General features: G+C 40.0%; 199 protein-coding genes, 5 tRNA genes and 3 riboswitches (1 of these 207 only partly in view). Of the genes, 111 read left to right on the top strand and 93 right to left on the bottom strand.

Annotated features, from left to right (window positions below; translation table 11 throughout):
• From I6J03_RS01590 to I6J03_RS01545, 10 genes are all read left to right on the top strand, one after another.
• Positions 1–337, top strand: the 3' portion of a protein-coding gene (locus I6J03_RS01590) for a hypothetical protein (protein WP_003007737.1). The gene continues 212 nt to the left of window position 1, outside the view; only the last 337 of its 549 coding nucleotides appear in the window; its start codon lies off the left edge, out of view; it ends in the stop codon at positions 335–337.
• Between the two features lie 432 nt (positions 338–769).
• Positions 770–1,915, top strand: a complete 1,146-nt coding sequence (locus tag I6J03_RS01585) for an ABC transporter substrate-binding protein (RefSeq protein WP_201694100.1) — start codon at positions 770–772, stop codon at positions 1,913–1,915.
• On the top strand, positions 1,912–2,856 hold the full coding sequence (locus I6J03_RS01580; protein ID WP_003007731.1) for a formyltransferase family protein: 945 nt from the start codon (positions 1,912–1,914) through the stop codon (positions 2,854–2,856). Before I6J03_RS01585 ends, I6J03_RS01580 begins: the two co-directional genes overlap by 4 nt.
• A 7-nt stretch (positions 2,857–2,863) precedes the next feature.
• A complete protein-coding gene (locus I6J03_RS01575; RefSeq protein WP_003007729.1) occupies positions 2,864–3,463 on the top strand; it encodes a phage tail protein in 600 nt (199 codons plus the stop codon).
• 3 nt (positions 3,464–3,466) lie between these two features.
• The gene (locus tag I6J03_RS01570) at positions 3,467–4,057 is read left to right on the top strand and encodes a phage tail protein (RefSeq protein WP_003007727.1); all 591 of its coding nucleotides are present in this window, start codon (positions 3,467–3,469) and stop codon (positions 4,055–4,057) included.
• A gap of 7 nt (positions 4,058–4,064) precedes the next feature.
• Complete coding sequence (locus I6J03_RS01565) at positions 4,065–4,649, top strand: phage tail protein (protein ID WP_003007725.1); 585 nt, start codon at positions 4,065–4,067, stop codon at positions 4,647–4,649.
• Positions 4,650–4,700: 51 nt separating this feature from the next.
• On the top strand, positions 4,701–5,630 hold the full coding sequence (locus I6J03_RS01560) for a bifunctional UDP-sugar hydrolase/5'-nucleotidase (protein ID WP_201694098.1): 930 nt from the start codon (positions 4,701–4,703) through the stop codon (positions 5,628–5,630).
• 36 nt (positions 5,631–5,666) lie between these two features.
• Positions 5,667–12,233 (top strand): MBG domain-containing protein, encoded by a 6,567-nt coding sequence (locus I6J03_RS01555; protein ID WP_003007721.1) that lies wholly within the window; start codon positions 5,667–5,669, stop codon positions 12,231–12,233.
• A gap of 95 nt (positions 12,234–12,328) precedes the next feature.
• Positions 12,329–13,231, top strand: coding sequence for a PorP/SprF family type IX secretion system membrane protein (locus I6J03_RS01550; protein WP_003007719.1), 903 nt, complete (start codon positions 12,329–12,331; stop codon positions 13,229–13,231).
• Between the two features lie 602 nt (positions 13,232–13,833).
• A complete protein-coding gene (locus I6J03_RS01545; RefSeq protein ID WP_201694096.1) occupies positions 13,834–15,843 on the top strand; it encodes a hypothetical protein in 2,010 nt (669 codons plus the stop codon).
• A 7-nt stretch (positions 15,844–15,850) separates the two neighbouring features.
• Here the strand turns inward: I6J03_RS01545 and I6J03_RS01540 are convergent, their stop codons facing one another.
• Positions 15,851–16,663: a helix-turn-helix domain-containing protein gene (locus tag I6J03_RS01540; RefSeq protein WP_003007714.1), complete on the bottom strand. Its 813-nt coding sequence runs from the start codon at positions 16,661–16,663 to the stop codon at positions 15,851–15,853.
• A gap of 100 nt (positions 16,664–16,763) precedes the next feature.
• On the opposite strand from I6J03_RS01540, the gene map reads away from it, so the two are divergent.
• From map to I6J03_RS01525, 3 genes are all read left to right on the top strand, one after another.
• Positions 16,764–17,516, top strand: coding sequence for a type I methionyl aminopeptidase (map, locus tag I6J03_RS01535; RefSeq protein WP_039990059.1), 753 nt, complete (start codon positions 16,764–16,766; stop codon positions 17,514–17,516).
• 95 nt (positions 17,517–17,611) lie between these two features.
• Complete coding sequence (locus tag I6J03_RS01530) at positions 17,612–18,136, top strand: HEAT repeat domain-containing protein (RefSeq protein ID WP_003007711.1); 525 nt, start codon at positions 17,612–17,614, stop codon at positions 18,134–18,136.
• 39 nt (positions 18,137–18,175) lie between these two features.
• Complete coding sequence (locus I6J03_RS01525) at positions 18,176–18,850, top strand: leucine-rich repeat domain-containing protein (protein WP_003007709.1); 675 nt, start codon at positions 18,176–18,178, stop codon at positions 18,848–18,850.
• Positions 18,851–18,990: 140 nt separating this feature from the next.
• On the opposite strand, the gene I6J03_RS01520 is transcribed toward I6J03_RS01525, so the two are convergent.
• From I6J03_RS01520 to prmC, 3 genes are all read right to left on the bottom strand, one after another.
• On the bottom strand, positions 18,991–20,058 hold the full coding sequence (locus I6J03_RS01520) for an alpha-L-fucosidase (protein ID WP_050767785.1): 1,068 nt from the start codon (positions 20,056–20,058) through the stop codon (positions 18,991–18,993).
• Positions 20,059–20,232: 174 nt separating this feature from the next.
• Positions 20,233–20,305 (bottom strand) — tRNA-Lys (locus I6J03_RS01515).
• 138 nt (positions 20,306–20,443) lie between these two features.
• Positions 20,444–21,301, bottom strand: a complete 858-nt coding sequence (gene prmC, locus I6J03_RS01510) for a peptide chain release factor N(5)-glutamine methyltransferase (RefSeq protein ID WP_201694094.1) — start codon at positions 21,299–21,301, stop codon at positions 20,444–20,446.
• A gap of 70 nt (positions 21,302–21,371) precedes the next feature.
• Here prmC and ribD point away from each other — a divergent pair, with 70 nt between their 5' ends.
• The 3 genes from ribD to I6J03_RS01495 are packed head-to-tail and all read left to right on the top strand — an operon-like array spanning position 21,372 to position 23,973.
• Positions 21,372–22,424, top strand: a complete 1,053-nt coding sequence (ribD, locus tag I6J03_RS01505) for a bifunctional diaminohydroxyphosphoribosylaminopyrimidine deaminase/5-amino-6-(5-phosphoribosylamino)uracil reductase RibD (protein WP_003007703.1) — start codon at positions 21,372–21,374, stop codon at positions 22,422–22,424.
• A 32-nt stretch (positions 22,425–22,456) separates the two neighbouring features.
• On the top strand, positions 22,457–23,755 hold the full coding sequence (locus I6J03_RS01500) for a DUF2851 family protein (RefSeq protein WP_003007701.1): 1,299 nt from the start codon (positions 22,457–22,459) through the stop codon (positions 23,753–23,755).
• Entirely contained in the window at positions 23,752–23,973 is a 222-nt protein-coding gene (locus tag I6J03_RS01495) for a hypothetical protein (RefSeq protein ID WP_003001842.1), read from the top strand. Before I6J03_RS01500 ends, I6J03_RS01495 begins: the two co-directional genes overlap by 4 nt.
• A gap of 3 nt (positions 23,974–23,976) precedes the next feature.
• On the opposite strand, the gene I6J03_RS01490 is transcribed toward I6J03_RS01495, so the two are convergent.
• Positions 23,977–24,627 carry an ankyrin repeat domain-containing protein gene (locus I6J03_RS01490; protein WP_003007698.1) on the bottom strand — a complete coding sequence of 217 codons (651 nt, stop codon included), beginning with the start codon at positions 24,625–24,627 and terminating at the stop codon, positions 23,977–23,979.
• Positions 24,628–24,977: 350 nt separating this feature from the next.
• Between I6J03_RS01490 and I6J03_RS01485 the strand changes: the two genes are divergently transcribed.
• The 9 genes from I6J03_RS01485 (at position 24,978) to I6J03_RS01445 (ending at position 31,706) form a co-directional block, all read left to right on the top strand.
• Entirely contained in the window at positions 24,978–25,544 is a 567-nt protein-coding gene (locus I6J03_RS01485) for a UbiX family flavin prenyltransferase (protein ID WP_003007696.1), read from the top strand.
• A gap of 223 nt (positions 25,545–25,767) precedes the next feature.
• Complete coding sequence (locus I6J03_RS01480; protein WP_003007695.1) at positions 25,768–27,033, top strand: dihydroorotase; 1,266 nt, start codon at positions 25,768–25,770, stop codon at positions 27,031–27,033.
• A 6-nt stretch (positions 27,034–27,039) separates the two neighbouring features.
• On the top strand, positions 27,040–27,708 hold the full coding sequence (locus I6J03_RS01475; protein ID WP_003007692.1) for a hypothetical protein: 669 nt from the start codon (positions 27,040–27,042) through the stop codon (positions 27,706–27,708).
• Between the two features lie 3 nt (positions 27,709–27,711).
• On the top strand, positions 27,712–28,362 hold the full coding sequence (locus tag I6J03_RS01470) for a DUF4199 domain-containing protein (RefSeq protein ID WP_003007690.1): 651 nt from the start codon (positions 27,712–27,714) through the stop codon (positions 28,360–28,362).
• A gap of 34 nt (positions 28,363–28,396) precedes the next feature.
• Complete coding sequence (locus tag I6J03_RS01465) at positions 28,397–29,347, top strand: glycosyltransferase family 2 protein (RefSeq protein WP_003007688.1); 951 nt, start codon at positions 28,397–28,399, stop codon at positions 29,345–29,347.
• Positions 29,348–29,351: 4 nt separating this feature from the next.
• Positions 29,352–30,350, top strand: a complete 999-nt coding sequence (locus I6J03_RS01460; protein WP_201694092.1) for a glycosyltransferase — start codon at positions 29,352–29,354, stop codon at positions 30,348–30,350.
• 71 nt (positions 30,351–30,421) lie between these two features.
• On the top strand, positions 30,422–30,694 hold the full coding sequence (locus tag I6J03_RS01455) for a hypothetical protein (RefSeq protein ID WP_003007684.1): 273 nt from the start codon (positions 30,422–30,424) through the stop codon (positions 30,692–30,694).
• On the top strand, positions 30,691–31,455 hold the full coding sequence (locus tag I6J03_RS01450) for an MBL fold metallo-hydrolase (protein WP_003007682.1): 765 nt from the start codon (positions 30,691–30,693) through the stop codon (positions 31,453–31,455). The genes I6J03_RS01455 and I6J03_RS01450 overlap by 4 nt, the downstream gene beginning before the upstream one ends.
• Before the next feature lie 98 nt (positions 31,456–31,553).
• On the top strand, positions 31,554–31,706 hold the full coding sequence (locus I6J03_RS01445) for a lmo0937 family membrane protein (RefSeq protein ID WP_003001870.1): 153 nt from the start codon (positions 31,554–31,556) through the stop codon (positions 31,704–31,706).
• Here the strand turns inward: I6J03_RS01445 and I6J03_RS01440 are convergent.
• Both I6J03_RS01440 and queA read right to left on the bottom strand, forming a co-directional pair.
• The gene (locus I6J03_RS01440; protein WP_201694091.1) at positions 31,703–32,410 is read right to left on the bottom strand and encodes a 2-C-methyl-D-erythritol 4-phosphate cytidylyltransferase; all 708 of its coding nucleotides are present in this window, start codon (positions 32,408–32,410) and stop codon (positions 31,703–31,705) included. The two genes, I6J03_RS01445 and I6J03_RS01440, sit on opposite strands and share 4 nt — an antisense overlap.
• A gap of 87 nt (positions 32,411–32,497) precedes the next feature.
• On the bottom strand, positions 32,498–33,547 hold the full coding sequence (queA, locus tag I6J03_RS01435) for a tRNA preQ1(34) S-adenosylmethionine ribosyltransferase-isomerase QueA (RefSeq protein WP_003001878.1): 1,050 nt from the start codon (positions 33,545–33,547) through the stop codon (positions 32,498–32,500).
• Between the two features lie 182 nt (positions 33,548–33,729).
• Here queA and I6J03_RS01430 point away from each other — a divergent pair, with 182 nt between their 5' ends.
• The 8 genes from I6J03_RS01430 (at position 33,730) to I6J03_RS01395 (ending at position 44,539) form a co-directional block, all read left to right on the top strand.
• Positions 33,730–34,977 (top strand): ABC transporter permease, encoded by a 1,248-nt coding sequence (locus tag I6J03_RS01430; RefSeq protein ID WP_003007677.1) that lies wholly within the window; start codon positions 33,730–33,732, stop codon positions 34,975–34,977.
• A gap of 52 nt (positions 34,978–35,029) precedes the next feature.
• Entirely contained in the window at positions 35,030–35,671 is a 642-nt protein-coding gene (locus I6J03_RS01425; RefSeq protein ID WP_201694090.1) for a DUF2306 domain-containing protein, read from the top strand.
• Positions 35,672–35,725: 54 nt separating this feature from the next.
• On the top strand, positions 35,726–36,649 hold the full coding sequence (locus I6J03_RS01420) for a YARHG domain-containing protein (RefSeq protein ID WP_003007673.1): 924 nt from the start codon (positions 35,726–35,728) through the stop codon (positions 36,647–36,649).
• 124 nt (positions 36,650–36,773) lie between these two features.
• Positions 36,774–39,230 carry a glycoside hydrolase family 31 protein gene (locus tag I6J03_RS01415; protein WP_003007671.1) on the top strand — a complete coding sequence of 819 codons (2,457 nt, stop codon included), beginning with the start codon at positions 36,774–36,776 and terminating at the stop codon, positions 39,228–39,230.
• A gap of 17 nt (positions 39,231–39,247) precedes the next feature.
• A complete protein-coding gene (gene glgB / locus I6J03_RS01410) occupies positions 39,248–41,212 on the top strand; it encodes a 1,4-alpha-glucan branching protein GlgB (protein ID WP_003007669.1) in 1,965 nt (654 codons plus the stop codon).
• A gap of 21 nt (positions 41,213–41,233) precedes the next feature.
• Positions 41,234–42,655 carry a glycogen synthase gene (locus tag I6J03_RS01405; protein WP_003007667.1) on the top strand — a complete coding sequence of 474 codons (1,422 nt, stop codon included), beginning with the start codon at positions 41,234–41,236 and terminating at the stop codon, positions 42,653–42,655.
• 3 nt (positions 42,656–42,658) lie between these two features.
• Positions 42,659–43,930, top strand: coding sequence for a glucose-1-phosphate adenylyltransferase (locus I6J03_RS01400; protein ID WP_003007666.1), 1,272 nt, complete (start codon positions 42,659–42,661; stop codon positions 43,928–43,930).
• A 72-nt stretch (positions 43,931–44,002) separates the two neighbouring features.
• Complete coding sequence (locus tag I6J03_RS01395; RefSeq protein ID WP_003007664.1) at positions 44,003–44,539, top strand: hypothetical protein; 537 nt, start codon at positions 44,003–44,005, stop codon at positions 44,537–44,539.
• A gap of 150 nt (positions 44,540–44,689) precedes the next feature.
• Here the strand turns inward: I6J03_RS01395 and I6J03_RS01390 are convergent, their stop codons facing one another.
• Complete coding sequence (locus tag I6J03_RS01390; protein ID WP_003001907.1) at positions 44,690–45,832, bottom strand: pyridoxal phosphate-dependent aminotransferase; 1,143 nt, start codon at positions 45,830–45,832, stop codon at positions 44,690–44,692.
• 324 nt (positions 45,833–46,156) lie between these two features.
• On the opposite strand from I6J03_RS01390, the gene I6J03_RS01385 reads away from it, so the two are divergent.
• From I6J03_RS01385 to I6J03_RS01360, 6 genes are all read left to right on the top strand, one after another.
• Entirely contained in the window at positions 46,157–47,149 is a 993-nt protein-coding gene (locus tag I6J03_RS01385; protein WP_201694089.1) for a cation diffusion facilitator family transporter, read from the top strand.
• A gap of 127 nt (positions 47,150–47,276) precedes the next feature.
• Positions 47,277–49,067, top strand: a complete 1,791-nt coding sequence (gene lepA / locus I6J03_RS01380; RefSeq protein ID WP_003007659.1) for a translation elongation factor 4 — start codon at positions 47,277–47,279, stop codon at positions 49,065–49,067.
• A 33-nt stretch (positions 49,068–49,100) separates the two neighbouring features.
• Positions 49,101–49,985: a bifunctional 5,10-methylenetetrahydrofolate dehydrogenase/5,10-methenyltetrahydrofolate cyclohydrolase gene (locus I6J03_RS01375; protein WP_003007656.1), complete on the top strand. Its 885-nt coding sequence runs from the start codon at positions 49,101–49,103 to the stop codon at positions 49,983–49,985.
• A gap of 54 nt (positions 49,986–50,039) precedes the next feature.
• Positions 50,040–50,558 (top strand): Tim44 domain-containing protein, encoded by a 519-nt coding sequence (locus I6J03_RS01370; protein ID WP_201694088.1) that lies wholly within the window; start codon positions 50,040–50,042, stop codon positions 50,556–50,558.
• A gap of 216 nt (positions 50,559–50,774) precedes the next feature.
• Entirely contained in the window at positions 50,775–53,189 is a 2,415-nt protein-coding gene (locus I6J03_RS01365; RefSeq protein WP_003007646.1) for a heavy metal translocating P-type ATPase, read from the top strand.
• Positions 53,190–53,273: 84 nt separating this feature from the next.
• A complete protein-coding gene (locus I6J03_RS01360) occupies positions 53,274–53,486 on the top strand; it encodes a heavy-metal-associated domain-containing protein (RefSeq protein WP_003007643.1) in 213 nt (70 codons plus the stop codon).
• Between the two features lie 83 nt (positions 53,487–53,569).
• Here I6J03_RS01360 and I6J03_RS01355 read toward each other — a convergent pair whose 3' ends face one another.
• Complete coding sequence (locus I6J03_RS01355; RefSeq protein WP_003007639.1) at positions 53,570–53,965, bottom strand: VOC family protein; 396 nt, start codon at positions 53,963–53,965, stop codon at positions 53,570–53,572.
• 83 nt (positions 53,966–54,048) lie between these two features.
• Entirely contained in the window at positions 54,049–55,029 is a 981-nt protein-coding gene (locus tag I6J03_RS01350; protein ID WP_003007637.1) for a helix-turn-helix transcriptional regulator, read from the bottom strand.
• Positions 55,030–55,202: 173 nt separating this feature from the next.
• On the opposite strand from I6J03_RS01350, the gene I6J03_RS01345 reads away from it, so the two are divergent.
• From I6J03_RS01345 to I6J03_RS01295, 11 genes are all read left to right on the top strand, one after another.
• Positions 55,203–56,957, top strand: a complete 1,755-nt coding sequence (locus I6J03_RS01345) for an ABC transporter ATP-binding protein (protein WP_003007632.1) — start codon at positions 55,203–55,205, stop codon at positions 56,955–56,957.
• Between the two features lie 78 nt (positions 56,958–57,035).
• Positions 57,036–58,772 (top strand): ABC transporter ATP-binding protein, encoded by a 1,737-nt coding sequence (locus I6J03_RS01340; RefSeq protein ID WP_003007630.1) that lies wholly within the window; start codon positions 57,036–57,038, stop codon positions 58,770–58,772.
• Between the two features lie 265 nt (positions 58,773–59,037).
• The gene (locus I6J03_RS01335) at positions 59,038–59,565 is read left to right on the top strand and encodes a sigma-70 family RNA polymerase sigma factor (protein WP_003007627.1); all 528 of its coding nucleotides are present in this window, start codon (positions 59,038–59,040) and stop codon (positions 59,563–59,565) included.
• A 53-nt stretch (positions 59,566–59,618) separates the two neighbouring features.
• Entirely contained in the window at positions 59,619–60,686 is a 1,068-nt protein-coding gene (locus I6J03_RS01330) for a FecR family protein (RefSeq protein ID WP_003007624.1), read from the top strand.
• A gap of 57 nt (positions 60,687–60,743) precedes the next feature.
• A complete protein-coding gene (locus I6J03_RS01325; protein WP_039989961.1) occupies positions 60,744–64,100 on the top strand; it encodes a SusC/RagA family TonB-linked outer membrane protein in 3,357 nt (1,118 codons plus the stop codon).
• Between the two features lie 11 nt (positions 64,101–64,111).
• Entirely contained in the window at positions 64,112–65,617 is a 1,506-nt protein-coding gene (locus I6J03_RS01320) for a SusD/RagB family nutrient-binding outer membrane lipoprotein (protein ID WP_003007619.1), read from the top strand.
• A gap of 164 nt (positions 65,618–65,781) precedes the next feature.
• Positions 65,782–66,486 carry a response regulator transcription factor gene (locus tag I6J03_RS01315; protein WP_003007616.1) on the top strand — a complete coding sequence of 235 codons (705 nt, stop codon included), beginning with the start codon at positions 65,782–65,784 and terminating at the stop codon, positions 66,484–66,486.
• Positions 66,487–66,494: 8 nt separating this feature from the next.
• Complete coding sequence (locus tag I6J03_RS01310; protein ID WP_201694087.1) at positions 66,495–67,808, top strand: ATP-binding protein; 1,314 nt, start codon at positions 66,495–66,497, stop codon at positions 67,806–67,808.
• 169 nt (positions 67,809–67,977) lie between these two features.
• On the top strand, positions 67,978–68,493 hold the full coding sequence (locus I6J03_RS01305) for a hypothetical protein (RefSeq protein WP_003007606.1): 516 nt from the start codon (positions 67,978–67,980) through the stop codon (positions 68,491–68,493).
• Positions 68,477–68,980 carry a hypothetical protein gene (locus tag I6J03_RS01300; protein WP_003007604.1) on the top strand — a complete coding sequence of 168 codons (504 nt, stop codon included), beginning with the start codon at positions 68,477–68,479 and terminating at the stop codon, positions 68,978–68,980. The genes I6J03_RS01305 and I6J03_RS01300 overlap by 17 nt, the downstream gene beginning before the upstream one ends.
• Positions 68,964–69,749: a YoaK family protein gene (locus I6J03_RS01295; RefSeq protein WP_003007601.1), complete on the top strand. Its 786-nt coding sequence runs from the start codon at positions 68,964–68,966 to the stop codon at positions 69,747–69,749. The genes I6J03_RS01300 and I6J03_RS01295 overlap by 17 nt, the downstream gene beginning before the upstream one ends.
• Before the next feature lie 259 nt (positions 69,750–70,008).
• Here I6J03_RS01295 and I6J03_RS01290 read toward each other — a convergent pair whose 3' ends face one another.
• The 4 genes from I6J03_RS01290 to I6J03_RS01275 form a co-directional block, all read right to left on the bottom strand.
• Positions 70,009–70,548, bottom strand: coding sequence for a hypothetical protein (locus I6J03_RS01290; protein WP_157600444.1), 540 nt, complete (start codon positions 70,546–70,548; stop codon positions 70,009–70,011).
• Positions 70,549–70,641: 93 nt separating this feature from the next.
• Complete coding sequence (locus tag I6J03_RS01285) at positions 70,642–72,225, bottom strand: Na+/H+ antiporter (protein ID WP_003007596.1); 1,584 nt, start codon at positions 72,223–72,225, stop codon at positions 70,642–70,644.
• Positions 72,226–72,260: 35 nt separating this feature from the next.
• Entirely contained in the window at positions 72,261–73,289 is a 1,029-nt protein-coding gene (locus I6J03_RS01280) for a bestrophin family protein (protein ID WP_003007593.1), read from the bottom strand.
• Positions 73,290–73,541: 252 nt separating this feature from the next.
• Positions 73,542–74,687, bottom strand: coding sequence for a TlpA disulfide reductase family protein (locus I6J03_RS01275; protein WP_003007590.1), 1,146 nt, complete (start codon positions 74,685–74,687; stop codon positions 73,542–73,544).
• A gap of 287 nt (positions 74,688–74,974) precedes the next feature.
• Here I6J03_RS01275 and I6J03_RS01270 point away from each other — a divergent pair, with 287 nt between their 5' ends.
• Positions 74,975–75,844, top strand: a complete 870-nt coding sequence (locus I6J03_RS01270) for an alpha/beta fold hydrolase (protein WP_003007587.1) — start codon at positions 74,975–74,977, stop codon at positions 75,842–75,844.
• A gap of 222 nt (positions 75,845–76,066) precedes the next feature.
• On the opposite strand, the gene I6J03_RS01265 is transcribed toward I6J03_RS01270, so the two are convergent.
• Both I6J03_RS01265 and I6J03_RS01260 read right to left on the bottom strand, forming a co-directional pair.
• Positions 76,067–76,582 carry a PIN domain-containing protein gene (locus tag I6J03_RS01265; protein WP_003007584.1) on the bottom strand — a complete coding sequence of 172 codons (516 nt, stop codon included), beginning with the start codon at positions 76,580–76,582 and terminating at the stop codon, positions 76,067–76,069.
• Between the two features lie 35 nt (positions 76,583–76,617).
• Complete coding sequence (locus tag I6J03_RS01260) at positions 76,618–77,682, bottom strand: helix-turn-helix domain-containing protein (protein WP_003007582.1); 1,065 nt, start codon at positions 77,680–77,682, stop codon at positions 76,618–76,620.
• 256 nt (positions 77,683–77,938) lie between these two features.
• Here I6J03_RS01260 and I6J03_RS01255 point away from each other — a divergent pair, with 256 nt between their 5' ends.
• Genes I6J03_RS01255 through I6J03_RS01235 form a run of 5 tightly spaced genes read left to right on the top strand, consistent with a single transcriptional unit; the run spans position 77,939 to position 83,269 of the window.
• Positions 77,939–78,913, top strand: a complete 975-nt coding sequence (locus I6J03_RS01255; RefSeq protein WP_003007578.1) for a hypothetical protein — start codon at positions 77,939–77,941, stop codon at positions 78,911–78,913.
• A 5-nt stretch (positions 78,914–78,918) separates the two neighbouring features.
• Positions 78,919–80,589 carry a ThiF family adenylyltransferase gene (locus I6J03_RS01250; RefSeq protein ID WP_003007575.1) on the top strand — a complete coding sequence of 557 codons (1,671 nt, stop codon included), beginning with the start codon at positions 78,919–78,921 and terminating at the stop codon, positions 80,587–80,589.
• Positions 80,586–81,050, top strand: coding sequence for a Mov34/MPN/PAD-1 family protein (locus tag I6J03_RS01245; protein WP_003007573.1), 465 nt, complete (start codon positions 80,586–80,588; stop codon positions 81,048–81,050). Before I6J03_RS01250 ends, I6J03_RS01245 begins: the two co-directional genes overlap by 4 nt.
• Positions 81,043–81,867, top strand: coding sequence for a DUF6602 domain-containing protein (locus tag I6J03_RS01240; protein ID WP_039990050.1), 825 nt, complete (start codon positions 81,043–81,045; stop codon positions 81,865–81,867). Before I6J03_RS01245 ends, I6J03_RS01240 begins: the two co-directional genes overlap by 8 nt.
• 13 nt (positions 81,868–81,880) lie before the next feature.
• Positions 81,881–83,269 carry a hypothetical protein gene (locus I6J03_RS01235; RefSeq protein WP_157600443.1) on the top strand — a complete coding sequence of 463 codons (1,389 nt, stop codon included), beginning with the start codon at positions 81,881–81,883 and terminating at the stop codon, positions 83,267–83,269.
• Between the two features lie 134 nt (positions 83,270–83,403).
• On the opposite strand, the gene I6J03_RS01230 is transcribed toward I6J03_RS01235, so the two are convergent.
• The 8 genes from I6J03_RS01230 to I6J03_RS01195 all read right to left on the bottom strand — a co-directional run bounded on the left by I6J03_RS01230 (position 83,404) and on the right by I6J03_RS01195 (position 89,519).
• Positions 83,404–84,249: an RteC domain-containing protein gene (locus I6J03_RS01230; RefSeq protein WP_003007563.1), complete on the bottom strand. Its 846-nt coding sequence runs from the start codon at positions 84,247–84,249 to the stop codon at positions 83,404–83,406.
• Positions 84,250–84,509: 260 nt separating this feature from the next.
• Positions 84,510–85,508, bottom strand: a complete 999-nt coding sequence (locus I6J03_RS01225) for an aldo/keto reductase (protein ID WP_003007560.1) — start codon at positions 85,506–85,508, stop codon at positions 84,510–84,512.
• 10 nt (positions 85,509–85,518) lie between these two features.
• Positions 85,519–85,806, bottom strand: a complete 288-nt coding sequence (locus I6J03_RS01220; protein ID WP_003007557.1) for a putative quinol monooxygenase — start codon at positions 85,804–85,806, stop codon at positions 85,519–85,521.
• Between the two features lie 14 nt (positions 85,807–85,820).
• On the bottom strand, positions 85,821–86,231 hold the full coding sequence (locus tag I6J03_RS01215) for a MauE/DoxX family redox-associated membrane protein (RefSeq protein WP_039989959.1): 411 nt from the start codon (positions 86,229–86,231) through the stop codon (positions 85,821–85,823).
• A gap of 5 nt (positions 86,232–86,236) precedes the next feature.
• Entirely contained in the window at positions 86,237–87,136 is a 900-nt protein-coding gene (locus I6J03_RS01210) for an NAD-dependent epimerase/dehydratase family protein (protein ID WP_003007548.1), read from the bottom strand.
• Positions 87,137–87,148: 12 nt separating this feature from the next.
• A complete protein-coding gene (locus I6J03_RS01205) occupies positions 87,149–88,099 on the bottom strand; it encodes a polysaccharide deacetylase family protein (protein WP_003007545.1) in 951 nt (316 codons plus the stop codon).
• 6 nt (positions 88,100–88,105) lie between these two features.
• Complete coding sequence (locus tag I6J03_RS01200) at positions 88,106–88,498, bottom strand: Dabb family protein (protein ID WP_003007542.1); 393 nt, start codon at positions 88,496–88,498, stop codon at positions 88,106–88,108.
• 19 nt (positions 88,499–88,517) lie between these two features.
• Entirely contained in the window at positions 88,518–89,519 is a 1,002-nt protein-coding gene (locus I6J03_RS01195; RefSeq protein WP_003007540.1) for a polysaccharide deacetylase family protein, read from the bottom strand.
• 114 nt (positions 89,520–89,633) lie between these two features.
• Here I6J03_RS01195 and I6J03_RS01190 point away from each other — a divergent pair, with 114 nt between their 5' ends.
• Positions 89,634–90,545 (top strand): LysR family transcriptional regulator, encoded by a 912-nt coding sequence (locus I6J03_RS01190; RefSeq protein WP_003007537.1) that lies wholly within the window; start codon positions 89,634–89,636, stop codon positions 90,543–90,545.
• A gap of 53 nt (positions 90,546–90,598) precedes the next feature.
• Here the strand turns inward: I6J03_RS01190 and mobB are convergent, their stop codons facing one another.
• Both mobB and mobA read right to left on the bottom strand, forming a co-directional pair.
• The gene (mobB, locus tag I6J03_RS01185) at positions 90,599–91,864 is read right to left on the bottom strand and encodes a conjugal transfer protein MobB (RefSeq protein WP_003007533.1); all 1,266 of its coding nucleotides are present in this window, start codon (positions 91,862–91,864) and stop codon (positions 90,599–90,601) included.
• 4 nt (positions 91,865–91,868) lie between these two features.
• Positions 91,869–92,303: a conjugal transfer protein MobA gene (gene mobA / locus I6J03_RS01180; protein ID WP_003007531.1), complete on the bottom strand. Its 435-nt coding sequence runs from the start codon at positions 92,301–92,303 to the stop codon at positions 91,869–91,871.
• Positions 92,304–93,197: 894 nt separating this feature from the next.
• Between mobA and I6J03_RS01175 the strand changes: the two genes are divergently transcribed.
• Both I6J03_RS01175 and I6J03_RS01170 read left to right on the top strand, forming a co-directional pair.
• Complete coding sequence (locus tag I6J03_RS01175; RefSeq protein WP_003007528.1) at positions 93,198–93,443, top strand: hypothetical protein; 246 nt, start codon at positions 93,198–93,200, stop codon at positions 93,441–93,443.
• Positions 93,394–94,917 carry a recombinase family protein gene (locus tag I6J03_RS01170; protein WP_201694085.1) on the top strand — a complete coding sequence of 508 codons (1,524 nt, stop codon included), beginning with the start codon at positions 93,394–93,396 and terminating at the stop codon, positions 94,915–94,917. The genes I6J03_RS01175 and I6J03_RS01170 overlap by 50 nt, the downstream gene beginning before the upstream one ends.
• Here the strand turns inward: I6J03_RS01170 and I6J03_RS01165 are convergent.
• Positions 94,908–94,992: transfer RNA gene (locus I6J03_RS01165), tRNA-Ser, on the bottom strand. The two genes, I6J03_RS01170 and I6J03_RS01165, sit on opposite strands and share 10 nt — an antisense overlap.
• A 96-nt stretch (positions 94,993–95,088) precedes the next feature.
• Positions 95,089–95,973, bottom strand: coding sequence for a bestrophin family protein (locus I6J03_RS01160; RefSeq protein WP_003007522.1), 885 nt, complete (start codon positions 95,971–95,973; stop codon positions 95,089–95,091).
• 64 nt (positions 95,974–96,037) lie between these two features.
• Between I6J03_RS01160 and I6J03_RS01155 the strand changes: the two genes are divergently transcribed.
• From I6J03_RS01155 to trxA, 3 genes are all read left to right on the top strand, one after another.
• Positions 96,038–96,895 carry a glycoside hydrolase family 25 protein gene (locus I6J03_RS01155; RefSeq protein WP_003007520.1) on the top strand — a complete coding sequence of 286 codons (858 nt, stop codon included), beginning with the start codon at positions 96,038–96,040 and terminating at the stop codon, positions 96,893–96,895.
• Positions 96,896–96,977: 82 nt separating this feature from the next.
• Positions 96,978–97,670: a rhodanese-like domain-containing protein gene (locus tag I6J03_RS01150; protein WP_003007518.1), complete on the top strand. Its 693-nt coding sequence runs from the start codon at positions 96,978–96,980 to the stop codon at positions 97,668–97,670.
• 10 nt (positions 97,671–97,680) lie between these two features.
• The gene (gene trxA, locus I6J03_RS01145; protein WP_003007516.1) at positions 97,681–97,983 is read left to right on the top strand and encodes a thioredoxin; all 303 of its coding nucleotides are present in this window, start codon (positions 97,681–97,683) and stop codon (positions 97,981–97,983) included.
• A gap of 151 nt (positions 97,984–98,134) precedes the next feature.
• Here trxA and I6J03_RS01140 read toward each other — a convergent pair whose 3' ends face one another.
• Positions 98,135–99,454 carry a hemolysin family protein gene (locus I6J03_RS01140; RefSeq protein ID WP_003007513.1) on the bottom strand — a complete coding sequence of 440 codons (1,320 nt, stop codon included), beginning with the start codon at positions 99,452–99,454 and terminating at the stop codon, positions 98,135–98,137.
• Positions 99,455–99,536: 82 nt separating this feature from the next.
• A complete protein-coding gene (gene rpoN / locus I6J03_RS01135) occupies positions 99,537–101,000 on the bottom strand; it encodes an RNA polymerase factor sigma-54 (RefSeq protein WP_003007511.1) in 1,464 nt (487 codons plus the stop codon).
• A gap of 231 nt (positions 101,001–101,231) precedes the next feature.
• Between rpoN and I6J03_RS01130 the strand changes: the two genes are divergently transcribed.
• Together I6J03_RS01130 and I6J03_RS01125 are read left to right on the top strand one after the other, a co-directional pair.
• Positions 101,232–103,592 carry a transglycosylase domain-containing protein gene (locus tag I6J03_RS01130; RefSeq protein WP_003007509.1) on the top strand — a complete coding sequence of 787 codons (2,361 nt, stop codon included), beginning with the start codon at positions 101,232–101,234 and terminating at the stop codon, positions 103,590–103,592.
• Positions 103,593–103,704: 112 nt separating this feature from the next.
• Positions 103,705–106,782, top strand: a complete 3,078-nt coding sequence (locus tag I6J03_RS01125; protein ID WP_003007507.1) for a PD40 domain-containing protein — start codon at positions 103,705–103,707, stop codon at positions 106,780–106,782.
• 32 nt (positions 106,783–106,814) lie between these two features.
• On the opposite strand, the gene I6J03_RS01120 is transcribed toward I6J03_RS01125, so the two are convergent.
• Positions 106,815–107,147 (bottom strand): GIY-YIG nuclease family protein, encoded by a 333-nt coding sequence (locus I6J03_RS01120; RefSeq protein WP_003007504.1) that lies wholly within the window; start codon positions 107,145–107,147, stop codon positions 106,815–106,817.
• A 114-nt stretch (positions 107,148–107,261) separates the two neighbouring features.
• Between I6J03_RS01120 and I6J03_RS01115 the strand changes: the two genes are divergently transcribed.
• The 6 genes from I6J03_RS01115 to I6J03_RS01090 all read left to right on the top strand — a co-directional run bounded on the left by I6J03_RS01115 (position 107,262) and on the right by I6J03_RS01090 (position 116,255).
• On the top strand, positions 107,262–108,041 hold the full coding sequence (locus I6J03_RS01115) for an XRE family transcriptional regulator (RefSeq protein ID WP_003007503.1): 780 nt from the start codon (positions 107,262–107,264) through the stop codon (positions 108,039–108,041).
• A gap of 113 nt (positions 108,042–108,154) precedes the next feature.
• Positions 108,155–108,625 carry a ribosome assembly cofactor RimP gene (gene rimP / locus I6J03_RS01110; RefSeq protein WP_003007501.1) on the top strand — a complete coding sequence of 157 codons (471 nt, stop codon included), beginning with the start codon at positions 108,155–108,157 and terminating at the stop codon, positions 108,623–108,625.
• Between the two features lie 2 nt (positions 108,626–108,627).
• Positions 108,628–109,866: a transcription termination factor NusA gene (nusA, locus tag I6J03_RS01105; RefSeq protein ID WP_002994057.1), complete on the top strand. Its 1,239-nt coding sequence runs from the start codon at positions 108,628–108,630 to the stop codon at positions 109,864–109,866.
• A gap of 105 nt (positions 109,867–109,971) precedes the next feature.
• Entirely contained in the window at positions 109,972–113,049 is a 3,078-nt protein-coding gene (gene infB, locus I6J03_RS01100; protein WP_201694083.1) for a translation initiation factor IF-2, read from the top strand.
• Between the two features lie 175 nt (positions 113,050–113,224).
• Positions 113,225–114,271 (top strand): ferredoxin--NADP reductase, encoded by a 1,047-nt coding sequence (locus I6J03_RS01095; RefSeq protein WP_003007495.1) that lies wholly within the window; start codon positions 113,225–113,227, stop codon positions 114,269–114,271.
• Positions 114,272–114,335: 64 nt separating this feature from the next.
• Complete coding sequence (locus I6J03_RS01090) at positions 114,336–116,255, top strand: acetoacetate--CoA ligase (RefSeq protein WP_003007493.1); 1,920 nt, start codon at positions 114,336–114,338, stop codon at positions 116,253–116,255.
• 252 nt (positions 116,256–116,507) lie between these two features.
• Here the strand turns inward: I6J03_RS01090 and gdhA are convergent, their stop codons facing one another.
• The 4 genes from gdhA to I6J03_RS01070 all read right to left on the bottom strand — a co-directional run bounded on the left by gdhA (position 116,508) and on the right by I6J03_RS01070 (position 120,452).
• Positions 116,508–117,839 (bottom strand): NADP-specific glutamate dehydrogenase, encoded by a 1,332-nt coding sequence (gene gdhA, locus I6J03_RS01085; protein WP_003007492.1) that lies wholly within the window; start codon positions 117,837–117,839, stop codon positions 116,508–116,510.
• A 122-nt stretch (positions 117,840–117,961) separates the two neighbouring features.
• On the bottom strand, positions 117,962–118,771 hold the full coding sequence (gene metQ / locus I6J03_RS01080) for a methionine ABC transporter substrate-binding lipoprotein MetQ (protein WP_003007490.1): 810 nt from the start codon (positions 118,769–118,771) through the stop codon (positions 117,962–117,964).
• A 15-nt stretch (positions 118,772–118,786) separates the two neighbouring features.
• The gene (gene metI, locus I6J03_RS01075; RefSeq protein WP_003007488.1) at positions 118,787–119,440 is read right to left on the bottom strand and encodes a methionine ABC transporter permease MetI; all 654 of its coding nucleotides are present in this window, start codon (positions 119,438–119,440) and stop codon (positions 118,787–118,789) included.
• A complete protein-coding gene (locus tag I6J03_RS01070) occupies positions 119,433–120,452 on the bottom strand; it encodes a methionine ABC transporter ATP-binding protein (RefSeq protein ID WP_003007485.1) in 1,020 nt (339 codons plus the stop codon). The genes metI and I6J03_RS01070 overlap by 8 nt, the downstream gene beginning before the upstream one ends.
• Positions 120,453–120,942: 490 nt before the next feature.
• On the opposite strand from I6J03_RS01070, the gene I6J03_RS01065 reads away from it, so the two are divergent.
• The 6 genes from I6J03_RS01065 to I6J03_RS01040 all read left to right on the top strand — a co-directional run bounded on the left by I6J03_RS01065 (position 120,943) and on the right by I6J03_RS01040 (position 126,736).
• Complete coding sequence (locus tag I6J03_RS01065; protein ID WP_003007483.1) at positions 120,943–122,271, top strand: inositol-3-phosphate synthase; 1,329 nt, start codon at positions 120,943–120,945, stop codon at positions 122,269–122,271.
• A gap of 88 nt (positions 122,272–122,359) precedes the next feature.
• The gene (locus I6J03_RS01060) at positions 122,360–123,100 is read left to right on the top strand and encodes a nucleotidyltransferase family protein (protein ID WP_157600442.1); all 741 of its coding nucleotides are present in this window, start codon (positions 122,360–122,362) and stop codon (positions 123,098–123,100) included.
• A complete protein-coding gene (locus I6J03_RS01055) occupies positions 123,093–123,998 on the top strand; it encodes a hypothetical protein (RefSeq protein ID WP_003007479.1) in 906 nt (301 codons plus the stop codon). The genes I6J03_RS01060 and I6J03_RS01055 overlap by 8 nt, the downstream gene beginning before the upstream one ends.
• Positions 123,964–124,911: a CDP-alcohol phosphatidyltransferase family protein gene (locus tag I6J03_RS01050; RefSeq protein WP_003007478.1), complete on the top strand. Its 948-nt coding sequence runs from the start codon at positions 123,964–123,966 to the stop codon at positions 124,909–124,911. The genes I6J03_RS01055 and I6J03_RS01050 overlap by 35 nt, the downstream gene beginning before the upstream one ends.
• 6 nt (positions 124,912–124,917) lie before the next feature.
• Positions 124,918–125,946, top strand: coding sequence for a lysylphosphatidylglycerol synthase transmembrane domain-containing protein (locus I6J03_RS01045; RefSeq protein ID WP_201694081.1), 1,029 nt, complete (start codon positions 124,918–124,920; stop codon positions 125,944–125,946).
• A 70-nt stretch (positions 125,947–126,016) separates the two neighbouring features.
• A complete protein-coding gene (locus I6J03_RS01040; protein ID WP_003007472.1) occupies positions 126,017–126,736 on the top strand; it encodes an HAD family hydrolase in 720 nt (239 codons plus the stop codon).
• A 76-nt stretch (positions 126,737–126,812) separates the two neighbouring features.
• Here the strand turns inward: I6J03_RS01040 and I6J03_RS01035 are convergent, their stop codons facing one another.
• Positions 126,813–127,412 (bottom strand): DUF937 domain-containing protein, encoded by a 600-nt coding sequence (locus I6J03_RS01035; RefSeq protein WP_232279717.1) that lies wholly within the window; start codon positions 127,410–127,412, stop codon positions 126,813–126,815.
• A gap of 126 nt (positions 127,413–127,538) precedes the next feature.
• Between I6J03_RS01035 and I6J03_RS01030 the strand changes: the two genes are divergently transcribed.
• On the top strand, positions 127,539–128,660 hold the full coding sequence (locus I6J03_RS01030; RefSeq protein WP_003007467.1) for an L-dopachrome tautomerase-related protein: 1,122 nt from the start codon (positions 127,539–127,541) through the stop codon (positions 128,658–128,660).
• Between the two features lie 73 nt (positions 128,661–128,733).
• Here I6J03_RS01030 and I6J03_RS01025 read toward each other — a convergent pair whose 3' ends face one another.
• Positions 128,734–129,723 carry an aldo/keto reductase gene (locus I6J03_RS01025; RefSeq protein WP_003007465.1) on the bottom strand — a complete coding sequence of 330 codons (990 nt, stop codon included), beginning with the start codon at positions 129,721–129,723 and terminating at the stop codon, positions 128,734–128,736.
• A gap of 112 nt (positions 129,724–129,835) precedes the next feature.
• Here I6J03_RS01025 and I6J03_RS01020 point away from each other — a divergent pair, with 112 nt between their 5' ends.
• Positions 129,836–130,936, top strand: coding sequence for a DUF2891 domain-containing protein (locus I6J03_RS01020; protein ID WP_003007463.1), 1,101 nt, complete (start codon positions 129,836–129,838; stop codon positions 130,934–130,936).
• 68 nt (positions 130,937–131,004) lie between these two features.
• On the opposite strand, the gene I6J03_RS01015 is transcribed toward I6J03_RS01020, so the two are convergent.
• Positions 131,005–132,216, bottom strand: coding sequence for a hypothetical protein (locus I6J03_RS01015; RefSeq protein WP_003007461.1), 1,212 nt, complete (start codon positions 132,214–132,216; stop codon positions 131,005–131,007).
• 31 nt (positions 132,217–132,247) lie between these two features.
• Positions 132,248–132,790: a hypothetical protein gene (locus tag I6J03_RS01010; protein ID WP_003007459.1), complete on the bottom strand. Its 543-nt coding sequence runs from the start codon at positions 132,788–132,790 to the stop codon at positions 132,248–132,250.
• Positions 132,791–133,496: 706 nt separating this feature from the next.
• Between I6J03_RS01010 and I6J03_RS01005 the strand changes: the two genes are divergently transcribed.
• Positions 133,497–136,448 carry a SusC/RagA family TonB-linked outer membrane protein gene (locus I6J03_RS01005; protein ID WP_039989955.1) on the top strand — a complete coding sequence of 984 codons (2,952 nt, stop codon included), beginning with the start codon at positions 133,497–133,499 and terminating at the stop codon, positions 136,446–136,448.
• A gap of 11 nt (positions 136,449–136,459) precedes the next feature.
• Complete coding sequence (locus tag I6J03_RS01000) at positions 136,460–137,947, top strand: RagB/SusD family nutrient uptake outer membrane protein (protein WP_003007456.1); 1,488 nt, start codon at positions 136,460–136,462, stop codon at positions 137,945–137,947.
• A 216-nt stretch (positions 137,948–138,163) separates the two neighbouring features.
• On the opposite strand, the gene I6J03_RS00995 is transcribed toward I6J03_RS01000, so the two are convergent.
• The gene (locus I6J03_RS00995; protein ID WP_003007454.1) at positions 138,164–138,427 is read right to left on the bottom strand and encodes a hypothetical protein; all 264 of its coding nucleotides are present in this window, start codon (positions 138,425–138,427) and stop codon (positions 138,164–138,166) included.
• A gap of 65 nt (positions 138,428–138,492) precedes the next feature.
• Positions 138,493–138,586: riboswitch (SAM-I-IV-variant riboswitch) on the bottom strand.
• A 275-nt stretch (positions 138,587–138,861) separates the two neighbouring features.
• On the opposite strand from I6J03_RS00995, the gene I6J03_RS00990 reads away from it, so the two are divergent.
• From I6J03_RS00990 to I6J03_RS00970, 5 genes are all read left to right on the top strand, one after another.
• The gene (locus I6J03_RS00990) at positions 138,862–141,048 is read left to right on the top strand and encodes a bifunctional alpha,alpha-trehalose-phosphate synthase (UDP-forming)/trehalose-phosphatase (RefSeq protein ID WP_003007449.1); all 2,187 of its coding nucleotides are present in this window, start codon (positions 138,862–138,864) and stop codon (positions 141,046–141,048) included.
• Between the two features lie 3 nt (positions 141,049–141,051).
• Positions 141,052–142,845, top strand: a complete 1,794-nt coding sequence (locus I6J03_RS00985; protein ID WP_003007447.1) for a glycoside hydrolase family 15 protein — start codon at positions 141,052–141,054, stop codon at positions 142,843–142,845.
• A 120-nt stretch (positions 142,846–142,965) separates the two neighbouring features.
• On the top strand, positions 142,966–144,855 hold the full coding sequence (htpG, locus tag I6J03_RS00980; RefSeq protein ID WP_003007445.1) for a molecular chaperone HtpG: 1,890 nt from the start codon (positions 142,966–142,968) through the stop codon (positions 144,853–144,855).
• Positions 144,856–144,973: 118 nt separating this feature from the next.
• A tRNA-His gene (locus I6J03_RS00975) sits at positions 144,974–145,049 on the top strand.
• A gap of 358 nt (positions 145,050–145,407) precedes the next feature.
• Positions 145,408–145,644: a hypothetical protein gene (locus I6J03_RS00970; RefSeq protein ID WP_003007443.1), complete on the top strand. Its 237-nt coding sequence runs from the start codon at positions 145,408–145,410 to the stop codon at positions 145,642–145,644.
• A 54-nt stretch (positions 145,645–145,698) separates the two neighbouring features.
• Here I6J03_RS00970 and I6J03_RS22680 read toward each other — a convergent pair whose 3' ends face one another.
• From I6J03_RS22680 to I6J03_RS00935, 7 genes are all read right to left on the bottom strand, one after another.
• A complete protein-coding gene (locus I6J03_RS22680) occupies positions 145,699–145,989 on the bottom strand; it encodes a hypothetical protein (protein ID WP_003007441.1) in 291 nt (96 codons plus the stop codon).
• Between the two features lie 272 nt (positions 145,990–146,261).
• Positions 146,262–146,813: a hypothetical protein gene (locus I6J03_RS00960; protein WP_157600441.1), complete on the bottom strand. Its 552-nt coding sequence runs from the start codon at positions 146,811–146,813 to the stop codon at positions 146,262–146,264.
• Between the two features lie 10 nt (positions 146,814–146,823).
• Positions 146,824–147,375: a hypothetical protein gene (locus I6J03_RS00955; protein ID WP_003007436.1), complete on the bottom strand. Its 552-nt coding sequence runs from the start codon at positions 147,373–147,375 to the stop codon at positions 146,824–146,826.
• Positions 147,376–147,391: 16 nt separating this feature from the next.
• Positions 147,392–148,480, bottom strand: coding sequence for a hypothetical protein (locus I6J03_RS00950; RefSeq protein WP_003007435.1), 1,089 nt, complete (start codon positions 148,478–148,480; stop codon positions 147,392–147,394).
• A 13-nt stretch (positions 148,481–148,493) separates the two neighbouring features.
• On the bottom strand, positions 148,494–149,096 hold the full coding sequence (locus I6J03_RS00945; RefSeq protein WP_003007433.1) for a hypothetical protein: 603 nt from the start codon (positions 149,094–149,096) through the stop codon (positions 148,494–148,496).
• Positions 149,097–149,740: 644 nt separating this feature from the next.
• Positions 149,741–149,825, bottom strand: a tRNA-Leu gene (locus I6J03_RS00940).
• Between the two features lie 11 nt (positions 149,826–149,836).
• Positions 149,837–149,912, bottom strand: a tRNA-Gly gene (locus I6J03_RS00935).
• 313 nt (positions 149,913–150,225) lie between these two features.
• On the opposite strand from I6J03_RS00935, the gene I6J03_RS00930 reads away from it, so the two are divergent.
• Together I6J03_RS00930 and I6J03_RS00925 are read left to right on the top strand one after the other, a co-directional pair.
• Positions 150,226–151,182 (top strand): helix-turn-helix domain-containing protein, encoded by a 957-nt coding sequence (locus I6J03_RS00930; RefSeq protein ID WP_236586213.1) that lies wholly within the window; start codon positions 150,226–150,228, stop codon positions 151,180–151,182.
• Positions 151,183–151,294: 112 nt separating this feature from the next.
• Positions 151,295–151,936: a hypothetical protein gene (locus I6J03_RS00925; protein ID WP_003007425.1), complete on the top strand. Its 642-nt coding sequence runs from the start codon at positions 151,295–151,297 to the stop codon at positions 151,934–151,936.
• A 36-nt stretch (positions 151,937–151,972) separates the two neighbouring features.
• Here I6J03_RS00925 and I6J03_RS00920 read toward each other — a convergent pair whose 3' ends face one another.
• Genes I6J03_RS00920 through I6J03_RS00910 form a run of 3 tightly spaced genes read right to left on the bottom strand, consistent with a single transcriptional unit; the run spans position 151,973 to position 154,159 of the window.
• Positions 151,973–153,160, bottom strand: a complete 1,188-nt coding sequence (locus I6J03_RS00920; protein WP_003007423.1) for an oxygenase MpaB family protein — start codon at positions 153,158–153,160, stop codon at positions 151,973–151,975.
• A gap of 2 nt (positions 153,161–153,162) precedes the next feature.
• The gene (locus I6J03_RS00915; protein WP_003007421.1) at positions 153,163–153,531 is read right to left on the bottom strand and encodes a hypothetical protein; all 369 of its coding nucleotides are present in this window, start codon (positions 153,529–153,531) and stop codon (positions 153,163–153,165) included.
• Entirely contained in the window at positions 153,488–154,159 is a 672-nt protein-coding gene (locus tag I6J03_RS00910; protein ID WP_003007419.1) for a YgjP-like metallopeptidase domain-containing protein, read from the bottom strand. The genes I6J03_RS00915 and I6J03_RS00910 overlap by 44 nt, the downstream gene beginning before the upstream one ends.
• 168 nt (positions 154,160–154,327) lie before the next feature.
• Between I6J03_RS00910 and I6J03_RS00905 the strand changes: the two genes are divergently transcribed.
• Entirely contained in the window at positions 154,328–156,331 is a 2,004-nt protein-coding gene (locus I6J03_RS00905) for a M13 family metallopeptidase (protein ID WP_201694077.1), read from the top strand.
• A gap of 74 nt (positions 156,332–156,405) precedes the next feature.
• Here the strand turns inward: I6J03_RS00905 and I6J03_RS00900 are convergent, their stop codons facing one another.
• Positions 156,406–156,792: a YchJ family protein gene (locus tag I6J03_RS00900; RefSeq protein ID WP_003007414.1), complete on the bottom strand. Its 387-nt coding sequence runs from the start codon at positions 156,790–156,792 to the stop codon at positions 156,406–156,408.
• 229 nt (positions 156,793–157,021) lie between these two features.
• On the opposite strand from I6J03_RS00900, the gene I6J03_RS00895 reads away from it, so the two are divergent.
• Entirely contained in the window at positions 157,022–157,510 is a 489-nt protein-coding gene (locus I6J03_RS00895) for a lipocalin-like domain-containing protein (RefSeq protein ID WP_003007412.1), read from the top strand.
• A 74-nt stretch (positions 157,511–157,584) separates the two neighbouring features.
• On the opposite strand, the gene lysS is transcribed toward I6J03_RS00895, so the two are convergent.
• The gene (lysS, locus tag I6J03_RS00890) at positions 157,585–159,303 is read right to left on the bottom strand and encodes a lysine--tRNA ligase (RefSeq protein WP_003007410.1); all 1,719 of its coding nucleotides are present in this window, start codon (positions 159,301–159,303) and stop codon (positions 157,585–157,587) included.
• A 224-nt stretch (positions 159,304–159,527) separates the two neighbouring features.
• On the opposite strand from lysS, the gene I6J03_RS00885 reads away from it, so the two are divergent.
• Positions 159,528–160,136: an RNA polymerase sigma factor gene (locus tag I6J03_RS00885; RefSeq protein ID WP_002994119.1), complete on the top strand. Its 609-nt coding sequence runs from the start codon at positions 159,528–159,530 to the stop codon at positions 160,134–160,136.
• A 3-nt stretch (positions 160,137–160,139) separates the two neighbouring features.
• A complete protein-coding gene (locus tag I6J03_RS00880; RefSeq protein ID WP_003007408.1) occupies positions 160,140–161,504 on the top strand; it encodes a hypothetical protein in 1,365 nt (454 codons plus the stop codon).
• 14 nt (positions 161,505–161,518) lie between these two features.
• Here the strand turns inward: I6J03_RS00880 and I6J03_RS00875 are convergent, their stop codons facing one another.
• Together I6J03_RS00875 and I6J03_RS00870 are read right to left on the bottom strand one after the other, a co-directional pair.
• Positions 161,519–162,130: an HAD family hydrolase gene (locus I6J03_RS00875; RefSeq protein ID WP_003007406.1), complete on the bottom strand. Its 612-nt coding sequence runs from the start codon at positions 162,128–162,130 to the stop codon at positions 161,519–161,521.
• A gap of 101 nt (positions 162,131–162,231) precedes the next feature.
• Complete coding sequence (locus I6J03_RS00870; protein ID WP_003007402.1) at positions 162,232–163,431, bottom strand: proline dehydrogenase family protein; 1,200 nt, start codon at positions 163,429–163,431, stop codon at positions 162,232–162,234.
• A 97-nt stretch (positions 163,432–163,528) separates the two neighbouring features.
• Between I6J03_RS00870 and I6J03_RS00865 the strand changes: the two genes are divergently transcribed.
• From I6J03_RS00865 to I6J03_RS00855, 3 genes are read left to right on the top strand one after another with little or no spacing between them, the layout of a single operon-like run.
• The gene (locus tag I6J03_RS00865) at positions 163,529–163,735 is read left to right on the top strand and encodes an RNA-binding S4 domain-containing protein (protein WP_002994127.1); all 207 of its coding nucleotides are present in this window, start codon (positions 163,529–163,531) and stop codon (positions 163,733–163,735) included.
• A gap of 32 nt (positions 163,736–163,767) precedes the next feature.
• On the top strand, positions 163,768–164,838 hold the full coding sequence (gene aroB, locus I6J03_RS00860; protein WP_003007398.1) for a 3-dehydroquinate synthase: 1,071 nt from the start codon (positions 163,768–163,770) through the stop codon (positions 164,836–164,838).
• 1 nt (position 164,839) lies between these two features.
• Positions 164,840–165,562 (top strand): ThuA domain-containing protein, encoded by a 723-nt coding sequence (locus I6J03_RS00855; RefSeq protein WP_003007396.1) that lies wholly within the window; start codon positions 164,840–164,842, stop codon positions 165,560–165,562.
• Positions 165,563–165,752: 190 nt separating this feature from the next.
• On the opposite strand, the gene I6J03_RS00850 is transcribed toward I6J03_RS00855, so the two are convergent.
• Together I6J03_RS00850 and I6J03_RS00845 are read right to left on the bottom strand one after the other, a co-directional pair.
• Positions 165,753–167,654: a TonB-dependent receptor plug domain-containing protein gene (locus I6J03_RS00850; protein WP_157600440.1), complete on the bottom strand. Its 1,902-nt coding sequence runs from the start codon at positions 167,652–167,654 to the stop codon at positions 165,753–165,755.
• A gap of 95 nt (positions 167,655–167,749) precedes the next feature.
• The gene (locus I6J03_RS00845; RefSeq protein ID WP_201694076.1) at positions 167,750–168,697 is read right to left on the bottom strand and encodes a zinc dependent phospholipase C family protein; all 948 of its coding nucleotides are present in this window, start codon (positions 168,695–168,697) and stop codon (positions 167,750–167,752) included.
• A gap of 153 nt (positions 168,698–168,850) precedes the next feature.
• On the opposite strand from I6J03_RS00845, the gene I6J03_RS00840 reads away from it, so the two are divergent.
• The 4 genes from I6J03_RS00840 to I6J03_RS00825 all read left to right on the top strand — a co-directional run bounded on the left by I6J03_RS00840 (position 168,851) and on the right by I6J03_RS00825 (position 172,619).
• Positions 168,851–169,837, top strand: a complete 987-nt coding sequence (locus I6J03_RS00840; protein ID WP_201694075.1) for a glycosyltransferase family protein — start codon at positions 168,851–168,853, stop codon at positions 169,835–169,837.
• A 4-nt stretch (positions 169,838–169,841) separates the two neighbouring features.
• Entirely contained in the window at positions 169,842–170,615 is a 774-nt protein-coding gene (locus I6J03_RS00835; protein ID WP_003007377.1) for an FKBP-type peptidyl-prolyl cis-trans isomerase, read from the top strand.
• Entirely contained in the window at positions 170,602–171,507 is a 906-nt protein-coding gene (locus I6J03_RS00830; RefSeq protein ID WP_201694074.1) for an aldo/keto reductase, read from the top strand. Before I6J03_RS00835 ends, I6J03_RS00830 begins: the two co-directional genes overlap by 14 nt.
• Positions 171,508–171,617: 110 nt before the next feature.
• Positions 171,618–172,619 carry a hypothetical protein gene (locus I6J03_RS00825; protein WP_201694073.1) on the top strand — a complete coding sequence of 334 codons (1,002 nt, stop codon included), beginning with the start codon at positions 171,618–171,620 and terminating at the stop codon, positions 172,617–172,619.
• Positions 172,620–172,679: 60 nt separating this feature from the next.
• Here the strand turns inward: I6J03_RS00825 and kdsB are convergent, their stop codons facing one another.
• From kdsB to mazG, 13 genes are all read right to left on the bottom strand, one after another.
• Entirely contained in the window at positions 172,680–173,420 is a 741-nt protein-coding gene (gene kdsB / locus I6J03_RS00820; protein ID WP_003007365.1) for a 3-deoxy-manno-octulosonate cytidylyltransferase, read from the bottom strand.
• Positions 173,421–173,498: 78 nt separating this feature from the next.
• Entirely contained in the window at positions 173,499–174,113 is a 615-nt protein-coding gene (locus tag I6J03_RS00815; RefSeq protein WP_003007361.1) for a deoxynucleoside kinase, read from the bottom strand.
• Positions 174,114–174,133: 20 nt separating this feature from the next.
• Positions 174,134–175,132 carry a tryptophan--tRNA ligase gene (gene trpS, locus I6J03_RS00810; RefSeq protein WP_003007359.1) on the bottom strand — a complete coding sequence of 333 codons (999 nt, stop codon included), beginning with the start codon at positions 175,130–175,132 and terminating at the stop codon, positions 174,134–174,136.
• Positions 175,133–175,287: 155 nt separating this feature from the next.
• The gene (locus tag I6J03_RS00805; protein ID WP_003007355.1) at positions 175,288–176,592 is read right to left on the bottom strand and encodes a RagB/SusD family nutrient uptake outer membrane protein; all 1,305 of its coding nucleotides are present in this window, start codon (positions 176,590–176,592) and stop codon (positions 175,288–175,290) included.
• A 21-nt stretch (positions 176,593–176,613) separates the two neighbouring features.
• Complete coding sequence (locus tag I6J03_RS00800) at positions 176,614–179,670, bottom strand: SusC/RagA family TonB-linked outer membrane protein (RefSeq protein ID WP_003007351.1); 3,057 nt, start codon at positions 179,668–179,670, stop codon at positions 176,614–176,616.
• A 425-nt stretch (positions 179,671–180,095) separates the two neighbouring features.
• Positions 180,096–180,806, bottom strand: coding sequence for a HesA/MoeB/ThiF family protein (locus I6J03_RS00795; protein ID WP_003007347.1), 711 nt, complete (start codon positions 180,804–180,806; stop codon positions 180,096–180,098).
• A gap of 53 nt (positions 180,807–180,859) precedes the next feature.
• Positions 180,860–181,975 carry a 2-iminoacetate synthase ThiH gene (thiH, locus tag I6J03_RS00790; RefSeq protein WP_003007344.1) on the bottom strand — a complete coding sequence of 372 codons (1,116 nt, stop codon included), beginning with the start codon at positions 181,973–181,975 and terminating at the stop codon, positions 180,860–180,862.
• Between the two features lie 9 nt (positions 181,976–181,984).
• Positions 181,985–182,767: a thiazole synthase gene (locus I6J03_RS00785; RefSeq protein ID WP_003007341.1), complete on the bottom strand. Its 783-nt coding sequence runs from the start codon at positions 182,765–182,767 to the stop codon at positions 181,985–181,987.
• On the bottom strand, positions 182,751–183,380 hold the full coding sequence (locus I6J03_RS00780; protein ID WP_003007338.1) for a thiamine phosphate synthase: 630 nt from the start codon (positions 183,378–183,380) through the stop codon (positions 182,751–182,753). Before I6J03_RS00780 ends, I6J03_RS00785 begins: the two co-directional genes overlap by 17 nt.
• Positions 183,370–183,966: a thiamine phosphate synthase gene (locus I6J03_RS00775; RefSeq protein WP_003007334.1), complete on the bottom strand. Its 597-nt coding sequence runs from the start codon at positions 183,964–183,966 to the stop codon at positions 183,370–183,372. The genes I6J03_RS00780 and I6J03_RS00775 overlap by 11 nt, the downstream gene beginning before the upstream one ends.
• Positions 183,967–183,972: 6 nt before the next feature.
• Positions 183,973–185,790 (bottom strand): phosphomethylpyrimidine synthase ThiC, encoded by a 1,818-nt coding sequence (thiC, locus tag I6J03_RS00770; protein ID WP_003007330.1) that lies wholly within the window; start codon positions 185,788–185,790, stop codon positions 183,973–183,975.
• A gap of 26 nt (positions 185,791–185,816) precedes the next feature.
• Entirely contained in the window at positions 185,817–186,020 is a 204-nt protein-coding gene (gene thiS, locus I6J03_RS00765) for a sulfur carrier protein ThiS (protein ID WP_003007327.1), read from the bottom strand.
• Positions 186,021–186,084: 64 nt separating this feature from the next.
• Positions 186,085–186,179: riboswitch (TPP riboswitch) on the bottom strand.
• 58 nt (positions 186,180–186,237) lie between these two features.
• Positions 186,238–187,044: a nucleoside triphosphate pyrophosphohydrolase gene (gene mazG / locus I6J03_RS00760; protein ID WP_003007325.1), complete on the bottom strand. Its 807-nt coding sequence runs from the start codon at positions 187,042–187,044 to the stop codon at positions 186,238–186,240.
• A 192-nt stretch (positions 187,045–187,236) separates the two neighbouring features.
• On the opposite strand from mazG, the gene I6J03_RS00755 reads away from it, so the two are divergent.
• Both I6J03_RS00755 and I6J03_RS00750 read left to right on the top strand, forming a co-directional pair.
• Positions 187,237–189,018: an ABC transporter ATP-binding protein gene (locus I6J03_RS00755; protein WP_003007323.1), complete on the top strand. Its 1,782-nt coding sequence runs from the start codon at positions 187,237–187,239 to the stop codon at positions 189,016–189,018.
• 55 nt (positions 189,019–189,073) lie between these two features.
• A complete protein-coding gene (locus tag I6J03_RS00750) occupies positions 189,074–189,427 on the top strand; it encodes a nuclear transport factor 2 family protein (RefSeq protein ID WP_003007321.1) in 354 nt (117 codons plus the stop codon).
• Between the two features lie 71 nt (positions 189,428–189,498).
• On the opposite strand, the gene I6J03_RS00745 is transcribed toward I6J03_RS00750, so the two are convergent.
• On the bottom strand, positions 189,499–191,415 hold the full coding sequence (locus tag I6J03_RS00745) for an ABC-F family ATP-binding cassette domain-containing protein (protein WP_201694071.1): 1,917 nt from the start codon (positions 191,413–191,415) through the stop codon (positions 189,499–189,501).
• A 50-nt stretch (positions 191,416–191,465) separates the two neighbouring features.
• On the opposite strand from I6J03_RS00745, the gene I6J03_RS00740 reads away from it, so the two are divergent.
• Positions 191,466–192,500 carry a quinone-dependent dihydroorotate dehydrogenase gene (locus I6J03_RS00740; RefSeq protein ID WP_003007317.1) on the top strand — a complete coding sequence of 345 codons (1,035 nt, stop codon included), beginning with the start codon at positions 191,466–191,468 and terminating at the stop codon, positions 192,498–192,500.
• A 221-nt stretch (positions 192,501–192,721) separates the two neighbouring features.
• Here the strand turns inward: I6J03_RS00740 and I6J03_RS00735 are convergent, their stop codons facing one another.
• The 4 genes from I6J03_RS00735 to I6J03_RS00720 all read right to left on the bottom strand — a co-directional run bounded on the left by I6J03_RS00735 (position 192,722) and on the right by I6J03_RS00720 (position 198,680).
• Entirely contained in the window at positions 192,722–193,891 is a 1,170-nt protein-coding gene (locus I6J03_RS00735) for a tetratricopeptide repeat protein (RefSeq protein ID WP_201694069.1), read from the bottom strand.
• A 2-nt stretch (positions 193,892–193,893) separates the two neighbouring features.
• Positions 193,894–195,000, bottom strand: coding sequence for a tetratricopeptide repeat protein (locus I6J03_RS00730; RefSeq protein ID WP_003007313.1), 1,107 nt, complete (start codon positions 194,998–195,000; stop codon positions 193,894–193,896).
• A 6-nt stretch (positions 195,001–195,006) separates the two neighbouring features.
• Positions 195,007–197,553 carry a DNA gyrase subunit A gene (gene gyrA / locus I6J03_RS00725; protein WP_003007310.1) on the bottom strand — a complete coding sequence of 849 codons (2,547 nt, stop codon included), beginning with the start codon at positions 197,551–197,553 and terminating at the stop codon, positions 195,007–195,009.
• Positions 197,554–198,062: 509 nt separating this feature from the next.
• Positions 198,063–198,680, bottom strand: a complete 618-nt coding sequence (locus I6J03_RS00720) for a hypothetical protein (RefSeq protein ID WP_003007306.1) — start codon at positions 198,678–198,680, stop codon at positions 198,063–198,065.
• A 496-nt stretch (positions 198,681–199,176) separates the two neighbouring features.
• Here I6J03_RS00720 and I6J03_RS00715 point away from each other — a divergent pair, with 496 nt between their 5' ends.
• Entirely contained in the window at positions 199,177–199,458 is a 282-nt protein-coding gene (locus I6J03_RS00715; protein ID WP_003007299.1) for a hypothetical protein, read from the top strand.
• A 34-nt stretch (positions 199,459–199,492) separates the two neighbouring features.
• Here I6J03_RS00715 and I6J03_RS00710 read toward each other — a convergent pair whose 3' ends face one another.
• Genes I6J03_RS00710 through I6J03_RS00700 form a run of 3 tightly spaced genes read right to left on the bottom strand, consistent with a single transcriptional unit; the run spans position 199,493 to position 202,516 of the window.
• Positions 199,493–200,257 carry a methyltransferase domain-containing protein gene (locus I6J03_RS00710; RefSeq protein ID WP_003007298.1) on the bottom strand — a complete coding sequence of 255 codons (765 nt, stop codon included), beginning with the start codon at positions 200,255–200,257 and terminating at the stop codon, positions 199,493–199,495.
• Positions 200,258–200,272: 15 nt separating this feature from the next.
• The gene (locus I6J03_RS00705) at positions 200,273–201,835 is read right to left on the bottom strand and encodes a serine hydrolase domain-containing protein (protein WP_003007295.1); all 1,563 of its coding nucleotides are present in this window, start codon (positions 201,833–201,835) and stop codon (positions 200,273–200,275) included.
• Between the two features lie 27 nt (positions 201,836–201,862).
• Positions 201,863–202,516, bottom strand: a complete 654-nt coding sequence (locus I6J03_RS00700; RefSeq protein ID WP_003007292.1) for an HAD family hydrolase — start codon at positions 202,514–202,516, stop codon at positions 201,863–201,865.
• A gap of 208 nt (positions 202,517–202,724) precedes the next feature.
• On the opposite strand from I6J03_RS00700, the gene I6J03_RS00695 reads away from it, so the two are divergent.
• A complete protein-coding gene (locus I6J03_RS00695) occupies positions 202,725–203,585 on the top strand; it encodes a mechanosensitive ion channel family protein (RefSeq protein ID WP_003007290.1) in 861 nt (286 codons plus the stop codon).
• Here the strand turns inward: I6J03_RS00695 and coaA are convergent.
• The 5 genes from coaA to I6J03_RS00670 all read right to left on the bottom strand — a co-directional run bounded on the left by coaA (position 203,582) and on the right by I6J03_RS00670 (position 207,729).
• Positions 203,582–204,517 (bottom strand): type I pantothenate kinase, encoded by a 936-nt coding sequence (gene coaA / locus I6J03_RS00690; protein WP_003007289.1) that lies wholly within the window; start codon positions 204,515–204,517, stop codon positions 203,582–203,584. The two genes, I6J03_RS00695 and coaA, sit on opposite strands and share 4 nt — an antisense overlap.
• Before the next feature lie 65 nt (positions 204,518–204,582).
• The gene (locus I6J03_RS00685; RefSeq protein WP_003007287.1) at positions 204,583–204,984 is read right to left on the bottom strand and encodes an OsmC family protein; all 402 of its coding nucleotides are present in this window, start codon (positions 204,982–204,984) and stop codon (positions 204,583–204,585) included.
• Positions 204,985–205,017: 33 nt separating this feature from the next.
• Positions 205,018–205,395, bottom strand: coding sequence for a methylglyoxal synthase (locus I6J03_RS00680; protein WP_003007285.1), 378 nt, complete (start codon positions 205,393–205,395; stop codon positions 205,018–205,020).
• Between the two features lie 14 nt (positions 205,396–205,409).
• The gene (locus I6J03_RS00675; RefSeq protein ID WP_002994226.1) at positions 205,410–206,642 is read right to left on the bottom strand and encodes a nucleoside recognition domain-containing protein; all 1,233 of its coding nucleotides are present in this window, start codon (positions 206,640–206,642) and stop codon (positions 205,410–205,412) included.
• A 31-nt stretch (positions 206,643–206,673) separates the two neighbouring features.
• Complete coding sequence (locus I6J03_RS00670; RefSeq protein WP_003007283.1) at positions 206,674–207,729, bottom strand: patatin-like phospholipase family protein; 1,056 nt, start codon at positions 207,727–207,729, stop codon at positions 206,674–206,676.
• A gap of 121 nt (positions 207,730–207,850) precedes the next feature.
• Here I6J03_RS00670 and I6J03_RS00665 point away from each other — a divergent pair, with 121 nt between their 5' ends.
• The 3 genes from I6J03_RS00665 (at position 207,851) to I6J03_RS00655 (ending at position 209,355) form a co-directional block, all read left to right on the top strand.
• Positions 207,851–208,261, top strand: a complete 411-nt coding sequence (locus tag I6J03_RS00665; protein WP_003007281.1) for a hypothetical protein — start codon at positions 207,851–207,853, stop codon at positions 208,259–208,261.
• A gap of 167 nt (positions 208,262–208,428) precedes the next feature.
• Complete coding sequence (locus tag I6J03_RS00660; protein WP_002994232.1) at positions 208,429–208,914, top strand: BON domain-containing protein; 486 nt, start codon at positions 208,429–208,431, stop codon at positions 208,912–208,914.
• 21 nt (positions 208,915–208,935) lie between these two features.
• Complete coding sequence (locus I6J03_RS00655) at positions 208,936–209,355, top strand: SH3 domain-containing protein (protein ID WP_002994233.1); 420 nt, start codon at positions 208,936–208,938, stop codon at positions 209,353–209,355.
• A gap of 322 nt (positions 209,356–209,677) precedes the next feature.
• Here the strand turns inward: I6J03_RS00655 and I6J03_RS00650 are convergent, their stop codons facing one another.
• Complete coding sequence (locus I6J03_RS00650) at positions 209,678–210,184, bottom strand: transposase (RefSeq protein ID WP_003013262.1); 507 nt, start codon at positions 210,182–210,184, stop codon at positions 209,678–209,680.
• 727 nt (positions 210,185–210,911) lie between these two features.
• Here I6J03_RS00650 and I6J03_RS00645 point away from each other — a divergent pair.
• A complete protein-coding gene (locus tag I6J03_RS00645) occupies positions 210,912–212,774 on the top strand; it encodes a M1 family metallopeptidase (protein WP_003007279.1) in 1,863 nt (620 codons plus the stop codon).
• Positions 212,775–212,841: 67 nt separating this feature from the next.
• On the opposite strand, the gene I6J03_RS00640 is transcribed toward I6J03_RS00645, so the two are convergent.
• The 3 genes from I6J03_RS00640 to I6J03_RS00630 are packed head-to-tail and all read right to left on the bottom strand — an operon-like array spanning position 212,842 to position 218,568.
• Positions 212,842–214,398, bottom strand: a complete 1,557-nt coding sequence (locus tag I6J03_RS00640) for a DUF6850 family outer membrane beta-barrel protein (protein ID WP_003007277.1) — start codon at positions 214,396–214,398, stop codon at positions 212,842–212,844.
• Positions 214,399–214,450: 52 nt separating this feature from the next.
• A complete protein-coding gene (locus I6J03_RS00635) occupies positions 214,451–215,764 on the bottom strand; it encodes a DUF4876 domain-containing protein (RefSeq protein ID WP_003007275.1) in 1,314 nt (437 codons plus the stop codon).
• Positions 215,765–215,781: 17 nt separating this feature from the next.
• On the bottom strand, positions 215,782–218,568 hold the full coding sequence (locus I6J03_RS00630) for a TonB-dependent receptor (protein WP_003007274.1): 2,787 nt from the start codon (positions 218,566–218,568) through the stop codon (positions 215,782–215,784).
• A gap of 156 nt (positions 218,569–218,724) precedes the next feature.
• Between I6J03_RS00630 and I6J03_RS00625 the strand changes: the two genes are divergently transcribed.
• Positions 218,725–219,849 carry a cytochrome-c peroxidase gene (locus I6J03_RS00625; protein WP_232279713.1) on the top strand — a complete coding sequence of 375 codons (1,125 nt, stop codon included), beginning with the start codon at positions 218,725–218,727 and terminating at the stop codon, positions 219,847–219,849.
• A 64-nt stretch (positions 219,850–219,913) separates the two neighbouring features.
• Here the strand turns inward: I6J03_RS00625 and tenA are convergent, their stop codons facing one another.
• From tenA to thiM, 4 genes are read right to left on the bottom strand one after another with little or no spacing between them, the layout of a single operon-like run.
• A complete protein-coding gene (gene tenA / locus I6J03_RS00620; protein ID WP_003007270.1) occupies positions 219,914–220,561 on the bottom strand; it encodes a thiaminase II in 648 nt (215 codons plus the stop codon).
• Positions 220,548–221,384, bottom strand: coding sequence for a bifunctional hydroxymethylpyrimidine kinase/phosphomethylpyrimidine kinase (gene thiD / locus I6J03_RS00615; protein WP_003007267.1), 837 nt, complete (start codon positions 221,382–221,384; stop codon positions 220,548–220,550). Before thiD ends, tenA begins: the two co-directional genes overlap by 14 nt.
• Positions 221,381–222,019, bottom strand: a complete 639-nt coding sequence (gene thiE / locus I6J03_RS00610; RefSeq protein ID WP_003007265.1) for a thiamine phosphate synthase — start codon at positions 222,017–222,019, stop codon at positions 221,381–221,383. Before thiE ends, thiD begins: the two co-directional genes overlap by 4 nt.
• Positions 222,019–222,804, bottom strand: coding sequence for a hydroxyethylthiazole kinase (gene thiM / locus I6J03_RS00605; protein ID WP_003007263.1), 786 nt, complete (start codon positions 222,802–222,804; stop codon positions 222,019–222,021). Before thiM ends, thiE begins: the two co-directional genes overlap by 1 nt.
• A gap of 84 nt (positions 222,805–222,888) precedes the next feature.
• Positions 222,889–222,982: riboswitch (TPP riboswitch) on the bottom strand.
• A gap of 151 nt (positions 222,983–223,133) precedes the next feature.
• Between thiM and I6J03_RS00600 the strand changes: the two genes are divergently transcribed.
• Complete coding sequence (locus I6J03_RS00600; protein ID WP_003007261.1) at positions 223,134–223,664, top strand: GtrA family protein; 531 nt, start codon at positions 223,134–223,136, stop codon at positions 223,662–223,664.
• Between the two features lie 21 nt (positions 223,665–223,685).
• On the opposite strand, the gene I6J03_RS00595 is transcribed toward I6J03_RS00600, so the two are convergent.
• The 3 genes from I6J03_RS00595 to I6J03_RS00585 all read right to left on the bottom strand — a co-directional run bounded on the left by I6J03_RS00595 (position 223,686) and on the right by I6J03_RS00585 (position 229,476).
• On the bottom strand, positions 223,686–226,673 hold the full coding sequence (locus I6J03_RS00595) for a synaptonemal complex protein 1 (protein WP_003007259.1): 2,988 nt from the start codon (positions 226,671–226,673) through the stop codon (positions 223,686–223,688).
• Positions 226,674–227,047: 374 nt separating this feature from the next.
• Entirely contained in the window at positions 227,048–228,655 is a 1,608-nt protein-coding gene (locus tag I6J03_RS00590) for a serine hydrolase (RefSeq protein WP_003007257.1), read from the bottom strand.
• Between the two features lie 128 nt (positions 228,656–228,783).
• The gene (locus I6J03_RS00585; protein WP_003007255.1) at positions 228,784–229,476 is read right to left on the bottom strand and encodes an HAD family hydrolase; all 693 of its coding nucleotides are present in this window, start codon (positions 229,474–229,476) and stop codon (positions 228,784–228,786) included.
• Positions 229,477–229,550: 74 nt separating this feature from the next.
• On the opposite strand from I6J03_RS00585, the gene I6J03_RS00580 reads away from it, so the two are divergent.
• Positions 229,551–230,114, top strand: coding sequence for a Crp/Fnr family transcriptional regulator (locus I6J03_RS00580; protein ID WP_003007253.1), 564 nt, complete (start codon positions 229,551–229,553; stop codon positions 230,112–230,114).
• A gap of 59 nt (positions 230,115–230,173) precedes the next feature.
• Complete coding sequence (locus I6J03_RS00575) at positions 230,174–230,629, top strand: DUF5004 domain-containing protein (protein ID WP_003007251.1); 456 nt, start codon at positions 230,174–230,176, stop codon at positions 230,627–230,629.
• The last annotated feature ends 57 nt before the right edge of the window (positions 230,630–230,686 follow it).

The following is a 230,686-nucleotide window of genomic DNA, read 5'->3' as shown; positions in this document are numbered from 1 at the left end:
TGAAGCAGGTCATGTCGCGGTGATGTCCCCTGAGGAAAGAATGCTGTCATCCGGAGACTTATTTGAGCATATCGATAAAAATGCATTAGAAGGCTACGAATTATCTGCTATAGCGTGGAGTTATGCAGCCTGCACCTTTCTCAATCTTCCCGCATCATTTGTTTTTCATGATAAAGGATATAAGGGAGACGCTGACATGCTTATCGAAAACTATGAAAATGGGAATTACCTCTTTATCCCTATGCTGCAGTACTATGGCCTCTGTTACGATGTCAAAAATGCAGCGCTTTATCATGTGGCTCCCTATCCACATATGGTAAAATGGTTACGTATGTAGTGCGGTGCCAATTTTGCTGTAAAATGGCAATCAGAATGTATACATCTTCGTTTTTCTTAGATAGCTTTAATCGATCAGCAGGTAAACAACCCTTTGTAACAGTCTGTTTGCTATCTGTTTATCATTTGTCCTCTTTTTGTCCCCCTCTTTTATCCTTTATTAAATACGGTAATTACTTAAAATTGTATTAGGGCAGGGTTGCATTATTTTAGTAAAAATTATTTTTAATAAAAAATATAAAAATTTGCAATTATGTGTTGAGAATAATTTTATATTTGTATACCAAAATTATTAACGCATACCTATTTAAAAATAAAAAGTACACCAATCATTAACAGATAGATTTTCTATTCGTTGTTTTCAGAAGTTAATTTAAGTGCTATTGCTGTTTAGATTGATGTTCGAATGTTGGTTATTAACCTTAATACATATATGAACAAGTCTGTCGATCTTGCTATTGATATAAATAGTCAAACAGGAATGGAATTGCATGAGTCTGCGCAACAGGCAGAAAATTGTAATTATCATATTGGTATGATTCTGCCTGTTCATACGGAGCAGAGCATTGCTAAATCTTTTCAGAAAGGTTTAAAATCGGTATTGAAAGATATTAATAATCCTGTTTCTGAGATCTCCACAGAATTGGTAGCGCAATCTTCTGCATCCAGATATACAGAGGCTATTGTCAAATTGTTTGAATTTGACGAAGTCGATCTTATTATCGGTCTCTTCTCTACACATGAAATTTCAGCAATAGCCAAGCTTGCTGAAAAGTATAAGAAGCCGATTATTGCCTGTCACCTGGGTGAACATTTACCCTTATACACAGAAAAATATACCTATCTGTATGTATACAGCCTTTCTATTTGGCAACATGTAGGGGCATTAGGCCATTGGGCCGTTTCAAAGTTGGGACAGAAGGGGTTGTTTGTAACGGATCTCTACGATGGAGGATACGCCTTTGGGACATTTTTAGATCTGGGAATGAATCAGGAATCTGAAGATAACAGATTGTCTTTTCATCTCACCCCAAATACTCAGGACAATTACTTAGATCTGACCGCTTTCTATAATGTACTGAAACGGGACAGACCTGACTTTATATACGCCAGTTTCAATGGAACACAGGCAGGACGCTTTTTAGAAGCCTATGCTAACTCTCCTTATTGCGATATTCCATTGGTAGGGCTACCATTTCTGTTTGACAACGGTACCCCGGCTCCTGAAAATATAAAAGCATATACATCGTTGATTTTATCAGCAGAAACTGTGGATCATATATATGAAAACTGGGGGATAAGGTTAGCGGAATGGTTAAGAAAATTGTCTGGTCAGCAAGAAGAATTGAATCAGTCAATACAATCACAGGCCACATCATTCCTGAGTACATGGCAGTTAAATGATCTTTCTGCAGATATTGTAATCAGACAGCTTGATTTAAAACAGAATGAGTCTGAATCTCTTCAGGAGAAAAGTATAGTATACCACATCTCGCCTTTAGGCGCTGGTAATGAAAAGTTGCAAAATATGTTGACAGAAATCAATTCGGGTTGGACAAATAGCTATTTGACCCGATGATACCAAACAAAAATATACGTGTGGGACTGATCTGTAATACAGATATTGCTGCTGTTGTGGCAGGACAACTGGCTGCGGAAAATAAATTGGCAGGCATTGCAGTTCTGGATCACAATGCATCTTATTTCAAACAAATTTTTGCTGGCACAGGTATCCGAGAAGAAAGTATTCAGGTGATTGATACTGTCTTCTGGAAAGAACAACTGGCAGACTGGCTATTAGCTATACAGGCTGACACCTCATTAGTGTTTGCATTTCCCTACCGGATACCGCAACATATTTTAGATCTGCCCCCGTTGGGCATATATAACATACATCCGGGGACACTGCCAAAGTACAGCGGTGCAGATCCATTATTCTGGCAGATTAAAAATCAGGAGGAACAAATTGCAATAAGTATACATAAGATGACAGCGGCCATCGATAGAGGGCCTTTGGTAATAGAAAGTTTTACCAATCTGCATCCGTCTGAAAACTATGGTTTACTATGTTCCCGGGTGCGAATGGAAGTGGTAGGCTCTGTGAAGCAATGGTATACAGCTTTACAGGAAGATAAATTAATATTCAGGGAACAGGATAATACTACTGAAGTATATTTTGACAGGAAACCTTCTGCTGAAGATTTTCGAATAAAATGGAAAGATCAACCGGCTTCAGCGATCAGGGCACTTGCACTGGCATGTAATCCTAAATATGGGGGAGCAACCAGCTATTACGGAACACAGGAAATACGCATACTGGAAGCTGAACTGATTAGTCTGGAAGAAAGTGCTACATATAGTCCGGGCGAGATCGTGTACGCAGACGGATTGTATGGGGTAATTGCAGCGTGTATAAACGGTGAGTATCTGCGCATATTGACTGTCAGTATGCAGGAGGGATATTTTTCCGGATCTAAATTATTTACAATGGGACTAATAAAAGGACAACAACTAAATTAAAAATATTATGGATGGAACTATGGCAGAGATACGGCTGTTTGCCGGAAACTTTGCACCTAAGTATTGGGCATTATGTAATGGGCAAACTTTAGCCATTAATACAAATCAGGCTCTTTTTTCATTATTAGGTACCACTTATGGCGGAAATGGAGTTACTACATTTCAGCTTCCTGACTTTCGGGGCAGAATCCCGGTGGGTACCGGATCGGGACAAACTGTAGGTATGGGAACCATTACATCTGGTCAAAAAGTGGGGACAGAAAGTGTTACACTGGTTGAAAATAATCTTCCTGCCCATTTTCATCAGGTCAGCATAAGTGGGAAATTACCGCTGACTGTAAGTAAAAGTATTGCGGATAAAAGTACCGTTATTGACGGACTGTCTCTGGCTGCTCCTGCCCGATCTGCAGGAAGAGCAAAAACACCAACATTAGGATACAATAGTCAGACCGGTTCAATCAGCTTAAATCCGGCAAGTATAGATCTTTCAGGTATGACATTGACACTGGCACCTATCGGAGGTAATGCTGTTCATGATAACAGGCAACCTGCTTTAGGACTGAATTATATTATTTGTTTACAAGGAATTTATCCATCAAGAAACTAACCTATGGAAGGATACATAGCAGAAGTAAGAAATTTTGCCGGAAATTTTGCTCCAGCTGGCTGGATATTATGTGACGGAAGATTATTAAGTATAAATAATTATCAGGTGTTGTACACGGTGATCGGAACAACTTATGGTGGAGATGGTGTTAACACATTTGGCGTACCGGATCTCAGAGGAAGGGTACCGATTGGTACAGGGCAAGGACCTGGATTAACAAATGTTGTACTGGGACAGAAAATTGGAACGGAAACGGTCACACTATTGCCTGCAAATTTGCCTGTACACACGCATACTGCAGCAGTGAATGCTACAAATGTTCCGTTTGCGGTAAAAGTAAGTGCGGCAGCAGCGACTCTTCATGCAGCAGCGACAGGCTCACAATTGGGGCAGCCGATGACTGACAGCATACCTACATTGGGATATAATGCAGCTAATCCGGATAAGACGATGGGTGACAGCTCGTTGAATACGAGTGGATTAACTGTAAATACTGCGATGATGGGAAGCTCTTTGCCTCACGAAAATATGCAACCTTTTTTAACAACAAATTATATCATATGTGCTGAAGGTATATATCCTTCACGAAATTAATAATATTATGGACGGATACATAGGAGAAATCAGATTTTTTGCCGCTGGCTATGCACCCCTGAACTGGGCGTTTTGTCAAGGGCAACTTATAGCAGTCAGAAGTAATACAGCATTATTTTCTATTTTAGGTACTACTTATGGTGGAAACGGAACAACAACATTTGGTCTTCCTGACTTTCAGGGAAGAACAATAATAGGTGCTGGATCGGGACCGGGACTTACCCCAAGAATTATAGGAGAACAAGGTGGTGCTGCAAATGTTATGCTGACATTGCCGGAAATGACTGCGCATAACCATGTCGTAACCAGAAATGGTGGCCCAAAACTTAAAATCAGCTCTGCAAATGCAACAACTGCTACACCGGCAAATGGTATGTCTATTGCCAGGCCGGGATATATGGAGGGGGCAAATTTTGTAACAACTTTGGGATTTGTGTCTGCTGCAGCGGATACTGTACTGGAAGCAGCAACTAATAATATAACCTTTAATACAGACGTAAAGGGAGGCAACATACCACATAGTAATGTGCAACCTTATCTCGGCATGAATGTTATGATTTGTCTTTATGGAAACTTTCCGGCCAGAAATTAACAGCTGAATATAATATGAATCTCCAACGAAATAACCTAAATACAAACTACCATGACTAATCAGCGACGGTCGTTTTTGAAAAGAAGCTCGGTACTTTTGAGTAGTATCCTGCTTGCCAGACCTCTTGCAGGCGCAGCTCAATCCAGTAAAAAAATCAGCTCTCTTGCCGATAATAAAAGACTGATTATATACCAGACAAATGATCTGAGTTCTATAAATTACTGGAGCAGATATAATGAGATCTTAAGGACACTAGAAGCAGAACCAACCTCTGGTCTGATTCTGGATGCCGGTAATCTATTTGATGCTTCTGCAGATGTATTTCAAAATAAAGAACGAATAGCAAAGTTAAATAAGATTGGGTTTCATGCTGCGGCATGTAGTGATATCTACCTTAATAAGGGGGAAGAGGGACTTGCTGATCTGTTGCCCGCTATCAATTTCCCTTTGATCAGTTCGAATTATCAATTTTCAGATGCAAGACTCCAAAAGGGAATACTGCCTTATATGATTATTCATTCCAAGGGTCAGAAAATAGGAATTATTGCTGTTGCTCAAAATACTGAAATGCCTGATGTCAGCGTTCAACATCCTTACAAATCAGCTGAAAAAATCAGCAAATTACTTAAAGATCAGGAAAATTGTAAGCTCGTCATTTGTCTATCTCAATTAGGAATGGATCGTAAACAATGGAACAGCTATGATCTTGCTCAGGAAACCAGTTATATAGATCTGATACTCAGTAACTCTGTAGGAAACAAGGTGAATGGAACATTAATCCTTCGAAACAAAGCTAAAAATGAAGTAATCCTGAGTCAGGCTTTAGACAGCGGGCAACTATTATCAAAAAATATACTGGGCTATGATGACGATAACAACCGACAATCCTACAATCATGAATATCTCATGCCTGCTAATCACTATGCCTCTAATAAGGAGATTTATAAAGAGTTGTTTTCAGTGAAACAACAGCAAGCCTAAAACTCATACACCTGAGAAAAATAAATAACCAAGAGAATGAAAAGCTCCAATTATTACAAAAACATTTTGAAGAGTATCAAGGGTATGAGGACGGGAGTCCTGTTATTCCTGTTTTGTTGTATACTCTTTATCGGAAAGGCCTGGGGTCAAACCGAAATAACAGAAACATTTGAGTCAGCGACGGCAGGGGCGTCGACTTTTACAAGTGGAGGAAAGACATTTACAATTATTAGTAAAGCTGAATCGGGACAATTTGATATACAGGATCTTTATCCCGGCACAGGATGGAACGGGACCGGGCCGGATAATAAGTATATCGACAATGACGGTACGGCGAGGGCTTTTATCGACCAAAGCTTTTCTATAAAAATAGAAGCCGGATTAACTTATTCGGTGAAGAAGTTTTATCTTTTTTTAGCAGATCATACAGTTGAACAGTACAATACGGGGACTGTTACTATTAAAGGTAAATTAGGGGGGGCAACTGTATTTACAGCTACTGCAACGAGTGGTTTTGTGCAGTCTACAGCAACCAATAACGGATTCACTCCGATAGACCTCACGACTTTTGGCGGAGCCAACAACAGCACAAAGGTCATCGACGAACTGGAGATCAGCACAACAGAACCTTTTACTTATGTGTGTCTGGATGCATTGACATGGAAACTGGAATATACATGTCCGACTATCACTATTGATACACAGGCGCAGACAAATGTAGCATGTAAAGGTACTGCTACAGGAAGAGTTACTGTAGTACCAAGCGGAGGAACAGCACCTTATACCTATAGCTGGACGCTGGGAGCAGGAACAGCAGCTACCGCATCTAATCTTACTGCAGGTACATATACTGTGACAGTCACCGATAAGATGGGATGTACGGCTACTAAGACAATTACGATTAGTGAACCTGCGGCAGCTTTGGGTGGAACAGCTACCAAAACTGATGTAAGTTGCTTTGGCGGTAATAACGGTACAGCTACAGTTGCTGCAACAGGAGGTACAGGTCCATACGCCTATAGTTGGGCACCAAGTGGTGGTACTGGAGCAACAGCTACAGGGCTTGCTATAGGTAACTACACGGTGACCGTAACAGATGCTAATGCTTGCCAGATTACCCGTACGGTAACTGTCGGTCAACCTGCTGCTGCCTTAACAGGTACAGCTACTCAAACAAATGTAAGTTGTTTTGGCGGTTCAAATGGTACAGCTACGGTTGCTGTAACAGGAGGTACAGGTCCATACTCCTATAGTTGGGCACCTAGTGGCGGTACAAATGCAACAGCTACAGGGCTTGCTACAGGTGACTATACGGTGACCGTAACAGATGCTAATGCGTGTCAGATTACCCGTACGGTGACTGTCGGTCAGCCTGCTGCCGCTTTATCTGGTACTGCTACTCAAACAAATGTAAGTTGCTTTGGCGGTAATAACGGTACAGCTACAGTTGCTGTCACAGGTGGTACACCGGGCTATACCTATAGCTGGGCACCAAGTGGTGGTACGGGTGCAACAGCTACAGGTCTTGCTGCAGGTAACTATACGGTAACAATTACAGATGCTAATACCTGCCAGATTACGCGTACAGTGACTGTAGGTCAGCCTGCTGCGGCTTTATCCGGTAATGCTACTAAAACAGATATAAGCTGCTTTGGTGGAACAAACGGTACAGCTTCTATTGCTGTCACAGGTGGTACAGCTCCTTATACATACAGTTGGTCACCAAGTGGAGGTACTGCAGCTTCGGCAACAGGGCTTGGTATAGGTAGTTATACGGTGACTGTTACAGATGCAAATTCTTGTCAGATTACCCGTTCCGTGACTATTGGTCAGCCTGCTGCAGCTTTGGCAGCAACCACTTCTAAAACAGATGTAAGCTGTTTCGGTGGTTCTAACGGCACAGCTTCTATTGCTGTCACAGGCGGTACTACTCCCTACACATACAGTTGGTCACCAAGTGGCGGAACTGCAGCTTCGGCTTCGGGTCTTGCTGCAGGTACATATACCGTTACGGTAACAGACGCTAATGCCTGTCAGATTACCCGTAACGTGACAGTCGGGCAACCGGCAGCAGCCTTATCCGCAACGGCTACCAAAACAGATGTAAGTTGTAATGGTGGAAGTAATGGTACAGCTACTGTTTCTGTCACAGGTGGTACGCCAGGCTATACCTATAGTTGGGCGCCCACTGGTGGTACTGCAGCTACGGCCACGGGTCTTGCAGCCGGTACCTATACAGTGACCGTTACAGATGCAAATGCTTGTCAGACAACAGCTACTGTAACCGTTGGTCAACCAGACGCTTTAACAGGTACGGTTACTAAAACAGATGTAAGCTGTTTCGGTGGCTCTAACGGTACAGCTACTGTCGCTGTGACAGGTGGTAAAGCGCCTTATACATACAGTTGGTCACCAAGTGGCGGAAATGCAGCTTCGGCCACAGGTCTTATTATTGGTACCTATACGGTGACGATTACAGATGCAAATGCTTGTCAGATTACCCGTTCCGTGACCATTGGACAACCTGTTGCAGCTTTAGCAGGAACAATTACTAAGACAGATGTGAGTTGCTTTAACGGAAATAACGGTACTGCCACAGTTTCCGTAACAGGAGGCACCGGTCCGTATTCTTATAGTTGGGCACCTAGCGGAGGAACTAACGCTACCGCTTCAGGTCTGGCTTCAGGTACTTACACCGTTACGGTAACAGATAATAATTTATGTCAGATTACCCGTACAATTACAGTAAATCAGCCGACAGCTGCGTTATCAGCAACAGCTACTAAAACGGATGTAAGCTGTAATGGCGGAAGTAATGGTACTGCTACTGTTTCTGTAACAGGTGGTACAGCAGGCTATACTTATAGTTGGGCCCCTAGTGGTGGTACTGCTGCGACAGCTACAGGTCTTGCGGCAGGAATCTATACAGTGACTGTTACAGATGCGAATGCTTGTCAGACAACAGCTTCAGTTACAGTTGGAGAACCTGCAGCTTTGACAGCGACCATTAGTAAAACAGATGTAAGTTGCAATGGAGGTACTAATGGAAGTGCAACAGTGATTGCTGCCGGAGGTACAGGAGCTTATACCTACAGTTGGGCCCCAAGTGGCGGTACAGCGGCAACAGCCACCGGCTTGGTTGCAGGTACATATACAGTTACTATAACAGATAATAACGGATGTTTCATAACACGTACCACAACTATCGGAGAGCCTTCTGCTATAGTTACGGTATCGACATCTGATGCAGTAGATGTGGCTGCACAGACAGTTACGCTTGGAGGTGATGTTCCAAGTGGTTCATGTGTGATAGAGAAAGGGATTGTATATGGAACAAATGCATTACCAACCACATCCAATAATAAAATAATCGGAGGTAGCGGAAGTGGTACGTTCTCAGTAGATATTAGCGGTTTGACAGTAAATACATTGTATCGTTACAGAGCATATGCGATTGTCAACGGAATAGTTAGCTATGGAACTGTTAAAGAATTTACCACATTTAAATATGATCAGCAGATCAGTTTCAATGCTATCGCTTCTAAAACATACGGTGATGCATCGTTTGATCTGGGAGATACACATACAAACAGAGGATTATTGATCACGTATACTGCTATTGATCCTACAGTTGTAAGTATTACCGGGAATCAGGCTACTATATTGAAATCCGGTACAACAACGATCACAGCAACACAGGCGGGAGATCAGAACAATAATCCTGCAACTCCTGTGAGTCGCACATTGACAGTGTCAAAAGCTGATATTACTGTTACAGCCGATGCGAAGACAAAAGTCTATGGAACGAATGATCCGATCCTGACTTATAAAGTCACAGGTATGGTCAACAATGATGCAGCTACTGTAGTAACAGGAACATTGAAACGTGCAGCTGGTGAAAATATCGGTACGTATGCAATCAGTAATAACGACCTGACAGCTTCCAACTACACGATCACTTATGTTGGAGCAGATCTTACAATTACGAAAGCGAACTTAACAGTTACAGCCGATGCGAAGACAAAAGTCTACGGAGCGAATGATCCGGCTCTGACCTATAAAGTCACAGGTTTGGTCAACAATGATGTGGCTACTGTGGTATCGGGAACATTGAAACGTGCAATCGGAGAAAACATAGGTGCGTATGCTATCCTGGATAATGATCTGACAGCAGCCAACTATACGATTACCTATACAGGAGCAAACCTGACAATTACTAAAGCAAATCTGACGGTTACAGCAGATGCTCAAAGCAAAATCTACGGGGCATCAGATCCGGTATTAACCTATAAAGTAACTGGTCTGGTGAACAATGATGCCGCTACTGTGGTCTCAGGTACACTGAAACGTGCAATCGGAGAAAACACAGGTACGTATGCGATCAGTAATAACGATCTGAGTGCAGATAATTACACAATCACTTATGTTGGGGCAGATCTTACCATCACTAAGGCCAACTTAACGGTTACAGCTGATGCGAAAACTAAGGTTTACGGTTCATCTGATCCGACCCTGACTTATAAAGTTACCGGTATGGTCAACAATGATCTGGCTACTGTGGTAGCGGGTACATTGAAACGTGCAACCGGAGAGAATGTAGGAACGTATGCAATCAGCAATAACGATCTGACAGCTTCCAACTACACGATTACTTATGTGGGAGCAGATCTTACGATTACTAAGGCCAACTTAACGGTTATGGCTGATGCGAAGACTAAAGTCTACGGAACAGCAGATCCTGCATTGACGTATAAAGTAACCGGTCTGGTCAACAATGATGCAGCTACTGTAGTAACAGGAACATTGAAACGTGCAACAGGGGAAAATGTAGGTACGTATGCAATCAGCAATAACGACCTGGCAGCTTCCAACTACACGATTAATTATGTAGGAGCAGATCTTACGATTACAAAGGCCAACTTAACCGTTACGGCTGATGCGAAGACCAAAGTCTACGGTACAGCAGATCCTGCTCTGACCTATAAAGTAACCGGTCTGGTGAACAATGATGCCGCTACTGTGGTTACAGGTACGCTGAATAGATCGGCGGGTGAGAATATCGGCACGTATGCTATCAGCAATAATAATCTGACAGCTTCTAACTACACAATTAGCTATACAGGAGCAAACTTTACGATTACTAAGGCAAATCTGACGGTTACTGCGGATGCGAAGACCAAAGTCTATGGAACAGCAGATCCTGCATTGACGTATAAAGTCACAGGTCTGGTGAACAACGACGCTGCTACTGTAGTCACCGGTACATTGAAAAGATCGGCGGGTGAGAATGTTGGAACATATGCGATCAGCAACAATGATCTGACAGCCTCGAACTATACGATCACCTATGCAGGAGCAAGTTTTACGATTACTAAGGCCAACTTAACTGTTACCGCCGATGCGAAGACTAAGGTCTATGGAACAGCCGATCCTGCATTGACGTATAAAGTAACCGGTCTGGTGAACAATGATGCCGCTACTGTAGTGACGGGTACATTGAAACGTGCCACAGGTGAAAATGTGGGTACGTATGCGATCAGTAATAACGATCTCACTGCTTCTAACTACACAATTACGTATTCAGGAGCCGATCTTACGATTACTAAAGCAAATCTGACTGTTACCGCGGATGCGAAGACCAAAGTCTACGGTACAGCAGATCCTGCATTGACGTATAAAGTAACCGGTCTGGTGAACAATGATGCCGCTACTGTAGTGACGGGTACATTGAAACGTGCCACAGGTGAAAATGTAGGTACGTATGCAATCAGCAACAATGATCTGACAGCCTCGAACTATACAATCACCTATGCAGGAGCAAATCTGACGATCACCAAAGCTACGATCAGCGGTATTACCCTGAGTGATGCCAGCTTCACCTACGATGCATCCGCGAAGTCCATCCTTATTGCAGGTACGCTTCCTGCAGGTACGACCGTTAGCTACACCGGAAACAATCAGACAGCGGCCGGTACGTATGCAATTACAGCAACCATAGACGGAGGTATCAACTATACCAACCTCAATCTGCAGGCTACCCTGAAGATCAATAAAGCCAAACAGGTGATCACGTTTAAAGAGATCCCGGCTGTATATCGTGATGCAGGTACCCTGACCCTTGATATCAGCAGCAACAGTCCGCTACCGATCAAAATCTACAGTGACAATACGCTTGTTGCTGAAGTTACAGGTAATCAGGAAGTGACAGTGAGAGGCGTAGGTCTTGCGCTTATCCGTGCAGAACAGTCCGGAGATGCGAACTACATAGCCGCTGATGCGGTTACCCGCGAACTTCGTGTACGCAACGAAGACGGCGCCAAACTTCCGGTTCGTGTGCACCCAGCGGTATCACCAAACGGAGATGGCATCAACGATTACCTTCGAATTGAAGGAATCGATGAGTATCCGGAGAACAAGATCGGCATCTTCGATGCCAACGGTAACCTGGTTCAGGAGTTAAAAGGCTACGATAACCACAGCAACCGCTTTGATGGCTACAAGGAAAGTCGTGCAGTACCAGCCGGTACGTACTTCTACATGCTTGAAGTAAAGATCAACGGTAAATGGGTTTATGACAAAGGCTTCTTCGTGGTCAGATATTAAAAAGGAAAAAGCTGTATTGCAGAGCCCTGTGCTTGCTGCAATACAGCAACCTTTTGAGAACAACAAAGTATAACAAAACAGAAATAACAAGGAATATGAACTTGAAGAAGATAATATCAGGCACATTATTGATGCTATTTGTCAGCCTGTGCTGTGGTCAGCAGTATATAGATCCGGCGCTATCGGGCTCGTTCGGTAAGATGCTGAATCCGAGTTACAATGCGCTATTGAAAGGAGGTGAAGGAGACGCCGCCCTTTTGTACCGTTACCAGTGGGCGGGTGTAGATGGAGCCCCCAAGAGTATTTGGTTCAATGGCAACATTGCTATAGGTAACCGAGGTATTGCATTAGGCGTTAATTTCAAGCAATTCAAGATCGGCGTAGAACGGAGTACCGAAGCCTCGGCAAACTTTACCAAAACCCTTCAGATCTCAGATGAGGAATATGTAGGTCTTGGCGTTAACCTGGGATACACGCAGCAGCGTGGAGATTACAGCTCTCTGGATCCTGGAGATCCGGCGTTTCAGACCGTACAATACGGGACCTTGTTGTACGGGCTATCCGCTTCGCTGGTCAGACCGGACAAATACTATGTAGGCGTATCGATGCCACGTTCTATTTTCGGGTCCAAAGAATCCGACTATGTGCGTCAGTTTGGGCGGGATAATACCTTTTATGTATCCTCTTCTGTCATCTTCGATCTGGATAACCAGATGTATATCCGTCCGAGCTTACTGGCGAGCTACCGTCCTGTGACAGGCGTTCAGTTTGACGGTTCAGCGATGTTGTTTTTCCATGAAAAATTCGGTATCGGGGCAGGTTACAGACAACGTGGAGATCTGATGGGAATGGCCGAATTCAATCTGGGGAGACTTCGTATCGCATACAGTTACCAGCAGAATCTGAAGAACAGTGATCTGAACAGATACATTGCAAACAGTACCCATGAACTAGGACTGTCAGTACGCTTCGGTAACCAAAGCAGATCAAGGTTGTAAGTATCACCACTATTTATTTATATGCAGAGAGGTTCTAAAACTAGTTTTAGAACCTCTCTGTTTTTGGAACTTATTTCATAACCCTTCTCTCCTTTCAAAGGAGAGAAGGGTTATGAAACACACATCAACTTAAATTTTTAACAGCTTCATTTAGCGTCCCCGCCAAATGATAGAACTGAAATTACCATACTGCCGGTGAGGACACCGGCAGACGCGACCAAAAATAGTTATCCCATTAAAACTATTCCCTCTCATTTTTAAGGAGAACCTGTTCCGACTCGTCGGAAGGGTTAGGGAGAGGTTCTGAATTTCTATGGATTAATCTTTCCCCCGATAAATCCGGATATCTCCTTTAGAAGGAGAGAAAAGCTAAAACAGACACGTACATATCCTTCAAAGTACATCACTATCCCTGATTTCGGGGATTGTGCTACCCATGCTGATTGGCTAACTTTGAAACATAATGATTCGTATCTATGCGAAAGCATTAATATCCTGATAGGGTGTGTGTATTGAATAGTAAAACTGCATTGTGCACCTAATCATTTGATCAGGTGTCACAGTGTCAGTAGTAGGAGTTTATTTTAAAAGTCAAGTAAGATATGAATGGTAGATTGAATATAATTTTAGCTTTTAGTTTTACATTTCTGATCATTCTACAAACAAAAGCCCAATACATAGCTACGCGTATACCCAAAGAAGCAAGCCTTATAGCCGTAATTAATACAAAAGATATTCTAAAGCATAGCAATGCTGATTTGCTCAATGAATTACTTGTCAAGATTAATTTTTTTGATACTTTCCAACAGCAAAAAGGGCAAAAGTCTGTTCATCTGGAAGACATGGGGATAGATCTGGAACAGTATAGTTATATGTATCATAAGAATACAGATAGTATATCCTATTTAGGTTATATTTTACCACTCAATAATCCGGAGAAATTTGAAGCGATGCTGCCTTATACGATTGGAAAAGTGGCAACGGAAAACGGATTTCTCAGAGCTACGAATATTAGCGGAACTTTATTAGCCTGGAATAAAGAAGTACTTTATATCCTGTCAGGTGGACTCAATTACAATTTTTTCTATAATGATTCTGTTGCAACACGTTATGGAATTGATAATGTAGATATGGCAGCAATGCCAGTCTACATAGAAAACGGTTCTTATGATGAAGCAGCAGACGCTACGACGGATTCAATTTACAGTTATACAGAAGACGGCATAGATAGTTTAGAGATTGTAGAGCAGCCTGACTCTGCTTCATCTGTCATCTATGGAGATATCCGTGATGAAAAAGAAGTGACATTTGAGGCCTATGATTTTGGAAGAGAAAAAGCTGATACTATCAATATAAATGATATCTGGACTGAAGAGGATAAAAATTATTCAGATTCTATAGCACGCATACATGAACGTGTACAGCAAAAAAACGATTCCATCCGGAATGCACTTGAAGTTCAATGGATGGATAAGGAAATGCAGCATTTATTATCGGCAAATCATAAAGGATTAGATGAAAAAACGTTAAAATCAATTCATGAAAAAATGCCGTTGATGCGGGCCTGGGTCAAAAATGTAGACGAGTTATATCTGGGCTTGCTGCCATTAGCCTATATGAGTTCCTGGTATTACGGATTTAAGCCCTATTATTTCAGATACGGATATGGGCAAGCCTTTCTGGATCTTCAGCTTGAAGAACAGACTCTGAAACTGAAGACAAGGGTAGATTTGGATAAAGATTTGCTGCAGGTTGCCAAGCGTATTTATAATCAAAAACCTAATCCTAAGTTCTTCCGCTATTTCAAAGCGCAAACAGTAGGTTTTCTATCCTTAAATATCAATTCCGAAGCCTATATGAAGGAGCTGCCAACATATATCTCAAAGCGCTTTGGTAGCCTGTTTGGTAAAGAACCTGAAATTGCTCCGTTTTTGGCTTTAGCAATGGATGTTGTTTTTGATGAACAGGCATTAGCCAAAATAATGCCGGGCGATCATCTGGTACTTCTCAACGGAGTGACAAAACTAAGGACTGAGTATACAGATTATGAATATAATAATGACTATGATCTGAAGGAAGTAAAGCGTACAAAAGAAGAGACAGTTCCACGCTTTGTCTGGATGTTTACATCTAAAGATCAGCGTCTGTTGCTGAGTGGTTTGCAACTTGCTGTCGCAATGAAAAAGGCTACCTTGAATAAAGATATTTTTGAGATTGAACGAAATAGGGGTCATGGATTTCCGATATATATGATGTGTCAGGAAGATCTTGTGTTTGTATCCAATGATCGGGCAGAGCTGGAGGAAATAAAGGAAGGGAAAACTCAATCAGTGGCGAATAAGCATTTTGAAAGGATAATCAGGAATAATAAATTTTCTGCAGTCGTACAGACAAACCGCATTCCGACCATACTTAAAGATATGGATATACCTGTATCACAGGATTGGCGAACAAATGTAGATGAGCTGGCCGGATATGGGAATGTCACCATCACATCCAAAGGGATCGTTAATAATCAGATTGTTGGAGAGATCAGTGTTACTTTCCCTCCACAACAGCATAATGGGCTGGAGTTTCTATTAAAAAAGATGTCACTTTATAGTTCCGAATAATATCCCTTTACAGTAATCCGGTTTTAAAATATGCTTTAGGAGATTGCCCTATATATTTATTGAAATCCTTCAATAGATGATTACTGTCGTAATAGCCGATTTTGTAAGCGACATCATTCAGAGACAAGGAAGAAGAGGCTTCCAACAAAGCGTAAGCTTTCAAAAAACGTTGAATCTGTATATACTGTTGCGGTGCAAGTCCAAAATGTTTTTTAAAGGCGCGTTGCCACCACTTGTAATTTATATGCTGGATAGTGGGAGAGGAGCTCTTCCCTATTTCCTTCAGTCTTTCCTGCAGCAGTGCAGGTATTTTTGTACTGGGTATATGCTGGCCGGATATAAAATTGACCACAGCCTTTATCCGCGATTTAGCATCAGTAGTCTGATAATAAGTATTTATAAATGACCTGAAAAATGGCTCAGATGAGTTGGTCAGATCATAAACAGGTTGAGATTCAAAACAATCAGGTTGAAGATCAAACAACCGAAAAAATGCAGGTGCGCGAAAACGAACGATCCGGATGGTACCCTCCGGTTTTGCAGACTGTAAAAAGCTTCGTTGTATAATACCGCCGCAAATCCATATCGAGCCCAGTGTAATATGTGAAGTCGTGTTTCTTACCGTCACTGTGTCTGAGCAGAAGGGCATAAGGATCAGAGCCGGGTAGCCGTCACTAAATAAAGCAACTTGTTCACATAGCATAGTGCCATCAAATTCATAAATACCCTCAATAAAGCTTTCAAGCCCCTTTTCGAGAGGAATTTGAATATAGTTTTCTTGATTTTGTGCATGTATGGCAGTAAGAAAATTTATCGGCATCACGACAAAGTTAACAAACCGTAATGAAATGTCCGGATTTTACGATTTATCTCCAACATCTCCTCCTTATTTTTGTTTCTTATCCATAAAGCAATTATATATGATTATATCCGATGACAATGAACTGAAGAAAATGAAAGCTGTAAGTCAGGCAGTAGCTGTGACTTTACTGAAAATGCAACAGTATGCCAAGCCAGGAATATCGACTCAGGAGCTGGATGAATACGGTGGAGATATATTGATGGAGTTTGGTGCACGGTCTGCTCCCCGGTTGACATATGGTTTTCCTGGGTATACCTGTATCAGTCTCAATAATGAAGTCGCACACGGAATACCTTCACCAGGAAGAATTCTTCAGGATGGAGATTTGATCAATATTGATGTATCTGCTGAGCTTGACGGATACTGGTCTGACAATGGCGGATCTATTGTTGTAGGTGAGGACCTGCATGGGCACAGTTCTTTGGTTGACGCTTCAAAAAACATTCTCCTTTCTGCTATATCCCGTATTAAAGGAGGGGTGAGGATAAACGAAATTGGTCATTACATCGAAACTGAAGCTAGAAAAAGAGGTTATCTCGTCATCAAAAACCTGGGAGGTCATGGCTTAGGGAAAGCATTGCATGAAGAACCTTTTGATCTTTTGAATTATAAAGACCCGGATGACAAAAGACGGTTTAGAAAAGGAACGGTTGTCGCTATAGAAACATTTATCAATACGCACTCTACATTGGCTATTGAACAAGCAGATGGATTCACGTTATTGGGTAATAAGGGCGGATTTGCAGTTCAACATGAGCATACCCTTGTCGTGACAGATGATAAGCCCATTATACTGACAGCTGTTGAATAGTAAAAATGATTTTTACCTGTCCGGATTGAACAGGATTTTTCTTAATTTAATTCTTCGAATATCGATATGTACGATAAGAATCAGTTATAATAAATATGACCATCGAAGAGCTTTTTAAAGAAAAAGAAATCAAATCTAAAGAGAAAACAGAGACGATCAGTAATTGGATCTTAGAAAAATCACTTGCTGTTGAAGAACTTCTTGTTTTTGCCGCAAACCAAAAAGACCCTGTAAAAGCAACCTGTATAGAGGCTTTGGAATATGCTACCCGGCGTCATCCCGAACTTGCTGACGAACATGTGCTGCTATTTGTAACACAATCCTTGCGTTCAAAAGCCCCACGCATAAAATGGGAAAGTGCAAAGGTTATTGGGAATATCGCACACCTGTTCTCTACACAATTGAAGGAATCTATTTTCAAATTGTTGGATAATACAACGCATGAAGGTACTGTAGTGCGATGGAGTTCCGCATTTGCATTGGGACAGATAATCAAATTAAAAACCGAATACAATGTGACGTTGTTGCCTGCCGTGGAGCAGATCTGTGAACAGGAGCAGAAGAAAAGTATTCAGAAGATCTATCAGGAGGCATTGGAGAAAATAAAAACTAATCCCTGAATAGAGTTGTAATATAAAATCATAAATGGTGAGATACTGATGGAAAAATATAAGATAGACTACAGCGAAACTTCTGCTTTTAAAGGTATTCGGATAATATATGAATATCTTGAAGAAGGACTGGATTATGCCAGGGAAAATGGAATCCCGGAGGTTTGTGTCTGGACGGATGGAGATTGGAGCAAGCAGACGATTAATTTTGACTTTCTGAAAGACAGGAATTTTATTGAAACCTTCCATTGGCTGGTGCCGATGTCAAAAAAGTCGGATATTAACGGATTAAAGTATTTGCATAGATTGAAGAATCTGCGCTGGAGTGCTGCAGGAGAATTTAATCTTGATCTTTCGGTCTTTCCGGTTCTGGAAAAACTGAATATTGGCTATGGACCGAAAATTCAGGGGTGGGATAAACTGACATCTTTGAAAGAACTTTTGATTGGCGGTGTTAAGCATGCGGACCTTTCTTTTCTGAAGCATGCTATCAATCTGGAATACCTGCGTATTATCGGCGGTTCATTTGAATCTATCGAAGGTCTCGAACATTGCCACAAACTCACTACGCTGTTTCTCCAAAAATGCAACGCACTAGCCAAGCTTCAGCCTACTATTTGTCATTTGGACAAACTGCAACAACTGAATCTGGAGGGTTGCAAAAAGGTGAATACAGAAGAACAACTTGCAGGATTGGCAATAAAATATATATCCATTATATAAAGTTCCGGTGATTAATATTCCTCTTATTGAGACAAAATTTGATCCCGTTTTAATTTCAGAAGACAATACTAACAGGACCCATGCCATCAAAGCATAACAATTTCCGAAACACCTACTTATCTGGAAATATATTTTAGAAATTATCTTTTCGCTTTTAAGAGCTTCCCGGCTTCTTTTAAAATAATTATACTTTGAGCCGGAACAACACCATTACCATCCGGACCGATATTGAGCAAGAGATTTCCTCCCTTTTCATTAATTTCCTGCAGTTTATCCGCTATCTCATTCGGAGTTTTCCAGTCATTATCAGATTTTTTATATCCCCATGAGTTATTCATGGTGTAACAAGCTTCCCAATAATAATCCAACCCTGTTGCAGGATGTTCCTGCTCAGGAGTACCAAAATCTTTATGGAATTCTTCTCTTTTTGCTACCCTATTGTTGATGATTATGGAAGGTTTTAAGGTGCGGATATATTCATACAATTCTCGTCCAGACTCCATATCCCACCAATTGACCCAGTCCCCGTCAAACCAAAGAATATCGGTGTCATATTTGTCGATTAATTCCTTAATCTGATTTTTCATATACTGAATGTATTCTTGTTTCTTCTCTGGTCGGATAGCGACCTGGAACCAATGATCAGCATTTTTCTTCCCTTCAGGGTTTCGATATTGAGAGCTGTGATGCCAATCGATGATACTGTAATAGGTGCCAAATTTTATTCCCTCGTCCTTACATGCATCCGCCAGTTCCTTTAAAATATCCCGGCCTTTCATTGGTGTCGATGCGATATCAAAATCCGTATATGGCGAATCCCATAGACAAAACCCTTCGTGATGTTTGGTTGTCACCACTAAGTATTTCATGCCTGCATCCTTAGCCAGCCGTACTATTTTTTTAGCATCGAAATTTTTTGGATTCCAGGTTTGGGTTAATAATGCATACTCTTCACCTGGTATATCAGCATTGGCCTGTATCCATTCGGCATAACCTTCTATATCTTTTCCCTTGTATTCGCCCCCAAGCTGACTGTATAATCCGAAATGGATAAACATGCCGTACCTGGAGTCAACAAACCATTGCATACGTTTATCAAAATTCTGCTTTGATTCATTAAGATACTTGATTTGAGCATTTGTTGTATTTAAATTGCTTACAGATAAAATGCCCGCCATCAAAATATATGGCAAGGTTAATAATTTCATTTTACAGATAATTAGTGCTTAATAAAGATAGTGAAAAATTTATCATCAACTAATTAAAATGGATTTTGATTACAGTATAAATTTAGAAAAATTCTGAATACGATCCCCATAGTACCGCGCTTCTTATATAATGGATACAAAAAAAGCCCAATCGAAAGATTGAGCTTTTCTCTGTGATCCCGCTGGGATTCGAACCCAGGACCCATACATTAAAAGTGTATTGCTCTACCAGCTGAGCTACGGAATCCTTTCTTTTTGTGAACCGTTTCCGTTTCTGAAAGTGATGCAAAGATAGAATTTCTGTTAATATCCTCCAAATAATGCCGGCAATAAAATGTGATTTTTAATGTAACTGCCTAAAAGCTAAAAACATTAATTTGAAAAATTATCTGCGTGCATGGATCATCCGGTCCGCTCCGTGCATGTCTTTAATCAATTCCACCTTTGAAAATCCCTTTTTTCGTAACATATCTGCAGTTTCCGGTCCGTAGTATTGATTGATTTCAAAATAAAGATCGCCTGCAGGTTTAAGATGAACCAAAGCAAAAGACGCAATAGTCTCATAAAAAAGCAAAGGTGCGCTCTCTTCTACGAAAAGGGCGAGGTGTGGTTCAAATTCCAGTACGTTGCTGTGCATCTCCTCTTTTTCCTTAGGTGTGATATAAGGAGGATTGCTGACAATAATGTCATACAACTGTTCTGTAAACAGATATTCCCATTCCAGAATGTCTGCATTGACAAAATGAATATCCGTCTCCATTTTTTTTGCATTACGTTTAGCCACAGCAATCGCTTCTTTGGAAATATCCAACGCGCTGACATGAGCAGCAGGCACATGCTTCTTCAGTATAACAGGGATGCATCCACTACCGGTACCGATATCTATAATCTTTAGTGGAACAGCAGAAGAACGATGATGTCCTATGATCAGGTGTACCAATTCCTCCGTTTCAGGTCTGGGTATGAGTACAAACTCATTTACTTCAAATATTTCACCATAAAAATCAGCCTTTTTCAATATATGTTGAATAGGTTTACGTCTTAACAGCTCCTGTAGAATGCGATCCAGTTGAACCTTTTGTTCTTCGGTAACTACATGATCATTCTGAACCGTGTACTGCATTCTATTTATACCCGCAACTTCTTCCACAGCCAGAAAAAAAAGAGATTTAGCCTCTTCAAGATCATATATTTTTGTCAATTGCGCTGTAAAGTATGGTTCGTATTGTTGAAGTGAATTCATAGCTCAAAAATACAATTATTCTTAGAGAACCATATAGCTGTTATCTGCTATCTAATTGATACTTTTGTATATGAATATGCAAGAGCGATACATGCAAAGATGTCTGGAACTCGCCCTACTTGGTGCGGGTACTGTGAGTCCCAATCCTATGGTCGGAGCCGTGATAGTCCATGAGAATAAAATCATCGGTGAGGGATATACCTCGCCTTATGGCGGGCCACATGCAGAAGTCAATGCTATTCAACAGGTGAAGGATCAGTATCCGGATTCAGCAGACCGTTTGCTGGCGGAATCCGATATGTATGTCAGTCTGGAACCTTGTGCACACTTCGGGAAAACACCTCCCTGTGCTAATCTTATAGTAAAGCATAATCTCAGAAAAGTCTATATCGCCTGTATGGATCCCTTTGCTCAGGTCAACGGGAAAGGTCTCGGAATCTTGCAGCAGGCAGGGATAGAAGTAGAAGTCGGTTTGTTAGAGAAAGAAGCCCTCTGGCTAAACAGGCGTTTTTTTACACGTGTCAGGCAGAACAGGCCTTATGTTATCCTCAAATGGGCAGAGACAGCCGATGGATATATGGCAAAGAATACCGATGAACAAGCCTGGATCAGTAATGAAGCCAGTAAGCAACTTGTGCATAGATGGAGATCTGAAGAAGATGCTATATTGGTAGGAACGCGTACCGCATTGATCGATAATCCGTCACTGACAGTGAGAGAGTGGGAGGGAAATAACCCCAAACGTGTCCTAATAGATAAGCAGTTGTCAGTACCGGAGTCTGCAGCTATCTTTTCCGAAGATGCAGATACAATTGTGTTCAATGCAGTCAAGACCGACTGGCAGGGACGTATCAAGTATATCGAATTGGAAAACTACGACTTATATCTGCCTCAGAATATCCTGTACCAGCTATACCTGATGGATATTCAGTCTATTATTATAGAAGGAGGAGCTAAGACCCTTCAGCTCTTTATTGACGCAGGTCTATGGGATGAAGCCAGAGTAATCAGAAGTAAAGTATTATGGGAAGGCGGAATAAAGGCGCCAGTCGTTGAAGGTGAACTGAAAGAACAGCAAGCTGTGGCTTCTGATGATTTTTATTTAATCGTAAAGAAAAATTAGTTTTATTTTAAAGAAATGTGTATTTTTAAGGTATGCGAATACCGGAAAAATTACTTCATTTTATCTGGCGGTTTCGTTTATTTGACCAATATAATCTTCAAACGCTTCAAAAGGACGTTATTAAGATACAGGATGTAGGTCATTATAATCTGAATGCAGGGCCTGATTTTTTGCATGCTAAGATAAGAATTGGCAATGAGGAATGGAATGGCCATATCGAGCTGCATGTCAATGATAAAGCCTGGTATCAGCATCAGCATGATAAAGACAAATCTTATGACAATGTCATTCTGCACGTGATATGGGACGGAGATGAAGAAGTCTGCCGGTCTGATGGTTCTTCTGTTCCCACACTCTGTCTCAAGCCGCTAATCACATCGGATCTTATTACAAAATATGAGTTTATCATGGGCAATTCAAACGCCTGGATTCCCTGTGAAAAGCAGATTGGAGATGTAGAACCCTTATTTGTAAAACAATGGTTATCCCGGATGACGGTAGAGCGTTTTCATGAAAAGTATGATATTCTGATCAAACAATTCACCGGCTATGGATGTGATTTTGAAAAAATGGCTTTCGTTATGCTTGCACGGGCTTTCGGACAAAAAGTCAATGCAGATACCTTTCAGGAACTGGCAGAGATCATCCCTTTTACACTGATCCATAAATACAGGGATGATGTAATGAAATCAGAAGCATTGGTTTTGGGAATAGCAGGTTTTTTAGGAGAAAGCGAGGTTTTTGAAGATAGATATGCCGGCAATCTTCATAAAGAGTATCAGTACCTCAGGAAGCTCCATCGACTGCCGGAGATGGATAAAAGCCGATGGAAATTTATGCGCATGCGACCCTATAACTTTCCCACGTTTCGAATGGCACAGCTCGTCTCGCTGTACCGGCAGCAGGAAGGATTATTTTCCTATATTATGGAGTTGGAAACACTTGCAGAACTGAAGTCATTAGTTGAGAAGATAAAACTTTCTGAATTTTGGGAAAGACATTATACGTTACAAAAGGCTGCTGTACAGCATAGTACAAAAATGGGTAAATTAGCGGCAAGAACCCTGATTATAAATAGTATTGTACAATTATTATTTTTGTATGGTAAATATTTTGATCAGGAGATGTACATTTGTAAAGCTATGGCATGGTTAGAGGAACTGGAAGCAGAGTCCAATTCTATAGTCAGTAAATTTGCAGCTATAGGAGTTCCGGCATTGTGCGCAGCAGATTCGCAGGCATTAATACACCTGAAGTCCCATTATTGTGAACTTAAGAAATGCCTGGATTGTCAGATAGGTTTACAGATATTAAAACCCATACGATCATGATAGAAAAGATTTTATACTATTTTGAACAGCAATCGTTCGGAGTATGTGCTTATTTGGGAGAGAAATTCTCAATTTCTATCGCCAAGTTAAGACTGTTTTTTATCTATGCCACTATCATTGGCGCAGGATTTCCGATTCTTTTTTATTTATTTGCCGGTGTACTTCTCGACTTTAGGGCCTACGTAAAAAAGATGCGTAAGCATTTGTGGGATAGTTGATGGCTATGCCTTAAGGATTTCGGATATCTCTTTAAATCCCTTATCAGCGGCCATATCAGCGGCTGTAAGTCCCATGTCGTTTCTTACCGAAATATCCGCGCCGTTTTCTAAAAGCACAATAATCAGATCTATATTGCCGTGTTGCGCTGCCAGATGTAAGGGGGTGATCCGTGATGATTGCGCAATGTTTACATAAGCGCCGGCCTCTATCAGCATTTTACTGATCGTACTGTTATTGGCATTGAGTGCCGCATGCAGTGGATATACATTGTATCCGTTTTGAGAAGGGATATTTGGATCAGCATGATTTTTCAGCAGAATCCGGATAATATCCTCTCTGGAGAAGTGTGTCGCTATCCCTAAAGGCGTAAACCCCTGAGAAGAAAGTTCATCCACGATCTCCGGTTTCTGTAAAATAATAGCCTCTACATGTTGCGTGAGACCTGCTGCACAAGCTTCGTGAATAGTGATCGATGTAATGTATTTTAAGATAGTTTGTACAATCTGAGTTTTATTGTAGTAACATGCCAGCATTAAGGGGGAAATATCATGACTGGTATTCTGTTTTACCAGATCCGGATCGTTTCGTAACAATAATTCCAAATCCTGATAGTTGCCCGTTTCAATATACTCTTCTAATACCGATAAACTCATTGAATCTTGTTTTAATGATACGAAATAAATAAAAAATTGTTAATTATAAAATGAAATGTTAATAACATTCCAAGTGTGGATATTTTTTGCCAAATGAGGCTGATTGAATCCCTGTTTGATTTTGTTATACATATGTATCTTTTTACCTATACAACAATATTTAATAGGGCTGTAGTTATACGGCTACATTTTAATAATTTAAGATTAAAAAAATTTTGAATAATCCACAATTAAAGTACATTTGTATAGGCCCTCCCCAAGGGCATGTTTTTCATAGGTAGATGTAGGGTCGAATATTTCTTATTCGACCCTTTTTTTTAGCTTTGTGTTTCAATTTAATAGAAAAGACCATGTCAAATAAAATAGTGGTGGCGATTACTGGTGCCAGTGGTTCTATATATGCTAAGGTATTACTTGATACGCTGGTCAGAATCAAAGATCAGTTTGAAGAAATAGGAGTAGTGATGTCTGATAATGCAAAAGATGTATGGAAATACGAATTGCAGAATACAGCATATGAGGATTATCCTTTTACATTTTATAGTAAGAATGATTTCTATGCCCCTTTTGCTTCCGGTTCTGCCAGATTTGAGACGATGATCATTTGTCCCTGCTCTATGGGGACATTAGCACGTATTGCGCATGGTACTTCTTCGGATCTGACCACACGTGCAGCAGATGTCATATTGAAAGAGCGCCGGAAACTTATCCTTATTGCAAGGGAGACCCCGCTAAGTAAAATTCATTTGCAGAATATGCTGGCCGTGACCGATGCAGGAGGTATTATATGCCCGGCAAGTCCGTCTTATTACAGTCTTCCAAAAGATTTCGAAGAATTGGCCCGAACCGTTGTGGATAGAGCCTTGTCATTGGCCGGAATTGCTGTGGAATCCTATCAGTGGGGAACAAAAAAATAAGCAGATAATATTCCTGCAATAGTAGCTCTTTTAATAGTATTTTGTACATTTGTTTTCTAAATGACGCAGCACCTCGCTACAACAGTTTGTTATCTTCCTTTCTTTTATTCTTCAAAAGAAAAATCCATTTTTTATTTTATGTATGGTTGTTCAAAACAAATGATGTTCAGCTCAGGTGTTGTATATTTAACAGGACTTCATCAAGCAAATAGATTTTAATTTCATGAGTACATTATTAATCACTTCTGCAACTGTTATTTTGCCAGGAAACGAGCATCACCGCAAAGAGGTGGATGTATTGATTGAGAATGGTAAGATCGCACAGATCGGTAAAAAAATAAAAGCGCCGGATTCGGCAACAACTGTCATCGATGCAAAAGGTGCATTCCTGGCACCCGGATTTTTTGATCTTAATGTCAACTTCGGAGAACCCGGACTGGAAACCAAAGAAGATATACAGACCGGTACAGCCGCTGCTGCTGCAGGAGGATTTACAGGAGTGGCTGTTCAGCCCAATACTGAACCTGCCATACAGAGTCGTTCGGAAGTTGCGCTGGTAATCAATGCTGCAAAAGGAAATCTGGTAGATGTATATCCTGTGGGAGCGATCAGTAAGAAGCGCGAAGGGAAGGAACTTGCAGAGCTGTACGATATGCAACAAACCGGTGCTATTGCTTTTAGTGACGGCAACAGAAGTGTACAACAGGCCGGCCTGATGAGTCGTGCTCTATTGTATTCTAAAGGGTTCAACGGCTTGATCATATCACATCCGGAAGACGAATCCATGGCGGGTGGCAACCAGATGAATGAAGGTGTTGTCAGTACCTATCTCGGTATGAAAGGGATTCCTAATCTTGCAGAATCATTGATGTTATCCCGTGATCTTTATCTTGCAGAGTACAATGAGTCTCCTATACATTTCTCCACAATCAGCACAGCAGAAGCGGTTGATCTTATTAAGAAGGCAAAAGCAAAAGGACAGCCGGTGACCTGTGATGTCGCAGCTCACCATCTTATGTTGTCAGATAAGGAAGTAGAAGGATTTGATAGTAATTATAAAGTAAATCCTCCGCTACGTACCAAACACGATATAAAGGCTTTACTAAAAGGACTTAAAGACGGTGTAATCAATGCCGTTGTATCTCAACATACACCTCAGGAGGTCGAATATAAAAAAGTAGAATTCCATATCGCTAAGAATGGTATTATAGGTTTGCAAACCGTACTTCCGTTACTGGTACAGGCGGGATTAGATGAAGAGATTATCGTTGAAAAACTGGCAATAGGTCCGCGTAAGGTTTTGGGATTGGAAGTTCCTTTACTGCAGGAGGGAGAAGCAGCGAATATCGTTTTGTTCGATACAAAACAAAAATGGACATTTGATACAGTGCAGAATAAATCCAAATCTGAAAATTCTCCTTTCCTCGGACAGGAAATGACAGGTAAGGTATTACTGGTATTGAATAATGGTAAAATATTTAAAAATTAATCAATTATGAATGTTAAAATAGCTCGTGCAGTGACGCAAGGTCTGGAGACCTATGCTGCCAACGAAGGTCATGATCATCAGGAATTGCTGAACCAGCTTCATCAGGCTTTTGATGCCCAAAAACCTTTTCTGGAAAAAGTAGATCTGTTAGATGCTGCTTTTGACGATCATATGCGTTTTGATGAATTAAGAGAGGTCTGCTTTGATCTGTTGCTGATGAACTTCTTTTCCGAAGATGTACAGAAGCTGGAAGAAGATTATCTGGATTCGCCGGAATGGGAAAGTATAGAAGATCAGACCATCGACAGAGGAACTGAATTACTTAATATTTTTCTTTATCTTCGTGAGTGTGCTGATGATGAAATTGAGCCTGAACTGGAGGACTATTTAAAAGAATTCCTTCTTGTAGATGAAGATGAATTTCAGGATGAGCACCGTATTTATGAAAAGGTGATTGCTAATCAGATTCTGGTGGACAGCAGTTATGCAGAGATTGCAAAAATTGCCGAAACAGTGGATAATCAGGACGAATTGTATGAAGTATTCTATCCTATGATGAGTTTCTTTTCAGAGTCAAATCCTTCTGAAAAACAACTGGAAGAATACAAAAGTGCTGCTTTAAACAAATCACTTGATTTGGCTCTTTATCAGATTATTATTAACTATAACAAATAAATTATGACCGACCAACTTTCACTTCAAGAAACAGACGGCAAAAAACAGAGCATAACCTATGGATTGTATCTTGGTGTTATTGCACTTGTACTGGGTATTGTAACAATGTATATTTCTAAAAGTACAACTTCTTTGGTGGTGCTATTTGGTGTTTCTGGAGTACTCAACTTAGTGGTTTTTCTTGCTGTAGCAGTATTATTTTCAATTAGTATCAGAAAAAGTGTCGGCGGATACTGGTCGTTTTCTGAAGCCTTGAAAAAGATCTTTATTATGTTTGCTGTTGCTGCGCTTCTTTCCTCTTTGGGCTCCTTTGCATTTACAAAATTTGTCGAACCTACTATTCAGGAAGAAGTAATTAATAATACCAGTAATCTGACGATTGAAATGCTCGAGAAGTCTGGTGCCGGAGACGCGCAGATAGACGAAGCTATCGCAAAACTGGATGAACAGAAAGCTGAAATTTCAAAAATGTCGTTTTGGCAATTTTTCAGAGGAATAGGTATTACTATGATATTCTATTTTGTCTTAGCCTTGATTCTGGCTGCGATTTTAAAGAAAGAAAAACCTTTTTTTCAGCAACATCCTAACGTAGATCCTAATACGGATCCGAATGCAAATTATGGTGCATGGCCGGATCAGAACAATCCCAACTAATACGATAAAAAAGTTAAGATATTTAGCATAGAAAATGGATATTTCGGTAGTCGTTCCACTATTTAATGAAGAAGAATCGTTACCAGAGCTTACCGCCTGGATCGATCGGGTTATGCAGGCCAATAATTTTTCATATGAAATTATTCTGGTTGATGACGGTAGCAATGACAGCTCCTGGAAAGTGATAGAGCGACTTAAAGAAGGAAGCGATAATATCATAGGGGTGAAGTTTCGGAGAAACTACGGTAAATCTGCAGCATTAAATGTAGGTTTTGCCGCTGCTCAGGGTGATGTAGTCATCACCATGGATGCTGATCTGCAGGATAGTCCGGACGAAATTCCGGAACTTTATGACCGTATTATGCGTCAGGATGCAGATCTTGTATCCGGGTGGAAACAAAAACGATATGATCCGCTTACGAAGACCGTTCCTACCAAACTATTCAATGCCGTAACCCGTAAAATGTCAGGTATTGACAATTTACATGATTTCAATTGCGGATTGAAGGCGTATAAAAAAGATGTTGTTAAGAGTATCGAAGTGTACGGTGAAATGCATCGATATATTCCGGTGTTAGCAAAATGGGCCGGATTTTCAGCGATACAGGAGCAGGTTGTACAACATTATCCCCGTAAATACGGTACTACAAAATTCGGCCCCGGAAGGTTTGTGAAAGGCTTCCTTGATCTGTTATCCATCTATTTTGTAGGTAAATTCGGTAAAAGACCTATGCACTTCTTTGGTTCAATAGGAGTGATCAGCTTTCTGATCGGTATATTTATTACTTTTTACCTTATTGCGGACAAACTGATGAGTATCGCCAATAATTCCCCTTACCGGAATGTTACCGATCAGCCTTTGTTCTTTTTATCGCTGGTGGCTATCCTGATCGGCACACAGTTATTCCTGACTGGATTTATAGCCGAGCTGGTCTCCCGTAACGGCAGCGAGCGAAATAAATATCAGATAGACCGGGTAATCTAATCTCATGTTTTTTTCTATTATCATTCCCTTATACAATCGTCCGCAGGAGATTGACGAATTGCTCGATTCACTGCTAAGGCAACGTTACAAGCATTTTGAAGTCATTATTGTTGAAGACGGTTCGCAGAAGGATGCCAAAGCTATTGTAGAGCGTTATGAGGATAAGCTGGATGTACATTATTACTTCAAACCTAATGAGGGGCAAGGGTTTGCCCGTAATTATGGCTTTGAAAGAGCAAAGGGAGATTATTTTATCATTTTTGATTCCGATGTTATTGTCCCTTCAGATTATCTCCATGAAGTGATCATTGGTTTACAAAGGGATCATTTTGATGCTTTTGGCGGACCGGACGCTGCACATGAATCCTTTACACCGGTTCAGAAAGCCATTAGTTATTCCATGACCAGTCCTTTTACAACCGGAGGTATACGCGGAAATAAAAAACACATCGGTCAGTTCAATCCGAGAAGTTTTAATATGGGCATCTCACGTGAAGTATGGGTGCGTACAGGTGGGTTTAAACTGGCCAGAAGATCAGAGGATATAGAATTCAGTATCCGTATGATTGAACAAGGATTCAGGGTAGGGCTGATTCCTGAAGCATATGTCTATCATAAAAGAAGAACCAGCTTTTCTCAATTTTTCAAGCAGACAAATTTGTTTGGAAAAGGGAGGATAGATATCTATAAATTATTCCCAAAAGAATTAAAGCCTGTACATGCTTTGCCGGCATTATTTGTGGTCGGACTGGTGATTTTAGTGTTGCTCAATCTGCTGAATGTAGTAGTTGCAGGAAAATCAGGACTTATTCTATTTCTCACATCCATCGGCAATTGGGGATTGGGATTGTATACATTGCTGCTCTTTTTTCATGCGCTGTATACCACCAGAAGTCTGCAGGTTGCGTTTTTAAGTGTGATCGCCGCTTTTACCCAATTGATTGCTTATGGCAGCGGATTTATTGAAAGCTATCTTCGCGAAGTCATACTCGTCAGTAAATAGAAAGTTGGGATTCCGTTTTGAATTCTTCTTTAAGGTTATTAACTTGGTTTGTACATTTAAAACAGTATATTTTGCTGCCTTTTACACAAAATAGTTTAGATAAGATAGAAGCATTGTTTAAAGAGTTTGGATTTAAACTGCGTTATGAAAAAGGTAATTTTCGTACAGGAGCCTGTGTGCTTCAGCATTCGAAAGTTATTGTAGTCAACAAATTTTCAAATCTGGAGGTCAAAATTCAGTCTCTTATTCAGATTCTTCATGAAATTCCGGCAGATGAGGCTGTATTAGATGAGAAACAACGGACGCTTTATCAGACAATCAGGCAAACAAAATTATCGATTTGAAAATTACTTTTTTAGGAACCGGAACTTCGCAGGGTGTCCCTGTTATTGCGTGCCATTGTGAGGTGTGCCAGTCTGCTGATCCTCGTAATAAGCGGCTGCGCTCCTCCGTTATGATCGAATTTGAGGGAAATAATATAGTGATCGATACCGGGCCTGATTTCAGATATCAGATGCTGAGGGAGGAAGTAAATCATCTCGATGCTATTCTGATGACCCACTCTCATAAAGATCATATTGCAGGACTGGACGATGTGAGAGCGTTTAATTATCAGCAGAAACAGTCTATTCCTATTTACGGAACACAGGCGCTACATGAAGCCCTCAAGCGTGAATTCTATTATGCTTTCTCCGATATCAAATATCCCGGAGTCCCTCAATTAGAACTTCGTGAGATAGATGGAAGCCAATCCTTTCATCTCTACGGTAAAGAGATTATTCCCATAGAAGTCATGCATTTCAAGATGCCTGTGCTGGGCTATCGCATAGCTAATTTTGCTTACATTACGGATGCAAAAACCGTATCAGATGAATCTGTTGAAAAATTAAAAGGCGTTGAGTATTTAGTCATCAACGCCCTGCAGAAAGAGCCCCATATCTCTCATTTTACTTTAGAAGAGGCTATCAGTTTTGCGGATAAAGTGAATGCAAAACAAACCTATCTCACCCATATCAGTCATCGACTGGGACTTCATGAAGAGGTTTCCAGAGAACTTCCAGATCATATTGAGTTAGCTTACGACGGACTTTCAATTAAGCTTTAACAGGATTTTTTAACATCATATTCAAACCTTTTTGACATCGTAGCGTTTTAATATTACAAACGTCTATTTATGTAAATTTTAAATTAAAGGAGAATATTATGGGTAACATTTTGTATTTAATCGCGGTCATTTTAGTTATTATCTGGGCGATTAGCTTTATAGGAGGATATTATACAGGTGGTATTATTCACGCATTGCTGGTGATAGCTATCATTGTTATTTTATTGAGGATAATTAGAGGAAATGCTTAACCCTTTAGATTATTAAGATACAATTGGGCGATCTGGATGTCCTCAGGATAGGTAATCTTCAAATTTGAATGATGCCCTTCCAGTAAGGTAACCGGATGGCCTGATTGTTCTACTACAGAAGCATCATCTGTAAATAAAGCGCTTTCTTTTTGCTGATATGCTTTAAAAAGCAACTCCGCATTAAAGGTCTGAGGCGTTTGAACCATCCAGACCTGATCACGGTCATAGGCTGAATTGATCAGTTTTCCATCTTTTTCTTTTTCCAAACGTATAGAATTGGTGCTTTTTACAGCGACAACTACAGCCTGTTTGAGTGCTGCCAGTTCATAAGCGTGATCGATAATTTCCGGACGGATCAGCGGTCGAGCCGCATCATGTACGGCAATAAGATGTTCTGAAGGTTGGTCAGTACGGGTACAGATATAAGTAAGACCATTACGAACACTCTGAAAACGTGTGGTTCCTCCGTAGACAATATGATGAGGGATATCAAAGTGGTAATCCCTGCACAGATCTTTCCATAGGCTCTCCATATCCGGATGAAGTACAAGTACAATATGCGGCTTGGTCTTACACATGTAAAAAGCCTGAATGGTATGCATGAGTACCGGTTTATCCTCCAGAATCAGGTATTGCTTTGGCAGAAGCTGATTCATTCTGCTACCTGTACCTCCTGCCACTATTATAACATATTGCTGAGCCATGTTTCTACACTTTATTCCTACAAAAATAAAAAACGCGAACAACAGTTTGATATTGTTCGCGCTTCAGAATAAGATTATTTTATGCGATTAGATAATCAGCATCGCATCTCCGTAACTGTAGAATCTGTATTTTTCTTTTACAGCTACTTCATAAGCATTCATTACATTTTCATAACCTGCAAATGCAGCGATCATCACCAGTAATGTTGATTCTGGAGTATGAAAGTTTGTGATCATAGAATTCGCAATGCTGAAATCGTATGGTGGATAGATAAATTTACTTGTCCAGTCCGAAGCCGCTTTCAGGTGTCTGTCAGCTGATACGGACGACTCGATAGCACGCATAGAAGTAGTACCTACGGCACATACGCGTCTTTTGTTATCAATACCTTTATTTACAATACGCGCAGCTTCTTCTGTAATGATAAACTGCTCGGAATCCATTTTGTGTTTCGTCAGATCTTCCACTTCCACAGTACGGAAAGTCCCAAGACCTACGTGAAGAGTTACTTCCGCAAAATCAACACCTTTCAGTTCAAGACGTTTCATCAGTTCTCTTGAAAAGTGCAGACCGGCAGTCGGAGCAGCTACAGCACCTTCGTTCTTTGCATAGATCGTCTGGTATCTGTATTTGTCTTCTGGAGTAGCTTTACGTTTGATATATTTCGGAAGAGGAGTCTCTCCTAAGATCTCAATATTGCGTCTGAATTCTTCATCAGTACCGTCAAACAGGAATCGGATAGTACGACCTCTGGATGTGGTGTTGTCTACGACCTCAGCCACCAACAAATCATCATCACCAAAGTACAACTTGTTACCCACACGGATCTTACGAGCCGGATCTACCAGTACATCCCATAAGCGCAACTCCTTATTAAGTTCGCGAAGTAAGAATACCTCTATTGTAGCCCCTGTTTTCTCTTTGTTACCATACATACGAGCAGGGAATACTTTTGTATTGTTTAAGATCATGACATCTTTGTCATCAAAATAATCTAAAACATCTTTAAAAATTTTGTGCTCTATTTTTCCGCTATCACGGTGAAGGACCATCAGGCGTGCTTCGTCACGTTGTTCCGAAGGCTCAGATGCTAACAAAGATTCTGGAAGATTGAACTTAAATTGAGATAATTTCATTTTTTATTGTTGAAATTTTAATAAATAACGATTTGCTTTCAAATCTGCTCCCTTTAAAGAAGGATTTAAAAAAGCATACAAAGTTAAGCATTTCTGAACTAAAAATATTATATTTCAACATTATTATTCCCCTTTACAGGAATTATTCGTTTATATTTACGGAATAGATTTTTACGCCATACATGATAACCGTTTTCAGACTTCTTAAAGAAAGTTTTGGTTTTGCAATTTCCGCACTTAGAGATAATAAGACGCGGACATTTTTATCCCTTTTGGGGGTGACTATAGGTATTATGACTATTATAGGTGTTTTTTCGGCTGTAGATACCCTTCGCAACAATCTCGAAGAATCTGTTCGGAAAATTGGAAGCAGCACATTATATGTAGATAAATGGCCATGGGACGGAGGTCCTGATTTTCCCTGGTGGAAATATATCAATCGTCCTGAACCCAAATATAATGATTATCTGGCACTCAAAAGCCGAATGACTACAGCAGAGCATATTGCCTATGTTTTTAATATCGGTAATAGTGTCGCTAAATTCAAAAGTAACAGCGCTACTAATATTACAGTGAACGCCGCTACCCACGAATACTATCAGACACAAAGTGCTGAAATTATTGAAGGACGTTATTTTACAGAGACAGAATCTAATGTAGGTTCGATGGTAGTGGTGCTGGGAGCGACTATTGCAGAAGGATTATTCCCTTCCGGAAATGCTCTGGGGCAGAAAATCTCGCTATTGGGACGCAAGTTAACAGTTGTAGGAGTTTTGAAGAAAGAAGGAAGCGGGATGCTGATCAATACTTCCTCTGATGATATTGCATTTATACCTTTCAGTCTTGGACGCAATCTGGCTAATTATGAGCAGTATAATCCCAGTATTGTCATTACCGTCAAACCGACCTATACGCTGGAGGAAGGCGAAAGTGAGTTGAAAGGATTGATGCGCTCTATTCGTCGTATTGCACCTCAACGGGAAGACGATTTTTCTCTTAATAAAACCACGCTGATTACAGCTCAACTCGATCAGATGTTTACAGTAATCAATCTGGCCGGATTCTGTATCGGAATATTTTCAATCCTTGTAGGAGGTTTTGGTATTGCCAATATCATGTTTGTCAGTGTCAAAGAACGCACCAACCTGATTGGGATTCAAAAGGCGCTCGGAGCAAAAAAATATTTTATCCTTACCCAGTTTCTTTTTGAATCTATTTTGCTTTGTCTTATAGGTGGAGCTGTGGGGCTCATCATGGTTTACGGAATTGCATTTGTGGTTAAAGTGGCAACAGGTTTTGCGGTGCTGGTCAGTCTCAAAATGGTTATTATCACCTGTTTTCTTTCCACATTTATCGGACTGATATCCGGAATGATCCCGGCATTTATGGCAGCCAATATGGATCCTGTTGAGGCCATCCGCAGTAAATAATAAAATAATGACCTGATTCATTTTTGACTGGATAAAATCTTATTTTTAGGACGTGGAAACATCCTTTAAAAATCTCACGATCCAGTTGTTTTGGCTGCTGATATTCGGTTATAGCTGCTATCTGATGGCGGAAATCACCTGGAGATACCGTTTTTTTGAGCTTGACGCTGCTTTTTTGCAAATCAAACAAACCGAAATTCAACATGTTTCCTGGTATAAATACATCTTTTATACGCATGTATGCACTGCCATCTTAGCCCTTCCTGCAGGTTTTACACAGTTTAATTCCCGTCTTTTATTACGTTATCCCCGGATTCACAGGAGGGTAGGCTATCTGTATGTTGGTGTAATTTTGTTTCTCGCTGCTCCTTCCGGATTATTAATCGGTTTGCATGCAAACGGAGGTCTTGCCGCACAGGTGGCATTTGTTTTGTTAGGACTGTTATGGTTTTACTTTACTTTAATGGCCGTGCTGACAATCCGAAAGGGAAACGTTCGCAGCCATCAGAAATTTATGTATAGGAGCTTTGCGCTCACCTGTTCGGCATTGACACTACGGTATTGGAAAGTAGTGATCGTATATTTTTTTCAACCTAATCCCATGGATGTCTATCAGATTATCGCATGGCTGGGATGGGTGCCAAACTTATTGATTATTGAATGGTTTATATATAGAAAATTTAACAAATTATGAAAGATCAGGTAGCATAGGTTACCTGAATACAAATGAATTCAATCTAATATAATTATGAAAAGAGTAATGTTGATCGCTTGTATGGGATTGCTTGTCATGGCATCCTGTAAGGATAAGAAAAAGGACCAGAATAATGCTGCCGTTTCCTCATTAAGTAAAGACAGTGTGAAGATGGCAGAAGAAATATATAAAGAATTGTATGGTAATTGGGTCGGAGATTTTGTGATCGATGATGATGTATTTGCTCAGATATCAGGGGATGAAGAGTTACTGCGGTCATTGGATAATCTGCCCAAAATAAACCTGACTATTAAACGTATAACAGCAGATACTGTACTTGGGCAGAATATAGTGAGAGGTAATATGCGTCCGGTTATAGGGAAAATAGAAGATAACGGAGGGAATATTTCTTTTATACTGGATGAACCGGGGGATAAAAAGTCTGACGGAAGATTTGAATTTAAAGTAAAAGGAGATACACTTATCGGAAGCTGGAGAGCATTTGATAGTTCGGTAAAAGTGAAGAAGAGAAATTTTAAGTTGCTCAAAAAACAATTTGCCTACAATCCTAATCTGATGCTGCCGGACGAGATGGAACTGGTCGATTGGCGTAATTCAAAAGAAGAAAAGATTACGGAATTAGACGGAGACACCACCTATTCGTATGTCGCTACTCTATACAGAGCCGCTTCACCTGTAGTGTACAAGATTAATGCTTCGAAGGAAAAACTAACAGAAGCTAAATTGAAAAATCTCAAAAAACTCGATCTGGAAATTATCCGGAATACCATATTCGCCCGACATGGATATGCATTTACAAAAGTGGGAGTACGTCAGTTTTTTGATCCGGTAGAATGGTATGTTCCCATTTCGAATGATGTTTCAGCGCAACTATCATCCCTGGAGAAGGATAATATCCAGTTGTTGAAAAAGTTTGAAAAATATGCAGAAGATAATTACGACAGCTTTGGTCGTTAAGGACTGAAGCGATTGTGCAGAGTTAAATTATTTTATTGTTAATGTGGCTGTTATTAAGAAAATTACTCGTATCTTAATAACAGCATTTTTTTATAGCAATTTTTAATAATAGTTTGTCACATACATGGAAGAAGATCAAATACCACAAGAACTGGAGGTAAGTCCTGCAACGGAAACATCGCTGGACGAAAATGTTCATCATGTTAATAATCCGGTTTTAGATTTACCGCATATTGAAAAAAAATACCTCGGAACAGCTACATCTTATGTGAAGCAAAAAGACGGGTACATCTTTACAGACGGTAGTGCGAAAGTGGAGATAAAAGTTGTCAGCGATGAGATCATTAGAGTCAGACTGGCGCCTAAGGGGTCTTTTCTGGAAGATTTTTCGTACGCGATCACAGATGTCAATCAGCATTCGGCACTTTTCGATATCGAAGAGGACGATAACTTTTACTGCGTCAAAACAAACATGGTCCGGTGTAAGATTCAGAAGAAAGATTTTCTGATTTCTTTTGAAGATCACAACAGCAAAATCGTCAATGCGGATTATACTTCCATGCACTGGGAGGAAAATGCAGATTTTGGAGGCTACTATGTCTATTGTACCAAACATGCCTTTGACCAGGAAGTATTTTTCGGAGCCGGAGACAAGGCTACAAACCTTAATCTGCGGGGTCGACGCATACAGAACTGGAATTCGGACACGTATTCCTATGCTTTTAATCAGGATCCCTTATATAAAACGATTCCGTTTTATATTGGTGTAAATGATGGTGATGCATATGGTATTTTCTTCGACAACACATTCAAGACTTATTTTGATTTTGCAGCCGAGCATCAGGAAAGAACCAGTTTCTGGTCTGAGGGAGGAGAGCTGCAATATTATTATATACACGGTCCTCATATGATGGACGTAGTAAAGCGGTACCATAGTATTACAGGTACACATTATATGCCGCCACTTTGGGCTATTGGCTACCACCAGTGCCGATGGAGTTATTATCCTGAAAATATGGTCAGAGAAGTTGCAAAACAATTCAGACAGCGAAACATTCCCTGTGATGCAATCTATCTGGATATAGACTATATGGATGGTTATCGTTGTTTCACCTGGAATAAACATTACTTTCCGAATCCAAAGAAAATGATCTCGGATCTGGCTTCTAATGGCTTTAAGACCGTCGTGATGATTGACCCGGGTATCAAGGTAGACGACAGCTATTGGGTATTTAAGGAGGGACAGGAGAAAAAGTATTTTTGCCGCAGAGGGGATGATTATTTTATGGAAGGTTTTGTGTGGCCGGGACGTTGTCAGTTTCCTGACTTTACAAACCCTGCTGTACGCGAATGGTGGGGCGGACTTTATAAAGGTCTGGTAGAAGATGGTGTGGCCGGATTCTGGAACGATATGAATGAGCCTGCAGTATTCGGAAGAGGTACGTTCCCGGACGATGTACGTCATTATTACGAAGGACATCGCGGATCACATCGCAAAGCACATAATATCTATGGCATGCAGATGGTGCGTGCAACATATGACGGTCTGAAAAAACTTTACCAAAACAAACGTCCGTTTACGATCACACGTGCGGCATACTCAGGTACACAGCGATATTCATCTGTGTGGACCGGAGATAATATTGCGACCTGGGAGCACCTTAAGATAGGCACACTGCAATTGCAGCGTCTGTCCGTATCGGGACTATCTTTCTGCGGAACAGATATCGGTGGGTTTACAGGAGAGCCGGATGGCGAACTCTATACCCGTTGGATGCAGTTTGGTGTGTTTTCTCCTTTTATGCGGGTACACTCGGCCGGAGATACACGTGATCGTGAACCCTGGAGCTTCGGTGAAGACTGGGAAAAGATCAATAAGAAGTTTATAGAATTGAGATATAAGCTATTGCCTTATATATACTCTGTGTTTTGGGAACAGCATAAGTACGGCCTACCTATACTGAGACCAGTAGCTATGTTGGAACAGCACATCCCTAAAAATCTGCAACGCCAGGAAGAATTTGCTTTTGGGGATAAGATTCTGGTTTCCCCGGTTCTGAATCCTGGGCAGAAAAACAAAATAATCTATCTGCCGGAAGGAAACTGGTATTATTATTTCGATAATACTGGCTTTGAAGGGGGGCAGGAGTATACTATTGATACCCCGCTTGATGAAATGCCGGTATTTGTAAAAGCAGGAAGTGTGATCCCCGAATATCCGGTGATGCAGTATACAGGAGAGAAAAAACTGGAACATCTCCAACTGAATGTATACTATACAGCAGGAGAAGAAGATTCTTATATCTATGCCGATCACGGTGACACTTTCGCTTACGAACAGAATATTTATTCTGAAAAACATTTCATTGTAGACGGTACCCAATCTTTGTTGACCATTACACAGCATGTAGAAGGATTGCACTCTGAACGATTCGATGATTTTCACATATATTTAATAGGATTACCTCAGGAGCCTGTATCTGTTGTACAGGACGGACTGGAGATCAAAATACAAAGAGACAATGAAAACCGTCTTTTTGTAGTCGTTGAGAAAGAATTTAGAAAATTGATTATTCAATAATGTAATCCAAACTGATTATGAGCCAACTGGTAGAAGTTTATTCGCTGTTTACGAACTATGATGTCAGCCTGTTTCGTGCAGGAAAGCTGTATAAGCTTTATGAAAAATTCGGATCTCATGTACTTACTGTAAGTCATGTGGAGGGCGTATATTTTTCTGTCTGGGCGCCAAATGCTCGTAAAGTATCCGTTATCGGAAACTTTAACGGCTGGAATCCGCATAGCCACAGCTTATTTGTTCGTTGGGACGGCAGCGGAATATGGGAAGGTTTTATTCCCAAAATAGGAAACGGTGAGGTTTATAAATATCATATAGAAGCAAATTCCGGAGAAATCCTCGAAAAAGGTGATCCCTATGCTTTACAATGGGAAATACCGCCAAGTACAGCTTCTGTTGTATCGACTAACTGGTACGAATGGGACGACGAGGACTGGATGCAGAAACGATATGTAAACAACGGACTTAATCAGCCTTTTTCAGTATATGAAATGCATTTGGGATCCTGGATGCGAGACCCTGCAGATCCGGCACGTTTGCTGAATTACAGAGAAATCGCTGATAAGCTGGTTCCATATATTACGGAATTAGGATTTACCCATGTGGAATTTCTTCCTGTGATGGAGCATCCTTATTACCCTTCTTGGGGGTATCAGATCACCGGTTATTATGCAGCTTCATCCAGATACGGCAGTTCGCAGGATCTGATGTACCTGATTGAACAGTTGCATAAAAACGGAATCGGGGTTATCATGGACTGGGTACCTTCCCATTACCCGGGAGATAGTCACGGATTGCATCGTTTTGACGGAACATATCTGTATGAACATGAAGATCCGCGTAAAGGATTCCATCCGGACTGGAAGTCTCACATTTTTAATTACGGCCGAAATGAGGTGCGGGCGTTTCTGATCAGCAATGTGATTTACTGGCTCGAGCGGTTTCATATTGACGGTATACGTGTTGATGCTGTAGCATCAATGCTTTACCTTGACTATTCGAGGGAAGAGGGAGAGTGGATACCGAATGAATTTGGAGGACGGGAAAATCTGGAAGCAGTAGATTTTCTGAAAGAATTTAATGAGGCTGTGTACAGTCATTTTCCTGATGTACAGACCATTGCTGAAGAATCTACCTCCTGGCCCGGTGTCAGCAGACCTACGTACACGGGAGGTCTGGGATTTGGTATGAAATGGATGATGGGCTGGATGCATGATACCCTGAGCTATTTTAAAGAGGATCCTGTAAACCGGAAATATCATCATCATAAAATGACATTTGCTACAGTGTATGCATATCATGAAAATTTTATGCTGCCACTTTCACATGATGAAGTCGTGCACGGCAAGCAGTCTCTGATCTATAAAATGCCGGGCGATGAATGGCAGAAATTTGCTAATCTGCGTGCATTATATCTGTACATGTTCACATTCAGTGGTACCAAGCTCCTGTTTATGGGAGATGAGTTTGCTCAGACGCAGGAATGGAATGTAGAGCAATCGCTGGACTGGCATCTGTTGGATTATGCTCCTCACAAGGGGATGAAATCATTTGTAGCAGATCTGAATGCCTTTTACAAAAATCATTCAGCCTTATATCAGCGCAGTTTTGAGCATTCCGGATTTCATTGGATAGAACTAGGGGATGCAGATCAGTCTGTCTTTGTATATACCCGTAAGGGATATGAAGAAGAAGATCAGATCCTTGTAGTCCTGAACCTGACACCAGTCGTAAGACCTGCATTCCGGATAGGCGTTCCGTTGGCCGGAGAATGGGAAGTTGTTCTCAATTCGGACGACCTTAAATATTTTGGAAGCGGAGCTTCCGTGTATACCACAGTCTCAGAGCATCTTTCCTGGATGGGACAGTTGTATTCTATTACGCTGGATCTTCCTCCTCTATGTGGAGTGGCATTGAAAAGAAAATCTGTGGCTAAAGAAGTTCCCGCAGCGAAGATGTTATCTTCAAGAAGTCCGGTTGTTTGATTTTTTTAATTTCTAAAGATTATGATTAATGTTATTCACCTGAGTGTTGAGTGCTATCCTGTGGCTAAAGTAGGAGGGCTGGCCGATGTGGTGGGAGCATTGCCCAAATACCAGAACCGGTTAGGTATCCATGCTTCAGTAGTAATGCCCTGGTATGATAAACCTTTTATTCTGCAACACACTTTTGCTGTGATTGCTACAGGCAGGTTTACCATGGGATCTGCAACGATAGCTTACGAGGTCTGGAAAGAAGAGGATCAGGTGTTGGGGTATGAACTCTATATGATTCGGATACCGGGGTATCTCGACCGTGCTGAAGTATATGGATATGCAGACGAAGGAGAACAGTTTATTGCATTTCAGCATGCTTTTCTGGACTGGCTGATTCAATCAGATCAGACTCCGGATGTCGTGCACTGCCATGATCATCATGTAGGCCTTATTCCGTTTTTGATGCAGTGGGGTAATGATTTTGCGCGTTTACGGGAAGTCAAAACAGTACTTACGGTACATAACGGACAATATCAGGGTTGGATGAATTGGAGCAAAGGAATTCTTTTACCAGCCTTTGATACATGGAAATGGGGACTTTTGGATTGGGACGGACTTATTAATCCGTTGGCTGCAGCTGTCAAATGCTGTACCGCATTTACGACTGTTTCTGAGGGATATCTTCGGGAGCTCTATACAGATGCCAACGGATTGCAGTCACTCTTTGCAGACGAATCGGGCAAAGGCTATGGTATTGTAAATGGTATTGATACCGAAATCTGGGATCCGCAAACAGATCCTGCTGTAAAAGTTCCTTTTCAGGCTAAAAATGTAACCTCCGGGAAAAAGGCAAATAAAGAAGCTTTCTGTAAAGCCTATGGCTTAGATCCGAAAGTGCATTTGCTGGTTTTTATAGGCAGATTTGCAACTGAAAAAGGGGCAGATTTATTGAATGAAATTATTGTTAATTTATTTGAGGTTAAAAACGAAAAATTAAGTATATTTATTTTAGGTTCCGGCGATCAGGAAATCAGAGCATCGTTAGAGGGATTAACAGGTCATTATGAAGGACGTTTTGCCGCGTTTTTCGGGTATGATGAATCCCTTGCACATTGGGTCTATGCATCGGCCGATTTGTTGCTTATGCCATCGCGTGTTGAGCCTTGCGGACTTAATCAGTTATATTCACTTCGGTATGGTACTGTACCTGTAGTGAGGGCCATCGGCGGACTCAAGGATACTGTCATTGATATTACCGCTGAGAACGGTTATGGTATTTCATTCGATGAGGCAACAGTAGAAAGTGCAATAGAGGGCATACAACGTGCTATCCTTTTTGCGGAAGACAAAGCCCGGTTCGATAAGAACAGGAAGAAAATAATGTCCCTTGATTTTTCATGGGACTCATCGGCTAAAAAATACATTCATTTATATAACCAGATAAATAAATAGATTATGTTGCCAAAAGTCGTTTCCATAGTATTGGGCGGAGGACGTGGTACGCGTCTTTATCCCCTGACCGATGAGCGGTCCAAACCAGCTGTTCCGATTGCCGGCAAATATCGCCTGGTAGATATTCCTATTTCGAACTGTCTGAATTCTGGATTTATACGGATATTCGTATTGACCCAGTTTAATTCAGCTTCGCTGAATAAGCATATCAAGAACACTTACATTTTTAGCGGCTTTAGCAAAGGTTTTGTAGACATCCTGGCTGCAGAGCAAACGAATGAAGGTGATCGCTGGTACGAAGGTACTGCCGATGCCGTAAGGCGATCGCGAAAGTATTTGCAAAATGTAGATTACGATTATGTACTTATTCTATCCGGAGACCAGCTTTACCAGATGGATTTTTCGGAGCTCATTGATTTTCACATTCAAAACAAAGGGGAGGTTACTCTTGCTACCATTCCGGTATCTAAAAAAGATGCTCCGGGTTTTGGCATACTGAAAGCAAATGAGCAGAATGAAATTACTTCTTTTATTGAAAAACCAAGTACTGAATTGCTTCCGAACTGGACTTCTGAAGTAAGTGATAATATGAAGGCACAGGGACGTAACTATCTGGCTTCTATGGGTATTTATGTGTTTTCAAAAGGAATTCTAAATCAGTTGCTGAATGAAAATCCGGGAATGGACTTTGGTAAGGAAATTATTCCCGACGCAATTGGACAAAAAAATGTTTTAAGTTATCAATATGACGGATACTGGACAGATATCGGTACAATTGATTCTTTCTTCGAAGCTAATATCGGATTGACAGATGATATCCCTTTATTTAATCTCTTTGACAAGAACACAATTTTTTCCAGAGCACGGATGTTGCCTCCTTCCAAGATTTCAGGGACTACTGTGATCAATAGTATTGTAGCGGACGGATGTATAATAGTAGCTGAAAGTCTGGAGAAATCTGTTATCGGCATACGTTCCAGAATAGGAAAAGGAACCAGATTACATTCCACCTATATGATGGGTTGTGATTATTATGAACATCTGACGGAGGTTATTGAGCTGACAAACACCCAGGCGCCACCACCTGTAGGAGTTGGCGAAAACTGCCATATTGAAAAAGCTATTCTTGATAAAAACTGTAGGATAGGAAATGATGTTTATATAAAAGGAGGTACGCATTTACCGGATGGGGATTTTGATACTTATACGATTCGTGACGGGATCGTAGTGGTAAAGAAAAATGCAATAATTCCACACGGTTTTCAAATAGGATAAGGTAAATGGGGAGATTATCCTGATGTAAGCATAATTTTTTTATACATAAACATTTATAATTAAATACTACCTATGATAGATGCTGAAAAAATATTAAAGGAAGAGCAGATGTATTTCGCTAAAGAAATCATCTGCAACATTCCTTGTCATATCGGATATGTCAAGAGATTTCGCTGGCGTTGGATGGCTACACAATTAAATACTTTTGTATTTATTGCAGAGGTGAATGGCACCATGACGCAACTCATGATGAGATCCTTTGCAAGGGCTTGCTATGACTATGCTATTCATAACAATAAAGGCTGGCCACGGGGATTGCAGTCCGGAGTCGGCGCTATAGCGATTCTGGTTGGAGATGAGATCACGCAGGACGGAGCTGCCTATTGCATGGCAGATCCCAGTGCTCATTTCTCTGCTTTCGAAGTTCCGGTCGCCTATCTTAAAAAATATAAACAGCCTGTACATTTCCGTGGTACACAGATCTGGGGAGCGATTTATTACCCGTATTTCTCTGAAATAATCCGGCGTATATGTGGAAAGCTCGCAGCCAGTCAGTCTCAGGAGTCCATGCCGCCACCATTGCCATCCGCAGATCAGGGACAGCAATAGGGTCCTTACATGCTATAGATAGTTTACAGCAAAAAAAACGCCATTTCAACCGGGAAAGAATTCTAAAATATGCGTCTTATTTTAGCAGACTGTTCCACAAGCCGAGATGGCGAAAAGTTATATCAGGTACTGAAAAGTACCTGTTTGTTTTTAGCTAAGTTTTGATAAAGCTTCTTTGATTCTTCTAAGAGCTTCTTTCAGGTTCTCATCTGAAGCAGCGTATGAAAGACGGATATAATTGTTGTTTCCGAATGAATCACCACCTACAGTAGCCACATGTCCTTCATTTAAAAGATACAAAGCCAGATCAGCAGAATTTTGGATAATATTTCCATTGCTGTCTTTTTTTCCAAAGAAAGAACTGATTTCCGGGAAGAAATAAAAGGCACCCTGAGGAAGGTTTGTTTTTACACCAGGGATATCATTCAACAGGTCATATACCAGTTGACGTCTGCGTGCAAATGCTTCTTTCATCTTATTGACACTTTCCAGTCCGCCTTCGTAAGCTGCAATACCTGCACGCTGTGAAATAGAACATGTTCCTGAAGTCGTCTGTCCCTGCATTTTATCATTGGCAGCAGCGATTTCCTTGTTTGCTGCTATATAACCCAGACGCCATCCAGTCATAGCAAAGGCTTTTGAAAAACCATTTACAACGATTACTCTGTCTTTAATGCTTTCAAATTGTGCTATAGATTCGTGCTGATCAACAAAATTGATATGCTCGTAGATTTCATCCGATATAATGTAGATCTCAGGATGTTTTTCAAACACCGCTACCAAACCTGCCAGCTCTTCTTTACTGTATACCGAACCTGTCGGATTACATGGAGAAGAAAACATAAATACTTTTGATTTAGGTGTGATTGCTGCTTCTAACTGGGCAGGCGTAATCTTGAAATCCTGATCAATTTCAGTATCTATAAATACAGATTTTCCTTCAGCCAATACTACCATTTCAGAGTAAGAAACCCAATATGGAGTAGGAATAATGACCTCGTCACCCGGGTTGACCAATGTTAACAATACATTTGAAAGGGACTGTTTAGCACCTGTAGAAACTACAATCTGCGAAATATCATAATTCAGTCCGTTCTCATTTTTCAATTTATTGACAATCGCTTGTCTAAGTTCAGGATATCCCGGAACAGGAGAATAGCGGGTGTAGTTTTCGTCAAGAGCTTTCTTAGCAGCTTCCTTAACGTTGTCCGGCGTATTGAAATCAGGTTCTCCAACACTTAAACTGATGACATTGACTCCTTTTGCGGCTAATTCACGACCAAGTTTTGTCATTTTTAGCGTAGCTGATTCGGATAAATTATTAATCCTATCTGATAAAATTGATGTTGTACTCATGGTATCACAAAGATATTATATAGAATGCAAATAATGGGTTAATTTCTTGAAAAAAGAAAAACAAATTCAGGAAATTATATCAAAATCTATAATTATGAGCCAAAACTTAAGAAGTTTAAAATAACTCGTAGTTTTGTTTACTCAAAAATGAGAGCATGGGCTGCTGATTTTCCGTACATTCAGTCCCGTTTCTTTGATCGATGATCCGGCAATTAAAAGATACGGAAGATATCCTAACGTGTTTTTTTGTAAAAATCTTAAATGATGTCCAGAGAAAAAAGATTAGTACTTCTATCCTTGATGACGGGCCTTGTTCTGATGCTGATAAAGTTTACAGCTTATCTTATTACTGATTCTAATGCGATATTTACAGATGCTGCAGAAAGTATCGTGAATGTGGTCGCATCGGGCTTTGCATTTTACAGTATCTATCTGTCTGCCCGGCCCAGAGACGAAAACCATCCTTACGGACACGGGAAAGTAGAGTTCTTCTCTGTCTTTGTGGAGGGAGGACTTATCTTTATTGCAGGGTTGATTATCCTTGTTAAGGCTGTTTATAATCTTTTCTTTCCTAATGAACTGTCCAATCTTTCAGAAGGTATAGGGTTGATTGCTGTAACCGGTCTTGTCAATTTTATTGTAGGTCTGTATCTTGTCAAAAGAGGGCGCTCACTCAAATCTTTAACGATTGAAGCGGACGGAAAGCACCTGCAGGTCGATGCCTACAGTACTTTTGGTCTCATCACCGGTCTGTTGCTTATTACCTGGACTGATCTGGCCTGGATAGATAGCGTCATCTCCTTATTGTTAGGTGCGTTTATTTTGTTTAACGGATATCGCTTGTTACGAAAGTCAATCGGCGGGTTAATGGATGAGTCTGATCTTGAACTCGTCAATGAAGTCGTAGATACATTGAATGCGGTACGGCGTACAGAATGGATAGATATCCACAATCTGCGGGTCCAGCGTTATGGAAATGAGCTACATGTCGATTGCCACCTGACACTTCCCCGATATTATAAACTGGATAGGGTACACGACGAGATTTCGGCTCTGGACACTATCGTAAATGCTGAATTATCTACCCGGACAGAATTTTTTGTACATGCAGACCCTTGTCTGCCTGAATGTTGCAGCTATTGCGGGATAGCAGATTGCGCTGTACGGTCAGCCGCATTTACTAATGATATACAATGGGATATTCAAAATGTAACCCGCAATAAAAAGCATTTTGAAAGTATAGACCCTTCGTAAAAATCACTTGTAAGGCAGGTAAAAGCAGGCTATTGTAAAAAAAACTTATCATACCCTATCTTTTCGGGACTAAATATGCTGTGAAAAAAGTATCTTTGCTGTTTAAAAAGCGATTTTAAAATCTTATATGAAGCATATTCGTAATTTCTGTATTATTGCCCATATTGACCATGGTAAGAGTACATTGGCAGATCGATTACTGGAGTTTACAAACACCATTAGTCAACGTGAGGCGCAAGCACAATTGCTTGATAATATGGATCTTGAGCGTGAGCGTGGGATTACCATCAAGAGTCATGCGATTCAGATGAATTATAAAAAAGACGGTGAGGAGTATATTCTAAACTTAATTGATACACCCGGACACGTCGATTTTTCCTATGAAGTTTCCCGTTCTATAGCAGCCTGCGAAGGTGCATTACTGATCGTAGATGCTTCTCAGGGTATTCAGGCGCAGACTATTTCCAATCTTTATCTTGCATTGGAACATGATCTGGAAATCATTCCTATCTTAAATAAAATGGACTTACCGGGTGCTATGCCTGAGGAAGTTAAAGACCAGATCATTGATCTGATCGGAGGAAACAGAGAGGACATTATTCCTGCATCCGGAAAAACCGGACTGGGGGTTCCAGATATTCTGGAAGCGATTGTAAAGCGTGTGCCTGCTCCTGTTGGGGATCCGGACGGACCTTTACAGGCTTTGATCTTTGACTCTGTGTTTAATTCGTTTCGAGGTATCATGGCCTACTTTAAAGTAGAAAACGGTGAAATCCGCAAGGGAGACCGTGTCAAGTTTATCGCCACAGGCAAAGAATATTTTGCGGATGAGATCGGAACATTGAAATTGAATCAGGTTCCTAAAGATGTCATCAAAACAGGTGATGTAGGCTATATTATTTCAGGTATCAAAGAAGCCCGTGAGGTGAAGGTAGGAGATACGATCACTCACAGAGATCGCCCAAGTCCGAATGCCATTCAGGGATTTGAAGAGGTTAAACCAATGGTTTTTGCCGGTATTTATCCTGTAGATACTGAAGACTACGAAGAATTACGTGAATCTATGCACCGTTTGCAGTTAAACGATGCTTCTCTGGTATTTGAACCGGAATCTTCTGCTGCACTGGGTTTTGGTTTCCGATGTGGTTTCCTCGGAATGCTGCATATGGAGATTATACAGGAACGTCTGGAACGTGAATTCGACATGACTGTTATTACGACCGTACCCAACGTGTCGTATAAAGCCTATCTGACAAAAGATAACGAAGAAGTCATCGTTCATAACCCTTCAGATCTGCCTGATCCAAGTAAGCTGGATGCTATCGAAGAGCCTTATATCAAAGCTAACATCATTACAAAGGCAGAATTTGTCGGCCCTATTATGTCACTTTGTATTCAAAAAAGAGGTGTTATTGTAAATCAGTCTTATCTGACTTCGGATCGTGTTGAATTAATATTTGAGATGCCGATGGGAGAGATCGTATTTGATTTTTATGATAAACTGAAGACTATTTCTAAGGGGTATGCTTCATTTGATTATACTCAGATTGGGTACCGTACTTCGGATCTGGTCAAATTGGATATTCGTCTGAATGATGAGCCGGTAGATGCCCTTTCGTCATTGATTCACAGATCAAATGCATACGATTTCGGTAAGAAGATTTGTGAGAAACTGAAAGAATTGTTGCCACGTCAGCAATTTGAAATTCGAATCCAGGCTTCTATCGGAGCGAAGATTATTGCGCGTGAGACTATCAGTGCTTTACGTAAAGACGTTACTGCCAAATGTTACGGAGGAGATATTTCCCGTAAACGTAAACTTCTGGAAAAACAGAAAAAAGGTAAGAAACGCATGCGTCAGGTAGGGAATGTCGAAATTCCGCAATCTGCATTTATGGCGGTGTTGAAATTAGATTAATAGCATCATAAAAAATCCTATTCCTATTATAACATGAATATTTTAGACGGAAAACTCGTTTCTGCAAAAATTAAAGAAGACATTAAAGCCGATGCTGCAGCTTTTACAGCACAAGCTGGGCGTAAACCTCATTTGGTAGCTATACTGGTCGGTAATGACGGCGGTAGTGAAACCTATGTTGCGAGTAAAATGCGCAATTGTGAACTTGTTGGTTTTGATTCTACAAATATCCGATACGATGTCGATATTACAGAAGCAGAACTGATTGCCAAAATTCAGGAAATCAATGCGGATGATACGATTGACGGACTGATTGTTCAATTACCTTTGCCAAAGCATATTGATCCGGACAAAATCACAGAAGCTATTGATTATCGTAAAGATGTGGATGGTTTTCATCCTGTAAATCTGGGACGTATGCAGCGTAACTTACCTTGTTTTATTCCCGCTACTCCTTACGGTATTATGCTGATGCTCGATTATTATAAAATAGAAACAGCCGGTAAGCATGCCGTAGTTGTAGGCCGCAGTAATATTGTAGGTTCTCCTATGAGTATACTATTGGCCCGTAATGCTAATCCTGGAAATTGTACAGTGACATTAACACATAGCCGTACAAAAGACCTGAAAGCAGAAGTGCTTCGTGCAGATATTATCGTTGCTGCTATCGGCAAGAAAAACTTTGTTACAGCCGATATGGTTAAAGAAGGAGCGGTAGTGATAGACGTAGGTATTAACCGTGAGGATTCTACAGAGACAAAATCCGGCTTTAAACTGTATGGTGATGTGGATTTTGAGCATGTAGCACCTAAATCTTCCTGGATCACGCCGGTACCGGGTGGAGTAGGATTGATGACTATTGTGGGATTGCTGAAAAATACATTGGAAGCTGCCAAAGGTAATATCTACCAAAAGTAAAATTTTTGGTACAGAAATTGTTCAATTTGGTCTTTAAACTAAATTAAATTGAATATGAAAAAAATTGCACTTTTAGCGGTAGTTGCCACAGCTCTGACTATGGCATCATGTAATAACTCATCAAATCAGCACGCAGGACATGATCACGCAGATCACGATTCGATAACTGCTGGAGACCATGTCGATGCCGCAATTTCTGATCTTCAGAAAGCTGAAGCAGATGCAAAAGCAAAAGCTGAGCAAGCTAAAAAGGATTTGGATGATGCTATTGCCCGCGGAGACAAAAAAGCTGAAGAAGCTGCCCGTAAGGCCTCTGAAGAAGCGAATACTGCCTGGGAAAAAACTAAAACAGCATTAAAAGATGCCGGTCAGGACATTAAAGAAGGATTGGATAAAGCTGCAGATGCTACAGGTAAGGCAACAAGTGATGCTGTTGAAGCTACTAAAGATGGTGCAAATAAAGCAATAACCGAAACAAAAGAAGCCGCTGAAAAAGTTGGGGATGCAACTAAAAAAGCAGCGAGCGATGTAGAAAACAAAGCTAAAAAAGTAGGTGAAGCCTTAAAAAACTAAAAATCAGTATAAAACATATTGATTGTTAATTTTAATTGGAGCGTCTGATCGAAAGATCAGACGCTTTTTGTGTAAATAAATCCCTGTGGTATCCTTATTTAAGGAATTTTTTTCAATAATTTCAGATAATGATATACATATATGCTGCAACTATATAACAGATTAATGCGCATATTTCTGAAATTTGCAGTGTTCAAGTCGTAAAGAATAATATACATGACAGCAGATACTAAAACTCCGATTTATATTCCACTTGCAGATGTGGAAAGTGACCATGGTGCACTTATCATTGACAAAGAATTAGATAAAATCTCCGGCATACAGACGCACAAGGTCGAGCTAAATAATCAACGTGCTGTAATTACGGCTAAAGATCCTGAAATCATAAATAAGTCTGTTTCCGCTATCCGGAATCTCGGATATGAGGTGATCACTACGCGTAAAACATATCCGGTACTGGAAATGAGCTGTGCATCATGTGCTTCCAGTGTAGAAAGTTTGCTGAAATACCTGCCGGGTATAGTTCGTGCAGATGTCAATTTTGCCACAGCCTCTGTGGCAGTGGAATACTTTCCAAATATGACCAATCCGGATCAAATACAGAAAACTGTACAGTCAGGGGGATATGATCTTTTGATAGAAGACGAAGATAATCAGGCTGCAACTCTGGAAGAGATCCATCAGGATAAATTTAATAAGCTAAAAAGGAAAACCATCGGCGCAGCTATTATAACGCTGCCGGTAGTGATTATAGGTATGTTTTATATGGATATGCCTTATGCAAATCCGATTATGTGGCTGCTTTCTACTCCGGTCGTCCTGTGGTATGGCAAAGATTTTTTCATTAATGCCTGGAAACAAGCGAAGCATCGTTCCGCCAATATGGATACACTGGTTGCCCTGGGATCAGGAATTGCTTACGTTTTCAGTGTATTTAATACTGTCTACCCATCCTTTTGGACAGATCGCGGCATCCATGGTCATGTTTATTTTGAAGCAGCAGCTGTCATTGTGACTTTTATTCTGCTCGGAAGATTGCTCGAAGAAAAAGCTAAAGGTAATACCTCATCAGCTATTAAGAAACTGATGGGTTTACAACCTAAGACCGTCACTATAATCCGGGATAACGGAGAGCAACAAATTACTCCCATCGCCAATGTACAGGTCGGAGATATACTGCTGGTCAAACCGGGAGAACAGGTCGCTGTGGATGGACTGGTGATCAGCGGACAGTCTTATGTAGATGAAAGCATGCTGAGCGGAGAACCTGTTCCTGTAAGTAAACAGGAAAATGAATCTGTCTTTGCCGGAACAATCAACCAGAAAGGTAGCTTTCAATTTAAGGCTGAGAAGGTCGGATCTGAAACAATGCTGGCTCAGATCATCCGGATGGTACAGGAAGCGCAGGGAAGCAAAGCTCCTGTACAAAAACTGGTCGATAAGATCGCCGGAATATTTGTACCTGTTGTCATTACGATCGCTATAATTGCCTTTATTACCTGGATCCTTGTGGGCGGAGATAATGGTTTTTCACAGGGACTCATTGCATTAGCTACTGTGCTGGTCATTGCATGTCCTTGTGCATTAGGTCTCGCTACTCCTACGGCTATTATGGTAGGAATAGGCAAGGGTGCTGAGAAAGGTATATTGATTAAAGATGCTGTAAGCCTTGAACTGGCTAAAAAAGTAACCGCTGTGGTACTGGATAAAACGGGTACCATTACAGAGGGTAAGCCTGTAGTCACAGATAGTCTTTGGTATACCGAAAATCAGGATATCAGACGGGTTTTACTCAGTATTGAAAAGCAATCAGAGCATCCGCTCGCAGATGCTGTTGTCAAACATCTGGCAGATAGCAGCACATTGGCTATCTCAGATTTTGACAGTTTAACCGGAAAAGGAGCAAAGGCAAGTTTTCAGGATACGATTTACTATGTTGGTAATCGTAAATTGATGCAGGAACAGGATATCCATATTCCGGATGATATTGCTGAAACTGCAGATAAATGGAGTAATGAATCTAAAACGGTTATCTGGTTTTCAGATGACAAGCATGTTCTGGGATTATTTGCAATAGCGGATCAGATCAAGGGAACTTCGATACAAGCTATTCAGGAATTAAAACAGGCAGGTATAGCGGTGTATATGCTCACCGGAGATAACGATGCAACAGCCAAAGCTATTGCTGCTGCGACTGCTATTACTGCATATAAAGCAGAGGTACTTCCTCATGAAAAAGCTGAATTTGTAAAGCAACTTCAGCAACAGGGTAAGATTGTAGCTATGGTGGGTGACGGTATCAATGACAGTACAGCGCTTGCACAGGCAGATGTCAGTATAGCGATGGGTAAAGGAAGCGATATCGCTATGGATGTAGCTAAGATGACCATTATCTCTTCGGATCTTACCAAGATCCCTGAAGCCATCCGTCTTTCCAGACAAACGGTAGCTACAATCCGTCAGAATTTGTTTTGGGCATTTATCTATAATGTTATCGGTATTCCATTGGCAGCCGGCGTATTGTATTCTGTAAATGGCTTTTTACTGAACCCGATGATTGCTGGAGCTGCAATGGCACTCAGCAGTGTGAGTGTGGTAAGTAATAGTCTTTTGCTGAAAATGAAAAAATAATATTATACATTATTACCATAATGATGTAAATCAGAATAAATAAAAAGTAGTGAAATTTGTAGTACAAGAATAAATTAAATACTCATGAACGATACATTAAAATTCAAAACCAATATTAAATGTAGTAACTGTGTGGCTAAGGTTACTCCATTTTTAGATGCGGAGGAAGGTATAAAGCAGTGGCAGGTGGATACTACTACTGCAGATAAAATCCTTACAGTAGAAGCAAATGGTATAACTGAAAGCGAAATTAAAGAAGCTGTAGAAAAGTCGGGTTTTAAAATCGAGTCTTTCTGATAAAAATTTTCCGGTGGTTTGTTGAATCGTATGGAGGTGTTTTAAAAAACATTCTCCATACTTTTTTATAAGGCTTTGGCTGGCTAATGTTGTACTGCCGTGCAAAGCTCAATAAGGAATCCATCGGTATCTCTCAGGTATACCACCTGTTGTCCCCAGGGTTTGGTTGTAAGGGGAGATACGACAGTAGCACCCACAGAGATTGCCGTTTCAAGCACTTCTTCAATCTGTTCAGTAACAAATCCTATTTCTACGGCAAAGGGCTTGATCTGCAGGTTTGCTTCCGTAAATCCGTCAGGAAGATTGGATGCGGCTAATTCTTTGGAGGCAAAGGATAAGGTTGTTTCACCGGTAAGCAGTTCAGCATAATCATTCTGAGGTGTGATGAATTTTCGCTCTAATCCAAAAGCTTTTTCATAAAACTGAATTGATTTCGTAACATCAGATACATATAGTATTGTATAACCTAATTTTACCATAGGGAATTTATTTAAGATAAGTGAACGCTAAAATTAGAGAATAAAAGTCAGAATTACTGAGAAATCGAAACAGCTGAAGGATATTATCTTTTTAGCAGGCTGGGGGCAATTCCGAATCTTCGTTTGAATGCTACTGTAAAGTGTTGTGGATTTTTGTAGCCGACAGCGTCAGCTACTTCACTGATATTCATGTGCTGATCCCGGATCATCTTATGTGCCTGCTCCATTTTGGTGTCATTCCAAAAACCAAAAACTGTCGTACCGAATAGTTCCTTAAATCCCTTTTTTAATAAAAAATCATTTGTACCTACTCTTCTGGCCAGGTCTGTAAGACTATAGGACTGATCTATATGTTGCAGCATAAACTCCCTGACGGCATATATTTTCTCTATATCTGATTTTTTGAGAGAAGAAGGGGAAGGATTATCCGAACTCATCTGTTCCAGTTGTAAAAGTAAGAGCTCGATCACCTTTGCTTCAAGATACATTCGCTTGAAAAGTCCTTTACGGTCACAGTTGATGATTTTCTGAATAATCTGCAACATTTCCAGATTGATCAGATTATTATGTTTATGGAGAAATGTAGAGCGTCCGGCTGCTATTGCATTATGAAAATAATGGAATAAAGAGCCCTCTTCAGGTAAATAACGTTTGAAAAAAGCGGGATGGAGATTGACCTCAAATACCTTTAAATCCTGTTGCTCCCATTGAATCTGGCCGGATATATTATTGGCATAAATAATATTATGCTGATTGCTGCTGAAATTAAGGTGATGCTGCATGTCATCTGAAGAGGTAATGCTTTCACCACTGAGTGTAAAGTGCATTTCGACCGTTTCAAAATCACTCTCAAAGTGAATTCTGGTTTTTTTTGCCAGTGCAATATCCCCGTAACCAATATGGATGCCATCAAAATACACTTCTTTATAAAACCCCTTCCCAAACGGATTATCAATATGCAGACACTCTTCTCTCATATCGGGGTCTGAAGCATGGTGTGCATTAGGATAGTCCTTGTACAGTACAAGATCCGGAATGTCGTCTGCATAGAGGTTTAAGACCATGTTGTATAGATAATATGTGCTAACTGGCGAATTAATCCGTTATTCGGCATTTTTTCTCCCTGACGCGTAAGGATCAGATCGACCTGATGTAATACCTTTGCAAATATAGTGAATTATTTAGAATCTTTCTAAATAAAGCGCGCGAGATTAACTATATAATAATTAAATAAAACATGGATACAGTTACAAAAGCAAAAAAGAAGGGGATTGTCCGGTTGCTGGAGATTGCCGGTAAAGAAAAAAAACTATTGATTATTTCGGGTCTGTTGGCCATTTTACATGCTTTGCTGAGTCTGGTCCCGTATGTACTTGTCTTTTATATTGTGCGGGAACTTACTAAAGATTCAGTAGATTTTGGCTCTTCTGATCAGTATATACGTTACGCTATTCTTGCAGCTGTGCTGAGTATGGCTGTTCTGTATATTTCCGTTATAGTCTCCCATTTGGCGGCTTTCAACATTCTTTTTGAATTAAGAAAATTTATGATCTGTAAAATAGGAAAATTACCGATCGGATATCTTTTTAACCGAAGTTCAGGTGCTCTTCGTAAGATGCTGGCAGATGATGTGGAACGTATAGAGACGTTTATAGCACATCAGATTCCAGATTTTGTAAAGGGAGTAACGCTACCGGTCATTACTATTTTCTTTTTGTTTACGCAGGATTGGAGATTAGCCCTTGTGAGTTTTATCCCGTTAATTGTACTGGCGATATGGATTCCGAGGGCATATGGAGGTCAGAACAAAGAGCTTATCCGCAATTATCATCAATCACTGGAAGATATGAATGCGGGTATAGTGGAGTATGTAGGTGCTATTCCGGTGATGAAGATCTTCGGTACATCTGCGGAGACTTTTGAAAAATACGGGAATACTGTTCGCCGGTTTAATGTATTTGTCGGAGAATGGATTAAAAGCAGTACACCTGCCTTTGCTGTTTTTATAAGTTTTGTGAGTAATGCGATGTTGCCTGTCCTGATTGCGGGTCTGTATCTCTACTTTAACCACGGAGTCACCTTAGCTACTCTTTTGCTTTTTTTGATTCTGGGTACCGGATATATCAAGCCATTGTTTGTCCTGAATAATATGGGAATGCAGTTGTCTGTTATCAATCGTGGAGTAGAACAATTGGATGAACTGCTGGATGAAGAAGGGCTTGTTGAAAAAGAAGTTCGACAAACTCCGGAAGTATTTGACCTGCAGTTTGAGAACGTTTCCTTTTCATATGATAATAAGGTTTCTGTTCTAAAAGATATTAGTTTCAAAATTCCTGAAAAAGCTGTTGTAGCTCTTGTGGGTCCTTCGGGGGCAGGTAAGAGTACGGTCGGGCAGCTTATCGCCCGATTTTGGGATATCCATAGCGGCAGTATCCGTATTGGAGGAATAAATATTAAAGAATATCCTACTGCACAGTTGATGGAACTGGTTTCTTTTGTTTTTCAGGATAGCTTTATGTTTCAGCAGTCGATGTATGAAAATATCCTTATGGGAATGGATAAGACTTATGAAGAAGTTATGCAGGCTGCCAAAGCAGCACAGATTCATGAAGAGATCTTGTCTCTCCCTGAAGGTTATGAAACTTTATTCGGACAGGATGGGGTACACCTGAGCGGAGGTGAACAGCAACGGATCCAATTGGCCAGAGCCATTCTCAAAAATGCTCCTGTTCTGATTTTGGATGAAGCAACAGCTTTTGCAGATCCCGAAAGTGAGTATAAGATACAGCAGGCATTCAGCGAACTGATTAAGGATAAGACGGTTTTGATTATTGCGCATAGGCTCAGTACGATTACGGACGTAGATTCGATACTGGTATTTGATAAAGGAAACCTGACGGATCAGGGTACGCATGAAGTATTGCTGGAAGAAAGTGAGTTATACCAACGTATGTGGAATGCACATACCCGGGCTAAAGAATTTGTAATATAATGGATAATATGCCTTTTAAGGACATGACTGTCCTGATCTTTTAATTGAATAATACATAGTATATAAGTATAAAATAATATGATACAACATTTGAGATATGTGACTGCTCTGAATCCCGGAGGAACACGCAAGATGATTTTTTGGGAGATTTTGCACAGCATCTTTGTGGCTGCGCCTTCAGGTATTTTGCTGGTCGTAATCTGGGAACTGTTTTCTGATAAGCCGGACATGACAAGAGTATCAGGAGCTGTGATCCTGATGAGTATAATGCTGATCACACAGTTTTTTATTGCTTCGAAGACAATGGTAGGTTCTAATTTGCTGGTATACGGGCTTGCGAATCAATTGCGGATCAGGCTTGGCAATCGTCTTCAGAAATTTTCTTTAGGTTTTTTTAAGCAGAAAGATCCGGGAGAGATAGCCGGTATTGTGTTGCAGGATGTTGCCAGTTTTGAAGGGATTTTCGGACACAGTGTCGGAAACCTGGCATCAGCTATTTTCGGAACAACAGTTTTATCCATCTTCCTGTTTGCTTACGACTGGCGTCTGGCACTTTGCCTGCTTGCTGTGCTTCCGTTGATATATCCGGTATTGCTGATTTCCAATAGTCTGGTTTCTTCCTTAGGCAAAAAACAGATTGCAGCACGCAATAGTGTTGGATCTAAATTTCTGGAATATGTACAGGGAATTCTCCATCTCAAATCTTATGGTTTGGTCGGGGATAAGAACAAAAATCTTGAAAATGCTTTTGATGAACTGCGAAAAAGAAGCATACGTCTTGAAGCTGTTCCCGGACCGTTTCTAGTCACCGCTTCTGTATTTTTTGAGGTTGGATTTGTCGTTATGTTAGGTTTGGGATTGTATTATCTTTCGCAGGGCAGCATTACTATTCCTGTGTTGATCACTTTTCTGATTATGGGCTATAATCTGTATAACCCATTAAAGGTATTAATGGTGGATTATCTCACCCTGCGGTATATGAATGAGAGTCTCGGCCGGATTATCAATGTACTGGAAGAACCTACTATGGAAACGGACAGAAATGAGTTTCCGACGCGTTTTGATATCGAATTTGATCAGGTCAGTTTCGGTTATAAGGACCGTATGACAGTACGTGATCTTACATTTCATGTTCCCGAGCAGTCCATGCTTGCATTGGTCGGTCACTCCGGATCCGGTAAGACGACGATTGCTTCGCTGATCGCCCGTTTCTGGGATGTTAATAGCGGATCTATAAAAATAGGAGGGGTAGATATCCGTCATATTAATCAGGACAGGTTCTATTCGCTAATCAGCGAGGTCTTTCAGGAGGTCTATCTGTTTGATGATACGATCTACAATAATATTAAGATCGGTAAGCCGGATGCCAGCTCAGAAGAGATTATTGAGGCTGCTGAGAAAGCAATGGTTCTGGATTTTGCATGGGAATTTCCTAATGGTATGTATACGCGTGTGGGTGAGAAAGGATGTATGTTGTCCGGAGGACAAAAACAGCGTATCAGCATTGCAAGAGCCTTGCTGAAAGATGCTCCTATTGTACTGCTCGATGAAGCTACTGCAAGTCTGGATCCTGAAAATGAGATCTACATTCAGCAGGCTATTCTGGAACTCGTCAAATCCAGAACAGTAATAGTCATTGCGCACAAGTTGGCTACTATTCAGAAAGCTCAGCAGATACTGGTGCTGCAAAATGGAGCTGTACTGGAAAGAGGGACGCATGAAGAGCTGATCAGCAAGCAGGGGAAATATGAGAAACTATGGAATATCCAGCAACAATCCGGTGGCTGGAAAGTGAAAAGCAGCGTGCAGGTCTGATAAATCTTACAAAACAGGTTAGCTGCAGACCGATTCACTGTATTTTTTTATTGAGGTTTAGTGGTTGAGGCCAGATTATATTTTGATCTGGCTTTACTGCTTGGTTACCAGAGGTAATGATGAAAAATTAAAAAATCATTTCTATCTTTATATCTGCCGCATAGCTGTATGTTAATATTGCAAAGTGTAATGTTAACATACGCTTTACATTGCGGTAAAATGATAAACCTATTTTTAGCCACAGTTCACACCTTAATATTTAGTTATGTCGGCTGATTTTACTGATCAGACCTCTGATTTTACCACCTTTGAATCGCTTTACAAAGCATGGAATACCCGTGTGTATGCCTATGTGCTCAAAAAAACGGGTTCAACCTTTGTGGCTGAAGAGGTTGTACAATTGGTATTTATCAAAATATGGAAGAACAGCCAGTATGATCTCAAACATATCAAGTGGGAAGCTCAGTTATTCTGTGTTACCCGTTCGGTCATGATCGATTATATGAGGCAATCTGCACGATATAGCCGTAACGATAGTTTGTGGGAAGGATCTTTGGATTATCATTATCAGACAGAAGTAGAAGACCGCGAAAATATGGAACGCTTAAGGCGAGAGGTCGACCGTATGCCTCCCATGCGTCAGAATGTATTCCGGATGAGTCGCTTTGAACATCAGACTTATGCCCAAATCGCAGAACGTCTGCAGATCTCTGTCCGCACCGTAGAGAACCATATCGCTTCTGCTCTGAAGGTGCTCAAAAAAAACTTATTCTTTCTGCTATTCTTTTTTTAATTTTTTTCACTGCTGACTAGGGGGGATGCGTACTGACATCGTATACCTATCAGATGAACATCAGTAGAGAACTAATCAATAAATTTTTAAAAGGCCGGTGCACGCCTGAAGAACATGCTTTTGTACAGTCATATCTGGAAGAGCATGGCGAAGATGCGGCAGCTTTCTTCCCGGAAGAGGAGTGGACAGAATGGTCTGAAGATAACTCGTATGATGAGTCACGACAGGATGAAATCTTTCAACTGATTGTTCAGCAGTTGCAGGAAGAAGAGTTGCAACCACGTCTGTATCTTTCATTTTTGTACAGAGTGGCAGCTGCCGCAATATTGCTTCTTGTATGTGCTCTGGGAGAGCGTGCTACCCGGCATGATCAGGCTCCGCTTATAACAGGAATTCAGAGAGAAATTCCTACACTGTATCGTATCAATGCGAGTAATCAACCCATGAATATTGTCATGAGTGATAGCAGTTCGGTATTACTTTATCCGAATGCGGAACTGCGTTATGCCGAAAATTTTAAGTGGAAAAACAAACGTGAGGTCTGGCTGGTCGGAAAGGCAAAGTTTTCTGTTCATAAGGATAAGACAAAGCCATTTATGGTGTATTCGGACCGGCTTGTTACGACGGCACTCGGTACACAGTTTATAGTAGATGCTCCCCGGCAGGCTAAACATGTGGTAATACGATTGTTAGAGGGTTCTATTCGTGTGGAAGATTATCAGGAAAAAATAAATGGTCAATATATAAGTCAGATCCTCCGGCCCGGAGAAGAAGTCAATATTCAGTTGTCAACGCTTTCGCTATTGGCTGATGTTCCTAAGAAAGCTCCTGTATCACCGGATCAAAAAAATGTCCCTGCTGTGTCAAAACCTGAAGAACTGGCATTTAAGAATAAGAAGTTAGCCGAAGTACTCAGCGAAATAGACAAGGCTTACGGTACGGATACGCGCTGGTCAATAGCGGGTATAGAAAAGCTTCACTTTTCAGGAAGGTATGAACGAAATGCTGATAATTACCGGGTCATCCTGAATGATATAGCCGTGCTGCATCACCTGATCCTGCAGATCGATGATAACGGGAAGGGGGCACAGTTGAAACAAGAAATAAATAAATCCGAATAACAGAATATTCATGTATAAGCGATAACATTTACAGTAACAACTTTATTGAATCAGATTATGAAAAAAAACAGACTTTTTGTACCAGGGATGGGGCTTACCTTTCATTTATGGATAAAGCGGCCATCCTTAAATCCAAAGCTGTCTTATGCTTTGGCCATGTCTATGCTGATCGGAGTATCGGTTTCAGAGGCGCAGACGAATGCATCCGTATCCGGTCTGGTGCGTGATGAGCAGGGAGTGAAAATATCCGGTGCTACTATTACGATAGAAAATAAATTGACGGCTTTTCGTAAAAGCAGTACAACTGATGCTGAGGGGGTATTTGTATTTGAAGGAATTCCTGCGGGCGGAGGATATACTTTTGTAATCAGTTCATTGGGTTACAGTAAAAAGGAGCTTACAGGCTATGCGATCAAAAGCAATGACAAACTTGCTATCAGTGTTACGCTGGAATCCAGAAATGATGTGCTGGAGGAGGTCGTGGTAACAGCTTTGGGTATCAAACGGGAGAAAAAAGCTTTGGGATATACTGTGGCTGAATTAAAAGGAAATGAGCTGACACAGGGGAAAGAAGCGAATGTGGCCAATGCCCTGTCGGGTAAGGTAGCCGGTGTACAGGTAAGCCGTGCAGCATCAGGAGCCGGTGGTTCATCGAAAGTGATTATCCGTGGTAATAATTCATTGATCGGCAATAGTCAGCCGCTTTATGTCGTGGATGGTGTGCCGATTGACAATCAGAATTACGGTGCCGCAGGGAGTTCCGGTGGAACAGATTACGGAGATGGTATCAGTAACATTAATCCGGAGGATATCGAAACTATTTCGGTTCTGAAAGGTCCTAATGCTGCGGCATTATATGGACAGCGGGGTTCAAATGGTGTTATTCTTATCACAACTAAAACAGGAAAAGCAGGCAGAGGCTTAAATATCAATTTTAACAGTGATTTTTCTATAGGTACGGCTCTTGTACTTCCGGATTTTCAGAATGTATACGGGCAGGGTTTAAACGGTAATTTTACACATTTCAGAAAGACCGATGGTACGATTGTGACAATGGCAGACGCTATTGCCAACAATTATTCCGGTATGCCCAAAATGAGTGCGGGCAGGGACAGATTGATGCGGTCATCATGGGGAGCGAAAATGGAGGGACAGCAGTATGAGGATCAGTTTGGAAATGTCTTAAGTTTCACTCCGAAACCGAATACATATGGCGATTTTTTTGATACGGAGAAACAATTTGTAAATGACCTGAGCGTAGACGGAGGTAATGAAAAGATCAACTATCGGTTTTCATATGCCAATACAAATATCAAAGGATATGTGCCGACTAACACTATAAACCGTAACAGTCTGAACCTGCGTACGCAAGCCAAAATCACGGATAAATTCAGCATAGATGTCAAAGCTAATTATATTATGCAGGAGGGTGTTAACCGGCCTACACTATCTGATGCATCGGACAATCCGGCTTATCTGCTGATTTCTCAGCCAAGAAGTATGGGCATGGATGTGCTGGCAGATTATAAGTGGACGAAGCATGATATTGATAATCAGTTGGGTTTTTCAAACTTATTTGAGGGATTGGAGAAAACATATGCAACCAACAGTTCTACAGCCAATCCGTACTGGACGATACATGAAAACAGAAATACGGACAGACGTGATCGTTTGATTGGTTTGTTAAGACTGTCGTACGAGTTTGCACCCTGGTTACGACTCACAGCTACGGGAGGTACGGATCTGTATACGGATCAGCGGTTTCGTTATCGTCCGATCGGCACATACCAGAGTCTCAATCGAAAAGGCGATATCCGGGAGGAGATTATCCGGTCCAGAGAAAATAACCTCGATGCACTGCTAAGTTCCAGTTTCAGTGCTACGGAAGATATCAGGATTTCACTGAATGCCGGAGCCAGTCATCTCAGCCGGTTTATGCGAAATACCGGAAACACAGGAAATCAGTTTATTGTTCCGGATCTGTACGTGATCAATAATACAACTACAAATTCATATATCTTTAATCTCATTGAATCGGAGATTAATTCGGTTTACGGATCGGGGCAGATCAGCTATAAAGATTATGCTTTTCTGGATTTTTCAGCACGTAACGATTGGTCTTCTACTTTATCTAAGAATAACAATTCCTTTTTCTATCCCTCCGTCAGCGGTAGTTTGGTTCTGTCGGATATATGGAAATTCAATCCAAAAGCGCTTTCATTTCTGAAAGTCAGAGCTTCATGGGCACAAGCAGGTAGTTCAGGTAACCCTTATCAGCTTACAGGAGCTTATAGCCTGAATCAGTATACACACGGAGGTGTGCCACTGGCAACTTTTACAGAAGTAATTCCTGATCCAGATCTGAAAAATGAACTGACTACTTCAGTCGAGTTTGGTGCTGACCTGCGTTTTCTGAATAACCGGATGAACTTCTCTTTTACTTATTACAATGCCAATACTAAAAATCAAATCTTAGATATTCCGATTGCGCCTTCAAGTATGTTTAAGGTGAACCGTATTAATGCCGGAGAGATCTCGAATAAAGGGATAGAGTTTGTACTGGGAGGTACTCCGGTAAAAACAGCAGGAGGGTTTCAGTGGGAAACATCTTTCAACTTTAACCGCAACCGCAATATGGTTAAATCTCTGGCTCCCGGAGTCGATGTCTTCCTGTTGGGATCGGATCGGGGCATTAATGTCGTAGCTGAGGTAGGTAAGCCTTTCGGGCAGCTTATAGGTACGCAGTTTGCCTGGATCAAAGATGAAAATGGAAACAGACTGATTGATCCTAATACAGGTCTGCCGCTTCGTACTGCAGGACGTGTCACTACTGATCTGGGGAATGCACAACCGAAATGGCTGGGTGGATTCTCCAATACATTCCGATACAAAGGTATAGCCTTATATGCACTGGTTGATATCCGTCAGGGAGGCTTGATCTTCTCTCAGTCTAACCGGGAGCAAATCATCTACGGTGTATCTAATAAGACAGTCGAAGGCCGTGACGGTACATATGTAGCATCAGGATATCTTGGCACTTTACAGCCGGATAATACCTGGAAAAATTCAGGTGTGCAGAATACTATGCAGGTAAGGGCACAGGATTACTGGAATGTGGTGGCAGGAGAAAAGGAAGTGATGGTATCCGAGGAAATGCTTAATGACGGAAGTTATATTGCTATGCGCGAAATCAGCCTGTCCTATAGTCTGCCAAAAGGTATACTGCCTCCGAAATATATACAAGGTGCTAAAGTCGGTGTATATGGACGTAATCTATTCTATTTTCAACGTAAAACAGATGGATTTTCACCTGAATCGGCTTCCTTCAATACCAATAACTCTTCTATCGGTATAGAGTCTACTTCCTTACCGATGATGCGTAATATTGGAATCAATTTATCTGTAAACTTTTAATATCCGGAAAAATGAAACGTAGTAACATATATAAAGTAAGTTTGGGACTATTTATCGGTTCTGTCTTATTAAACAGCTGTACAAAAGATTTTGAACAGATCAATAAACCGCCGACCTCTGTCACGACAATAGATCCGGGACTTCTGCTGTCACGTTCTCTCCGGGACGGTAGTTTCTATGAGTCCGGCGAATTGCCGAATAATAAATTTGGATCCTGGGTACAGCATTGGGCGGGAGGTCCGATTGTTCCGACATCGAGATATATCGAAGCACCAGAGAATGCGATCTGGTCACAGCACTATGATTTGCTGAAAAATCTGATGCAGATCCGTCAGGAATTAAAAGGTAAAGAAGATCTGCCGGAAGGTCGCAGTAAACTGGCTATAGCACGGATCTATGAAATCTATATCTGGCAACGTATGACAGATCTATTCGGAGATATACCTTTTTCTGCAGTGACTCAGGATGCGGGAGCGATAGAGCGTACACCGGCATTTGACAAACAGGAGGATATCTATCCGGTGCTGATCCAGCAACTGGATGTGGCTCTTGCCAGACTGAATGTGGCTGATAATTCGTACGGAACGGCTGACTTTTTCTATGGAGGTAATGTGTCTAAATGGGCTAAGTTTGGAAACTCTCTTAAGCTGAAGCTGGGTATGCGTATACGGTTCGCCAATGCGCAGCTGGCACAAAAGACGGTTACGGAAGCTATTGCTTCTCCGTATGGATTATTGAGTTCAAATGCAGACAATGCTGCGGTTCCGACTTTTAATAACGCACAGGCTGAGAACTACAACCCAATGTTACGTCAGTTTATTACAGGTAGTTCGGATATTCGTTATCTCGCTAATACACTAGTGAATACACTTAAGAATTACAATGATCCCCGTCTGCCGCTGATAGCCGCTCCCACAGCGAGTTCGGCGGGTACAGGAACAGATAAATACGAAGGAATAGGGGTGGCGCTTACAGATAATCAGTTAGCACAGGTGATTCGCGCTAATTACTCTACGGCATCCACAAAAACGTGGTTTAGTATCTCTTTTGCACCGATTCCGAGTTATGCTCTTACATATTCTGAAGTTGCTTTTTTCAGAGCAGAAGCAGCTTTATTGGGCTGGGATCAGGTAGATGCTGAAAAAACATTTCAAGATGCTGTGAAGGCAGCTTTTGCCGTGTCACCCTACAATATGGCTACTGTTCCGCAAACCTACATCGATCAGGTCTTATCTTTTAACGGTTTATCTGCAGATCAACGTTTAGAAAAGATCCAGACACAAAAATGGATACACTTGTTTGGTCGTAATTTTGAAGCTTTTGCAGAATGGAGGAGAACAGGTTATCCTGTGTTGACTCCGGGACCTATGCAAGGCTCTACAAACGGTAAGATTCCGCGAAGAGCAATATATTCTTCAGAAGAAGCTCAGCTTAATGAAGCAAATTATAAAGCTGCAGTAGAGCGGATGTCTAACGGTGATTCATTCCTGTCCAAAGTATGGTGGGATAAGAAGTAATATAGAAACAATAGATTGAGGGGCTTTTAACAAAGCCCCTTTTTTTATGTTTTATTTTACGGAATAAAGAAAAGTCCATGATAATTGGTAAATCTGCTCTAAATAATTATTTTTATAGCTTGGGGTATCTGTTGAAGATATAATAATAGAGAAGAAGCTTAGAAATGAACGAAATACTGTTAGTAGAGGATGAACAAAATGTCGCTGAACTGGTTATTCAGGGATTAGAAGAGGACGGATACAAAGTCATTCATGCGATGGATGGACTTAAGGCATTAGAAATAGTGCGGACAAAGGCTGTGGATCTGGTTATTCTGGATATTTTGTTACCTCAAATGAACGGGCTGGATGTGTGTAAAGCTATCCGGGATTCGGGATATACGGATCTTCCGGTACTGATGCTGACTGCTCTTGGAAGTCCCGAAAATGTAGTACTGGGACTGGATAATGGTGCGGATGATTATATGTCCAAACCTTTTAAACTTATAGAGCTGAAGGCAAGGATAAGAACCTTGCTGCGCCGGAAGTCCGAAATTTCAAAATCTGTACAAAGTCAGCTCAAAAATGAAGTATATCGTTACAGTGTATTAAAACTGGATGATTATCAAAAAGTAGCTTATTGTAATGATCAGGAACTCAACCTGACCTCTACCGAGTATCGCCTTTTACTGCTTTTTATGCGATCGCCTAAAAAAGTCTTTATGCGAAGCGAATTGCTGGATGAGGTGTGGGGGATCAATTTTGATATAGGCTCTAATGTTGTCGATGTATATGTCAACTACCTGCGCCGTAAAATAGAAAAACACAGTCCTATGAAACTGATTCATACGGTAATTGGTATGGGATATGTTCTCAAAGGAGATGAATAAATAAATATATGCGCAGTTACAATAAGACACTTTACTTTTCTATTGGCATCCTGATTGTTTATACCGTTCTGTTTGTCACATTCATATTCTATTCTATTTCTAATTTTGCATTCAGTGATTTCTATAAACGATTAGAACTGCGCCGTAAGCTTGCTGCAGAGCGCTTGCTGAATACCGATCATAGCGGGGATCAGCAGCATCTTCAGACAGAATATATTGAGAATCTGTTCAATCAGAAGGAGTTTATGGCGGAGATTGATAAGCAGGGTAATTTTCGTTCTATTGTAGAGTTTCCGACCGATCTGTCCGGTGAAATCAGCAAAAACGGACCCAGTAATTTTAAAGACGGCAAAATTTTCTATTCTACTAATATTTACCAAAAGGGTGGTCGTCATTATCTGATCGGCGTATCTGCTGAAAATTATTTCTATACGCACCATTTGGCTTACCTTCGTAATTTGTTGTTTATCAGTCTTCTGTTTGCCTGTTTGCTGATCATCGTTATTTCAATGATTGTGAAGCGTTCTTTTCTGAAACCTATTCATAAGATCATCAAGGAAGTAGAGATTATAGGCTCAGAGAATCTTTATCTCCGACTGAATGAATCAAAAGATAAAAGCGTACTTAATAAACTGGCCGCTACTTTCAACAGCATGCTCAACAGGATAGAAACTTCTTTTGAAACACAGAAGAACTTTATAAGTAATGCTTCGCATGAATTAAATACACCACTTACTTCTATCATTGTAACAGCTGATCTTGCGCTTTCCAAGCAAAGAACGGATGAGGAATACAGAACGGCACTCTCCCGAATAATGGATGCAGCCGGACATCTGGAGAAAAAAACACATGCCCTTCTGCTACTGGCCCGTACAGGATATGAAGGAAATAAAATCAATTTTAAACCAACACGTGTCGATCAGGCTGTAATGGATGCCGAATTAATGGTCAAGCAAATAAACAATAAATTCAGGATTAAAACAGATTTCAGTTTGCTGCCGGAAGATTCCATGCGTCTCAAAGTAAATGGTGTACTTCCTCTGCTGCATCTGGCTTTCTCTAATATCATCTCCAATGCCTGTAAGTATTCTTCCGATCAGACTGCTTATATCGCTTTGGGAGCCTCAAAGGATAAGGTTGTCATTGTTATCAAAGACAATGGTATCGGTATCCCTGAGAAAGAACTCAAACATATCTATGATCCATATTTCAGAGCCTCAAATACACTTAATTATTCTGGCTACGGAATAGGTTTGCCGCTGGCCCGTAATATTATACATATGCACAACGGTCAGTTGCGGGTGAGCTCAATAGAAGGGTAGGGAACTACTGTCACTATCGAATTGCCTTCTCTTTTTGTCTGATTTTAATCCGGTTTTAATCTGTTTTAAGCATTTTAATCTCATTTTAATTTCTCTCTTAAAAGTCTAATGAACTTCTAATGTGCGGTTAATGCTGCTGCAATAGTGCTGTAATACTTTTGTAAGTACTATGGCAAAGGCAAAAAGAATATTGATACCGACGGATTTCAGCATCCATTCTTTACAGTTTCTGATTACCGTATTAGAAGAGGAGCCCGCGGCTCAGGTAGAGGTTGTACTCGCATATGGTATGCGCTCCGGTTCATTTATGACTGAACTGTTTATTTTCTCGAAGGAAGAGTATCTGCAGAAGATACAATCTGAAGAGTTTATAAAAGGATGCCAGATGATAGAGAACCGCTTCGGAGAGAAGATCAGCGGTCTGTATGCAGATGTGCTTACTTCCGATAACCCTAACTATATCCGTAATTACCTCAAAGGAAATCATATTCATGAAGTCATATTGCACGAAGAGCATTACAGTACCTGTACGCACAAACATTATCTGGACCTTCACCGTCCATTAATGAAAGCTGCACCATTTTTATCCGTACTGTCTGACTCTTCACTTTCAGAGAAGCAGCATGCTGAACAAAATGAAATTGCTGATTTATTTTTTAGAAGTCAATATGATGTTACGTATTAGTAAATCTACTTTAACGAAGATCAATTATGTATTGATCATTTCCTTGTTGATGGTTGCATTGACAGGCGTTTTATTCTCCAGAAGCCCAGAAAAACTTATTCAGGGGGAATGGGAAGAAGTGGGGTGGTATTTTGAGAAGTCCGACTATAATAATAAGACCGGTAGTCAAAGCGGTTATATCAATGAGCAGATGAAATTGGAAATCTTTGATCAGGTCGTACCTTATCATATGAATGTATGGCATTTTGCAGAGGATGGAAGCATTCTTTCTGAGCAGGATACAGATAGCCTGCAATGGTATATCAAAGGTCGCGGTCATATTCTGGAACTCCGCAAGGACGGAAGAAAAATTGAGAGTTTTCAGATTCAAAACCTGACAAGAGATAAGATGGAGTTGCATTTTAATCTGGATCTGCAGGTCAAAGGAGTTGTAAAAATAGTTTTAAAAAGAAAAGAATTAGAAAATAATTATGCTAAGAAAGTATAGTAATCATAGAACACAACAGGACAACATGTGGCTGGGTGGCTTGACAGCTTACTCGGCGGGCATGACTAATGTCGTGTCCGTGATTGTCTTTTTCTCCTTTACCTCGAATATTACGGGGTATTATGCTGTTTTTTCACAGGAGGTATCCAAAGGTAATTGGTATCAGGGTGCGGTCGTACTTTTGTGGATCTTACTTTTCTTTATCGGAAGTCTGGTTTCCAATAGTTTGATTATTCATGGTAAAGGCAGGTGGAGCCAGTATGTCTCGCATGCCGTACCTATCATGCTGGAGATTATCAGTATACTCGGTGTGGGAATCTACCTGGAATTCTTTTATCAAGAGACCTTACAGGAGACAGAATTTTTAGTAGGGGCATTGTTATTTGCGATGGGACTTCAAAATGGTCTTACGGCAAGTATTTCCAATTCTGTGATCAAGACGACACACCTTACAGGTCTGTCTACGGATCTTGCTATTCTGGTGTCCATGTTTGCCAAAAGGGAAAACCGTCGGAATAAGGCATTGGTGCAGAAATTTCACTTATTGCTCACGATATTATTCGCGTATATCATTGGCGGACTGACCAGCGGACTGGTTTACAACTATATCGGAAATAAGGCTTTTTATGTCGTTTGTTTTGTATTGTTGGTTATTGCTTTTTATGATTACTATAAATTGAAAATGATCAGATATCATTATGAAAGAAGACATCGCAAAAGAGAGAAACTGGAAGCAAGAAATCTGATGCCAGAACAGATGGAGGTATAATGCAGGAACGATCCTAACAGCACGAGTGTCGCTCTGACAAAGAGTGTACTTTAAAAATATTCATAATTGAGTTTTTAGTTTTTCAGGGTAAACCGGTGCTTTTAAAGTTGGCTGATTTCAAAATCAGTCAACTTTTGCTTTGTATACGGGTGTTGGTTTGGTAATCAGTGGCTGTTGAGTTTGTAAGAAATCAGGAGCGCCGGAGAACCACTTACAGAATAAGCTGAATTTATTTCATAATGGAGTGCCAAATTATCGTTTAATGGCTGGCTATAATGGTATTATAAGTATCAAAAGTTTTATATACCCTTGTTTCTTTTAGTTTTCCGTTACTGTAAATTTCTACTTTTTGGATATTCCCTGACTTTTTATCTCTGTACATTATTTCTTTCAATCTTTTATTACCATCAAAAGATTCTGTTTTTATATCTCTGCCATCTTCTCTGTAATGTATAGACTTCAGGTCTCCGTTCGTTTTGTAATAATAACTTTTCGAATTATAAAAGTTTCCTTCTTTGCTTTGGATACCCTCGTAAGTATACTTTCCTTCCATTATTAATTGTTTATTATTATCATATATGTAATAATAAGCTTCATTGATGGGTTTTATCAATTCAAATCGCTCTTCTAATTCCGGATTGCTGCAGGGACGGCTTATCATAACCTCTTCTCTTCTGAAAACCGTCGTGTCATGCTGAGAGACCCATAGTGTATCAGATTCGGAAGGACTGCTTTTGTATTTTACTTTTGCAGTCATGTTGTTCTGTTTACTTTCATTATTTCCAAAAGTACAGCTCATGCAAAATACACTTAAAATAAAGAGTAACAGTTTATGTCCTGATTTCATATTTATTGTTATACATTACTGTAACGACATGTCATATGTTTTGTTTTAAATAACTTTTAATCGTTCTTCTTCCAGATCGATCTGATAGAGCTGCTGCCGGATGATTTCCTCATTTACTGCCGGATCTTTATTTAATTCGGTAAGAAACTGACGCTGACTTTCGAGCAGTTCATAGAAAACAGCTTTTGTCTTTTCATTCATCCAGCTGTCATCAGCTGCTTTTGTCTTTTCTTCCCAATGTTTCATGATCAGATCCATGCCTGCATGCCCTTTCAGTTCATTGTCATATTTGTGTTTTAGAAACTGATAGGTATGTTGTTTCAGATCCTGTTTCATTTTTTGTCTGGCTGATTTTTCTTTTTCCTCGTTTATAAATGCGCCGAATGAACCACTTTTTTCTATAAAATAGGGGAGCGTAAGTCCTTGAACAACAAGGGTGAGCAATATAACTACAAAGGTGATAAATAAGATCAGATTGCGATATGGAAATGCCATGCCATTGTCGAAAGCAACAGGTATGGATAATGCCGCTGCTAAAGAGACTACACCCCGCATACCTGTCCAGCCTAGTAGCAGAGGCATGAGCAACTGTCTTCTTCTGGAAGTAGCACGCGGCGCCACATTGGGACGAAAAATAAGGGTGGCCATCATCGCTGCATACGAGCTGACGATACGGGCTGCAACGAGTACAACAGTTACCAGGACTCCATATCCTATAGCTGTACGGAGGGGGATGCCTTTGGAACGTAGACCTTCTACGATCTCCGGAAGTTCCAGACCTATGATGAAAAAAACGGTGCCATTGAGAATAAATACAAAACTCTCCCATACGCTGTAACCTCTGATACGGCTGGTGCTGTTGAGGAATATCAACCTTCGGGCAGACATAAACAGTCCACCACATACAACAGCCATCACTCCTGAACTGTGTACCTGCTCTGCTATCCAATACATGATGTACGGTTCGATGAGCGTGAGGGTGATGTCAGATGCGGCATCTGTCGGAAGACGTTTGTGTGCCTGCACAAATAGCCAGGCCAGTACCAGTCCTATACCTGCACCGCCCACCACCATCCAAAGAAAACTAAGTGTTGCTTCGTGCCAGATAAACTGTCCGGTGCCCACTGTCACTAACGCAAAGCGGAAGATAATCAATGAGGATGCATCATTGAGCAGACTTTCTCCTTCCAGAATGGCAGATGTTGACTTGGGGATTTTTACAAATTTGGTGATGGCTCCGGTACTCACAGCATCCGGTGGGGATACAATGCCGCCTAACAGAAATCCAAGTGCAATCGTAAAGCCGGGAATAAAGTAATTCGCTGCCAAGGCTACGGATAACGCTGTGAAAAAGACGACAAGGAAAGCAAAGCTACCGATGATGCGCCACCATTTTTTCATCTCTTTAAAGGAGATGGACCAGCTAGCTTCAAAAAGCAGGGGAGGGAGAAATATAAAGAAAATAAGATCAGGATTAATTCTTACTACCGGTAATCCAGGTATAAAACTGATCAGTAGCCCGCCGATAACCAAAAGTATGGGGTAAGCGATTCGGAGTCTCGCAGCCCACATGTTCAGGAGTACGATGACGGCTATCATAGCCAGAATAAGAGGGAAGAAGGTGTGCATCGGGTGAGTTGTGTTCGGTTTTTAATGGAAGATTTTTACATCAGTACGTCTTTGACAGGTTGTATAGGTTTTGGGATGTCCGTTTCTCCCAGCATCTGCAAAAGATCGATTTCTATGGTTCTGCAGATAGAAAGCATCGGAATGTCTGTACCTAATCCTTCAAAAGGATTTTCGGAATAATCCCCAATCAATTCCATCAGCACATAGATCCAGCCTACGATTGTCCCGAAGGGTATCATCAGCCAGACTCCGGCATCTCCCAGTTTTGAAAACTCGGCAACAATCCCTAAAGGTAAGAGCAGTATAAAAATACAGTTGAAAATAAAACTCAGATTGGCATATTGCCGGGGTATCGGAAATTTTTTGATCCGTTCGGCTCTTCCCTGATGATCGTACAAATCGGAAAGCACTTTTTGCAGATCCAACTGTTTCCGCATATGCAGGACTGCTTGTTCTTCCAGTGCTGCCAGTTGCTGAGATTGCAGGTTGATGAGCTGGGTTGCCTTGTTAGCAGCAGTGCGGAGTTCCTGATCATCAAAGAAGTAATTTTGTTTTTGGGTTTCGTTCAGGTAATCTTTATACAAACCCACGCCCTCCAGTTCCTGACGTTTTCGGGCTATTTTACCAAAATGCCCTCTCAGACTAACATGTTCCCATTGGGTAGGAACCAGTAGTTGTTCCCGAAGGGTATACAGCCAGGCTATATGGCGATAGATCAGCTGTTTTTTTAGTTGATTGATTTCCGCTGCTGTATACCGGGTATCTGTACTGTTGCAAACAAAAGCATTTACCATAGTTCCCCAGCTTCTGCTGCTGTTGACGATTGCACCCCATATTTTTCTCGCTTCCCACACCCGGTCGTAAGACTGGTTGTTTTTGAAGCCTATATAAAAAGCTAATGCCGTACCGACTAAAGATACCGGCAACCAGGGAATAGAAATCCAGTGCCACCCGGCTACTTTATAAAGGATGGATACCAATACCATATAGGTAATCAGCCACCAGAGGTGATGACCAGCGAATCTGAAAATTGCCGTCAGACTAAGCGTTTTTCTTACAATCATGAATTTAAGTGTGATGTATACTCAAATATAAAATATTTCATGAATTATTTGTGTAAAGGAGAGGGTAAGATACAAAGGAAGAATGTAAGGAAATACTTTATTTTTCGATCAGCCTACATAAGATATTGTTAGAAGAATGATAATGATATTAAATATTTGTAAACCAATAAATTGTTATATGAATTTCTGATTGGTTGATAAGAGTTACAGATAAGTATAATTAATGCAGAAGAAAAAATAAATTTTTGTGAATTATCGATGTGAAAGAGGCTCTTTAAAGAATATCTTTGACAGTTCTTGTGTTAGAAAAGTTCCCTTCAGGTCTTTTGCAATAACGGTTCCGTCAGGAGCAATCAGGAAATTTGAAGGTATGGAAGTTATACCGTATTTCTGATATACCTCGCTATTATGTCCTTTCAGATCTGATACCTGTGGCCACGAGAGCTTATCTTTAATAATGGCTTCAGTCCATTTCTGTTTGTCTGTATCAATGGATACACTTAGAATAGTGAAATTGTATTTTTGATAATGCTCATAAGTCCGGAGAAGGTTAGGGTGTTCTTCTCTGCAAGGTCCGCACCAGGAAGCCCAAAAGTCTAAAAGAACATATTTTCCGTTGAATTCAGACAGGCTTACCGTAATGCCATTTGCGTCTTTCATGGAAAAATCAAAGGCTTTCATTCCCGGTATTAACTTCTTTTTTGTCTTAATTCGTTCGTGAATAATTGCCGCATATTCTGACTGCTTTAAATTGTCAGCAAGAGTATTATAGACTTCTTCAACTTTAAAAATGTAGGTGTTAATTCGTGATAAGTCATAAAGCATATCAAGACTTACGTATGAGTCAGGGTGCATTTTAGCAAACTCCAGTTTATTATCTGCCTCTTCGTAATATAATTTTTCAAGTTCTCTTTTGTTGTAATTGACCAATGCAGTATCTTTTTTCTCTGATTCGGTAAATTGATCCGGATCTTTTATGAGTCTCTTTTTTTGTTTCAGCTGAGCTTGTTGATTTGCGAATTTTTGTAATGTTTCGTTTAATGCTGTTCCGCTGACTACAGCTCCTGTTAGCGTATCCGGACTATTTATTTCAATCTCCCCCGGTTCTAAAAACACATGTATACTTTCTGTAATAAAGTAAGCATAAGCAGGATTTTGATTTCTGGAAATGTATGCTTTTGTCGGATATTTAACCGAGCCTGTAAATGTAAATTTGTGATGCAATGCAGTAGTACTCTTCTGGATAAATTTGCCATTTTCCTTGTAAGAGAGAAACAGGGAATCTCCTTCTCTTAATTTTTGACCGTAACCTGTAATTGTAAATGCTGTTTGTCCGTAAACTGATATGTAGCCAACAATAAATAAGAAGATAATCAGTAATTTATGTAGTTTTTTCATATCGGTATTGTCTGAAAATAGCTGTTATAATTGAGCTTTTCGTAGTATATATTAGCTTATCACTAAATAAGAGGATACCTAAAAAGTTCTGGTGTATTGATGGAATCCAAATTTTCAGAAAGTTGAATTTACATCTTTTTATTATTCACTGCAAAAGGTAAGGTCAATAAGAAAACCTTTTTTGTCGGAATCTACCCCTGATGTTGTCGTTTTTACCCAGTGCAGGATGCCTGAATGTTTCCCAATTTTGTATTGTTATTAATCCTAAACTAAACTTGGACAGATTTATGAAAAATTTACTTTACGTCAGAAATCTTATTATATTACTTCTAATCACAATCATTATGACTATGGCATCTTCATCACATGGACAACAGATTAAACCTACAGACAGTGGCTATGCCGTTGCTAATGGAACCAAAGTATATTACGAAATATATGGCGAAGGCAGACCTGTAATTTTGCTGCATGGTGCATACATGACCATTGATTTAAACTGGGGTCAGTTAATTCCGGAACTTTCCAGGACACGAAAAGTCATTGCTATTGAGTTACAGGGGCATGGCCATACCCCGTTTTCAGATAGAATTTTATCCCGTGCTACATTAGCAAGCGATGTGGAAGGAGTATTGGATTACCTTAAAATTGAAAGTGCGGATATTGTGGGATATAGTTTTGGAGGTTCTGTCGCCTATCAGTTTGCCATACAAAGTCCGGAAAGACTTAAAAAATTAGTAATTATCTCTTCTACCTATAAAAGCAGTGGCTGGATGCCGGAAGTGACTAATGCATTTAAAGGTTTGAAACCTGAATTGTTTACAAATTCACCTTTGCAAACGGCATATGATGCGGTGGCACCGGACAAAACAAAATGGACAAAATTTCTGGAACAGATGATGGCTTCAGCCAAAGAACCATATGACCTTGGCGATGATAATATTGCGAAAATCACTTCTCCTGTACTGCTGATCGCAGGTGACAATGATGGGCTGGATAAGATTGAGCTTATAAAAACATATCAACTGCTGGGTGGAGCAGTATGCGCTGATTTTGGAGAATTATCTCCATCACAATTGGCGATTGTTCCCTCACAGGGGCATAGAAGTCTGATGATGCAAACACAAACAATATTGGGTTATCTGGATAGTTTTTTATAGTAAAGGAATGCTTCCTGTTCGAATCTGTAATTGCTTTCTATATCTTGTATCAAAAAACGGAGGGATATTGCATAAAAAAACCTTCATCGAAAGATGAAGGTTTCTGCGGAGAGAGCGGGATTACAGTCGAACACTTAATACCGTTATTGGCGTTCTTTGATGGTCTAAAAATGTAGTTTATCTATTATCTATCAGTTATTTAAAAATAAGTTATATTATTTATTACTGCTGCCATAACCTCAGCCTCTTTTGTATCTCGTCAACTAAAGGCTTATTGTTTTGAAAAATGAAATTGGTAGCAACAAGCTGTTGCAGTTTGTTAGCGGCATCCTTTTTTGTAAGGATGTTTCCCTCGACAAGCCTATCAAAAATCCAAATCATTCCGTGATATTCGATGTCTTTATTCTTCGCACAATTACGAACGGTTTTATCACTACTTAATACACAAGCATTTAGTTTATTGGCAACGTGTACAACAGATTTATCTGTTTCAGATAAAGATTTTGGGTAAGATTCTGAATAGATTTGAAGAAAGTCTTGTTCTTGTAAATTATGAACAATAAGCCTATCAACGGATTGATAGGCCTTTAAAACTTGTTGCTGTTCATCATATAATTCAAAATAAACAGCAGATGTCGTGTGTATTTCTAATTCAAGGTTGAAAAATGAGGTAACAAGACCTAAATCATAAAGGTCTATAAAAATGCAAGCATCCGTGACAGCAATTTTGATTTTCATTTCTTAAACAGGTATTTGGCATATAGATTTTAATATTAAAACATCGGTTGATGTTCCTTTTTAAATTCAGCCAAAGACTGATTAGATAATGATGCTGCTTTTGACATTGAAATCTGGTCTTCAATCAAAGCTCGGAATAAAAGTTGTTCGAAACGATTACTTTCTTCTGCTCCCTGGTATTCTACCGGTTCGTCAACTCTCCAATTCATTTGTTTCATAAAGAAAAAGAATTGTTTAGTATAATGGTCGTTAATAATACCACAAGCTTTTGCTCTCATAACGATAGCCTGCATTGAAATACCGTATTGCTTTTTGATATTTCCCAATTCCAAAGTGGAAAGCTTATTACGATGTGCTCCTAACTCTGCTTTGATAGTTTCTTCCGGCAGCAACATTGCTCCTGAAAACTGATGGCACAAAGTTTCCTTTTCCCTTTCAGTTATATTCCCAAACTTTAATAATAAGTGAGCGAGTTCGTGAAGTAAAGTAAATCGTATTCTGTCAGGCTTGTTTGCTTTCCTTACATTGTACGCAACAACCGGAATGTTCCCATTAACGAAAGTTTGTAGTCCGTCGAAATCCTCGGCTACATCCAATTTCACAACCTTAATGTTCTTATCTTCTAAAAGCTCTACAATATTAAAGATAGGGCCTTTGCCTAATTCCCATTTATCCCTTAAGATGTTTGCTGCATTATTTACTTGTTTATATTCAGTAACTACAGGGAAGTCCTTTAATGGATGTTCAAATGCATTTTGCAATCCCAAAATTTCTTCCAACTCCAAATAACGGGAAAGATATTCCTTGGTTTTTTCATTTATAATGGCCGCATCCTTTTGTGGCATTTTGCTAAGCTTTCTGTATTCGACATCGCTTAGCTCTACTTTGGTAGTTCTGAAAAAGTAATCAGAGCTTACTTTTAAAGCTTTGCTTAGCATATTGATTTTTTCGGCATCAGGAATAACCTCTCCTTTCTCGTAACGATGCAATGCCTGACGAGATAATTTATTACCTAATGCGTCAGCCAAATCTTGCAATGAAAATCCATTCATTAAACGGGCTGACTTAAAACGTTCTGCAAATACCGCTTTCATTTCCATTGTTGTTTGATTTTGATACTGCAAAGGTAACTGTTTTGGTTGACAAATACAATATACAAATGTTAATTATGTAACTCAATATGTAACTATGACAAAAATTCAGTCACTTAAACAACCTGTATAAAGACATATTGTCACTTTTATTGTAAAAACTGCCAATTGACATATGTAGTTGACAAACTTACAATATGGAATACATTTTGTAACTTCTTATTTGGATGTAAATAGGTGCATCTGTAATTTAAATCAATTAGAAATGGATAAAAGCAAACATTTAGAATCGGTAATTAAGACACATCAAATTACCAAAGAAAAAGCGCTTCTGGATAAACATATCCAAAAGAAAAATGAGGTTAAGGAAGCACTGGAAGAAAAGTATGAAAGTAATGTCTATTCTCCGTTCAATTCGGGGTCTTATGCCAAGAATACGGCTATAAACACCAAATTTGATTTTGATTTGGTTTCACCATTTAAGCGGAATGCTTTTGGGTCCAATGGTACGCTAAAGGAAATGTATGAGGACGTTTATGATTTTCTTTACGAAAAATATAAAGACGTTGCCGAGGTCAAAAAGCAAAAGGTGTCAATTGGATTGGAGTTCTATGTGGACAGTGATGGCGATGTAATTAAGATAGATGTTGTACCGGGTAGAGAACTAAACCAAGACCAATACAAGGATGATGAAAATCTAAATCTGTATGTTTATTACAAGTATGGCAATATAGATGCGGGTAGTGAAAGAATTAAAACCAATGTTAAATCGCAAATTAACAATATCAAAGGTAGGGCTAACGCTGAAAAGGATTCTATAAGAAAAATAATCCGCCTTTTGAAAGTTTGGAAAAACAACAAAGGAACTTATCCGACTAAATCCTTTTTCCTTGAACTTATCACTATCAAAGCTTTTGACAATACTGAAATATCAGGCAATCTTTGGGACAAGTTAAAAACAGTTTTAGAATATATCCGGGATAATGTAACCAAAGATGGTTTCACGCTCAAAGACCCGGGCAATAGTTCTAATGATTTAGCAGATACGTTGACTTCTTATGAAAAGCAACAGCTATCGGATGATATGAAAAATATGCTTGACAGAATAGAGGAAAATAACCAAAACATAAAAACGTATTTCACCGAAAACCCAAAGTTCAAAGAAGAAGAATCCAATAAAAATAAATATGGCACTAATGGCGGTATGCCTGTTCCACCACCAAAACTAAACTTTGGATAAGAGCAATGAGTGATAGAGTTAGCGAAATAAATACGGTAATAGAAAGCATCCCCAATGTGAAAGTTGTGAAGCCTTTTGAGCAGAGCAAAATTGACATTGAGGGATGTGTTACTGTTTTTGTTGAAGGTTTGGAGCAACCATTAGAATTCAATGTTACTATCCATCCTCAATATCCGTTTAAAAGCCACGAAACAGAGACTATCAAGTTTTCTAATGATAATTTGATAGAGCATAAACACATTATGCAAAATGGAGCCATCTGCATTCATACAGCATATACTCCTATTTTGTCCCAAAAACTGATATATGATATTGAATCTGTAAAAGCTTGGATAAAGAAATATTATATCAACAAAGATTCGGACGCTCATTATGAACATTTAATTGTACCGCAAAAAACATTTAAAGAGAACCATTATGCTTATTTCTTCAACGAAGTAGATTACACTTTTCATCAAAACCAATTTGGTTTTGTCGACTATTCAATAATGAATAATGGAGTTTTTCACAAAGAGAATATTCAGAGCAACATTTTTCAGGTCTTCTTAAATAAGGATAGAAAAAAAATAGTAGATGTAGATTGGAATTTTCAACTTAAAAACTTAACTCATAGTACTGGATTATTCATTTTCTTAAAAGATGCACCAAGTAAAAATCAACGCTGGGTTTTTGATGATTGGAAAGACTTTGAAACAACATTGCCACAAGATTTTTTGAAATTTCTTCACAATGTTGAAGAAAGACTGGCAAAAAATAAAGGAAAAACGCTTCCTTTATTTGTGGGGTATAGTATTTCTGAAACAGAAATTCATTGGCAAGCTATTATATTGGAAATTGGTAATTTTCCTATTTACGGTGAAAAAATAAACAAGCAATGGGTCACGAAAATTGAAGAAAATAAAGTAATCGATTGGGCTATGACAAGAAATTGCTCCTATAAATACTTCTTTGGTAGAGGAAAATTGAACGACCAAATAACAGAAAGCAAAATATTGATTATCGGAATAGGAGCTATAGGAAGTATAGTTGCTAAAACATTGGTAAGATGTGGCTGTCGGAAATTAGGTTTTATAGAATATGATGTAAAAGAACCGGAAAATGTTTGCAGGTCGGAATATTCTTTCTTTACAGGAATTACCAATAAGACCAATGATTTGATAAACGAACTATGTTTGATTTCTCCTTTCTTTGAGCCTATTGATGGTGGATACGACTATTCAGAAGCATTTGATTTTTTAATTAAATCGCACTTGTCAGATACACGCCTCAAAGTCGAAATGAAAAAACATCTTGAAGATTACGATATTATTATTGATTGCTCTGCCGACAATGATTTGCTTTACGTATTAAATCAGTTAAATATAAATTCAACTCTTTTAAATCTTTCAATATCAAACCACGCCAAACATTTGGTGTGTGCCACGGAACAAAATAGGTATGACTTTATTACATCCCAATTCGGTGGAAATATTCTCAAATTTGATGTTGACGATTTACATAATCCTACAGGTTGTTGGAGTCCGACATTTAAAGCTTCTTATAATGATATAAACGTTCTTGTGCAGACAGCGATAAAGCAGATAAATTTAAAGTTCGAGCAAGAAAAGACACTAAGAAATTTTGTTATTGAAACAGATGATACTAATTGTTTTACCATTAACATCAAGGAATTTTGATTTTAAGAATAGAGAATATAGGACTAAGGCTTGAAATTGGTGATGAATTACTTAACAAGCTCGTTGAAAAAGGCAAGAGCCATTACCCTAATGAGTTTGGCGGCTTCCTGATTGGATATTATGCTGATGATAACAGACATTTACACATTACCGATATGATATTGCCTCAAAGTTTCAAGGCATCAAAATACTCCTATGAAAGAAGCACAAATGGTATTGAAAAAAAACTCGGCAACTACTATAAAGAAACTCCTAAAAAGTTTTATGTCGGTGAATGGCACACGCATCCCGATAATAGCCCAGTTCCAAGTATAACAGATATTACGGCAATAAATACCATTATAAATAACCCAAATGCATGCATTGCCAACCCTGTTTTATTGATAATTGGGTATTCAAAAACACAGGTTGCTTTTGGATTTTATGTTTGGTTTGAAAATAAACTATATAGATATGAATAATGTTGACTTAAAACAGTTGTTTAACGGCCTGCAGAAACAAATGTCTGCACAGCTTAACACCAATAGAGAATTTATTGAACATCCAGGCTCAAAAGGTGATGCCTTAGAGAATGCATGGATTGAATGGTTGAGAAAATATTTGCCCAACCGATATTGCGTGGATAAAGCTATTGTGATAGACCACAAAGGTAATACAAGTCAACAAATGGATATTGTGATTTACGATAATTGGTTTACTCCATTTATTTTTAATCAGAATGGTTTTTACTACATCCCTGCTGAAGGTGTATATGCGATTTTTGAAGTAAAACCTGATATACAAGGAAAAGTTGAAGATAAGACTTATATTGAATATGCAGGAGAAAAAATAGAGAGTGTAAGAGTATTAAAAAGAGAAGCTGCGAGTTTCATCAATGGCGGAAAAGTAACACCTCCACGACCACTAACTAAAATTGTTGGTGGTATCCTTTGTAGTACCAACTCGTTTACTCATAAAAACAATGATACAATAACCAAACATATACAAGCATTAGACAATCTGAAAAGCATTGATTTGGGTTGTATCGCTGACTATGGAAGTTTTTACATTGACTATAATCCGAATGAAGAAATTACAATCGTTGGTCAAGATGCTTATTTGGAATTCTACGCTAACCGGAAATTCAATAAAATAAAGTTTAGCGATGCAAGCCATTCTTTTGTGACATTCTTTATGCAATTAACGAGATACTTGCAACAAGCAATAGGAACAATCCCCGCTATAAATCTAAATGCCTATTTGAAAAATATTGGGGAAGAAGTTGATGAACAAATATAAAACCAACTCCCCTATGGACTTTTCAATAATCTATAAAGAAATACAAAACCTCATATCCATATTTAGCACAAGAGAGTTGGCATATCTCTCGTGGCTAGCTATAATTATTTGCCTGATTATAGCATCTCCTAAGCTACGGAAATCAGTATGGAATGTACTAAAGGCTTTGTTTAATTGGAAGTTCAACATCATATACCTGCTGACGCTAGGTCATTTCTATGGCTTGGTGTACGTACTGTCAATATTTGGTTTTTGGGATAAATCCTTGCTAAAAGACACGATATATTGGGTTCTATTGAGTGCTAGTATGTTAATGTATCGGATTGCTACAAATAAAGCCCCTCTAAACTTCCTCAAAAACGCTATAAAGGACAATGTTAAGTTGTCTGTTTTTCTGTCATTTGTAATGACCTTGACTACATTCAATTTTTGGATTGAATTTATAGCGATACCTATATTAGCGGCACTTGTTGGAATGCACACAGTTGCACAATACAAAAAAGAGCATGCACCCGTCCGAAAGCTTTTAGATATTTTGGGGCAGATTGCATCAGTCTTATTGCTAATATACCTTGTCTACTTTGTGATAGGCCATTACAGCGAATATCTCAACATACAAACATTAAAGGAGTTTACACTTCCGATTATTTTAACGACACTATTTATCCCTTTTCTTGCTGCACTAAACCTCTATGTGCAATATGAAGACATTGCCACACCGTTAAGACGTAAATCAAAAAACAAGTTACAGTATTACCAATGGCTTTTTAGTGCACTATTCTTCTTCAATTTTAATATAAAAGGGGTTATTAGATGGCGTAACAATTTTGTCTATTTAAATCCTGAGGAAAGTCTATGGAGTTCGATGAGAAAAATTCGGGCAAAACAAATTAAGGAAAACACACCTCCAAAACACCCTGAACTAGAGGGCTGGAATCCTATTGATGCAAAAAAATTCTTGTATAGAAAGAATATAAACATACAAGAGTACGACTCCAATCTCGGGGAAACATGGGAAGGGAAATCCAAAGACCTAAAATTATCTGAAGATTTTATGACAGGAGTGTGCAATTATTCCATTAAAGGCAGTAAATATGTTGTACATAGTTTACATTTGGACTTAACCTGTTATGATTCGTCACGTATTTCCGATATACATTTGTTCCTAAGCATCTTCGATGAATTATATTATATGTCGGTTCATGAAGAAATCCCTCACAAAATCAAAAAAAGTATAGTGGCTTTTAAAAGCCTAGATTATGAAAACCCGTATACGGAAATTGGCATCCATTTCTATATGTGGAAGAATGAAAGAAAAGGATATAATTTGAGTATTGCTATTAGACATAAAAACCTGACCATTGAGCCTGATGTCCCCTGTATATTAAAACTAAGTACATGACAAAATTTGTATTACGCAGATATTCAGTTTATTGAATCCTGATAAGAGATGTTCGGACAGGTAATCGATTCCATACTTGGATATCGACTTGTCCTAAATGACTATGTGGTCATTTAGGACAGGATTCATCTGGTTTATAAATCCTTGTTCATATATTCTTCCAAAGAAGATTTCAGTTGGTCTAAAAATGCGGTTCGGGAACCGGCACGATATTTCATTCGATGGAAAGAATTATGCAAATCCCCTAAGGTAATCTGAAACAGTTTTTCTAAAGTCAAACTGATTTTTCGTATCCCTACTTTACCGAAGGAAAGAGAACCATTCGCATGCAACGCATAAATCAGTTCTATCAAGGCATTTTTGGTATCCGTCCAAAGAATACCATCAGATGAAATATCCCTTGCAGAAAGAGAACCTGCCACTTCATCATCATTGATTTTGTGAAGTATGTAGGTATAGAGTAACTCGTTGGCTATTATCCGAGCCACTTTGTTATCATAATAGGTTGAAAACAATGGGTCAATTTCAAAAACAAAACTATTCAGTCCATCGTGGAAATTAATGTTGCCCAATCTAAAGTAGGTTTCATCACGGTCGGTTCTTCCTGACCGGTAATATCTGTAAAAATCTGAATTGTAAATATGTTCCCTATATTCCTGTTTTAATTCCTGCAACTGTTCTAAAAAATAGCTCGCATACATTTTCCCTCCGTCAACTGGACAAGCCGTCTGCATTCGGAATATCTTATTGTGGTAAATGAGTTTGGAGAGGATGTAGGGCTTTATGTTGCGAAAGAAATTGATTTCCTCCCAATGGTTTTTAAAGCCTAGCTTAGTAACATCCTCTTTTATAGACTGCAAGAATTCTTGCAGGTATATTGTCATTTGGTACGCTTCATCAATTATATTAGGTGCAGACAGCGAAATGGCGTTTTCTTTTCGCTGTATCTCCGAGATGATATGATTTAATGAAAATGTCATTTCTTGTTGGTTTATTTACTATGCCTCTTTTCTATATATTACATTGGATAACTATTACACATGCTAAGACATCAAAAGAAGTATAGTCATAGATTGTCAATTTTAATCTTTAATCCGTTGATTGCCATTTCTAAATTTTGTATTGTTTCGTTGTAGAATTGTTCTATTCTGTTACTAAGATGTATAAACAAGAAAGCCTAAACACTATTCAATTAGAACAGAATAATATTTAGGCTTTCTCCGGTAAGTGCTACTATGCCTTATCGTTCCCCAACCCAATGCGGATAAATCAGCGTTGGGGCTGTAAGTGTATTCAGTTCTTCAAGATGTTCTGCCGATAAAGACCAGCCCACAGCATCCAAATTTTCTATCAGTTGTTGCTCGTTCCTTGCGCCAACGACTATGTTGGAAACGGTATCTTGTTGCAACAGCCAATTGATGGCAACCTGCGATATGGTCTTGCCTGTTTCGTTGGCTATCCGCTCCAAAGCATCCACGACCGTATATAGATATTCGTCATCTACTGGTGGCGAACCTACCGCTCCGCCTGACTGTATGCGCCCCTCGGCAAGTGGTTGGTTTCTCTTTATCTTTCCGGTCAGCCTGCCCCAACCAAGCGGACTCCATACCATTAAGCCCATATTTTGGTCTTTTATCAATGGCATCAACTCCTGTTCATAATCACGCCCGATTAAAGAATAATAGCCCTGAAAAATGACATATTTTTCCAAATTGTGTTTTTCGGAAACGGACAACGATTTCATCAGTTGCCACGCTGCAAAATTGGAACAGCCAATATACCTTACCTTTCCGCCTGTTACCAGGCTATCCAATGTTCGCAAGGTTTCTTCAATGGGTGTATGGCTATCGAAACCGTGCATAAAGTACACATCTATATAATCCGTACCCAAACGTTTCAAACTGTCATGTACGGCATTTGTGATATGGAAACGTGATGAACCTCTTTCGTTCGCCCCATCGCCCATTGTGTATGTGCCTTTAGTAGCGATGATTGTTTTCTCACGTCTTCCTTTTAGTGCCGCTCCCAAAACTTCTTCAGAAGCACCCTGTGAATACACATTTGCGGTATCAAAGAAATTGATACCTCTTTCCAAACAGATGTCAATCAACCGTGAGGCTTCTTTTACATCGGTTTGCCCCCAACGCTGGAAGAACTCATTAGTACCTCCGAATGTGCCTGTGCCTAAACTTAAAACAGGAACTTGCAATCCTGAATTACCTAATTTTCTGTATTCCATTTTTTTGTTTTTAAATCGTTTCTGTTATATAAATAGTGGGTTGCTCCTGCAATTTTTCATTTACTATTTCCCCGAACGCTTTAATGTAGGGCTGTTCGTTGTGCAGGGCAAAACCTTTTTCATTTTCCCATATTTCATGGAAAATAAAAATGTTCGGGCTTTCCGTGCTTTGGTGCAAATCATATTGCAAACACGCAGTTTCTTTCTTTGATTGTGTGACCAGATTTTTTAGAACACGCTTAATTTCTTCTGTTTGTTCCGTCTTGCTTTTTACAATAGCTGTTAAATTGATTTTCATTTTTTCTTGTTTAATTATTGGTGGCTGTCTTGTGAATGTTTACCATCAAGTGAGTATTTGTTGTAGGGCAGAAACAGCAAAATGACGAGCAAAAAAAGCCCGTGGAATAGCTGGACGGGAACGGTACTCCAATTTTGCTGCATGGATGAGCCGAATATTAAAGCCAGCATAATGACCAATCCCGCTATCGTTGCCCATTTGGTTTTAGCCCCAACCAACAAAAGCAATCCTACCGCTAATTCCAAAATCGGCAGGGCTATCATAAACGGATGCACCAATGCCTCCGGCAACAAGGTGTCCTCAAATCCTTTGGTCATTTTTTCTGCGAATGCCACAAGGTCAAAAACCCGTACAAAGCCATGCCCGAACATGCTTATGCCAATGAGCAACTGGGCGAATAGATACGTCAACTGCTGATTTGCCATCGTGTTTATTTTTTCTGTAATGCTATCCAATCCTGTAACGAAACGGCATCAGGTTTCCACTCTAACAGGTTTCGGGCATGGACGGCTCTTACACGGCTGTTTGAACCCAACGCATATTTTGCCCAATCGCCTAATTCTGCCAATGCTTCATCAGCATTCCACGAAATGACTTTTCCACCAAATCCCAATGCCTTACTGACATCAACCGCAATTTCCCTGTAAGAAGCCTCGCCATTTTCGGCATAGAAATAGGAAGCGGTCGGGGCTTTTTCCAAAGTAAGCGCATAGAGTGCTACCAAATCTGCTATATGCACATTAGACCACCTGTTTACACCTTTGCCCACGTAAACACCTGCGTTCATTTCTTTTGATTTTCTGAAAACAACAGGTAGTTGGTCGCTTTCCACATTCAGACCTAAACAGTCGCCGTATATCATGGACGGAACGATAACGATACTCCTAATTCCTTTGGTAATCCCTGCAATGCGTATATCGTTATTGATGTTTACCCGCTCTTGTCGTACATCCATTGGTGTAAACAATGTTTCTTCATTATACAATTGGGGATTTTCAGCATTGCCCATTACATCATCACCTACCACGCTTGAACCCGAAGTGTGTATGAACGTTTTTCCCGTTCCGGCTAATGCAGCAATAAACGTGTCCACTGCAAGACGATGGTCTGAATTGGCTGTATTGATTACCGCATCCGTTTCCTGTGCGTACCCGGTAAGCAACTCCCGGTCTTCCAATGTTCCGATTGCCGGAACGATACCCAAAGCCTTGACATTATCTGTTTTGCCCTTATCCCTTACCAAGCCGAAAACCTCATGCCCTTGCTTTATTAAATGGGTGGCAACCGAACTACCGATATAGCCCGTTGCTCCTGTGAGAAATATTTTCATTTTTTCCGTGTTTTAAAATTCCCTGATAATGGTCTTGTCCTGCATTGCCAGTTCCGCTATCTCGTCCTTGCGCTTGAAAGAAACGCCTTTGTGGTTTTGAATATACTTTATCAAATCAGAAGTTGCTTTAACCATTTGCGGTGTGCCACCGATACGGTCGTGAAAGCTGATGGAAAGCTGCCTACGTTTAAATTCACTTTCGGCATACAGTTGATCAAATTCCGCTTTGACCTGGTTAAAGAACTGATCAACGGAAAAGTTCTTGCCCTCTATCAACAGAATGTCGTTGCAACGTAAAATATATGGCACAACGGCAAAATCCTTTTTGTTTACCTGTATAATAAATGGCTCGTCACGGCTCAAATCGTCAATGTGGTACTTAAAGCCAAGTTCCTGCAAAATCTTCAATGTATGTTCGCCTCTGCGAAGCCAATTGGCATTATACCCGACAGGCGTAAAACCCGTGGCGTTCTTTACAGCATCTACTCCGTCCTTGATAAATTTCTTTTCCTCGTCGTAGGGCAGATTGTATTGTGAACTCCAACTCATACCGTGTGCAGCCGCTTCGTGTCCACGTTCCACAATTTCTTTAGCCAATTGAGGATTGGCGAGTACGGCAGACCCCACCATGTGGGAAGTAACCCTGATACCCAACTTATCCCAATTGTCGAGCATACGTGGGATGCCCTCTTTATATCCGTATTGATACCACGTATCGGCAGGCAAGTCTTTGTAGCCCTTTTCCATATTTTGAGGGAAAGGACTTTCCACATTGTCCGGCTGACCGCCAGCTTCAAACTGCATGGAAACCGAAACAACCAGCCGTGAGCCATCCGACCATTTTGTTTTATCCTTTTGTAAGGGGCTGGTCTTGTAAACACCTGCCAATGTTTCCAAAGGGCTTATTGCTCCTGCCAACCCGACCAAACTGCTCTGCTTTATAAAATCTCGTCTTGAACCCATAATGTGTTATTTATTTTGTTGGTAGTCCAGTACCAAAATATCCTCCAATACTGGCTTAATATGCGTAGTTATCAACTGTTTGTGGTATTCGGATGTATTGAAGTCTTCCAGCGACTTCCAGTCCTTGAACACTGCTACTTCCGCATGGGTAAAGCCTTTTGCCCTGCCCGTGAAGTCCTCGCCGAAAGAAATCTCCAGTAGTCCGGGTATAGTGCCTTTCTGTTTCAGTATTTCATCTTTAAGGCTCTGTATCTGTTCCGTGGTTGTTCCCTCTTTGAATTTGAACAACACAATATGGACGGCTTTTTCTTTGCCCGTCTTCTTTATGTTTTGTCCGTTTGCCGGAATAGCCATGCTGCCAAAGAGCAGGACAAACAATGTGATGATGATATGCTTCATGTTTCCTGATTTTTAGGGGTTATAAATTTGTATTGCCTGCAAGACCGCTCTTTTCGGCTACATCACGTTTTACAAGTGGTGTAATGTCGGACGTAGCCAAAGCGTGTTTGGCAAGCTCGCCTTTGGTGGCATACCATACGCCATCGTGCTGTGCCACGTATTTGAGGAAACGCTCTATCACCCGTACACGTGAGGCATGACCGGAAATACGGTCATGGAAGCTAATGAGCATCATGCGCCTGCGTGTTGCAGCTTCTTCGTAGAGTTGGTCAAACTCGTCTTTCAGTTGTTGTTCATAGTCGGCAGGCGAAAAGCCGGGGAAGTCATACGAACCAATATCGTTCATGTGTATCGTGTACGGCATGGTTACAAAAGGTTTGCCGTTCAACTGTTGTATGTACGGTTCGTCCCGGCTCAAATCGTTATTATGGTAGATAAAACCCAATTCCTGGAGCAGGCTCAATGTATGTACACTTCCACGCATCCAGTAGCAGTCATAGCCCAATGGGGTAATGCCCGTTACCTTTTCGATGGACTGCTTCACGCTTCTTATCCATTCCCGTTCTTCGTCTTTCGATAAATGGTATTGCCATGCCCATTCTTTGCCATGAGCGGCAGGCTCATGTCCACGGCGTACAATTTCACGGGCTAATTCGGGGTTGTTGTCCACAGCCTTGCCAACCATGAACGATGTTGCCTTGACACCGTATTTGTCGAATAAATCCAGTAACCTCGGAAGCCCCTCCTGTACGCCGTAATCGAAATAGGAATTGGTCGCTAAGTCAGGGTAGCCTTTTTTGATGGGTTCGGGTATCAATCCACCTGCCCCCGAAATGGGCTGTCCGCCTGCTTCAAATTGCAGGGCAATGGAAATGGCTAACCTTGCGCCGTTCGGCCAAAAGCCTTTGGCTGAACCGGATGCCTGTTCTCCTGTTGTTTTTGCCGCCGCTCCGACCCATCCCGGAATAGCCAATGCGGATGCTCCCAATGATGTCTTTGTAATAAAATCTCGTCTGTCCATGTGTACGTTTATTAAGTTACTATCAGATTAATGAATGATAATGCAAATTTCTATCACAATTATTTATTATACAAATAACTTAAATTGTACCTTTGTATCACAAATCTGATAGATATGCAATGGAACTTAGAATGGCTTAGGACTTTTAGAGCCATATACGAAACAGGCACATTGTCTGCCGCAGCACAGGAGTTGTTTATTTCGCAACCCGGTGTAAGCCTGCACCTCAATTCGCTGGAAGCCTATGCGGGATATAAGTTGTTTGACCGTTCGCCACGGAAAATGGTTCCTACCGAAAAAGGCAAGATACTTTACAACTTCATCCTCGAACCACTTAAAAAACTGGAAAGTGCCGAACAGCATTTCCATCGCCGTTCGCAACCGGAGCGGGCAACCATCAGCGTAGGGATGTGTTTTGAAACGTTCCAATATACATTGGAGGAACACGTAGCAAGCCTGCCCTTTAATCTGATTATCAAATTCGGGCTTTATCCGCAGATGCAGGCGGATTTGGATAGCGGTTTGCTCGATATGATTGTCACGCCGCAAAAGGGCAACCAGCAAAACCTTGTTTACGAACCGTTTTCCAAAGAAAGGATAGTGCTGATTTCCGGAAGCAATACGGATACATCCGAACTGATGCCATTGTTGGAAAATGGTAACATTGCAGGTGCAGGGGATTTTCTGAAACAACAACTATGGTACAGTACGGCAGGCGATATGGAACACCTGAAAAATTTCTGGTCAAGGAATTTTAACGAGCATCCCGATTTCAGCCCCAACTATATTGTACCCAATATCAGTTCCATTATCCGTTGTTTGAGCGATAACGAGGGCTTTTCTGTTGTACCCGATTTTCTTTGCCATGAGGCATTGGATGCCAGAAAAATCAAATTGGTATGGCAAGGCAACCAACCGTGGGAAAACACGCTTTACTTCGGCACAAGGAAAAACACCATGTACCAAAATGAGTTAGCGCAATTAAAAAAACTGTTTATGGAAAAGTGGGAATGTGAAATGGTGTGAGCCCTTTGCAATTCTAACGATATATAGATGCTTGTTCCAATCAACAGGGTTTTTTACAACCTCCTCCCTTTCTTCTTTTTCTTCTTCATTCGTTTGGCAAACTGTTCTTCCTCATAATCCTCTCCCTTTGCATCGGGTAATAGGCTGAATAGCCATAAATCGGAACTGTGCGAATGTTCCTGTGGGATAAACTCAAAAAGGTCTTTAGTTGGCAAATCGTCCAATGTATTCGTTTTGGAAACAGGGCTATCCTGTATCTTCAGTTCAGGCTTATTGCCATTGTTCCACCAATCATTAAAAACATTTGCCGACAGGCTTCTGTCCAGAGCCGAACCGTTCCAAACGCTACGGCTTTCGTGGTCGATGAACGTTATACCGTAAATACGTCCGTTGTCATTTCTGTAAACAACTGTATTAATACCCTGCTCGGTCAACTGCTTTTTAAAATCTGTTTCGTTGCGTGTTGTATGTATAGCAAGTTCCACTGTGTTTTTCATAACAGACCTTGTAGGCGTGGTTTTCATTTTTTCTTTGGCCTGCTCAAAATGTTTTTGCAGTTGTGCAACCCCTGCATCTTTTCCGAATAGCGATGCTTTGAACGGATTGCTTGCCTTTTCTCCCTTGTCGTCCAATGCCATATAGACCAATCCGTTTACCGTCTGACCGTTCCGCTCGCCTTTGACTTCCTCTGCCGTGATGTTGAAAAGGGAAAGTAACGCATTGTAGCTACCCATAGTTGAAAAGCTATAATATTTTGGCAAATGGCGGACTACCGAAGCGATTTGGCTCTTTATATCGCCACGCTGATAATCCACAGGTTTGAAAACTTTATTGCCTTGTTTCTGCTCCTGCTCGGTGGCTTTGTGCAGGTTGTATTTCTGTTCCAAATCCCGGCATATTGCCATTGAACGTGGGTGGTCGTAATCATCGGGGATTTTCTTTCCGTCAATGCCTACACAGGTCGAAACAATATGGATATGTGTGCGGTCAATGTCGGTATGCTTGAAGACAATATAGGGCTGATTGCCGTAACCCATACGTTCCATATACACGCGAGCCATTTCGGTAAACTGTTCATCGCTTACTTTGTCTTTCGGATCGGGGTTCAAGGAAATATGCCGTACCGTCTTTTCCGTTTTGATATTTGCCGATAGATACGGTTCAAAGCATTTATTGAAATACGCTACGGAATATTTGCCGTCCGTTGTGTCGGGTATCTTGTTCAGCAACAGAACTGCTCCGTTTTCCCTGTCCACTTTCTGCTGATTGTACAAAATCGCTCCGTACATATTGCTTCCCTTTCCGATTTTTGCAATCATTTCTTTACTCTTTTTTCAGATACTTTGCTTCAAATTCCTGTGTAAGACGGATGATTTCTGTAGTCAGTTTTGCCAATTCAATGGTTTCTTTTTCCAGTTTAAAGAGGTATGCGGATGCTTTTTTTTCCGAAAAATTGCGGTACAATAGCTTTACAACCTGATTGTAATTTGTTCCGATTGCCCTGAATTGGCTAAAAAATCGGGTCAGCTTTTCGTGATATTCTATGGCATCCATATCAATCTTTACGGTCTTTACCGTCTTCTGAAAGATGCAGGCTGTAATGAAATGTGCCACTACTTTCATTCCCGATTGGTCAAAGAGGGCAAGGAACTTGGCTTTGTCCTCTGCATTCAGGTTAATGGAATACCGATTGACCGCAGGGTCGTTCTTCGGTTTTCTCCCTGTTTTTCTAACCTGTTTACTGTTCTTTTCTTCCATAATAAATCCATTTTAAATTTTAAACAAACGGGCGACTTCGGAGCCGTTTCCAGCCCCCTGCAAGGGCAAGTGCTTTTGAGGTACGGAAATTCATTTCGAGTAGCTCAAAAGATAACTTGCTCTGAACATGGGTTCAGAAAAATCCGTCCTACGGAACGGATTGGAGTTGGCCAAAGAAACAGTACGAAACTGTTTTTCATGTTGTCCGTAAATACGCTGATTTTGGTGCGTTAAACTCCTCTGCTGTTCCTTTACAAAGTAAAGGAACTATGGGCGTTTGGCACTCGGACAAACACTACCTCTGAACGACAAATGCTACCATACTGAAATGAAAGGCAGATAATATCCAAATCGGGGAAAAATCGGATAGAAAAAACGAAAGTATGAGGACATTGGTACAAATCTGCATATATGAATACGTGTGTAAAACTGCGTGTACGCTTGTATGTAAATATGTTTTTATAGTTGTATGCTTTTACGCTTTTATTTGAAGGTTTACCTATGTATGGGCGTAAGTATGTAGGTACATACAAACACTCCTTGTAAGACGCTTCTCCCTCTTAAAATTTTTTCCAAAAGAAAAAAACAGAAAAAAAAGAAAGCCATTCAATCAAGGCGGACAAGCGGAAAAACCAAAAGGAAACGGAATAAGTCCCGAAGGGTGGCAGGGCAACACAAAAAACTCGGCGAAGCCACCTTATTTGCCCTGCCATTATGCCGTAGTCTTTTGGTTGGGCGGTGCGGTGGGTGTCTGCCTTACCTTTGCTCCCTTTTTGTTCTTTTTTGGGTACATTTTAAATTTATTTCTTTCGTAGTATTTGGTAATCTCACGCCAAATGCTACCTCTGACTGCAACATTGAAAGCTCGAACACCTTTTCACGGTAGCTTTAAAAATGAAGCTGATAGCCAGCTTGATTTTTTATCAACAGAAAGGAGTAACAGCAATGGAAAACAGTGAGAAAAACAAGGAAACTCCCGAAATCGACAAGACCATTTTGGAAATTAACGAGCAAAGGGAGCGTGAGAAAGAGGAAAAATTTGTAGATTTAATCATTAAGATTATTGTGTCTGCAACGTTAAGGGAATACTATGAAAAGAGCGATAAGATACCTACGGTTCAGCCAACTCGGACAAAGTAACGGTTCAATCGAAAGACAGGAACTCTATACCGACCAGTGGCTGAAATTTAATAATGTGGAATTGGTGGATACCTTTATCGACAGGGGCAAGAGCGCACGGACATTTGACCGCCCCGATTTCATCAAACTAAGGGAGTTTATAACCAAGCATCATAGGACAGTCGATTACCTATTGATTGACCAACTTGACCGTTTCAGCCGTGATGCAGGGGAAGCAATGAGTATGGTCAAACTCCTGCAACAGAAGTACAGTATACAGGTGGTGAGCGTGACCGAGGGGATTACCTTTGATTACGATACGCCCGGCAGTTTCTTCCGTGCAGGATTGCAGTTGTTGCTTGCCGAAGAGGACAATATCAACCGTAGCATCAAGGTCAAGGGCGGTATCTATACCGCAAAAGCCAAAGAGGGAAGATATGTTTACAAAAATGCTCCTTTCGGGTACAGGAAACAGGGAGAACGCAAGGAACGGCAGTTGGTAATCGAGGAAACAGAAGCTAAGATAGTCCGCTTCATTTACGATGCCTATTTGAGAGATACACCACTTTATCTGATAAAGGAGCAAGCCCAACGGTTGGGCTTTCCAACAAAAGGCAATATGGCTATCGAAAGGGTGCTTAAAAACCCGACCTATGCCGGCTTGCTGAAAGTGGAAGCGTACAAGAATTATGCAGGCGGTCTGTTTGATGGCATCCACGAGCCTATCATTGACAAGACCACGTGGATGATGGTGCAGGAGAAAATGAAACGACCCGAAAAAACGAGGACAGTTATAGATGATGAAATCCCTTTGCGTGGTGTACTGAAATGCCATTGCGGAAATCCATTATCAGGCGCACCGTCAAGGGGCAAATCGGGAAAGTATTTCTATTACTACAAATGCAGGCACTCCAAGCACAACAATATAAGTGCCGTCAAAGCCCACAACCAATTTTTGGAAACCTGTGAGCTGATGAGCCTGCCGAGTGCAAGGGTAAGGAAGATTAGAACAGTGACAAAAAGCTCGCTCGATTTGGAAATGGAGAGTAACCGTAAAAAGGTCATCGAAAAGAGAACCCAATTGCAGGAAGTTGAGGAAAAACTGTTTTCGGTCGAGGAGAAATGGATAAAGAACGAAATCAACAAGGACACCTACGACCGTTGGTATTCGGTATATAACAATGAGATATTGAATCTCAAAGGAGCAATAGAGCGGTTGAGTAATGACCAAAGCGAAGCGTTCAGCATATTGGAAGATAACCTAAACCTATTGACCGATATGCGCCACGTATATACGGTGTCCGATACCTTGCAAAAAAGGGAATTTGTGAACAGGGTGTTCGACAGCAATCTGTACTATGAAAACGGCATTTATCGAACACCTACCATGCTCGGTTTATTATCGCATAACCATTTGAAAATGAAAGAAAAAGGGCTGCTGATATACGAAAAAAAAGAGGGTCTTCTTGATGAAGACCCTCTCAGCGGAGAGTGAGGGATTCGAACCCCCGGACCTGTGACAGTCAACAGTTTTCAAGACTGCCGCATTCGACCACTCTGCCAACTCTCCGCGACAAAAGTAGAAATATTCATTTGTTCTGCAAAACTTATTTTTTATAGCCCTGAAAATGAGCTTAATATTTTATTTAAGTGCCTTTAAAGGGGCTTAAGGATGTAAAATTTCATGCGAATGCTTCTTAATATTAGCTGCTAGTTTCTCCAGAGGCAAGTCATCTGAGTCAATTCCGAATGGATCTTCAATAGATTCAGCAATCAATTCCAGCGAAGCCAGTACATAGAATACAAAAGGCACTGCTGCAATAACAAAGTAACCTATAGAAAACACATAGCCTACAGGGAGCGTAAATACATAGAATACAATAAACTTCTTGATAAACGAGCTATATGACTGCGGAATGGGAGTGTTTTTGATCCGTTCACAGGCCCCGCAGATATTGGTCAGCGATTGCAGTTCGTCATTCAGGATAATAAATTGTTCACCGGACAAGATGCCCGACTTATAGAGATTCGTTACTTTTTTGAAAATCAGGGCAGCGAGTTGATTTGGCGCATGTTTTTTCAGGTCCAGATTTCCCAGTTCTGGGTGTTCCTTATCATCCAGCATATATGTTGTGTAATCCGATCGCAGGAAAGATTGTGTCAATTCAGCGTAGAGAGGAATCGCCTTTCTGAAGAAAGAGCGGTTGGTATGATCATCTTCCGGCAGAAATGCATTCATTTTATAAGCCAGCGTACGGCTTATATTTGTTAATGTACCCCATTGTTTACGCGCTTCCCACCATCTGTCATAGGCTGTATTGGTGCGGAATACAAGAAGCAGGGACAATGCAAAACCTAATAAACTATGTACAATCGTAATATTTTTAATCCAGCTCTTTTCCGACAACCGAAGATATTCAAGTTCCAAATAAGCAATTCCTCCTGAAAAAGCAGCGGCTAAAAGCAGATAGGGAAGGAGTTTGCGGACGGTGTCCGACTTGTGGAGATAAAAGGTGGCTTTGAACCATTCTTTAGGATTATACACTTGCATTGGACAAATATAATTTGTTCAAATTTAATTTGAAAGTATCCGTGTAATGCATTAATTTCAGGGCATGGCGAAAAAGGCTGTGAAGAGGGCTGCACCACCTAAAAGGGAGGTAAAGGATGACAGAAAAGTATATCTTATATGGAGTATAGTCATTCCTGTTATCATTGTGTTGCTTGCCGTAAGTTGGCATTATCGTTCAGGAATCCGTTACTATATCAGAGAAGTAGTTTCCGGGAAGGAGCAGAACGGATGGAAAGATGCTAAATACGACATTCGTAATGTCGAACTCATGAGTAAGCATGATGATAAGATATTCGGGATAGATATCAGTCAGTATCAGGGTGATATAGACTGGGTACAAGTCAATACAATCAATGATAAATTTCCGGTAGACTTTATTTTTATCCGGGCGACTATGGGCGAATCCGGGGTGGATTCTAAATTTAAAACAAACTGGAAAAGAGCGAATTCCAGAGCCAAGATCAGAGGGGCTTATCATTATTTCAGACCAAATGAAAATTCATTAAAACAAGCTCGGAATTTTGTGAAGACAGTTCACCTGAAAGCAGGGGATCTGCCGCCGGTGCTGGATATAGAGGAGATGCCTGTCAATCAGTCTATGGACAGTCTGCGTACAGGATTGAAGCGCTGGTTAGGCTTTGTAGAAGCGCATTACGGGATCAAGCCTATTCTGTATTCCGGAGATAAGTTTTTTACGGACTTTCTGGAGAAAGAATTTTCAGATCATGTCATCTGGATTGCAAATTATAACTTCTGGATAGACGATCTGAAAGACCACTGGGATTTTTGGCAATTTTCTGAAAAAGGATCAGTTCGGGGAATAAATGGTAATGTAGATCTTAATATCTATAATGGCGATATCGAAAAACTGGAATCGCTGGCTATACCGTATCGCAATTAATACCCAATAATTTAAAACCCGCTATCTGGTTTTAAGAGTTTCAAACAATTCAATCATTGTGTTTTTAAAACTTCACTTACGAATGAAAAAAATAGTAATCCTATGTATGTTCCTGATGTCATTATCCGGATATAGTAAAGCTGACAGCGTTCAGCAGGACAGTATGGCATTATCTGCAGAGCAATTTGCGGAAGCAGCAGATCAATATCTGATCATCGATACCCGGAAGGCAGATGATTTTCTGAAAGGCTTTGTTTCCAAAAGTATCAATATCGGTTGGGAAGGGCCATTCGATAGCTGGATGACTAAAATTGTAAACAATAAAGATACAGGAGTTCTTCTTGTTGCAGAAGTGGGACAGGAGAAACTGATTATAGATAAATTGCATGCTCTTGGATATAAGAATGTCATCGGCTATCTTAAAGGAGGGTTAGAACCATGGACAGAAGCGCATAAACCGATTGAACGTATTGGCAGTGTTACAGCTGCTCAGGCACTGGATCATACGCAGAAGGCGAAGTATGTATATGTAGATGTACGGACGCCTCAGGAATACACAAAAGGGCATGTAGAAAAGTCACTTCATATTCCTTTGAATACATCCGGTTTTCAGATAAATATAGATTCCGATAAGACCTATCTGCTACAATGTCAGTCCGGCTACAGAAGTAGTCTGGCGGCATCATTATTGTACGCTAAGGGTATACATAATATCCTCAACGTGGAAGGTGGTTATAAAGCTGTTTCTGCGGTGCAGGATACTGAACAGAAATAAGATTGATTATATGGCAACATTTAATGAAATATTACAAAAGCACAAACTGGCGCTGATCGATTTTTCAGCATCCTGGTGCGGTCCGTGTCAGCAATTGGCTCCTATTCTGGAAGAAGTCAAAAAACATTATGGTGAAGATCTTTCCATAATCAAAATTGATGTGGATAAAAATCAGTCACTTGCTTCGAATTTTAAAGTACAGGGTGTTCCGACACTTATACTTTTTAAAGACGGCGAGCAGGTGTGGAGACAATCCGGACTATTGATGAAAAACAATCTTGTACAAGTTATCGATCAACACCGTCAGGCATAGCGACTGACTGCATTTCTTCCGAATGATCTGGAAGATAAACATTAAAAAGGATCAGATTTGAATGTAATGTTATCATTCAAATCTGATCCTCTTTTTGTCTAAAGTACATAAGATTTTAAATTAAAGATCAGTTTTGGCTTTTTGGACAGCGTTAATCTTCATAATCCTGATCCGAAGACAAAGGAAGTCTTGTGACAAGAAGTTTATCGATCCGGTTACCATCCATATCCAGTACTTCAAATTCAAGATTTTTATAAATCACCTTATCACCTTCTTCAGGTACGCGATCCAGTAAAAAGAATACCAGCCCTGCGACAGTAGTGATATTGCGGATTTCTTCTTCGTCTTTTTCGGATAATCCTACTTCCAGACTTTCCATAAAATCGTCCAGCTGATATCGGCCGTCAATAAGGAATGAACCGTCTTCACGTTTACGGATTTTGCTGTTTTCAATATTGTTCAGATCATCAAAATCTCCCACCAGACCCGTCAATATATCCTTTAACGTAATAATTCCCTGGGGTATACCGTATTCATCGATCACAATAGCCTGAGCTGCTTTTGAATTTCTAAACGATTCCAATACAGAGAGTGCACCACTATTTTCATTGATATACGGAATAGGGGTGATAAGAGCAGACAAGTCCGTCTCTTCGTTGTTAAGATATTGTTGCAGCAATGTTTTGACATGTACTACTCCTTTTATCTTATCAAAATTACCATCACAGATCGGGTATACCGTATGTTGAGTTGCCGTGATCACTTTTTTGTTCTCTTCAAAAGAATCCTGCAGATCCAGATAGTCGATCTTACTGCGGTGAACCATCAGATTGATAGCTTTCTTATCGCCGATTGCAAGAAGACGGTCTACAATATCATGTTCTATGTTATCGATAATACCGCTATCTACTCCCTCATCTACCAACGCTTTTATTTCCTCTTCAGTAACGGCATTTTTGCTGACTTTGATGTTGAGCAGTCTGACCAGGAAATCTGTAGAGATACTTAAAAACCATACAAAAGGCTTCATGATCTTACTCAGAAAGTGCATAGGGAAGGCGATTAACGTCGCATAACGCTCAGGTATAGCCATTCCGATCCGTTTAGGAACCAATTCGCCAATCACCAAAGAAAGGTAAGTGATGATGATGACAACTAATATTACAGACAGCTGCTGGCTATAAGGCGCGAAAAACGCAACCTGCTGAAGTTGAGCATCTATAAATGTAGAAATAGTTCCTCCACTGAAAAAACCTGTCAGAATACCGATAAGGGTGATGCCGATCTGCACAGTAGAAAGAAATTGATTAGGATGTTCTTTGAGGTCTAAAGCGATTTTTGCAGCTGGGTTTTTCTTGTCACTCTCTGCTTGCAGGCGAGCTTTTCTGCTGGACACAATAGCTATTTCGGAGGCGGATAAAATACCATTTAGGAGGATCAGGATAAGGATTACTATAATTTCTGTTAGCATAGAAGATTTGAAAATTATACCAATTTACTGAAAATATCAGATTTGAGGAAGAACGAATTGATAAAAAGAAAAAAGGAGCTGATTACAACTCCTTTCTTAATCTTGCGACAGGTATATTTAATGCTTCCCTGTACTTGGCTACTGTACGGCGGGCGATAGAATAACCTTTTTCTTTTAGGATATCAGTCAGTTTCTCATCCGCTAAAGGTTTACGCTTATCTTCATTCGAGATACATTCTTCCAGAATTTTCTTGACTTCTTTATTAGAAACCTCTTCACCCGAATCAGTTTGTATGGCTTCAGAGAAAAATGATTTAAGTAAAAACGTACCGAATTCAGTCTGTACATATTTGGAATTAGCCACACGCGAAACAGTTGAAATATCCATTTCTATGCGGTCAGCTATGTCTTTCAGAATCATGGGTTTAAGCATGCGGTCATCTCCCGTCAGGAAGTATTCATACTGATATTCCATAATCGCATTCATTGTTTTCAACAAAGTCTGCTGACGCTGTTTAATGGCATCGATAAACCATTTGGCCGAATCCAGTTTTTGTTTGACAAACTGTACCGCCTCCTTCATCTTCTTATCCGTCTTCTCTACTTTTTCGTAATGTTCAAACATCTCCTGATAAGATCTGGAAACCCGTAGTTCCGGCGCATTCCGGCCATTCAAGGTCAGGTGCAGAACACCGTCATTGTTACTGATATGGAAGTCGGGGATAATGTGAAGTTGCTTTCCTGCTGCTGCTCCTGAATCTCCCGGTTTAGGATTTAATTTCAGGATCTCCTGAATGATATTTTTAAGCTCTTCTGAGTTAAGGCCTAATGCTTTTTCAAGCTTATCATAATGTTTCTTTGTGAACTCTTCCAGGTAATTCTGAACAACAAGAATAGCCTTTTTCACGGCTTCATTATCGTTGTTTTTCTTTTTTAATTGTATAAGAAGGCACTCCTGAAGATCTCTTGCTCCAATGCCGGCAGGTTCAAAGTCCTGTACGATCTTCAGCATTTCGAGTACTTCCTCTTCTTCAGCAATGACATTCTGTGAAAAGGCAAGGTCATCGATAAGCGACAGGATAGGTCGGCGAAGATATCCGTCATCGTCAAGACTGCCGATAATCTGCTGACCGATTAGAAAGTGCTTATCATCTAAAGCCAGTAAGTCCAGTTGATTCTGAAGACTCTCAAAGAATGAACTTTGAATAGCTATAGGCATCTCTTTGCGATCTTCCTCGTCATCTCCGCCGTAAGAATTGCCATAATCATTAAAGTCATCATCCTGAATATATTCATCTACACTGAATTCTTCATCGAACGAATTGTCTTCCCCTTCGTACTGTTCATCCGGATCTTTATCCGGATACTCCTGTACAGGTTCGTTCATGTTGATCAAACTCCCGTCTTCTAATGCCGGGTTTTCTTCAAGTTCTTCTTTGATACGGGCATCTAATGAAACAGTAGGTACCTGCAACAGCTTGATAAACTGAATCTGCTGTGGCGAAAGTTTTTGTAAAAGTTTCTGTTGTAAAGTTTGCTTCAACATGTTTTCTGGTCACTAAATTGACTGTAAAAGTAGAGAATAAATATTTAAATGTTATCATTATTCTGCTAAATCTCATCTTTAGGTATACTTTTTGAGGAGAAAAAAACTCCTATCTTCATGATTCAAAAGCTACCCGATACAAATGTTAAAATTCGTTAATTTCTTAGACACTATTGCCAATTAATTGCGTCTGATTATACTTTTACCAAAACTATTCTTCATATTTACATCATGTTTAGAGGTATCAAAAATAAATTTTTGCGTTACTTTATTATCGCTGTCTATTTTATTGTACTGATTGTTTGTGCCGTACAGATTAACTTTCTTTGGCTTTTTGGCTATTCTCCGACGAAAAAGGACATTGTCATGCCATCCCTTAATATTTCTACAGAGCTATATACTGCCGATTCTGTTCTTATCGGACGATATTTTGAAGAAGACCGTGATCCGGTACCTCATGATAGTATTTCACCCAATGTTCTGAATGCGCTGGTCGCGACAGAAGACATCCGTTTTTATAAACATAATGGTATAGATTTTCTCGGGCTTGCTTCCGGTATAGTGTCTACGCTTACCGGTGATAAACGCGGAGCCAGTACCATCACACAACAGTTAGCCAAAAATCTCTACCGCACCCGTTACAATACTTCCGCCGGTATTTTAGGTAAAGTTCCCGGAGTAGGACTTATCGTCAATAAATTTAAAGAGTGGATGACGGCTTATAAGTTAGAGAGCAAATACGGAAAAGATGAGATTATTACCATGTACCTCAATACCGTATCTTTTAGTAATAATGCCTATGGTATCAAATCAGCCTCACTGCGATATTTTAATAAAATGCCAAGTCAGCTGAGCGTCAATGAATCGGCTATGCTGATCGGGATGCTCAAAGGAACGACTTTATACAATCCGTTGCGAAATCCTAAAAATGCGCTTCAGCGACGAAATGTAGTGCTTGCACAGATGCAAAAAGCCGGATACCTGACCAAACAACAGGTGGATACCTATTCTCTGCAAGACCTCAATCTGAATACCAACAACGTTGATCGTCAGGATGCAAATGACTCTTATCTGAGAGCTGCCGTGCAACGCTGGCTGGAAGACTGGAGTAAGGAAAATGATATTGATATCTATAAAGACGGACTAAAAATCTATACGACTATTGACTCCCGTATGCAAAAGATGGCTGAGGAAATGGTCGGTAAGCAGATGAAATTTTTACAGCAACGGCTGAAGAATGCCTGGGGAAGTGAAGATCCATGGAGAGATAAAGAAGGAAATGTGATTCCGAATTTTATAGAGAATCTTGCAAAGAAAACGCCTTATTACGCTGCGCTAATCAAAAAATATCCTAATAACATGGATAGCGTAAATTACTATCTCAATAAACCAAAAGAGATGGAGATCTTTACGTGGAATGGTAATCAGAAGAAAGAACTGTCTACGATGGATTCAATCAGACATTATGTCGTAATGCTGAATGCAGGGATGATGTCTATGGAGCCAAAAACAGGAGAAATCAAAGTATGGGTGGGAGGAATCAACCACAAATATTACAAATTTGATCACGTCAATCAATCCAAACGTCAGGCAGGTTCTACATTCAAACCTTTTGCTTATCTGGCAGCGCTTGAATCCGGAAAATCACCTTGTGATAAATACACGGACAAACCGGTACGGATTTACGCCGGTCTTAAAGATGGAGTAGAAGAGTATTGGGAGCCAAAAAATGCAGACTGGAATTTTAGCTACAGAGAGATGTCTCTTCGTTGGGCTATGGCACGTTCAGTCAATTCCATTACTGCTCAGATTACGGAAGAAGTGGGATGGGATAAAGTCGTAGAGGCCGCACACAGATGTGGTATAGACAGTCCTCTGAAATCTGTGCCTTCAGTAAGTCTGGGATCTAATGATGTATCCGTGTATGAAATGGTAAGAGCGTATGCAACATTTATGAATGAAGGCAAACGAATGGATCCGATTTTGGTGTCGAAGATTGTTGATTTTGACGGCAATGTAATCGCTGAATTCAAAAAGAAAGAAAAGGAAGCCCTTACGAAAGAAAATGCCTGGTTGATGACCTATATGCTTCGTGGAGGAATGGAAGAGCCGGGAGGAACTTCTCAGGCACTTTGGGATTGGGATCTCTTTAAAAAAGAAAATCAGATCGGTGGCAAGACAGGCACATCTTCTGATTATGTAGACGGTTGGTATATGGGTGTGACCAAAGATCTGGTGACCGGTGTATGGGTAGGCTGCGATGAGCAAAGCATTCATTTCAAAAACTCACACACAGGAGAAGGTTCTAAGACCGCATTACCGATCTTCGGTATGTTTCTGGAAGAATTATACAAACATCCGGAGCTGGGATATACATTTGGTAAATTCCCTGATCCTACAGTCGAGATAACCAAAAAATATAAATGTGAAAGCCCAAGATTACCTGAGCGGACAGAAAGCGCTGATAGTACAGCGGTAGATCTTCCCGAAGGAGAAGTCTTAGAAGGTGAGGGGGGAGAAGAGCAAAACGGTGAACAGCCAGTAACCACACCTCAGCCTCCTGCTTTGGATGCTGACTCTACCCTCGGCTAAGACGTAGTCAGGGTATCTGTTTTTTTATTAACTTAACTCCATGAAAAGTACGTTATGTAGTCAATTGTCGAACAGTGCCAGGCTACTGTTCGCTTTAATTGCATTTTGTTTTATGTTTCCCAATATGAGCCAGGCTCAGTATTTTGGTCAGAACAAAATGCGCTACAAAAAGCTGAATTTTAAGGTTTATGAAACTCCGCATTTTGATCTCTATTACTATCTGAAAAATGACAGTATGGTCAGGTGGCTGGCTAAAGAAAGTGAAGTGTGGTACGAACTGCATCAACAGGTGTTCCAGGATACTTTCCTACGCAAGAATCCGGTTATTGTCTACAGCAATCATCCCGAATTTCAACAAACCACAGCTATTCAGGGGGAGATCAGTGTCGGAACCGGCGGGGTGACAGAAGCATTCAAGCAGAGAGTAGTCATGCCTGTTATGCAGATTAATCAGCAAACCCGTCACGTATTGGGACATGAGCTTGTACACGCATTTCAATATCGGGTCCTTATAGACGGAGGTGATTCTACCCGTCTTGAAAATATTATGAATCTGCCGCTATGGATGGTAGAAGGGATGGCCGAATATTTCTCTATAGGGAAAAAGGACGCCTTTACTTCCATGTGGATGCGGGATGCTTACCTCAATAAAGATATTCCGTCGCTGAAGCAGATGACAGAACAGTCTTACAAATACTTTCCTTACCGGTATGGTCAGGCATTCTGGTCATACATCGGATCTACTTACGGAGATACAGTGATTATGCCATTGTTTATCGAAACGGCTAAATATGGCTATGAGATCGCTATGAAACGTGTGTTTGGCTATGACGCACAAACCATGTCTAATCTGTGGAAGAACAGCATGGAGAATATGTATAAGAATTCCGGTAAAGATACGGTTTCAAGACCTGTCGGGACCCCGATACTTAATACCGGCAATTCAGGCAGGATGAATGTCTCACCTGCAATTTCTCCGGATGGAAAGTATGTGGCATTTCTATCTGAAAAGGATATGTTCAGTATCGATCTCTTCCTGGCAGATGCGCACACCGGCAAAGTCATACGAAAACTGGGGAGCAGGCTTACAAATAAAGATATAGACGAGTTTAGTTTTCTGGAGTCTGCAGGTACCTTTTCTCCGGACAGCCGTAAGTTTGCTTTTTCAGTGTTTAGCGCTGGTAAGAATAAATTAATGACTGTGGATGTAGCGACAGGCAAAACGCTGTCAGTAGAGGCGATGGGAGATATTACGGAGTTCACAAATATTACCTGGGCTGCAGATGGAGATCATGTTGCTTTTTCAGGTTTGAAAAACGGGCATAGTGATATTTATATTTATAACCTGAAGACCAAAAAACTGGATCAGTTAACGAATGATGTGTATTCTGACTTTCAGCCCAGTTTCTCCAGAGATGGAAAATCTATTGTATTCAGTACTGATCGGGTAGCACTGGCATCTGATAACAGATCGGTAGATATTCCCATGAATCTGGCTATAGTAGATATCCGGACAAAAAACATTCAGAATCTGGATATTTTTCCCGGAGCGAATAATCTCAATCCACACTTCTCCTCTAACGGAGAACAAATCTATTTTCTATCTAACGGGGATGGTTACCGTAATATGTACCGCTACACAGTAGCGTCCGCTCAGTTGGAAAAATTGACGGACTATTTTACAGGTATCAGTGGGATCACCGAGTATTCTCCTGCGATGAGTATCTCTGCTACAGATGAAATCGTCTACTCGTATTTTAAAAACAATGCCTACAGTGTGTATTATGCAAAGAGTTCGGATTTTACGGGGACTATAGTAGATGCAGGTTCGGTCAATTTTGATGCAGCTATGCTGCCTCCTCCTGTAAGCCGCGGTGTGAATGTAGTCAATACCAATCTGCGTAATTTCAATGCCTTTGAGCGTATCGGAGATGATCAGATTAATACAATAGCCTATAAGCCTAAGTTTAAGCTCGATTATCTGGCTAATAGCGGTGTTGGAGTTTCTGTTGGAAGCCGTTACGGAGCAGGGATATCCAGTGGTATTCAGGGGATGTTTTCAGATATTCTCGGGTACAATCAGATCTTTGCAGCCCTAAATGTAAATGGAGAAATTCAGGATTTCGGCGGGCAGATTGCTTATATTAACCAGAAGGGCCGGTTCAACTGGGGAGCTTCGTTGTCGCATATTCCATATATTTCGGGATACAATACAAATGAATTTGAGGACTTCGGATATGGTGAAGAGTTGTCATACAATACCTATTTAGTGCGGACTTTTCAACAACAGGCTGATGTTTTTGTTGCCTATCCGTTTAACAGACATCACAGAGTGGAGCTTGGAGCAGCTGTTGTAAGGTATAATTACCGTGTAGACAAATGGCGTCAGAGTTACTATTCCGGATATGGCGATCGTCGTAAGCTCAGTAACGAAGAGGCCTCACAATTAGGATTTGGTAATCTGAAACCTTTTGTAGTGCAGCAGGTCAATACTGCTTTGGTAGGAGACAATTCCGTGTTCGGTATTGCTGCTCCGCTACAGGGATATCGTTATCGTCTGGGAGTAGAGCAGTATTTTGGCGATTATACTTTTTCTGCAGTCAATGTAGATCTGAGAAAATACAACCGTTATAAGCCTGTAACGATAGCCGCCCGACTGTATTCCTATTCGCGTTTTGGTAGCAATGAAAATGCATTATATCCTTTTTACATCGGATATCCGTATCTGATTCGTGGATATGAAAGCGGTGATTTTGACCGCAATGGCAAAGTGAGAATCTCAGATTTGATGGGATCCCGCACAGCGGTGTTTAATTTTGAAGTAAGATTGCCGTTTACAGGGCCGGAAAAACTGGCTGCCGTGAAATCCGGATTCTTATTTTCCGACTTAAATCTGTTCTTTGATGCGGGACTTGCCTGGTCCAAAGGCAATAAGGTTGTGTGGTCTTCCGATGATCGGCCTATTGTACCGTTAAAGGATGGTAAAGGTAATGTGATTGTTAATCCGGATACTAATCTTCCGGAGATGGGCTACGATCCTAATTATAAGATTCCGGTTATGAGTGCCGGGGTTTCACTGCGGATCAATTTGTTTGGAGCCATGATTCTGGAACCTTACTATGCTTTTCCTTTCGTCAAGACGAATTCTAAATCCGGGACGTTCGGAGTGAATTTCACTCCGGGCTGGTAAATAGTTTAATCAAAAGGGAGCCGTTGCATTATTTATGAGAGATAAGCAACGGCTTTTTTGTTATGTAGGATAGTTAAGGGCGTATGTAGGGAACAAAGATTTTTCCAGTTTGGATTTTGTTTTCTGACCATTCTTTCTTTGACGATGCGCGGGAGGGATGCAAGTTCTTTTCTGCGTTTCTCCGCCTGCTCGAAAGTATGGACATACTCGATATAAACAATACTGCTTAATTTGATAACCTGATTGAATAAAGAAGCGTGAACAGTTCTCATTTCCTGATATGTCGTCTCTACATCTTGTGTCAGATTGACTTCAAGATGATGACGATTGCTGTCTGAGGCGATGTAAATGCAGTATTTTTTCATGTTTTCTCCTTGTTTTGGCTAATAAATTTGGTTTTTCTGAATCTATTTGCTAATTTTGATAGTACAATTATACTAACAATTTTAGTATTTACAAATTTTATTTAAAAAATTATTATGTCTAATATCGCCTCGAATCTGAAATACATCAGAAAGAAAAAAGGATTGACACAGCAGCAATTTGCTGATTTAATGGAGATTAAACGTGCTTCGGTAGGGGCGTATGAAGAGGATAGAGCAGAGCCTAAATATGAGTTGCTAAAAAAAATAGCTGAATATTTTGATCTGACTATGGATGAACTGGCGAATGATAGTATAGATGATAAGTGGAAACCTACACCACGGAGTAATGCTTCTAATCTGCGTGTACTGAGTGTAACGGTTGATCAGCAGGATCGTGAAAATATAGAACTGGTACCTGTCAAGGCGAGTGCAGGATATCTGAACGGATATGGTGATCCGGAATATGTCGCTGAGTTGCCGAAGTTTTCACTCCCGATGTTTAATCAGGGTACATACCGTGCCTTTGAAATAAAAGGAGATTCTATGTTGCCTTTACCATCGGGCTCTGTTATAATAGGAGAGTATGTAGAAAATTGGCATGATATCAAACCCGGACAGACATATATCATTGTATCTAAAGAAGAAGGTGTCGTTTACAAACGTATTGCCTTTAAATATAAAGAAGAAAAAGGATTGAAGCTGGTCTCAGACAACAAGACGTACGAGCCATACTGGGTAGGGGCGGACGATATTCTGGAGGTCTGGAAAGCAAAGGCATTTATAAGCACCGAACTTCCGGAGCCAAGCCCGGAGCCTACTATGGAAACACTGACCTCTATGATGGCGCAGATGCAAAAAACCATCAGTGCAGTGGTCGATAATAATAAGGGATAAAAAAGATGTTTTGGATTTTTAAAAATATTTTGTACTTTTGTACTATCTGAAAGGAAGGGGGCATCATATGCCCCCTTTTTTAATTCTTTATTGATTTAAAATAACAGTAATAGATGAAGACAAAGGTAGAACAGCGGGTTGAAGAGTTGGTTCTGGAAAAAATAGGCGATCGTGAGGATTTGTTTATTGTCAGTATAAAAATGCAAGGCAATGGCGTACTTGAAATTCTTGTTGACGGGGACTCCGGGATTGCGATTGATGATTGTGTAAAGATAAGCCGTCATGTTGGTTTTCATCTGGAAGAAGAGAATGTAATAGAGACTGCTTACCGTCTGGAAGTATCTTCTCCGGGTATTGATAGTCCTCTGGTACTGATCCGTCAGTATGAAAAGAATATAGGGCGCAATGTCCGGGTCAAGAATCACGAGGGAGAGAAGAGAGAAGGCAAGCTTCTGGATGTAACGGAAAGCGCTATTACAATCGAGGAAAGTAAAAAAGAAAAAGGGAAGAAAGCCGTTCCGGTTGAGTCGGTGATTCCTTTTGAACAAATAAAGGAAACTAAGGTGTTAATTTCATTTAAGTAAAAATGAGCAGCAATATCAATTTGATTGACTCTTTTCAGGAGTTTAAAGAGTTTAAAAACATTGACCGTCCTACGGTAATCTCTGTGTTGGAAGAAGTATTCCGTAGCATGATCCGCAAACGGTTTGGTACAGATGAAAATGTGGACGTAATTGTCAACCCTGATAATGGTGACTTAGAGATCTGGAGAACACGTGTAGTCGTGGAAGATGAATTTTCAGAAGATGATGATCTGGAAATCGAGTTGGCAGAGGCAGTTAAACACGATGCAGATCTTGAAGTAGGAGATGATTATATTGAGCAGATCACATTGGAAAGCTTCGGACGCAGAGCAATTCTGGCTGCACGTCAGACATTGGTTTCTAAAATTCTGGAACTGGAGAAAGACGAAGTTTTCAAAAAATATAAAGATCGTGAAGGTGAGTTAGTGATCGGTGAGGTTTATCAGATCTGGAAAAAAGAGATTTTGGTACTTGATGATGACGGTAATGAATTGATTCTGCCTAAAACAGAACAGATCCCTGCGGATTATTTCAAAAAAGGAGACAGTATCCGTGCGGTTGTGCATAAGGTAGACATGATGAACAACAATCCTAAGATCATTATTTCACGTACAGCACCAGCATTTTTACAGCGTTTGTTTGAACTGGAAGTACCGGAGATCTTTGACGGATTGATTACCATCAAGAAGATTGTCCGTGAACCGGGAGAGCGTGCTAAAGTGGCTGTAGAATCTTACGATGACCGTATTGATCCGGTAGGAGCCTGTGTAGGTATGAAAGGTTCCCGTATCCACGGTATTGTTCGTGAGTTGAGAAATGAGAACATTGACGTTATCAACTTTACAACAAATCATTCCCTATATATCACCCGTGCACTTAGCCCGGCGCGTATCAGCTCTATCAAAATTGATGAAGACAACAAAACGGCAGCTGTGTATCTGAAATCAGATCAGGTATCTCTTGCGATTGGCCGTGGAGGACACAATATTAAACTGGCAGGTAAACTGACAGGTTACGAAATCGATGTGTATCGTGAGAATGACGAATTTGATGAGGATGTGGACATCGAAGAATTCAGCGACGAAATCGAAGGATGGGTTATTGACGAATTGAAACGTGTAGGTCTGGATACCGCTAAATCTGTTCTTTCACTTACGGAAGAAGAGTTGGTAAGACGTACAGATCTTGAAGAAGATACCATTCAGGAAATTGTTCGCGTTTTACAGTCCGAGTTTGAATAGAACCCGGTCTAACAATTTATTATCTCAGCAATTTCGAATAAATTGTTAGTAACATGTAAAAAAAACATATTTTTGTATATACTTTATAATTACAGGACACAATAAATGACAGAAGGTAAAAGCATAAACTTACTAAAAGCAGCAAAAGAACTAAATATTGGTATAGCTACCGCTGTGGATTATTTAGTAAAAAAGGGATTTGATGTTGAGTCTAAACCTAATACTAAATTATCAGGCGAGATGTACAATGTTCTTTTGAGCGAATTTCAGGGAGACAAAATTGTTAAGGACGAGGCAAAGCAAATCGTAATTGGTAAAATTCGTCGTGATGAGTCGCCTGCTGGAAGTAGCAATGCTGCGCCTAAAGAATCTGTCTCGGAGAATGAAGATACAGCAGAGGTAAAGGAGATCCTGATAAAGAATGCTCCAGCAGAACCAACTCCGGTAAAGGCTGACGTGCCAGAAGAGAAGAAGCCTGCTGAGGATCATCCTCATCTTACAGGTATGAAGATCGTCGGGAAGATTGATCTGGACAGCATAGGTAAAGGAAAGCCTAAAAAAGAAGAAAAGAGCGAAGTTGCTCCTAAAATAGAAGAACCTGTGAAGGTAGAGGTAAAAGTGGAAACTCCAAAGATCGTGGAAAAACCCGTAGAGCCTGTTCAGCCCGTTATTGCTGAAAAAACAGAAGCTCCAAAAGAAACTGTTGTTCCCCAGGCGCAGAAGCCAGCGGAACCTGCTAAACCAAAGGTGGAAGAAGTGAAACCGGAAGTTCAGGCTGTCAAAAAAGAAGAGGTTAAACCAGCAGAGCCCGCTAAACCGGCAGCACCTCAGGATGATGTCATCCGTGCACGTGCAGAAAGCTTAAGCGGACCGAAAGTTATCGGTAAGATCGAATTGCCTACGGCAAGACCGTCACACCGTGACAGACCGGTAGCGTCTTCTTCCAATGCAACAGGTAATGCGAACGATCAGAAACGTAAGCGTAAGCGTACGAATAACGGTCCGAATACCGGTGGAAACAACCAGGATCAGAATAGAGGCGGAAACCAGCAAGGTGGAAACCAACAAGGTGGTCAGGGTGGAAATAACCAGGGCAACAGAGGTCCGGGTAATAACCAAAACCGTCCCGGTAATAATCAAGGGAACAGAGGTCCGGGTAACAACCAGGGCAACCGAGGTCCCGGAAATTATCAGGGTAACAGAGGTCCGGGTGGTAACAGACCTGATTTCAAGGGTAGAAACAAACCTGTAGAAAACAAGGAAGAACCATCAGAAAAAGAAATCCAGGATCAAATCAAAGCTACACTTGCCCGTTTGAGCGGTGCAGGTAAGTCCGGTAAATTTGCACAACGTGCGAAACTGCGTCGTCAGAAACGTGACGAAGTAGCTCACCATGCTGAAGAGGCTGCGTTAGAGCAGGAAATGATGGCCAATGTATTGAAAGTAACAGAGTTTGTTACTGCAAATGAATTGGCAAACCTGATGAACGTATCGGTAACGCAAATTATCGCTACATGTATGAGTCTGGGATTGTTCGTGTCTATCAACCAACGTCTGGATGCAGAGACATTAGCGATTGTAGCAGATGAATTTGGATACCAGATTGAATTTATCAAACCGGAAGATGAAGAAGTAGCAGAATTAGAGGAAGCCGATAACCCGGATAATCTGATTATGCGTGCTCCGATCGTAACGGTAATGGGTCACGTCGATCATGGTAAAACATCCCTGTTGGATTACATCCGTAAAGCGAATGTAACAGGTGGTGAAGCCGGAGGTATTACGCAGCACATCGGTGCATATGCCGTAAAACTGGAAGACGGAAGAAAAATAACATTCTTAGATACACCGGGTCACGAAGCCTTTACAGCGATGCGTGCCCGTGGTGCTAAAATCACAGATATTGCGATCATTGTAATTGCAGCAGACGATAGTGTGATGCCTCAGACCAAAGAGGCTATCAACCACGCACAGGCTGCCGGAGTACCGATTGTATTTGCCTTCACCAAGGTAGATAAGCCGGGCGCAAACTCTGATCGTATCCGTGAACAATTATCAGCAATGAATATCCTTGTTGAAGATTGGGGAGGAAAATACCAGTGTCAGGAAATTTCAGGTAAGACAGGTCTCAATGTAGATTTATTACTGGAAAAAGTATTGCTGGAAGCAGAAATGCTGGATCTTAAAGCCGATCCTAAAAAACGTGCTGTAGGATCTGTTATTGAAGCTGCTCTGGATAAAGGACGTGGTATTGTGACTACAGTATTGATACAGGGAGGTACACTTCGTGTCGGAGATCCAATCCTGGCCGGATCACATAGTGGTAAAGTAAAAGCTCTGACCAATGAACGCGGAGAGCGCGTGAAAGAGGTTGGTCCTTCTACACCGGTACAGATATTAGGTATGGCAGGAGCGCCTACAGCGGGTGATAAATTCTATGTATTGGAAAGCGAATCCGAAGCACGTCAGGTGGCTAACAAACGTCTGCAGTTACAACGTGAACAAGGTATGCGTGCACAGAAACATATTACATTAGCGGAAATTGGTCGTCGTTTGGCAATCGGAAACTTCAAAGAGCTGAATGTAATTGTGAAAGGTGACGTGGATGGTTCTATCGAAGCATTATCAGATTCATTATTGAACTTATCTACAGATGAGATTCAGGTAAATGTAATCCATAAATCAGTAGGTCAGATCTCCGAATCAGACGTATTGCTGGCTTCTGCATCAGACGCGATCATTATCGGTTTCCAGGTAAGACCTTCTCAAAATGCACGTAAGATTGCTGAGCAGGAGCAGATTGATATCCGCCTTTACTCTATCATCTACGATGCTATCGAAGAACTTAAATCTGCGATGGAAGGTATGTTAGCTCCGAAACTGGAAGAGAAGATCGTGGCGAATGTCGAGATCAGAGAGACTTTCAAAATTTCGAAAGTGGGTACTATTGCCGGATGTATGGTATTAGACGGTAAAATCAACCGAAACAGTGATATCCGTATTGTACGTGACGGAGTAGTTGTATTCACCGGAAAACTTGCCTCACTGAAACGTTTCAAAGACGATGTGAAAGAAGTATCTCAAGGTTACGAATGTGGTCTGAATATTCAGGGATACAATGATATTCATGTCGGAGACATTGTGGAAGCATTCGAACAAGTCGAAGTTAAACGTAAGTTGTAAAAGACTGAAAAGAATAACAGATATAAAAAAAGTCGCCTTTCATTGCAAAATGAAAGGCGACTTTTTTTATAATCAAACTTGGAAGTACCTCTTCCGGCAAAATTGCAGTCTGCTTTTGATCCTATAATCCTATTTATTACTTGCTTGGATTTCAAAAGCACCTTATCTTTGAAACATGCATAAACTTCGGATCTCATTACTAACTCCTGAGGCGAACAATAATATTTCTATAGATTTTGAACCGGTATCGGGGCCTTATCCTGTGTATAAAGCCGGGCAGTTTCTGACACTGATTTTCACTTTCGGAGACCGCGAAGTCCGTCGCTCTTATTCCTTTAAAAGTTCTCCCGATGTGGACGAACCTTTAAGTATTGCTGTGAAAAGAGTGGATAACGGAGAGATCTCCCGTTTCCTGCATCATAAGATTACAGTAGGACAAGAGATTGACGTGCTGGATCCACAGGGTTTATTTATATATGAACCCGTAGCTGATACAAGCAGAACCGTATTTTTATTTGCTGCAGGTATTGGTATTACTCCGTTGTTTTCTATTCTGAAGACGGCTTTAATTAGAGAAAAAGACTCCAAAATAGTATTGATATACAGCAACAGCTCACCTGAACAGACCCCGTTTCTGGAGGAGCTTGACGGATGGCAGAAAAACTATCCGGATCGTTTTCATATCATATGGGTTTTTTCAAACAGCAAAAATCTGATGAAAGCCCGTCTCAACCGAGATTTTATCTATGATATTCTCAAACAATATGTAGAAGGACTACAGGCGGATACTCTCTTCTACACCTGCGGACCAGTTATTTATATGGATCTTTGTCGTTTTACTTTATTAGGGATGGGGTATGCAGACCATCAGATCAAACGGGAAACATTTCTGCTGCCGGAAAATGAAGAGGATGACGATGATGAAACAGAAAAGGAAGTAGATACAACAAGTTATTCCATTACACTGAACTTTCTCGGACAGCGTCACCAATTGACCGTACCCTACAACAAGACAATTCTTGATGTAGGCTTAGAGCACAAAATCAAGCTACCTTATTCCTGCAAATCAGGTATGTGCAGTACCTGTATTTCACAATGTTCATCCGGAAATGTGCGTATGGATTATAATGAAGTACTGACAGACAGGGAAGTCGCTAACGGACGTATTTTATTATGTACAGGACATCCCACCGAAGATGGGACTGTAATCGATGTCGTATAGGTAAAAACTTTGTACTGGCGTTACTTTTCATTACATTTGGGACATAACCAAGTGTAATATATTTATGAGTGAACTGATCTGGACACCTTCTGCTGATTATCAGAAAAATTCTGCATTATTCGATTTTAAAACCTTTGTTGAAGAGCGTTATCAGCTTTCTTTTAAAGATTATGAGACGCTTTGGAAGTGGTCCGTCTCGGTGCCTGAAGATTTTTGGTCTTCGGTATTTCAGTATTTCGATCTTAAATCTCATTCTCCGTTTGATGCTGTTATTACCAACTCCAAACAAGGATTTATCGGTACAGAATGGTTTCGGGGTGCTACACTCAATTATGCAGAGCATGTCTTTCGCAAGGAGACAGATAAACGTCCGGCCATTCTTTATCAGGCTGAACAGACCCCTGCTAAAGAAGTGTCCTGGTCTCAGCTGAAAGATCAGGTGCGTGCTATACAACAGTTTTTGATCAGAAAGGGCATCAGGGAAGGAGACCGGGTAGCGGGAATACTTAATAATACAACAGAAACAATAGCTATATTTTTGGCTGTGAATGCTATTGGAGCTATCTGGTCCTGTTGTTCAACTGATTTTGGTAGTGCAAGTATTGTCGAACGCTTTACTTTGATTGAGCCCAGGATCCTTTTTGCAGATTCGGGTTATGACTATAATGGAAAGAAATATGATAAACAGGAAACAGCAGTAACCATTAAAGAACAGATACCTTCTATTACCGATCTTGTCATGGTAAGTGGAGCTGACTGGGATGTAATTATGCGGGAGGCTGATCATACACAGCCACTCACATTTCAGGCGGTTCCGTTTGATCACCCTATCTGGATACTGTATTCTTCAGGTACAACCGGAAAACCTAAGGCTATTACACATAGTTCCGGCGGTAATCTGATTGAACATTATAAAGCACTGGCTTTACATCAAAATGTACAGGAAGGGGACCGCTTTATGTGGTATACAACTACGGGCTGGATGATGTGGAATTATGCTGTTTCGTCTCTTCTGGTAGGAGCCACCTTGTGTATTTATGATGGTTCACCTATATTTCCGGAACGGAAATCTATCTGGAACTTTATTGCAGATCAGCGTGTGGATCATCTTGGTGCAGGAGCAGCTTACTTTACATCCTGTCAGGATATGTCATTGTCAGAATTGAATATTAAACTCAAAACTATCGGCTCTACCGGCTCTCCTTTACCTCCGGATACCTTTAAATGGTTACAGGGACAGCTGGAGGACGTACAAATTGTTTCTTTAAGTGGCGGTACAGATGTCTGCAGTGCTTTTCTTTCCGGTAGTACATTGTTGCCTGTCTTTGCAGGTGAAATACAATGCCGTACATTAGGTTCAAAAATAGAAGCTTATAATGAAGAGGGTGTTGCAGTATATGATGAGGTGGGAGAATTGGTGATCGAATTACCTATGCCTTCTATGCCGCTTTACTTTTGGAAGGATAAGGATAATGCTAAATATCTGGAAAGTTACTTTGACAAATATCCGGGTATCTGGTGTCATGGAGACTGGATCAAAATAACCCGAAATAATAACGGGATCATAATGTACGGCAGATCTGATGCAACCCTAAACAGGGGAGGAGTGCGTATCGGTACAGCTGAGGTCTATAATGTGCTGAATACATTTGAGCAGGTGGAAGATAGTCTCGTGATCTGTATTGATCTGGAGAATGGCGATTCTGTGATGCCATTGTATATCAAGATGAGACCCGGAATTGAACTTACGGATGAGCTTCGGACCGAAATCAAAAAACAACTACGAAATACCTATAGTCCGCGACATGTACCCGATGAAATTCTGGCAGTGACGGATATACCATATACTATGAGTGGAAAGAAACTGGAAATCCCTGTTAAGAAACTAATGATGGGCGTACCTGTTGAACGGGCTGTCAGTATTGACGTGGTCAAGAATCCGGATTCCCTCAATTACTGGATAGATCTCCGTAAAAAAGTATAATTAATACATAAATAGCGAGACTGATAAAGTGCTGTAGATATTTTTGGTGAGGACACGCAGCAAGCGCCGGGGATATATAAGACTGAAAACGAAATGTAAAAGAATAAAAAGCAAAAAAATGCTGTAGATATTGCTGGTGAGGACACACAGCAAACGCGAGGAGGATAGTTATGTATATATTTTACTTTTAAACGCGTCAGTTGGCGTCCCCGCCAACTGCTTACGTTTATATATTTTTCGAAGAGAGAGCTGTTATACAACTCCCTGTGCAATCATCGCTTTAGCTACTTTCAGAAATCCTCCTATATTAGCACCTTTCAGGTAATTAATATAGTTGTCTTCATGACCGTATTTGACACAGGTTCTGTGGATATTCTCCATAATACCATGTAACTTCTTGTCCACTTTCTCTTTTGTCCATTGCTCTCTGATGGAGTTTTGAGACATTTCTAATCCTGAAACAGCTACACCTCCTGCATTGGCTGCTTTGCCCGGAGCAAAGATAAGGCGTGCTTTGTGAAAGAGTTTGATGGCTTCAGCTGTCGAAGGCATATTTGCACCTTCAGCTACACAGGTGCAACCGTTGGCTATTAGTTTCTGAGCATCTTCCCCATCCAGTTCATTCTGAGTAGCACAAGGTAATGCAATATCACATTTGAACTCCCACGGTTTTTTGCCTTCATAGTATTTTGCGTCCGGATATTTTGAAATATATTTATCCAGATCGCGACCTATAGTTGCAATAAAAGCCAGTTTCTCTGAGGTAATTCCTTGTTCGTCGTATAATACACCCTGGCTATTGGATAATGTAATTACTTTAGCACCGAACTGTATTGCTTTTTCTGCGGCATAGAAGGCTACGTTGCCTGCGCCTGAAATGGCTACGATTTTATCTTTCAGTTCTTCACTGCGGTAATCATAGATACAGGATACAAAATATAGTAATCCATATCCTGTAGCTTCAGGTCTGATATAAGAGCCTCCCCAGTTGGCTCCTTTACCTGTAAGTACCCCCGTAAAGTTGTTTTGAAGACGCTTATATTGTCCGAACATATAACCGATTTCACGTTCTCCCACACCTATATCTCCTGCAGGAACATCTGTTTCGGCACCGATATGACGATAAAGTTCAGATATGAAGCTCTGACAGAATTTCATAATCTCCGTATCCGATTTGCCTTTCGGGTTGAAATCAGAACCTCCTTTACCTCCTCCGATGGGGAGACTGGTCAGACTGTTTTTAAAGACCTGTTCGAAAGCCAGAAACTTAAGTATACTCAGATTGACATTTGGTGCAAACCGTAATCCTCCTTTGTAAGGTCCTATTGCACTGTTCATTTGCACACGGTAACCCCGGTTTACCTCAATTTCGTTTTTATCGTTTAACCAGGTTACCCGGAAAGAGATCACGCGTTCAGGTTCGGCAATACGTTCCAGAACTTTCATCTTTAGCAATTCGGGCTGGTGTTGTTCAATATAAGGGATCAGATCTTCCGCAACCTCAGTGACAGCTTGTAAGAATTCGGGTTCATTAGGATTGCGTTTTTCGATGTAATCAATAAATGTATTATATACTTTAGACATAAGGTATTAGGAAGTTTATTAAATATAGTTGCTAATATATAAAAAAAATGCTGCAATTGTTAATATTTTCACAATTGCAGCACCGTTAATTTATTATTTTTTAATATATAGCAGGTTTAATTTTACCAGCCTTTAACCGCATTTCCTTTAAATATTTTACGGGCAACTTCCTCTACTTCCGGCGACTGATAGGCCTGTACAAATTTCCTGATACGCTCATCATCTTTGTTATCCGTACGGGTCACAATAAGATTGACATAAGGAGATTCCTTATCCTCTGCAAATAATCCGTCTTTTTCGGGATCAAGTCCGGCCTGAGATGCAAATGTATTATTGATAATAGCGATATACACTTCTTTATCATCCAGTACTCTCGGTAACTGAGGCGCTTCAAGTTCCAGGAATTTGATCTGTTTCGGATTTTCTACAATATCTGTGACCTTAGGCAGAATCCCTGTATTCTGTTTTAATTTGATTAGACCTTGCTTTTGCAGAAGCAGTAAAGATCTTCCTCCATTGGTCGGATCGTTAGGGATAACGATAGTCTGTCCCGGAAGCAGTTCACTGATATTTTTGATCTTTTTGGAATAGGCTACGATAGGATATACAAATGTCTTGGCAACCGGGACAAGTTTATAGCCACGTTGCTTAGACTGTTCATCCAGATAAGGCTGATGCTGAAATGCATTTGCATCTAAATCTCCCTGATTCAGAGCTTCATTGGGAACAACATAATCATTGAAGGTGACAAGCTCCACTTCCAGATTGTATTTTTCTTTGGCAACCTTTGCTGCAGTCTCAGCGATTTCCTTCTCAGGGCCAGCCACAATACCGATTTTCAATGTCTGGCTGTCTTTTTTCTTCCCGTTACATGCACTGAGTGTCAGTACTGCGGCAACAAGAATACATATGTGTTTTGTGCGTATGTTCATGTCTTATTAATTGTATTATCTGTGATTTGTTTTCTTTGCAATAAAATCTCCGGTAAACTGCAGTATAAATACGATCAGTATCAGCAGGATCAATACTGCATTCATTATAAAAGCATCATATCCTATATAGCCGTACTGATAACCTATTTGCCCTAATCCTCCGGCGCCTACAGCTCCACCCATGGCCGAATATCCTACTAAAGTAATAAGCGTTATGGTTGCGTTATTGACCATTGAGGGTAAGCTTTCCGGCAACAATACCTTTAGTATAATCTGTTTATGAGTAGCTCCCATTGCTCTGGCTGCTTCAATAAGTCCGGCCGGAATTTCCAGCAGACTGTTTTCTACAAGACGGGCAACAAAAGGAGCCGCACCTATGCTTAGCGGAACTAATGCTGCAGATACACCAATGGAGGTGCCGACCAATTCTCTGGTAAAGGGAATCATCCAGACGATCAGAATAATAAAAGGAATGGATCTGAAAATATTCACAATTACAGAAGTGATCTGATGGATGGTTTTATTTTCCATTATCTGTCCCTTGCGTGTCACAAAGAGAAGAATTCCCGTAGGAAGTCCTAATAAAAATCCGAAAAAACCAGAGGCAAATGTCATGACCAGTGTTTGCCAGGTCCCTTCTAATAACAGCTTAACTATGGTATCAGACATATCCTATAATTTCAAAAGATGAATAATTAGTGTTCAGATGGGAGAGACTCTCCTGTATAGCCTGAGGTTCCCCGCTAAGTTCCAGAAACATCAGTCCAAAATTGGATTGACCTATGTATTCAATTTGTGCACTTATCAATTTGGCATCCGTATGATACAACCGTTGCAGATCAGAGATCAGCAATGACTGTTGCTCGTGACCTGTAATAAAGAATTTGACTACAGGGTTTCCCGTCTGTTTTAATTTATTCTGAATTGCTGCCGGAAGTTCGGCATTAAAGGAGGAAGCAATGAATTGTTGTGTAACTGCTTCTTTCGGCGCCGTGAATATCTGCTCAACAGTCCCCTGTTCGATGAGCCTGCCATGATCCAGCACCGCAACACGATCACAGATGGTCTTTATCACTTCCATTTCGTGTGTAATCAGCAGTATCGTCAGATTCAATTTTTTATTGATAGATCTTAGTAACTGCAGAATAGATTTGGTTGTATGCGGATCAAGTGCACTTGTGGCCTCATCGCACAACAGAATAGAAGGATTATTGGCCAGTGCACGTGCGATAGCCACACGTTGCTTTTGTCCTCCGGATAGGTTTGCCGGATAATCGTTTGCTTTAGATTCCAGACCAACGAGTTGTAATAATTCATTTACCCGTTCTTTGATCACTATTTTGGGTTTAACTGTCAATTCCAGAGGAAAAGCTATATTCTCCGATACGGTACGGGAGGAAAATAAATTGAAATGCTGGAAGATCATCCCTATTTCCCTTCTTTTGACGGTAAGCTGCTGCTGTGGAAGAGCCATAATATTTTGCCCGTTGATCACAATTGCACCTTTATCCGGGCGCTCCAGCAGATTGACACATCGGATAAGGGTACTCTTTCCGGCTCCTGAGCTCCCGATAACTCCATAAATCTCTCCTTCGCTGATCTTTATCGAAACATCTGCCAGTGCATTTGTAGAAATGCCTTTACTTTTAAATGTTTTTGAAATATTGACTAACTCTACCATTTAACTATATTAATAACATTCCGTACAAAAAAACCTTTCATTACATACTGAAAGGCTTATACTTAAAAGGTGTTATATGCGCCAAAGGTATCAAATCTTTCTTTTTTTTCAAAGCAAATTCGGTGTGTGATCTCTGAGATTAGCTATAGATAAGGTGAACGTCTGTATTTTGTGAGAAATGTCTCAAAAGTGCTCTTTTTTACATATTTTGAATTGTCAAATTTTGGCAATATAAAAGACTATTGATTTTGTAGAGAATAACGGATGATAACAGTCTGTATAAGGGTATATTTCTTTTGTTATCAATGAATTATTAAAAGTGATTTTTTCTGGAATGAAATAATTAAAAAATTGACTTTTTTAGTTTTTTGGTAAAACTGTCAAATATTATATTTGTATAAATAAAATATTACCTAAAATGCTTAACTTGCCTAAAGTTTAGTTACAATGTTATCAATATTACAAACAAAACAATAGATTATTAAATAATATGGAAAATCAGGTTAAAGAGGCCAACGGTAAGTTGGGGATTTTAATTCCGGGCCTGGGGGCTGTTGCTACTACTTTGATTGCCGGTGTAGCCGCTATTAACAAAGGATTATCGTTGCCTATTGGTTCAGTTTCTCAATTGAGCCGTATTCGTCTGGGCAAACGCACAGAAGACAGAAATCCATTAATCAAAGATTTCGTTCCATTGGCAAAATTGGAAGATATCGTTTTTGGTGGGTGGGATGTTTACGAAGACAATGTGTATGTTGCTGCTTCTAAAGCAAAAGTATTGGAGCAAGGTCAGTTGGATCAGGTAAAAGAGGTGTTGGAGAATATCAAACCTATGAAAGCTGTTTTTGACAAAAATTTTGTCAAAAACCTGGATGGGACACATATTAAAACTGAAACTACGCGTCGTGAACTGGCTGATGCTGCACGTAAGGATATCCGTGATTTCAAAGAGCAGAATGGCCTTGACCGTATTGTGATCGTATGGTGTGGTTCTACAGAAAGATATATCGAAACTAATGATGCATTTTCTACTGTTGCAAAACTTGAAGAAGCATTGGATAATGACGACAAGCGCATCCCGCCAAGTATGATTTATTGTTATGCGGCATTGATGGAAGGAGTACCTTATGTAAATGGTGCCCCAAACCTGACTTGTGATGTACCTGCTATTGAAGAGCTGGCGCAGACAAATGGTGTAGCTATTGCCGGTAAAGATTTTAAAACAGGACAAACGTTGATGAAAACAATCGTTGCCCCTGGTTTGCAGGCTAGAGCTTTAGGTGTAGAAGGTTGGTTCTCAACAAATATTCTGGGTAACCGTGACGGTCTGGTACTGGATGATCCTGAAAACTTTAAAACAAAAGAAGTTTCTAAATTATCAGTATTGGAAGAGATTCTTGATGCGAAGAAAAACCCTGAACTATATGGTGATCTTTACCATAAAGTAAGAATCAATTACTATCCTCCACATGGTGACAACAAAGAGTCATGGGATAATATCGATATCTTCGGATGGATGGGGTACAAGATGCAAATCAAAATTAACTTCCTGTGCAGAGACTCAATTCTTGCAGCACCGGTTGCATTAGATCTTGCTTTATTCATTGACCTTGCACAACGTGCTGGTATGTCAGGTATTCAGGAATGGTTGTCATTCTACCTGAAATCACCTCAGACTGCACCTGGATTACCTCCGGAACATGATATCTTCAAACAGCTTATGAAATTGCAGAATACATTGCGTCATATGATGGGAGAAGATCTGATTACCCATTTGGGATTGGATTACTATCAGGAGTTGGTAGACAGCATCCAATAATGATTTTGACAATATAATTTTTCAAGGGAGGCGATTCGCCTCCCTTTCTTACCATTACTTTTTTTTCAGGTAATGGTAATTTTTAATAATGAAGATGATACACTTTGCTATTATAGCTGCCGGAGAGGGATCCCGCCTGAAAGAAGAGGGGGTTGATCTTCCAAAACCATTATTGACACTTAACGGTGTTCCTATGATCGCAAGATTAATCCGTATTTTTGCTGATCAGGGTGCTCCGGTCGTTCACATTATTATCAATAATCATTCTCCTGAGCTGAAAGCTTACCTTACGGAAGAAAGCTTTGATGTACCTATCAGCCTGATTATAAAAGATACGCCCAGTTCTCTGCATAGTTTTCACGCGCTTATCGAGGCAAATCCGGCTTGGGAAGCCTGCTGTCTGACGACTACTGATACTATTTTTAAAGAAGAAGACTTTGCTTCTTATTTGCATGGATTCCGAGCAGCAGCAAATGCAGATGCTTATATGGGAATCACGCCTTTTATAGATGATGAAAGTCCGTTATACGTAAAAACAGATCCGCAACAGAATATACTGAGCTTTCAGGATCAGCATATAGAAGGTATTCAATATGTATCCGGAGGTATCTATGGGTTGAGAAAGAATGCTATTGAGTTAGTGAAACGCTCTGTCGAAGAGGGTAATACACGGATGCGTAATTATCAAAGAGATTTGTTGCTCAATCATTTAAATGTGAAAGGGCATATTTTTGGAAAGGTCGTCGATGTCGATCATCTCAAAGACAAGGAAATGGCTGAAGCATTCCTTTTAGAAAAAACACACTTAGTTAGTGCAAAAAATGGCTGAAAAGATTAAGATTTTGGGTGTGACGAGAAAAAGCCGTTTCTCGCCAAATCATATTGGTAATGATGCTGCCATATTTAATGAAGTATGTGAAAAGCTGACTTTAACAGGTGCGGATATAGAGATTTGTAATGAAGATGAATTCATGGAAAAGGAATCTGTATCGCAGGATTTTATTGTCACGATGGCTCGTACCAAAACCTTGGTAAAAAGGTTGCAAAAATTAGAAAAAGAAGGAAAGACAGTGATCAACTCCGGATGGGGAATAGAAAACTGTTTTCGTAAAAATATGACCAATGTATTGCTGGAAGGAGGGATACCTTATCCGGCCAGCCACGTGGTCTCTACAACCTCTGATATAACAGAAGTCTTTAACTCTTTAAAGGGGAAAGGTGTCTGGATAAAAAGAGGGGATTTTCATGCTATTCATAAGGAAGACGTAACATTTGCATCCTCTGCTGAAGAAGCAAAATATATTCTCAATGAATACGCACTGAGAGGGATTAAAGAAGCGGTGATCTCTGAGCATCTGGTAGGCGATCTGCTGAAATTCTATGCTGTAAAAGATACCGGATTCTTTCACTATTTCTATCCGTATGAACATAACCACCACAAATATGCTGTCTATGAACAGATCAACGGGGAGACGGTACATTATCCTTTTGATGAAGAAAAATTAAAGGTAATCGCTGATCGTGCCGCTACGATTCTGGGTGTTCATGTCTATGGCGGGGATATTATCATCGGACCGGATGGTAATTTTCATATTATAGATCTCAATGACTGGCCAAGTTTTGCCCCATGCAGGGCTGAGGCTGCAGATGCCATCTGTAGTCTACTCGTTAACGTCTTTACAACTCAACAACATGCAAAGAGAGACATCAGTATACAACAATCCTAATACTCCCGAAGAACAAGAAACGGCATTTGAACAATCTCTCAAATCCAATGATACAGAAGAACGAATTGACATCTGGTTTTACAGACCGATCGGATTCAGAATAGCACAGGTCTGTGCAAAGATCGGAATCACACCTAATGCGGTTACTATTATTAGTATTTTCTTTGGTGTAGGTGCCGGTATTTTATTTTATTATCCCTCTCTGTGGATCAATGTTATCGGAATGCTATTACTGGTTTTTGCCAACTCACTGGATTCGGCAGATGGCCAGTTGGCCAGGATGACAGACAATAAGAGTCGTTTTGGACGTATTTTAGATGGATTTGCTGGTGATTTTTGGTTTGCTTCCATTCATATTGCACTGTGTCTGCGACTGATGAATGAAGGATGGTCTGCATGGGTATGGGTTCCGGGAGTATTGGCCGGAGTATCACATGTTTTCCAATCTGCAATGGCTGACTATTACCGTAATGTACACTTATATTTTATCAAAGGAAAAGCAGGTAGCGAACTGGATAACAGCCGCGATCTGCAAGCTGAATTTGATCAGATGAGCTGGAGTAAACAAGCATTCAGCAAATTTGTATTGAATGGTTATCTGGGCTATACCCGTATGCAGGAGCGTCTGTCTCCTAACCTTCAGCAACTTTTAGGCTTAATCAAAGCGAAGTATGTTGACAGTTTGCCGCAGGCATTGGTAACAGAGTTCAGAACCATGAACAAACCACTAATGAAGTATACCAATATTGTTCAATTCAATACCCGTGTTATCTTTTTATTTTTATGGCTTTTCATAGGAGAGGTGTGGTTATACTTTTTCTTTGATATGTTTGTATTAAATCCTATTCTGATCTATATGATCAACAGACAGGAAAAAGTCAGCGGATACTTTGTAAATAAACTCAAAAGTTAGACTCGAATGGCGAGTAAAATCTATAAAATTATTTTCTTTATTCTGGGGCTTGGTACTTTGGGCTATATGGTGTATTCCCTTGGGCCGGAGGTGATATGGGAAAATATTGAAAAGACAGGCTGGTGGTTTGTCCCGGTTCTGCTGAGCTGGCTGGTCATCTACCTGATGAATGCTATGGCTCTGCGGGATATTCTTCTGGAAAAGGATAATCCTAACACACGACTGCCATTTGGTAAAATCTTTCAATTGATTGTTACCGGTTTTTCTATCAATTATATTACACCTTTTGTGGCATTAGGAGGTGAGCCATACCGTATTATGGAACTGAAGCCCTATGTAGGGAGTTCTAAAGCCGGATCCTCTATCTTGCTGTACACAATGATGCATATCCTTTCTCATCTTGTATTCTGGGTAGCATCGGTAGGCCTTATTCTCTGGTTTGTACCTGCAAGTAAAATTGTCGTAATCGCGTGTGTGACTATTATTCTGATGGCTGTGCTGGGGGTGTGGTGGTTTTCAAAAGGATATAAAAAGGGAATTACAGTGAGTCTGATGAAGTCTCTTAGTAAGCTGCCTTTTGTAGGAAAAAAAATAGCGTTGTATGAGCAGGAGCACCACGAACTTCTGACAGATGTAGATAATCAGGTAAGATCGCTATACGTAGATCGTAAACGGAATTTCTACACCTCTTTATGCTGGGAGTTTTTTGCGCGTGTAGTTGGATGTGCTGAAATTTATTTTATAGCCCATGCCTTAGGTCTACCGATGACTTATATCGAATGTCTGATTGTAAGTTCCGGATCATCTCTGTTTGCCAATCTGATTTTCTTTTTCCCTATGCAATTAGGCACGCGGGAAGGGGGAATGGCTATGGCTGTCGCCAGTGTAGGATATCAGGCTTCGGTAGGTGTGTTTATCGGTATTGCTACCCGTATACGCGAGCTGGTATGGATAGCTATAGGTCTTCTTATGATGAGCTTTGCCAAGAGAAGCAAAACCAAAAGAGAGGCTCAGTTAAATGATTCAGAAAATTAAATGAACCAGTGGAATTGATATTGAGACCCACATTAATTAGAAATCTGGTACATAAAACAATACTAAATACATGAAAAAAATAGAAGGATTAATATTTGACTACGGTGGTACATTAGATTCTAACGGACAGCACTGGGCTGCCGTGCTTTGGTCATCCTATCAGAAATATGAAGCCGGAATTTCAAGAGAGCAATTTGATCAGGCTTATGTATTTGCAGAGCGTAAAATGGCCACTCATCCCATTATTACCGAAGATTTTAATTTTCTTCAGGTGTTGAAGGCTAAGTTAAGTGTACAATTTGAGTATCTGGCTTCTCAGGATATCAGACTTGATAATCAACTGGCAGATCTTATTGCAAATGATGGATATGAACTGGCCAAAAATAATGTGCTGCGTGTTACGGAGAGCCTGAATCGTCTGCATGAAAAGTATCCTGTGGTGATGGTTTCAAATTTTTATGGTAATCTCACATCTGTATTACGGGATTTTGGAATTTACAATTGTTTTGACAAAATTATAGAATCCTCAGTGGTAGGTGTACGTAAACCGGATCCTGCTATTTATGCTTTAGGCGTGGATGTGATCGGACTGCCGGCGGCAGATTGTCTGGTGATAGGAGACTCTTACAGTAAAGATATGGTGCCCGCAAAGTCCTGTGGCTGTCAGACGCTTTGGCTGAAAGGCGAAGGATGGAAAGGAGATGATGAAGGTGAAACGAAAGCTGCAGATTATACGTTCTATGATATAGGAGATCTGGAACGTATCATTACGAACTGGGAATCCTTATAAAATATTCCAGAGAAAGGCTTATAGATTATGCCTTTTGATATAATTAAAATGCCCCGTTTTGCGGGGCATTTTTAGTTTATTTCTTTGTAAACATTCCGGCAATATCATCCAGAAAATTTCCGTCTTTATTCTTGTCAAAGAATCCGCTAACCAGATCTGCAATACCACCACCTGATGATTGCTGTTGCTGACCATTAGCCGAAGCATTGTCATTTCCTCCGTTTAATAATCCACCCAGCAGATCTCCGATTCCGCCCGAATTACTTTGCGCTGCTTTTTCTTTACCTACATAAGCCATCACAATAGGAGCAAGAGTCGAAAGGACTGTACCTACGGTTTCTGAACTTATTCCGGTCTTGGAAGCAATTTCATTTTTTACCTGATCGGAGTTTTTGCCAAACATATGATTGATAATTTTGTCATCATCCTCGCTGGGCCCATCTTCTACAATCTGATCTACACGATCCAATGCATCTCCTGTATGTTTGTTATCCAATGCATTGTTCAGGCTTTCTGCTTGTTCTGATTTTTTGCTGGAATTGTATTTTAGTGCTGCAATCATCAAGGGTACTGCAATCGCAACCATCCACTTAGCTTTGGTCTCGCTGATACCCAGTTTTCCAGCCAGTGCAGTAATGACTTTTGTGCCAATGCCGCCTGTAATTAAATCAATCATTCCCATAATTTTATAGTATTAGTGTTTTTATATGATTTTGGCAAAATCTATTCCAAAGATTCTGATGTTTGTTAAATGTTGGTTTTTAAATTAAACAATTTTTGCAACTGCTTTGTTTGATTAATAATGAGAAGTTTAACGTTTATATTTTTAGCTATTACGATGCGTTCATTCACGCCTGCTCAGGGCCAGACTACACTTTCCGAAGATGCCCGCCTGGAGGTGGTGGCTGCATTCGGACAATCTCAGCCGATCGGTGTATCGGTATCTTCTGATAATCGAATTTTTGTTTCTTTTCCAAAGCGCGATCCTTATGAAATGGGATTGGCAGAAGTAAAGGAAGGAAAGCGAACTGCTTACCCAAATGTAGAATGGAACCGTAAAGAAGGAAATGAGGACGAAGTATTTGTCAATGTGCAGGATATATATGTCGACGACAATGATCATCTGTGGGTATTGGATTCGAAGCCTGCACCTCAGAATTCGGTATTCGGGAATGACGGATCGGGAGAAAAGAAAAACGGACAATTTAAACTGTTGCAAATCGATCTGCATACCGATTCGGTGCTCCATGTTTTTAATTTTGATGATTTGAATAAGAGCAAATCCGGTCTGAATGATGTACGCGTGGATACGGATAAAAAACTGGCCTACCTTTCGGATCCCGGACAAGCGGCAATTGTGATTCTGGATCTTATAAGCGGGAAGAGCCGTGTTGTTCTGCAGCATCATTTTTCAACTCTGGCAGATTCAGGTATTGTACTTCGTTACGAGGGTAAAAAAATGGAGGATAAGTCCGGAAATATGTTCAGGTCCAATGTAAATGGAATAGCACTTACCAAAGATTTACGATACTTTTATTACAGACCTATTAACGGTCTTCATTTATATCGTATAGAAACTAAATATCTGGCAGATAATAAGCTTTCTGAACAGCAACTGGCATCCTATGTGGAGGATATGGGAGAGACTGCTGTGTGTCACGGTATGGAAGCAGATGCAGCCGGAAATATTTATATCACTTCCTCTCTGGATTACAGTATCAAATATTTCACTCCTGCCGGAAAACTGATCACACTGGTGCAGGATCCAAGGTTGATCTGGCCGGATTCTTTGGGTATAGGTACAGATGGATACCTGTATTTCTCCTGTGCTCAGGTCAACAGATTACCACAATGGAACGGAGGTACAGATAAAACTTCTTTTCCGTACCGTATTTATCGTGTTAAATTACCGCCAACTTCTTAAAACTGGCGGATATCAAATAAAAAATCCAGACGAAATATATTCGTCTGGATTTTTTTTGCTCCCTTTACGTAGGTTATGGAAGCATAGTATGAAGTTCTTTCGTAATTGTATCAATATCTTGCTGTTCGATTTCCAAATCACCCGCTCTTGCATTGCTTATAGTCTGTGATGCATTACGTGCACCTGCAAGTGCAATTGTGATTCCGGGCTGAGCTACTGTCCAGCCTAATACCAGTTGTCCGAGGGTCACATCGTATTTATCTGCAATAGGTTCTATAGTTTTCAGAAATGCATTTGTTCTGGCAATACTGTCATCTGTAAAAAACGGAAGATTTGCACGGTGGTCTCCCGCTCCGAATTGTTGTCCGGGTTTCATTTTTCCGGTAAGGAGACCTCTTTCCATAGGACTGTAAGCAAGTATTCCGATATTGTTAGCAATACAGTACGGAACGGTTTCTTTTTCTATGCCCCTGTTGACCATAGAGTAAGGAATCTGATCGGAAATAATTGGACATACAGAAGCAGCTCTTGCTACCTGATCATTATCATAATTACAGACTCCTGCATATCTTATTTTACCTTGTTCTATAAGTCTGGCCACGGCTTCAAAAGTTTCTTCAATTGCTGTGGTTTTGTCATTCCAGTGAATCTGGTAAAGATCAATATAATCTGTTCCCAGTCTTTTTAGCGACTGCTCACATTCGTATATCACGCTGTCTTTACCTGCGTATTTATAGATTGTAATATCCTGTCCCTGATTGTTTTTACTTGGCCCTACAAGATCACCCTGATCTGTATCCCAGCGCATCCCGAACTTAGTCAGAATCTGAATCTTGTCGCGCGACAATCCTTTAATAGCCTCGCCAACGATTTCTTCACTAGTCCCCTGCCCATAGATAGGTGCTGTATCTATAGATGTCATCCCTTCTTCCAAGCCAGCTTGTATCGCTTTTATAGCCTCATTACGATCTGTACTTCCCCACATCCATCCTCCGGCAGCCCAGGCGCCAAAAGTAATAGTCGATAGTTGAAGATCGCTTTTTCCAATTTTCCGATATTTCATAGCGTTCGTTTTTTTACTTTCCCTAAAAGTAACAGTCCTTTTCTCAAATTAAAAGTCAGTCTTGTTATTATGAGCTTAATTTGACTATATTTAGCCAAACTATGATTTTGAAATGATGAACCGAATTATTTTGATCCTTCCTGTTTTGTTTGGGTTATTTTCCTGTCAATCAACTGAAAATAAGAATAATGTTGCTCAGGATTCTGTAAAAAGCATTCAGCTGGATGGGCAGCAGGCAAAGCGTATTCTGGATCTTCCTCTCCATTGTCTGACTACAGAATATCCCAATAAACTCGGACAGGTGATCGGTAGTGCACAGGACCTCAAAATTCCTAAGCAATTGCGACCTGTCTTTTATGGCTGTTTTGACTGGCATTCTTCTGTGCATGGGTATTGGTCTGTTATCAAAATTTTGAAAACACATCCTGATCTGGATAAAGATGGTCAGATTCGTCAGTTGCTGAATCAACATATCACTCCTGAAAATGTACAGGTAGAACTGGCCTTTTTTCAAGATAAAAATAACCTCGGCTTTGAGCGTACATATGGCTGGGCCTGGTTATTCAAACTACAGGAAGAACTGTTGAGCTGGAACGATACGGATGCCCGGCGTTGGGCAGGGAACCTGCAGCCCTTAGTAGATATATTGGTAGACCGATACCAATCCTACCTGCCTAAGTTAGTCTATCCTATACGTTCCGGACAGCACGATAATTCTGCATTTGGTTTTTCACTTTCACTGGATTATGCAAGAGCTGTAGGCAATAAAGAGTTTGAAAATATACTGGCGGAGCATGCAAAACGCTTATATACTCAGGACAAGAATTGTGATCTTGCCTATGAGCCAAGCGGATCTGATTTTCTGTCTCCTTGTCTGGAAGAGGCGCTTGTAATGAGTAAAATATTGCAGCAGGACGCGTATAAAACCTGGTTAAAGACTTTTATGCCACAATTGTTTGAAGCGGATTTTTCATTAAAGCCGGCGGTTGTGAAAGATCGCACCGATGGTAAGCTGGTTCATCTGGATGGTCTGAATTTCAGCCGTGCCACTTGTCTTAATAGTATTGCAAAGGCCTTGCCTGAGTTGCACCATCTCAAAAAGGTAGGACATGAGCATCTTGCTTTCTCGCTTCCTAATATCTCAAATGATGATTATATGGGCAGTCACTGGTTAGGTACATTTGCCCTCTATGCACTAGCACATCAGGATTAGTGAAATTTGCTGAACATCAGGCTTCTTTCGGTTGTATTTATTCATTAATACATTACTGTGGTGAAAGTTTACTGATCAGCTAGTGCTTTTATACATTCTTCTCTGATATACCAGATATCTTCTATAGAATAAGGAATGTTATTTTGTGCTAGCCATTCAGTAAGATACCTGCGATGAAAGTCTGTCTTATAATCGGTGATCTGATCAGCTGAAATATCAACTTCTGTTAGCAGGTCCAGCTCAAATTTTGTTTCATTAACTCCAATCCCTGTTGCGTCAACGATATAGTTATGAATTCGAAGATAATTATGTGCTTCCGGGATATATTCAAGCCTATATTTGTTTAATACAGCTGCAACAGCAGGTGTATTTTTCTTATCCATCATAAAGATGCCTAACATTAGTCTGATTTGATTATGACCATTTTCATCAGCTAATCGTTTAAGAACAGCATGCTTTGTACTACAAGTTCCTGCAAATTCCCGAAATAGAATTAAAGAATCTGATTTATCTGTATTTCTTTTGTAGGGAAGCTGAATTACCCATTTGACTGCAGATGCAAAATCAGCTATTCCCTTACTTAAAAACAAATCTGAAACTTTGCTGTTGTCTTTGATTTCAAAATTGAAAGGTTTGAAATATAATCTTCTGGAAAATAGGTTTGTTCTTTCATTATTCAATAAAGCATGTCCGCTTTTTTTATTGGTAAAGTAATTTAAAGACTTAATCAGATTTCGGACATGAAAATTGACTCCGAAATCGTCGTTTCTGCGACATTCATTAAAGATGTCTAATGCTGTGCGTGTATTATCAAAATAGCCGTTATCTAGTAAATGGAGTATAAAATCCTTTACTTTATCGAATGTGGATAGAAATTTAGCAGTAGGAAGAACACAGAGTTTCTCTTCTTCTATAAGTGTAAATGGATTTGATTTGCTTAACTGTTCATTTCGGATTAAAATCTGAAAAGAGGTTTTCCTGTTTTCAGTCTGACTGATACTTATCTTTAATTGGTAATTATCCTGCTTAGTCACCTCAGGGGTGAATTTTTCTATACTTTCTCCAAATATACATGCCAGATAATTGCTATCAACAGGATCTATGTGTGTAGTTTTCAGAGGATTCTCTGCGTCTCTTATGAAAAAATCATGCTTTCCCAGTAAAAATGAACATTCATATGCAGAATAGCCGATGTGTATCCGATAGGTATGAAACATGAAAATTTTTCGAAAAAGTATAGCAGGAAATACCTGATCATGAGTTTGCTTAGTTTTGGGCATATCTTTAATCCGATAAATCTAATATTATAAATTATCGATGTCTACGGTAAATAGATTCGGTTTCACTTTTTCGCTCTAATTTATTCTTCTCAGTTGCTGTTTTAATCACAGCAGTAAAATCGTTATTAGTCCAGTTTTTCTCGGAGTAAGCACTACAATGAGCTGCTATTTGAGCTACTGTGTGCCAATCGTTAAAAAATGGATCTTGTTTTTCTTCCAACAATATAAATAAGGTTGAGGTTTGCGTAAGCTCTTTAGGTCTTTGAACTATCTTTTTTTCTACCATCAATTCTTCTATAGGTTGTTCCGGATAAAATGTAAACAATGAAAACTCCTTGATTAGTCCGATTTCGTGGGCTGTCTTAGTAAACAATTGCGCTATTTTATTGAGGTGTTTGTCTGTATATTTTTCATTTCGGAAATTGTTTTCAATAATTCCTAATGTGTTGCTGTCTGATCCGGGGCTGATCTCCGAACTTACTTCTCTTTGTGTCAGCCCAAGAGTCAATCTCCACGATCTGACCGTATTGATTGTAAAAAGTGCAACAGAAGAGATATATACCGGTTTTTTCATTTACCGAAAATCACTCGTTGTTTGTTAATATTTTGGATGTAAATAAATTTGTATTTTATTAAAATATTGTCTATCATTGTTTTGTAGATTTATTTTTTATTTAATCACGCTAATATTTGCTTATCTAAGGCAATTTTATCAACTGCCTTATTTCTTTATAAAGTCTACTTTCTGTTTTTGTTAATCTTTTTCGCCACCTAATATTATTTTCATAGTTATGAGAAATCAATTAAAACAGCTTTACAGGAAAATTATTAAGCACCCGGAGTAATACCAAGTGTTGTCTTTATGTTTTATTGACTAAAATCCGGAGACATGCAGGCGAAGATTTTTTATTGTCTGATGTATTCTTATTACTCTTGAACGAGGGAAATGACCGGGAAAGGTCAGGCCAATTGTTTTAATCCAATGGAAATTTGGAATATGCGACTTTATACAAAAAGATTGCACGGAGTCCCTTTGCCCGTCTCCACGGTTTACATTGATTTTAAAATTCATTAGTCAAAAAGTTTAGTTATTCAATTTTAGGGTATGTCTTTCCGAGATCATAAACCGGTCAGATTTTCGAATTATTAATCATGTAAAAATATGAAATATGCGAGCAGTACATAAATCATTGTGAGTATAGCAGAGGATATAAATTATAGTATGAACTCGTTGTGCTTGGTTCGGATATTTCATGTGGTTACTCCATAATAAATTACATATGAAACAAAAGTTATTCAATCTTTTTGTCTGTATCGTTTTTTTTAATTCACTTGCATTTGGACAGGAAAAAAACGTCACAGGCCGGGTCACATCATCTAAAGATGAAAATCTTCCTGATGTGACAGTAGCCGTATCGGGTACATCAAGAGGAACACGAACAAATGGTAATGGAATATATAGTATTCAGGTTTCCCCTGGCGAAACCTTAATTTTTAAGTATATAGGCTTTTCAGATAAAAAAATTGTTGTTGGTTCTTCGGATATCTACAACGTTACTTTAGTGTCATCTGAATCCGTTTTAGATGAGGTTTTAGTAGTTGGGTACGGATCCGGCAGGAGCCGTTCATCTGTTGTCGGATCTTATGTTCAGGTGACAACTAATGATATAAAGGGAAAACCGTCTGCTAATGCATTGGAAACCTTACAGGGAAAAGTTCCGGGTCTGCAAGTCTTTACATCTTCTGGAGAACCTTCCGTGACACAATCTGTACGATTACAGGGGGTGGGATCTTTGGGAGCAAGCTCAACACCGCTCTACGTATTGGATGGAACTCCGATAAATACAGGTTCTATAGTCTCAATGAATCCCGAAGATTTTGAAAGCATTACAGTGCTGAAAGATGCTTCAGCCACTTCTATCTACGGATCACGAGCTGCTAATGGTGTGATTTATTTCACCAGTAAGAAAGGAAAAGCTTCGGATCGTGCTACAGTAACGGCAAGAGCTCAATATGGCTGGACGGATCTTGCATCCCGTAAAATGCAGAATACACTGATGACGTCTTCAGAGTTGCAGGACTTTTGGTTAGAAACTAAATTCAAAACGCAGCAAGAGATCGATGAAATCAGGAAAAACTGGCCGAATGATTTTAAATGGGATACTTATTATTTTCAGAAAAATGTACCACTCAAACAAATGGATCTGAATATTTCCGGAGGATCTGCCAGGACACAATACTATATTTCGGCAGGATATATGGATGCGAAGGGAGTCATGTACCGATCTGGCTTTGACAGAGTCACGCTCAGAAGTAATATAACATCTCATATCAATGACTGGATACAACTGGGAGTCAATCTAGCTGGCGGATATGACCGTAGAGAAACTAATGGATGGACATCAAATAATACAAACGGAGGTCTGGCTCTTTTAGTTTTACCCTGGTATACTCCTTATGATAAGAATGGTAAGGAATATTATGAAGAGCAAATCCCCGGCTGGGGAAGATATTCACCAAAATATCTGGCAGATAAAAATCCGAATAGAGGACGTAACCAACAATTTAATCCGAATGTGTTTGTTCAGGCTATTCCGGTTAAAAACCTGATACTACGCTCTCAGGCTGGTATAGACTACTTTAATTACAGAGGTTCATCCAGACGAATGCCATCTTATGCTGCTTCACCCCGACAAGGTACAGGTAATGAAAGCTGGACACAAGGAGTAGCACGTACACTGACCAATACAATAGAATATAAGCTGGTTTTAAAAGATAAACACAAACTGGGTATTTTGGGAGGGCATGAATTCTCGGACTATGATGAGCAGAATTTTTCTGCATCTGTTGAGGGATTGACAGATGATGCCTTAATACTGTTATCCGCGGGATCGAAAAATAAGAATGTTGGACAGACCAAAACACAATATGCTTATAATTCATATTTCGGAAGGTTGAGTTACGGATATAATGATACCTACTATATCGATGGTACACTCCGGCAGGATGAATCTTCCCGTTTTGGCAGGGAGAATAGAAAAGCTACTTTCTGGTCAGTGGGAGGTATGTGGAATATGAAAAAAGAAAAATTCTTATCAGATGTAGACTGGATTAATACATTACAAATCCGAGCAAGTACAGGAACTTCAGGGAACTCTGCGATCGGTAACTATAATTCTCTAAACACTGTTTCTGCAAACATATATGACGGACAGACTTCCTGGGGAATAGTTCAACCCGGTAATCCTAATCTGGCCTGGGAAGAACAGATCAAAACCAATGTTGGATTCGGAGTACGGTTATTTGACAGGTTAAATCTGGACATAGAATTTTTCAACAGAGTGACTAAAAATATGCTGGTTGATGTACCTTATCCATATACTTCTGGATTTTCTGCTATTACTGAAAACGTAGGTTCGCTCAGAAACAGAGGGATGGATATCAGTTTTAGTGTAGATATTGTCAGATCTTCTGATTATTATTTTAGTCCTTATGTCAATCTGGGGGTAGTGCAACAGAAAGTAACGGAATTATTTCAGGGGAAAAATTATTGGATTATCCCTAATACCGGTGTGAGTTGGGTTGTCGGAAAACCTATCGAGTTTTTCTATCCGATTCAGTCTGGCGTAAATCCAGAAACTGGTTTGATGGAATGGTTTATGCCGGGAGATGATATTTCTCAGACGACAAAAGATCCCGGCCGGGTTACTTCTGTGTTTAGCTCCTCTGCTTTGCAACAGAGTACAGGTATCAAGAGATACCCGCCGTTTAATGGAGGTTTTGGTTTTCAATCCGGCTATAAAGGTATTTATGTGAATGCAGATTTCATTTTTTCATCCGGAAAATACCTGATCAACAACGATCGGTATTTCTTTGAGAATTCTTCAAATTTTGCAGGCTTCAATCAATCCCGTAACGTCCGCGATTACTGGAAAGCTCCAGGCGATCAGACGAGGTTTCCAAAATATGGACAGGTGAATCAATTTGATTCCGGACTCATAGAAAACGCCTCTTTTATAAGACTCAAGGGGCTGACTATTGGGTACAATCTGCCCAAGTCACTATTTCAGAATATGAAATTTTTCAAAGGAACAAGGGTCTATTATACAGGAAGAAATTTACTGCTCTTTACCAAATATCAAGGGCCTGATCCTGAAATTGATACCAATGTCACAACTGGAGCAAACCCCAATACGAAGCAGTCAGTTTTGGGAATTGAATTACAATTTTAATAAATACGAAAATGAAACAAATGATAAAGTTCAAATCTATTATTACATATCTGACTATTACGTTTGGTTTGATTTCATGTAATGTGGAGAGATTACCTGAAGATCAAATAGATCTATCCCGCGCATTTGAATCAGTAACTGATGCCGGAAACTGGGATAATCTCTTTTACCGGGAATTGAGAGGTAACGTCTATGGTGTATATAGTTTTACTACTGAAGTACAGGCTGATATGTTGAATGCAACAGCTGGCTACGGTAACCGTAACGGATCACCACACAGATGGACCGACTTTCTTTCCGGAGACGGTAATATAAGTACTATATATAGTAATTATTATTCAGCTATTAATAATATTAATGTTGCAATCAGGGGATTCAAAAAAATCAGTCCTGCTAATGAGGCGGAGCAGAAAAGTCTTAATCAGTATACCGGAGATGCGCACCTTGCCCGGGCTTATTATTATCTTAATCTTGTCTTGCGATTTTCGAAGGCTTACGACCCATCAACGTCAAAAGCAGACTTGGCAGTTGCACTGATATTAGAGCCCGATGTAAACTTAAAGCCTAAAAGATCAACTGTAAGTGAGGTCTATACACAGATATTATCTGATATCAGTATAGCAAAAACAAATCTTCAGGATGTACAGGGGACTAAGGGATCGACCAGATTTACAATTGATGCCGTATGGGCATTAGAGGCCAGAGTGAGGCTGTATATGCAAGATTGGGAAGGAGCTAAGGCAGCTGCAGAAGAACTCATAAAAGGCGGAAGGTATACACTTTACAATTCAGCTGAAGGTGTTTTGAAAATGTGGTCAGAAGATACTAAAGATGAAATTATCTTTGAGCCTGCTGTAAGGTCTCCTGACGAACGGCCAAATACAATGAGTATATTCTATGGTTATAATACCGGAGGAAGGAATTACAGACCTGATTTTCTGCCTTCACAATGGGTCATTGATAAATTTAGCAATACGGACTACCGTAAGGCAGCATATTTTAAAGTAGTGCCTATATTCATTCAGGGAAGTAGATATGAAGGGTTTAGAATTGTAAACAAGTGGCCAGGGAACCGTTCGTTGATGACTGATCTTAATACTAACTATAATTCACAGAAAGTTTTCCGAATAGCAGAATACTACCTGATCTCTGCAGAAGCATCCTATATGATTGAGCAGGAAGAAGATGCTGTAAAGCGCATAAATGAGCTTCGTAAAGCAAGAGGGCTGACAGCAATAAATGTGACAGGTCAAATGCTGTTAAATGAAATAAAAGATGAACGTTTTCGTGAATTAGCATTTGAAGGATTTAGGTTAGACGATTTAAAAAGATGGAGAGAAGGGTTTGAAAGGAAAAATCCACAATCTATGGACATGATCATGAAAGGAGCTGATTTTGAAAGTAAGCGTGTGACAGCAGGTGATAATAAATTTGTTTGGGGTATTCCGGAGAGAGATGTTACCGTCAATCTCAATCTGACCCAAAACCCCGGCTGGTAAAACATCAGATTTATATTCACTACTTTTCAGAGAACAGTATAAATCTGCCTGAGACCGCTGTAAATCGTGACTCAGGCAGATTGTTATTGGACTGTGTAAAAGTATTTAGAAAAATAGTATACTATCAAAACTAACTGTAGCATACGCTAAGATGCATTACAGATCTTTTGCTTTGCTATACGTTGGTACGACTAACAGATTTATCCGGTATACTCTTTAATTAATAGGTATCAGTACATTATCTTCCAGACGAAGGGCTGAAATAGTGATAGAAGTAAATCCATCCTCTTTGGACACTATTCTGGAGAGGTCTAATCCCCTTAGCGAAAATGCATGTAATAATGCCGTACGGAAAGCGCCTCTGGAACCCGGCCGGCCATGTTCCTGTAAATCCTGATTATTGACTTCTATTAATTCCTGAACGCTGTACTTTTGAAAGATTTCCAAAAAATCCTGATAAAGTTGAATCGGTGTTGACATACCATTTAAAATTAAAAACGTTTAACCATAAATTGTATTCAGAACCTGGGCTTAAAATAAGTCGTGATTGACGTTTATTTTGGCGGACACCCGTATTATTTTACCACCGTGGTGACTCCACTCGGTTGGTATTGTTTCGAACAATTCTGAATACTCTACCAAAATTATAGACTTTATTTTAATAATCCAAATTTTTATTCATTAATATTTTCGGACCTGTTTGTTAATCTGCTTTTTGACAAAAGAGCAGGCCGGACAGAATTGGCTTGAAAGGAGTATAGTCTGTGTGAAAAAATGCCTTTTTGATATAAAAAAATCAATTATTTTAAACAAAAACGACGATTTGTTGTTTATTGAATATCGGGCATATGCCTAAACTTCTCACCTATGTATTTGCTCAAAATCGTATTTGGGCTTCAAAAAAATAAAATAAAATGAGTAAAACTATCATAGTTTCTAACAGACTTCCTATAAAAATAGAACGTACCGATCAAGGACTTAATTTCATGCCTAGTGAAGGAGGATTGGCTACAGGTTTAGGATCTATTTACAATACCGGAGGAAATATCTGGATAGGCTGGCCCGGTATCGTTCCTGAAAATGAAACTGAAGAAAAGGAGATCAGAGCAAAATTACAGACATTGAACCTTGTTCCTGTATTTCTTGATCAGGAGGAACTGGAAGGCTTTTATGAAGGTTTTTCAAATGAAGTTTTATGGCCGATTTGTCATTACAGACCCAGTTACGCAATATATGATGAAGCCAACTGGCAAACTTACCTGAATGTCAATATCAAATTTTCAAATATTATCAAAGGTTACATTCAGGATAATGATGAGGTCTGGATACATGATTATCAGCTGATGTTGCTTCCAAGCCAGATAAGGGCTTTTAAAAACGAAATTTCCATTGCCTATTTTCAACATATTCCTTTTCCTTCACACGAGCTGTTCCGTCTGATCCCCTGGCGAAATGAATTGCTCAATGGTTTACTGGGAGCAGATCTGATCGGATTTCATACGTTTAATGATTCGCAATATTTTATTGATGCCTGTTCGCATATTCTGGGGACTAAAAATAAGGACAATAGTTTACAACACGGTGGAAGAACCGTATTTGTAGAGGCTTATCCTATGGGTATAGATAACAGTAAGTTTGAAAAGCTGGCCAAAGAAAGTAGCATTCGGGAGCGGGCGGAGACGATCAGAGATAATTTCCGGCATCGCAAAATTATTCTGTCTGTAGACCGACTGGATTACAGCAAAGGGATATTGGAACGGATCCACGCTTTTGAAAATCTGCTGAAGGAATATCCGTCTTATATGAAAGAAGTGGTCTACTATATGCTGGTAGTCCCTTCCAGAGATCAGGTTCCGCAGTATAAGATGCTAAAGGATGAAGTGGACCGTTCTGTAGGAAGAGTGAATGCTACATATGGTACAGAGGACTGGACACCTATTGCATACTTCTATAATTCTTACCCTATGGAAGAGTTATCTGCATTGTATGTTTCGGCGGATGTATGTCTGGTAACGCCTATACGGGACGGTATGAATCTGGTCTGTAAGGAATATATTGCCAGTCATCCGGAGCAACATGGGGTATTGGTATTAAGTGAGATGGCAGGTGCTGCCCGTGAGCTTCCGGATGCACTGATTGTCAATCCGAATGATGCCTATGGTGTAGCCCAAAGTCTGATGCAGGCATTAGAAATGACAGAAGAAGAGCAGTCTGAGCGAATGGAAGCTATGCTGGAGAATATACGGAAGTTTAATATTCATCATTGGGTACAGCAGTTTCTGGAAAGGCTTAGGGAGATCAAAGATCTGCAGGATAAGGAATTGTCCCGGAAAGTAGGGGTCAGAATCAAGGAACAGATGTGTGAGAATTATCGAAATGCAGATAAGCGCCTTATTTTATTAGATTATGACGGCACGCTGGTGGGGTTTAATAAAGAGGCCGAAAAGGCAACTCCTACAAGCGAACTGTATGAGATTCTGGAGCAAATCAGTGAAGATCCGAGAAATCTGGTTGTTATAATCAGTGGTCGTAAGCATCAGACTTTGCAAAAATGGTTTTTGGACAGGGATATGATTCTGGTGGGCGAACATGGTGCATGGTCTAATTATCCGGACGGAGAATGGAAGGCTAAGAAAGGTCTGTCCACTGTATGGAAAGATATTATAAAGAGAACAATGGTTAAATATGCCGATCGTACTCCGGGTGCATTTGTGGAAGAGAAGAATTACTCTCTGGCATGGCATTACCGGAAGGTGCAGAAGGGACTCGGGCGCCTTCGTGCGCAGGAACTCATGGACAGATTGCGGTATATTGTCCCTAACTATGGCGTACAGTTGTTGGATGGGGATGATGTGATCGAGGTGAAAAATTCGGAAGTCAATAAGGGGCGGGCCGCACTGGAGATCTATAAGGATTTTGAGCCCGGATTTGTATTGGCTATTGGCGATGACATGACCGATGAAGATATGTTTTATGCGCTTCCTGACGAGACCTTTACGATTAAGGTAGGCAATAAAGCTTCAGCCGCGCGTTATTATATAGAGGGACAGCCGGAAGTATTACCCTTACTGAATGATATCATGAACTGCAAAAATATATAAAAAATGAATCAGAACAGACATGTTTACAATACAGGAATTATAGGTAACTGTGCTTTTATTGCACATATTAATAAGGATACAAATATAGACTGGTTATGTTGGCCGTCTTTTGAAAATTCATTTGTTTTCGGAAGATTACTGGACAGGGAAAAAGGAGGGGAGTTTTCGATTACACCCGCCACAGGATCTTTTGAAAGTGTACAGACTTATATAGAGAATACTAATATTTTACAGACTATCATCACGACAGATGAAGGTACTTATCAGGTCACGGATTTTGCTCCCCGCTATGAACAATATAACAGATATTATAAACCTTTGATGCTGATTCGGAAGGTGGAGGTGATATCCGGTCGTCCACGGGTTCGCATAAACTGTCAGCCTGTATATGATTATGGTAAAGGAATGTTTGAGCGTCACAGAGGCAGCAATCATGTTGAATTTACCAACGATCAGGAAAAAATAAGGCTGACTACGAATGTACCGATCAGTCATTTTTTTTCGGATCTGCCATTGCCACTCAATGAAACAAAATATCTGGTGCTCACATATGGCAGTTCTCTGGAAGCACCGTTGATAAAGACTTCTGAAGATTTCTTTCACAATACGAAACGCTACTGGCGCAATTGGATTAAGAAGGCTTCTATTCCTCATTTCTACCAGAAAGAAGTAATACGCTCTGCTTTGGCACTGAAAATACACCAGTATGAAGACACAGGTGCTATTATTGCGTCAAGCACAACCAGTCTGCCTGAACATCCCGGGAGCGGACGCAATTGGGACTACAGATATTGCTGGCTGCGGGATAGTTATTATGTGCTGAATGCGCTGGAATATATAGGACATTTTGAAGAAATGGAAAAATATGCTTCCTATATCACAGGCATCACACAGTCTGATCAGGGGCGACTGCAGCCGCTGTATGGTATTTTAGGTCAGCATACCCTGACGGAACATACGCTTGACTATTTATCCGGATATCAGGGTAATCAACCTGTACGTATCGGAAACCAGGCCTATGAACATATCCAGAATGATGTATACGGCCAGGCAATTATTGCCCTCCTTCCATTATTTACCGATCATCGGTTTACATACAAGGAACGGGCAGGAGTAGGGTATTGGCTGGATTATTTTCTGCAACGTATCGAAAAGACCATTGATGAAAAAGATGCCGGTATCTGGGAGTTTCGCAATTTTGAGAATCATCACTGCTACAGTAACCTTTTTCAATGGGCCGGCAGTGCTGCGGCATTGAAGATTGCCAGACAGATCGGTGATCAGGATATTATGGCTCGTGCACAAAAGATGATGGCAAAAGCTGCAGAATATATTGAAAGCTGTTATGATGAGGAGCGCATGGTATATACCAGTGCGAGAGGTAGTTCAAATCTGGACGCCAGTACATTGCAGCTTATTATGATGCACTATCTGCATCCGAATAGCGAACGCGCCAAAAAACATTTGGAAGGACTGGAAAAGGAACTGAAAACGGAAGAGGGATTATTCTACCGCTATCTGCATAAGGATGACTTCGGTAAGCCCAAATCTACATTTCTGATCTGTGCCTTCTGGTATGTGGAAGCACTGGCCTGTGTGGGACGTATTGAGGAAGCTCAGGAAATTTTTGAGAATCTGATGAAGTATGGTAATCATTTGATGCTCTTCAGTGAGGATATTGATGAAGAGGACGGGAGCCAGTGGGGCAACTTTCCGCAGGCTTACAGCCATGTGGGATTAATGAATGCTGCATATCGTATAGCGATCAAACTGGACGAACCTTTGTTCCTTAAATAGTATTTCTGGATATTTTGTCATTTGAGACTGTCAACATGTCTTATAGCAGGAGAAAAACTGCTTTTGGAATATTCCTTGATGTTCCTTTCCTGTAAATTGATAAAATAAAAATAAGTATATATGAATACAGAAAAAGGAAGCATTTCAATACACACGGAAAATATTTTCCCTGTCATTAAGAAGTTTTTATATTCAGATAATGAGATCTTTTTGCGTGAATTGGTATCCAATGCCGTAGACGCATCCCAAAAGATTAAAAGATTGGCTTCCCTTGGACAGTATCAGGGTGAGATCGGTGATCTGACGGTCGATGTCAAATTTGATGAGACTGCAAAGACTATCACGATCTCCGATAAAGGTATCGGGATGACTGCCGAGGAAGTAAAGAAATACATTAACCAGATTGCTTTTTCAGGAGCAACTGAATTTATGGAAAAATTCAAAGAAGCTAATGATGCTAACGAAATCATTGGACGCTTTGGATTAGGATTTTATTCTGCATTTATGGTGGCAGATACTGTAGAAATACAGACGCTGTCGTATCAGGATGGTGCTGAGCCGGCTAAATGGGTATGCGACGGAAGTACTTCGTATGAGATCTCTGAGGGTACACGTACAGAAAGAGGAACAGATATTATCCTGCATGTTAATGATGAATCTGCAGAGTTTTTGAACAAGGCTCGTCTGCAGGAGATATTGGATAAATATTGCCGTTTCTTACCGGTTCCTATCCGTTTCGGTACCAAGACTTCTTCTGAAGCTGACGGAGAGGACGAAGAAGGTAAACCTAAATACAAATCTGTAGAGGTTGACAATATCATCAATAATACACACCCGGCATGGACAAAAGCACCTTCGGAATTAAAAGATGAAGATTATCTGGCTTTTTACCGTGAATTGTATCCGTATTCTATGGATGAACCCTTATTCTGGATTCATCTGAACGTAGATTATCCGTTCAATCTGACGGGTATCTTGTATTTCCCGAAAATCAAAAATGAACTGGAGATTCAGCGTAACAAAATCAAATTGTATTCACGTCAGGTATTTATCACAGATGAGGTAAAAGATATTGTGCCTGAATTTTTGATGTTGTTGCACGGAGTAATAGACTCTCCGGATATTCCGTTGAACGTATCGCGCTCTTTCCTGCAGGCTGATGGTAATGTTAAGAAAATCAATAATTACATTACGAAAAAGGTTGCGGATAAGCTGCAGGAAATATTCAAATCAGACCGTAAAGGTTTTGAAGAAAAGTGGAATGATATCGGTCTGTTTATCAAATATGGTATGTTGAGTGATGAGAAATTTGCGGAAAAAGCTGCCGATTTCTGCCTGTTGAAAAATACAGACAACGATCACTTTACCATTAAGGAATATTACGAAAAAGTAAAAGATATACAAGTGGATAAAGATGGTAACATCGTCTATCTGTATACGCATGATAAGGCTCAGCAGGACAGTTTTATCGCTGCTGCAAAACAAAAAGGCTATGATGTGCTTGTGATGGATGGTCCGCTGGATACGCACTTCGTTTCTTATCTGGAGCAAAAAGGTGGTGAAAAAATACAATTGAAACGTGTAGATGCAGATGTAATTGACAAACTGATCCAGAAAGATGAAAAGCAGGAGTTGACACTGTCTGAAGAAGAAGCTAAACAGGCTACAGGTGTATTTGAAAAAGCGATCAGCCGTCAGGATATGAAAGTGGAAGTAGAAGCCATGTCTGCTGAGGAAGCTCCTGTATCTGTCACACTGGATGAATTTATGCGCCGTATGAAAGATATGGCAAAGACTGGTGGAGGTATGGGCTTCTATGGTACACTGCCGGATAACTATAAGGTAACGGTAAATGGTAATCATCCTCTGATCAAACGTATCCTTACATCTCCTGAAGCAGAAGCTGAACAATTGGCTAAACAGGCCTTCGATCTGGCATTATTGTCAAGAGGATTGCTGACAGGAGCGGATCTGACTGCCTTTGTCAAAAGAAGCGTAGAATTGATATAATGTTTATTTAAAAATAATTGCTTAATCCTCATTATGATAGAAAATAATGAGGATTTTTTTTGTCAAAACATTTGGAGAGTATCGCTATTTATTCTACTTTTGTGACATCAAATCAGACGGTGGTTTTAGCTCAGTTGGTTAGAGCGCCTGATTGTGGTTCAGGAGGTCGTGGGTTCGAGCCCCATATTCCACCCGAAAGGCAGAGAATTTATCTCTGCCTTTTTTGTTGTATGCGGTTTTTACTTTTCCGGGCTGTTTCGGATCATGCCGAAAAGTTGGGGTTGGTCATTAAGCATATAATTTCATTACACGATATAGAAAGAATTGCGTATCTCTCACACCCCGAAAGACACTTTTGAATACTTTGAGCTTAGTTTAGCATTGAAGGACTCCCTTGTCATCAGCTGTTTGAGCGGGTTACTATTAGATATTGTTTCAGGATCGTAAGGAATACCGGTTTTTAGTGGACCGGGTAATCTTCTTACTTTATTTATCCAGCACCTAACGGTGTGTTTAGGAAGAATAACTGCAGACAAGATAACTGTTAGTCTGATGTATCCATTGAAACCAAACGTAATGCCAAGGCAGATTTGTCAAGAAATGACAAGTCAGGCAAAAGATCTGATTATAGCACAAAGTGAGCAATATAATGCTCTAAAAGAGATTGAGAACGAGGCTGTTTTCAAAACCTCAGAAAACAAGCCCGATCCGTTTGGTGGAGTGCTGATGTGGATTGCAATTGCTGTTGCTGTAATATTTTTAGGGTGGGGGATAAAGAAATTTGTTTAAAAAAAATAGCGAGGTGAAAACCTCGCTATTTGCAGACTTTGTACAACTAGATCACTATCTGAACAGAGTTTTGCTGATAAAGTCTCTTGCAAGAGCTTCCCGATCAGCTTCATTCAGGTTTATCTCTATAGTAGCCCAAACAAAGTCTTCATTAGGCTTTGAATACATAAAAATCTGAGTTCTAAAATTTTCAGGATTGAAATAAAATCCTCCATGAAGGTTTGCTTGTTTAATATAGCCTTTAATAAAATCTTCATAGACGTAGCCACCTAGCAAACCTTTTAAATAAGTTTCTGTAATATCTTCAATACTGCGTGTTTGCACTCCATCACCTTTGGAATACATTAATGATATATAACCGTCTTTACCTTTGTATTGGATTCGATAATATGTTTCATTTTGCCCCAGTTCATCTTTTGGGTAAGGATTATTTGTGCCAAAATGTTCTTTGAATATTCTATTATGAATGATGTTTAATTCTTCTACAGTTGTGATTCGGTTAGCTTCACTAAGATAAGCATTAGTAACATGGCTCCGATAGCTGCTGAGCTCCTATTGACTGAAAACCCATAAGGGTTAGCATTAATAATATGATCTGTATTTTCACTTAATACTAATTATCTAAACTTTGTTTTGCTGATAAAGTCTCTTGCAAGAGCTTCCCGATCTGCCGCATTCAGGTTTATCTCTATAGTGGTCCATACAAAGTCTTCTCTGGGTTTTGAATACATGAAAATTTCTGTATCAAAACTTTCCATATTAAAGAAAAAACCTCCATGCACATTTTCCTGCTTAACATAACCCTTTACAAAATCTTCATAGACATATCCGCCTAGCAAGGTCATTAAATAATTTTCGGTAATATCTTCGATACTGTGCTTAGGTGTGCCATTACCTTTTGAGTATCTAAATGATATTAGCCCTTCTTTGCCTTTATATTGAATTCGATAACAATCAGCATTTTCGCTTAATTCTTCTATAGGATCAGGATTATTTATTCCAAAGAACTCTCTAAATACTCTGTTCCGGATGATGTTAAATTCATCTACAGTTGTGATTCGATTAGCTTCACTAAGATAAGGATTAGTCACATGCTCCGATAGCTGCTGAGCCCCTATTGACTGAAAACCCAAAAAGGTTAGCATTAATAATATAATTTGTATTTTCACTTAATACTAATTATCTGAACTCAGTTTTGCTGATAAAGTCTCTTGCAAGAGCCTCCCGATCCGCCGCATTTAGGTTTATATCTATTGATGCCCATACAAAGTCTTCTCTGGGCTTGGAATATATGAAAATCTCTGTGCCGAAATTTTCAGGATTGAAGTAAAATCCTCCATGAAGATTCTGTTGCTTGACATAACCTTTGATAAAATCTTCATAAACATAGCCACTTAGCAGCCCTTTTAAATAAGATTCTGTAATATCTTCTATACTGCGTGTTTGCTCCCCATCTCCTTTTGAGTACATTAAAGATATATAACCTTCTTTGTTTTTGTATTGGATTCGATAATATGTTTCATTTTCACCTAACTCTTCCTTGGGATAAGGATTATTTGTGCCAAAATGTTCTCTAAATACTCTATTCTGGATGATGTTTAATTCATCTACATTTGTGATTCGATTGGATTGACTTATGTAGGGATTACTGACATGCTCTGATAGCTGTTGAGCTCCGATTGACTGAAAACCCATAAGGGTTAGCACTATTAATATAATTTGTATTTTCATCGTATTTGGTTTTTAATTAACATCCACTTTTTTTAACTTTTTTTCCGTCCCGCTTAATTGATTGATTTTTAACCTGTTCTCCGATTTTCTGTTTGTTCAGATGAATCATTTGATCAAAGAGTCTGAGTAGGGCAAACTCTCCGGCTTCCTGAAGCTGTTCAGGAGTGGGTGATTCTATTTTATTATTTTTCAGATATTCTTTTGCCATAATCTCATAACTTCTTTTCTCAATACTAGCCCTTTGTGGCGTAAAAACCTGTTTCATTTGTGCATAGTGGTAGACATCTTTTATAGTGATGGTATATACATTATCACCACTAACTACAATAGAGCTAAAATTTTCGATATAATGACGCATTTGTGATTCACTAATGTTTGCCTGAGTCATCATATCGTTCAGGTTGTGTATAGGACCAAGCACATCTGCTGGACTTGGAGCAGATCCTGAGGGGTGGTTATGTATATAGCCTGTGTGATACCCTCTATTTTGATCCCATGCCGGAGAGATCTTTACATTGTTCTCTGATCCGGAATTGGTAGTTCCTAATGTTACCGTATTTATACTCCCCGGATCACTAAACATAATCGCTGTCCCGTATTCCAAAGACTTATTTTTAATCTCCTGTATTTTCTTTTGCACTAGTTCATTTGAGGTCACTTTATTTGCTGTGTTGATCCCATCGCAATCTGTTCGTTTGACGGCAATTAGCTTCTTTTTTGGATCGAGTTCCGGCCCCGGGCCACTTCCTCCACCCACAGGGGCCGTCCCAGTTCCTATACCGGCTCCATTATTTCCTCCACCACAGTTTCCACTTTTGGGTTTAGTGTTGGGTGGAGCTACAAATACTTCTCCTATATAATTCATTCCTGTAAAGGTAAAATCATTTGTCAATCCACTACCAACCTCGTTCTCATCATCTATTGCATCAAGAGGTTCTCCGACATTGGAGCTCTGACATTGCTCCCGGCTATTCATACTGTATTCAACTTCCTGTTCCATTTCGGGTTGTTGTGCACTTTGACCTGTTATACGACTATAAAGGCTGCTTACTGTCAACAATATGATAACCCAGAATATTCGCTGAAGGTTTTTTCTTTTTTTCATGATTTCCTCCCGCTTAATATTGTATTGAATTTATCACCTTACCTTCTTTTGCCTGAACAAGCTTAAAAGGACTTCCATTAAGGTTATATACCATAATGTGCCCGGTGAATTCCTCTCCTGCAAGCAGATCCTTGTATTCCTTATAATCATTGTTTACTAAAGGAATTTGTTTAGCAATTGATAGACTGTCTATAAAAGCACTGCTGGGTCTGTAATCTCTGATCCGTAGGTATACTTTGTCTTTAGTCTTGTCTGTGTAGAAGTTAATAATTCGGTAACCCTTTTTGGCAATACCTTCTCCGATATCAGAGTTTACCTGGATGCCTTGTACGGGAACCAGGTAGGAATAGTCATCTGTTGTGGTATTAACTTCCTTAATAGCATAATCCCATAATAGCAGATCGTTAAAATTCCGGACTGTATTATCCGGGGAAAGGGAAGCGAGTTTTTGTAAGCCTCTGCCTTTTTCAAAAAGACCACGCTGTTTTGAAAAGCTTTTAAGAGTTTGTAAATTGAATCCCCTTTGACTTATGGGCACCTCATTTAGTCCCGACTCCATCGTTTTGGAACATCCATATAAGATGAATGTTGCGAAAATTACTGCAATAATTCTCATAATTTAAGATAGTTTTTGTGTAAGTGAAATAGATAAAGATTGTTTATACATCCTACAACCTGAGGTTGTATTTTTAAAATTACATTTCACCTTCTAATCTTAATTACGGGAAACCGTACATTAGAAAGAATTAAAAACTAATTGTTTTTCCTTTCATAGAGCTAGAGTCAACAATCAGCTCTCTTTTATACGTCTGGAATGATTCGTAATCTCTATGGCCGATCACGACATTACTTCAGGATCAGTAATTCTGCAATTAGTAAATTGAGAACTCTTGTATGTTTCCATTAATACAGTGTGTCAAGTTCAACTTTATCCTTTGATAGATTTATACCGGTTCGAAAAGGAGGTTTTATAGCGTTTTTGCTTATTGGACTATACTTTTTTTCAAAAGCAATATACCTGAGCTACCGGAATCTTTGGAATAATGGGTCATTTCAAAATAATCTGCAACTCCTTCTGGAATAATTAGTGGCAACAGGCCTTTGAATGAATCGCGCATCTAAATAAAATATCTGTTTAATTTTTATCTACTCCACAACTTTTGCGCTTGATCAGTATGATTCAACTTCTATAGGAATGTGCTGCTTTTGGTTGTAAAACAGAAAAACCGCTTTCAAATTTATTTGAAGCGGTTTTAGCTGTACCTAGGGCGGGAATCGAACCCGCACTCCCTTAACGGGAACAGGATTTTAAGTCCTGCGTGTCTACCAGTTCCACCACCTAGGCAGGTGATATTGTGGAGCGAAAGACGAGATTCGAACTCGCGACCCCAACCTTGGCAAGGTTGTGCTCTACCAACTGAGCTACTTTCGCTTGTTACGTTCCGAGCAGTAGCTCTTTCCGTTTTGGTGATGCAAATATAGAGAGAAAAACGGAATTGCAAAATTTATTTATCAAAAATATATTGCTTTTAATACTAATGTGCTCAATCTGTGTGAGATAATTTTTATGTATAAAAGTGCATTGGGGCTTGACAGACTCTGTTTTCCTGAATATCGCATAGAATGGACAGGCCTCGATAGTCTGTAAGATGTCAAGACTGATACATTCCCGTTTATTAAAAGCAACAAAGTTGCTTTTAATAAACGGGAATGTTATTTTTGTATGTTATTTAACGGATGCAGACATGGAGGTAATACAAAAAAATAAAAATGCTGATGGGGAGAACTTTGCTACAGCACATCAATTTAAAAATAACAGTGTAGATGTATGCGAAGTTTGCGGATCAGTAAAACATACAGTCTTTCAAAATTTTCTTTCCATTGTACCGTTGGAAATGATCAAATCCTGTCAGCGGAATACTCCATTTCACAGTACAAGAAAAGGTTTTTACAGCATGATCTTAATTACAAAAGGGAGAGCTAAAGAAACTATCGGATATCAGACCTATACTTTTGAAGCAGGGACCTTATATTTTATCCCCGAAAATACCTTACATAAAATACAGCACTGGTCTGCGGATATTGAAGGATATCATTGTAGTTTTGATTCGGAATACTTTTTATTGTGCCTGAAAAACCAGATTAAACTGATGGAATATCCCTTTTTTATTCCCGATAATGATCCTTTTGTCTGTCTTGAAGAGAAAGAAATGGCGCAACTTATACCTCTGTTTGATAAGCTGAAACAGGAGTACACAAACCGGCAAAATTATAACGATGATCTGCTTACGAGGCTTTATCTCAATGCGCTCTTGCTGGAGGTCGGACGTATGTATATTCAACTATCTGCTGAAACAATCACGCATTCTAGGCAGGAGCAGCTGGTAAGTAAATTCAAACGGCTTGTGCATGCTCATTTCCTGACTTGCAGACAGGTGTCCGATTATGCAGATCTGCTTTTTGTACACCCGCATTATCTCAATGATATGGTGAGAGCGATCACCGGGCAATCCGCAAGTAATTTTATCTATCAGCATTTGCTGGCCGAAGCCAAATCACATCTGGTACAATCCGATGATACTATCGCACAGATCGCTACCCGTCTCCGGTTTTCAGATCAGTCTTATTTCGGTCGTTTTTTCAGAAAGCATACCGGAATGACACCTGCACAGTTTCGGCAGCAGTATACACAGGCAATCTAAAATCTGTGCTTTGTACCATTTCTTCAGTGCTGTGTCTCTTTTAACAATTGACTGATATCCTGAATTTTGTATTGTTGAATAAAGAACATTTTTTAAAATAAGGAGATCTGTTATGGAGATACAAGTACATGAACTTTTCTTTTTGGTATTTGCAGCATTAGGCTATGTTATTCTGCAATCATTATTTATACTGGGTGTACGCATAGCTGCAAAAGGAGGGACGGAAGTTCTTCCTGACGGAAGGGATAAAGACAGTGAAATGATCTTATATCCTTTGTTTAAATACCTGAGCCGTGTACGACATGTAAAGGTATATTACAGCGGAGAACAATGGGATATATTATTTGAGAAACTGCAGCAAAAGCTCAAAAACGATACACTGGTAAATTCAGGAAATGGTCTGATCTATGACAACAGTTCCCCGGAACCAGGGGAGCGGATCAGACAGGTGCTGAAAGAGATCGATGAAAAGATCAGCATGGAGACCGATGATAAGGGAGTCACTCGCTGCTACAAAACCGATGAAGAATATGTAGTGAATAAATACTTTCGTAAACCCGTTATTCAATGTCAGATCTGTATGGCATCCTATTGGAGTGTATTCGGATACTGGATACCCATGTTTTACTTTTTCGGATTTCAGATCTGGATAGTATATTTCGGGATTCTGAATATATGTGCTGTATCCTGTGTCAATTGGTTATTGTGGATGCGTGGCAGCGCACACGAAGCCTTGATTATGAAAGGGAAATAGAATAATTGGCAAACGGGTAGTGAATCCAATAGATCACTACCCGTTGTTATATTTAAGATAGATTTGTTTTACCTTATCCTGTTCTTCACCTCCTTTGCGGATCATTTGCTCTCTGTAGCCGGGTAAGTATATCTTCTTTTCTTCTCTTTCGTTTTTCAGGATATTAAGATATGCGATCTTACCGAATACCGTGTTGCGCAGACCCAGAAGTCTGCAGGAGTAATTTCCGAGTAAGAAGTTATTGTAGTAAAGATGTATTTCTTTCATCATCATACGTCCTGTACGGGAGGGAGGAAAGAAAGCTTTTACGGGTTCTTCCTTCAGTGCCATGGCAAGTGCTTTTGAATCTTCATCTCCGTCTGCCTGTGTCATAGTCCAATAATAAAGTGCTTCTATAGCTTGTTCTTCAGTATCCGGCAAAAGATTTGTCGGAATACCTATAAGGTAACCAACATACTTCCAGAAGTGAAATAATCCCTTCACTTCATGTGCTGTCGGAGCATATCCCATTCGGCGTAAGCCAACGATAAAGACCAGCGAAAATCCCAAATTGGTAGCTAATAAATCCCATGTGTTGACAGGCTGTCCCCACTTGTCTGCATTCCAATCGGTAGAACGCAGAATATTGACTCTGGAGAAAGAGTGAATAATACGGGTCAGGATAACATTTTGAAAACCTTCCCCGTCAGCATCAAAAGCACCTGCTCTGGTAATATTGACCCAGAAAGTCACCGTATCTGTCAATCGCTTTACAGCCCCTTTTTTGAGTGCACCTGTATAAATAAGCGGTTTGTTAATAGCTGAAGATTCATAACCACCCATAAGGCAATAATCCCGGAGGACAATAAGCGCACTGATCCCGGGACGCCTGCTGAGTTCGGTCCCAACGTTGAGTAAATCTTCATTGACCCAATCCGGGCGTCGTTTAAAGGAATCAAAAAATGATTTCAAAACGGGAGCATATGTGCCGGAATAATGCTGTCCTTCTTTCAAAAAACGAAGCACCTCTTCATTCCCATTTTTAAAGCCTTCATGCTTATGGAGCTGTTTGACAAGGTAATCACAGCTTTCATCCGTTTGGAAGAGTAGGGGGATATATTGATCAGCCTTTTCCAGCGCCGGAGTGTATCCCAATTTATGTAACAGCGCAATTCCGGCCCCCTTTGTCCAATAATGTTGAAAGGAAGATGTATTTACACGATATCGCTGCGGGGTTTTCTGCATGATCAATTATCTAATGTCCAGTTAACATAATTTGCGTCAGCAGATAACAGACCGGCATTGTATACAAAATTCCAGTCTACATAATCCATAGCACATGCTTCCGTATCGCTGCAACAAAAATGGCGATTGATCAGAAACTGCATCCGGAATGATCCCTTACGGCTATTCTCATCCCATCGGAAGTTCTGTATACGGATCTGATCCAGTTGTGGTGCGCCATCACGATCGGCTAACTGATCCACTATTCCTGACTTTAGTGCTTCCCAATTCTCTGAAGATATATGAGTGATCAATTGCTGCGGATCCTCCTGTATGCTTCGCAGTTCGTTATTGCTGATCGTAATCTTTATCTCTAAATTTTGTCCGCTCATATGCTAATGCTTCTTCTTTTTCCTGCCATCCCTGCAGCAGATGATCCAATTGATGTTCCTGCTCTTTTTTAGAGTTTATCTGCAGTGACAATAATGCTCTGATCACAATATACGTAATATAATCTGCCGGCTGATCTGTCAGTGCTGTATCAAAAGTCAGGTTACAGTTCTGTTTATCCGTATTATACCAGTTGCTGCGTAACTTACGTATCACAATTTCGCCGGCTAATAAATCAAGTTGTTCTTCCCAATGCCCGACTAATTGTATAATCAATTGAAGTAAAAGGGTCTTCTTTAAGCTGTTGATTGACCGGTCATTCCATTGCCTGTCATTGGTGTTGAGATAAATGCGAAATCCTTTGATATAAGGTTGTGTACAATTTTCCTGATGATGTACAAAATGAGGGATACCAAATATTTCTATAGGCTCAATAGTGTCTGTAGCATTGGATTTCAGATCTTTCAAAAGTACCGCTCGATGTGTCCTGATATAGCTTTTTACGAATGCTTCATCGGCGTAGGCTGGTACCTGCAGGCGTACAAATGTACCATCCTGCTCCAGTACCTTAAAGGTATCACGGACAGAAGGCACCCACTCATACCAGATTCCATCGATTTCGATTTTCATATGCAACTAAAATAAAGTATATCGGTGAATATTAAGTGATCCGGCATACAAAAAATATAAAATCGTTACCTTTTATTGTATTAAACTTTTATTAAGTTTGTCTCTCAGCGATTTGCAAACGATGTTTGACGGATAGTTGATATAACAATTAAAACAAATTACAGTTGTATGAAAAAGTATGTAGCTATGGCAGTTTTGCTCATGGGAACGGGGAGTACATTTGCACAATCCGCAAAAGCGATCAATCCTGATTTTATGGATAAAAGCGTCCGTCCTCAGGATGATTTTTACAGTTATGTAAATGGTAACTGGATGAAAACCGTAAAAATTCCTGCTGATAAAGCAAGATGGGGTTCATTCGAAGAATTGCGTGAAAACACAGATGAAGCAACCTTAAAAATTCTTAAAGAATCGCTGACTCAAAAATTTGAAAAAGGCTCAGACGGACAAAAAATTGCTGATCTCTACCGTTCGTATGTAGACTTCGATACACGTAATGCAAAAGGGATTGAGCCGATCAAACCTTATCTGGCTAAGATCGATGCCATTAAAAACTTCAATGATCTGTACAAATATCTGTTAGAGGTTGCGCCTGAAGGAGGCAATCCGTTTTTTGGAGCAAGCGTCTATGCACATATGAAAAACAGCAGTATGAATGCGATCTATCTGGGAGCAGCAAATCTGGGGCTTGGACGTTCTTATTATCAGAAAGTAGATGAAAAGAATAAACAAACACTAGCCGATTATTCCGAATATATTTCCGCTTTAAACACTGCTGTCGGACAACGTACAAAAGATCTTAAAGGACCTAAAGTAGTTGCTTTTGAGAAAGAGATTGCTTCCCGTTTAAAAACTATCGAAGAATCCCGTGATGCGCAAAAACGCTATAACCCTGTTGCGGTAAAAGATCTGAATAAAATGGTGAAGAATATTGATATCGCCAAATACATCTCAGAGTTAGGATTCAAAGCTGATACGGTTATCATATCCGAATTGAAATACTATCAGGAACTGGATCAGATCCTGAAACCTGAAAATCTTGCTCAGATCAAAGAAGTCCTTCGTTTTCATGTTATGAATAATGCGGCCGGTTTATTGACAGCAGATCTGGATCAGTTATCTTTCAATTTCTGGGGTAAGAAATTAAACGGGCAGCAGGAACAGCGTGCTTTAGACAAAAGAGGATTAGCATTTGTGAATGCCAGGGTAGGGGATCTGTTAGGAAAAGTATATGTTAAAGATAATTTTCCTCCTCAGGCCAAAACTGCTGCTGAAGAAATGGTACAGTACCTGCTGAAATCTTTTGAAGTACACATCAAAAATCTGACATGGATGTCTCCTGCTACAAAAGAAAAAGCGTTAGAGAAACTTTCTAAATTTAATGTGAAGATCGGATATCCAAACAAATGGAAGGACTATTCAAAATTATCTATTGGGACCTCGCTGTTTGAAAATGCATCGCATGTCAACAAATGGGCTTTTGAAGAGAATCGTGCAAAACAAGGTAAGCCTGTGGATAAATCGGAGTGGAGCATGACTCCTCAGACGGTCAATGCATACTACAGTCCTTTGTTTAACGAGATTGTATTCCCTGCTGCGATCCTTCAGCCACCATTCTATGATTACAGAGCTGACGCAGCCATTAACTTTGGCGGAATAGGTGCTGTTATAGGTCATGAATTGTCTCACGGATTTGATGATTCAGGCGCACAATATGATGGTAACGGTAATCTCAATAACTGGTGGACTGCGGAAGACAAAGAAAAGTTTGATGCCTCTGCTGATGCATTGGTCAAGCAATTTGAAGCATTCGAACCTGTTCCTGGTGTATTTGTTAATGGTCGTTTTACATTAGGGGAGAATATCGGAGATCTTGGGGGGGCATCTGTAGCATTTGATGCACTGAAAATGTACCTGAAAGATAAAGGTAATCCGGGATTGATAGATGGCTTTACACAGGAGCAACGTTTCTTCCTGTCGTGGGCAACGATCTGGAGAACAAAAACTACAGATCAGTATGTCGTGAATCAGGTGAAAACGGATCCGCATTCGCCTGCTCAGTATCGTGCATTTGCGCCTATTGTCAATATGGATGGTTTCCATGAAGCTTTCCAGACGAAAGAAGGAGACAAAATGTATGTGCCTCAGCAAAATAGAATCGTGATCTGGTAATCACAGATTCATATCAATATTAGAATTGAGCAGGAGGGTTTCTGAATGTGTACGCACTTTTCAGAAACCCTTTCTTATTTTACCTGCATAATTTTTCCATCCACATAATACCATGTGTTATTAAATTTCTTAAAAGTTGATTTTTCATGGTGTATCTGAATGGCGGATTGCGGATCCATGTAATGGGCTTTAAACTCTACCGTTTGCGGAGTCACATGAATAATCTCGAGGTGCATCCACTTGTTTTCATGAGCCCATTGTCTGATATCGTTTTTTTGTTGAAAACGTCGCGTAGTAGGATGGAAACTATTGTAGATAAAATCAATCAATCCTAAGTAGAATGCTGCATATCTTGCCCGCATCAATTTTTCTGCAGAAGTAGCTTCCTGAAGGTTTTTATGTATATTCTGACAACAATCCAGGTAATCTTCGCCACTACCACAGGGACATTTTTGAACCATATAAGTTTTTTTAATAAGCTAATATAAATACATTCTTTCAGACGGTTGCAGATTTGTATCTGGCTAAGATATAAATGACTGTTTCAGGGCATGCTAAATAAGTTGAAATATTCTTCCGTTTTTATTTTTATACCGTAATGTCATGTGATTATCACAACGTCTTTTTGTATAAACTATAATGTGTACTTTTACGTTATAGATAAAATTGCTAAATAGAATTAACCCCGTTATGACTTCAATAAAAAATGAACTGGTAGGGAGTTGGAAGCTCCTTTCATATATAGAATTGCCCATCGATGGATCCGATTCATTATTTCCTGTCGGGAAAAATCCGGAAGGAATATTGATGTATAGTCCGGATGGCTTTATGTCCGTACAGATTATGGCTCAGAATCGTCCGCCCCTTGTTTCCGGCGACCGTTTTGCAGCGACACAGGAAGAGTCACTTGCTGTTATCAATACGTTTATTGCTTTTAGCGGAGCCTATCAGATTCTGGAAAACAGAGTGGTTTCTTATCAGATCAAAACTTCTTTATTTCCGAATTGGGCAGGACAGACACAGGAACGCATCTTTGATTTTGAAGGAGATGTATTGTATCTGAAATCCACTGAACCCATTCTTTCGAACGGTGTGATGGTCAATTCGTATATGACCTGGCAGAAGCACAAGAAAGCGCAATATAAAGAAGCGCAGTTAGAAAGACAAACAGATTATTAGGTTACGGATGTCTGAAATAGAAAAAGGGTTCAAAATTGAAATTTTGAACCCTTTTTCTATGTAATACTCTAGTCTTAATTAAACCAGGCCAATACTTCATCCTTCGCAGGCATACTGATTTCCAGTTTCATCTTTTTACGCATTCCTCCAAGGTCGTTGAATACCTTATTCGGATTTGCTTCTTTCAATGCCGGAATAGTTGTAAAACCCATTTTCTGCAATACAGGTACCCATTCAGCCGGTATGCCTAATGCTGTGTAATCTTCTGTAGAAGCTACTTTCGTTACTTTTTCAGGGCGCATTTGAGGGAAGAATAACACATCTTGTATAGATGCCTGATTGGTCATCAGCATCGCCAGACGGTCAATACCTATACCGATACCTGCTGTAGGAGGCATTCCATATTCTAGTGAACGTACAAAATCATAATCGATAAACATCGCTTCATCATCACCACGTTCCATTAATTTAAGCTGATCTTCAAAACGCTCCAGCTGATCAATCGGATCATTCAGCTCAGAGTAAGCATTTGCTACTTCCTTGCCGTTTACCATTAATTCAAAGCGCTCTACCAATCCGGCTTTCTCTCGGTGTTTTTTAGTCAGCGGAGACATCTCTTTCGGATAGTCTGTGATAAAAGTCGGCTGTATATAATTGCCCTCACATTTCTCTCCGAATATCTCATCGATCAGCTTACCTTTACCCATGGCTTCGGTAGTCGGGATATGCAGTTGCTTACATACCTCTCTAAGGCCCACTTCATCCATTTCACTCACATCAAATCCAGTATATTCTTTGATGGAATCGTAAATAGAAATTCGTTTATAAGGCGGAGCAAAATTGATTTGATTTTCTCCTACCTGTACAGAAGTAGTTCCGTTAGTGGCTAATGCTACTTTTTCAAGAAGTTTTTCAGTAGTTTCCATCATCCATACGTAGTCTTTGTAGGCTACATAAAACTCTAATACGGTAAATTCCGGATTGTGTGTACGGTCCATGCCTTCATTTCTGAAATTACGGCTGAACTCATATACCCAATCAAAACCACCAACAATAAGGCGTTTCAGATATAATTCGTTCGCAATACGCAAGTATAATGGAATATCTAAAGCATTGTGATGCGTAATAAATGGTCTTGCTGCAGCACCACCCGGAATAGATTGCAATACCGGAGTATCTACTTCCAATGCTCCCTGCTCATTCAGGAAATCACGAATGGCCGTTTTTACTTTTGATACTTTTACAAAAGTATCTCTTACCTGCGGATTGACTACCAGATCCACATAACGCTGGCGGTAGCGGAATTCGGGATCAGTCACAGCATCGAACGTCTTACCATCGGCAGATTTTACTACCGGAAGCGGTTTCAATGATTTGGCCAATACGACAAATTGCTCCACATGAATACAGATGGCATCGGTCTGTGTAGTAAATACATAGCCTTTGATACCTATGATATCACCGATATCCAATAGCTTTTTGAAAACCGTGTTATAGAGTGTCTTGTCTTCTCCGGGACAGATATCGTCACGTTTGAAATAGGCCTGAATACGACCGGTAGAATCCTGTAATTCGATAAAGGATGCATTCCCCATCACGCGTCTGGTCATCATACGACCGGCAATACTGACGGTCTTATAGTTCAGCTTGTCGCGGTCATAGTTTTCCAATATATCAGCTGCCGTCACATTGACATCGAATTCCTCGGCAGGATATGGGTCGATTCCCAAATCAATAAGCGCTTGAAGAGCTTGTCTACGTTGTTGTTCCTGTTCGGATAATACAGTACTCATTTATTTTCAATTATTAAGTTGCAAAAGTAGGAATTTTATAGGTAAAATGGATGCAGACATTTAAAATAGAAAAATGTAATCAGGCTGTAGCGAAAGCGGTTTGAAGACCGTTATATGCTAAAATATGTTTAAATCTTTAGTGCAGACTAAATGACGGTGGATTTCTAATGTATACAATAATTAGTAAATTGATGTTAAATTAGCAAAAACAATCTCCGCCATTTGTGAAACTACTTCGTAAATACACTGACCAAAAAGAGCCCATGAGCCTGCGTAAAGCTCTGGATGACTGTGGTATGGGGCGTGGAGAACGGGGTAAAGCATATGTGTACAAAAAGTATTATGGTTATTTGATGGCCATTGTTATTCGGTACATTAAGCATGAAATGGAATCTGAAGAGGTCGTAAATGAATGTTTTGTAAAGGCCTTTTCAAAATTAGATTCTTTTAATCTCGATGTGGAGGAGGAGCGGTTGGAAAAATCGTTTCGTTCCTGGATAGCACGGATCGCTGTCAATCAATCTATAGACTTTTTGAGAAGTAAGAAGCAAATGTTGATGCTGGATGATGTGTCCGAATATGAGCTTGTCCCTCATGCTGTACATAATCATTCCTCACTGGAGGTTCAGGATATATTAAAATTGTTGGATGAATTACCGGATATTCAACGTACCATATTCAATATGTACGAAGTAGAAGGTTTTTCACATGATGAGATTGCGTCGCTGCTGAATATTCCGGACAGCACCTCACGTACATATCTGACAAGAGCAAAGCAGAAGTTAAGAAAATTATATGTAGAGCAGTTCAATACTGCAGATCACAGAAGTTAAGAAATGGCAAAGGATAATAAAAAAGAGTTAATTGATGACATAGCGGATAAGCTACGAGATTACGAATTGCCGTACCGGGAAGGCGCCTGGGAGAAATTTGCTTCTTTGGATAAAGGAAGGAAATCGCGCGTGCTATGGCCTTACTGGAGCGCTGCCGCAGTGCTTTTGGCTTTAGGTATTTGCTATATTACATATAATACAGGCGATCTGCAGGGGGATAATACAGGTGTAAATACGATTGCCAAAAAAGAAAAAACAACACAGCCTGCAGTGTCGGGGGCAGGACAAGACGGCTCTTCAGCTCCTGTTGAATCTTCAGATTCGAATGTGAATCAAGTTCATCCAAATATCATAAATTCTTCTTCAAATGGGTTGGAAAATCGTCTTGCTTCACTTTCTGACCCTCAACAGCATGCAACAACATATATTGCTGCAGATCAGTCTGCACGTGTAAGTGTGCCTTTTAACGAGTTGCGTACAGCAATGTTGACAACAAGCCAGATAGGTGGACATTTATCTGAACTTCAATCTAAAAACGAAGTAGAAATGACCATCATTTGTGTAACAGCTGGTGCGACACAGCAAGTGAAAGAGGAATCCAAATTCAGTCTGAGTGTCCTGGGTACAGAGAACCAGCAACAGACATTAGCCCATCAGCAGATAAACAGACCTAAAGGTATGGGACGTAAATGGGAACTAGGTGCTTTTGTATCTCCGGCCAGTGCCAGTAGTGAGGTGAGTATGGGTGGAGGGCTTTCTGTTGCCTATAATCTGAGTAAAAAACTGAGCGTACGATCCGGAGTTTCTTTGCAGAATTACCAGATGGCTATGGCACTTAATCCGGGCAAACCGTCTTCAGCATCTCCGGCATATATGGATTCGCCTGTATCGAACAATGCTTATCTCATAGATATGTCAAGTGCACAGTCCAGATTGAATCCCAATTTTACTGCAGTATCTGGTTCAGTACTGACTCTGGATATACCTGTGGAAATGAAATATGCCATCACACGGAATCTGTATACCACGGCCGGAGTGTCTATGGTGTCCGTATTGCAACAGGAGCGTCTGAATCATTATGTAGAAAATATCAACGGAAATACTTTTGCCGGTAAAAATGCAAACGGAGTAGGAGCTGCCGAATCAAATAATATACAGGCAGTAAATAAAACGGTGAAATCTAACGAACAGAATGTCGAGACAAACGGATTTAACGGTTTTATCAATCTGTCTATAGGGCGTAAGTTGCCGATCAAAAAGACGTTTTCAATATCTGTTGAACCCTTTTACAGATTGCCACTGGGGCAGTTTAAAAATTCTGATGTTAATTACTCCAATGGAGGTATTAAGGTCATTACGAATTTTTAGGCTGCAAACAACTTTTACAGCTGGTCTATTCTGACCCAGCCCATACCTGCATTGATGGCGCCCTGTACTCCCGGATCTCCATCTTCCAGTACAATACATTTTTGAGGATCTACACCCAGATGTTCGGCAGCAAGTAGAAACGGTGCAGGATCAGGCTTTCCTTTGGGCGTATCCCCTGCACAAACTAATGTCTCAAACCGGCCTTCCACATCTATTACTTTAAGGGTGATCTGTAAGGTCGATCTTGATCCTCCGGATACGATTCCTATTCTCTTAATGCCTTCATTAGCCAGCAGGTGTGCAAGCACATAATCTACAGGCTGGGTATTCTGAATAAAACGCTCAATAAAAATAGCAGACTTTCGTTTCGAGAATACTTCAAAGTCAAATGTCGTCTGATAGCGCTTTGCAATTTCTTTAGCTACGGCTACGGTGGGCCATCCGGCAGTTTCATCGATAAGATCGGTATCCAGATCTACACCATATTCTGCAGCGGCAGCTTTGTAGGAAAGTTTGTGTGCCAGCATGTTATCTGCCAGCGTGCCGTCTACATCATAGAGTAAGGCTTCATATGGAGCAGTGATTTTCTGAAGTTTCTGAAGTTTGCGTTGAGATTCGGAGGTCATAGTTTGAGGACTGTACTGTAAAAATATTAGAAATTAAACAGCTGCGGAAGATATTTTGTGTTTCCGCAGCTGTTTTTATGATTTGAAGAAATAGTGATTCCCTATGCTCTTCGGGAAGATTTTCTTCTCTCTTTTTCTTTAATGATGAGGGAAAGTTCACGTCCGGTCTGTCCGCCTACAGAAGTGTTTTCCTGTGCACGACGGAACAGGTAAGGCATAACAGCTTTTACAGGGCCATACGGCATATATTTGGCTACATTGTATCCTGCAGCTGCAAGATTGAATGTCAGGTTGTCTGACATCCCCAATAGTTGAGCAAAAAAGATATGCGGATGTTGATGACTGATATTACGTTTGTTCATTTCTTCGGCCAGTAACAGACTGCTCGCCTCATTATGTGTACCGGCCATTAAGCCAATCTGCTCAATATTATCGAGACAGAATAAGATTGCTTCATTATAATCGATATCCGAAGCTTCTTTTGTGGGTTGTATCGGAGAAGGGTAGCCTTTTTGTGCTGCGCGTTCTCTTTCAATTTCCATATATGCTCCGCGGACTGTTTTTGCTCCCAGGTAGAAACCTTGAGTACGTGCATAGGCAAAGTCTGCTTTTAACGAAGCTAATTTGTCATGTCTGTACAGTTGGTAAGTGTTATATACAATAGGTTTTTCCTTATTGTACAATTCCATCATTTCTCTGGCGATATCGTCAATCACATCCTGTATCCAGGAGTGCTCCGCATCTACCAGTACTTTAATGTCTGCTTCATAACAGGCTTTACAGATACGATTGGTGCGCTCCCACATTTTCTGATACTCGACCTTTTCCATGTCGGACAGTTCCTTTTGCGCATTTACCTTTTCAAACAATTCAAATCTTCCCAATCCTGTAGGTTTGAATACTGAAAAAGGAATATAGGGATTATTTTTAGCTGCGGCTACGGTCCGGAGAATCTCCTCACAGGTGTAATCAAAAACCTCTTCGGTATCTTCACCTTCTACAGAGTAGTCCAATATAGTGCCTACACCGTTTTCCCCTAATTGACGTATTGCAGGGGCACAACCCTGTATAGTCTCTCCACCACAAAATTGCTTGTAAATGGTGTTTTTGATAATGCCTTGTATCGGAAGGCCAATATTCAGCGAAAAATTAGTAATCGGAGTTCCGATTTTGATCAGGGTATTGCTAGCCACCATTTTAAACAACCAGTAGGCGCGGTCCAGATCTTTATCACTCTTACTTTTAAATGCTATTTCCGTATTATCAAAGGATAATTTACCGGGTGCAGCTGTGTTTGACATATTGTAGTTTTAATATGGAGACAAAATTAAACATTTGTTACTTAAAAGACCTAAACATTCCTGTTGGAATGCTGTTTTTTTAAATTATTTTTGTCTTATGCAAACGTTCAAATTAGAGGGAGAGTATATCGCTATGATTCAATTGCTGAAAGCAATGAATTGGGTAGAACATGGTGCAATGGCACAATGGGTTGTAACAGAGGGGTATGTGAAATATAACGGTGAAGTAGATTTTCGTAAACGTCTCAAAGTGAGAGTCGGAGATATTGTTGAATTTGACGGACAGCAGGTAAAAGTGGTATAAAAAACGTATCTTAGCCTACAATAATTATAGACATGCACGTAATAAACAGCTTAGGGTATCAGGTCGTATTCGATGATACTTTAGCCTCCTTGAGAACTTTTCTAGCAGAGCGCGAATATTCAAAAATTCTGGTATTAGTAGACCGCAATACAAACGATCACTGTCTTCCTATTCTTCAAATGGTCCTTAATGATGTGAAGGATTACGATATCATTGAAGTAGATCCTGGTGAAGAAAATAAAAACATTGATTTCTGTATTGGAGTATGGAAGACCATGCTTGATTTTGGTGCAGACCGTAAAAGTCTGATGATTAATCTGGGAGGAGGTGTGGTCACGGATATGGGTGGCTTTGCAGCTTCGACGTTCAAAAGGGGATTAGAATTTATACAGATCCCAACTACGCTGCTGAGTCAGGTAGATGCATCGGTAGGAGGTAAGACGGGAATCGATCTGGATAATGTGAAAAATATTATCGGAACATTTACCCAACCTCAGGCGGTGTTTATTAATACTAATTTTCTCCATACACTGGATAACAGACAGCTAAACTCCGGTTTTGCGGAAGTGATCAAACACGGTCTGATATTCGACAGAGATTTGTACAATACTATCAAAGGGCTGACGGATGTACGAAGCATCAGTACTGACATTATTTTCCGTTCTGTAGAAATCAAAAATGAGGTTATTACTCAGGATCCGACTGAAAAGGGACTTCGTAAGATTCTTAATTTCGGACATACCATCGGTCACGCAATAGAAGGCTTTTCATTATTTAATGATGATCAACCCCTTTTGCATGGTGAGGCTATTGCTATAGGAATGATCTGTGAAGGATATCTTTCGCATAAACTGACTGGTCTCAGTAAGGAAGAACTGGATGATCTGATAGCGACGTTCAGAAATCATTATCCCGACTATCGGATTTCGATTGAAAACTACGACGAGTTTATTGCACTGATGAAAAACGATAAGAAAAATGCCGGATCCAAAATAGGATTTGCTTTATTGACGGGCATAGGATCTTGTACATATGATCATTATGTGGAAGAAGAACTGATTATAGAAAGTTTAGATTTTTATAGAGAATTAATTTCAGAGTAACATGAAAAGACTGTTTACACTATTCATTATTTCTGTTGTATTTGTACATATTGCATTTGCACAAGCAGGAGAAAAACGAGTTTTGATTTTTAGCAAGACTGCAGCCTTTCGTCACAAGAGCATTGAACACGGTGCAGAGGTGTTGAAAGACCTTCTGGCAAAGAATCATATGATTTCTGATCACAGTGAAGATGCAGGTGTGTTTTCTGATGATCAGTTGTCGAAATATGATGCGGTATTGTTTTTAAGTACCACAGGAGATATTTTCAACGACAGTCAAAAGGAAGCTTTTCAAAAATTTATACGCTCCGGAAAGGGATTTGTCGGTATTCATGCGGCCAGCGATACAGAATACCACTGGCCTTGGTACGGTCAGATGGTAGGTGGATATTTTGTGAGCCATCCGGCTGTACAGGAGGCATTGATCCATGTGCTCAATCGCAAGCATCCGTCAACAAAGCATTTGCCCAAAGAATGGAAACATAAGGATGAATGGTATGATTTCAGAGATATTCAGCCGGATAATAAGGTGCTGATGAAAGTGGATGAAACTTCCTATAAAGGTGGTAAAATGAACGGCAATCACCCGATAGCCTGGTACAAAGAATTTGAAGGTGGCCGTATATTTTATACCGGACTGGGACATACAGAAGAAGCCTATGATGAGCCCGACTTTCAGCAACATGTGCTGGGCGGATTGCGGTATGTGCTCAAGATAAAGTAATTTATTAGCTGTATTCTGGAGCAAGCGGTCCGCTTGTTCCCATATAAACATAATACTTTATACAATTAGATAAGTATTTTATTGGCTTTTATAATTTAAGCACAAGCACCGCTCCGCTAATGCTTGCGCTATAGGTGGAAAATAGGTTCCCGGTTCCTTTTCTGGCAAGAGTCCGCTTGGGACTATTATCCTATCTTACGAAAGAACAGTTGAATTTTGCTCCCAGACTGTACCATATACCTGGCATAGGAACGGCTCCGGCTTGTATATATGTGACATTAAAAATATTCTGTACATCTGCATAAAGACTGATTTTGTTCAGGCTGTAGGCTAACTTAAGATCCGACAGAAAATAGGATTTATAAGAAATACGTTCGTAAAAGCGATTGGATGTTGTCAATGACCATTCTCTGTGTTGTACTGTCAGATTAGCAATAGCCTGATGACGCAGACTTTCGATTGCGTATTTTGAATCTGTACCCGGTTCTTCCTTTTTGATTGAAGGGCGGAGGTAGTTGTATCCGATGTTAATGAAATACTTCATTATATCCTGATCATTTCCAATCTGATAGCGTAATGAGGTGTTCAAACCATTGACCTTATTGGTGCCGATATTGAAGGGTTGATAAGGTACGGTGCTGACTTCTCTTGTCCAGTCAATAAAATCGGCTATAGAGCGATAAAAATATCCTCCCTGAATAATAAGGTTATTGTTGATGTACTTTACTCCGGTCTCTACCTGATAGGCATTCTCCGACGTCAGGTCAGGGTTTCCTATATTTCCGGGTTGTTTCAGATATAAATCTGTAAATGAAGGTATACGCTGGCTACTTCCTGCATTTAATACCAGCTTCCATCTGCTGTCCAGATCATAGCCCAGGTCGATTCCCGGAAAGACCTGCCATCCATAGTCCGAATTGTAATTGACATAGGTACCTACGTTGATCATCAGATTTTGTATTGCTTCTGTCTTGAATTCTGCATAAGCACCTTGATTCTCTCTCTTATGTGTTCCTATATTAGAGCTGTTGATCCGTTCCCAGCGGGATTCTATTCCTAATCCGAAATCTCCGAATGAAGTCTGATAAACTCCGTTCAGTTCGGCTGTAAGGGCATTGTTAAAATGTTTACTTCGGGCTTTTGAAAAATCCTGACGATAATACCGGTAGTCATCTTCATTGTAACGGTTACTTATACGGGGGGAAACAGAGAGTTTATCTGTAAGTTGATGCCTTGAAGATAGCGTTGCAAATGCTGTTTTTACACGTTCCTGAGATTCTTTATCTCCAGGTGCGGCATAGAATCCGTTTGCCCCAAATTTGTTGTCAATATAACCTGCAGACCAGTTGATATGATCAGCATCTCCGGGATTATATTCACCCTGATAATACAGTTTGTTATTTTCGGATGCTGTATTGTAGCGTTGTCCGTTTGATTTCTGATAATTGTAGAAGAAAAGATGATTGTGTTTTTCCTGGTGCCAGGCTCCTCCGATTTGTGTGCCTGCTCCATAGTATTTTTCTGATGTCTTCTCTTCATTCTCTTTAAAAGAGCTACCAGTATATACATGTGCCGAAATAAAACTTTCCTTGGGTTTCTTCGTGACGATATTGATTGCACCTGTCAGACTGTTGATACCATATATTCTGGATGCCGGACCGCGAATGATTTCAATACGATCTATGGCATCTAAAGGAATTGGCAGATTGAGGGCATGATGAGCAGTCTGCGGATCAGCCATTTTGACACCATTGACCAGTACCAGTGTTTGCTCAAAACTACCGCCGTCAATACTGATATCTGCTTGTGAGCCGAAAGGTCCCCGCTGACGTATATCTACACCGTTGACTGACTGCAGGATTTCATTTAAAGAATTTCCCGGTAATCTTTTTATTTCCTCACTGGTTACAATCTGGATATTTCGGCTTTGCTTGGCAAAAGGGATCTGAAGTCTGTTTTCACTGATAATAATCTCGTTTAGTTTGGTTGTATCCTGACGAGTTTCAATCTCCTGAGTATTTAATGAGGCTTTTTGTCCGTATACAGCTATAGTACTGCCTAAAGACAGGAGTATCAGTATTGATTTTCGCATAATCATGTTAAAAATTTTGCCAAAGCTATAAAATTTAACAATGATCTGATACATTCCGGTATTTAAATATCCAAATGACAGAAATGTTATTTTGATCAAGGCCATTCTTCCCGGCCCATGGGTATCTGAGGGGATTGAGAAGGAATAATGCTCTCCGGTTCTGAATCTTTATTTTTTAATTTCCGAAGATCGGGTTGTCCGGCTTCTATCCAGGCAGAATACCATAGGCTGCCAATCCTGTAGATGGCTTTTCGCATACGTATTTCAACCATTCCGTTAAGTGCTTCATGATAGGCTTTTGCATAAGCATCTGAATAGGTGAGAATCAACACATTATTGCGGGTGAGATAAGTTTTTTTGTGTGAGGCCGGGAAGCGAAGCGAAAGCTCTTTTTCAATACGGAGTACTGTATCGGCAAGTGGAGCACTTTCATATACAATAGCCCAACCGAGAGCTGCGGGATCGGTGATGAATTGTGCTTTTCCTGTTGTCAGCTTGTATTGTGGGGCAAACATTTCAGGCAACCGGCTTTCCCAAAAAGCATGAATCCCTATCTGGTCAGTATACTGACCATTATAGTTTTTGGTGGTATGTAGCGGTACATGTGCATCCGCTACATAATGTCCTAAATCTGCGGAGTGCCGGATAATTTTTGTTTTGTCGCGGGCTATAAAGGCTTTGACAAGTTTTTGATAGGTGATATAGATCTGCCAGGGAACTATACCATTGGACAATAACCGTTTTTGTTCGATTTTTTCTTTAGCTCTGGACCAATGTACAGGTAGTGTATCTAATGTATTCGTGTCGTATGCATCGAGATCAATAAAGTGTCGCGGAGATTCTGCGGAATCAATATAACAGCGTTTGTCGGCATCTACGGCTTTTTCCGTAATCTGATCTATATTTTGTTTATAAAATACGGCTAGTTCAGTGGGCAATGTAAATACGGCATTCCTGTTGATAAGCTTATGTGCATAAAATCCCCATGAGCTGCAAAGCAGACAGATCAATAGACCAGGGAGCATCAGGTATATTTTCTTCATATGACATAATTTAGGACTTCTAATGTACGTATTATATTAATGAAACAGGGGTTTTTGCGTTAAATGTTAGTTGAGCAGACTGTAACTTAATAATTAATTAACGTTAAATTTTCGGTATTAATTTGTATTTTGCAAACTATATAAGGACACTATATGAAAGTACTTTATGCCGTCCAGGGAACTGGAAATGGACATTTATGCCGGGCTATGGACATTGTTCCGTGCTTACGCAAAACAGCAGATGTTGATGTACTTGTAAGTGGTATTCAGGCGGATATCAATCTTCCGTTTGAGGTGAAGTATAAGCTTCACGGCTTAAGTTTTATCTTCGGCAAATCAGGAGGCGTGGATTTATGGAAAACGTTCATGAGTTCTACAGTAAGAAAGTTTACGCAGGAGATTAAATCTTTGCCAATCGAAAATTATGATTTGATTATCAATGATTTTGAACCTATTTCGGCCTGGGCATGCTACTCTAAAGATAAGCCGTGTATAGGGCTGAGCCATCAGATCGGTGCACTGGATGCATCAAGTCCTAAACCGGAAGAAAAGGATATGCTGGGTAAATTCATTATGAAAAATTATGCTCCAAGTTCCAAATCTTACGGATTTCACTTCAAGTCTTATAATGACCACATTTTTACCCCTGTCATCCGGCAGTCTATACGTAATATTGAGCCGGAAGATCATGGTCATTATACGGTATACCTGCCTTCGTATGATGATGCTCATTTATTGAAGCATTTGAGTAAATTTCCGGATATACGCTGGGAGGTTTTCAGCAAACATAATAGTAAGCCTTTCCGGATGCGTAATGTATATATACAGCCCATCAATAGTGAAGAATTCGTGAAAAGTATGTCTACTGCGTCCGGTGTCCTTTGCGGAGCCGGATTTGAAACTCCTGCAGAAGCCCTTTTTCTAAATAAAAAATTATTGGTCATTCCTATGAAAAATCAATATGAACAGCATCTGAATGCTGCGGCATTGGAAGAGATGGGGGTACCGGTGATCAGCAGTCTTAAGCAAAAAAATGAATACGCTATAGAAGCCTGGTTGAACAGCCGTAATAAGGTTGAAGTTCATTATCCGGATTATACGCAGGAAATTGTCGATAACATCTTAAACAAATACAAATAAAAAAATGAGAAAAGTTTTAGCAGTTGGTTTTCTTACTGCACTAACATTGTGTGCCGGAGCTCAGGTGAAGAAAAAAGGCACAACCCCCGCTAAAAAGGGAACATCTACCTCACGTCCCGCACAGCAGGGGATTGTTTTGAAAAATTCCGGAGACTCTCTTTCCTATGCTTTAGGCTTTGATATCGGGTCGTCTGTCAAACCTATGGAGTTACCTCTTAACATTGAGTTGATGAAAAAAGGTCTGGAAGAAGCACTGAAAGGTAGCAACGGTAAATTTACGAAAGAGCAAAATGTAGAAATCATCAGTAATGGTATTCAAAAAGCATCTGATGCGAAGAATGCTGTAGCGTTAAAAGCTGAAAATGAATTTTTTGCTAAAAATAAGACCAAACCAGGTGTTATCACTACTCCTGAAGGCTTACAGTATGAAATTATCACAAAGACGGAAGGTCCGAAACCGACAAGTGAGGACGAGATTGTCGCACATTATAAAGGTACATTGCTGGACGGCAAAACCTTTGACAGCTCTTATGATCGTGGTACTCCGCTGACATTAAATCTACTTAGTGTAATTGAAGGCTGGAAATTGGGTATTCCCCTGATGTCTGTAGGTTCTAAGTACCGTTTCTACATTCCTTCTAAATTGGGCTATGGACCAAACGGTTCGGGGCCAATTCCGGGAAACAGTACTTTAATTTTTGATATTGAATTATTAGAAATCAAAAAAGGAGAATTGAAGTCGTTACCGGTGGCTGACATGGAAGATGATAAAAAATAAATTAGGAAAATCAGATCTACAGGTTTCTGCGATCGGATTCGGTTGCATGTCTATCCGCAAGAGTCTGACATTTTCGGGAGTGGATCTGATTATGCAGGCCTATGAAGGAGGTGTCAACTACTTTGATACGGCAGATTTGTATGATCACGGATGGAATGAAGAGTTCGTCGGAAAGGCGGTCTCTTCCTTTCGTCAGGATATTTTGCTGGCAACCAAAGTCGGTAATCATTGGCGTGCAGACGGAAGTGGCTGGGACTGGAAAGCATCCAAACCGTATATAATCAAGACGGTAGAAACTTCTCTCTCCCGACTTAACACGGACTATATTGATCTGTATCAGCTTCACGGTGGAACTATAGAGGATCCCATAGATGAAATTATTGAGGCTTTCGAACAATTAGTGGCTGAAGGTAAAATCCGGTACTACGGATTGTCCAGTATCCGCCCCAATGTGATACATGAATATGCTGAAAGATCTAATATCACTAGTGTGATGATGCAGTATAATCTTCTGGATCATCGACCTGAAGAGACCGTACTGGATGAGCTTTTGAAAAAAAATATCAGTGTAGTAACCCGGGGTACGATAGCTAAGGGGGTGCTGATAAATAAGACGGCAGAAGCCTATCTGCAATTTACTGCGGGAGAGGTGCAACATGCAGCCAGACATATTGCAAAAATTGCAGAAGAAAAACAGGTGTCACCCTTAAGTATCGCTATGGGTTATGTATTGCAACACCCTGCTGTAGCTTCTGCTATTATGGGGATTCGTACTAAAGCGCAGTTGAATGAGATTCTGGAGGCATCTGAGGATTTGGATAGTCTGTCTGTTCAAGACTGGACTCGTCTGCGTCAGGAAATACGTCCGTTTTTATATTCGGAGCATCGTTAGTTATCTTCTGAAAATCTGGCACTTATCTTTATTTCTGTTTTTAATGTTTTAATTTATTAGGATTCTCTATTTATTATCTTCATTTTTAAGATAATTACTAACCTACTTTTATGAAAAGAGTATTTGTTTTTGCGCTAACCATTTGTCTGGCAGGACAAACCTATGCACAGAAAAGAACCCGGGATTTTTTGCTTATCTCTCCTTCAGAGAAAGTTGAAACGAGTCTGTATAATACTATTGAAGTTATTGATAACCGGGATTTTAAAGAAAATCTGGGTATTATTCAAGTTGGTCTACTTAATTCTAAAGCGCAGGTCATACCCGAAATTCCTTTGGAGAAACAAATTCAGCAACAATTGGGTTTTCTTGTATCGGGCGAAAAGAGTGACGGGGCACTTACACTCGTAATACAGAAATTTGCTGTAGCCGAATTGACGGGTGCTTTCTCTGAATCAGGTTTTTTTGATTTGAGAGCCAGTTTATTCGTGAAGAATAAGGATGAATCTTATCAAAGACTGGCTACAATTGATACTGCTCATATTAATAAGGGGATGGATGTAACTAAGGGGTTGCTCCGTCATGCCAGTTATATTGTAAGCCATTTTCTGAAAGATAATTTAGGAAAATCGCCTACAGATACCATCCGATATACTCAATCACAGGTTTTGGATTTTGAAAATATAGAAAAGTCTAAGGTGACTCTTTACAGTAATGGAATTGTAAATGATGGGGTGTATTATGATTATTTACATTTTAGAGATCAGCTACCCCAAGCAAATGTGTCTCTCCTCAATAATGATTTAACGAAGGGGTTTTATTCTCCGGATTCTAATGGAAAACTGAAGCGCCTGAAAGCCAATAAGTGTTATGCTGTTGTTGTTGACGGATTGGCTTATATTTCAAGTGAAGGCACATTCTATCCGCTTTATAAGAATGATAAGGACTATTTTTTTAACGGACTAAGCAGGACGACAGCTTCTGCCAGCAATGTAATTGCTGCTTCTGTTTTATTTGGTGCATTGGGCGCGGCTCTCGCTGCTAATAATACAGAACAATATGTTACTAAAATTGACTTTTACAACGGTAGTTTTATCAAGGTGTCAAAATTATAGTTGATTTGCTAGAAGTCTGGGCAACGTGTATTAACGCTATAAAAAAAGGATAAGATAGATTTACCTGAAGTACGTCTGCATAATATGCTCCAGATCTTCCGGTGTATCTACAGCAATGGTCTCATGTGTAGTGACAGCAGTCTGAATCCGGTATCCGTTTTCTACCCAGCGAAGTTGTTCCAGTGATTCCGCCTTCTCAAGAATAGAAACAGGAAGTTTAGTCAGTTCCTGCAGGATATTTGCCCTGTAACCGTATATGCCTATATGTTTATAAAATTGATGCGAAGTCAGCCAGTTTTTCTGTTCGGTATTGCGGATAAACGGAATGGTCTGGCGACTGAAATATATAGCTTCACCACTTACACTCCGCACTACCTTTGGTATATTGACATTCAACAGTTCGGCTTCCGTATGAATTTCTTTAACGAGTGTTGCGATCTGTGTATGCTCATTTTTAAAACAAGAAATCAGTAACTCGATCTGCAGGGGATTGATAAAAGGTTCATCTCCCTGAATATTGACAGCAATATCAAATCCGGAAACCTTGGATATGACTTCTGCACAACGATCTGTACCTGATTCATGTGTCTCTGAAGTCAGAACTACATTGCCAGCAAAACTACGTACATGCTCCTCAATGCGTGTGTCATCTGTAGCGACTACGACTTCGTGTAAGCCGGGAGTTTGTTTCACTTGTTCATATACACGTTGAATCATTGATTTTCCTGCAATATCGACCAGCGGTTTTCCCGGAAACCGGGAGGATGCATAACGTGCAGGGATTATTCCAATAGTTTTCATAAATGTATAGTGTATTTAAAAGATCTGGAAGTGATTCCATTTTATTTTTGTCACTTCCAGATCTCAATTGTTTAGCTTTTAAAAAAGTCCAAATAGTTCTGCTTCTATTTTTTGGATAATGAAACCCAGATCTTCCGGATTGCTGGTAAAGTCCAGATTGTCCTTGTCGAGTACCATCACTTTACCATCTTTATAATTATTGATCCATTTGTCATATTTGTCGTTTAGCTTAGACAAATAGTCCAGACGGATTGCGGATTCATAGTCACGGCCTCTTCTTTGAATATTATTGACCAGAGTAGGTACAGATGCTTTCAGATAGATCAGCAAATCCGGAGGTTTGATGTAATGAATGATGCTCTGAAAAATATTGCTGTAATTTTCAAAGTCCCGCTCACTCATCAGCCCCATATCAAATAAATTTTCAGCAAAGATATAGGCGTCTTCGTATATGGTACGATCCTGTATCATATCTATACCTTTCTCCTGCAGCTGTACAATATGTCTGAATCTGCTGTTCAGGAAAAAGATCTGCAGATTAAATGCCCAACGTTTCATATCTGCATAGAAATCTTCCAGATAAGGGTTGTTATCTACCGCTTCAAACTGAGGTTCGTATTTGAAATGATTTGCTAAAAGCTGAGTCAGGGTTGTTTTACCTGCTCCTATATTTCCGACAATAGCAATATGCATGTTATTTTTCCTAATTCTTCTTAATAAAACTTTTTAAATCCAATAATCTCACGTACTTCTTTTATCGTTTTACGTGCAGATTCGCCGGCTTTGTCAGCCCCTAATTTAACCACTTTGGAGATGTAATCATTATCAGCAGAGATCTCTTCTATTCGTGAGCGTACATCTTCTGTTGCGATGATCATATCTTCCGCGAGTTGCTTTTTGAAGTCGCCATAGCGAATTTCACATTTATTGTACAGGTCATCAAAATGCTGAACTGTAGAGGCCGGAGATACGACTTTCATCAGATCGAAGAGATTCTGTATAGGTTCAGGTTTTACCTGGTTCATTTCTGTTGGTCCGCCATCAGATACGGCACGCATTAATTTTTTACGAATAGCATCAGGTGTATCTGACAGGTATATGCAATTGGCATCTCCGTTGGATTTGCCCATTTTCCCCTGTCCGTCCAGTCCCGGTACTTTTATCAGTTTATCGGAGTACGAAAAAGCAAATGCTTCCTTGAAATAATCTACCTCATAGAGTCTGTTAAAACGATTACCAAAGGTGCGTGTCATTTCCAGGTGCTGTTCCTGATCCTTTCCTACAGGTACCTTCGTTCCATGGTGAATCAGAATATCTGAAGCCATCAATACGGGATAGGTCAGCAAACCTGCATTTACATTGTTCGGATCAGCTCTGACTTTATCTTTGAAAGAAGCAGCACGTTCGAGTTCACCCATATAGGCATTCATGTTCATATACAGATATAATTCTGCCACCTCTGGTACATCGGACTGGATGTAGATAGTTGATTTTTCAGGATCGATTCCCGCTGCTAAATATTCTACAACAACCTGTCTCACTGTTTGTTGAAGACTATGTGGAGTAGGGTGAGTCGTTAAAGAGTGTAGATCGGCAATAAAAAAGAAACAATTATACTCGTTTTGCATTTTTACAAAATTGCTTAATGCACCGTAGTAGTTTCCTAAGTGTAATTTTCCGGTACTTCTGATACCGCTAACAACAGTTTCCATATTGATGCGAATTTAGCGATTTTTATTTTGATTTACGTTGTATTTCGTGTCAGGGGTAGAGAATTGTATACTGCTCTTATGCTATAAGCTTATTTGGATCTGTTTGACCGGAGAAACAAAAAAGGAGAGCTAAATGCTCTCCTTCAGGGGTGTTGTTAAAAAGTTGGGTCAGGCGGGGTATTTGTATTATTATCTCTTTCCTGAAACGGATAAGGGAAGAAATTGCGTTTACGATCGGCTGTAGGTTGATTAAAACGTCTCATATCTTCTATTTTCAATCCGGAAGCGTAGAGTTCTATACAACGGTGTTTATATATAAGATTTAATACCTGTTGTTGCGTCAAGGTTCCGCTTAGTGCCGGTAATGCGGCTCCCAATCCATATTGTGTCTCTGATTCAGGTGTTTTAGTGATGACTTTATTTAATTCTGTCACCGCATCATCTGTATTATTCTGACGTGCCAGTACTTCCGCCTTTATCAGGATCATTTCACCTGGAAGGTAGATCGGGAATGGACTGGTTGTAGCTGTGGCAAATCCTCTCATTCTGATTGTTGCAGGTGAACCATCAAATTTTGTGTAAAATGTAACGCGCTTATCTGCTGCATCCGGGATATTTGCACCTGTCAGACCCAGATTGATGTTTTGAGGCTGAAATACATTATTGGAAGATATAATGGTAAACAGAATATTTGGAGATATAGCATCAAATTTAAAAAAGGAGGGCTTTGTCAGATCTACCAGATTCGCTTCAGTATAAGCAAGCGTGTAGTTTTCTGAAAACAATGCATATCTGGCTTTTAATGCGTGGATGGTATTGATAATATTCACATCCACCGGAACATTATTCAAAAATTCGGTAGATATAGCATTTGCAGCAATAATATTAAGCGCATTATCCAGTAAATTGATCGCTTTCGTAAAAGCTGCTTTTCTGTCTATAAATGAGACATTTTTACCTGTTCCATCCGGTACACTTTCCCAGTACTGTGCCATATTTCCAATAGCAAGAGCTTTAAAAATACTGGTATAAGCAATAAGACCTGCAGCGTATTTTTTGTCTCCCAATCTGTCCGCATTCTGCAAGACCAGGTCTGCATCATAGACGATTTTGTTGGAACTGGTCCATAGGTTAGCCAGAATTGTATTTGTACCATCCACTGCGTTGCCTCCGGTGCTAAGTTGTAATTCCGGGATATTGCCTGCATTTAGTAACTGAAATTCATTGGTTACAAATCCATTCGCCGCTACTGAGTTGAAGAGCACACCAGTGCGTCCCAATGTATACACTCTTTGCAGGCCTATTGCGACGGACGTAAGTCCCTGTGAAGTGCCAAGGGCTGTCTCATTACTGGCTCTGGATGGATCCATATATTCTTTGGAACAGGAGGTAGCCAGCAATACAAAGCTGAGGCCTATACCAAAGAACTGACGTGAAGTTATATTTTTAAGTTTTTTCATGATCTTTTTCGTTAAAATAAATTAGAATTTGGTCAATAAGCCTATGCTAAATGTACGTGGAATAGGTACTGCTCCGAAGTCAATGTTTCGCAGAATAGTGGATTGTCCTCCGGCATTCAGTTCAGGATCATATCCTTTATAATTATCCCATGAGATCAGATTTCGTCCGCTGACATTGATGGTCAGATCTTTAAAGTATTTTACTCTTCCCACATTATAGCTTAGTGATACTTCTCTTAATTTGACGAATGATCCGTTGTCAATACGCCATTCTTCGATAGCGTATACTCCGGAAACATAACCACGTGGTAACTCGCCTTTTTGTTCCTGCTCAGCTACTTTACCATTTCCTACACCTTGACGGGTCCTCCAGTCTGCATTCCATACGTCTCCTCCTCTTACAGCATCAAGTTGTACATGAAGGCTTAATTTTTTATAACTGATATCATTGACGAAAGAAAAGGTGTAATCCGGATTTGGATTACCCAGCACTTTACGTAGTGTAGTGCCTGTAGGCATTCCGTTTGCATCACGCTGTGGTGTAAATGTAGTTGCAGAATTTTGAATACCACGTTCGATCATCGGGATACCTGCTGCATTAGTCAATAAACTACCGTCCGGATTGCGGGCGAAGAATGTTCCGTAGAATACCCCAATAGGTTGTCCGTTGATAATGGATACCGGAGCTCCGGAATTGGTGCTGAATAATCTGAGACCGCCTACATCCAACGCTTCATTTCTATTCCGGCTATAGATAAAGGAACTATTCCAGTTCCATTTTTCACCTTTTACAGGTGTTCCGTTCAAAACGACTTCTATCCCTTTATTACGGAGTGAACCGATGTTGTCAAGTAAATTGGAAAATCCTACAGATGGAGCAATGACGCTGGCTAGTAAAAGATCGTCTACTTTCTTGTTGTACCAGTTGAATTGCAGACCTAAGCGATTTTTGAAAAAGGAGAGATCTGTACCCAATTCCAGTTCACGCTGACGTTCAGGTTTAACGTTTTCATTTGCCAGTGTTGCACTGGAGAATAAAGAAGCTCTGCCCAGGAAGGACTGCGTCTCGTAAGCATTGAATCTTGCATAAGCACCGATCCCTGTCAGGTTGCCGGATTCGCCGTATGCTCCGCGTATTTTGAAGGTATCCCACCAAGATGAAACGCCTAATTTTTTCCAGTATTCAGTAGAAGATAATACATAACTTACACTACCTTTCAGGTACTTCTGCGTACGGAAATCTTTTCCAAATACGGACGACTGATCAATCCGTAAGGCGCCGGTTACAAAGAGGTGATCTCTGTATTTAAAATTTTGCTGAATATATCCACCACTGACAGACAATTCTGTACGTCCATCCACTCCAGGCAGGGGAGTCGAAGCTGCATTGACAGTTTCGATGAGCGGAGCAAGTCCCCGGCCACTGATCAGTGCATATTTACTCTTTTCATATTGATAGGAGTAGCCCACCTGCGTTGTGGATGATAGAATATCTGATATTTTGGCTTCATATGTGGCATTCAATTCGTTGTTAAACTGAAAAGCATTATTATTAGCCGTACTTGCATATCCATTTAGTGTTCCGTCAAGTGAAGCGCCGCCACCAAAGAAGTCCGGGTTTACATTATATGCAAACGGTGGAATATAAGTAGTCCCATTCTGAGCCGAATTGTCAACCCCCATTGTGAAATCCAAAGTCAGATTTTTTACTGGAGTCAGTTTCAGGTTGGCATTCGCAATTATACGATCTGTTTCTTGTCTTTGCTTGATATCTTCAATAACTGAAACAGGATTGACTCGCCCGCGTTCACCGACAGCCATTAAATTGCCATTCTCATTACGTGCAAATATATCATGGAAATTGCCGAGGATTGTCACGGAGTTCATAGGTGAGAAGAAGGAGTTTCCATCCGGTTTTTCATTTGCAGAACTCTTTACATAATTCAATCCGGCACTAAATTTAGCCCAATCATTCAGTTTCTGGTCTAAATTTGTTCTGAAATTATATCTTCTGAAATTCGTGTTTTTGATAATTCCCTGATTGGAGAAGTATCCGGCAGAAGTATAATATTTTGTGTTGTCATTTCCACCTGAAATAGAAAGGGTATTATCAGTTCCTGTGGAAGAACGAAAGATGTAATCCTGATAATTGTAGCGTTGAACAGGAGTGGTCGTCGTTTGTAAAGGGGTAGCAATTACATCCTGTGTAAATACATTTGGTGAACCTCCGAATTTCACAGGCGATTCATTTACTTCTACCTGTTTACGTAAGTGACCTAAGGTCAGACTGGTTCCGAAATTAATTTGCGGAGCTCCGCTAACGCCTTTTTTGGTGAAAATCTGGATGACACCGGCATTGGCTCTGGATCCGTATATAGCAGCGGCTGCAGCACCATTTAATACTTCGATACGCTCTATATCTGCCGGATTGATATCTACCATTCTGTTTTGTCCGATACTACCTACAAAGTTACCTCCGTCATAGTTGGCAGAAGTATTTGTCACTCTTGTCGTATTATTACTAACAATGACACCATCGATGATGTAAAGGGGTTCAGAAGAAGAATTGACAGAACTGATTCCGCGTAATCTTACACTGATTCCTCCTGCCGGGTCTCCGGAGTTCTGACTAATCTGCGCACCGGCTGTCTTACCTTGTAAGGAAGCCAGTACATTTCCACTTGGAGCTTTATTCAGATCATCGCCCTTTACTGAGCTTACATAGCTACCCAATTGTTTTCGGGTCGTTCCTTGTGAAGTACCCGTTACGATGACTTCATCCAGTCCAACGGCATCCGACTGTAACTGAACAGGTATATTTGTTGAAGTGCCGACTGTTTGTTCCTGTCTGACATAGCCGATATGTGAAAATATTAATACATCCCCTTGCTTTGCTTTGACGGAATAATCCCCTTGTTGATTCGTGAGGGTCGCTTCTTTTGTGTTTTTTACACTGACAGATACTCCGGCTACCGGAGTACCGCCTGACGTAACTTTTCCTGAGACAGTTATTTGCTGCGCTATAGCCTGAGCCAGAAGCAGAAACGTACTTAGTAGAAGTAATGCTGATTTCTTCATAATCGAATGTGTTAAAATTGTTAGTTCGTTTTAAAACACGCAAAGTAGCGCATTTTTGTTGTTTAATGTAAATTTGGTTAATTATACTTGATTTTAGAAATAAAAATTTGTTTTTGGGTGTAATTATTTGTTTTGTATCTGTAAAAGTCTGGTTTTTAAGTAATTAATTTTTTATTTAGCGGAAGTTGTTTATTCTTATTTTGTTTTCTATACTCTTCCATAAAATTTAAAATCAGCTCATTTTTTAATATAATTATTTGTTTTACAGGTTTTTGTGTTTATTTCTGGTGTTTTATTCGAAAAAAAGAAAATGTGCAACTTATTTCGGTATTATTTATGAATATCGAAATAAATTGCACTTTATGGGTTAAGAAATATGTAATTGGAATATGCTTTTTCTGAATAAGGATTATTCAGAACGGAGGTTAAAAGCGTAGTTTGCGCATCTGCAACTGCAGCGTATCGAATAATACAAATTCGTTGTGAAGAGTAGGTAATCCTGTTATTAATTTTAATGCTTCCTGTGCCATCATACAACCGATAATACCCGGAAGTGTACCTATGACTCCATTTTCATCACAATTAGGGACATCTTCTTCAGGAGGAGGTACGGGAAACAGATCTCTCAGGTTTTTAGAGCCATTGTGATTAAATACAGCGAGTTGTCCCTGAAAATTCAATACGCTTCCAAAAATAAGGGGCTTTCCAAGTGATACACAGGTATCATTACTAAGATAACGTGTGGCAAAATTATCGCTGCCATCAATAATCAAATCATATGCTTCAAAAATTTCAGAAGCATTTGAAGAATCTAATTTTAGGTTATGCTCGATAAACTGAATTTCTGAGTTATGTAACTGTAGTCTGAGGATAGCTGTTGTTACTTTATCTTTTTTGAGATCACTTTCCGTAAAAAGAATCTGGCGGTGCAGATTGTCTTTTTCAATCCGGTCGAAATCAATAATCCCGATGGTACCTACTCCGGCACCTGTCAGGTAGGAGAGTATAGGTGATCCTAAGCCTCCTGATCCGATTACCAGTACCCGGGCATTTCGTATTTTTTCCTGGCCCTCTATTCCGATTTCCGGAAGCATAATATGTTTCTTGTAACGTAGTATTTCTTCTCTGGGGAGCATTTGAGAATGTTTAAAAGTAGTATAATCTGTTTAAGTTATCTGAGCAAATGGTATTATGAAAATACAGCATCCCAATCCTTCCATACAGCTTCATAACCTTTGGATCTGATAAGCTGTTCTATATCTGACACAGGTCTTTCATCCGATATTTCAAACTGTTCCAGAGATTGCGGATCGACTGTATATCCTCCGGGATTTGTTTTAGACTCAGCGCTCATAGTCGTGACTCCCAGAGGAATAATGTGATTTCGGAAGTTTTCACTTTCTCTTGTGGAAATAGAAATTTCGAGATCTTCATTCCACAGGCGGTATGCACATATCAACTGTAAAAGATCCCGGTCATCCATATGAAAATTGGGCTCATCGATACCGGATGCAGGGCGCAAACGCGGAAACGATACCGAATACCTGGTTTGCCAATATGTTTTTTGCAGGTAATCAATATGGAGGGCGTTAAAAAAACTGTCTACACGCCAGTCTTCCAGACCTAACAAGACGCCAAGCCCTATTTTATGTATACCTGCCTGACCGATTCTGTCCGGAGTATCCAGCCTGAAATCAAAATTGGATTTTTTGCCTTTCGGGTGGTAGGTTTTGTAAACTTCTTTATGATATGTTTCCTGATATACAAGTACAGCATATACTCCTGCCTGCTGCAGGAGTTGATACTCCTGTAATGTAAGAGGTTGGACTTCAATGGAAATGTTAGAAAAATAAGATCTGATCTTATCCATCGCATTCAGAAAGTAAAGTAAATTGACAGTATAATTGGCTTCGCCGGTAACCAGCAAAACATGGTCAAACCCTTTATTTTTGAGAAACAAGACTTCACGTATCAGTTCTTCATCATTAAGCGTTTTTCTTCTAATCTTGTTGTCCATGCTGAATCCGCAGTAGGTACAGATATTGTTGCATTCGTTGCTAAGGTAGAGTGGTGCGTACAATTGGATGGTTTTTCCAAATCTCTTTTTTGTAAGATAGTGGCACTGTGCAGCCATTTCCTCCAGAAAGGGAGCCGCTGCAGGAGAAAGGAGAGTTAAGAAGTCCTGCAGGTTTCTTTTGGATTTGGCTAATACTTGCTTTACCTGTTGTTCAGAGACTACATAAATCTTTTTCTTAATCGTATCCCAGTCGTATTGATCGAATATATCTTTAAATTGGGTTTTCATGGTTTTATATTAGGTCTGTTGTAGAAAGGAGGTGAAGGGGCTTGATGCATAGCTTTGCTGGGTCACGGGTGGAAGTTTGGCCAGATAAGCTATTCTTCCGGCCTCTACTGCAAGTTTGAAGGCATAGGCCATGGCCATAGGGTCATCAGCTGCGGCAATTGCTGTATTCACGAGCACTGCATCGGCGCCCAGTTCCATTGCTTTGGCTGCATCAGAGGGAGAGCCTATACCTGCATCTATAATTACCGGTACGGAGCTTTGCTCGATGATGATTTCCAGGAAATCAATAGTCCGGAGTCCCTTATTGCTGCCGATTGGTGATCCCAAAGGCATGACAGTCTGTGTGCCTACATCTTCCAGCCGTTTGCAAAGTACGGGATCGGCATGTATATAAGGCATGACAATGAATCCCAGTTGCACCAGTTCTTCGGCAGCTTTGAGTGTTTCTATAGGATCAGGTAACAGATATTTGGGATCCGGATGAATTTCCAGTTTTATCCAGTTGGTTTCTAAGGCTTCACGGGCTAGTTGTGCTGCTAATACGGCTTCTTTTGCCGTTCGTGCTCCTGAGGTATTGGGTAATAAGTGGATATGAGGATGCTGTAAATGACGGATAAGGTGATCCTGTTCGTCATTGGTATTGATACGTTTCAGTGCAACAGTTACTAATTCGCTTTCGGAGGCTAACACAGCCTTTTCCAGTAATTCTCCCGAACCGAATTTTCCGGTTCCAACAAATAAACGAGACTGAAAGCTGCGGTTGGCAATAGTAAGATTATCCATAAAATTCATGATTGATATGTTGAATGATTGATTGCGTGCTGACGGAGTGAGTCAGCAGGGAAGAGACTGCAACACCGTAGATGCCGATATGCTGCAGTTGAAGAATATCCTCCTGTTTTATACCTCCGATAGCATAGATAGGAGGGTGATGCTGATCTTCCTTTTGTATCTCCTGTATAATGTTTTGATATCCTTCATAGCCAAGAACCGGACTTAGGTTCTGTTTGGAAGAGGTAAATCTTAAAGGACCAAGACCTATGTAGTCACAGTTTTCAGCAATGCGCTGACGTACGTCTTCTGCTGTATTGGCTGTGCCGCCGATAATTTTATCAGAACCCAAGAAATTTCGGGCTTGTTGTACAGAAAGGTCTTTCAGCCCCAAATGAACACCATCACTATTGACCTTGTAGGCTATGGAGACATGGTCATTGATAATATAAGTAAAATCGAATTGTTTTTTTAATTCGGTAACCTGAAAAGCAAGATCTATCAATGCGGTTTTGGGCGCATTCTTCCAGCGAAGCTGTATCCAGTTGCCTTTATTCTCCAAGACTTTTCTGATGTTATTGAGCTGTTCATTTACCGTATTTCCGGTGGAAATATATTGTAATCTACTGTACATATGATGTCGTTTGAGAAATAGAAAAGCATTTATCTGCAGCAAACAGAGGATCAGAATGTTGCCAGATATAACCACACAGAGCAACGTCATCGTATCCCAAAGCTTTTAATTCAGATATATTGTATTCTGTGATTCCTCCTAAAGCAATCATTTTGCTGTTTAAGTTGCTTCTGTGCTGTATATTGTGGATTTTGAATTCTGCTGTTGCCTGATATCCTTCTTTTGAAATACTGGGATATACCGGACTGATAAAAGCATAAGCGATATCTGCATCCAGGCTGTTGAACTCATCTACATGATGTGTAGATACGGACAGAATCAGATCTGTGTCTGGTATGCTTATTTCTTTTTTCTTATCTGTGGAGATATGTATTCGTCTTATACCTGCCTTTAACGCAGTTTCTTTATGATAATGTAATACAATGAACGGATAGAGATGTTTATCTATATCTTCCAGTATATGGGCTATATCATCTTTTGCGGCCGACGGCAAACGAAGATGATATAGCAGTGCATCAGACCATGGAATGGCGTGTATGAGTTCGATATGCTGCGGAGTGATGGTATCCGGTGATATTATAATCATATTTTTTCAGAGATAAAGTTGTTTGCCGTTATCGATAAATTCCTGTGATTTCTCCAGCAGTCCCTGTTCTGTCGCTTCCCGGATTTCCTGTGTAATTTTCATGGAGCAGAATTTAGGTCCGCACATTGAGCAGAAATGAGCGACTTTAGCTCCGTCTGCGGGAAGTGTTTCATCATGAAATTCTCTTGCGGTATCCGGATCAAGAGAAAGATTGAACTGATCTTCCCAGCGAAATTCAAAACGCGCCTTACTCAGTGCGTTATCTCTGTACTGTGCTCCCGGATGGCCTTTTGCCAGATCGGCAGCATGCGCAGCGAGTTTGTAGGTAATGACTCCGTCTTTGACGTCTTTTTTATTCGGCAGTCCCAGATGTTCCTTGGGCGTCACATAACATAGCATAGCACAGCCAAACCATCCTATCATCGCTGCCCCGATAGCGGATGTGATATGATCATATCCCGGTGCGATATCTGTTGTAAGCGGTCCAAGCGTGTAGAAAGGTGCTTCGTGGCATTCCTGTAGTTGCTTGTCCATGTTTTCTTTGATAAGGTGCATAGGGACATGTCCCGGACCTTCGATCATAACCTGTACATCATGTTTCCAGGCGATATGTGTTAGTTCACCAAGGGTTTCGAGTTCGGCAAACTGTGCTGCATCATTGGCGTCAGCTATTGCACCCGGACGTAATCCATCGCCAAGCGAGAAAGCTACATCATAGGCTTTCATAATTTCGCAGATCTCCTCAAAATGGGTGTATAAAAAATTTTCCTTATGATGGAAAAGACACCACTTAGCCATAATTGACCCGCCACGTGATACGATTCCGGTGATCCGTCTGGCAGTGAGGTGTATGTAGCGGAGCAGTACACCGGCATGTATGGTAAAGTAAGATACACCTTGTTCAGCCTGTTCGATAAGCGTATCTCTGAAAATTTCCCATGTAAGGTTTTCGGCTACACCATTTACTTTTTCCAGGGCCTGATAGATCGGCACAGTACCAATAGGTACAGGTGAATTGCGTATGATCCATTCCCGTGTTTCATGAATATTCTGTCCCGTTGACAGATCCATTATTGTATCTGCTCCCCACCGGCATGCCCATACTGCTTTTTCCACTTCTTCTTCGATACTGGAGGTGACTACGCTGTTGCCTATATTGGCATTAATCTTAACCAAAAAATTGCGCCCGATGATCATAGGTTCACTTTCGGGATGATTGATATTATTGGGTATAATGGCTCTGCCCGCTGCAATCTCGTCACGGACAAATTCGGGTGTAATCTTTCCTACAGGTGTATTCGCTCCGAATGAATATCCCTTGTGTTGATGCTCCATACCTGCTGTAGCCTGTTGTAACTGTTCGATTTTTTGATTTTCACGAATGGCTACATATTCCATTTCGGCTGTGATTATTCCTTTACGGGCATAATGCAGCTGCGTTACATTTTTGTTGCTTATAGCTTTTTTTGGCTGATGAGCGTATTCAAAGCGCAGTGAATCGAGTTTAGGATCTTGTTTTCTGCGGATACCGTACTCTGAGCTTATTCCGGACAGTATTTCTACATCCTGTCTGTCCAGTATCCATTGTTCACGTATACGGGGTAAGCCTTTGCGTACGTCTATCACTGCATTTACATCGGTATATGGACCCGAAGTGTCGTAAATGGTAATCGGAGGATTGTGCTGTACACCTCCGTTAGAAAGTTTGGTATCACTTAAGTTTATACGGCGCATAGCTACCTTTACAGGATGGAGATGGCCTTCTACAAATACCTTTTCAGAATTTGGAAAGGGAGTGGCTGAGATGCTGTGTTGATCTTTCATATTTTATGGAATGATACGGTGATTAATTAACCTCCCTGAGCGGCAGTGAAGATGAGAATGTTGTCATTGGATAGAATAGCATGACCGGTCCATTGATCTTTTGGGATGACCTGATCATTGATGGCTACAGCAATACCTGTCTGTTTATCCGGAATTTCCTGATCCAGCAATTGCTTTAATGTAAGTGAAGATAGAAGGGGTTTGGTCTGACCGTTGAGGGTAAAGTTCATATTCCTAAAGTTTAAAATGATAGATTTATACTTTAGGAATGGCTACGGTGTGTACAGGTACACAGGTCAGTCATCTACTTTTTCCTACGCTAGTATGAACTAGATCAGGTTCAAAGGGTAAGTCTCAGCCTGCTTTTGCAGACACCCCTAAAGTATTACAAACATATGGATTTTTATGAGATAAAAAAATCCATATGCATATTTTAAGTTTTAATAATTAGCTGAGCGTTTTAGCTTCGTTCCAGTAGACATCCATTTCTGCTAAGGACATTTCCTGTAATTTCTGTTTGTTTTCAGCTGCTTTTTCTTCCAGGTAAGTAAAGCGTTTGATGAACTTTTTGTTTGTCCGTTCCAATGCATTTTCCGGATTGATACCCACGTGGCGGGCATAATTGATCAGTGAAAATAGTAAATCTCCGAATTCGCCTTCAGCTTTTTCAGCATCAATAGCTTCTCCGTTATCGATATTGAATTCGGCTTTAAATTCGGCCAGTTCTTCTTCAACTTTTTCCCAGACTTGTTTTTTATCCTCCCAGTCAAAGCCTACACCTCTCACTTTATCCTGTATACGATACGCTTTTACCAATGCAGGCAGTCCCTTGGGTACACCAGAGAGTACCGATGTATTACCTTCTTTTAATTTGATCGCTTCCCAGTTAGATTTCACCTGCTCGTCATCTTCTACATTTATATCTCCATAGATATGCGGATGGCGGTTAATCAATTTGTCACAGACAACATTGAGCACATCCACCAGTGTAAATCTGTTTTGTTCTTCTGCTATACGGGCATAGAATACGAGATGCATCATGACATCTCCCAATTCCTTTTTGATTTCGGGGTAATCTTTATCCAGAATAGCATCAGTAAGTTCGTACATTTCTTCAATGGTAAGGTGTCTCAGAGACTCCATTGTCTGTTTCTTATCCCAGGGGCATTCAACCCTTAATGTATAGAGAACATCCAGTAAACGTTGGAAGGCCGTAGCAGGACTGTGTTGCGGAGCAGGAGGAATATGTGCCATAGACTAAAAATATAGTCTAAAGTTACGGATATTGTTGGGGAGAGTAATAAAGATTGTAGAATTTTAAAGGTATTAAACAAACAAATATGCGGTATAGAAAGTTATTATGAAGGTGTTTTTTGATAATTGTCAATGTTTACAGCGCCATATTTCCCGAAGTTTGTTCCCGTTATTACACAATGAATATTCTGTATGACCATTTCTAATTTGTTAAAAAAGATTACACCATTTGCCAAACCGTATAAAAATCTTATTGTTTATACGCTCATACTGACTGTTATCGGTTCTTTTGCGGCCCAGGTTAATGCTTTTATTCTTAAATATACAGTAGACTCTATCAGCAATCTGCTGGTTGCTAAACAGCCTTTGTCCAAAGGGCTTTATCTGCTCACCGTTATTTCAATTATTTTATTATTAAAGGAGATCATTTATTCCTGCGTGCAGTTCGGACAGAAATTTTATGGTGAAAAGCTGAGAATCTATATTGCAAGGGATTTTGCCCAACTGATTGTGGAGAAGATACTCAGCTATCGTATGGCTTTTTATACTTCCTCCAAAAATGAATCAGGTAAGTTGCAGACACGGATAGATTCCGGAATCAGCAGCCTGACACGTCTGGTTCAGAATTTCTTTATTGATATATTGCCTTTATTTGCAAATGCTATCGTGGCTCTTGCCTGTATGTTTGCTGCTAATTTCTATGTCGGACTGGTCGGGCTATTGATCGTACCGATTTATTTTTACGTTAGTCAGGTGCAGGCTAACCGTTTGAGTGGTTTTCGGCGTAATATGCGCAGATACCGGGAGAATAAGAGTAATCAGATTATCAACCTGATTGATTCAATTAATGTTATCAAGTCGTTTGTCAGAGAGCGGCTAGAGGCAGACCGTCATGAAAAGATTCAGTATGAAATGACAGAAAATCAGATGGCAACCCGAAAAACGAGCTTTTTATTTGATAGTATCAAGAGCTTTATAGAACAGATCGGAATCGTGATTGTTATTATTCTGACGTCTTATTTTGTATTAGACGGACAGATGACCCTTGGAGCCATTATGTTTCATGTGATGCTATTCAACAATGTGTCTGCGCCGATCAGACAATTACACCGTATTTATGATGAGGTAAATGATGCATTGATCTATTCGGAAAGTTTCTTTGAAATTCTTGAATCTGATGAAGAAATTGAGCAGTCCGGTAAATATCGTCCTGCACGTATCAAGGGTTTGATAGAACTTAAAAATGTATCCTTTGAATACCCTAACGGTACAAAAGCGCTGAAAGGGATAGATATGACTATCCGGCCTAATGACATTACAGCTCTTGTGGGGTTGAGTGGCGCTGGCAAAAGTACGGTTATCAATCTGATGGATAAATTTTATGAGCCATCCTCAGGTCAGATTTTACTGGATGGTGTGGATCTGGCTGAATATGATACCGCTTTTCTTCGTGAGAATATTGGCCTGGTCTTGCAACGCAATCATATTTTTAAAGGATCGGTTGCAGAGAATATCCGCTATGGTAAACCTGATGCTACTATGGAAGAAGTGGTGTATGCTGCAAAACAGGCGTATATTCATGATCAGGTACTGGAGTTGCCGGATGGATATGAATCAGAGGCGCACCTGATGTCTGGAGGACAGCAGCAAAGGATAGCTATTGCCCGTCTCTTTCTCAAAAATCCGCCAATTATTTTTCTGGATGAACCGACAGCTAATCTGGATGCTATTGCTACTGAACAGATAAAAAACAGTCTGGATGCTATAAAAGTGGGGCGCACAGTGATTATTGTGTCTCATAGTATTTCGCAGATTATAGATGCCTCTCACATTATCGTGATGGAGAAAGGACAGGTCATGGAAGATGGGACGCATGAGGAGCTGTATGAACTAAAAGGAACGTATTATAAAATCTTTATGGCAATGGCAAATAGTCTGAATATCGACAAAATAACAAACTCTATACGGGAATAGATTGTTATATAATACAGAGAGCAGAATGAACTGTTCAGAATAAATAAAGTAATATATGATACCATCACATAGAGAAATAGCTGAATCATTTTCGTCTCTTGATTTTGATCTTGTCCTTCCTCATTTGTCAGATTACGTAGAATGGCATATCAGTGAAAAGGAAGTATTAAAAGGAAAGGCTGCTTTAGTGGCTTACAGTAAAGAGTTGAAGGCTTCAGATACCACAGGTCAGGTTACTTTGGATATTATTAATATTATTGAAGATGATAATAATGTCGTTATTCAGGCGAAAGTAGCTTTTGGTAATGAAGAAACGGGAGAGAAGGTAAGGCAGATCTGTACGGTTTATGACTTTGATGATCTGGACCATTTGCATGTAATCCGAACGTATACTATGACAGAAAAATAGGATAGAAGATTTTTATCATGATCTCTCTTCTTATGGAAAGAGAGATCATGATAAAGGTTTCTCTGAATGGGTTACCCTTCGAGTTCCATAATTTCTTCGGCCAGCTCTTCCCAGTTTTTCTGTAACTGGTTTAACAAGGCTTTTTCAGAATTGTATCTGCGGGTATGATCCTGAAGTTTGACAGCATCAGAATAGATTTCTTCTTTTGCTATTTCATTCTCTAGAAATCTGACCTCATTCTCTTTTGCTGAAATCTCTTGTTCAAGTGTTGCTAATTCTTTATTCTTTTTGCTGATAATTTTAAATTTATCTTCTGTAGGAGCAGGTTTCGCCTTTTTTGGTTGTTCTGCTACTACTTTCTTTTCAGGCTTTTTCTCAGCCGGATTCAGGATGCGCTTGGCATTCCATTCTTCATATTCCTGATAAGTACCCGGATATTCTTTGATTTCTTTGTCTTCAATAAACCAGATTTTATTGGCTACATGATCCAGGAAATAACGGTCGTGGGATACCACAATGAGTGTACCTTCATATTGTTGTAATGCCTGTATCAGAATATTGACCGATTGCATATCCAGGTGATTGGTCGGCTCATCCAGTACTAAGAAATTGGCATCAGCAGTCAGGGCTTTGGCGAGTGCTACACGTGACTTTTCTCCTCCTGAAAGCACCTTGATTTTTTTGAACGCATCATCACCTGAAAACAGGAAACATCCCAGTATGGAGCGCAGCTCAGTTTCGGTATGTTTCGGTGCAAACGCCTGCATCTCTGCAATAATGGAGTTTTCCAGATGTAGAGCCTCTAATTGATGCTGTGCAAAGAATGTTTGTGAAACATTGTGACCTTTTGTACTGGTTCCGGTATATTCATGATCTGCGTCGGCTACTATACGAAGCAGAGTCGATTTCCCTTTACCATTGGCTCCGATAAGCGCAATTTTATCACCCTTTTCTATAAGTCCGTCCGTATTTTTCAGGATTTCCAGATTCGGGTACGATTTACTTATATTTTCAAGAGTGACCACATGGCGCCCGGATGGTTTGGAAAATTTAAACTGAAAGTTGACTGTAGGATTGTCATCATCCACATCATCAATTTTTTCCATTCTATCGAGTGCTTTAATACGGGACTGTGCCATCTTCGCTTTCGATGCTTTGGCTCTGAAGCGCTCAATGAGGCGTTCTTCCTGTTTGATTTTTGCCTGCTGGTTTTTGAATTGATTAGACTGAATCTCACTGCGCAGTGCTTTTTCTTCCAGATAGAAGCTGTAATTTCCGGCATAAAGAGTCAATTTTCCTTTACGGGATTCTACGGTTTTTTTGATAATACGATCCAGGAAGTACCTGTCGTGCGAAACGATGACGATAGCGCCTTCAAATGCCTGCAGATAGTTTTCTAACCACTTGATGGAAGGTAAATCCATGTGGTTGGTAGGCTCATCTAATAACAGTATATCAGGTGTCTGCAACAGGATCCTCGCCAGCATGACACGCATGCGCCATCCTCCGGAGAAGGTTGCTAAGGGTCTCTTCTGCTCATCTTCTGAAAATCCCAGACCCGCCAGTATTTCATGTGCACGGAATTCGATATTGTAACCGTCCAGTGCTTCGAACTCCATCTGCTTATCACTGAGTTTATTCAGGATCTCGTCTGAATAATCGGTTTCTAATTTTTGTAGAAGATTTTCTATTTCTGTATGAAGCTGGTTTTGGCGCTCGAAAGCCTCCATTGCCACATGTAAAATACTTTTATCAGAATGGTATGACAATAAATCCTGGTTTAAATAACCAATCTTTAAGTCTTTGGCCATAGAAATTGTACCGGAAGTCGGTGTGTACTGTCCGACGATGAGGCGTAATAAAGTTGATTTACCGGTACCGTTGGCTCCGATCAGACCTACTTTGTCGCCTGGTTTGATGTGCCAACTGGCCTCGTCGTATAATGCCCGGGAGCCAATTTCAAATGTTAAGTTATTTATAGATATCATTTCAGGTGCAAAAATAGTGAAATTTATGCTTCTTTCTCTACCTTTGCAAAATGTACAAACTGATCAAACCATTTTTCTTCTCCATGAATCCTGAATCTGCCCATCACACCGTAACGGGAGGATTGCAGACGTTCACGAAAATATGGGGAGCCAAATCCTTATTGAAATCTATTTATACAGTAGAGGACAAACGCCTGGAACGTGAAGTATTCGGATTGAAATTTAAAAATCCGGTCGGTCTGGCGGCAGGTTTTGACAAAAATGGAGAATATATTGATGAAATGGTCAACTTTGGTTTCGGTTTTATAGAAATCGGTACCGTTACACCCAGACCTCAGCCCGGCAATGATAAGCCGCGTATGTTTCGATTGGTATCTGATAAAGCACTTATAAACCGTATGGGCTTCAACAATCAGGGGGCAGATGTTGCTGCCGGCAGATTGAGGCACCTCAAACAACGCGGTAATATTATTATCGGCGGGAATATCGGTAAGAATAAAGTAACTCCGAATGAAGATGCTGTGCTGGATTATATTTACTGTTTCAAAGCCCTGTTTGACTATGTAGATTACTTTGTGGTGAATGTCAGTTCGCCGAATACACCCGGACTGCGTGATCTGCAGGAGAAGGAGCCGTTGATGAATATTCTGCGTCAGTTGATGGATATCAATAATAAAGATGGAGTTTCCAAACCTATTCTTCTGAAGATTGCTCCGGATCTTACGGATAGTCAGCTGGACGATATTGTGGAGATTGTACAGGAAACTAAAATTGCAGGTGTTATTGCGACAAATACTACTATATCGAGAGATGGATTACAAAGTGACCCGAATCTGGTCAAAGAAACCGGAGGAGTGAGCGGAAAGCCGCTGACAAACCGTTCTACGGAGGTCATCAGATACCTTGCTGATAAATCCGGCCGTTCCTTTCCGATAATAGGGGTAGGGGGCATACATTCGGCTCAGGACGCGATTGAGAAACTGGATGCCGGAGCCAGTCTGATACAGGTGTATACCGGATTTATATATGAAGGGCCGGGATTGATCTCTGATATCTGTAAGGGAATACTCAAAGCCGGGAAGTAAGAATATTTTCTTATATAGTTGGAGAGAATTCTTCTGCGTCAGTTGGCGTCCTCGCCAACTGTATAGAGGAAGTCGTTTTTGTATTGGCTATATAACCTCTCTCCCGATAAATCGGGATCTCTCCTTGAAAAGGAGAGAAAGGGTAGACCTAAAAAATGCTGACTATAAACAAAGAAAGTCCCGAATTATTCGGGACTTTCTTTGTTTATAGCAACCGTTGCTTAGTCTAAAGCATCGATTTTTGCCTGCACTTCTTTACTTTTTGCTTCATCCTGAATGAAGTCATAGTAACTTTTCAGGTATTTCAACGAATCTACATTTTTAGGCTCTAATTCTACCAGTTTCAACAAGTAAGGTAAAGCTGGTTTTAGTTTGTCCTTAGCAGCAGCTACAGCAGCGTTGTACTCTGCCGGTTTCAATGAACGGTCATTGTTAGCTTTGTTGATGTCTTCTCTAACCAGGTTCATGATCGTAACAGCAGCATTTGTATTTGCTTCAAAATAGTTAGGATCTAATTCGATCGCTTTTTTGTAAGCTTCCAATGCTTTGTCTGTCTCTTTCGTAGCACTGCGTGCTATACCCAGATAGTAGTATAATGTTTTGTTTGTCGGATCTTTTGCCAGTTGGCTTTCGATATCTGTAACAATTTTCTGCTCATTTCCTGCAATCAGGTTAAGTTCGATATTCTGAACAGCAGCTGCATTGTCTGTAGGATATTCTTTAGCTGCGATACTTGCATACTCTAATGCACTTGCTGTATCCAATGCAGAAAGATAAAGTTTAGGAAGATCCACTAATACACTCTTGTGGTTTGAAAAAGTTTTTTCCGGGATCAGCAATTTATATTTATCAATTGCACTTTTGTAATCTTTATTCTGAATGGCAGCAAGACCTGAATAATACGTTAATGTTGTATCACCCGGAAGGTATACCAACCCTTTGTCAAATGCTTTGTAAGCGGTCTGGAAGTCTTGTTTTTCCCAGGCTGCAACTCCTTGATTGAAGTTGTACTGGCCTAAGATCTGAGTGGCTACCTTAATGTTATCGGCATTTTTCTTATCGGTATCTAATTCAGTAGCTTTTTTGATTCCTTCTTCTGCTTTTTGAGCATCTTCAGAAGAATTATTCATGGAAGCATAGTTTGCATTTACTAAAGCGTAGTATGTCCAGGTTTCTGCCAGATCTTTTGTTTTTTCATGAGCAATAGCTTCGTTTATCGCCTCAGAAGCTGTTTTTAAATTAGATTCTCCTAATTTAGCTTGTCCAGCACCTTTCAGTTCTTCAAATTTAGCAATTGCCGCTTTTGCTTTTTTTAAGTTTCCCGTTTGTGCAAAAACAAATGTTCCTGCAGATAACAGTACGGATAAAACTATTGTTCTTTTAATGTTCATGTTTAATTATTTGTAAGTTGGTTCAATAATAAATTGACACGGTCCAATTGTGTCATATCATCAGCAGCTTCGTAATATAAAGCCAATGATTTTAATGCATTAATTGCATAAGGTTTTATCTCATTTGCTTTTAAAAGATAGTTCTGCGCATTATACTGAGCTTCATTATTATCTTTATTTGCTAAGAAATCCTTCAGATAAATCAATCCTAAACCCAGATTGGCTTCATAGTTATTTTTATCCAGACGGATCACTTTTTCATAATAATCCTTCGCTTTGGCGATATTGTTGATAGATTCATTTGCATATCCTGCCAGATAATTCATTTCAATATTCTCCGGTTCGTATGATAATGCTTCATCAATTACCGGGACAATAGCATCATAGGATTTATTATTTGAATATACCTGAATCAATTCAAACAGTATTTCTTTACTTTTCGGGAATTGTTGTCTTCCCTGACTCAAAACGTCTAAAGTGGCCTGTTTCTTATCCTGAGTGGTATAAACATTTGCAAGTTGCAGGTAATCGTTTGGCGTTACTTTGTCAGACTGTATAATTCCTTCATACAATTCAGCGGCTTTAGCATAGTCTTTGTTTTGTACTGCCAATACAGCCAGATTGCTGGCTACAGCGGCATTATCAGCACTTAATTCGTCTACACGTTCGTAATAGGAATATGCCTCTTTGTATTTTTTGTCGTTAAGAGCTTTGTTTGCTTTGAAAATAAGTGCAGATACCAGATTCTGTTTTACATAGCTGATTTCTGTTCTGAATTCATCATTTCCTCCCTTTTTATCGATCAGTTTGAGTGATGCCTGTGCTATATCAATCGGGTCTGAAGGATACTTCTGTTTGCGAAGAGAATCGGTTACGGCATATGAACTATATACCAGGGCCCGTAATATATTATTTTTGACCTGCGAAGAATCTCTTTTATTAGCAAAAGCAGCATCCGCAAATTTGCGTGCATTATCCAGATTTTTGATATCTCCGGTTTTGGTATATAAGGCAAAACTGTTGTTGCCTTCCTTTATATTGGATTGGGCAACAACAGTTAAGCTTAATGAGGTAAATATTAATAAAGCTATTAAAACTTTCTTCATCATGATATTTTATTCTTCAGTGGTATCGATGTTTGTATTTTCACTGTCTTCTCCTTCTGTTTCGATATCTGTGATTTCTTCATCTTCTTCTCTTTCTACTTTTGTGATAGAAGCGATTTCATCGTTATCTTTCAGATTGATCAGTCGAACACCCTGGGTAGCTCTACCCATTACTCTTAAGTCTGCTACACCTATACGAATCACGATTCCTGATTTATTGATAATCATCAGATCTTCGCTGTCGGTGACATCTTTAATTGCAACAAGTTCACCTGTTTTGTCCGTGACATTGATGGTTTTGACACCTTTACCACCACGGTTGGTTACCCTGTAATCTTCGATATCTGTACGTTTACCATATCCTTTTTCAGAAACGACAAGCACAGTTACTTCCGGATTATTAACACTAATCATGCCAACAACCTCGTCTTTTTCATGTGCAAGGGTGATTCCTCTTACACCTGTAGCTGTTCTTCCCATAGGTCTTACTGTCGATTCGTTGAATCTGATCGCTCTTCCTGAACGCAGTGCCATTACTATTTCGCTGCTTCCGTCGGTCAGACATGCTTCGATGAGTTGGTCACCTTCATTGATATTGATTGCGTTGATACCGTTAGCACGAGGGCGGGAATATGCTTCAAGAGATGTTTTCTTGATTGTACCCTTTTTGGTACACATAATAATGAAGTTATTCTCTAAATATTCCTGATCTTTCAGATTGATTACTTTGATGTAAGCTTTGATTTTTTCATCTTTCGGAATATTGATGATGTTTTGTAAAGCACGTCCTCTGGAAGTTCTGCTTCCTTCAGGTATCTCAAAGGCTCTCAGCCAGAAACAGCGTCCAGCTTCAGTAAAGAATAACATATAATTATGCGCTGAAGCGGTAATGATATGTTCTGTAAAATCTTCTTCTCGGGTGTTTGTTCCGATAGAACCGCGACCACCGCGACCTTGTCTTTTGTATTCGGATAACGGAGTACGTTTTACATAACTGTTATGCGAGATGGTAATGACGATTTCTTCATCATCGATAAAGTCTTCCATGCGCATATCTTCTGCAGAATGCACAATGATAGAGCGACGCTCATCCCCGTATTTATCTTTGATCTCTAAAAGTTCGTCTTTGATGATTTTCATACGAAGACCTTCATCAGAAAGGACTTCTTTTAAGTATTCTATGGTCTTCATCAATTCATTGTATTCTTCTTTAATCTTATCGCGTTCCAGTCCTGTAAGACGACGTAATGTCATGTCCAGGATAGCACGTGCCTGAAGATCTGAAAGGGCAAAGCGTTCCATCAAACCTGTACGGGCATCTTCCGGGGTTTCGGAAGCACGTATCAATTTGATAACCTCATCCAGATGATCCAGTGCGATCAGGTATCCTTCCAGGATATGGGCACGTTTCTCTGCTTCGGCAAGTTCAAATTTGGTTCTGCGAATTACGACCTCGTGACGGTGTTCCACGAATTCGTGGATCATGTCTTTCAGGTTCATCATCATCGGTCTTCCTTTTACAAGAGCGATATTGTTTACTGAAAATGAGGTTTGTAGAGCTGTGTATTTGTATAGATTGTTTAATACGACGTTAGCATTTGCATCACGTTTGATATCATACACGACACGGAAACCTTCTCTGTCTGATTCGTCTCTGATCTCAGAAATACCTTCAATCTTTTTCTCATTGACCAGTTCGGCAGTCCGCTTGATCATATCAGCTTTATTTACCTGATACGGGATCTCGGTAACGATGATACACTCTCGTCCGGATTTCGTTGTTTCGATCTCCGCTTTGGCCCGCATTACTACGCGTCCGCGTCCTGTTTCGCAAGCTTCTTTGACACCGTTGTAACCATAGATAATACCTCCGGTAGGAAAGTCGGGACCTTTTATGTACTGCATCAATTCGGATATCTCAATTTCCCGGTTATCGATGAAGGCTATTGTTCCGTCTACCACCTCTGAAAGATTATGAGGAGCCATATTGGTCGCCATACCTACAGCAATACCGGAGGCACCGTTGACCAGAAGATTAGGAATACGGGTAGGAAGTACCGTTGGTTCTTCCAAAGAGTCGTCAAAGTTTAATTTGAAATCAACAGTATCCTTGTTGATGTCAGACAGCATTTCTTCAGCAATCTTTTTCAATCTTGCTTCCGTGTAACGCATCGCTGCCGGAGGATCTCCGTCAATCGATCCGTAGTTACCTTGTCCGTCTACTAATGGGTAGCGCATGCTCCAGTCCTGAGCCAGACGTACCATCGCATCGTATACAGAAGAGTCACCATGTGGGTGATACTTACCGAGGACGTCACCGACGATACGGGCAGATTTCTTGTAAGGCTTGCCACTGGTAACTCCCAGGTCCAGCATGCCGTATAGCACACGCCTATGAACAGGTTTAAGACCATCCCGTGCATCAGGAAGTGCACGGGAAACAATTACTGACATCGAATAATCGATGTAAGCAGCTTTCATCTGGTCCTCAATATTAATAGGGATTATTCGGCCGTTAGCCGATAAATTGTTTTCGTTTTCTGTTTCTTCAGCCATATTAAGTTGGGTTCGATAAAACTAATGCATTATCGTAGTTAAACTAATAACATACGCAGGCGAAGATACGAAAAAAATACCTATTTTGAGAAGCTTTCAGGGCGTTAAATTTTAGGTTGGCAGGCTTTAATTTTTGTAGCAAAAGTCCTCTTCTGAAAGGCAAGGATTTTTATATTCCAAGCTCCCTGCCAATTAATAATATGAGTACGTTTGCTTCCTGTCATTTGGAGATGTACAGCGTATACTAAAAAAATGTTTTATTATATTTTTATTGTTGATGTAAGATATTTATATTTCTCATTATAAGTATTTTATGATTTTACATTTCAGGGGATTACGAACTGACGTTTTATACCTTGAATTGTTTCGACAAGGGCTCGGGAGAGTAATTTTAAATTATCCTAAGGTTTCTTCTAAGAATACAGGGACAGACAGGAAATGGAAATTTCGGAATTATAATTTTGCTCCTCATTCTTTACTCTCTGAGAGGTAAGATTATGCATGCTGATTTATCTTAGATTTTCTATGCTTTTTACTTCAGCATTATAGCCGTTCAATGCATCTTTTTTAATGACAATTACTATGTTGGCCAAAGATTGTTTTCCTGTGCGGCGAATGTGCAGGATGAGTTGATCTCCTTTGGTGTTGATTTCTGTAATTACATCGTGTGCAATAGCGTTAGCCATTAATTCTAAATAAGGATATTCAGATTGGTAGATATCATTGTTTATCAGTTTTAATAATCCTTTGTAATTATCTCCGGAGTTCGAAAATAACAACGGAGTGTGCAGGTCACAGCTAACGGATGTATCTGAAAGTGCATTATAATTTTCAAGACGTACAAAGCTGTATTTATCTTTTTCTATCTGAATCTCTTTAGGTGCTTCATCAGAGGTAGCAGAATAGATATATTTTCCACTGATGATGGACTGTTCGTCCTGAACTTGTATCCTCACATAAGAATATTTGTTGCATATACTCGTATCAGTAAGGGAAAGAGGGTAAAACTGTTCGCTGATTCCCGAAATTTTCACAAGTTTACCTTCGGCACTGATCGTGTCTGTAGCCTGTAAGCTATCATTTAGTAAAGCTACCTGATCTCCGATAATGAATCCTTCTGTTTCCATGTTCCGATAACTGAGTGGCAAACTCAGGGCAGAGTTTGTTTCTGAAGAATCCTGTATCGAAAGACTATAACTTTTACTATTGTTCTGGCAGGAAGTAAGGCTAACACATAGGATACATATGGTTATTGCCGCTAAATGGTACAGAGTCTTAGTCATAAAAATGTATAATTGTCTTCAAAAAGTAAAAAAATGCCTTAGCAAATTTGCTAAAATTCAGTTGCTTTATGTGTTATATGCAAAAAATATACCTGTTTTTATAAAAAGTGCTGCTTCTATTTTACAGATTTATAGTTTATTGTGTGGAAATCATTGTGTTTTAGGCGAATAAGTGTTTATCTTTGTAATATCTGTTCCGGTATTTATTGAGTTCTCTTTTGCTAAAGTAGGTTTGTTATAAATTAATGAAAATTTAAACTCTGCTTTATAATTACAAAACAATAGATACGTTAATTCGTTTTATCAATATAAAGCTTTCACTCTTTTAAAAAAATTAGCTATGATTTTCAAACGTGTAAATTACCAGATTTTGAGTGAATTAAAAGCCAAAGGTTTTAATTTATTAGTATCGGATCATTCTACTTCCGATCAGACACCTATTTATTTTCCGCTAAAGGTTGAAAATGTTCAGAGTTACGTTCTCAAACATTTTGATCGTGCAAGTCAAAAACTTGACCGTGCTGGTGAGAAACTTTGCAAAATCAAATTGATGTTGCTCATTGACGAAGTGCTTATGACATATGACAAGGAGCATGTTTGCGGTGTTATACAATTAGAATAATTCCAGTTTTAGTTTTCAATATAATAGGTTCAATCTAATAAGCCGCATATAATATATTGCGTTTGAATGAATAAAGCGCAGGATATCTTTTTGTGTGTGATGCGATCTTTTCTTTATAAGCCCTTATAAAATCTTCTTTTACTTCCGGATCTATTCTTTCGAGATAGGGAATTAATGTAGATCCTGCAATAAACTGGTACAGATCGTCCGGAGATTGTGCAATTATAGGGTATACTTTCTGCATGACTTCTTGTTTTTTACTTCCGCTCTCAAATAATAATTGCGCATAATCATCTATACGGAGTACGGGAGATTCTTTTTTCCAATAATTCAGTGCTTTAGCGTAAGGTTCTTCCTGCGCAAGTTCCAGGATCAATATATTCAGAATGTTGTCATTCTGTGCGGGAATCTGTATAGCCAATTGTCCGCCCGGATTAATACGTCTTATAATGGCTGGAAGCAATGACTCATGATCCGGAATCCATTGCAGTACAGCATTCGAAAAGATAAGGTCCCATTTTTCATCTCTATCCAGTTGTTCCTGAATATCTCTCTGCAAAAATATGGTTTTGTCGTTTGCAAAAGGGGATGTCTGTGACAGCATTTCGGGCGAAGCATCTATTCCGGTGACTAAAGCATCTTCAAGATAATCAGATAGTTTTCGGGTGAGTTCGCCGGTTCCGCACCCCAGATCTATTGCCTGTATACCTTTTTTCTTTTCAATAGGAGTTATCAGATCATAAAAGGGTGCGAAACGTTCTTTTTTGAATATAATGTATTGTTCAGGATTCCAGCGCATAACTTTTAATTTTTGTTAATTTACTTTTTTGAATGCCAGGTCATGGAAGTCGTAACTAAAGTCTGTAAGCGGAGAAATAGCATTCATTTTAAATCCCTGCAACTTTTGCTGGTTTATGTCCAAATGTAAAAAAGCATCTGCATGGAAGTATCTGTTGTTCCACTTGACGACATATTTATGGTCTTTATAGAAGAAAAGCTCCCCTGTTAACTGCGGCGAACGTTTTACGGCGAACATAAGTTTGCCGTTTTCTTTGTAAATGTTGACTTCTCCCAGCCAGTTATCAACAAATTTACCCATCAACATGTTTTTGTATGGATTGGAATTTTTGTTTTTTTCTATTGTTTGCCAGACCTCTTCCGTTATTTTATCTGCTGAAGAGGTACTTGCTGCTATACTGGACTGATAAGTAGCGACCCAGTCTTTACGTGGTAATCCCAGATAGAAATCTTTGATTGTATTGGATATGGACATGAAAGCTGCTCCTTCCTGTTGATTGGTGAGTACTATTATTCCGAGCTTCAACTGTGGAAGCATGACAATCTGAGTGACTATTCCTTCCAGTCCGCCGGTATGCGATACTTCGAGTTTGCCGGCTACATCGGTGAGTCTGAATCCTAACCCATAAGCTCTGAACAAGGAATTGTAAGGAGGGACGGTGGTTACAGGCATAAGTGTCTGTGGAGTGCTGAGTTCGGCAAGCTGTTCTTTACGAATCAGCTGTTTACCTTCAGCATCGCCTTTATTTAATTGAAAAAGTACCCATTTGCTGAGATCTTCTACATTTGAATAGATTCCTCCGGCCGCATCTACTGTCGTACCGCTGTATCTTTTAATGACCTTAAGCTTACCTTCTATGGGCACATGTGGATCAATAGAATTGTCTTTGCTGTTTAGCAACTGCCAGTTGGGTGCGGAGTGATCCATATGCAGAGGTGTCAGTATGCGTTGCTGTATAAAAGATGCCCACGAAAGTCCTGAAACCTTTTCAATCACTACACCTGCGATTACATACAATAAATTGTCATAATCGTATTTAGTTCTGAAATCAGAAACGGGCCTGAGGTACTGCATATTCCGGATAATATCTTCCGGAGTAAAATCGTTTCCATCGGGCCATATCATCAGATCTCCGGCTCCCAGACCGAGTCCGCTTCTGTGTGTCAGTAAGTCACGGATTGTGAAATTTTCAGAGACATAATCGTTGTAAAGTTTAAACTCGGGGATATAGGTACGGACCTGATCATCCCACTTGATCTTCCCCTGATCTACAAGCATAGCCAATGCTGTAGCTGTGAAAGCCTTGGAATTGGATGCTATGCCGAAGTTGGTCAACGGGTCGACAGCTTTTCCGGTATTGATACTGGATACACCGTATCCCTTTTGAAGGATGACTTTTCCGTCTTTTACAATACCTACAGCTATCCCGGGTACATTGAATGTTTTTCTCACATGTTCCACCAGTTCATCCACTTTGCTTTCTTCGATCTGCTGTCCATAAGTGGAGTGTAAGCTGCATAGACCAAAAATAACAGCCAGATATATTCTTTTCAGGTTTCCAGGGTATATCTTATGCATATATCAGTACTTTATTGCGATGTTATATTATAATTGAAGCATATTTTTAAGGGCAGGAATATCTTCTGCGATGTAAGTTGCTCCGGCATGACTGAGTTCTTCCTGATCTCCAAAACCATATAAAACTCCTACAGAGTCCAGACCTGTATTTTTTGCACCTATTATATCATGCTTCCGATCTCCGATCATCAGTGTTTCTGTCAGGTTCTGAATGTTGTTTTCCTGCAACACATATTCGATAACATGGGTTTTGGTGGGTCTGGAGTCGTCCAGTTCGCTGCCGCCGACAAATTCGAAGTATTGATCTAAATGGAAATGATTCAGTATCTGTGTAGCAAATACTGTGGGTTTGGAAGTGGCAAGATAAAGTTTGTATCCTTTCGAACGGGCTGATGCCAGGAGTTCCGGTATACCTTCAAACAGTATATTTTCAAAAAGACCTTTGTCTGCAAATCTTTCTCTGTATTTAGCGACACCTTCATCGGCCTTCTGCTCATCAAAATGATATATTTCTATTAAAGATTGCTTGAGGGGAGGACCAATGAGAGGCTTTAAAGTGTTCAGATCTGTTGTCTCAATATCAAAGTGTTCAAGGGCATATGCAATTGATTTGGTAATGCCTTCAAAAGGATCTGTCAGTGTACCATCCAGGTCGAAAAGCAAATTGCGGTATTGTTTCATACATGTCAATATAACATAAAAGTGTGAATATATGATACGCAGATCGGTTAAATTTTAATAATGGAATTGTCATCTAATTGTTTTGTTAGAATTGCAGTCCTGCATTAAGTTAATTATCACGCTGACAAAAATTGATAATCTTATTGGAGGATGATGTTGAAGAAAGGAGCAAAATTGATTAGTTTAGCGGCTGAAGCAAACATAAACTATGCAGGATTATTCTAAAAAAGGTAAATGGCCTATTGTTTTTATTGTAAAAGTTGTCGTATGGCTGGCATTGATCTTATCTTTTCCTCTTCTTCAGGATGTATACAACAGGAGTGCCTATCTTTCTCAGATTGCATATGCATTGAATACTTTTCTGACCGCAAGTGTTTTATTTTCAGTAGGCCGCTTTGTGATGATCGCCTTATATACGCGCAGAACCGAACGTCAGAGTGTACGTGGTAATTTTGTACTGGGTATCAACAGAGTGACTGCTGTGTTGAATTCAATATTTGCAATTATTGCACTGATGCTTGCTTTTGGTATCAATCCTGTAGGATTTGTGACAAGTATGACTATCGTTGCGATGGCTATCGCTGTCACATTCAGAGAGTATATTACCAATATGATCAGTGGTCTTATTCTCATGTTTTCTGATCAGTTTTCGATCGGAGATCGCATTAAGGTGGGGGAGTATCATGGCAAGATCGTGGATATTACGCTTGCTAATATTGTGGTGAAGAATGATGAAGATGATATTGTGCTGATTCCGAATAATGCTGCTTTTACAGAGAAAATCGTTAACAAGTCTGTCAACCAGTCGAATAAGTTGTCTGTCAAATTTGAACTTCCCTTATATGCTGCTGCAAATATGGAGGAACTGGAAGAGAAGTTGAAAAAATTGCTTATACATCATCCGGATGTACACTGGACAGATGATGTGGCGCTCAAAGTCGTCAATATCGGCAAAGACTATGTGCAATATAAAATTGAATTCAATGCCTTGAACAGCACTAATAAACTGCACCGGCAACTGGAAAATGAAGTATTGACGCTTATCTTAAAACAGCAAAGGGAGCATTAAATTTTTCTGATTTTTACTTTTCTGACGAAGTGGTGATTTCCTTTTTCAAGGATCAGATCTGCGCGGTTGCGCGTAGGGAGGATATTTTCTATCAGATTGGGTCTGTTGATTTCATTCCAGATATCAGTGGCCATTTTGGTGCTTTCCTCCTGATCCATGCTGGCATATCTGTGAAAAAATGATTTGGGATCCTGAAAGGCAGTGGCTCTTAGCGATTCAAACCGATCTATATACCATTCCATAATATCTTTTTCCTTGGCATCTACGTATATGGAGTAATCAAAAAAGTCGGAGACAAAGACTCCTGTACGCTGTGAATTGACCTGTAAAACGTTGATTCCTTCTACAATCAGGATGTCGGGTCCGTCGATGACAATCTTTTCGGCAAGAACATCATAGGCAAGATGGGAGTATACCGGAACTTTTATATTGGATTCTCCGGATTTCATATCCGAAAGAAATGTCAGCAAACCTTTGGTATCATAACTTTCCGGAAATCCTTTTCTGTTCATAATCCCTCTTTCCTGTAGTATCCTGTTTGGATAAAGAAATCCGTCTGTTGTTACCAGATCTACTTTAGGTTTACCCGGCAGCAGCGAAAGCACTTTTTGCAATACACGGGCTGTGGTGCTCTTACCTACTGCGACTGATCCTGCTATACCGATAATAAAGGGTAATTTTTTATTGTTAGCCTGAAAAAAACTGTTGGTATCGTGATGTAATATTTTGGAATGTTGAATGTGTATATCCAGCAGATGTGCTAAGGGGAAATATACTTCCTCAATTTCTTCCATTGTCAATGGCTCATTCAGCGCGCGTAAATGTTGAATATCGCTATCTGAGATACTGTGTGAAAAGTGGCCGTTAAGCTGTTTCCATTCTTCACGGGAGAGCTTTTGAAAAGGACTATTGACTGAATTTGGATTTGACATCAGTATATATCGATACTTGTGAGGTGCAAATATAAAATGTTCTTTAAAATATTAATGTAAAATAATTAAAGCATATTGGAGTCGATCACAATCGGATTGGATAATATTTTGTGTACAGGACACCTGTCTGCAATAATTGCTAATCTTTTTTTCTGATCGTCATCGAGATTGCCTTCAAATGAAATATGGCACTTGATATAGGTGGTTTGCTGCTGCACACTTCTCTTCACTTCTGAAGAAAGTCGGATGATTACTTTATCCAGCTCCCATTTTTTCTGATCTGCATACATCCGGACTGTAATAGCTTTACAGGAACCTAAGGATGACAGTAAAAGTTGTGTAGGTGCTAACCCTTTATCCTGCCCGCCAACTTCTGCCGGCTCATCTACAATGATCGTATTTACATTATCTGTAATTGTTGTCTTGTATTTTTCCTGTTCTATTGTAACGATAATTTCTCTGCTCATAGGGTCAATGTAACGTCTGTATCTGTACTCGTATTAGTCTATATCTTCCAATAATCCTTCAATAATAAGTGCACCAGTGGCCGGATTGGTAGCTAAAGGTACATTGTAGAGGTCGCATATACGCATCAGCATTTGTATATCCGGTTCATGGGGATGTTTACCCAGCGGATCTCTGAAAAATATAATACCGTTGACCAGGCCTTCTGCCGCCATTGCTGCAATCTGTGCATCACCTCCTTTAGGGCCGCTTAATTTGAGTTCTACCGGTAATCCGGTCTGTTGTACATAGGAGCCTGTAGTGCCTGTTGCGACAAGATGTGCGTGTCTCAGGGACTCAATATGGTCTTTGACAAAGGCTACCATTTCGGCTTTTTTCCCGTCGTGAGCAATCAGAGCTATTGTTTTTTTCATCTATATTTTTAAAGTTAACCAAAGAAAATATATGCTATTATAATGGCAGCTATCAATCCTACGGCATCGGCAATCAGGCCGCAGGTAAGGGCGTGACGCGTATTTTTAATACCTACAGATCCAAAATAGACCGCCAGTACATAAAATGTGGTCTCTGAAGAACCTTGTATTACGCTTGCTAATCTTCCCTGAAATGAGTCTGCACCATATGTTGTCATGACATCGACCATGAGTCCTCTGGCTCCGCCACCACTCAGCGTTTTCATCAAACCTACTGGTAAAGCGGGAACAAACCGGGTGTCAAAGCCCATGGCTGCAAAAGCAGAACCAATACCATTGACAATATAATCCATACAGCCTGTCGTACGGAATGCGGATATAGCTACGAGTATAGCAATCAGAAATGGAATAATCATTACGGAAGTCTGAAAGCCTTCTTTTGCACCGTCTATAAAGGCATCATATACATTTATCTTTTTTGCTGCTCCATAAGCGATGAACAGGACAATAATAGAAAAGATGAGTAAGCCTCCGATAAGGCCTGTGATCTTCTCAATTTGCTCTGGCGGAAGGCCATTTAGACCAAAATACAGAGCGGTCATGAGACCGGCAAAAATACCCAGAAAAATCAGTATAGGTAGTTTAAAGAGATTGATCTTCTGAAAGAAAGCAACGGAGATCATCCCTGCAATAAAAGAAATAAAGGTACCTATTAACGAAGGAATAAAGATATCAGCCGGATTGGCTGCTCCGTTGGCAAGGCGCAATGCTATAACAGAAGTCGGTATCAACGCGATTCCGGCTGTATTAAGCACCAGAAACATAATCTGTGCATTGGTCGCTGTGTCTTTCTGTGGATTAAGTTCCTGCAGTTCTTTCATCGCTTTCAGTCCTACAGGAGTGGCCGCATTGTCCAGTCCCAGCATATTGGCGGAGAAATTCATAATGATAGAACCGTTTGCGGGATGATTTTTGGGTACTCCCGGAAATAGTTTGCTAAAGAAGGGATTTACGCCTTTTGCAAATAAGCTTATCATACCGGCCTTTTCGCCTACTTTCATAATCCCCAGCCAGAACGTCATCATACCTACAAGTCCGAGTGAAATTTCGGCTCCTGTCTTGGCACTGTCAAACATGCCATTGATAACCTGAGAGAATATTTCGGTATCACCGAGGAAGAGTAATCTGCATAGCGCAACAATAAATGCAATGATAAAGAAGGCTATCCATACGTAGTTTAAGGCCATATTGTTTATTTGATAGCGTAAAAGTAGTGTTTTAGTCCTTATTCTTCAAAAAGTTCCAGGCAGATTTGCGATTTCTGGATTTTCGGTCGGCAATAAGATCAACTACGATGTTGTCTATGAGAGCTTCATTCTCACTTATCATACGGTCAGCAAGTGACTCTAATTTCTGAATATTACTTTTGGTTGCTGCGTCCAGTGAAGATTCTACCGACAATAAGTTATTTGGTTCTATCCTAATGTAGTTTTGGGTACGCTTTACAGACCTGAAAAGCTGTCGAAGGAAATAATCTGTGCTCTCTGATGAGCTGCTTGTCATGATATCGACAAGAGCAGGTCCGATGGAAATAGCCCATTTTTTCTTGAAATCTTCATAATTGTAAGCATTCCGGGCTGCTCCTGTACCCAATGACAGAATAGATATGTCTGTTATCTTGAACGTATTGAAGTTTTTTAATACTTCAAGTAAGGCTGAAATTGAAGGGTTTTGAGCAAATACTCCACCATCCAGAAGCGGATAACGAATATTAGCTAACGAAAATATTTCAGCAACCGAAAAGTAGGTGGGTGCTGCGGCAGTAGCCCGGCATACATCCCGAAGATAAAAATCACGTGACTCACCGTGGCTGATTGCTTTTTGTTGTCTGAAGAAATGATTTTTCCGCAACTCAATATTATAAGCTGTGATAATACAGGGTTTGATGAGCTGGCTCAGTTTGGTATCTCCGAAATAATCCATGAGTACACTTTCGAATATCTTTGCATCATAGAGTTCACTCAGGACACCGAATTTACTTAAAAATCTTCTCCAGCGTGTGGTGGAGAAAATCTGTGGTCCATGATCCAGATAAATGTTGAGCGCCTCACGGGTGGTGAAACGGGGACGATTGGGATTGTCTTCACTGGGACATAATAACAATGCTGTGAGAATACCTCCTGTACTGGTCCCGGCAAAAAAATCAAAAAAATCCGAGATATGGATATTCGGATCATTGGTGGCTATTTTAAGTTTATCTTCAAGATTGACCAGCAGAAGACCGGGTATAATACCACGGATTCCACCGCCATCTATGGAAAGTATTCTTTTCATTATATTTGGATTGTCAAAGTGAAAATATTCAATTTTATTGAAAAAAAAGTAATTCCTGAGTCACAAAGTATGTGCTATAAAAGTATTCTTTGTATTTCGGAAAAATATCTTAGTTTCGGGTATGAAAGATCCGCTACAATTAAAGGAAAATCTTGTTAAGCATATCAAACAGGCTACTGACAGACGACTGCTGGAAATTGATACAGCGCTGGTGCAGGCTCAGGAATCAGCTAATGATGATACGAAGAGTAGTGCAGGGGATAAGTATGAAACTTCGCGTGAGATGATTCAGCAGGATATTAACAGATTGCAGCAGCAACGTGCGGAAGTAATACGCGAACTGGATATTATCAATAAGATCGAACCGGAAGGGGCTGAAGTTGGTAAATTGGGTGCGCTGGTCGTGACAGACAGATTTACATATTTTGTGGCAACCAGTCTTGGGCAACTTGTCATCGATGGGGATAAATATGCTGTTGTCTCGGCCCAATCACCAATAGGTAAACAATTGATTGGTAAGGGAAAAGGTTAGGATTTTGAATTTAATGGTATTCGTCAGACAATTAAAGGAATATATTAAGATCTTATATTCCTTACAAACAAATTGAAATTATAGTTGTTAGTATCATAGTCTTTTGGGGTATGAACCTGTATAAGATGTAAAGGTTGAATATAAGAAAACTGTTAAATTAAAAAATTATGAATGTAAAAAGATTTATTCCCGTTTTATTCATGGCAGGACTTCTGACTATGAGTATGATTTCGTGTAAATCCAAGATCTCGGATGCGGATCTGAAAACGAAGGTTGAAACTGCTGTAAGCGGTAATCCGGATGTACTGGTGGATGTGAAAGATGGTGTTGTCACACTGTCCGGTACAGTGGCTACTGAACAAGAGAAAATCAGTCTGGAGACTGCTGCAAAATCTGCAGAAAAAGGTGTTAAATCTGTCGTCAATAACATTGTTGTAGAGGCTGCTCCGGTATTGCCTACTCCTGTAGACGATACATTAGTCAAGAATGTTGCAGATGTCATGAAGGACTTTCCTGCTTTATCGGCAAATGTGAAAGATGGGGTCATTCAGGTGACAGGAACAATCGAACAGGCGCGTATCAAAACATTGAAACAAGCGTTGGATAATCTGAATCCTAAAAAAGTAGATCTTTCGGGATTATCGGTTAAATAATTATTTTAAAGAAGCATTAACATGGCATTACAAGATAAATACAGAGCATTATTAGATACTGCTCAGGCATCAGGAATAAATGATTTGCAATTTGCTGAACAGGACGGTGTACTTCGTATAGCAGGAACAGCTCCGACAGCGGAAGTGAAAAATAAACTTTGGGATATTTACGGACAGATTGATCCTAATTTTCTGACAGGAGATGTCGTGATGAATGTAGATGTAGCTACAGAAGTACCTGGAAGCGAAGTACGTGTAATTACTGAAAACAGTAATCTGAATATTCGTAAAGGGCCCGGTACGGATCAGCCTATTGTAGGTAAAGCTGCAAAGGGAGAAATCATCACGCTGATCAGCAAGGCAAACGATCAGTGGTGGCTGGTGCGCACAAAAGATAATGAAGAAGGATATTGCTATGCGCAGTATCTGGAGTCTGTGTAATTTTCTACATAGCATATAAAAAGCCGGATCATTGATCCGGCTTTTTTAGTATAAGCCCGGTACTTATGAAAGTGTAGTTTTTAAACTGAGTTATAGCAGTTGGCGGGGACGCCAACTGACTTGAGAGGGAGTCTATGCTCCGGCTTATGATAGTTGAGCTGCCGCGTTTGCTGGTGTCCTCACCAGCAATGAAGTTGTTATCTATGTGCAGTGGCTAAGAGTTAGCGGGGACGCCAACTGACTTGAGAGGGAGTCTATGCTCCGGTTTTCGATATATAAGTCTTCGTTTGCTGGTGTCTTCACCAGCAAAATAGAATGTTACTTATTCTTTGTAATGCGTTAAAAAATCAAATGGGCTTTCTTGAGATTCATAGAATGACGAAGATGACCAATAATAGTTTTCAGGTGAATCGCATAATTTCCAATGTTTTTGAATAGGATTATTGTGCATGTATATCAACTTTTCTTCGATGAATGGTTCACTCCAACACTCCTTGACCATATGATTTTTTTGCCAAAACTGAAATAAACGATCCTTAGCATTGACTTTATACGCTGACAGTTCCTGATTATTCAATTGCTTTTTAAATTCATGAGCAGTATAATTTAACAAAGCACCTTGTACGGAATTCCTTTCCACATCATCTTCTATTTTCCATAATAAATGAATGTGATTTGGCATAATAACAAAGCCATATATCTTACATCTTTTATTTTTCACCAACCATCTTAAGCTCTCTATAATAATTGATTTATGTTTATCAATTAATAAATTTTGCCATTTAAAAATAGTTGCAGTGAAAAATTCGATATGATAGCTTTTTACCATTTCTGAATTTAAGATTTATTATTTTGTTTTCATAATGTTATAAATAGACAGTTGGCGGGGACGCCAACCGACGCGAGGGAGAGTTTATGCTACGGCTTATGATAGTTGAGCTGCTGCGTTTGCTGGTGTCCTCACCAGCAATGAAGTTGTTATCTATGTGCAGTGGCTATGAGTTGGCGGGGACGCCAACTGACTTAAGAGGAAGTTTATGCTATGACTTATGATAGGTAAGCCGTAGCGATTGCTGGTGTCCTCACCAGCAATGAAGTTGTTATCTATGTGCAGTGGCTATGAGTTGGCGGGGACGCCAACTGACTTAAGAGGAAGTTTATGCTACGGCTTATGATAGTTGAGCTGCTGCGTTTGCTGGTGTCCTCACCAGCAATGAAGTTGTTATCTATGTGCAGTGGCTAAGAGTTAGCGGGGACGCCAACTGACGCGAGGGAGAGTTTATGCTACGGCTTATGATAGTTGAGCTGCCGCGTTTGCTGGCTTCCTCACCAGCAATGAAGTTGTTATCTATGTGCAGTGGCTAAGAATTAGCGGGGACGCCAACTGACTTGAGAAGGAGTCTATGCTACGGTTTTCGATATATAAGTCTGCGTTTGCTGGTGTCCTCACCAGCAAAATCAGATCAGTTCTGTCTTTAAAACCTTTTACTTAAATGTTAAATAGACATTCCAAATCTGTTAACTTTAGTTATTTTTGATTATTCAATCGTGATTATATGAAGAAATTACTGAGTGTTTTATGCTTTATGCTGGCTTTGTCGGCATTTGCGCAGGAATTATATATTCCCCGAAATATTAAACTGGCTTATGAACGTGGAACGCGGAGTCTGTCCGGAGCTCCCGGACCTGCCTACTGGCAAAATAAAGGAGTATATGATGTGCAGGTGAAAGTGGATGCAAATACAAAGATTGTCAGTGGTACGGAGACTATCGTATATACCAATAACAGCCCGGATACATTGAGACAAGTGGCGATTCGCTTTGATAATAATGTACACAAACCTAATTCGCCACGAGCTGCTTATGCTGAAACTGATTTTCTGACTTCGGGATTAAAAATTCATTCTTTTGCCATGAATGGCAATCAATATGAGGTAAATGCTCAGGATTGGGGAACTGCAACCTTAGGAGCCTTCGAAGATGCCATCTTGCCTAAGGGAAAAGCGACGTTTACGATTTCATGGGAATATCCTTTATCTGTACAGAGTGACAGGGAAGGACAGGTTGATCCGGAGACATTTTATGTGGCTTATTCATATCCAAGAATTGCAGTGTATGACGATTATAACGGATGGGATATGCTGGCACACAACGGAAGACAGGAGTTCTATAATGACTTTAATGATTATACGTTTACCATTGCTGCCCCTAAAAATTATGTGGTATGGGCTACCGGTACATTTCTGAACCCGGAAGAGGTACTGATGCCTGAATTTTTGAAGCGATTCAAACAGTCATTAAGCAGTGATACACGTATGCATATTGCGAATGAACAGGAAATGAAATCGGGAAATGTAACTCAGCCAAAAGAATGGAACGTATGGAAATTTAAGGCTGATAAGGTTACGGATTTTTGTTTTGCAATGAGCAACCACTATGTATGGGATGCTGCAAGTGTTCAGCTGCCTTCTAAGCGGGTCAGTGTACAGGCTGCGTATAAATCAGGCACAAAGGATTTTGAGCAATATGTAGGGTGGGAACAATATTGTATTGACTGGTTTTCCAGGCACTGGCCGGGAGTAGAGTACCCATACACAACGATGACTGCTGTACAAGGGTTTGCGGATATGGAATACCCGATGATGATCAATGATTCGAGTGTACCGGATAATCTGCTGGATGCACGCCAGACAGTGGACCATGAGATTGCACATACATACTTTCCATTTTATATGGGTACAAATGAAGCCCGTTACGCATTTATGGATGAGGGTTGGGCTACAGCTTTTGAATACCTGATCGGACTTGATGAGAACGGTGAAGCTACTACTAAGAAGATGTTTCAGGATTTCAGAGTAAAAGGCTGGATCTCGGATCCTTCTGCTGAGCAGGATCAGCCTTTGATCTCCATGAGCTCACAGCTTAGCGGTGCGGGATACGGCAATAACTCTTATATCAAATCGGCGCTTTCTTATCTTGCTCTTAAAGATTATCTGGGGGATGCCTTATTTAAAAAAGCATTACACCATTATATGAATAACTGGAACGGTAAGCATCCGATTCCCTGGGATTACTTCTATTCAATGAATACCGGGTCAGGGAAAAACCTGAACTGGTTTTGGCAGAACTGGTTCTTCAGCAATAATTATATTGATCTGAAAATAAACACTGTCAAGTCTGTACCTGGTATTATAGAGGTGGTAGTAGACAATATCGGAGGTTTTGCAATTCCGTTTGATATGCATGTCACTTTTGCGGATGGAAAATCTGCTACAATACATTACACTCCTCAGGTATGGGAGAAAAATTCAAAACAAACAACTTTGCGTATTCCTGCCAAACAATCCTTGAAAAAAGTAGAGTTGGATGGCGGTATTTTTATGGATTATACGCCTAATGATAATGTAAAAGCACTTTAACGGAGATTTTTCTAAAGTGAAAAAGGATCTGCAAGCAAACTGCAGGTCTTTTTTTTGTTAAACATTATCAGAATAAATAAGCAATTTGTGCACCTAACCTTGTTCTGTTATTTCCGGGTACAGAAAGAGGATCAAAGGAATAGGAAGGTAGCTTATTTCTCATCTCGTAGTCAATGTCAAAAGAGAAGCGCCACGCTGTACGTTTAATTTTGTTAATATTAACACCCCATGAAGTGCCAACTTCAGTTGAAGAGGAGGCATTATACAGATAGTCATGGTATATTAAAGTTTTTGCAAATACACCTGAATTGGTGACAGGTAGAAGTAATTCCTGCGTTATCGGTAGCTTATGTCTTATACGCAGAGATCCAATTAAATCTGTTGGTTTCGTTAAGCTAAATGTTCTTTTAGCTCCCAATCCTGCAGTCATTGTGGAGATTGAGATGTGGTTTCCTGTTAATCCTTCTTTTTTATCTTCAGACTGATAACCTATTATTCCATTGAACTGATAGTTTCTCCATACTTGTGTAACATCTGCTTTTACGTATTCCTGACGATACAGATAATTATTCTTCATCAGATCATAGTTAAAATCCCGCCCGTCTATAATTCCTCCTTCTAATCCGACAGCTGTCTGATGATTCAGGTCTTTTTCTAATATCCACAATGCAGAAGCAGTATAACTATCCCTTTTATATTTATTCATTGGGATATAGGTTAATACTGAAATATTGTATTGTTTAAAAAACTGTTCTTCCTGAATGGTTGCAAGATTAACATAAAGACGCTGCTCTTTGTTTAACTGATGACGTATATGGACACTGATACCATGTCTTTTTAGGTCATTATTGTAATTGATCTCTTTAATACGTTCAATAGCATTTCCATATCCATTCATAAACCAATTTACGTATAGCGGATCTGCTGTATTTTCAGTGTATTTACTATTTTTAAATGCAACATTTACACGTTCTCTTCCATATCCGTACAAGCCTCTTAAGTGGTAGATCCATTTTTCAGTTTGATAACCTACCGATAGTGCGGTGTTGAAATTGTGATCTTTGACATCTCCTCTGGGATCATTGTTTGAAAAATTATTTCCTACCCGGTAATCGAGATCTAATGTCACAGGAACACGGTTGTTGAAAAAATTGTGCTGAATTCCTGCATCTAACTTGTAGGTATCCCGCTCATAATAATTGTTTTTTAAAGAGCCGTAATAAACAGGAGCGTCCTCATTCCACCTTGTCTGATGTCTTAATCTTGTGCTGTCTTCCATTTGTTTGGAATAGGCAAATTTACCCCAAAGCTGAGTTCCTCTCCATTCTGTTTTTCCTTCAGTTTGTACTTGCAGTTTTCTGAGCTTGGTTGCATCCTGTGAAGCAATAAAATCCCCGGTATTATAATTGCCGGCAATCAGGATCTGATTAAAGTTATTCTTTACTTCTTTTGACATCCATACACTGTTTTTGGTGGCCATCTGATAACTTCTCATATATACCGAATGTGTTGAGTAGCTAATGTTGGATATACTGTCAAAAGCAGTATTTTCCTGAGCCACAATTCTGTGAGAGGGAAGAAAAACTATCAGGCCTAAATAGAAATACTTTATGTATGCTTTCATTTGAATAGAAAAGAATAGAAAGCGTGTCTTTGTAAAAAGACACGCTCAGTTATTAGTCTGCAAATCCTCTTGGGTTTGCTTTTATTACTGTAAAATCTTCAGTTGAGTTATTTGTATCTTTCAATACTCTTCTGCCAGAAACAGTAGTCGCTGTTTTGCGCATAACAGATTGTGAAGAATAAGAACCATCTGTTGCGAATGTATATCCTGAATCAAATGCAGGAAGTAATTTTTTAGGTATACGGCTATCCGGTAGATTGGGTTGAACTTCTACTGCATCCATTAACCATGCTGACGGGATCTGTCTGTATGTTTTTGCACTTGCTGACGGAGCGACTAAAGTGGGTTCATAGTAGCTTTTCAGCGCTTCTACCGCCTGGCGTGTCTGTCCTTTAAATATAAAATAAGAATCTCTTCCCGGACTGTCCAGGATCCAGTCACGCGCTTCATAATCAATAATATCAACATTAGGCACAGAAGGGTTGTCAATATCGGATGGTAAAGGATTTACACCCGGAAGTTTACCATAATATACTTCAAAATTTGCACCGCTCAGGTCAACTGTTAATTCAGGTTTTTTAATCGGAACTTCTTTACCATCTGCTCCTATAAAAGGAATTTTATGGTTCAGAGCGTTTTGCGCAATAATAATGCTTTGACCGGGTTGTACCGGATAACTTTTCCCTGTTCCCGGAACCATAAATAAATCACGACCATATACATAATCTGTATTAGCAGCATTTCCTACAGTCATGTTAAGAGATTTGCTCCAGTCATGCTGACCATTGGCCTGTATATGAGTCGTAGCTGCTCTGGTACTCTGTCTTCCATACAAACGACCAAAATAAAGACTGTCAGCATAAAGAACCTGATCTGTATTGTTGTATATTTCTATAAACTGATCTCTGTACAGCGCACCTTCCTTGTTATCTGATCCTGCATAATAGATTTGTTTGAGTACAAATGAGCCTGTCTGACCAGCAATCAAATTAAATTCAAGTGATGTAGTGTTTATCAGAGATACTCTTTTATTGGATGCATTAAATGTAATGTCTGTTCCGGGATCTTCTCCGGCAAGGGTAGTGTACTCTTGTCTGGGAATAGTTACAGATGCATCTATGTCATATGATCCCGGTGCTAATCCGGCAATCTGAAAAGTACTTCCGTTTGCAACATATTTTGTGACAACATTTGTAGACAGATTTCTTAATGTTATCTGAATATTTTTCAAAGGAAAGGTTTTTTGAAAATCAGTATTGGAATAATTGATCTTTAAATCAACATCTATTGTTGCAACATCCGGAGTTTCCTTTTTACATGCCGCAAACGGGAGTAGTAGGATGAAAAGGTAAAGTATTTTTTTCATGTTAATAAAATATAGTGTTAAAATTTATAGGTAATCTGTGCGCCATAATTAGGTGAAGAATTAGGTGTTTTCACGGTAGTGTTTTGAACTATATAATATCTGGGCTGATAATCTAAGAAGTTGTATACATTAAAAGACAGACGTAAGTTTTTATTGATTTCTTTAGCCATACTAAGATTGAAATTGCAGAAGATACCATCGTTTTCACTATTGTAATCTTTCATTTTTTTCAGTCTTTGTTCATACAAATACAGATGTGCAGGGTTTTGAGGATCATATTTTGTCACCTCATAGTAGGTCAGATCTCTGGTGTAGTATGCGATCGGATAGTATTGGATATCTGTAAGTGAAGAATAATTAAGGAGTTGAAAATCAGCCATTATTTGTACAATAAGGCGTAATTTTGGAAAATGTGTTGTTGTACCGATACGAGCGTTGCTGAGGTAGCTGTTATTTTTAAGCGGATCAAAAATTCCGAGCGTTACATCCTTTGGATCAGAACCTGAACTATTGAAACTCTCTTCATATTTTGAATTACTTTTTGAGGTCGCTTTAGTCAGACCTCCTGCAATATTTACAGATGTGTAGAGTGCTTCAATCTTTGGAGAACTGTATAATACTTCAAACCCGTAATTATCTGTGCTTAGTGAGTTTTGAAGTGTTCTTTTATTAAGCATATAGACTTTCTCTCCAACTACTTCCACTAATGGCTTGCTTCCTGTGACAGGAGTTGCTTCATAGACCGGTAACATTAATCTTTCACGGTTAGATATGGTATTTATTCCATTTCTGTTTTGTTTCAAAAAGGCATTTACACGAACGGAGTGGTTGTATTTATTCCACATTGCTGACCCTTCTAATGTTTGCGAATACTGAGCTTTTAATTGTTCACTTGGCGGATCATACCGGTGGACATAGATTCTCGATGTACTTTCAGCTTGTTTTCCGTTGTATGCATTCAATAACAGGTATTCGGTAAATACCGGTCCAGGGTAGAGATGGGCGAGACTTGGAGCTTTAAAAGATAATCCATAAGCAAGGCCAAGCTGTAGATCTTTGCTGGGTCTGTAACTGATATTTGTGCGGGGTGAAAAGGATTGATGACCATTTTGTGTATCCCATCTTACTCCGGCTGATACAGCAAGCGGATTGCCAAAAACGGATGCTTTGAACTGATCTTCAAGATATAGTCCTAAATTCTTTACAGGCGTAAGGAGAGAGAAGTCGTAATACCTTTCTGTATTAAGGCTTAAGCCTTTATTGGGTCTGCTGGGGTCAGCCAGTCTTCCTTTTCCATTATTTATAGAATAATCCGCATTGACACCAAAATTGATGTTGTGTGTTAAGTTCCCAATCTTCCAAACCGCATTGGTTTCTAATCTACCGGTTAGATTTAAGGGCCTTCCATCCACATGGTCAACAGCAGTATATTGACCTTTGTCATAATTTCCTTCTACGATTCCAGTTTGTAACGCGTCTGTATAAAGTACAAAAGCGTCATTGTAATAATACTCTTTATAAGATTGCTGATGAGCTGTGCTAACGCCTAAATTTAATCCAAAACGTTTGAAAAAACTGTTATTAATCTGATAACTGGTTCTGCTTGATGCATTAAAGTTCCAGTTGCCATATTTTACTATAGTAGATTGCGTATCATCTTCATCTTTGGCTACTCCATCCAGCACTTTGTTGTACGTGCCCTGCAGAGTATGTTTCCATTGTTTTTTATTCCCGAATCTGGTCGTCCAGATTACAGTACCGTTAATTCTGCGATACTGTTTGATCTTATCGCGGTTGTCTGCAAAGGAATTGACATATCCCATATCCACATTTAGATCACCTAAAGCAGGACTCAGACTGAATCCTTTGGAAAAACCATATGAGGTCGCATTATTTCTGCTTTGAAGACGAACAAACGCTGGAGTTTTACCGGCTTGTCTCTCAATAATAATTGCCCCATCAGATATATCTCCATAGCGTACCGGAGCAACACCGGAGATAACTTCTATACGTTCGATATTCTCTGTCGGTATTTGTCTTAAATCTATTCCTCCAAAACTGCTCTCTCCGCTGTAGCTGGTTGCCGTAGCAGCGCGATTTCCGGTCAGGTTGTATTCGGATTGTGATACCGCCAGGTTAGAACCGCTCAATCCAAAAATACCTGGATTTCTGCTTTGCATATTTGCATTGTTACTCATCGCAATATCATCCATAATAATGGCGACACCGAAAGCATTGCTCATCCCGTGCACATTTCTAAATCGACCCGAGGTTTCTTCAAATGCTCCTCTCAAAGTTATGTTCTGCATCTCCTGTACAGATGGGGCAGAGACTTTCCTGTTGGGTAATAAGTTGAGCAGATCGTTCAGACTCAACGATGGATACCGCTCAATCATATCTCTGTCAATGAGGAGAGAGGAATTACTCTGAGATCCTTTAGTAGCCTGCACAGATACTTCCTCTAAAGCCAGACTATTGTTATATAGAGTAACTGGGGGAATTGTACTTATGTTATTGAAGTTGTACTCCCGTTCAATGGTCTTCTTTCCTAAGAATGAAAACCGGATGGTATAACTGGAAGGGATTGCTCCGTTTAACTGAATACTGTATGATCCTTTCTCATCAGAACGTGTATCCAGTCCAATTTCTAAAATCTGTATATTGGCAAAAGCGAGTGGTTTGGATTGTTCGTCAGTTAGTGTACCTTTTATTGTCTTTTGTTGTGCGTACAATTTATTTGGCGTTCCTATAACGGAGATGACCTCAAGTACAAAGAACAAATATATAGGCAGAAAACGAAACATACAGAAAAGTTTGGGTTAACCTCTATTTTAAATTAATCTAAATAGACGGCAAAAGTACGCAAAGAAACAGATTAGTTGCAAATTATTTATACTAAATCTAAATAAAAAAGTTAATTTTGTGCCCAGAAACGTCGAAAAATGAGGATTGGTATTATCTTGAGCTTAATAATTGGTTTTGTAGTGTTGCTTTCTTTTAAAGGATTTGATTCACAACACGAACAAATAGGAGTGGATTCTTTACGGTCCTTATATCAGCGTCCGGTTGGAGAATGGCCGAGACCTGTTATAGATTCGGGGGTGAAATGGGAAGAATTCAAATCTCTGCCTAACTTTGATACCGGATATTTTGCTATGATGGAACGCCCGGAAGTGATACTGGGTAAAAATCTTTTTTTCGATCCCATATTGTCCGGCTCTAATCAGATATCGTGTAGTTCCTGTCACAATCCGCAAACCTCATGGGCAGATAAAGTACAGGTGCCTGTAGGACATGATCATTTGAGCGGCAACCGCAATACACCTTCTCTTCTGAATGCACATTCCCGTAAAACCTTTTTCTGGGACGGACGAGCCGCTACGTTAGAAGAGCAGGTACTGGGGCCGATTCAGGCATATAATGAAATGGCAATGGATGCTTCTCAGCTTCCGGCCAAACTTCAGCAGTATAAAGCTTATCGGGAACTGTTTCAAAAGGCTTTCGGAACAGATGTTATTACTTTCAATATGATTACTCAGTCTCTGGCAGCGTTTCAGAATACCATATCCAGCCGGAGAAGCCGGTTTGACCGGTTTTTAGATGGCGAATATAAGTATCTTTCGGATCAGGAAATCAGTGGTCTTCATCTTTTCCGAACCAAAGCGCGTTGTATGAATTGCCATAACGGGCAGTATTTTACAGATGAGGATTTTCATAATATCGGTTTGACTTATTACAAACGGAAGTATGAAGATCTGGGACGTTATCATGTAACACATAATCCGGAGGATGTGGGTAAATTTCGTACACCATCGTTGCGGGATGTAATGAGTACAAACCCTTGGATGCACAATGGATTATTTTGGGATATCACAGGATTGCTGAATATGTATAATAGTGGTATGCAGATGAATAGTGCCACTGCCGAGCAGAAGGCCAAAGATCCGATGTACCCGGTGACTGATCCGCTGATGAAGCCTTTAAAACTGACTAAAGAAGAGATACAGGATGTCGCTGCATTCCTCAATGCCATCACAGCCACGGACTATAAGATGCGCAGACCGGATAAGTTGCCAAGAGATTAGCTAATCCGGATTTGTTTATCACTTTCTTAAAAAAATATTTAGAGCGTATCAGAAAAATACGCTCTTACCATTTTCTCAGTTGATAAGCAGCATCCCAAAAGTCGTATTCCAGTCGGGAAGCCGTCACAAAGGCTTCCGTCATTTTTAGACGTGTGTCCATGGTTGCTGTTGCTGCTACCCTGTCACATATTACGATTGCCTTTCGGACCTCTTCTCCGAATTCTTCACCTGCATAGGTGTCTATCCATTTCTGATAAGGATTATTTTCCTGTCGTTGATGTGTATAGATATAATCGCCTACCTGTTTGTAAATCCAGAAACAGGGAAGTAAGGCGGCAATTCCTACTTCGACTGCATCCAATGCTGCGGTACTTTTCAAGAAGTGAATGTAGTGATGACATGCCGGCTGGATCTGTCCGCGCTCCGTAACACCAAAATCTTTAAAATAAGACTCATGCAGGGCATTTTCAACAATAATTGCATTGGCTCCGAAGCGCATAAAGGCCAGTGCATCCTGTATGTGATCTGCTCGTGCTCCGATAAGAGATAATGCTCTTCCGAAATGTTCCAGATAAGCGGAATCCTGTGCCATATAGAACTGAAACTTTTCAACAGCTAGGGTGCCATTCCTTAATTCAGTGATAAAAGGCATCTGCAATATATTCGTATAGACCGGCTGGATTGTTTTCCAGGCTTGTTCAGACCAGTTCATGTTTGATAAGTTTTTGAGGGTTGAAAAAATGATTGAGAGGGCCGTTACCTTTTCCGGTCTGTACGTCTTTCCCGTTGAGGATGGCCTGATGTACATAGTCCTGTCCCAGTCTGACAGCATCAGCCAGACTTTCTCCTCTGGCCAGATAACTTGCGATAGCAGAAGACAGGGTGCACCCCGAACCGTGCGTATTGTTAGTTTCGAATTTTTCAAATTCGAATGTTTGCACTGATCCCGATTGATCGAAGAAGAGAGAGGTCAGCATAGAGGTTTGTAAATGTCCTCCTTTTAATAATACCGACTGACAGCCAAGTTTTAATATTTTTTCACCGGCGATATACATATCATCCAGTGTTTTTACTTCCATTTCGGCTAATATAGCCGCCTCATCCATATTTGGTGTAAGGACTGTCGTGATAGGGAAAAGCTGTTCGACAAGGGTAAGGATAGTGCTTTCCTCGATCAGCTTGTGTCCGCTTGTAGCGACCATGACCGGATCAAAAACTACTGGTGTAGCAGGATAGAGACCTAAGGTATCTGTTATAATCTGAACCAGTTCAGAGGTGTGAACCATTCCTATTTTTATGGCTTTAGGAAAGATGTCGTCCAGGATAGTTTGTATCTGCTCACGTACAGCCACATCAGGGATTGGATAAATGCTGCGTACTCCCTGTGTATTTTGTACCGGAAGTGCGGTCAGGACAGAGGTAGCGTAACATCCGAGTGCGGAAAAAGTCTTCATATCGGCTTGTATGCCGGCACCGCCACTTCCGTCAAATCCGGCAATACTGAGTACGGGGATATAGTTGTATGTGGTATTCATGCTATTAAAATCTTGTTTTTAAGTTCGTATGCAGCCTGCTTCGGATCTGACGCTGCGCAAATTGCAGATACTACAGCTATAGCATCTGCTCCAGCCTGTAAGACTGAAGCGATATTCTGTAAATTCATATGGCCTATTGCAATCAGTGGTTTGTCACTGCGTTGCCGGATCTGTTGTATGCCTTCCAGTCCCCATTCAGTCACAGTGTCGGTTTTGGTGTCGGTGACGAATATCGGACTGATGCCCAGATAATCTGCCGTAGCCGTTTCAGGATTATCCAATTGCTCGAGGTATTCAATAGAATAACCCAGACAGCTACAGTCGGGCCATTTATCCCGGATCACTGTAGGCGGAGTATCGCTGTTGCCGACATGTATACCAAATGCATTTACTTCGATAGCAACTCTTAGATTGTCATTGATGATAAGCGGAATCCGATGCTTTTCTGTGATTTCTTTCAACCGTAAGGCTTTCTCTATAAATTCGGGAGTTGAAGCATACTTCTCCCGGAGCTGAATAATGTCCACACCTCCGAGTATGGCCTGTTCAGCTACATGAAGAATATCTTTACCCTGACAGTCGGCTTCTGAGATAACAAGGTAAAGCGGATACGGAAATCCGGGATGTATCGACATCAGTTTTGAACTTTTAATGTTTCGTTAAACTGTTGCTCCGTGATATTATAAAGTATATCCAGTATATTGACCTGCAGGGATCCGGGTCCTGTGCTGATCTGCTGCGCCAGTTCTCCTGCAATACTGAATAAGGCTGTAGCTGCAGCTGTTGCTTCAACTTTATCTTCTATTACACCTATAAATGCTCCGATCACTGCTGTCGCACTGCAACCTAGTCCGGTAACCCGAGTCATCAGCGGATGGCCGTTGGAGATACGGATTGTCCGTTCTTCTCCGACAATAATATCCGTTTCTCCGGATATGCAGACTACGCTGCCAAAGGATTGTTGTAATTGTCTGGCGGCTTCCAGCGCTTCGTCACTTTGATTACTGCTATCTACACCTTTTGTAGGGGAGGTGTTGGTCTTGGCCAATGCCATGATCTCAGAGGCATTTGCACGGATTACGGAAGGTCTGTAAGGGAGTAATTCAGCGAGTATCTGATCGCGGTAAGGTGTCGCTCCGGCACCTACAGGATCCAGTATCCAGGGTTTTTCCAGTTCGATAGCGGTTTCAATAGCCAGTTTCATGGAAGTCGTTTTGTATTCATCCAATGTGCCGATATTGATGACCAGAGATTGGCAGATACTGACCATATCCCTGACTTCGCTGTGTGCATGTGCCATAATAGGAGATGCACCGATAGCCAGCAAAGCATTGGCTGAATTGTTCATGACAACATAATTGGTGATATTATGCACGAGTGGCGCTTGTTTGCGTACTTCGAGAATGTGTTTCCAGAGCATTTTTCTTCTGTTTCAATGTGATGAATAAATACAAAAATGGCTTGAGGAAATTTCCGAACGGAAGCAGATAGGATAAGACTATAATCTGTCTTATGCGCTTTTCCCTACGCCGGTGTAAGCCGGATCAGGTTCAAAGGGACTGTCTCAATTCTTTTTCAGAATACCCCTAAAGCCAGTACTAAGGTAGTAAATATCTGCAGGGAAAGCAAGAAGCAACAATCTTTGTCATTGAATTTGTGTTGCTCAGGATCGTAATTGGAGGGCAGATGATTGATTCCTCACCATAATAATTTACTTTTTCTAGCTACAAAAAGTATCTTTGTCTGTCCATGTATTTAATAAAACGTATCCATACCACTTTTAAGAAAAATAGTATACTGTTACTTGATAAGCTGCATCAGTCTTTTTTTCGTTTTATTCCGGCCAAAACTTTTAAATATGGCTTTTGCGGAGGGAGTGTATCGGCATTGAATATTTTTATTTACTTTATCTCCTACAACTTCATCCTGCAAAAACAGATTGTACACATCAATAATCATATTGCAGTCAGCCCGCATATCTTTGCTTTTATTATCGCATTTGCCGTTAGCTTTCCGATTGGCTTTTATCTGAATATGTACGTTGTTTTTCAGGAAGCCAACAGACGGAAACGGATACACCTTTTTCGTTATTTTCTGGTAGTATTACTCTGTATCTTGCTGAATTACTGGTTGATCAAATTGTTTGTTGAAGAGTTCCATATTTATCCTACTCCTTCAGCAATGCTGACAACCGTGATCGTAACTGTAGTGAGTTATACCTTACAAAAAACCTTTTCTTTCAAAGGAAAGAAAAGGCTGATCGCTGAGCAACAATATTAGGTTTTGGCATTACTATCTTTTTTATCTGGAGTAAAGATTCAGCAAAGGAATATCCAGTTTTAAGCCCAGGCTAAATACCCATGCATCTATAACACGGGTATTCATTTTTGTGTTCTGTGTCTCATCATAATAAGATTTTAGCGGAATTCCTTTTCCTCCTGCAAAAATGACTAATGGTGTATTTTTGATGCTGTATAAAAGATTTAATCCCGGACTGAATACCTCTGTGAAATGAACTTCCTTATTGTAGGCTGAATCCGGTGTAACTAAATAATGGTTGACAATATTACCGAGATCAAGAAGTTGTGCATGGAGGTTGACATGTTTAAACAAGCCATTGTTTTTATATGTTATTCCTATTGGAGCTGTGATACCTCCTGTAAACTGCTTACTTAGGGAAGCATATTTGTGGGTAAACAGTTTTCCTCCGAAAGCACCCACATATGCATTCAGATCTACAGATGTTTTCATTTTTTGTTTTAGCTTATAGGAGGTAGGAGGGAGTGCATACGATTCGATTACCTGCGCTAAAGCATTGGCATCCTGAGTCGCCATTACATCGCCGAAGAAGCTGGTGAGTTTGAGTAACTGTTCTCCATATTTATGGAGATAGGTACTTCCGAATTGAGAAGAATCATTGCTGTAGATGAATCGTTGAATATTTTTTATATCATCTACAGATAGTTTTTTACTGTATGTAATTATACTTTCCTGAAGAGCTTTTATGTCTGATTGCAAAACTATTTTATCATAAAGATTCATCATTTCAAAGAATGCGAGATTCTTTTCATCTACAGCACTTTTTATAAGAAACTTAATCTTATCATCCACAAGTAGTGCATTTAGAGAAGTTTCAAGAGATTGTTTTAATACTTTTCTTTTTTCCTTTTCATTCAGATGCCCGGTTATTAATGCTATTCTTTTTATTTGTTCCAGTTCTTTTTTGGTAAGAGTTATGGGATCGGAATTATTCGTCTTCCAATATTTAACCTCCAGTGCATCTTTTGTTTGTTGTATAGCTAGTTGAGATATCCCGGGGAGGGTAAATTTTGTTTTGAAAATTTCCTTTTCGCCTCCGGATTTAAGGATCAGAAAATTGTCTTTTATATTCAAAGACATCTTATTTAAATCTGCTGATTCATATTTATTTCCATAAAATTGATCTGCAAGTTTAAGAGTCTTCTGCGTAGCAGCTGTAAAGTTCTTCTGCTGGATATCTTCTATTATACCAAGTATATGCTGAACACTTTCTAGATGTTTACTCATTGGAGAATTGCTTACTCCACCGGTGTAAGGTGTAATATCTATGCCTTTGATGACCTGATCCAATACTTTCCAGATACTGGTAAGGGATTGTCCTGTATTATCAGACTTATCCGATTTCAGTAATTGCTGCTGCTCCTGGTTGATCTTATCAAACTGATTGAGCGATATCAACAGGTTACTCATCCATTTGATAATATTCTGATAATCTTTTGCCTGATTGTCGTTGTTTTTGTACAGATCAGAAAACTCCGAACCATACTTTAATCCTAATAATTCTATAAATGTATTCCATTGATTTCGATCCAGCGTTTTTAACTCTTCATAAGATAACAGACGATAGGTAGGCTTGTTGTCTACTGTATGCAGGGTGAAGAGTTCGTTTGTTGCTATATAGAGTACGACAAAAGATTTGCGTAAAGATTTAGATAACTCTGTATCGTTATTTTTTGCGTATGCCGGATTGAGATAAAAATTCCGGATAATGTCTCTGTAGTTATAGCGTTCCATAATCAGACTATTGAGATCATATCCAAAATCCACAGCGATTTTCAGGTCTTTTTGTTTATCAGCCGGTAAGGTTTGTTTTATCCAATTGCCGTTAACCAGATTTTTGGGCATTTTTACAAAATCATTAGCGATTGCATAGCGCCATGATTTACCAAAATTGGCGGTATGGTATTCTTCCAGATTATCCAGAAGAGCAATTGTTTCGGGAAACGTGTCATAAATAAGGGGATTTTTGACTCGTTCACGCAATTGATCCATAAACCAAATTGCGGCTTCCTGTTTTGCTCTTTTTGCCAGAAAAATAGCCATAGCCTCGATCATCTGTGATTGACTGGGGATATTAAGTCCACTGTAAGACAGGCTTTGTTGTGCATTTTGCGAGGCTGTTATAATGGAGATTTGAGTATTCTGGTTATTTTTTGTTTCTGCTGAATATTCAACATATTGTTTTAACTCTAAGGAAGGGGTATATTCATTAATAAGTTTTCTTGTGGCTGCCCGGAGTTCTGATTTATAGAGACTATCTTTTTTTGTTATTTCTTTTTGAAGAGGATCCGGTTTTTCGATGCTTAATTGTTCATTTTCAATAATATTTTTTAAACAATTGAAAAATTGTTTAAGCGAATCATTTGAGTATAAGTCAATGTTATGAGCTGTAGTAGTTTCTAAAAATTGCTGACTATTTATTTTGCTTGCCAGCTGCTTAAGAACTAGCTTCTTTTTTACTTTATATACACTATCAACTTTTGTAGAATCTATTTTTATACTATCTAATTCAGATTTTAAACTGTTCCATTTTGAAATACTATTGTTAAGATTAAATAGGGCTATTTTTAAACTGTCAATCTCTTTTTTTGTCTCTCTTAAATTATTTATCAAAGTATCACTTTTTATTTTAGTTGACTTTTCCTTATTCGTTTTGATGAGATCTTCTAAAATTTCAATTTTATCATTTTCATAGTTCCGTATAAAATTAGAACTATTTTTATAAAGTGTGTCAATAAATAAACTTTCAGTTTTGACTTTTCCTATCTGTTGTGTAAGGGCTTGATAAATACGGTCTTTTGTTATTATATCAGAATTACTATTGGCTATTAATTTACTCAGATAGAATAAATTATATAATGGTAATTCTTTTTCAGATGGAAATGTGGTTGATGTGTTTGAATTACTCTCTTTACCAGTGCCGGAAGATTGGGCGAATGTATACGCACAAAAAATGAAAAAGAGCACCATTAAGCAAATGGACCTGTTCATAACTAATGAATTTAAGTTAAATAATTTCGCTCCGTTGAAGAAAGAGCATCGTTAATAATTGTATTTCTAAGTTAAGGTTGTTTTTGTTAATTTACAAATTAAATTTTTGTTAATATTTAATTGTAAGTTGTCTTAATCAGATGGTAGTTTTTGCTTGCTTTTATCCCTCTTTCTAGCATATACATGGGTATAGCTTATACTTAGAATTGTTAATTTGTTATCAGGAGTATTTTATGAGAAAATGAAGAAGATAAAACTTGCCACAGGATATAAAACAATTTTATCTATTCAGTGTGTGGCAAGGCCTTAAAGCTGTTCAGGCTTGCAGGCCTGAACAGCTTCTTATTATAACCTTATTTTGTTGATTTAGTTATAGTATAACGGGGTGAAACCTGATCTGTCATATCCAGTACAATATCATATATTCCTTCCTGAACTTTGATATCATATCCGTTATACGTCAGTTCTCCGGTATTATTCAGCGCATAGCTGTTGCTAGGATCATTGTTAAGGCGGAATCTCAGATCGCCCGTATTCAGTGCGTAATTATTCAGGTAGTAAATATTGGGTTTGTCCTTATCTCTGTTCAACGGAATATCCAGACCTTCCGATCCGTTGGGAGTAGCGGAGCCTGCTATTCCCCAGACAAAAGTGTTGCTTACTTTTTTGCCGCCTATTGTATTCCCGTTCGGAAAGTTGATAATCAGGGAATCAATGTCTCCTGTAGGAGTAGGTTTGAATGTAAATGTAAAATTGTCATTCAACTGGAATTTATTCGCAGATATCGGGAAAAGTTGATTGCGCGGATAATTCCGCTCATTAAATATAACCAGTCCGTCGATAATCTTAACACAAAAATCATGATCTTTTGATGAATAAAGGCCTTCAAGTTTTTTCAAAGAATCATTCGATACAGGCGTATTCTGTGGAATCTGGTAAGGTTTGTCATATAGAATAGAGGTAATTTTACTCGTTATGAAATCCACGGGATTCATTTCCGCATTACAGAGAAGGATAACGGTAATATCATCTTCTGGAAGATTAAAATATCTGCATCTGTAGCCGGGACCACCACCGCTGTGACCTATTCTTTTTTTACCATACAGGGAGTCAATTTCATAACCGAGGCCATAATGTTTGTCCTGATAAGGTATCTGTGCCTTGTCCAGAGTAGCTTGCTTCAGAATTTTATTGTTTTTCATGCCCCTGTTGAACTTCCACAGATCTTCTACAGTAGAGTACATGGCTCCGGCACCGAAAGGATGTGCCGTTTTAAAGCGTAAGGCTTCATTGGAATGTTTATCCGATAAGAATTCATATCCCATTGTTTTATTTTCGTTCTGCAGCGTTTTTAAGTCAAAGCCGCTATTTGTCATCTGCAGGGGTTTGAAAATATAGGTGCTTATTGCTTTGTCATAATCCATTCCGCTGACTTTTCTGATAACATAGCCCAGCAGGTAATAGTTGGAGTTGGAATAATTCCAACCGGTATTAGGTGTGAAATCGAGCTTTTTACCCGAAATAAAAGGTAAAAACGTCTCTTCATTGATCGTATAATCCGCATCATCTGCGCCCGGTATTCCGGAAGTATGATTCAGCAGATTTTCAATATTTATCTGATCTCCTTCCGGCAATCCCGGGAAATATTTGGAGAGCTTGTCCGATAAAGAAAGTTTACCTTGTTCTGCTAATTTGAGAATGACAGTTGATGTGAAAATTTTAGTTGTAGAATATATTGTATAGATACTGTTATTAGTGTTCTTTTCCCTTTTCGGACCGTTTTTATAGCCATAACTTTTTTCGAAAATTATTTTACCTTTTTCTGCTACAAGGACGGTTCCGTTAAATTGGGATGCCTTTTCATAATGGGTGAGAAGTTCATCTATACGCTTGCTTTTTTGACCATACAATTGTACCTGAATACCAAGTATTAATATAAAAGGGATCAGAATATTTTTCATAGAAGAATTATAAAAGCCTGCAACTGTAATTTTTGCTTATACTAATATATGAAAAATACTTCATCCGGACATTGGCTGATCATAACCAAGACCGGGCTACTTCCAATCCCTTTCTTATCCTGAATATCCTAAGCAAAATACGGAAGTATATCTTCCAGACAGCTTAATTCAACGAACTGCGGATGCTCGAGGCGATGTTCATGCTGTTCATGCGTCCAGGTGACATGATAGGGGATATGTGCCGCATGTCCTCCGATCTCCAGTACCGGAAGGATATCCGATTTAATCGAATTGCCGAGCATCAGAAAGTGTTGAGGCTGACAATCCAGATGCTTCAGGAGTTTCTGATAATCAGGAATCTGTTTGTCGCTCATAATTTCGATATGATGGAAATAGTTTTCTAATCCTGATTTTTTCAATTTGCGCTCCTGATCCAGCAAATCTCCTTTGGTTGCCATCACCAGTTTGTACCTGCCCTGCAGTTGCTGAAGAGTTTCTTCTACTCCCGGTAACAGTTCTATGGGTCTTTGTAAAAGATCCTGACCTAATGCGATTGCCTTTTCTATAAGCGTAAAAGATGCTGTTCCCTGCGATACATGTGCGAAGGTTTCAATCATACACAGCATAAATCCCTTTACCCCATAACCATAGAGGTGCAGGTTTTTCATTTCTGTACGAAAGAGCTCCTGTGAGATGGTATGATGAGGCAGATAGTCTTGCAGAAGATTGCAAAATTCTTTTTCCGTTTCCTGAAAATAAGGTTCATTGACCCAAAGTGTGTCATCTGCATCAAAAGCGATAACCTGTATTTGATTTTTCATGTTTAATCTTTACTTTTCACTTGCGAAGTTGCACATATAAATAATTTCAAAAAAGGACATTTGTCCCAAGCCATATGCTACGAACTAATCTGGATCTTTTATCCTATATCAGCGGTCTTTACAACGGTCAGGATCGTAAAGACGATATTATCTTACGCAAATTTGAAAAGGGACAACTGCTGTTGCAGCAGGGAGATACCTTGTCCAGACTCTTTATTGTGAATGATGGTATTACGAAGTGTTATTTCCGGGAGGAGAATGGTAAGGAATTCGTGGTTGAATTTTTGGGGAAAGGGGAAATACTGGGCGAAGTAGAGGTCATCAGTCGCATCAATTGTTTGTGTAGTATAGAGGTACTCGCTGAAACAGAAGCTTTTTCTATTGCTGTACCGTATTTCAGAATGTTGCTGGAAAAAGATATCGTATTTAACCGGCTACTTATGGAATCGTTTTCCAACCGTATTGTAAATACCAGTAGCCGGGCTTCTTTCCAGCAATTATATACGGTCGAATACAATCTTTCCAAATTGTTGCAGCTGCAGTCAGATCAGCAACTGGATATCTCCAAAGAGGATATGGCCGCTTATCTCGGTATTACCATACGAAGTCTGAACAGAACATTGAAGAGTATGAAATAAGTATCTGGGAGATAATAAAAAATAGTATCTTTAACACACTAACCAGTAACATCAACCTTATGAAAACAATCTTTATTAGTCCGCTGATTGCAATGTGCGTATTGGCTTCCTGCAACAATACTCCTGAGGAAAAAATAAACACGCTGTCCGGCAGCTGGAAATTGATCGAGAGTAAAACGATAAAAGAAAAGGATACCACCGTAGCTTTTACGGATACCAGTAAAACGGAGATGATCAAAATGTTTAATGATACTGATTTTGCTTTTTTCAACCATGACAAGAGTAAAGGCAAAGACAGTACAGCTCTCTTTGTGAGCGGATCAGGCAAATATATTCTGAAAGGAGATCAGTATCGGGAGAACCTGCAGTATTGCAGTCTGCGGGATTGGGAAGGTAAAAGTTTTGATTTTACGCTGACGATGAAAGGAGATACACTGATTCAGAAAGGAATCGAACATATTCCGGAATTAAATGTGGATCATGAAATCATTGAAAGTTATATCCGGATAAGATAACAGAGGCCGAAATATTCGGTCTTATTTTTTGAAAGAAAGTAATCGGATCGGTTTTAA

The sequence above is a fragment of the Sphingobacterium spiritivorum genome, assembly GCF_016724845.1.
Taxonomy (GTDB): domain Bacteria; phylum Bacteroidota; class Bacteroidia; order Sphingobacteriales; family Sphingobacteriaceae; genus Sphingobacterium; species Sphingobacterium spiritivorum_A.
Note: the sequence above shows the minus strand (reverse complement) of the source record. Positions and strands in the feature narration are given on the sequence as shown.

Coding starts and splice junctions, on each gene's coding strand:
- I6J03_RS01495 (WP_003001842.1), top strand. CDS start 23,752: ATGATAGAAAAGATTTTATACTATTTTGAACAGCAATCGTTCGGAGTA.
- I6J03_RS00600 (WP_003007261.1), top strand. CDS start 223,134: ATGTATTTAATAAAACGTATCCATACCACTTTTAAGAAAAATAGTATA.
- gyrA (WP_003007310.1), bottom strand. CDS start 197,553: ATGGCTGAAGAAACAGAAAACGAAAACAATTTATCGGCTAACGGCCGA.
- I6J03_RS00945 (WP_003007433.1), bottom strand. CDS start 149,096: ATGAGAATTATTGCAGTAATTTTCGCAACATTCATCTTATATGGATGT.
- I6J03_RS01335 (WP_003007627.1), top strand. CDS start 59,038: ATGTCGGCTGATTTTACTGATCAGACCTCTGATTTTACCACCTTTGAA.
- kdsB (WP_003007365.1), bottom strand. CDS start 173,420: ATGAAAACTATTGGAATAATCCCTGCACGTTATGCATCCTCCCGGTTT.
- I6J03_RS01050 (WP_003007478.1), top strand. CDS start 123,964: ATGCAAAGAGAGACATCAGTATACAACAATCCTAATACTCCCGAAGAA.
- I6J03_RS01340 (WP_003007630.1), top strand. CDS start 57,036: ATGATACAACATTTGAGATATGTGACTGCTCTGAATCCCGGAGGAACA.
- I6J03_RS01375 (WP_003007656.1), top strand. CDS start 49,101: ATGAATATTTTAGACGGAAAACTCGTTTCTGCAAAAATTAAAGAAGAC.
- I6J03_RS01055 (WP_003007479.1), top strand. CDS start 123,093: ATGGCTGAAAAGATTAAGATTTTGGGTGTGACGAGAAAAAGCCGTTTC.
- I6J03_RS01290 (WP_157600444.1), bottom strand. CDS start 70,548: ATGAGCTGTACTTTTGGAAATAATGAAAGTAAACAGAACAACATGACT.
- I6J03_RS00920 (WP_003007423.1), bottom strand. CDS start 153,160: ATGCAGAAAACCCCGCAGCGATATCGTGTAAATACATCTTCCTTTCAA.
- I6J03_RS00740 (WP_003007317.1), top strand. CDS start 191,466: ATGTACAAACTGATCAAACCATTTTTCTTCTCCATGAATCCTGAATCT.
- I6J03_RS00835 (WP_003007377.1), top strand. CDS start 169,842: ATGAGAAAAGTTTTAGCAGTTGGTTTTCTTACTGCACTAACATTGTGT.
- I6J03_RS00680 (WP_003007285.1), bottom strand. CDS start 205,395: ATGAAAAAAACAATAGCTCTGATTGCTCACGACGGGAAAAAAGCCGAA.
- I6J03_RS00695 (WP_003007290.1), top strand. CDS start 202,725: ATGCAGGATTATTCTAAAAAAGGTAAATGGCCTATTGTTTTTATTGTA.
- coaA (WP_003007289.1), bottom strand. CDS start 204,517: ATGTCAAATCCAAATTCAGTCAATAGTCCTTTTCAAAAGCTCTCCCGT.
- I6J03_RS00985 (WP_003007447.1), top strand. CDS start 141,052: ATGAATCAGAACAGACATGTTTACAATACAGGAATTATAGGTAACTGT.
- I6J03_RS00895 (WP_003007412.1), top strand. CDS start 157,022: ATGACTTCAATAAAAAATGAACTGGTAGGGAGTTGGAAGCTCCTTTCA.
- I6J03_RS01370 (WP_201694088.1), top strand. CDS start 50,040: ATGAAAAAAATTGCACTTTTAGCGGTAGTTGCCACAGCTCTGACTATG.
- I6J03_RS00875 (WP_003007406.1), bottom strand. CDS start 162,130: ATGACCTCCGAATCTCAACGCAAACTTCAGAAACTTCAGAAAATCACT.
- I6J03_RS01060 (WP_157600442.1), top strand. CDS start 122,360: ATGAAGATGATACACTTTGCTATTATAGCTGCCGGAGAGGGATCCCGC.
- I6J03_RS00660 (WP_002994232.1), top strand. CDS start 208,429: ATGAATGTAAAAAGATTTATTCCCGTTTTATTCATGGCAGGACTTCTG.
- I6J03_RS01440 (WP_201694091.1), bottom strand. CDS start 32,410: ATGGCTCAGCAATATGTTATAATAGTGGCAGGAGGTACAGGTAGCAGA.
- I6J03_RS01115 (WP_003007503.1), top strand. CDS start 107,262: ATGTCTAATATCGCCTCGAATCTGAAATACATCAGAAAGAAAAAAGGA.
- I6J03_RS01275 (WP_003007590.1), bottom strand. CDS start 74,687: ATGAAAAAACTACATAAATTACTGATTATCTTCTTATTTATTGTTGGC.
- I6J03_RS01230 (WP_003007563.1), bottom strand. CDS start 84,249: ATGACATTTTCATTAAATCATATCATCTCGGAGATACAGCGAAAAGAA.
- I6J03_RS01355 (WP_003007639.1), bottom strand. CDS start 53,965: ATGGTAAAATTAGGTTATACAATACTATATGTATCTGATGTTACGAAA.
- I6J03_RS00910 (WP_003007419.1), bottom strand. CDS start 154,159: ATGAAAATCGAAATCGATGGAATCTGGTATGAGTGGGTGCCTTCTGTC.
- I6J03_RS01015 (WP_003007461.1), bottom strand. CDS start 132,216: ATGCCCAAAACTAAGCAAACTCATGATCAGGTATTTCCTGCTATACTT.
- aroB (WP_003007398.1), top strand. CDS start 163,768: ATGCACGTAATAAACAGCTTAGGGTATCAGGTCGTATTCGATGATACT.
- I6J03_RS01200 (WP_003007542.1), bottom strand. CDS start 88,498: ATGAAGCATATCATCATCACATTGTTTGTCCTGCTCTTTGGCAGCATG.
- I6J03_RS00955 (WP_003007436.1), bottom strand. CDS start 147,375: ATGAAAATACAAATTATATTAATAGTGCTAACCCTTATGGGTTTTCAG.
- I6J03_RS00755 (WP_003007323.1), top strand. CDS start 187,237: ATGACCATTTCTAATTTGTTAAAAAAGATTACACCATTTGCCAAACCG.
- mobB (WP_003007533.1), bottom strand. CDS start 91,864: ATGATTGCAAAAATCGGAAAGGGAAGCAATATGTACGGAGCGATTTTG.
- I6J03_RS01035 (WP_232279717.1), bottom strand. CDS start 127,412: ATGATTGATTTAATTACAGGCGGCATTGGCACAAAAGTCATTACTGCA.
- I6J03_RS00635 (WP_003007275.1), bottom strand. CDS start 215,764: ATGAAAAAAATACTTTACCTTTTCATCCTACTACTCCCGTTTGCGGCA.
- I6J03_RS01045 (WP_201694081.1), top strand. CDS start 124,918: ATGGCGAGTAAAATCTATAAAATTATTTTCTTTATTCTGGGGCTTGGT.
- I6J03_RS01475 (WP_003007692.1), top strand. CDS start 27,040: ATGAATGTTAAAATAGCTCGTGCAGTGACGCAAGGTCTGGAGACCTAT.
- I6J03_RS01415 (WP_003007671.1), top strand. CDS start 36,774: ATGGAAGAAGATCAAATACCACAAGAACTGGAGGTAAGTCCTGCAACG.
- thiE (WP_003007265.1), bottom strand. CDS start 222,019: ATGTCGATACATCCCGGATTTCCGTATCCGCTTTACCTTGTTATCTCA.
- I6J03_RS00915 (WP_003007421.1), bottom strand. CDS start 153,531: ATGAGCGGACAAAATTTAGAGATAAAGATTACGATCAGCAATAACGAA.
- I6J03_RS01400 (WP_003007666.1), top strand. CDS start 42,659: ATGTTGCCAAAAGTCGTTTCCATAGTATTGGGCGGAGGACGTGGTACG.
- I6J03_RS00645 (WP_003007279.1), top strand. CDS start 210,912: ATGAAGAAATTACTGAGTGTTTTATGCTTTATGCTGGCTTTGTCGGCA.
- I6J03_RS01170 (WP_201694085.1), top strand. CDS start 93,394: ATGAAAAGAGCGATAAGATACCTACGGTTCAGCCAACTCGGACAAAGT.
- I6J03_RS01070 (WP_003007485.1), bottom strand. CDS start 120,452: ATGGTAGAGTTAGTCAATATTTCAAAAACATTTAAAAGTAAAGGCATT.
- I6J03_RS00655 (WP_002994233.1), top strand. CDS start 208,936: ATGGCATTACAAGATAAATACAGAGCATTATTAGATACTGCTCAGGCA.
- I6J03_RS00805 (WP_003007355.1), bottom strand. CDS start 176,592: ATGAAAAAACTTAAAAATATAACTTCACGTCAGTTCTTTGGTATAGGC.
- I6J03_RS00900 (WP_003007414.1), bottom strand. CDS start 156,792: ATGGTTCAAAAATGTCCCTGTGGTAGTGGCGAAGATTACCTGGATTGT.
- I6J03_RS01430 (WP_003007677.1), top strand. CDS start 33,730: ATGATAACCGTTTTCAGACTTCTTAAAGAAAGTTTTGGTTTTGCAATT.
- I6J03_RS01030 (WP_003007467.1), top strand. CDS start 127,539: ATGAGAAGTTTAACGTTTATATTTTTAGCTATTACGATGCGTTCATTC.
- I6J03_RS00665 (WP_003007281.1), top strand. CDS start 207,851: ATGAAAGATCCGCTACAATTAAAGGAAAATCTTGTTAAGCATATCAAA.
- I6J03_RS01580 (WP_003007731.1), top strand. CDS start 1,912: ATGATACCAAACAAAAATATACGTGTGGGACTGATCTGTAATACAGAT.
- rpoN (WP_003007511.1), bottom strand. CDS start 101,000: ATGTTGAAGCAAACTTTACAACAGAAACTTTTACAAAAACTTTCGCCA.
- I6J03_RS00850 (WP_157600440.1), bottom strand. CDS start 167,654: ATGCGAAAATCAATACTGATACTCCTGTCTTTAGGCAGTACTATAGCT.
- mobA (WP_003007531.1), bottom strand. CDS start 92,303: ATGGAAGAAAAGAACAGTAAACAGGTTAGAAAAACAGGGAGAAAACCG.
- I6J03_RS01330 (WP_003007624.1), top strand. CDS start 59,619: ATGAACATCAGTAGAGAACTAATCAATAAATTTTTAAAAGGCCGGTGC.
- I6J03_RS00780 (WP_003007338.1), bottom strand. CDS start 183,380: ATGTACAGTAGATTACAATATATTTCCACCGGAAATACGGTAAATGAA.
- I6J03_RS01550 (WP_003007719.1), top strand. CDS start 12,329: ATGAACTTGAAGAAGATAATATCAGGCACATTATTGATGCTATTTGTC.
- I6J03_RS00720 (WP_003007306.1), bottom strand. CDS start 198,680: ATGGAAACAGAAGGATTCATTATCGGAGATCAGGTAGCTTTACTAAAT.
- I6J03_RS01025 (WP_003007465.1), bottom strand. CDS start 129,723: ATGAAATATCGGAAAATTGGAAAAAGCGATCTTCAACTATCGACTATT.
- I6J03_RS01395 (WP_003007664.1), top strand. CDS start 44,003: ATGATAGATGCTGAAAAAATATTAAAGGAAGAGCAGATGTATTTCGCT.
- I6J03_RS01565 (WP_003007725.1), top strand. CDS start 4,065: ATGGACGGATACATAGGAGAAATCAGATTTTTTGCCGCTGGCTATGCA.
- I6J03_RS01090 (WP_003007493.1), top strand. CDS start 114,336: ATGAGTGAACTGATCTGGACACCTTCTGCTGATTATCAGAAAAATTCT.
- I6J03_RS00990 (WP_003007449.1), top strand. CDS start 138,862: ATGAGTAAAACTATCATAGTTTCTAACAGACTTCCTATAAAAATAGAA.
- I6J03_RS00650 (WP_003013262.1), bottom strand. CDS start 210,184: ATGGTAAAAAGCTATCATATCGAATTTTTCACTGCAACTATTTTTAAA.
- I6J03_RS00930 (WP_236586213.1), top strand. CDS start 150,226: ATGGAGGTAATACAAAAAAATAAAAATGCTGATGGGGAGAACTTTGCT.
- I6J03_RS00870 (WP_003007402.1), bottom strand. CDS start 163,431: ATGTCAAACACAGCTGCACCCGGTAAATTATCCTTTGATAATACGGAA.
- I6J03_RS00710 (WP_003007298.1), bottom strand. CDS start 200,257: ATGCGCTGGAATCCTGAACAATACATTATATTCAAAAAAGAACGTTTC.
- I6J03_RS01390 (WP_003001907.1), bottom strand. CDS start 45,832: ATGACAAAACTTGGTCGTGAATTAGCCGCAAAAGGAGTCAATGTCATC.
- I6J03_RS01530 (WP_003007711.1), top strand. CDS start 17,612: ATGACCATCGAAGAGCTTTTTAAAGAAAAAGAAATCAAATCTAAAGAG.
- I6J03_RS01365 (WP_003007646.1), top strand. CDS start 50,775: ATGACAGCAGATACTAAAACTCCGATTTATATTCCACTTGCAGATGTG.
- I6J03_RS01320 (WP_003007619.1), top strand. CDS start 64,112: ATGAAACGTAGTAACATATATAAAGTAAGTTTGGGACTATTTATCGGT.
- I6J03_RS01555 (WP_003007721.1), top strand. CDS start 5,667: ATGAAAAGCTCCAATTATTACAAAAACATTTTGAAGAGTATCAAGGGT.
- I6J03_RS01585 (WP_201694100.1), top strand. CDS start 770: ATGAACAAGTCTGTCGATCTTGCTATTGATATAAATAGTCAAACAGGA.
- I6J03_RS01130 (WP_003007509.1), top strand. CDS start 101,232: ATGTTTAGAGGTATCAAAAATAAATTTTTGCGTTACTTTATTATCGCT.
- I6J03_RS00995 (WP_003007454.1), bottom strand. CDS start 138,427: ATGTCAACACCGATTCAACTTTATCAGGATTTTTTGGAAATCTTTCAA.
- gdhA (WP_003007492.1), bottom strand. CDS start 117,839: ATGTCTAAAGTATATAATACATTTATTGATTACATCGAAAAACGCAAT.
- I6J03_RS01020 (WP_003007463.1), top strand. CDS start 129,836: ATGATGAACCGAATTATTTTGATCCTTCCTGTTTTGTTTGGGTTATTT.
- tenA (WP_003007270.1), bottom strand. CDS start 220,561: ATGAACTGGTCTGAACAAGCCTGGAAAACAATCCAGCCGGTCTATACG.
- I6J03_RS00630 (WP_003007274.1), bottom strand. CDS start 218,568: ATGTTTCGTTTTCTGCCTATATATTTGTTCTTTGTACTTGAGGTCATC.
- I6J03_RS01525 (WP_003007709.1), top strand. CDS start 18,176: ATGGAAAAATATAAGATAGACTACAGCGAAACTTCTGCTTTTAAAGGT.
- I6J03_RS22680 (WP_003007441.1), bottom strand. CDS start 145,989: ATGTATTCCAAAGGTGATGGAGTGCAAACACGCAGTATTGAAGATATT.
- I6J03_RS01065 (WP_003007483.1), top strand. CDS start 120,943: ATGGAAAATCAGGTTAAAGAGGCCAACGGTAAGTTGGGGATTTTAATT.
- I6J03_RS01220 (WP_003007557.1), bottom strand. CDS start 85,806: ATGAAAATCAATTTAACAGCTATTGTAAAAAGCAAGACGGAACAAACA.
- I6J03_RS01205 (WP_003007545.1), bottom strand. CDS start 88,099: ATGGGTTCAAGACGAGATTTTATAAAGCAGAGCAGTTTGGTCGGGTTG.
- I6J03_RS00750 (WP_003007321.1), top strand. CDS start 189,074: ATGATACCATCACATAGAGAAATAGCTGAATCATTTTCGTCTCTTGAT.
- I6J03_RS00825 (WP_201694073.1), top strand. CDS start 171,618: ATGAAAAGAGTATTTGTTTTTGCGCTAACCATTTGTCTGGCAGGACAA.
- I6J03_RS01040 (WP_003007472.1), top strand. CDS start 126,017: ATGAAAAAAATAGAAGGATTAATATTTGACTACGGTGGTACATTAGAT.
- I6J03_RS01285 (WP_003007596.1), bottom strand. CDS start 72,225: ATGCACACCTTCTTCCCTCTTATTCTGGCTATGATAGCCGTCATCGTA.
- I6J03_RS00595 (WP_003007259.1), bottom strand. CDS start 226,673: ATGGTGCTCTTTTTCATTTTTTGTGCGTATACATTCGCCCAATCTTCC.
- I6J03_RS00800 (WP_003007351.1), bottom strand. CDS start 179,670: ATGAAGAAATCAGCATTACTTCTACTAAGTACGTTTCTGCTTCTGGCT.
- I6J03_RS01120 (WP_003007504.1), bottom strand. CDS start 107,147: ATGAAAAAATACTGCATTTACATCGCCTCAGACAGCAATCGTCATCAT.
- trpS (WP_003007359.1), bottom strand. CDS start 175,132: ATGGAAACTGTTGTTAGCGGTATCAGAAGTACCGGAAAATTACACTTA.
- I6J03_RS00785 (WP_003007341.1), bottom strand. CDS start 182,767: ATGAATTTTATGGATAATCTTACTATTGCCAACCGCAGCTTTCAGTCT.
- I6J03_RS01575 (WP_003007729.1), top strand. CDS start 2,864: ATGGATGGAACTATGGCAGAGATACGGCTGTTTGCCGGAAACTTTGCA.
- thiD (WP_003007267.1), bottom strand. CDS start 221,384: ATGAATACCACATACAACTATATCCCCGTACTCAGTATTGCCGGATTT.
- I6J03_RS00735 (WP_201694069.1), bottom strand. CDS start 193,891: ATGAACATTAAAAGAACAATAGTTTTATCCGTACTGTTATCTGCAGGA.
- I6J03_RS01125 (WP_003007507.1), top strand. CDS start 103,705: ATGTTTCCCAATATGAGCCAGGCTCAGTATTTTGGTCAGAACAAAATG.
- I6J03_RS01460 (WP_201694092.1), top strand. CDS start 29,352: ATGTTTTTTTCTATTATCATTCCCTTATACAATCGTCCGCAGGAGATT.
- I6J03_RS01315 (WP_003007616.1), top strand. CDS start 65,782: ATGAACGAAATACTGTTAGTAGAGGATGAACAAAATGTCGCTGAACTG.
- I6J03_RS00745 (WP_201694071.1), bottom strand. CDS start 191,415: ATGATATCTATAAATAACTTAACATTTGAAATTGGCTCCCGGGCATTA.
- I6J03_RS01420 (WP_003007673.1), top strand. CDS start 35,726: ATGAAAAGAGTAATGTTGATCGCTTGTATGGGATTGCTTGTCATGGCA.
- I6J03_RS01235 (WP_157600443.1), top strand. CDS start 81,881: ATGGACTTTTCAATAATCTATAAAGAAATACAAAACCTCATATCCATA.
- I6J03_RS00815 (WP_003007361.1), bottom strand. CDS start 174,113: ATGCATATTGCTATTGTCGGAAATATAGGAGCAGGTAAAACAACCCTG.
- I6J03_RS01445 (WP_003001870.1), top strand. CDS start 31,554: ATGGGTAACATTTTGTATTTAATCGCGGTCATTTTAGTTATTATCTGG.
- queA (WP_003001878.1), bottom strand. CDS start 33,547: ATGAAATTATCTCAATTTAAGTTCAATCTTCCAGAATCTTTGTTAGCA.
- I6J03_RS01540 (WP_003007714.1), bottom strand. CDS start 16,663: ATGCCGATAAATTTTCTTACTGCCATACATGCACAAAATCAAGAAAAC.
- I6J03_RS01010 (WP_003007459.1), bottom strand. CDS start 132,790: ATGAAAAAACCGGTATATATCTCTTCTGTTGCACTTTTTACAATCAAT.
- I6J03_RS01305 (WP_003007606.1), top strand. CDS start 67,978: ATGGCAAAGGCAAAAAGAATATTGATACCGACGGATTTCAGCATCCAT.
- I6J03_RS01560 (WP_201694098.1), top strand. CDS start 4,701: ATGACTAATCAGCGACGGTCGTTTTTGAAAAGAAGCTCGGTACTTTTG.
- I6J03_RS00880 (WP_003007408.1), top strand. CDS start 160,140: ATGGCAAAGGATAATAAAAAAGAGTTAATTGATGACATAGCGGATAAG.
- I6J03_RS01310 (WP_201694087.1), top strand. CDS start 66,495: ATGCGCAGTTACAATAAGACACTTTACTTTTCTATTGGCATCCTGATT.
- I6J03_RS01005 (WP_039989955.1), top strand. CDS start 133,497: ATGAAACAAAAGTTATTCAATCTTTTTGTCTGTATCGTTTTTTTTAAT.
- I6J03_RS01140 (WP_003007513.1), bottom strand. CDS start 99,454: ATGCTAACAGAAATTATAGTAATCCTTATCCTGATCCTCCTAAATGGT.
- I6J03_RS00950 (WP_003007435.1), bottom strand. CDS start 148,480: ATGAAAAAAAGAAAAAACCTTCAGCGAATATTCTGGGTTATCATATTG.
- I6J03_RS01295 (WP_003007601.1), top strand. CDS start 68,964: ATGCTAAGAAAGTATAGTAATCATAGAACACAACAGGACAACATGTGG.
- I6J03_RS00865 (WP_002994127.1), top strand. CDS start 163,529: ATGCAAACGTTCAAATTAGAGGGAGAGTATATCGCTATGATTCAATTG.
- I6J03_RS01345 (WP_003007632.1), top strand. CDS start 55,203: ATGGATACAGTTACAAAAGCAAAAAAGAAGGGGATTGTCCGGTTGCTG.
- map (WP_039990059.1), top strand. CDS start 16,764: ATGATTATATCCGATGACAATGAACTGAAGAAAATGAAAGCTGTAAGT.
- I6J03_RS00775 (WP_003007334.1), bottom strand. CDS start 183,966: ATGATTATAATATCACCGGATACCATCACTCCGCAGCATATCGAACTC.
- I6J03_RS00685 (WP_003007287.1), bottom strand. CDS start 204,984: ATGAGCAGAGAAATTATCGTTACAATAGAACAGGAAAAATACAAGACA.
- I6J03_RS01270 (WP_003007587.1), top strand. CDS start 74,975: ATGAAAAATTTACTTTACGTCAGAAATCTTATTATATTACTTCTAATC.
- prmC (WP_201694094.1), bottom strand. CDS start 21,301: ATGAATTCACTTCAACAATACGAACCATACTTTACAGCGCAATTGACA.
- I6J03_RS00830 (WP_201694074.1), top strand. CDS start 170,602: ATGATAAAAAATAAATTAGGAAAATCAGATCTACAGGTTTCTGCGATC.
- mazG (WP_003007325.1), bottom strand. CDS start 187,044: ATGGCACATATTCCTCCTGCTCCGCAACACAGTCCTGCTACGGCCTTC.
- I6J03_RS00575 (WP_003007251.1), top strand. CDS start 230,174: ATGAAAACAATCTTTATTAGTCCGCTGATTGCAATGTGCGTATTGGCT.
- I6J03_RS01520 (WP_050767785.1), bottom strand. CDS start 20,058: ATGAAATTATTAACCTTGCCATATATTTTGATGGCGGGCATTTTATCT.
- I6J03_RS00970 (WP_003007443.1), top strand. CDS start 145,408: ATGTATCCATTGAAACCAAACGTAATGCCAAGGCAGATTTGTCAAGAA.
- I6J03_RS01210 (WP_003007548.1), bottom strand. CDS start 87,136: ATGAAAATATTTCTCACAGGAGCAACGGGCTATATCGGTAGTTCGGTT.
- thiH (WP_003007344.1), bottom strand. CDS start 181,975: ATGAAAACCCAATTTAAAGATATATTCGATCAATACGACTGGGATACG.
- I6J03_RS01480 (WP_003007695.1), top strand. CDS start 25,768: ATGAGTACATTATTAATCACTTCTGCAACTGTTATTTTGCCAGGAAAC.
- htpG (WP_003007445.1), top strand. CDS start 142,966: ATGAATACAGAAAAAGGAAGCATTTCAATACACACGGAAAATATTTTC.
- I6J03_RS01160 (WP_003007522.1), bottom strand. CDS start 95,973: ATGCAAGTGTATAATCCTAAAGAATGGTTCAAAGCCACCTTTTATCTC.
- I6J03_RS00855 (WP_003007396.1), top strand. CDS start 164,840: ATGAAAAGACTGTTTACACTATTCATTATTTCTGTTGTATTTGTACAT.
- I6J03_RS00905 (WP_201694077.1), top strand. CDS start 154,328: ATGAAAAAGTATGTAGCTATGGCAGTTTTGCTCATGGGAACGGGGAGT.
- metI (WP_003007488.1), bottom strand. CDS start 119,440: ATGTCTGATACCATAGTTAAGCTGTTATTAGAAGGGACCTGGCAAACA.
- I6J03_RS01545 (WP_201694096.1), top strand. CDS start 13,834: ATGAATGGTAGATTGAATATAATTTTAGCTTTTAGTTTTACATTTCTG.
- I6J03_RS01260 (WP_003007582.1), bottom strand. CDS start 77,682: ATGGAAATGAAAGCGGTATTTGCAGAACGTTTTAAGTCAGCCCGTTTA.
- I6J03_RS01225 (WP_003007560.1), bottom strand. CDS start 85,508: ATGGAATACAGAAAATTAGGTAATTCAGGATTGCAAGTTCCTGTTTTA.
- I6J03_RS00675 (WP_002994226.1), bottom strand. CDS start 206,642: ATGGCCTTAAACTACGTATGGATAGCCTTCTTTATCATTGCATTTATT.
- I6J03_RS01155 (WP_003007520.1), top strand. CDS start 96,038: ATGGCGAAAAAGGCTGTGAAGAGGGCTGCACCACCTAAAAGGGAGGTA.
- I6J03_RS01250 (WP_003007575.1), top strand. CDS start 78,919: ATGAGTGATAGAGTTAGCGAAATAAATACGGTAATAGAAAGCATCCCC.
- metQ (WP_003007490.1), bottom strand. CDS start 118,771: ATGAACATACGCACAAAACACATATGTATTCTTGTTGCCGCAGTACTG.
- I6J03_RS01255 (WP_003007578.1), top strand. CDS start 77,939: ATGGATAAAAGCAAACATTTAGAATCGGTAATTAAGACACATCAAATT.
- I6J03_RS01470 (WP_003007690.1), top strand. CDS start 27,712: ATGACCGACCAACTTTCACTTCAAGAAACAGACGGCAAAAAACAGAGC.
- I6J03_RS01570 (WP_003007727.1), top strand. CDS start 3,467: ATGGAAGGATACATAGCAGAAGTAAGAAATTTTGCCGGAAATTTTGCT.
- infB (WP_201694083.1), top strand. CDS start 109,972: ATGACAGAAGGTAAAAGCATAAACTTACTAAAAGCAGCAAAAGAACTA.
- I6J03_RS01300 (WP_003007604.1), top strand. CDS start 68,477: ATGATGTTACGTATTAGTAAATCTACTTTAACGAAGATCAATTATGTA.
- I6J03_RS00925 (WP_003007425.1), top strand. CDS start 151,295: ATGGAGATACAAGTACATGAACTTTTCTTTTTGGTATTTGCAGCATTA.
- I6J03_RS01325 (WP_039989961.1), top strand. CDS start 60,744: ATGAAAAAAAACAGACTTTTTGTACCAGGGATGGGGCTTACCTTTCAT.
- I6J03_RS00730 (WP_003007313.1), bottom strand. CDS start 195,000: ATGATGAAGAAAGTTTTAATAGCTTTATTAATATTTACCTCATTAAGC.
- I6J03_RS01485 (WP_003007696.1), top strand. CDS start 24,978: ATGTCAAATAAAATAGTGGTGGCGATTACTGGTGCCAGTGGTTCTATA.
- I6J03_RS01195 (WP_003007540.1), bottom strand. CDS start 89,519: ATGGACAGACGAGATTTTATTACAAAGACATCATTGGGAGCATCCGCA.
- trxA (WP_003007516.1), top strand. CDS start 97,681: ATGGCAACATTTAATGAAATATTACAAAAGCACAAACTGGCGCTGATC.
- I6J03_RS00705 (WP_003007295.1), bottom strand. CDS start 201,835: ATGCATAAGATATACCCTGGAAACCTGAAAAGAATATATCTGGCTGTT.
- I6J03_RS01215 (WP_039989959.1), bottom strand. CDS start 86,231: ATGGCAAATCAGCAGTTGACGTATCTATTCGCCCAGTTGCTCATTGGC.
- I6J03_RS00580 (WP_003007253.1), top strand. CDS start 229,551: ATGCTACGAACTAATCTGGATCTTTTATCCTATATCAGCGGTCTTTAC.
- I6J03_RS00715 (WP_003007299.1), top strand. CDS start 199,177: ATGATTTTCAAACGTGTAAATTACCAGATTTTGAGTGAATTAAAAGCC.
- I6J03_RS01500 (WP_003007701.1), top strand. CDS start 22,457: ATGCGAATACCGGAAAAATTACTTCATTTTATCTGGCGGTTTCGTTTA.
- I6J03_RS01175 (WP_003007528.1), top strand. CDS start 93,198: ATGAAGCTGATAGCCAGCTTGATTTTTTATCAACAGAAAGGAGTAACA.
- lysS (WP_003007410.1), bottom strand. CDS start 159,303: ATGAGTACTGTATTATCCGAACAGGAACAACAACGTAGACAAGCTCTT.
- rimP (WP_003007501.1), top strand. CDS start 108,155: ATGAAGACAAAGGTAGAACAGCGGGTTGAAGAGTTGGTTCTGGAAAAA.
- I6J03_RS01095 (WP_003007495.1), top strand. CDS start 113,225: ATGCATAAACTTCGGATCTCATTACTAACTCCTGAGGCGAACAATAAT.
- glgB (WP_003007669.1), top strand. CDS start 39,248: ATGAGCCAACTGGTAGAAGTTTATTCGCTGTTTACGAACTATGATGTC.
- ribD (WP_003007703.1), top strand. CDS start 21,372: ATGAATATGCAAGAGCGATACATGCAAAGATGTCTGGAACTCGCCCTA.
- I6J03_RS01490 (WP_003007698.1), bottom strand. CDS start 24,627: ATGAGTTTATCGGTATTAGAAGAGTATATTGAAACGGGCAACTATCAG.
- I6J03_RS01190 (WP_003007537.1), top strand. CDS start 89,634: ATGCAATGGAACTTAGAATGGCTTAGGACTTTTAGAGCCATATACGAA.
- I6J03_RS01385 (WP_201694089.1), top strand. CDS start 46,157: ATGATGTCCAGAGAAAAAAGATTAGTACTTCTATCCTTGATGACGGGC.
- I6J03_RS00700 (WP_003007292.1), bottom strand. CDS start 202,516: ATGAAACAATACCGCAATTTGCTTTTCGACCTGGATGGTACACTGACA.
- I6J03_RS01360 (WP_003007643.1), top strand. CDS start 53,274: ATGAACGATACATTAAAATTCAAAACCAATATTAAATGTAGTAACTGT.
- I6J03_RS00845 (WP_201694076.1), bottom strand. CDS start 168,697: ATGAAGAAAATATACCTGATGCTCCCTGGTCTATTGATCTGTCTGCTT.
- thiC (WP_003007330.1), bottom strand. CDS start 185,790: ATGAAAGATCAACACAGCATCTCAGCCACTCCCTTTCCAAATTCTGAA.
- I6J03_RS00795 (WP_003007347.1), bottom strand. CDS start 180,806: ATGCTCCCCAGAGAAGAAATACTACGTTACAAGAAACATATTATGCTT.
- nusA (WP_002994057.1), top strand. CDS start 108,628: ATGAGCAGCAATATCAATTTGATTGACTCTTTTCAGGAGTTTAAAGAG.
- I6J03_RS01150 (WP_003007518.1), top strand. CDS start 96,978: ATGAAAAAAATAGTAATCCTATGTATGTTCCTGATGTCATTATCCGGA.
- I6J03_RS01465 (WP_003007688.1), top strand. CDS start 28,397: ATGGATATTTCGGTAGTCGTTCCACTATTTAATGAAGAAGAATCGTTA.
- I6J03_RS00585 (WP_003007255.1), bottom strand. CDS start 229,476: ATGAAAAATCAAATACAGGTTATCGCTTTTGATGCAGATGACACACTT.
- I6J03_RS01265 (WP_003007584.1), bottom strand. CDS start 76,582: ATGAAAATCAAAATTGCTGTCACGGATGCTTGCATTTTTATAGACCTT.
- I6J03_RS01405 (WP_003007667.1), top strand. CDS start 41,234: ATGATTAATGTTATTCACCTGAGTGTTGAGTGCTATCCTGTGGCTAAA.
- I6J03_RS00840 (WP_201694075.1), top strand. CDS start 168,851: ATGAAAGTACTTTATGCCGTCCAGGGAACTGGAAATGGACATTTATGC.
- I6J03_RS00640 (WP_003007277.1), bottom strand. CDS start 214,398: ATGAAAGCATACATAAAGTATTTCTATTTAGGCCTGATAGTTTTTCTT.
- I6J03_RS01350 (WP_003007637.1), bottom strand. CDS start 55,029: ATGGTCTTAAACCTCTATGCAGACGACATTCCGGATCTTGTACTGTAC.
- thiS (WP_003007327.1), bottom strand. CDS start 186,020: ATGAACTTTACCCTCAACGGTCAGACCAAACCCCTTCTATCTTCACTT.
- I6J03_RS00670 (WP_003007283.1), bottom strand. CDS start 207,729: ATGAAAAGAATACTTTCCATAGATGGCGGTGGAATCCGTGGTATTATA.
- I6J03_RS01240 (WP_039990050.1), top strand. CDS start 81,043: ATGAATAATGTTGACTTAAAACAGTTGTTTAACGGCCTGCAGAAACAA.
- I6J03_RS01280 (WP_003007593.1), bottom strand. CDS start 73,289: ATGATTGTAAGAAAAACGCTTAGTCTGACGGCAATTTTCAGATTCGCT.
- I6J03_RS01000 (WP_003007456.1), top strand. CDS start 136,460: ATGAAACAAATGATAAAGTTCAAATCTATTATTACATATCTGACTATT.
- lepA (WP_003007659.1), top strand. CDS start 47,277: ATGAAGCATATTCGTAATTTCTGTATTATTGCCCATATTGACCATGGT.
- thiM (WP_003007263.1), bottom strand. CDS start 222,804: ATGCTCTGGAAACACATTCTCGAAGTACGCAAACAAGCGCCACTCGTG.
- I6J03_RS00590 (WP_003007257.1), bottom strand. CDS start 228,655: ATGAAAAATATTCTGATCCCTTTTATATTAATACTTGGTATTCAGGTA.